This window comes from Actinobacillus equuli (assembly GCF_900636745.1).
GTDB lineage: Bacteria > Pseudomonadota > Gammaproteobacteria > Enterobacterales > Pasteurellaceae > Actinobacillus > Actinobacillus equuli.
Genome location: NZ_LR134310.1, coordinates 864,874 through 1,095,559, shown reverse-complemented (window position 1 = coordinate 1,095,559; position 230,686 = coordinate 864,874). Strand labels below are relative to the sequence as shown.

208 protein-coding genes, 4 tRNA genes, 3 rRNA genes and 2 pseudogenes (2 of these 217 running past the window's edge) are annotated in these 230,686 nt (G+C 40.6%); 99 read left to right on the top strand and 118 right to left on the bottom strand.

The features are described 5' to 3' along the window. Nucleotides 1–592, bottom strand: partial view of a ribosomal protein uL16 3-hydroxylase gene (locus tag EL121_RS05060; protein ID WP_014992356.1) — the 5' end (the start) only. Its footprint begins 602 nt before the window's first position; only the first 592 of its 1,194 coding nucleotides appear in the window; the start codon lies at nucleotides 590–592; its stop codon lies off the left edge, out of view. Between the two features lie 223 nt (nucleotides 593–815). Here EL121_RS05060 and EL121_RS05055 point away from each other — a divergent pair, with 223 nt between their 5' ends. Genes EL121_RS05055 through EL121_RS05030 form a run of 6 tightly spaced genes read left to right on the top strand, consistent with a single transcriptional unit; the run spans nucleotide 816 to nucleotide 6,217 of the window. Further along, nucleotides 816–1,931 carry an ABC transporter substrate-binding protein gene (locus tag EL121_RS05055; RefSeq protein WP_039198197.1) on the top strand — a complete coding sequence of 372 codons (1,116 nt, stop codon included), beginning with the start codon at nucleotides 816–818 and terminating at the stop codon, nucleotides 1,929–1,931. A 2-nt stretch (nucleotides 1,932–1,933) separates the two neighbouring features. Beyond that, nucleotides 1,934–2,971 (top strand): FecCD family ABC transporter permease, encoded by a 1,038-nt coding sequence (locus EL121_RS05050; RefSeq protein ID WP_039198196.1) that lies wholly within the window; start codon nucleotides 1,934–1,936, stop codon nucleotides 2,969–2,971. Nucleotides 2,972–2,986: 15 nt separating this feature from the next. Further along, nucleotides 2,987–3,754 (top strand): ABC transporter ATP-binding protein, encoded by a 768-nt coding sequence (locus EL121_RS05045; protein ID WP_039198194.1) that lies wholly within the window; start codon nucleotides 2,987–2,989, stop codon nucleotides 3,752–3,754. Nucleotides 3,755–3,763: 9 nt separating this feature from the next. Continuing rightward, nucleotides 3,764–4,195, top strand: a complete 432-nt coding sequence (locus tag EL121_RS05040) for a pseudoazurin (RefSeq protein ID WP_039198192.1) — start codon at nucleotides 3,764–3,766, stop codon at nucleotides 4,193–4,195. An 8-nt stretch (nucleotides 4,196–4,203) separates the two neighbouring features. Continuing rightward, nucleotides 4,204–5,310, top strand: coding sequence for an ABC transporter substrate-binding protein (locus EL121_RS05035; protein ID WP_039198189.1), 1,107 nt, complete (start codon nucleotides 4,204–4,206; stop codon nucleotides 5,308–5,310). 55 nt (nucleotides 5,311–5,365) lie between these two features. Beyond that, nucleotides 5,366–6,217, top strand: a complete 852-nt coding sequence (locus tag EL121_RS05030) for an ATP-grasp domain-containing protein (RefSeq protein ID WP_039198187.1) — start codon at nucleotides 5,366–5,368, stop codon at nucleotides 6,215–6,217. A 42-nt stretch (nucleotides 6,218–6,259) separates the two neighbouring features. Here the strand turns inward: EL121_RS05030 and torD are convergent, their stop codons facing one another. From torD to EL121_RS05015, 3 genes are read right to left on the bottom strand one after another with little or no spacing between them, the layout of a single operon-like run. After that, nucleotides 6,260–6,859: a molecular chaperone TorD gene (gene torD / locus EL121_RS05025; protein WP_039198185.1), complete on the bottom strand. Its 600-nt coding sequence runs from the start codon at nucleotides 6,857–6,859 to the stop codon at nucleotides 6,260–6,262. Beyond that, complete coding sequence (gene torA / locus EL121_RS05020) at nucleotides 6,859–9,342, bottom strand: trimethylamine-N-oxide reductase TorA (protein ID WP_039198183.1); 2,484 nt, start codon at nucleotides 9,340–9,342, stop codon at nucleotides 6,859–6,861. Before torA ends, torD begins: the two co-directional genes overlap by 1 nt. Before the next feature lie 9 nt (nucleotides 9,343–9,351). After that, complete coding sequence (locus tag EL121_RS05015) at nucleotides 9,352–9,972, bottom strand: hypothetical protein (protein ID WP_039198182.1); 621 nt, start codon at nucleotides 9,970–9,972, stop codon at nucleotides 9,352–9,354. 191 nt (nucleotides 9,973–10,163) lie between these two features. Between EL121_RS05015 and glyQ the strand changes: the two genes are divergently transcribed. The 7 genes and pseudogenes from glyQ (at nucleotide 10,164) to xerC (ending at nucleotide 16,332) form a co-directional block, all read left to right on the top strand. After that, entirely contained in the window at nucleotides 10,164–11,072 is a 909-nt protein-coding gene (glyQ, locus tag EL121_RS05010) for a glycine--tRNA ligase subunit alpha (RefSeq protein ID WP_014992346.1), read from the top strand. A gap of 42 nt (nucleotides 11,073–11,114) precedes the next feature. Beyond that, nucleotides 11,115–11,825 carry a hypothetical protein gene (locus EL121_RS05005; protein ID WP_039198179.1) on the top strand — a complete coding sequence of 237 codons (711 nt, stop codon included), beginning with the start codon at nucleotides 11,115–11,117 and terminating at the stop codon, nucleotides 11,823–11,825. 27 nt (nucleotides 11,826–11,852) lie between these two features. Beyond that, entirely contained in the window at nucleotides 11,853–12,461 is a 609-nt protein-coding gene (locus EL121_RS05000) for a DUF1349 domain-containing protein (protein ID WP_039198177.1), read from the top strand. A 20-nt stretch (nucleotides 12,462–12,481) separates the two neighbouring features. Further along, nucleotides 12,482–12,661: pseudogene (locus EL121_RS04995) on the top strand (DUF559 domain-containing protein); the annotation flags it as partial. 184 nt (nucleotides 12,662–12,845) lie between these two features. Beyond that, the gene (gene glyS / locus EL121_RS04990) at nucleotides 12,846–14,915 is read left to right on the top strand and encodes a glycine--tRNA ligase subunit beta (RefSeq protein ID WP_039198175.1); all 2,070 of its coding nucleotides are present in this window, start codon (nucleotides 12,846–12,848) and stop codon (nucleotides 14,913–14,915) included. A gap of 119 nt (nucleotides 14,916–15,034) precedes the next feature. After that, on the top strand, nucleotides 15,035–15,325 hold the full coding sequence (locus tag EL121_RS04985) for a DUF5377 family protein (RefSeq protein ID WP_039198174.1): 291 nt from the start codon (nucleotides 15,035–15,037) through the stop codon (nucleotides 15,323–15,325). Between the two features lie 89 nt (nucleotides 15,326–15,414). Next, nucleotides 15,415–16,332, top strand: coding sequence for a tyrosine recombinase XerC (gene xerC, locus EL121_RS04980; RefSeq protein ID WP_039198172.1), 918 nt, complete (start codon nucleotides 15,415–15,417; stop codon nucleotides 16,330–16,332). On the opposite strand, the gene EL121_RS04975 is transcribed toward xerC, so the two are convergent. The 13 genes from EL121_RS04975 to rpe form a co-directional block, all read right to left on the bottom strand. Continuing rightward, a complete protein-coding gene (locus EL121_RS04975) occupies nucleotides 16,333–16,719 on the bottom strand; it encodes a YbaN family protein (protein ID WP_039198170.1) in 387 nt (128 codons plus the stop codon). A gap of 63 nt (nucleotides 16,720–16,782) precedes the next feature. Beyond that, nucleotides 16,783–17,574: a glycosyltransferase family 2 protein gene (locus EL121_RS04970; protein ID WP_039198168.1), complete on the bottom strand. Its 792-nt coding sequence runs from the start codon at nucleotides 17,572–17,574 to the stop codon at nucleotides 16,783–16,785. After that, nucleotides 17,571–18,269: a UDP-2,3-diacylglucosamine diphosphatase gene (gene lpxH, locus EL121_RS04965; protein ID WP_039199068.1), complete on the bottom strand. Its 699-nt coding sequence runs from the start codon at nucleotides 18,267–18,269 to the stop codon at nucleotides 17,571–17,573. Before lpxH ends, EL121_RS04970 begins: the two co-directional genes overlap by 4 nt. A 66-nt stretch (nucleotides 18,270–18,335) precedes the next feature. After that, on the bottom strand, nucleotides 18,336–18,860 hold the full coding sequence (locus EL121_RS04960; RefSeq protein ID WP_014992336.1) for a DUF1523 family protein: 525 nt from the start codon (nucleotides 18,858–18,860) through the stop codon (nucleotides 18,336–18,338). 35 nt (nucleotides 18,861–18,895) lie between these two features. Then, complete coding sequence (locus EL121_RS04955; RefSeq protein ID WP_039198166.1) at nucleotides 18,896–19,684, bottom strand: TatD family hydrolase; 789 nt, start codon at nucleotides 19,682–19,684, stop codon at nucleotides 18,896–18,898. A 24-nt stretch (nucleotides 19,685–19,708) separates the two neighbouring features. Next, the gene (locus tag EL121_RS04950; protein WP_039198163.1) at nucleotides 19,709–20,692 is read right to left on the bottom strand and encodes a DNA polymerase III subunit delta'; all 984 of its coding nucleotides are present in this window, start codon (nucleotides 20,690–20,692) and stop codon (nucleotides 19,709–19,711) included. A 2-nt stretch (nucleotides 20,693–20,694) separates the two neighbouring features. Next, nucleotides 20,695–21,321, bottom strand: coding sequence for a dTMP kinase (gene tmk / locus EL121_RS04945; RefSeq protein WP_039198162.1), 627 nt, complete (start codon nucleotides 21,319–21,321; stop codon nucleotides 20,695–20,697). Between the two features lies 1 nt (nucleotide 21,322). Then, nucleotides 21,323–22,357, bottom strand: a complete 1,035-nt coding sequence (gene mltG, locus EL121_RS04940) for an endolytic transglycosylase MltG (protein WP_039198160.1) — start codon at nucleotides 22,355–22,357, stop codon at nucleotides 21,323–21,325. A gap of 118 nt (nucleotides 22,358–22,475) precedes the next feature. Continuing rightward, nucleotides 22,476–22,551 (bottom strand) — tRNA-Lys (locus EL121_RS04935). 34 nt (nucleotides 22,552–22,585) lie between these two features. Next, a tRNA-Lys gene (locus tag EL121_RS04930) sits at nucleotides 22,586–22,661 on the bottom strand. Nucleotides 22,662–22,684: 23 nt separating this feature from the next. Beyond that, nucleotides 22,685–22,760 (bottom strand) — tRNA-Lys (locus EL121_RS04925). Nucleotides 22,761–22,951: 191 nt separating this feature from the next. Next, nucleotides 22,952–23,185, bottom strand: a complete 234-nt coding sequence (gene acpP / locus EL121_RS04920) for an acyl carrier protein (RefSeq protein WP_005599419.1) — start codon at nucleotides 23,183–23,185, stop codon at nucleotides 22,952–22,954. Nucleotides 23,186–23,463: 278 nt separating this feature from the next. After that, nucleotides 23,464–24,138, bottom strand: coding sequence for a ribulose-phosphate 3-epimerase (gene rpe, locus EL121_RS04915; protein ID WP_039198158.1), 675 nt, complete (start codon nucleotides 24,136–24,138; stop codon nucleotides 23,464–23,466). Nucleotides 24,139–24,357: 219 nt separating this feature from the next. On the opposite strand from rpe, the gene EL121_RS04910 reads away from it, so the two are divergent. Then, complete coding sequence (locus tag EL121_RS04910) at nucleotides 24,358–24,633, top strand: type B 50S ribosomal protein L31 (protein WP_039198156.1); 276 nt, start codon at nucleotides 24,358–24,360, stop codon at nucleotides 24,631–24,633. 3 nt (nucleotides 24,634–24,636) lie between these two features. Further along, a complete protein-coding gene (ykgO, locus tag EL121_RS04905) occupies nucleotides 24,637–24,762 on the top strand; it encodes a type B 50S ribosomal protein L36 (protein ID WP_005599425.1) in 126 nt (41 codons plus the stop codon). Nucleotides 24,763–24,858: 96 nt separating this feature from the next. Here ykgO and mrcB read toward each other — a convergent pair whose 3' ends face one another. The 6 genes from mrcB to EL121_RS11675 form a co-directional block, all read right to left on the bottom strand. After that, nucleotides 24,859–27,267, bottom strand: coding sequence for a penicillin-binding protein 1B (gene mrcB, locus EL121_RS04900; RefSeq protein ID WP_039198154.1), 2,409 nt, complete (start codon nucleotides 27,265–27,267; stop codon nucleotides 24,859–24,861). An 82-nt stretch (nucleotides 27,268–27,349) separates the two neighbouring features. Continuing rightward, a complete protein-coding gene (gene menB / locus EL121_RS04895) occupies nucleotides 27,350–28,207 on the bottom strand; it encodes a 1,4-dihydroxy-2-naphthoyl-CoA synthase (RefSeq protein ID WP_005625049.1) in 858 nt (285 codons plus the stop codon). A 129-nt stretch (nucleotides 28,208–28,336) separates the two neighbouring features. Then, nucleotides 28,337–30,043: a RelA/SpoT family protein gene (locus tag EL121_RS04890; protein ID WP_039198152.1), complete on the bottom strand. Its 1,707-nt coding sequence runs from the start codon at nucleotides 30,041–30,043 to the stop codon at nucleotides 28,337–28,339. Between the two features lie 95 nt (nucleotides 30,044–30,138). Continuing rightward, nucleotides 30,139–30,420, bottom strand: coding sequence for a DNA-directed RNA polymerase subunit omega (rpoZ, locus tag EL121_RS04885; RefSeq protein ID WP_005625045.1), 282 nt, complete (start codon nucleotides 30,418–30,420; stop codon nucleotides 30,139–30,141). A 160-nt stretch (nucleotides 30,421–30,580) separates the two neighbouring features. Further along, nucleotides 30,581–31,717, bottom strand: coding sequence for a DUF2827 family protein (locus EL121_RS04880; protein WP_039198150.1), 1,137 nt, complete (start codon nucleotides 31,715–31,717; stop codon nucleotides 30,581–30,583). A gap of 138 nt (nucleotides 31,718–31,855) precedes the next feature. Continuing rightward, complete coding sequence (locus EL121_RS11675) at nucleotides 31,856–32,395, bottom strand: YadA family autotransporter adhesin (RefSeq protein WP_164997529.1); 540 nt, start codon at nucleotides 32,393–32,395, stop codon at nucleotides 31,856–31,858. On the opposite strand from EL121_RS11675, the gene EL121_RS11670 reads away from it, so the two are divergent. The 3 genes from EL121_RS11670 to EL121_RS11660 all read left to right on the top strand — a co-directional run bounded on the left by EL121_RS11670 (nucleotide 32,388) and on the right by EL121_RS11660 (nucleotide 36,950). Further along, nucleotides 32,388–35,318, top strand: coding sequence for a hypothetical protein (locus EL121_RS11670; RefSeq protein WP_231554672.1), 2,931 nt, complete (start codon nucleotides 32,388–32,390; stop codon nucleotides 35,316–35,318). The two genes, EL121_RS11675 and EL121_RS11670, sit on opposite strands and share 8 nt — an antisense overlap. Before the next feature lie 246 nt (nucleotides 35,319–35,564). Then, entirely contained in the window at nucleotides 35,565–36,005 is a 441-nt protein-coding gene (locus EL121_RS11665) for a hypothetical protein (protein ID WP_164997528.1), read from the top strand. Nucleotides 36,006–36,797: 792 nt separating this feature from the next. Further along, complete coding sequence (locus EL121_RS11660) at nucleotides 36,798–36,950, top strand: hypothetical protein (RefSeq protein ID WP_164997527.1); 153 nt, start codon at nucleotides 36,798–36,800, stop codon at nucleotides 36,948–36,950. A 170-nt stretch (nucleotides 36,951–37,120) separates the two neighbouring features. On the opposite strand, the pseudogene EL121_RS11780 reads toward EL121_RS11660, so the two are convergent. From EL121_RS11780 to recG, 4 genes and pseudogenes are all read right to left on the bottom strand, one after another. Next, nucleotides 37,121–37,213, bottom strand: a pseudogene (locus tag EL121_RS11780) (ESPR domain-containing protein); the annotation flags it as partial. 202 nt (nucleotides 37,214–37,415) lie between these two features. Beyond that, complete coding sequence (gene ppsR, locus EL121_RS04850) at nucleotides 37,416–38,231, bottom strand: posphoenolpyruvate synthetase regulatory kinase/phosphorylase PpsR (RefSeq protein WP_039198148.1); 816 nt, start codon at nucleotides 38,229–38,231, stop codon at nucleotides 37,416–37,418. An 88-nt stretch (nucleotides 38,232–38,319) separates the two neighbouring features. Further along, a complete protein-coding gene (ppsA, locus tag EL121_RS04845; RefSeq protein ID WP_039198145.1) occupies nucleotides 38,320–40,710 on the bottom strand; it encodes a phosphoenolpyruvate synthase in 2,391 nt (796 codons plus the stop codon). 434 nt (nucleotides 40,711–41,144) lie between these two features. Next, on the bottom strand, nucleotides 41,145–43,226 hold the full coding sequence (gene recG / locus EL121_RS04840) for an ATP-dependent DNA helicase RecG (protein WP_039198143.1): 2,082 nt from the start codon (nucleotides 43,224–43,226) through the stop codon (nucleotides 41,145–41,147). 191 nt (nucleotides 43,227–43,417) lie between these two features. Between recG and proS the strand changes: the two genes are divergently transcribed. Further along, on the top strand, nucleotides 43,418–45,133 hold the full coding sequence (proS, locus tag EL121_RS04835; RefSeq protein WP_039198141.1) for a proline--tRNA ligase: 1,716 nt from the start codon (nucleotides 43,418–43,420) through the stop codon (nucleotides 45,131–45,133). A 63-nt stretch (nucleotides 45,134–45,196) separates the two neighbouring features. On the opposite strand, the gene EL121_RS04830 is transcribed toward proS, so the two are convergent. Together EL121_RS04830 and EL121_RS04825 are read right to left on the bottom strand one after the other, a co-directional pair. Next, nucleotides 45,197–45,385, bottom strand: a complete 189-nt coding sequence (locus EL121_RS04830) for an anti-sigma factor family protein (RefSeq protein ID WP_039198139.1) — start codon at nucleotides 45,383–45,385, stop codon at nucleotides 45,197–45,199. Continuing rightward, nucleotides 45,385–45,969 (bottom strand): sigma-70 family RNA polymerase sigma factor, encoded by a 585-nt coding sequence (locus tag EL121_RS04825; protein WP_039198137.1) that lies wholly within the window; start codon nucleotides 45,967–45,969, stop codon nucleotides 45,385–45,387. Before EL121_RS04825 ends, EL121_RS04830 begins: the two co-directional genes overlap by 1 nt. Nucleotides 45,970–46,060: 91 nt before the next feature. On the opposite strand from EL121_RS04825, the gene msrP reads away from it, so the two are divergent. Together msrP and EL121_RS04815 are read left to right on the top strand one after the other, a co-directional pair. Continuing rightward, entirely contained in the window at nucleotides 46,061–47,017 is a 957-nt protein-coding gene (msrP, locus tag EL121_RS04820; RefSeq protein WP_039198135.1) for a protein-methionine-sulfoxide reductase catalytic subunit MsrP, read from the top strand. After that, the gene (locus EL121_RS04815; RefSeq protein ID WP_039198134.1) at nucleotides 47,018–47,614 is read left to right on the top strand and encodes a protein-methionine-sulfoxide reductase heme-binding subunit MsrQ; all 597 of its coding nucleotides are present in this window, start codon (nucleotides 47,018–47,020) and stop codon (nucleotides 47,612–47,614) included. 178 nt (nucleotides 47,615–47,792) lie between these two features. Here the strand turns inward: EL121_RS04815 and asnA are convergent, their stop codons facing one another. Further along, nucleotides 47,793–48,785 (bottom strand): aspartate--ammonia ligase, encoded by a 993-nt coding sequence (asnA, locus tag EL121_RS04810; RefSeq protein WP_039198132.1) that lies wholly within the window; start codon nucleotides 48,783–48,785, stop codon nucleotides 47,793–47,795. Nucleotides 48,786–48,970: 185 nt separating this feature from the next. On the opposite strand from asnA, the gene asnC reads away from it, so the two are divergent. The 3 genes from asnC (at nucleotide 48,971) to EL121_RS04795 (ending at nucleotide 50,961) form a co-directional block, all read left to right on the top strand. Further along, nucleotides 48,971–49,444: a transcriptional regulator AsnC gene (gene asnC, locus EL121_RS04805; RefSeq protein ID WP_005625013.1), complete on the top strand. Its 474-nt coding sequence runs from the start codon at nucleotides 48,971–48,973 to the stop codon at nucleotides 49,442–49,444. Nucleotides 49,445–49,622: 178 nt separating this feature from the next. Then, nucleotides 49,623–50,384 (top strand): uridine phosphorylase, encoded by a 762-nt coding sequence (gene udp / locus EL121_RS04800; RefSeq protein WP_039198130.1) that lies wholly within the window; start codon nucleotides 49,623–49,625, stop codon nucleotides 50,382–50,384. 76 nt (nucleotides 50,385–50,460) lie between these two features. Continuing rightward, nucleotides 50,461–50,961, top strand: a complete 501-nt coding sequence (locus tag EL121_RS04795; RefSeq protein WP_039198129.1) for a chorismate--pyruvate lyase family protein — start codon at nucleotides 50,461–50,463, stop codon at nucleotides 50,959–50,961. Nucleotides 50,962–50,999: 38 nt separating this feature from the next. Here the strand turns inward: EL121_RS04795 and EL121_RS04790 are convergent, their stop codons facing one another. After that, nucleotides 51,000–51,743, bottom strand: a complete 744-nt coding sequence (locus EL121_RS04790) for a carbonic anhydrase (protein WP_081978376.1) — start codon at nucleotides 51,741–51,743, stop codon at nucleotides 51,000–51,002. Between the two features lie 164 nt (nucleotides 51,744–51,907). Here EL121_RS04790 and murI point away from each other — a divergent pair, with 164 nt between their 5' ends. The 6 genes from murI to EL121_RS04760 all read left to right on the top strand — a co-directional run bounded on the left by murI (nucleotide 51,908) and on the right by EL121_RS04760 (nucleotide 59,316). Beyond that, nucleotides 51,908–52,711, top strand: a complete 804-nt coding sequence (gene murI, locus EL121_RS04785) for a glutamate racemase (RefSeq protein ID WP_039198125.1) — start codon at nucleotides 51,908–51,910, stop codon at nucleotides 52,709–52,711. 352 nt (nucleotides 52,712–53,063) lie between these two features. Then, a 16S ribosomal RNA gene (locus EL121_RS04780) occupies nucleotides 53,064–54,603 on the top strand. Between the two features lie 152 nt (nucleotides 54,604–54,755). Continuing rightward, nucleotides 54,756–54,831: transfer RNA gene (locus EL121_RS04775), tRNA-Glu, on the top strand. Between the two features lie 221 nt (nucleotides 54,832–55,052). Next, nucleotides 55,053–57,952 (top strand): 23S ribosomal RNA (locus EL121_RS04770). Between the two features lie 152 nt (nucleotides 57,953–58,104). Then, nucleotides 58,105–58,220 (top strand): 5S ribosomal RNA (gene rrf / locus EL121_RS04765). The 16S, 23S and 5S rRNA genes sit together here with 1 tRNA gene alongside, the layout of an rRNA operon. Before the next feature lie 253 nt (nucleotides 58,221–58,473). Continuing rightward, on the top strand, nucleotides 58,474–59,316 hold the full coding sequence (locus EL121_RS04760) for a glycosyltransferase family 8 protein (RefSeq protein ID WP_039198123.1): 843 nt from the start codon (nucleotides 58,474–58,476) through the stop codon (nucleotides 59,314–59,316). 63 nt (nucleotides 59,317–59,379) lie between these two features. Here EL121_RS04760 and cysI read toward each other — a convergent pair whose 3' ends face one another. From cysI to xylF, 10 genes are all read right to left on the bottom strand, one after another. Beyond that, the gene (gene cysI, locus EL121_RS04755; RefSeq protein ID WP_039198120.1) at nucleotides 59,380–61,146 is read right to left on the bottom strand and encodes an assimilatory sulfite reductase (NADPH) hemoprotein subunit; all 1,767 of its coding nucleotides are present in this window, start codon (nucleotides 61,144–61,146) and stop codon (nucleotides 59,380–59,382) included. Nucleotides 61,147–61,173: 27 nt separating this feature from the next. Beyond that, entirely contained in the window at nucleotides 61,174–62,985 is a 1,812-nt protein-coding gene (locus tag EL121_RS04750) for an assimilatory sulfite reductase (NADPH) flavoprotein subunit (protein ID WP_039198117.1), read from the bottom strand. Nucleotides 62,986–63,253: 268 nt separating this feature from the next. After that, nucleotides 63,254–63,481 carry a zinc ribbon domain-containing protein gene (locus tag EL121_RS04745; RefSeq protein WP_039198115.1) on the bottom strand — a complete coding sequence of 76 codons (228 nt, stop codon included), beginning with the start codon at nucleotides 63,479–63,481 and terminating at the stop codon, nucleotides 63,254–63,256. Between the two features lie 74 nt (nucleotides 63,482–63,555). Then, nucleotides 63,556–65,577, bottom strand: coding sequence for a M13 family metallopeptidase (locus EL121_RS04740; RefSeq protein WP_039198113.1), 2,022 nt, complete (start codon nucleotides 65,575–65,577; stop codon nucleotides 63,556–63,558). Between the two features lie 4 nt (nucleotides 65,578–65,581). Continuing rightward, nucleotides 65,582–66,763 (bottom strand): XylR family transcriptional regulator, encoded by a 1,182-nt coding sequence (locus EL121_RS04735; protein WP_039198111.1) that lies wholly within the window; start codon nucleotides 66,761–66,763, stop codon nucleotides 65,582–65,584. Between the two features lie 156 nt (nucleotides 66,764–66,919). Further along, a complete protein-coding gene (locus EL121_RS04730) occupies nucleotides 66,920–68,608 on the bottom strand; it encodes a glycoside hydrolase family 43 protein (protein WP_039198109.1) in 1,689 nt (562 codons plus the stop codon). Nucleotides 68,609–68,625: 17 nt separating this feature from the next. Further along, nucleotides 68,626–70,077 (bottom strand): MFS transporter, encoded by a 1,452-nt coding sequence (locus EL121_RS04725; protein ID WP_081978375.1) that lies wholly within the window; start codon nucleotides 70,075–70,077, stop codon nucleotides 68,626–68,628. A 256-nt stretch (nucleotides 70,078–70,333) separates the two neighbouring features. Next, nucleotides 70,334–71,461: a sugar ABC transporter permease gene (locus EL121_RS04720; protein WP_039198106.1), complete on the bottom strand. Its 1,128-nt coding sequence runs from the start codon at nucleotides 71,459–71,461 to the stop codon at nucleotides 70,334–70,336. Nucleotides 71,462–71,464: 3 nt separating this feature from the next. Continuing rightward, the gene (xylG, locus tag EL121_RS04715) at nucleotides 71,465–72,979 is read right to left on the bottom strand and encodes a D-xylose ABC transporter ATP-binding protein (RefSeq protein ID WP_039198104.1); all 1,515 of its coding nucleotides are present in this window, start codon (nucleotides 72,977–72,979) and stop codon (nucleotides 71,465–71,467) included. Between the two features lie 60 nt (nucleotides 72,980–73,039). Further along, complete coding sequence (xylF, locus tag EL121_RS04710) at nucleotides 73,040–74,044, bottom strand: D-xylose ABC transporter substrate-binding protein (RefSeq protein ID WP_039198102.1); 1,005 nt, start codon at nucleotides 74,042–74,044, stop codon at nucleotides 73,040–73,042. 246 nt (nucleotides 74,045–74,290) lie between these two features. Here xylF and xylA point away from each other — a divergent pair, with 246 nt between their 5' ends. From xylA to dnaJ, 4 genes are all read left to right on the top strand, one after another. Beyond that, complete coding sequence (gene xylA / locus EL121_RS04705; RefSeq protein WP_039198100.1) at nucleotides 74,291–75,610, top strand: xylose isomerase; 1,320 nt, start codon at nucleotides 74,291–74,293, stop codon at nucleotides 75,608–75,610. A 173-nt stretch (nucleotides 75,611–75,783) separates the two neighbouring features. After that, on the top strand, nucleotides 75,784–77,229 hold the full coding sequence (xylB, locus tag EL121_RS04700; protein ID WP_039198099.1) for a xylulokinase: 1,446 nt from the start codon (nucleotides 75,784–75,786) through the stop codon (nucleotides 77,227–77,229). 274 nt (nucleotides 77,230–77,503) lie between these two features. Continuing rightward, the gene (dnaK, locus tag EL121_RS04695; RefSeq protein WP_039198096.1) at nucleotides 77,504–79,402 is read left to right on the top strand and encodes a molecular chaperone DnaK; all 1,899 of its coding nucleotides are present in this window, start codon (nucleotides 77,504–77,506) and stop codon (nucleotides 79,400–79,402) included. Between the two features lie 346 nt (nucleotides 79,403–79,748). Continuing rightward, nucleotides 79,749–80,891: a molecular chaperone DnaJ gene (gene dnaJ / locus EL121_RS04685; protein ID WP_039198095.1), complete on the top strand. Its 1,143-nt coding sequence runs from the start codon at nucleotides 79,749–79,751 to the stop codon at nucleotides 80,889–80,891. A 92-nt stretch (nucleotides 80,892–80,983) separates the two neighbouring features. Here the strand turns inward: dnaJ and ptrA are convergent, their stop codons facing one another. The 8 genes from ptrA to EL121_RS04645 all read right to left on the bottom strand — a co-directional run bounded on the left by ptrA (nucleotide 80,984) and on the right by EL121_RS04645 (nucleotide 91,896). Next, complete coding sequence (gene ptrA, locus EL121_RS04680) at nucleotides 80,984–83,941, bottom strand: pitrilysin (protein ID WP_039198091.1); 2,958 nt, start codon at nucleotides 83,939–83,941, stop codon at nucleotides 80,984–80,986. Further along, on the bottom strand, nucleotides 83,938–87,258 hold the full coding sequence (gene recC / locus EL121_RS04675; protein ID WP_039198090.1) for an exodeoxyribonuclease V subunit gamma: 3,321 nt from the start codon (nucleotides 87,256–87,258) through the stop codon (nucleotides 83,938–83,940). The genes ptrA and recC overlap by 4 nt, the downstream gene beginning before the upstream one ends. Before the next feature lie 116 nt (nucleotides 87,259–87,374). After that, nucleotides 87,375–87,668, bottom strand: coding sequence for a DUF5374 domain-containing protein (locus tag EL121_RS04670; protein WP_039198088.1), 294 nt, complete (start codon nucleotides 87,666–87,668; stop codon nucleotides 87,375–87,377). Continuing rightward, nucleotides 87,661–88,347: a DUF2572 family protein gene (locus EL121_RS04665; protein WP_039198087.1), complete on the bottom strand. Its 687-nt coding sequence runs from the start codon at nucleotides 88,345–88,347 to the stop codon at nucleotides 87,661–87,663. Before EL121_RS04665 ends, EL121_RS04670 begins: the two co-directional genes overlap by 8 nt. Nucleotides 88,348–88,349: 2 nt before the next feature. Then, nucleotides 88,350–89,042 (bottom strand): hypothetical protein, encoded by a 693-nt coding sequence (locus tag EL121_RS04660; protein ID WP_039198085.1) that lies wholly within the window; start codon nucleotides 89,040–89,042, stop codon nucleotides 88,350–88,352. Continuing rightward, nucleotides 89,002–89,529, bottom strand: coding sequence for a pilus assembly FimT family protein (locus EL121_RS04655; protein ID WP_039198083.1), 528 nt, complete (start codon nucleotides 89,527–89,529; stop codon nucleotides 89,002–89,004). Before EL121_RS04655 ends, EL121_RS04660 begins: the two co-directional genes overlap by 41 nt. A gap of 88 nt (nucleotides 89,530–89,617) precedes the next feature. Then, on the bottom strand, nucleotides 89,618–90,148 hold the full coding sequence (fabA, locus tag EL121_RS04650) for a bifunctional 3-hydroxydecanoyl-ACP dehydratase/trans-2-decenoyl-ACP isomerase (RefSeq protein WP_039198081.1): 531 nt from the start codon (nucleotides 90,146–90,148) through the stop codon (nucleotides 89,618–89,620). A gap of 110 nt (nucleotides 90,149–90,258) precedes the next feature. Next, nucleotides 90,259–91,896 (bottom strand): AAA family ATPase, encoded by a 1,638-nt coding sequence (locus tag EL121_RS04645; protein ID WP_039198078.1) that lies wholly within the window; start codon nucleotides 91,894–91,896, stop codon nucleotides 90,259–90,261. A gap of 84 nt (nucleotides 91,897–91,980) precedes the next feature. Between EL121_RS04645 and matP the strand changes: the two genes are divergently transcribed. After that, nucleotides 91,981–92,427, top strand: a complete 447-nt coding sequence (gene matP / locus EL121_RS04640) for a macrodomain Ter protein MatP (RefSeq protein WP_039198076.1) — start codon at nucleotides 91,981–91,983, stop codon at nucleotides 92,425–92,427. Nucleotides 92,428–92,510: 83 nt separating this feature from the next. Here matP and EL121_RS04635 read toward each other — a convergent pair whose 3' ends face one another. The 8 genes from EL121_RS04635 to EL121_RS04600 all read right to left on the bottom strand — a co-directional run bounded on the left by EL121_RS04635 (nucleotide 92,511) and on the right by EL121_RS04600 (nucleotide 102,143). Beyond that, on the bottom strand, nucleotides 92,511–95,960 hold the full coding sequence (locus EL121_RS04635) for an autotransporter domain-containing protein (RefSeq protein WP_039198074.1): 3,450 nt from the start codon (nucleotides 95,958–95,960) through the stop codon (nucleotides 92,511–92,513). Nucleotides 95,961–96,211: 251 nt separating this feature from the next. Continuing rightward, nucleotides 96,212–97,240, bottom strand: a complete 1,029-nt coding sequence (gene trpS / locus EL121_RS04630; protein WP_039198072.1) for a tryptophan--tRNA ligase — start codon at nucleotides 97,238–97,240, stop codon at nucleotides 96,212–96,214. Nucleotides 97,241–97,379: 139 nt separating this feature from the next. Then, nucleotides 97,380–98,045, bottom strand: coding sequence for a phosphoglycolate phosphatase (locus EL121_RS04625; protein WP_039198070.1), 666 nt, complete (start codon nucleotides 98,043–98,045; stop codon nucleotides 97,380–97,382). Nucleotides 98,046–98,218: 173 nt separating this feature from the next. Continuing rightward, complete coding sequence (locus tag EL121_RS04620; RefSeq protein ID WP_039198069.1) at nucleotides 98,219–98,440, bottom strand: hypothetical protein; 222 nt, start codon at nucleotides 98,438–98,440, stop codon at nucleotides 98,219–98,221. Nucleotides 98,441–98,599: 159 nt separating this feature from the next. Continuing rightward, the gene (gene lgt / locus EL121_RS04615) at nucleotides 98,600–99,394 is read right to left on the bottom strand and encodes a prolipoprotein diacylglyceryl transferase (RefSeq protein ID WP_039198067.1); all 795 of its coding nucleotides are present in this window, start codon (nucleotides 99,392–99,394) and stop codon (nucleotides 98,600–98,602) included. A 55-nt stretch (nucleotides 99,395–99,449) separates the two neighbouring features. Next, complete coding sequence (locus EL121_RS04610) at nucleotides 99,450–100,238, bottom strand: sulfite exporter TauE/SafE family protein (RefSeq protein ID WP_039198065.1); 789 nt, start codon at nucleotides 100,236–100,238, stop codon at nucleotides 99,450–99,452. Further along, nucleotides 100,238–100,855 (bottom strand): RNA pyrophosphohydrolase, encoded by a 618-nt coding sequence (rppH, locus tag EL121_RS04605; RefSeq protein ID WP_039198064.1) that lies wholly within the window; start codon nucleotides 100,853–100,855, stop codon nucleotides 100,238–100,240. Before rppH ends, EL121_RS04610 begins: the two co-directional genes overlap by 1 nt. Nucleotides 100,856–101,390: 535 nt before the next feature. Further along, entirely contained in the window at nucleotides 101,391–102,143 is a 753-nt protein-coding gene (locus tag EL121_RS04600) for a M48 family metallopeptidase (protein ID WP_039198062.1), read from the bottom strand. 166 nt (nucleotides 102,144–102,309) lie between these two features. Here EL121_RS04600 and EL121_RS04595 point away from each other — a divergent pair, with 166 nt between their 5' ends. Beyond that, nucleotides 102,310–103,020 carry a tRNA1(Val) (adenine(37)-N6)-methyltransferase gene (locus EL121_RS04595; protein WP_039198060.1) on the top strand — a complete coding sequence of 237 codons (711 nt, stop codon included), beginning with the start codon at nucleotides 102,310–102,312 and terminating at the stop codon, nucleotides 103,018–103,020. A gap of 46 nt (nucleotides 103,021–103,066) precedes the next feature. Here the strand turns inward: EL121_RS04595 and rraA are convergent, their stop codons facing one another. Further along, the gene (gene rraA / locus EL121_RS04590) at nucleotides 103,067–103,564 is read right to left on the bottom strand and encodes a ribonuclease E activity regulator RraA (protein ID WP_039198058.1); all 498 of its coding nucleotides are present in this window, start codon (nucleotides 103,562–103,564) and stop codon (nucleotides 103,067–103,069) included. 218 nt (nucleotides 103,565–103,782) lie between these two features. On the opposite strand from rraA, the gene EL121_RS04585 reads away from it, so the two are divergent. Both EL121_RS04585 and EL121_RS04580 read left to right on the top strand, forming a co-directional pair. Beyond that, complete coding sequence (locus EL121_RS04585; protein ID WP_039198055.1) at nucleotides 103,783–104,577, top strand: formate/nitrite transporter family protein; 795 nt, start codon at nucleotides 103,783–103,785, stop codon at nucleotides 104,575–104,577. Nucleotides 104,578–104,746: 169 nt separating this feature from the next. Then, nucleotides 104,747–105,571: an alpha/beta hydrolase gene (locus tag EL121_RS04580; RefSeq protein ID WP_014992276.1), complete on the top strand. Its 825-nt coding sequence runs from the start codon at nucleotides 104,747–104,749 to the stop codon at nucleotides 105,569–105,571. Between the two features lie 81 nt (nucleotides 105,572–105,652). Here the strand turns inward: EL121_RS04580 and EL121_RS04575 are convergent, their stop codons facing one another. The 3 genes from EL121_RS04575 to EL121_RS04565 all read right to left on the bottom strand — a co-directional run bounded on the left by EL121_RS04575 (nucleotide 105,653) and on the right by EL121_RS04565 (nucleotide 108,760). Continuing rightward, complete coding sequence (locus EL121_RS04575) at nucleotides 105,653–106,405, bottom strand: esterase family protein (RefSeq protein ID WP_039198053.1); 753 nt, start codon at nucleotides 106,403–106,405, stop codon at nucleotides 105,653–105,655. 11 nt (nucleotides 106,406–106,416) lie between these two features. Further along, complete coding sequence (locus EL121_RS04570; RefSeq protein WP_039198050.1) at nucleotides 106,417–107,595, bottom strand: ATP-grasp domain-containing protein; 1,179 nt, start codon at nucleotides 107,593–107,595, stop codon at nucleotides 106,417–106,419. A gap of 253 nt (nucleotides 107,596–107,848) precedes the next feature. Next, the gene (locus EL121_RS04565; RefSeq protein ID WP_039198049.1) at nucleotides 107,849–108,760 is read right to left on the bottom strand and encodes a mechanosensitive ion channel family protein; all 912 of its coding nucleotides are present in this window, start codon (nucleotides 108,758–108,760) and stop codon (nucleotides 107,849–107,851) included. Between the two features lie 210 nt (nucleotides 108,761–108,970). Here EL121_RS04565 and rluC point away from each other — a divergent pair, with 210 nt between their 5' ends. Genes rluC through folP form a run of 4 tightly spaced genes read left to right on the top strand, consistent with a single transcriptional unit; the run spans nucleotide 108,971 to nucleotide 111,521 of the window. Then, complete coding sequence (gene rluC / locus EL121_RS04560; RefSeq protein ID WP_039198047.1) at nucleotides 108,971–109,933, top strand: 23S rRNA pseudouridine(955/2504/2580) synthase RluC; 963 nt, start codon at nucleotides 108,971–108,973, stop codon at nucleotides 109,931–109,933. Nucleotides 109,934–109,952: 19 nt separating this feature from the next. Next, nucleotides 109,953–110,387 carry a nucleotidyltransferase substrate binding protein gene (locus tag EL121_RS04555; RefSeq protein ID WP_039198044.1) on the top strand — a complete coding sequence of 145 codons (435 nt, stop codon included), beginning with the start codon at nucleotides 109,953–109,955 and terminating at the stop codon, nucleotides 110,385–110,387. Next, nucleotides 110,371–110,676 (top strand): nucleotidyltransferase family protein, encoded by a 306-nt coding sequence (locus EL121_RS04550; RefSeq protein ID WP_039198042.1) that lies wholly within the window; start codon nucleotides 110,371–110,373, stop codon nucleotides 110,674–110,676. Before EL121_RS04555 ends, EL121_RS04550 begins: the two co-directional genes overlap by 17 nt. Further along, on the top strand, nucleotides 110,676–111,521 hold the full coding sequence (gene folP / locus EL121_RS04545; RefSeq protein WP_039198040.1) for a dihydropteroate synthase: 846 nt from the start codon (nucleotides 110,676–110,678) through the stop codon (nucleotides 111,519–111,521). The genes EL121_RS04550 and folP overlap by 1 nt, the downstream gene beginning before the upstream one ends. Before the next feature lie 48 nt (nucleotides 111,522–111,569). On the opposite strand, the gene EL121_RS04540 is transcribed toward folP, so the two are convergent. Further along, the gene (locus tag EL121_RS04540; protein ID WP_039198039.1) at nucleotides 111,570–112,271 is read right to left on the bottom strand and encodes a DUF5358 family protein; all 702 of its coding nucleotides are present in this window, start codon (nucleotides 112,269–112,271) and stop codon (nucleotides 111,570–111,572) included. Nucleotides 112,272–112,472: 201 nt separating this feature from the next. Here EL121_RS04540 and EL121_RS04535 point away from each other — a divergent pair, with 201 nt between their 5' ends. From EL121_RS04535 to ftsN, 5 genes are all read left to right on the top strand, one after another. Continuing rightward, nucleotides 112,473–112,823 (top strand): ArsC family reductase, encoded by a 351-nt coding sequence (locus tag EL121_RS04535; protein ID WP_039198038.1) that lies wholly within the window; start codon nucleotides 112,473–112,475, stop codon nucleotides 112,821–112,823. Between the two features lie 22 nt (nucleotides 112,824–112,845). Beyond that, complete coding sequence (gene dapE, locus EL121_RS04530; RefSeq protein ID WP_039198037.1) at nucleotides 112,846–113,982, top strand: succinyl-diaminopimelate desuccinylase; 1,137 nt, start codon at nucleotides 112,846–112,848, stop codon at nucleotides 113,980–113,982. Nucleotides 113,983–114,012: 30 nt separating this feature from the next. After that, entirely contained in the window at nucleotides 114,013–114,681 is a 669-nt protein-coding gene (locus EL121_RS04525) for a M15 family metallopeptidase (protein ID WP_039198035.1), read from the top strand. A 116-nt stretch (nucleotides 114,682–114,797) separates the two neighbouring features. Then, complete coding sequence (locus EL121_RS04520) at nucleotides 114,798–115,553, top strand: class I SAM-dependent methyltransferase (RefSeq protein ID WP_039198033.1); 756 nt, start codon at nucleotides 114,798–114,800, stop codon at nucleotides 115,551–115,553. Nucleotides 115,554–115,665: 112 nt separating this feature from the next. Beyond that, nucleotides 115,666–116,586 carry a cell division protein FtsN gene (gene ftsN, locus EL121_RS04515; protein WP_039198031.1) on the top strand — a complete coding sequence of 307 codons (921 nt, stop codon included), beginning with the start codon at nucleotides 115,666–115,668 and terminating at the stop codon, nucleotides 116,584–116,586. Nucleotides 116,587–116,628: 42 nt separating this feature from the next. Here the strand turns inward: ftsN and EL121_RS04510 are convergent, their stop codons facing one another. The 3 genes from EL121_RS04510 to EL121_RS04500 form a co-directional block, all read right to left on the bottom strand. After that, complete coding sequence (locus tag EL121_RS04510; protein WP_081978374.1) at nucleotides 116,629–119,967, bottom strand: autotransporter domain-containing protein; 3,339 nt, start codon at nucleotides 119,965–119,967, stop codon at nucleotides 116,629–116,631. A gap of 147 nt (nucleotides 119,968–120,114) precedes the next feature. Then, nucleotides 120,115–120,753 (bottom strand): thiol:disulfide interchange protein DsbA, encoded by a 639-nt coding sequence (gene dsbA, locus EL121_RS04505; protein ID WP_039198029.1) that lies wholly within the window; start codon nucleotides 120,751–120,753, stop codon nucleotides 120,115–120,117. 36 nt (nucleotides 120,754–120,789) lie between these two features. Next, nucleotides 120,790–121,059 carry a YihD family protein gene (locus EL121_RS04500; protein WP_039198027.1) on the bottom strand — a complete coding sequence of 90 codons (270 nt, stop codon included), beginning with the start codon at nucleotides 121,057–121,059 and terminating at the stop codon, nucleotides 120,790–120,792. An 85-nt stretch (nucleotides 121,060–121,144) separates the two neighbouring features. Here EL121_RS04500 and mobA point away from each other — a divergent pair, with 85 nt between their 5' ends. Beyond that, complete coding sequence (mobA, locus tag EL121_RS04495; protein WP_039198025.1) at nucleotides 121,145–122,236, top strand: molybdenum cofactor guanylyltransferase MobA; 1,092 nt, start codon at nucleotides 121,145–121,147, stop codon at nucleotides 122,234–122,236. Between the two features lie 42 nt (nucleotides 122,237–122,278). Here the strand turns inward: mobA and accC are convergent, their stop codons facing one another. From accC to EL121_RS04460, 7 genes are all read right to left on the bottom strand, one after another. Then, nucleotides 122,279–123,622, bottom strand: coding sequence for an acetyl-CoA carboxylase biotin carboxylase subunit (gene accC / locus EL121_RS04490; protein WP_039198024.1), 1,344 nt, complete (start codon nucleotides 123,620–123,622; stop codon nucleotides 122,279–122,281). A gap of 155 nt (nucleotides 123,623–123,777) precedes the next feature. Further along, nucleotides 123,778–124,245 carry an acetyl-CoA carboxylase biotin carboxyl carrier protein gene (gene accB / locus EL121_RS04485; protein ID WP_039198022.1) on the bottom strand — a complete coding sequence of 156 codons (468 nt, stop codon included), beginning with the start codon at nucleotides 124,243–124,245 and terminating at the stop codon, nucleotides 123,778–123,780. A gap of 167 nt (nucleotides 124,246–124,412) precedes the next feature. Continuing rightward, nucleotides 124,413–126,314 (bottom strand): LTA synthase family protein, encoded by a 1,902-nt coding sequence (locus tag EL121_RS04480; protein WP_164997538.1) that lies wholly within the window; start codon nucleotides 126,312–126,314, stop codon nucleotides 124,413–124,415. A gap of 161 nt (nucleotides 126,315–126,475) precedes the next feature. Beyond that, nucleotides 126,476–126,940, bottom strand: a complete 465-nt coding sequence (gene aroQ / locus EL121_RS04475) for a type II 3-dehydroquinate dehydratase (protein WP_039198018.1) — start codon at nucleotides 126,938–126,940, stop codon at nucleotides 126,476–126,478. Nucleotides 126,941–127,004: 64 nt separating this feature from the next. Beyond that, complete coding sequence (gene dapD, locus EL121_RS04470) at nucleotides 127,005–127,829, bottom strand: 2,3,4,5-tetrahydropyridine-2,6-dicarboxylate N-succinyltransferase (RefSeq protein WP_005602738.1); 825 nt, start codon at nucleotides 127,827–127,829, stop codon at nucleotides 127,005–127,007. 199 nt (nucleotides 127,830–128,028) lie between these two features. Further along, a complete protein-coding gene (locus EL121_RS04465) occupies nucleotides 128,029–129,066 on the bottom strand; it encodes an LLM class flavin-dependent oxidoreductase (protein WP_039198016.1) in 1,038 nt (345 codons plus the stop codon). A 79-nt stretch (nucleotides 129,067–129,145) separates the two neighbouring features. Beyond that, on the bottom strand, nucleotides 129,146–130,207 hold the full coding sequence (locus EL121_RS04460) for an NADH:flavin oxidoreductase/NADH oxidase (protein ID WP_039198014.1): 1,062 nt from the start codon (nucleotides 130,205–130,207) through the stop codon (nucleotides 129,146–129,148). A gap of 90 nt (nucleotides 130,208–130,297) precedes the next feature. On the opposite strand from EL121_RS04460, the gene EL121_RS04455 reads away from it, so the two are divergent. Continuing rightward, entirely contained in the window at nucleotides 130,298–131,194 is an 897-nt protein-coding gene (locus EL121_RS04455) for a LysR family transcriptional regulator (RefSeq protein ID WP_039198012.1), read from the top strand. Between the two features lie 35 nt (nucleotides 131,195–131,229). On the opposite strand, the gene EL121_RS04450 is transcribed toward EL121_RS04455, so the two are convergent. Then, nucleotides 131,230–132,129 carry a LysR family transcriptional regulator gene (locus EL121_RS04450; protein WP_039198010.1) on the bottom strand — a complete coding sequence of 300 codons (900 nt, stop codon included), beginning with the start codon at nucleotides 132,127–132,129 and terminating at the stop codon, nucleotides 131,230–131,232. 235 nt (nucleotides 132,130–132,364) lie between these two features. On the opposite strand from EL121_RS04450, the gene atoD reads away from it, so the two are divergent. The 6 genes from atoD (at nucleotide 132,365) to EL121_RS04420 (ending at nucleotide 138,461) form a co-directional block, all read left to right on the top strand. Next, a complete protein-coding gene (atoD, locus tag EL121_RS04445; RefSeq protein WP_039198008.1) occupies nucleotides 132,365–133,009 on the top strand; it encodes an acetate CoA-transferase subunit alpha in 645 nt (214 codons plus the stop codon). Nucleotides 133,010–133,025: 16 nt separating this feature from the next. Beyond that, entirely contained in the window at nucleotides 133,026–133,685 is a 660-nt protein-coding gene (locus tag EL121_RS04440; RefSeq protein WP_039198006.1) for a 3-oxoacid CoA-transferase subunit B, read from the top strand. Nucleotides 133,686–133,694: 9 nt separating this feature from the next. Then, nucleotides 133,695–135,038, top strand: coding sequence for a TIGR00366 family protein (locus EL121_RS04435; RefSeq protein WP_039198004.1), 1,344 nt, complete (start codon nucleotides 133,695–133,697; stop codon nucleotides 135,036–135,038). 21 nt (nucleotides 135,039–135,059) lie between these two features. After that, on the top strand, nucleotides 135,060–136,241 hold the full coding sequence (locus EL121_RS04430) for an acetyl-CoA C-acetyltransferase (protein WP_039198002.1): 1,182 nt from the start codon (nucleotides 135,060–135,062) through the stop codon (nucleotides 136,239–136,241). A 65-nt stretch (nucleotides 136,242–136,306) separates the two neighbouring features. Beyond that, complete coding sequence (locus EL121_RS04425) at nucleotides 136,307–137,065, top strand: 3-hydroxybutyrate dehydrogenase (protein ID WP_039198000.1); 759 nt, start codon at nucleotides 136,307–136,309, stop codon at nucleotides 137,063–137,065. A 70-nt stretch (nucleotides 137,066–137,135) separates the two neighbouring features. Beyond that, entirely contained in the window at nucleotides 137,136–138,461 is a 1,326-nt protein-coding gene (locus EL121_RS04420; RefSeq protein WP_039197998.1) for a GntP family permease, read from the top strand. A gap of 249 nt (nucleotides 138,462–138,710) precedes the next feature. Here the strand turns inward: EL121_RS04420 and EL121_RS04415 are convergent, their stop codons facing one another. Further along, nucleotides 138,711–139,610 (bottom strand): LysR family transcriptional regulator, encoded by a 900-nt coding sequence (locus tag EL121_RS04415; protein ID WP_081978373.1) that lies wholly within the window; start codon nucleotides 139,608–139,610, stop codon nucleotides 138,711–138,713. Between the two features lie 94 nt (nucleotides 139,611–139,704). Here EL121_RS04415 and EL121_RS04410 point away from each other — a divergent pair, with 94 nt between their 5' ends. Further along, nucleotides 139,705–139,992: a putative quinol monooxygenase gene (locus tag EL121_RS04410; protein ID WP_408608510.1), complete on the top strand. Its 288-nt coding sequence runs from the start codon at nucleotides 139,705–139,707 to the stop codon at nucleotides 139,990–139,992. Nucleotides 139,993–140,003: 11 nt separating this feature from the next. Continuing rightward, nucleotides 140,004–140,672, top strand: coding sequence for an NAD(P)H-dependent oxidoreductase (locus EL121_RS04405; RefSeq protein WP_039197994.1), 669 nt, complete (start codon nucleotides 140,004–140,006; stop codon nucleotides 140,670–140,672). A gap of 86 nt (nucleotides 140,673–140,758) precedes the next feature. Here the strand turns inward: EL121_RS04405 and EL121_RS04400 are convergent, their stop codons facing one another. Then, complete coding sequence (locus tag EL121_RS04400) at nucleotides 140,759–141,613, bottom strand: AraC family transcriptional regulator (protein ID WP_039197992.1); 855 nt, start codon at nucleotides 141,611–141,613, stop codon at nucleotides 140,759–140,761. Between the two features lie 117 nt (nucleotides 141,614–141,730). On the opposite strand from EL121_RS04400, the gene EL121_RS04395 reads away from it, so the two are divergent. After that, on the top strand, nucleotides 141,731–142,189 hold the full coding sequence (locus tag EL121_RS04395; RefSeq protein ID WP_039197990.1) for a ferritin-like domain-containing protein: 459 nt from the start codon (nucleotides 141,731–141,733) through the stop codon (nucleotides 142,187–142,189). 10 nt (nucleotides 142,190–142,199) lie between these two features. Next, nucleotides 142,200–142,988 (top strand): HpcH/HpaI aldolase family protein, encoded by a 789-nt coding sequence (locus tag EL121_RS04390; protein ID WP_039197989.1) that lies wholly within the window; start codon nucleotides 142,200–142,202, stop codon nucleotides 142,986–142,988. A 38-nt stretch (nucleotides 142,989–143,026) separates the two neighbouring features. On the opposite strand, the gene EL121_RS04385 is transcribed toward EL121_RS04390, so the two are convergent. Together EL121_RS04385 and EL121_RS04380 are read right to left on the bottom strand one after the other, a co-directional pair. Beyond that, nucleotides 143,027–143,929 (bottom strand): S-4TM family putative pore-forming effector, encoded by a 903-nt coding sequence (locus tag EL121_RS04385; protein ID WP_039197987.1) that lies wholly within the window; start codon nucleotides 143,927–143,929, stop codon nucleotides 143,027–143,029. Between the two features lies 1 nt (nucleotide 143,930). Continuing rightward, on the bottom strand, nucleotides 143,931–144,758 hold the full coding sequence (locus tag EL121_RS04380; protein ID WP_164997537.1) for an SMODS domain-containing nucleotidyltransferase: 828 nt from the start codon (nucleotides 144,756–144,758) through the stop codon (nucleotides 143,931–143,933). Nucleotides 144,759–145,196: 438 nt separating this feature from the next. Here EL121_RS04380 and EL121_RS04375 point away from each other — a divergent pair, with 438 nt between their 5' ends. From EL121_RS04375 to EL121_RS04355, 6 genes are all read left to right on the top strand, one after another. Then, on the top strand, nucleotides 145,197–145,628 hold the full coding sequence (locus tag EL121_RS04375; protein WP_039197986.1) for an organic hydroperoxide resistance protein: 432 nt from the start codon (nucleotides 145,197–145,199) through the stop codon (nucleotides 145,626–145,628). Between the two features lie 76 nt (nucleotides 145,629–145,704). Then, nucleotides 145,705–145,833, top strand: coding sequence for a hypothetical protein (locus EL121_RS11700; RefSeq protein ID WP_269419886.1), 129 nt, complete (start codon nucleotides 145,705–145,707; stop codon nucleotides 145,831–145,833). A gap of 281 nt (nucleotides 145,834–146,114) precedes the next feature. Beyond that, a complete protein-coding gene (locus EL121_RS04370; protein WP_039197983.1) occupies nucleotides 146,115–146,789 on the top strand; it encodes a nitroreductase in 675 nt (224 codons plus the stop codon). Between the two features lie 19 nt (nucleotides 146,790–146,808). Beyond that, on the top strand, nucleotides 146,809–147,936 hold the full coding sequence (locus tag EL121_RS04365; RefSeq protein WP_039197982.1) for an NADH-dependent flavin oxidoreductase: 1,128 nt from the start codon (nucleotides 146,809–146,811) through the stop codon (nucleotides 147,934–147,936). Nucleotides 147,937–147,959: 23 nt separating this feature from the next. Then, nucleotides 147,960–148,391, top strand: coding sequence for an organic hydroperoxide resistance protein (locus EL121_RS04360; RefSeq protein WP_039197980.1), 432 nt, complete (start codon nucleotides 147,960–147,962; stop codon nucleotides 148,389–148,391). A gap of 11 nt (nucleotides 148,392–148,402) precedes the next feature. Continuing rightward, nucleotides 148,403–148,693: a DUF1330 domain-containing protein gene (locus EL121_RS04355; protein WP_039197978.1), complete on the top strand. Its 291-nt coding sequence runs from the start codon at nucleotides 148,403–148,405 to the stop codon at nucleotides 148,691–148,693. Nucleotides 148,694–148,864: 171 nt separating this feature from the next. Here EL121_RS04355 and EL121_RS04350 read toward each other — a convergent pair whose 3' ends face one another. Further along, complete coding sequence (locus EL121_RS04350; protein ID WP_039197976.1) at nucleotides 148,865–149,278, bottom strand: ester cyclase; 414 nt, start codon at nucleotides 149,276–149,278, stop codon at nucleotides 148,865–148,867. A 167-nt stretch (nucleotides 149,279–149,445) separates the two neighbouring features. On the opposite strand from EL121_RS04350, the gene EL121_RS04345 reads away from it, so the two are divergent. Continuing rightward, nucleotides 149,446–150,072, top strand: coding sequence for a glutathione S-transferase family protein (locus EL121_RS04345; protein ID WP_039197974.1), 627 nt, complete (start codon nucleotides 149,446–149,448; stop codon nucleotides 150,070–150,072). A gap of 134 nt (nucleotides 150,073–150,206) precedes the next feature. Here EL121_RS04345 and EL121_RS04340 read toward each other — a convergent pair whose 3' ends face one another. The 12 genes from EL121_RS04340 to EL121_RS04285 form a co-directional block, all read right to left on the bottom strand. Beyond that, nucleotides 150,207–151,397, bottom strand: a complete 1,191-nt coding sequence (locus EL121_RS04340; RefSeq protein WP_039197972.1) for a YbfB/YjiJ family MFS transporter — start codon at nucleotides 151,395–151,397, stop codon at nucleotides 150,207–150,209. Nucleotides 151,398–151,461: 64 nt separating this feature from the next. Then, nucleotides 151,462–152,457 (bottom strand): MBL fold metallo-hydrolase, encoded by a 996-nt coding sequence (locus EL121_RS04335; RefSeq protein ID WP_039197970.1) that lies wholly within the window; start codon nucleotides 152,455–152,457, stop codon nucleotides 151,462–151,464. 12 nt (nucleotides 152,458–152,469) lie between these two features. Next, nucleotides 152,470–153,135 carry an alpha/beta hydrolase gene (locus EL121_RS04330; RefSeq protein WP_039197968.1) on the bottom strand — a complete coding sequence of 222 codons (666 nt, stop codon included), beginning with the start codon at nucleotides 153,133–153,135 and terminating at the stop codon, nucleotides 152,470–152,472. Continuing rightward, nucleotides 153,135–153,821 carry a DsbA family oxidoreductase gene (locus EL121_RS04325; protein ID WP_039197966.1) on the bottom strand — a complete coding sequence of 229 codons (687 nt, stop codon included), beginning with the start codon at nucleotides 153,819–153,821 and terminating at the stop codon, nucleotides 153,135–153,137. Before EL121_RS04325 ends, EL121_RS04330 begins: the two co-directional genes overlap by 1 nt. Nucleotides 153,822–153,900: 79 nt before the next feature. After that, nucleotides 153,901–154,212, bottom strand: a complete 312-nt coding sequence (locus EL121_RS04320; protein WP_039197964.1) for an ArsR/SmtB family transcription factor — start codon at nucleotides 154,210–154,212, stop codon at nucleotides 153,901–153,903. Between the two features lie 1,022 nt (nucleotides 154,213–155,234). Beyond that, nucleotides 155,235–156,176: a GlxA family transcriptional regulator gene (locus EL121_RS04315; protein WP_039199057.1), complete on the bottom strand. Its 942-nt coding sequence runs from the start codon at nucleotides 156,174–156,176 to the stop codon at nucleotides 155,235–155,237. A gap of 119 nt (nucleotides 156,177–156,295) precedes the next feature. Beyond that, nucleotides 156,296–156,862, bottom strand: coding sequence for a uracil phosphoribosyltransferase (locus EL121_RS04310; RefSeq protein WP_052190397.1), 567 nt, complete (start codon nucleotides 156,860–156,862; stop codon nucleotides 156,296–156,298). Between the two features lie 3 nt (nucleotides 156,863–156,865). Further along, complete coding sequence (locus EL121_RS04305; protein ID WP_039197960.1) at nucleotides 156,866–158,122, bottom strand: haloacid dehalogenase-like hydrolase; 1,257 nt, start codon at nucleotides 158,120–158,122, stop codon at nucleotides 156,866–156,868. Continuing rightward, entirely contained in the window at nucleotides 158,085–159,032 is a 948-nt protein-coding gene (locus tag EL121_RS04300; protein ID WP_052190396.1) for a radical SAM protein, read from the bottom strand. The genes EL121_RS04305 and EL121_RS04300 overlap by 38 nt, the downstream gene beginning before the upstream one ends. Beyond that, nucleotides 159,029–160,267 carry an ankyrin repeat domain-containing protein gene (locus EL121_RS04295; protein WP_039197958.1) on the bottom strand — a complete coding sequence of 413 codons (1,239 nt, stop codon included), beginning with the start codon at nucleotides 160,265–160,267 and terminating at the stop codon, nucleotides 159,029–159,031. The genes EL121_RS04300 and EL121_RS04295 overlap by 4 nt, the downstream gene beginning before the upstream one ends. 513 nt (nucleotides 160,268–160,780) lie before the next feature. Next, nucleotides 160,781–161,323 (bottom strand): AraC family transcriptional regulator, encoded by a 543-nt coding sequence (locus EL121_RS04290; RefSeq protein ID WP_231554671.1) that lies wholly within the window; start codon nucleotides 161,321–161,323, stop codon nucleotides 160,781–160,783. 153 nt (nucleotides 161,324–161,476) lie between these two features. Next, nucleotides 161,477–161,929 (bottom strand): nuclear transport factor 2 family protein, encoded by a 453-nt coding sequence (locus tag EL121_RS04285; protein ID WP_039197956.1) that lies wholly within the window; start codon nucleotides 161,927–161,929, stop codon nucleotides 161,477–161,479. 128 nt (nucleotides 161,930–162,057) lie between these two features. Between EL121_RS04285 and EL121_RS04280 the strand changes: the two genes are divergently transcribed. The 3 genes from EL121_RS04280 (at nucleotide 162,058) to EL121_RS04265 (ending at nucleotide 164,896) form a co-directional block, all read left to right on the top strand. Further along, nucleotides 162,058–162,951, top strand: coding sequence for a LysR family transcriptional regulator (locus EL121_RS04280; RefSeq protein ID WP_039197954.1), 894 nt, complete (start codon nucleotides 162,058–162,060; stop codon nucleotides 162,949–162,951). Nucleotides 162,952–163,632: 681 nt separating this feature from the next. Further along, the gene (locus tag EL121_RS04270; RefSeq protein WP_018650759.1) at nucleotides 163,633–163,950 is read left to right on the top strand and encodes a helix-turn-helix domain-containing protein; all 318 of its coding nucleotides are present in this window, start codon (nucleotides 163,633–163,635) and stop codon (nucleotides 163,948–163,950) included. Continuing rightward, the gene (locus EL121_RS04265; RefSeq protein WP_039197953.1) at nucleotides 163,910–164,896 is read left to right on the top strand and encodes a reverse transcriptase family protein; all 987 of its coding nucleotides are present in this window, start codon (nucleotides 163,910–163,912) and stop codon (nucleotides 164,894–164,896) included. Before EL121_RS04270 ends, EL121_RS04265 begins: the two co-directional genes overlap by 41 nt. Nucleotides 164,897–165,017: 121 nt before the next feature. Here EL121_RS04265 and EL121_RS04260 read toward each other — a convergent pair whose 3' ends face one another. Next, nucleotides 165,018–166,229, bottom strand: coding sequence for an ATP-binding protein (locus EL121_RS04260; RefSeq protein WP_039197952.1), 1,212 nt, complete (start codon nucleotides 166,227–166,229; stop codon nucleotides 165,018–165,020). Nucleotides 166,230–166,501: 272 nt separating this feature from the next. Between EL121_RS04260 and EL121_RS04255 the strand changes: the two genes are divergently transcribed. Further along, nucleotides 166,502–167,350 (top strand): MBL fold metallo-hydrolase, encoded by an 849-nt coding sequence (locus tag EL121_RS04255; protein WP_039197951.1) that lies wholly within the window; start codon nucleotides 166,502–166,504, stop codon nucleotides 167,348–167,350. A gap of 373 nt (nucleotides 167,351–167,723) precedes the next feature. Further along, on the top strand, nucleotides 167,724–173,756 hold the full coding sequence (locus EL121_RS04250; RefSeq protein ID WP_164997536.1) for a S6 family peptidase: 6,033 nt from the start codon (nucleotides 167,724–167,726) through the stop codon (nucleotides 173,754–173,756). 81 nt (nucleotides 173,757–173,837) lie between these two features. Here the strand turns inward: EL121_RS04250 and EL121_RS04245 are convergent, their stop codons facing one another. Next, complete coding sequence (locus tag EL121_RS04245; RefSeq protein WP_014992230.1) at nucleotides 173,838–174,704, bottom strand: AraC family transcriptional regulator; 867 nt, start codon at nucleotides 174,702–174,704, stop codon at nucleotides 173,838–173,840. Between the two features lie 100 nt (nucleotides 174,705–174,804). Here EL121_RS04245 and EL121_RS04240 point away from each other — a divergent pair, with 100 nt between their 5' ends. Further along, nucleotides 174,805–176,127 carry an aldehyde dehydrogenase family protein gene (locus tag EL121_RS04240; RefSeq protein WP_039197949.1) on the top strand — a complete coding sequence of 441 codons (1,323 nt, stop codon included), beginning with the start codon at nucleotides 174,805–174,807 and terminating at the stop codon, nucleotides 176,125–176,127. A 125-nt stretch (nucleotides 176,128–176,252) separates the two neighbouring features. On the opposite strand, the gene EL121_RS04235 is transcribed toward EL121_RS04240, so the two are convergent. The 4 genes from EL121_RS04235 to EL121_RS04220 all read right to left on the bottom strand — a co-directional run bounded on the left by EL121_RS04235 (nucleotide 176,253) and on the right by EL121_RS04220 (nucleotide 179,392). Continuing rightward, the gene (locus tag EL121_RS04235) at nucleotides 176,253–176,564 is read right to left on the bottom strand and encodes a heavy-metal-associated domain-containing protein (protein ID WP_039197948.1); all 312 of its coding nucleotides are present in this window, start codon (nucleotides 176,562–176,564) and stop codon (nucleotides 176,253–176,255) included. Further along, complete coding sequence (locus EL121_RS04230; protein ID WP_039197947.1) at nucleotides 176,561–176,914, bottom strand: mercuric transporter MerT family protein; 354 nt, start codon at nucleotides 176,912–176,914, stop codon at nucleotides 176,561–176,563. Before EL121_RS04230 ends, EL121_RS04235 begins: the two co-directional genes overlap by 4 nt. After that, entirely contained in the window at nucleotides 176,886–177,986 is a 1,101-nt protein-coding gene (locus EL121_RS04225) for a transglutaminase-like domain-containing protein (RefSeq protein WP_039197946.1), read from the bottom strand. Before EL121_RS04225 ends, EL121_RS04230 begins: the two co-directional genes overlap by 29 nt. A gap of 164 nt (nucleotides 177,987–178,150) precedes the next feature. Next, nucleotides 178,151–179,392, bottom strand: a complete 1,242-nt coding sequence (locus EL121_RS04220; RefSeq protein ID WP_039197945.1) for a paraquat-inducible protein A — start codon at nucleotides 179,390–179,392, stop codon at nucleotides 178,151–178,153. 232 nt (nucleotides 179,393–179,624) lie between these two features. Here EL121_RS04220 and ilvC point away from each other — a divergent pair, with 232 nt between their 5' ends. Together ilvC and EL121_RS04210 are read left to right on the top strand one after the other, a co-directional pair. Continuing rightward, complete coding sequence (gene ilvC, locus EL121_RS04215; RefSeq protein ID WP_039197943.1) at nucleotides 179,625–181,106, top strand: ketol-acid reductoisomerase; 1,482 nt, start codon at nucleotides 179,625–179,627, stop codon at nucleotides 181,104–181,106. A 120-nt stretch (nucleotides 181,107–181,226) separates the two neighbouring features. Beyond that, nucleotides 181,227–183,605 carry an autotransporter outer membrane beta-barrel domain-containing protein gene (locus tag EL121_RS04210; protein ID WP_039197941.1) on the top strand — a complete coding sequence of 793 codons (2,379 nt, stop codon included), beginning with the start codon at nucleotides 181,227–181,229 and terminating at the stop codon, nucleotides 183,603–183,605. A gap of 184 nt (nucleotides 183,606–183,789) precedes the next feature. Here EL121_RS04210 and EL121_RS04205 read toward each other — a convergent pair whose 3' ends face one another. The 5 genes from EL121_RS04205 to EL121_RS04185 form a co-directional block, all read right to left on the bottom strand. Beyond that, nucleotides 183,790–184,692 carry a transferrin-binding protein-like solute binding protein gene (locus tag EL121_RS04205; protein ID WP_039197939.1) on the bottom strand — a complete coding sequence of 301 codons (903 nt, stop codon included), beginning with the start codon at nucleotides 184,690–184,692 and terminating at the stop codon, nucleotides 183,790–183,792. A gap of 112 nt (nucleotides 184,693–184,804) precedes the next feature. Next, nucleotides 184,805–185,875, bottom strand: a complete 1,071-nt coding sequence (locus EL121_RS04200; RefSeq protein ID WP_039197938.1) for a sulfate/molybdate ABC transporter ATP-binding protein — start codon at nucleotides 185,873–185,875, stop codon at nucleotides 184,805–184,807. Between the two features lie 13 nt (nucleotides 185,876–185,888). Beyond that, on the bottom strand, nucleotides 185,889–186,701 hold the full coding sequence (cysW, locus tag EL121_RS04195; protein ID WP_039197936.1) for a sulfate ABC transporter permease subunit CysW: 813 nt from the start codon (nucleotides 186,699–186,701) through the stop codon (nucleotides 185,889–185,891). Between the two features lie 18 nt (nucleotides 186,702–186,719). Then, nucleotides 186,720–187,532 carry a sulfate ABC transporter permease subunit CysT gene (gene cysT, locus EL121_RS04190; protein ID WP_039197934.1) on the bottom strand — a complete coding sequence of 271 codons (813 nt, stop codon included), beginning with the start codon at nucleotides 187,530–187,532 and terminating at the stop codon, nucleotides 186,720–186,722. Nucleotides 187,533–187,550: 18 nt separating this feature from the next. Beyond that, nucleotides 187,551–188,555 carry a sulfate ABC transporter substrate-binding protein gene (locus tag EL121_RS04185; RefSeq protein ID WP_039197932.1) on the bottom strand — a complete coding sequence of 335 codons (1,005 nt, stop codon included), beginning with the start codon at nucleotides 188,553–188,555 and terminating at the stop codon, nucleotides 187,551–187,553. A gap of 274 nt (nucleotides 188,556–188,829) precedes the next feature. On the opposite strand from EL121_RS04185, the gene cysG reads away from it, so the two are divergent. The 4 genes from cysG (at nucleotide 188,830) to EL121_RS04165 (ending at nucleotide 193,335) form a co-directional block, all read left to right on the top strand. Next, nucleotides 188,830–190,290 (top strand): siroheme synthase CysG, encoded by a 1,461-nt coding sequence (cysG, locus tag EL121_RS04180; RefSeq protein WP_039197930.1) that lies wholly within the window; start codon nucleotides 188,830–188,832, stop codon nucleotides 190,288–190,290. A gap of 13 nt (nucleotides 190,291–190,303) precedes the next feature. Continuing rightward, on the top strand, nucleotides 190,304–191,038 hold the full coding sequence (locus tag EL121_RS04175) for a phosphoadenylyl-sulfate reductase (RefSeq protein WP_039197928.1): 735 nt from the start codon (nucleotides 190,304–190,306) through the stop codon (nucleotides 191,036–191,038). 14 nt (nucleotides 191,039–191,052) lie between these two features. Continuing rightward, entirely contained in the window at nucleotides 191,053–191,979 is a 927-nt protein-coding gene (cysD, locus tag EL121_RS04170) for a sulfate adenylyltransferase subunit CysD (RefSeq protein WP_039197926.1), read from the top strand. Nucleotides 191,980–192,042: 63 nt separating this feature from the next. Beyond that, entirely contained in the window at nucleotides 192,043–193,335 is a 1,293-nt protein-coding gene (locus EL121_RS04165) for a sulfate adenylyltransferase subunit 1 (RefSeq protein ID WP_039197924.1), read from the top strand. Nucleotides 193,336–193,415: 80 nt separating this feature from the next. On the opposite strand, the gene panF is transcribed toward EL121_RS04165, so the two are convergent. The 3 genes from panF to metJ are packed head-to-tail and all read right to left on the bottom strand — an operon-like array spanning nucleotide 193,416 to nucleotide 195,446. Next, nucleotides 193,416–194,843, bottom strand: coding sequence for a sodium/pantothenate symporter (gene panF, locus EL121_RS04160; protein WP_039197922.1), 1,428 nt, complete (start codon nucleotides 194,841–194,843; stop codon nucleotides 193,416–193,418). Continuing rightward, nucleotides 194,836–195,075: a YhdT family protein gene (locus tag EL121_RS04155; protein ID WP_039197920.1), complete on the bottom strand. Its 240-nt coding sequence runs from the start codon at nucleotides 195,073–195,075 to the stop codon at nucleotides 194,836–194,838. The genes panF and EL121_RS04155 overlap by 8 nt, the downstream gene beginning before the upstream one ends. Nucleotides 195,076–195,128: 53 nt before the next feature. Then, entirely contained in the window at nucleotides 195,129–195,446 is a 318-nt protein-coding gene (metJ, locus tag EL121_RS04150) for a met regulon transcriptional regulator MetJ (protein ID WP_014992209.1), read from the bottom strand. Between the two features lie 167 nt (nucleotides 195,447–195,613). Between metJ and EL121_RS04145 the strand changes: the two genes are divergently transcribed. The 3 genes from EL121_RS04145 (at nucleotide 195,614) to EL121_RS04135 (ending at nucleotide 199,324) form a co-directional block, all read left to right on the top strand. Next, nucleotides 195,614–196,363: an MlaA family lipoprotein gene (locus EL121_RS04145; RefSeq protein ID WP_039197918.1), complete on the top strand. Its 750-nt coding sequence runs from the start codon at nucleotides 195,614–195,616 to the stop codon at nucleotides 196,361–196,363. 73 nt (nucleotides 196,364–196,436) lie between these two features. Beyond that, nucleotides 196,437–197,246, top strand: coding sequence for a D-hexose-6-phosphate mutarotase (locus EL121_RS04140; RefSeq protein WP_039197916.1), 810 nt, complete (start codon nucleotides 196,437–196,439; stop codon nucleotides 197,244–197,246). 110 nt (nucleotides 197,247–197,356) lie between these two features. Then, entirely contained in the window at nucleotides 197,357–199,324 is a 1,968-nt protein-coding gene (locus EL121_RS04135) for a site-specific recombinase (protein WP_039197915.1), read from the top strand. Nucleotides 199,325–199,387: 63 nt separating this feature from the next. On the opposite strand, the gene EL121_RS04130 is transcribed toward EL121_RS04135, so the two are convergent. Continuing rightward, nucleotides 199,388–201,166: an AMP-dependent synthetase/ligase gene (locus tag EL121_RS04130; protein ID WP_039197914.1), complete on the bottom strand. Its 1,779-nt coding sequence runs from the start codon at nucleotides 201,164–201,166 to the stop codon at nucleotides 199,388–199,390. Nucleotides 201,167–201,320: 154 nt separating this feature from the next. Here EL121_RS04130 and pgaA point away from each other — a divergent pair, with 154 nt between their 5' ends. The 5 genes from pgaA (at nucleotide 201,321) to EL121_RS04105 (ending at nucleotide 211,286) form a co-directional block, all read left to right on the top strand. Next, nucleotides 201,321–203,741, top strand: coding sequence for a poly-beta-1,6 N-acetyl-D-glucosamine export porin PgaA (gene pgaA, locus EL121_RS04125; protein WP_039197911.1), 2,421 nt, complete (start codon nucleotides 201,321–201,323; stop codon nucleotides 203,739–203,741). A 13-nt stretch (nucleotides 203,742–203,754) separates the two neighbouring features. Beyond that, nucleotides 203,755–205,527: a poly-beta-1,6-N-acetyl-D-glucosamine N-deacetylase PgaB gene (gene pgaB, locus EL121_RS04120; protein ID WP_039197909.1), complete on the top strand. Its 1,773-nt coding sequence runs from the start codon at nucleotides 203,755–203,757 to the stop codon at nucleotides 205,525–205,527. Between the two features lie 13 nt (nucleotides 205,528–205,540). Then, nucleotides 205,541–206,776 carry a poly-beta-1,6-N-acetyl-D-glucosamine synthase gene (pgaC, locus tag EL121_RS04115; protein ID WP_039197908.1) on the top strand — a complete coding sequence of 412 codons (1,236 nt, stop codon included), beginning with the start codon at nucleotides 205,541–205,543 and terminating at the stop codon, nucleotides 206,774–206,776. Nucleotides 206,777–206,780: 4 nt separating this feature from the next. Further along, complete coding sequence (locus EL121_RS04110) at nucleotides 206,781–207,065, top strand: peptidylprolyl isomerase (protein ID WP_039197906.1); 285 nt, start codon at nucleotides 206,781–206,783, stop codon at nucleotides 207,063–207,065. An 837-nt stretch (nucleotides 207,066–207,902) separates the two neighbouring features. Next, complete coding sequence (locus EL121_RS04105; RefSeq protein WP_039197904.1) at nucleotides 207,903–211,286, top strand: autotransporter domain-containing protein; 3,384 nt, start codon at nucleotides 207,903–207,905, stop codon at nucleotides 211,284–211,286. 175 nt (nucleotides 211,287–211,461) lie between these two features. Here the strand turns inward: EL121_RS04105 and tpiA are convergent, their stop codons facing one another. Beyond that, complete coding sequence (gene tpiA / locus EL121_RS04100; protein WP_014992199.1) at nucleotides 211,462–212,232, bottom strand: triose-phosphate isomerase; 771 nt, start codon at nucleotides 212,230–212,232, stop codon at nucleotides 211,462–211,464. Nucleotides 212,233–212,497: 265 nt separating this feature from the next. Between tpiA and truD the strand changes: the two genes are divergently transcribed. From truD to EL121_RS04060, 8 genes are all read left to right on the top strand, one after another. Continuing rightward, nucleotides 212,498–213,511, top strand: coding sequence for a tRNA pseudouridine(13) synthase TruD (gene truD / locus EL121_RS04095; protein ID WP_039197901.1), 1,014 nt, complete (start codon nucleotides 212,498–212,500; stop codon nucleotides 213,509–213,511). Then, the gene (surE, locus tag EL121_RS04090) at nucleotides 213,511–214,275 is read left to right on the top strand and encodes a 5'/3'-nucleotidase SurE (RefSeq protein WP_039197899.1); all 765 of its coding nucleotides are present in this window, start codon (nucleotides 213,511–213,513) and stop codon (nucleotides 214,273–214,275) included. Before truD ends, surE begins: the two co-directional genes overlap by 1 nt. Next, nucleotides 214,276–214,860, top strand: a complete 585-nt coding sequence (locus EL121_RS04085) for a YqaA family protein (protein WP_039197898.1) — start codon at nucleotides 214,276–214,278, stop codon at nucleotides 214,858–214,860. A gap of 9 nt (nucleotides 214,861–214,869) precedes the next feature. Continuing rightward, nucleotides 214,870–215,415 (top strand): LysM peptidoglycan-binding domain-containing protein, encoded by a 546-nt coding sequence (locus tag EL121_RS04080; RefSeq protein WP_039197895.1) that lies wholly within the window; start codon nucleotides 214,870–214,872, stop codon nucleotides 215,413–215,415. 80 nt (nucleotides 215,416–215,495) lie between these two features. Continuing rightward, entirely contained in the window at nucleotides 215,496–215,693 is a 198-nt protein-coding gene (locus EL121_RS04075) for a flagellar basal body L-ring protein FlgH (RefSeq protein ID WP_039197892.1), read from the top strand. Nucleotides 215,694–215,722: 29 nt separating this feature from the next. Then, nucleotides 215,723–216,961 carry a peptidoglycan DD-metalloendopeptidase family protein gene (locus EL121_RS04070; RefSeq protein ID WP_039197889.1) on the top strand — a complete coding sequence of 413 codons (1,239 nt, stop codon included), beginning with the start codon at nucleotides 215,723–215,725 and terminating at the stop codon, nucleotides 216,959–216,961. Nucleotides 216,962–217,029: 68 nt separating this feature from the next. Continuing rightward, a complete protein-coding gene (locus tag EL121_RS04065; RefSeq protein ID WP_039199048.1) occupies nucleotides 217,030–217,392 on the top strand; it encodes a hypothetical protein in 363 nt (120 codons plus the stop codon). A 52-nt stretch (nucleotides 217,393–217,444) separates the two neighbouring features. After that, nucleotides 217,445–218,011, top strand: coding sequence for a DNA-3-methyladenine glycosylase I (locus EL121_RS04060; RefSeq protein WP_039197887.1), 567 nt, complete (start codon nucleotides 217,445–217,447; stop codon nucleotides 218,009–218,011). A 48-nt stretch (nucleotides 218,012–218,059) separates the two neighbouring features. Here EL121_RS04060 and EL121_RS04055 read toward each other — a convergent pair whose 3' ends face one another. The 4 genes from EL121_RS04055 to hemH all read right to left on the bottom strand — a co-directional run bounded on the left by EL121_RS04055 (nucleotide 218,060) and on the right by hemH (nucleotide 221,440). Beyond that, nucleotides 218,060–219,187: a M20/M25/M40 family metallo-hydrolase gene (locus EL121_RS04055; RefSeq protein WP_039197884.1), complete on the bottom strand. Its 1,128-nt coding sequence runs from the start codon at nucleotides 219,185–219,187 to the stop codon at nucleotides 218,060–218,062. A gap of 16 nt (nucleotides 219,188–219,203) precedes the next feature. Next, nucleotides 219,204–219,668: a YjiG family protein gene (locus EL121_RS04050; protein WP_039197881.1), complete on the bottom strand. Its 465-nt coding sequence runs from the start codon at nucleotides 219,666–219,668 to the stop codon at nucleotides 219,204–219,206. After that, nucleotides 219,665–220,303: a nucleoside recognition domain-containing protein gene (locus EL121_RS04045; protein WP_039197879.1), complete on the bottom strand. Its 639-nt coding sequence runs from the start codon at nucleotides 220,301–220,303 to the stop codon at nucleotides 219,665–219,667. The genes EL121_RS04050 and EL121_RS04045 overlap by 4 nt, the downstream gene beginning before the upstream one ends. A 177-nt stretch (nucleotides 220,304–220,480) precedes the next feature. Further along, nucleotides 220,481–221,440 carry a ferrochelatase gene (hemH, locus tag EL121_RS04040; RefSeq protein WP_039197877.1) on the bottom strand — a complete coding sequence of 320 codons (960 nt, stop codon included), beginning with the start codon at nucleotides 221,438–221,440 and terminating at the stop codon, nucleotides 220,481–220,483. Between the two features lie 273 nt (nucleotides 221,441–221,713). On the opposite strand from hemH, the gene rpmH reads away from it, so the two are divergent. From rpmH to yidD, 3 genes are read left to right on the top strand one after another with little or no spacing between them, the layout of a single operon-like run. Next, on the top strand, nucleotides 221,714–221,848 hold the full coding sequence (gene rpmH, locus EL121_RS04035) for a 50S ribosomal protein L34 (protein WP_005599701.1): 135 nt from the start codon (nucleotides 221,714–221,716) through the stop codon (nucleotides 221,846–221,848). Nucleotides 221,849–221,879: 31 nt separating this feature from the next. Then, complete coding sequence (gene rnpA / locus EL121_RS04030) at nucleotides 221,880–222,239, top strand: ribonuclease P protein component (RefSeq protein ID WP_081978389.1); 360 nt, start codon at nucleotides 221,880–221,882, stop codon at nucleotides 222,237–222,239. Further along, nucleotides 222,203–222,508 (top strand): membrane protein insertion efficiency factor YidD, encoded by a 306-nt coding sequence (gene yidD / locus EL121_RS04025; protein WP_039197873.1) that lies wholly within the window; start codon nucleotides 222,203–222,205, stop codon nucleotides 222,506–222,508. Before rnpA ends, yidD begins: the two co-directional genes overlap by 37 nt. A 56-nt stretch (nucleotides 222,509–222,564) precedes the next feature. Here the strand turns inward: yidD and glnA are convergent, their stop codons facing one another. The 6 genes from glnA to EL121_RS03995 all read right to left on the bottom strand — a co-directional run bounded on the left by glnA (nucleotide 222,565) and on the right by EL121_RS03995 (nucleotide 227,675). Next, a complete protein-coding gene (gene glnA, locus EL121_RS04020) occupies nucleotides 222,565–223,980 on the bottom strand; it encodes a type I glutamate--ammonia ligase (RefSeq protein WP_039197871.1) in 1,416 nt (471 codons plus the stop codon). Between the two features lie 396 nt (nucleotides 223,981–224,376). Continuing rightward, nucleotides 224,377–225,204 (bottom strand): 3',5'-cyclic-AMP phosphodiesterase, encoded by an 828-nt coding sequence (gene cpdA, locus EL121_RS04015; protein WP_039197869.1) that lies wholly within the window; start codon nucleotides 225,202–225,204, stop codon nucleotides 224,377–224,379. A gap of 209 nt (nucleotides 225,205–225,413) precedes the next feature. Next, complete coding sequence (gene nudF, locus EL121_RS04010; protein ID WP_039197867.1) at nucleotides 225,414–226,037, bottom strand: ADP-ribose diphosphatase; 624 nt, start codon at nucleotides 226,035–226,037, stop codon at nucleotides 225,414–225,416. A gap of 9 nt (nucleotides 226,038–226,046) precedes the next feature. Further along, the gene (psiE, locus tag EL121_RS04005) at nucleotides 226,047–226,466 is read right to left on the bottom strand and encodes a phosphate-starvation-inducible protein PsiE (RefSeq protein WP_039197865.1); all 420 of its coding nucleotides are present in this window, start codon (nucleotides 226,464–226,466) and stop codon (nucleotides 226,047–226,049) included. Beyond that, nucleotides 226,459–227,187 (bottom strand): 4'-phosphopantetheinyl transferase family protein, encoded by a 729-nt coding sequence (locus tag EL121_RS04000; protein WP_039197863.1) that lies wholly within the window; start codon nucleotides 227,185–227,187, stop codon nucleotides 226,459–226,461. Before EL121_RS04000 ends, psiE begins: the two co-directional genes overlap by 8 nt. A 59-nt stretch (nucleotides 227,188–227,246) precedes the next feature. After that, nucleotides 227,247–227,675 carry an EamA family transporter gene (locus EL121_RS03995; RefSeq protein WP_014992182.1) on the bottom strand — a complete coding sequence of 143 codons (429 nt, stop codon included), beginning with the start codon at nucleotides 227,673–227,675 and terminating at the stop codon, nucleotides 227,247–227,249. 165 nt (nucleotides 227,676–227,840) lie between these two features. On the opposite strand from EL121_RS03995, the gene nhaA reads away from it, so the two are divergent. Beyond that, a complete protein-coding gene (nhaA, locus tag EL121_RS03990; protein WP_039197861.1) occupies nucleotides 227,841–229,034 on the top strand; it encodes a Na+/H+ antiporter NhaA in 1,194 nt (397 codons plus the stop codon). A 145-nt stretch (nucleotides 229,035–229,179) separates the two neighbouring features. After that, nucleotides 229,180–229,689 (top strand): ricin-type beta-trefoil lectin domain protein, encoded by a 510-nt coding sequence (locus tag EL121_RS03985; protein WP_164997535.1) that lies wholly within the window; start codon nucleotides 229,180–229,182, stop codon nucleotides 229,687–229,689. A gap of 37 nt (nucleotides 229,690–229,726) precedes the next feature. Here EL121_RS03985 and dtd read toward each other — a convergent pair whose 3' ends face one another. Both dtd and EL121_RS03975 read right to left on the bottom strand, forming a co-directional pair. Beyond that, a complete protein-coding gene (gene dtd, locus EL121_RS03980; RefSeq protein ID WP_039197859.1) occupies nucleotides 229,727–230,161 on the bottom strand; it encodes a D-aminoacyl-tRNA deacylase in 435 nt (144 codons plus the stop codon). Beyond that, nucleotides 230,158–230,686, bottom strand: partial view of a virulence factor BrkB family protein gene (locus EL121_RS03975; protein ID WP_039197858.1) — the 3' portion only. Its footprint extends 302 nt past the window's final position; 529 of the gene's 831 nt are visible here — the last part of the coding sequence; the start codon falls outside the window, past its right edge; its stop codon occupies nucleotides 230,158–230,160. Before EL121_RS03975 ends, dtd begins: the two co-directional genes overlap by 4 nt.

Below are 230,686 nucleotides of genomic sequence, written 5' to 3'. Positions count from 1 at the left end.
ATACACCATAGTGAGCCATACGAGAAGGCACATAAAGCACATCGCCCGGATTCATCACTTCATCTAACACCAATTCGCCCATATCATCGAAAATACGGATAGGTTGGTTTGGTTTAAATTCGGTGGAAGGATCGCACCATTTACCGAGTTGCCAACGGCGCTGACCGTAACCTTGCACGAGAAAAACATCGTATTCATCATAATGTTTACCGACCGTACCACCTTTAGGTGAGCAAGAGACCATAATGTCGTCACGTTGCCATTGCGGTAAGAAGCTAAACGCTTGCCACAATGCACCGAGTTCCGGTGACCATTGCTCTAAGTTTTGTACCATAACTGAGAATTGCGCCGGCAAATCTTGTAAATCACTTTCCGTAAACGGACTGGTTTTGACCGACCATTGCTCATTTTCACATTTGATTAAGCGAGCAGTGATTTCCTCTTCTAACGCTAACTCCATAATATCTTCCGGCTCGAATAATCCGACAATTTGCGGTAAGCCGTTACGGATTAACAGCGGTCGTTTTTGCCAATAATCACGTAAGAAAGTTTCCGGGCTAATATTTTCAGGTAAGCAGAATGGAATGTTCATAGATGCTCCTCATGTCTTTTTTCTTTGATTAAAACTATTCTACCTGATAAATGTTTGAATTTCTTGCGTTATGTCAGCTTATTAGTGAGGAAAATATTTTACTTTTGTGATAAATTCCACAAAATTTGATTAAAAGCAATTAATAATGATTTTCATTTGTTAGAAATATATTAAAATAAATATAAAAGAATAGTTGAGTTTATTTTTAAAAAGGTGTGTGTTTATGTTACGAGCAATAAAATTAACAGCAGTTGCATTGGCAACATTATCTGCATTATCCGGATTGGCTAATGCGAAGCCAACTGAAATTACCGATATACTTGAGCGAAAAGTGACGGTCGAGTTGCCGGCTAAACGAGTAGTACTGGCGTTTAATTACCAAGATTATATGGCTGTCGGTGGTGAAAAAGCATTAGATAATGTGGTTGGCTTTTCTAAAGCGGTTTGGTCTGATTGGGCGCCGGCAAGTTGGGCGGAATTTAGCAAAGCGGTACCGAAATTAAATCAGTTGGAAGATATTGGTGAAGTAGAAGTCGGGACTTTCTCGATCGAGAAAATTTTAGCGCTTAAACCGGATTTCGTGCTTATGGCGGATTGGCAATTTAAAGCGTTAGATTCCGATTTAGAACCGTTAGAAACAGCGGGGATTCCGGTCGTGGTGGTGGACTATTTAGCGCAAACGGTCGATAAACACGTTAAATCCACCGAGATTATCGGTCAATTAACCGGACAAGAAGCTAAAGCAAAACAGTTAAACGATGAATACAAAGCGATTGTGAAAGATATTCAAGATCGTGTTGCGAGGGCAAATTTACCGAAACCGAAAGTCTATGTTGAATTCGGTAATAAAGGGCCGGCGGAGCATAGTTTTACGTTCGGTAAAAGTATGTGGGGTGCAATGATTGATTTGGTCGGTGCGGAAAATATTGCAAAAAATGCGGTGGAATTTTATAGCCCGATTAACCCTGAATTAGTGATAGCGGCTAAACCGGATGTAGTGATTATTTCTGGACGCGAAACTGAATTGAAGAAAAATCCGGAAGCAATGGTGGCGGGCTTTAATATTGATAAACAAGAAGTGCAAAAACGCTTAGCTGGTTTTGCTAAACGTCCGGGCTGGTCTGAATTACCGGCAATTAAAAATCAGCGCTTATACGGTGTATATCATGCCAATTCTCGTACGCTTTCCGATAGTGCTTCAATTCAATTTGTGGCAAAAGCGATTTATCCGGAGTTATTCAAAGATTTAGACCCGACTAAAACTTATCAAGAGTTTTACCGTAAAAACTTACCTATCGTGCCGCAAGGGACTTTCTACCTCTATCCAGAGAGTAAATAGTCATGAGTCAGACAACGATTGAAAACATCGTTCAAAACCAACGCAAGCTGGAACGCAAGCGTTGGTTTATCGTTCTTACTTTCCTTGCAATCAGTTTAATCGGTTTGGTATTTGATATTGTAACCGGTCCTTCTATGTTGCCATTGGATGAAGTGGTAAAAGCGTTATTACGTTTTGAAGATGTGGAAACTACCACGAATGTCATCGTTTATGACTTACGTTTACCCATGGCATTAATGGCGTTGGTCGTTGGGGCGGCATTAGGCGTTGGCGGAGCGGAGATTCAAACCTTGCTGAATAACCCGATGGCAAGCCCTTATACCTTAGGTTTAGCTGCAGCGGCAGGTTTAGGCGCTTCAACAGTAATTGCGTTTGGCGGTTTCGGCTTGCCTTCGGCATTTGCCGTACCATTAGGTGCTTTTGTGATGACCATGTTGGCATCCGGTATTTTGTTTGTGTTTGCTTCAATGCGCCGTTTTAGTTCGGCGATGTTGGTATTAGTCGGTATTGCGTTATTGTTTTTATTCCAATCACTGCTATCGTTGATTCAATTTATTGCCGCACCGGAAATTTCGCAACAAATTCTGTTCTGGTTGTTCGGTAGTTTAACCAAAGCGACTTGGGAAAACCTCTCGATTGCAACTGTGGTTACCATTGTGTGCGTTAGCTTACTGGCAAAAGATTTATGGAAATTGACCGCTTTACGTTTAGGTGAGGCACGTGCGCTGAGTCTAGGGATCAACTTGCAACGCTTGCGTTTAAAAACGTTAGTCTTGGTAGCGATTATGACTGCCACTGCGATTAGCTTTGTCGGCATTATCGGCTTTATCGGTTTGGTCGCACCGCACGTGGCGCGGATGTTATTGGGCGAAGATCAACGCTTTTTCCTGCCAGGTGCAATGCTGATCGGCGCGGCGTTTTTATCGGTTGCATCGGTATTATCCAAAGTGATTGTACCCGGCGCATTGTTTCCGGTGGGCATTATTACCTCATTTGTTGGCGTGCCTTTCTTCTTTTGGATTGTGCTTACTAAGAAATAACAAGCGGTAGAATTTATGTTAAAACTTGCAAATGTACATATTAAGCGAGGCTCGCTTGTTATTGCCGACCAATTAGATTTATCGCTCGAAAAGGGCAAAGTCTATACAGTATTGGGCCCAAATGGGGCGGGCAAATCCTCACTATTAAAAACGATTTTTGGTGAAATCGGCTGTAAAGGGCAAATTCATTATGCGGATCAGACACTGAATAAACGAGCTATTTCGGCATGGCGTAAACGTATCGGCTATATGCCGCAAGATACACAAGTTGACGCATCGTTGACCGCATTAGAAGTGATTTTACTCGGCAGAATGGATGCACTAAATATGCATGTGAGTGACGAGTTGTTGACCGAAGTCGCCACCATTATGCAGAAACTCGGCATTGCACATCTCGCTCATCAAGATGTCATGCAGCTAAGTGGCGGACAGCGACAAATGGTGATGTTTGCCCAAGTATTATTGCGTCAGCCGGAAATCTTATTGTTGGATGAACCGGTCAGTGCGTTGGATATGCACCACCAAATCAATTTATTGGAACACGTTTGCCAATATACGCAACAAAATAATCTGATTACGATCATGGTATTGCATGACCTGAGCCTTGCCGCACAATTTTCTGATCAGGTGATTTTATTGGGTAACGGTAAATTACAAGCTTTCGGTGACGCAAAACAAGTGTTACAGGCTGATCTTATTCGTCAGTTGTATAACGTTGAGATTGAAATTTTATATGACAGTACCGGACAACCGGTGATTCGTCCGTTACGTCATTCGCATTAGGAGTAAAAAATGAAAAAAGTATTATTAGCAACCTTACTCGCTTTTTCAGGCGCTGTGTTGGCTGCAGATCACGAAGTTAAAATGTTAGATAACGGTAAAGACGGTGGTATGGTGTTTGAACCGGGCTTTTTAAAAGCGGAAGTTGGCGATACGGTAACTTTCGTGCCGACTAATAAAGGTCATTGGGTGCAAAGTAAAGCAGTGCCGGAAGGCGCAGAGAAATTCCTCTCGAAAGAAGATGAACAATTTAGTTTAACGCTTACCCATGAAGGGGTTTACGTATATGTTTGCCCTCCACATCGTATGATGAATATGAGCGGTATTATCCAAGTAGGCAAACCGACCAATTTAGAAAATGCGACCAAAGAAGTTGAGAAAATTGAAAAGCGTACCACAGAGCATAAAGGCCGTTTATTTGAATATCTCGAGCAAGTGAAATAAGGATTACAATGAAAAAGCAGTATTTTAAACATCTTATTGCCAGCACGTTACTATTTGCCGGAGTTTCGGCGCAAGCGGAAGTAAAAGTGTTACAAGACGTATTGGATCGCCAAGTGAAAGTTGATGTACCGGCGAAACGTATTGTGCTTGGTTTTTATTATCCGGATTATATTGCCGCAACCGGTTCGGAGAATTTTAAAAATGTTGTCGGTATTTCGCGTGAGTTTTGGGAAAAATTTAACCCCGGTAGCTGGACTTTATTTAATAAAGCATTACCGAATTTAACGGAAATGGCAGATATCGGTAATATCAATACTGGTACATTCTCGCTAGAAAAAACCTTAGCGTTAAAACCGGACGTATTGGTGTTAGCTGATTGGCAATATCAAACGATTGCCGCTGATATTCCTCGTATCGAACAAGCCGGGATTCCGATTGTTGTGGTGGATTTTAATGCGCAAACCGTAGAGAAACACACGAAAAGTATCCAACTTTTCGGACAACTCGCTGGCACGGAAACACGTGCAAATCAGATCGCCAACGAATATGAACAAGGAATTAAAGCGATCCAACAACGTGTAGCGGCAAGCGGTCAAAAACCACCGAAAATTTACGTTGAATTCGGCAACAAAGGTCCGGCGGAATATAGCTTCACTTTCGGTAAAAATATGTGGGGAGCGATTGCGAATACGGTTGGTGGCGACAATATTGCCGCACCGTTTATTGAAAACTGGGGGCCGATTAATCCGGAACAATTCTTAGCGTCTAATCCGGAGGTGGTGATTATTTCCGGTACGGAAATGGGCACCGATAAAAATGCCGAAATTATGGCGATGGGGATTAATATCAGTGAAGCGGATGCGCAAAAACGACTCGCCGGTTTTACTCAGCGTGCCGGCTGGTCGAACGTACCGGCGGTGAAAAAAGGCAATGTGTACGGTATTTATCACACAGCGTCTCGTTCTATTACCGACTTAGCCAGTGCGCAATTTATGGCGAAAACGCTTTATCCGGAACAGTTTAAAGATATTGATCCGGAGAAAACCTATTTGGATTTCCACCGCCAATATTTGCCAGTTGTACCGCAAGGCACATTTTTTATTAAGTTAAAATAACCCATCAATTTAGTGGCAAGCGGGCTTTGGCTCACTTGCCTTTTTTGAGCCGCTTATGTCACATTCGATAGCCATTACTACCTGCCAAACTTACCCCAATCTTCCCGAGAATTTACAACCACTGGTTCGCTTACTACAGGCTAACGGACTGCAAGTGAAAGTGGATTGTTGGCAAAATCAGCCGCAAGCCGATGTTATCTTACCGCTTTGCGCGTGGGATTATGCCCAACAGCCGGAACGCTTCCGCGAATGGCTGCAACAAGCGGTCGAATTCGGGCAAAAATTTGCAAATTCCGTTTGGTTAATGGATTGGAATATGCACAAAAGCTATTTACTGGATTTACAGCAAATGGGCGTAGATGTGATTCCGAGCCAACTGTTATTGGCGGATCCCACTCAAATTCAGACCGCTTGTCAGTCGTATCACCAAAACGGACAAGTTGTGGTGATCAAACCGGCGATCGGGCAGAGCGGTAATGCGGTCATCAAATGGCAAGCGGATCAACCGATACCGGATTTTAGCCTCTATTCGGGGCAACAAATCGTGTTACAACCCTATATTGCGGAAGTGGCGGAGTATGGCGAAACCAGTTTGATTTTCTTTGCCGGTGAGTTTAGTCATGCGGTAAGACGCCAACCGCCCAAAGGCGAATGGCGGGCAAATTCAGCTTACGGTGTAGCAATCTTACCAGTAGTTCCTCCACAAAATATTATTCGACAAGCACGAGATGTTTTGATGAGATTGCCTGAAATACCAAGCTATGCACGGGTGGATGGTACGATTATTGGTGATCGATTTTTGCTGAATGAATTGGAATTGATCGAACCGGCATTGTACCTGCATACGGATCCGCAAGCATCGGCACGATTTGCACAGGTACTTATGCAAAAAATAACAGAAATTTGACCGCTTAACGGACACCAAATCAGTGTCCATTAAGCTTTGTGGTTAAGCAATATCTTGTTGTAGAAAACCGTACAAAAAATTGCTAATTATTTGATAAAACACGGTACTACTGTGAATTTGGGCGGTTTTCTCCGCCCATTGCGGTAGCCAGCTGAGTAATTGTTGTCGGATAAATTGTTGCTGAATTTGGCTAGGCTGTTCCGTTTCAATCAGTTTGATCAACACTTCTAAATAAATACAGAGGTGATCGCTCGGTTCATTATGTAACCGATTGATTTTAAGCTGAAATTTCGTTAGCCATTGATCCATTACCGCAAGATTCTCACTGAGATCCCGTTCATCCAAATAGTAAGAGGCGTACGGGAGCGCACTTAATTTGCCCTCCAATAAAAAGCATTGCGCAAAATCCGCCGCCAGTTCTAAGCGAGGTGAATCGTAAGCGGTCAATTTTGCCAATTCATTTTGCAAGTCGGCAACCTGTGGCTGAAAGCCAAGCTCGGCAAAAAATGCAAAAAATGAGGCAAATTGACCCGCTTGTAATGCCTGTAACTGCAGTTCCGATAGTTCTTTGGCGAGTAACGAATGAAACCAACGGTAACAGAATAGTCGTTCTTCCGAACTGAGTAATTGCGAGTGTGCCATTAACGAGTTACCTCTGTCGGGCCGCTGAAACCGTTCGCTGCCGGTGCATCGCCTTGCCATTTTTCCACATTCACTAAACAAGTACTGACAGACGTTGCTTGCGATAAACTTGAAGCGCCGATATCGAGTGTTAGCGTATTCGGGCAGCCGTAAGTATCAATTGCACCCACACTTTCATCAAGCGGTGAGAACCAAGCTCCTTCTTGTAAACGCACTACACCGCTTGGGAAGTTATCGGATAATACCGCGCCGACCAGCACTTGCCCACGTTCGTTATAGACACGCACTAAATCGCCGTCTTTAATGCCTAACTTTTCTGCGTCTTGCGGGTTCATATAAAACGGTTCTCGTCCTTGCACACTGTAGGTTTCACGTAACGATTTGGCTTCACACAGTTGTGAATGTAAGCGTTTATCCGGATGCACGGATTGTAGCCAGAACGGATATTTATCCGATTTCGGCCCACCGTGCGAACGTTCCGCTTTTTCAAACCACATCGGGTGGCCTTTACAGTCGGCATAACCGAAACTCGCTATTTTACGGCTAAATATTTCGATAAAGCCGGAAGGTGTGCCGAGTGCGTGTAATTCCGGATCTTCACGGAAATCGGCGTGACGAACCCAAGGTTTACCCTCTGGGAACAGCACGTAACCTTTTTGCCAAAATTCAGCGAAAGACGGCATAGCAAATTTGCCACGGTTTTCATTGCGACAATCTTTGTATAAACGTTCTAACCACGCCATTTCGTCCATGCCTCGGCAATATTCTTTTTCTTTGCCGAATCGGCGACATAAGTCTTTGAAAATTTCAAAATCAGGACGAGACTCATATAACGGCTCAACCAATTTTTGCATCGCTAAAACACCTCGGTTGCTGTAAGAACCGTAGGCATCAATATCGTTACGTTCAAACGGCGTACAAGCCGGTAAAACAATATCGGAGAAACGACAGGTTGCCGTCCAGCTATAGTTAATCGATACCACGGTTTCCAATTTTTGGAAGGCTCGTTTCATCTTATTCAAATCGGATTGGCGGCTCCATTGGTTACAACCGGAGAAAATTGCCATTTTATACGGTGCATAGGTAATTTTTCTGCCGTTGTAATCAATGGTTTCACCTGAGTGAAGTAAAGAATCGGTAGTACGAGCAACAGGAATCACCTCACTATAACCTTGGTAATCTTTATTGGTATATTTAGCGGTTTGTCCTTCGTCTAAATTAGACGGGAAGGATCCCGGCATTGCCGCACCGGAACTAGATACACCGATAGAGCTGTAATGGTGTGCATAACTGATACCACCGCCGGCAAGCCCAATTTGTCCGAGCATAGCGGCTAAAACCGCGCCCATCCAGTAAGGCTGTTCACCGTGTTGTTGGCGTTGAATCGCCCAACCGAAAATCAGTTGGGTACGTTTGCCGGCTAACATGCGGGCAAATTTACGGATTTCTTCCGCTTCAATACCGCAAATCGATGCCGCCCATTCGGCGGTTTTCTCAATTTTGTCTTCGGTTTCGCCGAGTAAGTAAGGCACAAATTGCTCAAAACCGAGCGTATACATATCAATAAACGCTTTGTCGTATAAATTCTCACGATACAAGGTGTGAGCAATCGCCAACATAAACGGCACGTCCGTTTGCGGATTGATATAAAGCTGTTTACAACCAAGGAAGTTTTGCGTTTTGCTTTTCACCGGATCAATGCTAATGACATTGATTTTTTGTTCCGTCACTTTCTGTTTAAGCTGTTCTAAGTAGCCGTAAGATTCGTGCGTTTCGCAGTTCCAGCCGACTTGTAAGTTTTTGACCGGATCGCTTGCCCAGAAAATTAAATTCTCGGTTTCTTTAAGAATGACTTCCCACGATGTCCCTTGTGAATACACTTCGGTTGAGCCTAACACATAAGGCAAAATGGTTTGCCCCGCACCGGTGGAGTAATCACCGACAGTGCCAACACTCGAGCCGTGCATCGCAATTGCACGGATCATATGGTTACCGCAACTATGGAATTGACCGGAAGAACGCCAGCCGACATTGGCGGTATGTAATGCCCAAGGGCCGTAATTTTGCTGAATACGCTCAAGTTCTTCATAGAAAAGGTCAAGCGCTTCGTCCCAACTGACACGCACAAAACGGTTATCGCCACGTTGTGTTTTATTGCTGTTGTGGCGGTTTTTGAGCCAATCCAAACGCACCATCGGATAACGAATACGTGCTTCACCGTACACCAAGTCTTTGATGCCGTTAATCATTTCGGTCGGGTGTTTATCCAGCTCGAACGGCTTAATTTCGGCAATGCGACCGTTTTCAATTTTAGCTCGCACCGCCCCCCATTGCGCACCGGTAATTTTCCAGCCGTTTTCGACCGCTTGTGAAGCCTCGGCATTTGCTCTCGGCACAAGGAAATTCGGCATCGCCATAGAAGCCGCCATCAGCGATATATTTTTTAAAAATTGACGGCGTGAAGTTGAAAGTGATGATGACATACAAACTCCTTATTTAGCGGCTTTCGGTTGGCTGTCTGAGGCGTGCATTTGCAAATAGCGTAGCACCTGTTTACGGGTCGGATCGTCCATATCGGTAAAACCAACCATACCGTTAAATACGGCAACCCATTCATTCGCATCGTGCATTTTGGTATCACGTTGCTTGTGGCAAACGCTACATTCGGTCTTGAAGGTTTGTTCCGCATTTGCCCAAAAATCGGTCAGGCTGTCGGTAAATTTAGAATTTTTTACCCACGCTTGTAGTTTGACTTTCTGCCACACTAAACCGGTAAGCGGATCTTCTTTCTTCTCAAGCACTTCAAACGTAGGGTTATTTTGCATAAAGTCTTTATCCATTACCGCATCGGTAATTTGTTTAGAAAATTGGTTATACCAAATGCGACCGAAACCTTTGGTTTTACGCCACATTTCCAACTCAATTTGCGAGGCATTTTGTTTGGATTGCAATAGTTTAATCGGCACACCGGCTTCAAGTTGCCCAATGGATTGCTTGAGTGATTCGTCAGCGAAAAGGGCTAATTCGGAGGGAGTGTAAGCGGTTGAATTTTGGGCGAAACTTGCAGAACAGAATGTCAGCAAACTTACGCCAAGCAGCCAAACAGATTTCATAGAAAACCTCGGAGGATAATGTTTAATTATTCAGCTATTTTAACAAAAATAGGCTTAAAGCCATGTTGATATAAGTCATAAAATAATAACTATTATTATTCGGAAAGAAATTTGCAAAAAATTTCCAAAATTCGACCGCTTACAGGCTATAATAACCAGTATTTTTGAACGAATTTTTTAGGAATAGCAAAATGACAACAAAATTTAATGTAAAAACATTCCAAGGTATGATTTTAGCCCTACAAGATTACTGGGCAAACGTAGGTTGCACTATTGTTCAGCCGTTTGATATGGAAGTGGGCGCAGGTACTTCTCACCCGATGACCGCACTTCGTGCCTTAGGCCCTGAGCCAATGGCATTCGCTTACGTTCAACCTTCACGCCGCCCGACTGACGGTCGCTATGGCGAAAACCCAAACCGTTTACAACACTACTACCAATTCCAAGTGGTGATCAAACCGTCTCCGGATAACATTCAAGAACTCTATTTAGGTTCACTTAAAATGTTAGGTTTCGACCCGACTCAACACGATATTCGTTTCGTGGAAGACAACTGGGAAAACCCAACGTTAGGTGCGTGGGGCTTAGGCTGGGAAGTGTGGCTCAACGGTATGGAAGTTACACAATTCACTTACTTCCAACAAGTTGGCGGTTTAGAGTGTAAACCGGTCACCGGCGAAGTTACCTACGGTTTAGAACGTTTAGCAATGTATATTCAAGGCGTGGACAGCGTGTACGACTTAGTATGGTCAGACGGTCCACTTGGAAAAACTACTTACGGCGACGTGTTCCACCAAAATGAAGTAGAACAATCAACTTACAACTTTGAATACGCAGATGTGGATTTCTTATTCAAAGCGTTCGAACAATACGAAAAAGAAGCTACGGAATTATTAGCTCTCGAAAAACCGTTACCATTACCGGCTTACGAACGCATTTTAAAAGCGGCACACAGCTTCAATATGTTAGACGCTCGCAAAGCGATTTCGGTAACAGAACGCCAACGCTATATCTTACGCATTCGCACCTTAACCAAAGGTGTGGCAGAAGCGTATTATGCAAGCCGTGAGGCGTTGGGTTTTCCAGGGTGTAAGAAGTAATTGTGTTTGAACGAGATTTCATAAAAGATGGGAGGTAGTGTCATGGTGAATAAAGTGTTTATACCTTTATTTGGGTTGGCTATTGGAGCTAGCCTATTATCTGGTTGTACCAAAATGGAAAACTTTAGTACAGATAAAGTTCTAGACGATGTGACTACAACTAAAGATACAGCAAAAATTAAAATCACAACAAATATACATAACGTATTTGCTATCCCTAATCATTCTTGCATTACATTAGATGAACACAAAGTAAAAAAAGTAAATACTACTTTTTCTCGTTCTATCACCGATGATTGGGCGATGTGGGGAAAAACAGAGTCACTATTGATCAAAGAGTATCCAGAAAAAACTATTGGTATGAATTCTATTTCATTAGAACACGCTAGTGAATTAAAACGTATTTTGCCTAATAATGTTAAAAGTTACTCTTCTTATGAATATGAAGTTGAAGCTAATAAACCAATCACATTTTTTATAAAAACAACTAAAGGAACAGGTTTATTCGCCTATTTAGCATTATTTGCAAAGGATTCAGAGGAACTATTTAGTTTATCATCTTCATTTATACCTGAAAAAGGAAGAGAATATCAGCTGTTTGTTACTTTAGGTGAAAGTTCGTCTTTAATATCACCATCTCAAAGAAAAACTACCTATGAATATTCATTTAATTTATTTGATATTAGTCAAGGTACTTTGAATAATCAAAATAAATTGATGAGTAAGGTGAATCCTTGCCGTAAAGTGAAGTAAAGTTAAATTTTGCAAATGAGCCGGAAAATGCAGTTTGAGAGCAGTAAATTAACGTGGTGGAACAAGCCGAAATTTTATGCCATTAGCGAAGAAAAAATCGAAATCACCACCGAACCGCACACCGATTTGTGGCAGAAAACTTATTATCATTTCAAAAATGATAATGCCCCAATGCTACAAATCGACACGGAAGAGCAGTACTTTTCTTTTGTGGTAAAAACGGATTTTTCAGGTAGCCAACACCGCTTTGACCAATGCGGTGTGGTGATGTATCTCGATAGCGAAAATTGGCTCAAAGCCTCGGTGGAATATGAAAATGGCGATTTTCAGCATTTAGGTTCGGTGGTAACCAATCAAGGTTATTCCGATTGGGCAACCACAGAAATTCCCGCAAGTGTAAAAGCAATGTGGTATCGCCTTAGCCGTAGGGGACAAGATTTTCGTATTGAATGTTCGCCAGACGGCGTGAATTTCAGCCAAATGCGAATTTGCCATATGGCAAATGCCACAGGGAAAATCCACTTCGGTGTTTATGCCTGTAGTCCTGAAAATTCCTCATTTAAAGCGGTATTTACCGATTTAAGAATAACCGCTTGTGAGTGGCAAGCCCACGTAGGGCAACTCCCTGATGATTAAATTCTGCGAGAAAGGGCTAAATGCGACTTTACTCGAAATTACCAAAACCACTTTCACAAAAATTGCGTTCTGATCAAACAGATGCAGAACGGAAATTGTGGTAACGGATAAACTGAGATTAGCTTTGGGGTTTTCGTTTTAATCGCCAAAAGCCGTTGCTAAATTACATTATGGATTTTTACTGCCCGAAAGCGAAGTTGAGAGTGCGAGAGAACGATTAACTTTTGTATTCTAGCATTTACGTACTAGGTTAAGAATAATGTTGTCGCTCTGCGACAAGCTAGGTTGTGGCGCAACCACACAATGCCTAACCTTACACGTTAGTGTGAGGAATTTGACAGAATTCAAAAAAACGAACTTATATAAAATTTTAAGAGATAAAAAATGACAACACAAAACTTCCTCGCCGAGATCGGCACTGAAGAGTTGCCACCGAAGGCACTCAAAAAATTAGCGACCGCATTTGCGGAGAATGTAGAAAACGAATTAAACCAAGCGGGTTTATCATTCGAGAAAGTGGAATGGTTTGCAGCACCACGTCGTTTAGCGGTGAAGGTGTTAGGTTTAGCGACCGCTCAACCAAGCAAAGAAATTGAGAAACGTGGTCCTGCGGTGTCGGCGGCGTTTGACGCAGACGGCAAGCCGACCAAAGCGGCGGAAGGCTGGGCGAGAGGCTGTGGTATTACCGTTGATCAGGCGGATCGTATTGCAACCGATAAAGGCGAATGGTTAGTTCACCGTGCGGTGATTGAAGGTCAGCCGACTAAAAATTTATTGGTGGACATTATTTCTCGTTCTTTAGCGAATTTACCGATTCCAAAAATGATGCGTTGGGGCGATAAAACCGAGCAATTCGTGCGCCCTGTGCATACGGTTACCTTATTCTTTGGTGGTGAGCTCATCGAAGGCGAAATTTTAGGCGTGAAAATCGCTAATGTAGTACGTGGACACCGTTTCTTAGGCGAGCGTGAATTTACCATTTCACATGCAGATGAATACCTTACTGCATTACGTGAAAAAGGTATGGTAGTTGCCGACTTCAACGAGCGTAAAGCGTTGATTCTTGCAAAATCGCAAGAAAAAGCGACCGCTTTAGGTGGTGTGGCAGACATCGAAGAAGACTTATTAGATGAAGTGACTTCATTGGTTGAGTTTCCGAACGTATTAACCGCAAAATTTGAAGAGCGTTTCCTTGCCGTGCCTGCGGAAGCCTTGGTTTACACCATGAAAGGCGACCAAAAATACTTCCCGATCTATGATAAAGAGGGCAAATTATTACCGCACTTTATCTTTGTGTCGAACATCAACCCGGAAGATCCAACAGCAATCATCGAAGGTAACGAAAAAGTGGTTCGTCCACGTTTAACCGATGCGGAATTCTTCTTCAAAACAGACTTAAAACAGCGTTTAGAAGATCGCTTACCACGCCTTGAAACCGTGTTGTTCCAACAACAGTTAGGTACGTTACGTGATAAAACCGCTCGTATCGAAGCATTAGCAGGCGAAATCGCAGCGCAAATCGGTGCAGATAAAACGAAAGCGGAACGTGCGGGCTTACTTTCTAAATGCGACTTGATGACCAATATGGTGTTTGAGTTTACCGACACGCAAGGCGTAATGGGTATGCACTATGCGCGCCACGATGGCGAAGATGAAGAAGTGGCAGTGGCGTTGAACGAGCAATATATGCCACGTTTCGCTGGCGATGAATTACCGAAATCGTTAGTTGCTTGCTCAGTAGCATTAGCGGACAAATTCGACACGCTCACGGGGATTTTCGGTATCGGTCAAGCGCCGAAAGGCAGTGCTGACCCATTCGCACTACGTCGTGCAGCATTAGGCTCGCTCCGTATTATCGTGGAGAAAAATTTACCGCTTGATTTAGAAGATTTAGTGCGTAAATCGGCTGCATTATTCGGTGATAAATTGACCAATGCAAATGTAGTTGAAGATGTAGTGGACTTTATGCTCGGTCGTTTCCGTGCGTGGTATCAAGATGAAGGTATTGCGGTGGACGTTATCCAAGCGGTATTGGCTCGCCGTCCAACTCGCCCAGCAGATTTTGACGCTCGTGTGCGTGCAGTGTCGCATTTCCGTACTTTAGATTCAGCGGAAGCGTTAGCGGCAGCGAATAAACGTGTAAGCAATATTTTAGCGAAAGTGGAAGGTGAAATTTCAACAGAAATTGATCGTTCATTATTAGTTGAAGCAGAAGAAAAAGCTCTGGCAGAACAAGTACTTGCGTTACAAGCAGAACTTGCACCGAAATTCGAAAATGGCGAATACCAAGTTGCGCTTGATCGTTTAGCGAGCTTACGTGAAACGGTAGATAATTTCTTTGAAAAAGTGATGGTAAATGCGGAAGACGAAGCACTTCGCCGTAATCGCCAAGCGATTTTGAATAATTTACGTAACTTGTTCTTACAAGTAGCGGATATTTCCGTTTTACAATAATGAGTTTAAATTAGACCGCTTGTTTAAGCGGTCTAATTTTAGACAGAATGGGTAAAGGCTAATCGCTAATCCGATCTCTATTAAATTTCTAGCAAACACAGCGATAATAAGGAAGCAATATGTCAGTAAAAACCGAAATTTTATTTAGTAATCATTGGAACGTACGTGTCAGTGATCCGGGTGAAGAGGGTAATGTAAATCATTTTTTTGAAACGGTGTTCATTACCTTAGAAGTGAAGATTGATGGTGACAACGTTTGTTATGAGTTTACGCGTAAAGTAGAAGAAGATGTCAAAATTCAGCGTAGCTTTACCGATGTAAACGAACTTTTTGAATTTTTGGGCGACTATTTAAGCCCGGTGGCGTTAGGTAATGTTGGTGTACGTATCGGTCAACTTAAACTAGCTTAATTGGAACAAGCGGTGATATTTGTAAAAAATTTTGCAAATTTGACCGCTTGTTTTTCTCCTCCATTCAGTCCTTTCTACGTTTTACCATTATGCTAAATTCACAAAACCCCCTTTATCTGCAAACTAAACCGTATTGGGATTACTTGCGTATTGAAAAGCAAGCCAGCCCGCATACTCTAAGCAATTATCAGCGCCAGTTATTAGCGGTTAGTGAAATGTTTAGTCAGGCGGGGATCAGTGCTTGGCAAGAGGTTAATTCAGCCGCTGTGCGTTGGATGCTTACTCAAAGCCATAAGCAAGGGCTGAGTGCTAAAAGTATCGGTTTGCGTTTGGTGGCGTTGCGTCAGTGGTTTAACTATTTAGTTCAACAAGAACAAATGACGGTGAATCCGGCATTAGGCATTAAATCGCCGAAAGTTGGCAAGCATCTACCGAAAAATATTGATGCGGAACAAGTTGGGCTATTATTCAATGTGGAAGCGAGCGAACCGCTTGAGTTACGTGATTTGGCGATGATGGAATTAATGTACAGTTCCGGATTACGTTTATCCGAATTACAAGGTTTGGATCTTGGTGATATGGATTTAGCTACACGTGAAGTGAAGGTGTTAGGTAAAGGCAATAAAGAACGCATTTTGCCGATCGGCACAAAAGCTTTACAAGCATTGCAAGCTTGGCTTGAGGTACGACATGATTTTAACCCGCAAGATAATGCGGTTTTTTTAAATAAACGGGGCGGAAGATTATCACACCGTTCGATTCAACTTGCGATGCAGAAATGGGGCAAAAAGCAAGGATTAGAAACGCATTTACATCCGCATAAATTACGTCATTCATTTGCCACTCATATGTTGGAAGCGAGCGGCGATTTACGTGCAGTACAAGAATTATTGGGACATAGCAGTTTATCAACTACTCAAATCTATACCAGTTTAGATTTCCAACATCTTGCACAAATTTATGATGCGGCTCACCCGAGAGCGAGACGCAAAAAAGAAGAGGAATAGTTAAGCGTTTGAACGTGTTTGGGTTTCGGCAGGCAATGTTTCCATTTTGCACAAGAAATACCAATACTGGCAAATAACCACGGCAACTAATGCCAGTTTGCCCCAAATATTCGGTAATACGAAAAATGAGAACAGGCAGAATGGTGCTGAAATCATTAAGATGGTAATCTTTTGTTTCATCGTCATCGCACGTTTTTCATCATAATCTTTTAAATATTTTTGATAGATTTTGGTGCGCATAAACCATTGTTGTAACTGAGGCGAGCTTTTACTAAAGCAGAAAAGTGCAAGTAACAAAAAAGGCGTAGTCGGTAGGCCAGGTAAAATAGCGCCTAAAATCCCCAGCCCGATACATAAAAAGCCGATAGCGATATAAAATAGTCTCATAGTTATTACATTTGATAATTAGTCTCAAACGCAAATACTAGACCTATTTTAGCGAATTTTCAACTAATTCCACTGAATATTTAATGGTTTTATTCCTATCTTTTTCGTTTCAAGACAATTTTTCAGCTGATTGATTTGTTCACAAATCTTATCTGTTACCGCTTGTGCTTCAGCTATTTTTTCTGCGGTTACCCCTTCGGGCGTTTTATCAAATAAGATGGCATCTAATAAGCGTTCTGCATGCATTCCATCATGACAATAATGTAACACGCCGGCATCATTAAATGCCGTAGCAACCGTACTAATTTGTGTGGTGGCAATACCTAAAGCGCCGTCTTCACCACCTAATTCTCGGAAAAGTTGGTGTTGCGGAAAGCCGCCGCAAGCCAGAAAGAATGCACGGCGAAACACGGTATTCCCTGCGCCGGTCATTCGCATATGTTGCCATGCGTATTCAAAGTTAGGATGAGATGTATAACGTTCATGTAATCCCATCGGTTTTAGCGCAAGGCGTACCACACTGATTTCCGGCCGGAAAGTGAAAATGCCTTCGGCAATTTGTAAGGCATGATCTTCGTAGGTATCATCTGCGTCTAAAAAAGCGATCAAGTCAGCTTCGCTTTGTAATGCGCCCCAATTTCTAGCTTTAGCAACACCGCCATTTTTCGGCATTGGTTCGACACGAATTTTATGCGGTACTTGCGCTTGTAGATGTTGAGCCAGTGCTAGCGTATTATCGGTTGAGGCATCGTCAATTAGCCATAACGTGCCTAATTCCGGTTGGTTTAACGCACTTTGTACCGCACGCACTAACGTCTGTTCGGCGTTATAGCAAGGAATAATCACATCTATCATATAAACTCAAATCCCTGTTCATCAAATTTTAAAACGGAAGCGTAATCCGCTTTCCAGTCACCGAGGACGATGCGGGTAAATTTCGCCTCAGAATGCACCGCTTGGCGGTGGGTGTGGCCATGAATCAGATAAGTTGCGTCAAAGCGTTTTACCATTTCGGCGGTAAATGCCGGATTCACATCCATAATATCAGCGGATTTAGATTGTTTATCTTGTTTGCTTTTGGCACGAATTTTCTGAGCGATACGGATGCGTAATGAGAGCGGTAAACGTAAAAATAACCACTGCAGCCATTTCTGATGGACTTTACGGCGGAATTGTTGGTATTTCACATCATCAATACACAGAGTGTCACCGTGGCAAATCAGCGTTTTGTGACCGTATAAATTGAGCAGGTAATAATCGGGCAGAATTTCAATACCGGTTTCTTGCGCGAAGCGTTTGCCTAATAAGAAATCACGGTTTCCGCAAATAAAATAACATTTTACACCGCTTGTAGTGAGGGTTTTTAGGGCATTTTTCACTTGGTCGATAAGCTCGGATTGTTCATCATCACCAATCCAAAAATCAAAGAAATCACCTAAGATATACATACTTTCCGCAAGCGGTGCTTTTTGTCGCATAAATTGCAAAAAGTGTTCGGTGATCTGAGGTTGTGCCTCGTTGAGGTGTAGGTCTGCAATAAAATAAATCATTTTGCTCGCAATAAAAAAACGGTTCAATTTGCAAAATTTTAGCAAAATTGAACCGCTTGGAATAGGTTATTCGCTACGGAAGATGCCACGAATAAATTGAATGGAGAGGAAGAAGAGCAGTGCTAATACGCCGTATAGAATATAACTGAAAATCGGCATTGAGCTGCTTTCGCCTTCGGCTAACGGTTTGATTGACACAATGTTTCTAAATTCGTTTAAGAAATTGATTCGCCAGCCGTAATATTTAATTTGCACCAGTTGTTTTTCATTCGCATACGCTTGGGCTTTGGCTTGAATATCGGCAGAACCGAATTTGAAATAAGGTGGTAAACCCCAACCGGTATCTTCGTTACGATATACCATCACTTTTTTCGTTTCTGGATTTTCAGTAAAGAGGAAGTAAACATCACGAACTTCGCCATCAGCAGGGTTTGCTTTACTGATGATACCGTCTTTATCCATACGGCGAACTTCCATTCCTGTTACAGTGGTTGTTTCATAGCTTGGCATCGCATAATTGACCGCACCGCCCAACACAATAAAAAATGAGAGTGAGACGAGAATCAGAAAATATTTTAAAATCGCTTTCATTCGAGTTCCTTTATTTAACCTTTAACTTTAATAGATTAGAGTTTAATCTTGAATAAGTTTTGCACATTTTCGGTAGTAATGCGAGCTAATTCTTCCGTTGAAACGCCTTTTAGTGCGGCAAGATACTCACAAGTTTCACGCACGTAAGCTGGTTGATTCGGCTTACCACGGTATGGGATTGGTGCGAGATAAGGCGAATCGGTTTCTACTAATAAACGATCGAGCGGCACTTTACGTACCACATCGCGTAATTCTTCCGCATTACGGAAGGTAATAATGCCTGAAATCGAGATATAGAAACCGATATCTAATGCACGTTTTGCCATATCCCAATCTTCGGTAAAGCAGTGCAGCACGCCGCCGCAATTCTCCGCTTTGCCTGCAATCAGCATATCCATTGTGTCTTGACGCGCTGAACGAGTATGGATAACAAGCGGTTTATTCACTTTATTAGCAATTTCAATTTGTTGCGAAAACAGCGATTGTTGTAATGCTTTGGTTTCCGGCGTGTAGTAGTAATCCAAACCGGTTTCACCAATCGCAACCACTTTTTCATCTTGTGCAAAGGCAAGTAATTTGTCGTAATCAAATGGCTCTTCTTCGACATTCAGCGGGTGAACGCCACAAGAAAGCGAGACATCATTACGATGCACAGTTAAGGCTTTCATCGCTTCAAAACGTCCGAGTGTAGTACAAATCGAAATAAAATGATGTACGCCACGCGCTTTAGCATTTTCGATGACTTCGTCCACATTTTTATGGCGAGTTTCATAATCTAAAGCATCTAAATGACAATGTGAGTCGATAATAAATAAGTCTTTCAATGTTTTTTCCTTTTTATAAAGCAATTACTCGAACACCTCTAACACGAGTCGTGTCAGGCAGTTAAGTAACATCAATTCCAAATTAACCGCATTTACTTGTTGTAAGTCTTGGCAGGTTTGCTGCAGAATTTGGTGACCTTTTAGCAGCGCTTGGGCGGAGAGTTGTTGGCTAAATGGCAGAATACCGGCTTGTAAATCCGGATTTGTCCAACCGACGGCGATATCCATTTTGGCTTTTAACGCATCGGCAAAAAAGCTATCCAACCATTCTAATTGCTGCAATACCAGTTCCTTTTCTTTATCGAATGCGGTAAAGAGTAGCAATACATCTCGGCTTTTAAAGAAGCGCCAAAAGGTTTGCAAAAAGGTTTTACGGGCTTGCAAGCGGTCATTTTCTAAAAAAGTTTTGCAAATCAGCGGGCGTTGATGACATAAACGCATTGCAATTTCACAGGAAGCAAAATCAACACTGCTACAGTTTGCTTGCAACCAATCTAACGCAATATCTGTTTCCGGCGGATGAATTAGCCACGTTTGGCAGCGGCTTTGAATCGTTGGGAGCATCGCACCTTGCAACGGTGCTTCAAGCAGAAAATATACGCTGTTATGCGGTTCTTCGAGCGTTTTTAGTAACGCATTGCTACTTGCTTCGGTTAAGCGTTCCGCCCCTCTAATATATACCACCGCATTGCCGCCTTGTTGCGAGAAGTTTTGCAATTTGGCGTTGGTTTCACGTACTTGATCGATACCGATATCTTTACCGTCAATCGGTTCTAAAAGATGAAAATCAGGGTGGTTTCCGGCAGCGGTCAATAAACAACTTTTACATTGTTGACAGGCTTGTTCGTCGTGCGGATTTTGGCAAAGTAGCCAATGTGCAAAATGGCGAATAAGTGTTTCTGTGCCTAAACCCGAATCGGTTTTAAATAACAGGGCGTGATGACCACGCCCATGCAAAAAGGATTCTGTCAGTTGTTGATAAGTGTGTTGAAGCCAAGGATATAGCATATTTATTTTGCAATTTTTAAGAAGTTTTCGACCGCTTGTTGAATATCTGCGGCAACTTGTTCGATAGATTGTTCCGCATTGATGATCACTGCTTTCTCGTTATTTTGCGTCAGTTCCAAATAACGTTGACGTGTGCGATAAAAGAAATCGAGACTTTGCTGTTCAATGCGATCCAATTCGCCTCGACCACGTGCGCGAGCTAAACCGACCGCAGGATCGATATCAAGATAAATGGTCAGATCCGGCTCAAATTTGCCTAGTACGGTTTCTTTTAAGGTTTCGAGTAAGAGACGATCAATTTGACGTCCACCACCTTGATAAGCCTGAGAAGACATATCGTGACGATCGCCCAACACCCATTTGCCCTCTGCCAATGCCGGTTTAATCACGTTGTCAACTAATTGAATACGTGCCGCATATAACATCAGTAATTCGGCTTTATCGCTAACCGCTTCTTCGGTTTCATGTTTGATTAAATGACGTAATTTTTCTGCGAGCGGTGTGCCGCCGGGTTCTCGGGTTTGTACCACGGTTTTGCCTGCTTTTTCCAGCTGAGCCAAAATCACTTGGTGTGCGGTTGTTTTACCTGCACCTTCTAAACCTTCCAGAACAATAAATTTTCCACGCATCTTATTTTTTCTCAAGTCTCTTGTTTCGTTCAATCTTGATCCATTCACGAACCGCTTGATTGTGTTCGTTTAAGGTTTTACTAAATTTGTGTCCGCCGCTGCCGTCTGCTACAAAATAGAGATACGGCGTATTATCTGGTTGTGAAACTGCTTTTAATGCCGCTTCGCTTGGCATTGCAATCGGGGTTGGCGGTAAGCCGTCAATCACATAAGTATTATAAGGCGTTGCTTCCTCTAAATCTTTGCGACGAATATTACCGTTGTAACGGTCACCCATGCCGTAAATTACGGTTGGGTCGGTTTGCAATTTCATTTTTAATCTGAGGCGATTAATAAACACAGAAGCCACTTGTGGGCGCTCACTCGCAACAGCAGTTTCTTTTTCCACGATAGAAGCCAAAATCAGCATTTCATACGGGCTTGCAAGCGGTAGATTTTCCGCACGATTTTGCCAAGCGTTATCCAATGCTTTTTGTTGCTTTTGATAAGCTCGTTTAAGTAATTCCAAATCGTTTGAGTTCGGAACATAACTATAGGTATCCGGGGCAATCCAGCCTTCGAGTTTCTCATGGGCAATACCAAGCAGTTGAGCGATTTCCGCTTCGGATTTTCCGTTTAACGTATGTTGCATATAACTTGCTTGCGCCAATTGTTCACGCCAAACCTTAAAGGTTTTTCCTTCGATAAACTGTACGTTAAGTTGTACTTCTTTGCCGGAACTGAAATGTTTCAGCAAATCTTCAACCGTATTCAGTCCGTTCAGTGAGTAAGTTCCCGCTTTGAATTTGCTGAGTTCCGGTTTAAAGCGCATAAGGTAGGGGAGCAGGTTAACATCATCATGATTAACGATACCTTGTTCTTCCAGTAATTGCGCCAGTTTTTGGCTGGATGTGCCTTTTTCTAACAGAAAGAATTGATCTGCTTTAGCGGTGATTGGATGTTTTGCTAAATCAGAGAGTTTTTGATAGCCGTAGAATGCACCGCCTAAAGCGATAATGCCGATTAAGCCGAGTGAAATAAGAAATTTTTTGATCATTAAATAAATTCGCTATAAATGATGTGTTGAATAATTGCAGTAAAAATGTTATGAATTTTACACTATAAACACAAAACAAGCGGTGATTTTTTTAATAAAATTTGTAAGGAAGTAAAAGTGGTGGGTCGTGAAGGATTCGAACCTTCGACCAACGGATTAAAAGTCCGCTGCTCTACCGACTGAGCTAACGACCCATTTCAGATTGGACTGATTTGGTAAGTTCTAAAGTGGTGGGTCGTGAAGGATTCGAACCTTCGACCAACGGATTAAAAGTCCGCTGCTCTACCGACTGAGCTAACGACCCTTTAGAAGGTATCGCAAGTTAAATGGTGGGTCGTGAAGGATTCGAACCTTCGACCAACGGATTAAAAGTCCGCTGCTCTACCGACTGAGCTAACGACCCTTAACGTTGCGTAACAGGCGCATATAATACGGATTTAAAAAAAATGGTCAAGTGCTTTTTGGCAAATTTATCTTGTTTGAATGGTTTGTAAACGATTTTGATTATTTTTGAACAATCTATTTGAATGGCACGGAAAAATTGCAGTCATTTAGGCAAAAAATAAGGCGGTCATTTGACCGCCTCATTCGAAATTATGCGTTAGCTTTTGTCACGTAGTCAATCGCTGATTGAACTGTTGTGATTTTTTCAGCTTCTTCATCTGGAATTTCGATATCGAATTCTTCTTCTAAAGCCATCACTAACTCAACAGTGTCTAAAGAGTCTGCACCTAAATCTTCAATGAATGAAGCTTCTGGTTTAACGTCTTCAGCTTTAACACCTAATTGATCAACGATGATTTTTTTTACGCGTTCTTCAATGCTCATTTTGTTTTTCCTATGTGAAATTCGCTTAAGTGCGAGAGTTAAATAGTGTAAAGAAAAAAACGCTAAATTCAACGCTTTTCAAAAAAGGTCAAACCAGCCTAAATTTTCTCACACAAGAACTAAAATTGTTTATCCGTAGTAATCGGACAAAAAAGCGATCGATATTCTAACATTATGAATAGGCTTTATCCATAGCGTATTACGGTTTGTAAGTGATTTTCTCACTATTAAGCGGTTCGTTTTCAGCAATTTTTTGCAAAATAGAACCGTTTATCGCCTTAAATTTGTGCTAATTCGGCGCGCATTTGATCGATAACCGCTTTATAGTCGGGTTGGTCAAAAATAGCGGATCCGGCAACGAAAGTGTCGGCTCCCGCTTTAGCGATTTCTGCGATATTCTCGATTTTTACGCCACCATCAATTTCTAAACGGATAGGGTAGCCGCTTTTATCGATTCGACGACGAGCTTCTTGCAGTTTTTCTAAGGTTGCCGGGATAAATTTTTGTCCGCCGAAACCAGGGTTCACACCCATCAGCAAAATCATATCCACTTTATCCATCACATAATCTAAATAGCTTAGCGGTGTTGCTGGATTGAACACTAAACCCGATTTACAGCCAAGATCACGGATCATTTGCAAAGTGCGATCGATATGATCGGTCGATTCCGGATGGAAGGTAATATAGTTTGCGCCCGCTTTGGCAAAATCCGGAATTAAACGTTCGACCGGTTTTACCATTAAATGAACGTCAATTTCTGCAGTGATGCCGTAATCACGTAATGCTTTACAGATTGCCGGACCAAAAGTCAGATTCGGCACAAAATGGTTATCCATTACATCAAAATGAATAATGTCACCACCGGCTTTTAGTACTTCCGCAACATCATCGCCTAAACGAGCGAGATCGGCGGAGAGAATGGACGGGGCGATTAAAAACGGTTGTTGAGCCATGTTTTATCCTTATAAATAATAGTCAATCGATTTTAAAACATAGCCTACCATAAAATGTGAAAAGAAAAGGCGATCTAAGTCGCACTTTTAGCATTTAGCACAAAAAATAGTCAAATGAATAATATCCATAAAAAAATTATAGAAATAAAAATAGTTCTCAGGTAGGATATATCCACTTTTTATTTATGGAAATAAATAAACTCCTGGAGGATTTTAATTATGAAAAAAGGGATTCACCCTGAAAATTATCGTGAAGTATTGTTTTATGACAGCTCGGTACAAATGGGCTGGGTTATTCGTTCTTGTGCTGCAACTAGTAAAACGATGGTTTGGGAAGACGGTAAAGAATATCCGTTTTATCCATTAGATACATCATCTGCATCACATCCTGTTTATACAGGTAAACGTCGTGAAGTGAATACGGAAGGTCGAGCAAGTAAATTTAACGAACGCTTTAAAGGTATGGCTGGTTTAACGGCTAAAAAAGAAGGATAAGATATGAAAATTTTAAACTCATTGAAAACGGCAAAGACACGTCACCCGGATTGCCAGATTGTGCGTCGTAAAGGCAAACTTTACGTGATTTGCAAAAGCAACCCTCGTTTTAAAGCTCGCCAACGCTAATTTTTTTACATGACATAACGTAAAAAAGCATATTCAGCGAATTGAATATGCTTTTTTTTATACTTTTGCAAAAAAATCGTCTTTTTTAACCGCTTGTTATTCGGTCGGTGCAATTTCTTCGGTTGGAAGGGCTTGTTGATCTTCCGCTACATCCGCTTTAGTATTTTCCGTTTTACTCTTATTGAGTGAAATCGCATCTAATACGGTCGGTTTGCTTGCCTCAACAATATTTCCAGCACTGGTGCAATAATGTTGTCCTCGGTCACGCCACATCGGAATTTGGCGATTCGGATCACAATTAATCGTACCGTAGCCGTTAATACCTACCCATTGCAAATTCTTCGATTTCGGTAATTTAAACGCCGTAGGCAATGCACGTTCTAAGTATTGTCTATAGACGAATAACGCACCGCTAGAACCAGTCAAGTTGGTATCGGTGTTGTTATCTTTACCCAACCACACGGTAGTTACGTTTTCGCCGTCCACCCCAACAAACCAAGTATCGCGCGCATTATTGGTTGTCCCGGTTTTGCCGGCTAAATGCAAATGCGCAAATTCATTTTGCAAGCTACGGGCAGTACCACGTTCCACGACTTGCTGCATCGCATATAAGGTTTGGATTGCGGCTTCCGGCGCTAATACTTGTTGGCTCACTTCTTCAACGTTACGTTGATAAAGCGGACTACCATCGTGAGACGTAATCGATTCAATCGTGGTTAACGGTGTTTTTAAACCGTTATTTGCCAGGACTTGATAAGACTTTGTCACATCGTACGGTGAAATAGAGTACGAGCCTAACAACATAGAAGGGTAAGCCGGAATATCCGCTTTGTCCCAACCCATTTCTTTTTGCTTCGCAATCACTTTCTTTAAACCGACTTTCATACCGATATTCACGGTCGGAATATTTAATGAACGCACTAACGCATCCATTAACATCACCGAGCCGCTGAATTTTTTATCGTAGTTTTTCGGTGTCCATGGCGGAGAACCCTTGGTATAAATCGTAATCGGTTTATTCTGAATCGGTGTATTTAATCGGAAATTATTCGGATCCGAAAGTGCAATCGCATAAATTGAAGGCTTCACCAATGAACCGATCTGACGTTTAGTCTGAATTGCTCGGTTAAAGCCGGCAAATTGAGTTAAACGGTCACCAACAATCGCACGAACCTTACCGGTTTTATATTCGGCAACCACAATCGCAGATTGTAAATCTTTGATTTTACTATTCGAAGCTTCCAGTGATTCTAAGCCGTTAATTACCGCCTGTTCGGCAGAACGCTGTTGTTTGCGATCTAAGGTTGTGAAAATTCTAGCACCGGACAGTTGTGCATATTTACTTTCACCTAACTCTGTTTTCAGATCGAGATTGAGTGCTTGCATAAACGCAGGTTGCTGACGATAAATGCTGCCTTTTTCTTTTACTCCGAGCGGTTGTTTCACTAATAATTCATATTCCGCTTGGGTAATAGCTTGATTTTCAAGTAATAATTTTAATACGACATTGCGGCGCTCAAGAGCCGCTTCCGGATGACGCCACGGATTATAGAGGGAAGGTCCTTTTACCATACCAACTAATAACGCCATTTGTGACGGGGTAATTTCTTGGATTGGGCGACCGAAATAGAATTGGCTCGCCAAAGCAAATCCATGTACCTGATAACTGCCATTTTGACCTAAATAAATTTCATTCAGATAGGTTTCTAAGATACGGTTCTTTTCGTAGCGGAAATCCAAAATCAGCGACATCAGCGCTTCATTCACTTTACGTACAATCGTCTTTTCACTGGTTAAGAACAAGTTTTTGACTAATTGTTGGGTAAGTGTACTTGCGCCTTGTACTGTTCTCCCAGCTTGATAGTTTGCCAGTAACGCACGGGCGATACCCATCGGGCTGATACCGTCATGCTGATAGAAACGTTTATCTTCGGTCAGAATTAACGCCTGAATTAAGAAGTAAGGGTATTGTTGTAAACGTAACGCTTGGCGTTCTTCGTCATTATCCGAATGCAGCATAGCGATTAATTTCGGGTCGAGTCGAAACTCATTGATTAATCGGCGTTGCACTAAATCTTCGATGTGCGATAGCTTGTCGTTTTCAAAACGTAAACGTAATACACGCTGTGCTTCCGGTGTTTCAGGAAACGGGAAAGCACGGCGTAACAATACGAGTGTATTGTTTTCAATTTTAAAATCGCCTGGCGTGGCAATTTGAGAAACTTGGCGGTAGCCGTTATCGAGCAACGCTTGTTTGGTTGCTTCAAGCGATAACTTATCTTCAACACTGATGCTTTCAATGCGGCTATAAACTTCTGCCGGCAATTGCCATACTTGACCGTCCATTTTGGCTCGAATACGCCCGTCGAGATAAATCCCGTAAAATGCGGCAAAGCAAGCACCGACAAGACCTAGTTTAAGACAGGTCGGAATAAAGAACGGTTTTTTCTTTAGCTGTTTATCTTCTTGTTTTGGCGTTTGAGGTTCGGTTTGGGTATTTGACATAGAAAATTATTTGCAAAAAAGTCAGCGAATTAGACCGCTTGTTAGAGCCTCCCTGTTAGCAGGGAGGCAATAGTAGGTGTAATTACGGATTACGTTTAAATTTACTGAAGTCAGGTTCACGTTTTTCGTTGAAAGCGTTACGACCTTCTTGACCTTCTTCCGTCATATAGAACAACATCGTCGCGTTACCTGCTAATTCTTGAAGACCGGCTTGACCGTCACAGTCCGCATTTAATGCCGCTTTTAAGCAACGTAATGCGATTGGACTGTTTTGTAACATTTCACGACACCAACGTACGGTTTCTTTTTCAAGATCCGCATAAGGTACAACTGTGTTTACTAAGCCCATATTTAATGCTTCTTGTGCATCGTACATACGGCATAAGAACCAGATTTCACGTGCTTTCTTCTGACCTACGATACGAGCCATATAGCTTGCGCCCCAGCCACCGTCAAATGAACCCACTTTCGGGCCGGTTTGACCGAATTTTGCGTTATCGGCTGCGATCGTTAAGTCACACATCATATGTAATACGTGACCGCCACCTACCGCATAACCTGCTACCATTGCAACAACCGGTTTCGGACAAGTACGAATATCACGTTGGAACTCCAACACGTTTAAGTGATGTACACCACTATCATCTTTATAACCGCCGTAGTCACCACGAATTTTTTGGTCACCGCCGGCACAGAATGCATATTCACCTTCACCGGTTAGCACAATCACACCGATTTTTTCGTCAAAGCGAGCATCGGCGAAAGCGTGGATCATTTCTTTAACCGTTTGTGGACGGAATGCGTTACGTACTTCAGGACGATTGATGGTAATTTTTGCAATACCATCAGTTGATTTGTGGTAACGAATGTCAGTGTAACCTTCGCTGTGATCTACCCATGTAACTGGTGCATAAAGAAATTCTTCGCTTGGATATAACATTGGAGTTCCTTTTTAATGTGTATAAAAAATTCGGGCAATTATAGCCGAATTGAGAGGGATTAACGAGAAAATAAGCGGTCAAATTTTGTAAAAAATTTACAAAAATCCACCGCTTATGTTTAGAGACGATTAGGCTTTTGTGACACGAACGACGCCGTTTACTTTGGTTAGCTTCTGAATCACTACATAAAGATGAGCGTTATCCGTTACGGAAATACGCATTTTCACTTGGTAATTACCCGTGCCGTTCGGACGGCTTTCTACTGTGCCGATATTGCTGTTCATTGAAGCGATCGCATTGGTTAGACTTGCCAATACGCCCGGCTGGTCTTTGATTTCCAATTCGATATCAATATCCAAATGTTCCGGCTTCACTGCTTCATCCGCAATCTGATCAATATTATCTAAATGTTTCAGTGCGGCACGAATTTTAGAACGGGCTTTGGCACTGACCACAAACGTCAGCCAAGACGGGCTTGGACGTTTACCTTGTTCGGTCAGAATTTCAACCGTTTGCCCCGATTGCAGCGGTTGTGAAATCGGATACGGATTGCGATCTACGATTGCGCCGACACAACGATCACCAATATCCGAGTGAACCGCATAAGCAAAGTCGATAGCGGTTGCTTTTGCCGGCAATTCTACAATACGACCTTTAGGCGTAAACACATAAATATCATCAGAGAAAAGGTCGGATTTAACGTTCTCAATAAATTCATCCGAGTTACCGGCGCTTTGTTGCAGCTCGATAATACTGCGCAGCCATTGTTGCGCTTTTTGTTGTACGCTGGTTGCAGTGGTTTGATCTTCGGTATAACGCCAATGAGCCGCCACGCCGAGTTCCGCCATTAAATCCATATCTTCGGTACGAATTTGTACTTCAATCGGCACGCCTTTATGCCCAATCATTGAGGTATGTAATGACTGATAACCGTTGCTTTTCGGCACGGCAATATAGTCACGAATTTTATAAGGGCGAGGCTTGTACAGCGAGTGCATTTGCCCCAACACACGGTAGCAATTATCTAGGTTTTCCACCACCACTCTAAACGCATAAATATCTAAAATGGAATGGAAATGTTGGTCGCGTTGACGCATTTTTTCATAAAGCGAGTAGAGATGTTTTTCTCTACCATAAACACGGCCTTTGATACCGGCTTCGTCTAAACGTGATTGAATTTCGTGAGAAATGGTCGAAATAAGGTCTTGGCGAGTACCGCGCGCCATATCAATCGCCATACGTAAGACACGATAACGATGAGGGTGCATCGCTTGGAAGCAGAGATCTTCCAATTCGTTTTTGAGATGCTCAATGCCTAAACGATGTGCTAACGGACTGTAAATCTCAAGCGTTTCTTTCGCAATACGGCGGCGTTTGTCCGGACGTAACGCACCCAGTGTACGCATATTATGGGTACGGTCAGCCAGTTTGATTAACACCACTCGAATGTCTTTGGTCATCGCCAAAATCATTTTGCGGAAATTTTCAACCTGTGCTTCTTGGCGAGTACGGAATTTTAATTTATCCAGCTTGGAAACGCCTTGCACAATTTCCGCAACACTCGCACCAAATTCGGCTGCAAGCTGTTCTTCCGTGTAAGGTGTATCTTCAATCACATCGTGTAACAGTGCCGCCATTACCGCTTCGTGGTCGAGTTTCATTTCCGCAATAATGGATGCCACTGCTACAGGGTGAGTAATGTAAGGCTCTCCGCTTGAGCGAGTTTGCCCCTCGTGCGCATCACGCGCAATCACAAAGGCACGCTTTACCAGCTCGATTTTATCAGCAGGTAAATAGCCCTGAATAATGCTATCTAACGGTTGAAAAAGATACACGGTACACCTCGATATAATGAAAAATGGATAATTGACAATAGATAGTACTACTATTTATTTTCAATTATCCATCTAAATATTGAATAAATTTGATCTTAAGCGTTAGCTTGAACATCTGCTAAGAAAGAGATCGCTTCTTGTTCAGCAACTTCTTGTTGGATCGCATCATTGTTTTCTAATTGATCCATGATCTGACTATTGATTAAACCTTTTTCGATTTCACGTAATGCGATAACCGTCGGTTTATCATTTTCTTCAGGCACAAGTGGTTCACGAACGTGAAGTTGTAATTGTCTTGCACGGCGTGCCGCGGTCAAAATTAAGTCGAAACGGTTGCCGATTCTATCTGCTGCTTCTTGTACGGTTACACGAGCCATTTTGTTACTCCAGAGTTTTTGCGAATTTCGTTTATAAAAAGACGACAGATTATACAGAAATTCGTCCCTGCTTACAATGCAAGCGACCAGATTTGCAAAAACTTTATCAAATTTGACCGCTTGTATTTATTGGAAGATATTTTAAGAAATGGAATCTTCTTTATTCAAATAATCTTTTTATTTCTTTTTCATATAAATAAATATTTACGGGATTAGTCGGGAGTAACGAATCCAAATATTCATTAGCTCGTTTTACATAAGCTTCATGGTCTTTATCGTGATTATCAATAACATCCAATAATACTTTTGCACCGTCAAAAGCATCAAATTGATCATAATAATATCCGACACCCTTCGGTAGTAATTTAGAATTGTGGATAAATGGATAACCACCATATAAAGCATCATTATAGGCGTAATTTAAGCCGTTTTCCCATTGATGACTTACCACAATATCTACATAACGAGTTAAGAAATCCGGCATTTGATAACGACCTTCGACAGTCATTATTTTATTCTTAACAAGATTTGTTCTACCAATAAAATTAAAGAATGTTGGGTTATTACGTTTTTCATAAGTATTACATAAATAGACATGTTTAATTTTTTCAGGCGCAGTTCGATATGCTTGTTCACAAATTAATACGGGGATAAAACTTGTCTTTACTATATTAATATTGGCTTCAAATGATGCTATTCTTTTTTCTGATAAATAAGTCGGTTTATAGCCGAATTCTAGATTATGTTTTTCTTTTAAGCGTTTAATAACTTGATCGCAGAATGTAGGAGCCCAAATAGCTGGTACGATGTAAGAGTTACAGCGATACATAATAGAAAAATAAGAATGGCAGGTATTTTCATGTTGAGGAATCATCCAAACACTATCGAAGTGCGTGCCATTAAATACACGTCCACTTTTTTTCTCAAATAAGAAATTTTCCATATCCATAATAAAATCATTGCCAATTTTATAGCAAACGACTTTTCCATTATGCCCATGCATTTTTTCGACATGATGAGGCTCTATGACTAATGTTCCTTCAATTAATACATCTAATTCATCAATTACATCATCAATATAGGCAAATTTAAGATTCAGTTTATCTAACATAAAACCATCCGGTGGCGTTGTTCTTTTTTCTGGCCCCCAAGAGACCAATACAACGTTTTCCACAATGTTAGAATGACTAAATAATTGATATAGAAATATAATGTTTTGATTTGCGCCATTTGCCCAAATATCGGTAACAGAACTTTCTAAATTAAAAGTAATACCAATTTTATATTTCCTACTCATAATAACCTCTATCAATCTTCAATCTAAATATATCGATATTATCAATATATTTAGATTAAATATTTATTTTATTATATGAAAAATCTCGCTCAATAAATGAGCGAGATCTATTTTCTGTATTTAAATGATTATATTACCTTACCATTGATAACCGATACCGGCACCAACATTAAAGTCACCTTGGGTTGTTGCTCCTGCACTACCTTTAATAATAACTCTATTGTTATCAGATAGGCGAGAGAAACCGACTGCTACAGCACTCTGACCATTATAGTTACCAACGCCTGCACCAACCATTGTACCGCCAGCTTTAGTAACTTGTGGGATATTGGCTACAGCCACTGCTCCCGCAATACCCGCTCGAAGTTTGCGATCCGTCTTACGAAGGTCTTTTCTAATTTGACCGACATCACCTTTTACTTCATCTAGCTGAGCTTTATTTACCGCATCAGTTGGTTTGACACCTCGAGCGACGTTAGTCACACGGCGCTCGTTTCCTTTAGAACCTACGGAAATAGTATTGTCTTCATCCGCAACAGAATCAGAACCTAATGCTACAGAATTTTTAGCTTTAGCATTTGCATTCTGACCGATAGCAGTTGATTTATCACCTGTTGCGCTAGCATCAGCACCTGCTGCAGTTGCTCGGTTACCTTTCGCTGTAGCATTATTGCCCATACGAGTAGATTTTTCACCTAGCTTATCTGTAGTTTCGCCAGTATTTGTAGATTCAAAATCTTTCTTCATACGTTGTTCTGCTTGTTCAGCTTTAGTTGCTGAGCTATCTGCTGCAGTTGCAGAACTTGCCGCAGCCGAAGCCGAACTTGAAGCGGCACTTGCAGAAGAATCCGCTTTAGTCGCTGAGCTATCTGCCGCCGTTGCTGAACTTGCTGCAGCTGATGCTGAGCTTGACGCCGCACTTGCAGACGAATCTGCTTTAGTCGCTGAACTATCTGCTGCAGTTGCCGAACTTGCCGCAGCTGACGCAGAGCTTGAAGCCGCACTTGCAGACGAATCCGCTTTAGTTGCAGAGCTATCTGCCGCCGTTGCCGAACTTGCTGCAGCTGACGCAGAGCTTGAAGCGGCGCTTGCAGACGAATCAGCCTTAGTCGCTGAGCTATCTGCCGCCGTTGCGGAACTTGCCGCAGCTGAAGCCGAGCTTGAAGCGGCGCTTGCAGAAGAATCAGCCTTAGTCGCCGAGCTATCTGCCGCCGTTGCAGAACTTGCCGCAGCTGACGCAGAGCTTGAAGCCGCACTTGCAGACGAATCCGCTTTAGTTGCAGAGCTATCTGCCGCCGTTGCCGAACTTGCCGCAGCTGAAGCCGAGCTTGAAGCGGCGCTTGCAGAAGAATCAGCCTTAGTCGCCGAGCTATCTGCCGCCGTTGCCGAACTTGCCGCAGCTGACGCAGAGCTTGAAGCCGCACTTGCAGACGAATCCGCTTTAGTTGCAGAGCTATCTGCCGCCGTTGCCGAACTTGCCGCAGCTGACGCCGAGCTTGAAGCGGCACTTGCAGACGAATCAGCCTTAGTCGCTGAGCTATCTGCTGCAGTTGCAGAACTTGCCGCAGCTGACGCAGAGCTTGAAGCGGCACTTGCAGACGAATCAGCCTTAGTCGCTGAGCTATCTGCCGCCGTTGCTGAACTTGCCGCAGCTGACGCAGAGCTTGAAGCGGCACTTGCAGACGAATCCGCCTTAGTCGCTGAGCTATCTGCCGCCGTTGCTGAACTTGCCGCAGCTGACGCAGAGCTTGAAGCGGCGCTTGCAGAAGAATCAGCCTTAGTCGCCGAGCTATCTGCTGCAGTTGCAGAACTTGCCGCAGCTGACGCAGAGCTTGAAGCGGCACTTGCAGACGAATCAGCCTTAGTCGCTGAGCTATCTGCCGCCGTTGCTGAACTTGCCGCAGCTGACGCAGAGCTTGAAGCGGCACTTGCAGACGAATCAGCCTTAGTCGCTGAGCTATCTGCTGCAGTTGCTGAACTTGCCGCAGCTGACGCAGAGCTTGAAGCGGCACTTGCAGAAGAATCAGCCTTAGTCGCCGAGCTATCTGCTGCAGTTGCAGAACTTGCCGCAGCTGACGCAGAGCTTGAAGCGGCGCTTGCAGACGAATCCGCCTTAGTTGCCGAGCTATCTGCTGCAGTTGCAGAACTTGCCGCAGCTGACGCAGAGCTTGAAGCAGCACTTGCAGAAGAATCCGCTTTAGTTGCCGAGCTATCTGCCGCCGTTGCTGAACTTGCCGCAGCTGACGCAGAGCTTGAAGCGGCGCTTGCAGAAGAATCAGCCTTAGTCGCCGAGCTATCTGCTGCAGTTGCAGAACTTGCCGCAGCTGACGCAGAGCTTGAAGCGGCACTTGCAGAAGAATCCGCTTTAGTTGCAGAGCTATCTGCCGCCGTTGCCGAACTTGCTGCAGCTGACGCAGAGCTTGAAGCGGCGCTTGCAGACGAATCAGCCTTAGTCGCTGAGCTATCTGCTGCAGTTGCTGAACTTGCCGCAGCTGAAGCTGAGCTTGAAGCGGCACTTGCAGACGAATCAGCCTTAGTCGCTGAGCTATCTGCCGCCGTTGCTGAACTTGCCGCAGCTGACGCAGAGCTTGAAGCGGCGCTTGCAGAAGAATCAGCCTTAGTCGCCGAGCTATCTGCTGCAGTTGCTGAACTTGCCGCAGCTGACGCAGAGCTTGAAGCAGCACTTGCAGAAGAATCCGCTTTAGTCGCTGAGCTATCTGCTGCAGTTGCTGAACTTGCCGCAGCTGATGCTGAGCTTGAAGCGGCACTTGCAGAAGAATCCGCTTTAGTTGCAGAGCTATCTGCCGCCGTTGCCGAACTTGCTGCAGCTGAAGCTGAGCTTGAAGCGGCACTTGCAGACGAATCAGCCTTAGTCGCTGAGCTATCTGCTGCAGTTGCTGAACTTGCCGCAGCTGAAGCTGAGCTTGAAGCGGCACTTGCAGAAGAATCAGCCTTAGTCGCTGAGCTATCTGCCGCCGTTGCTGAACTTGCCGCAGCTGACGCAGAGCTTGAAGCGGCGCTTGCAGAAGAATCAGCCTTAGTCGCCGAGCTATCTGCTGCAGTTGCTGAACTTGCCGCAGCTGACGCAGAGCTTGAAGCAGCACTTGCAGAAGAATCCGCTTTAGTCGCTGAGCTATCTGCTGCAGTTGCTGAACTTGCCGCAGCTGATGCTGAGCTTGAAGCGGCACTTGCAGAAGAATCCGCTTTAGTTGCAGAGCTATCTGCCGCCGTTGCCGAACTTGCTGCAGCTGAAGCTGAGCTTGAAGCGGCACTTGCAGACGAATCAGCCTTAGTCGCTGAGCTATCTGCTGCAGTTGCTGAACTTGCCGCAGCTGAAGCTGAGCTTGAAGCGGCACTTGCAGAAGAATCCGCTTTAGTTGCTGAACTATCCGCCGCCGTTGCCGAACTTGCCGCAGCTGTTGCAGCAGTTTCAGCAGCATTTTTAGCTGCTTCAGCTTTGGTTTCAGAGGCTTTAGCAGCAGTTGCTGCATCTTTCGCTTCTTTTACCGAATCTTCGATCTTGGCTAAGTTATCTGTTACTGTTTTAGCTGCATCAGAAGCTGCAGAAATGGCAGTTTTTGCGGTTTGTGATAAACCATAAACAATTTTTCCTGTGGCGTCAGTTGATACAGTTAAATCAGATGTTGCGGCGAAAGTAATACTGTCGTCTTTAGATAGATCCCAACCTTCGGCTTGACCATTTTTATTAGCTTGTTCAGCTTGAGCATTTTCGATATTAAATCTATATGCTCGACTAGTATCTGCTTTATTTGACATAGCTGCACTTACTGCTGTTGCTGTATTTTTAGCTTCAGTTGCAGTTTGTTGAGCTGTATCAGCGGTTGCTTTGGCTGTATCCGCAGTTGTTTTAGCTGTATCAGCAGTTGTTTTAGCAGTATCAGCGGTTGCTTTGGCTGTATCCGCCGTTGTTTTAGCAGTATCAGCGGTTGCTTTGGCTGTATCCGCCGTTGTTTTAGCAGTGTCCGCAGTTGTTTTAGCAGTATCAGCGGTTGCTTTGGCTGTATCCGCCGTTGTTTTAGCAGTATCAGCGGTTGCTTTGGCAGTATCAGCGGTTGCTTTGGCAGTGTCTGCTGTTGCTTTAGCAGCATCCGCAGTATCTTTTGCTGCTTTAATAGTATTTTTTGTGGTTTCAGCTAAACCATATACGATATTACCTGTGCCATTGGTAGAAACTTCTAGATCGCTTGTAGCACCAAATGTTAGGCTATCGTCTGTTGATAATGTCCAATTATCCGCAACTCCATCAGTAGAGGTTTGTTTGGCTTGAGCATTTTTTACGTTAAATGAATACGCGCGACTTGAATCTGCCTTAGTTGCAACCGCATTTTTGGCTTCATTTGCTGCAGTTTGGGCAGCAGTGGCTTTTGTATCTGCATCAGTTGCTGTCGCTAGAGCTTCGTTTGCTGTTTTTTGAGCTCCTTGAGTAGCCGCTTGCACTTTTTCTTCTAGGAGGATAATTTGATGGCCATTAACCGCATCTTTACTATTAAGTGCTATTTCACCATCTGCAACATTGGTAATTTTTTGACCGCCAGCATCAACGCCTTGTGCAGTTACTTTTCCTGCAAAGGTTGGAGCATCTACGACATCATATTGCACACGACCGTTGGTACCAACAGTTACTGTAGTATTTTTGCCATTACGGAAGTCCACAACATTATTGTTATTGATACGAGCTTTTGATGCACCATTTTCTTGTACATTAAAACCTAAATATTTGATTACAGTATATAATTGGCTACCATTAACCGCATCAGTTGATGTTTGGGATATATCACCCGGTGCAACGTATTGAATTTGTCGTTGTTCTTGAGCATTACCTACGGATACTACTCCCGCTCGCAGATTACCAGCAAAGAAATGCCCCCCATTAGAACCATTGGCAGTATTAAAAGCAAGATCTTGACCCATTTGTAATTGACGTTCTGGTAGAGGCGTTCTAGTTGTTGATCCTGCACCAAGGGCAACAGACTTATTGGTTGTCGCCTGAGCACCAGCACCAAGAGCAACAGTATTCTCTTGTGTCGCATCCGCACTCCATCCGAGTGCAACAGAAGTTGTGCCGCTGGCAACAGTTTCTGCGCCAACGGCAATTGCTCCAGGCTTAGAAGCTTTTGCCCCTCGTGCTATAGTATCGCCACCAATTGCAATTGCTTGGCTATTACCAGTCGCATTACCAAAACCAATCGCTAAACCTTGTGTATCGTTATAAGCCATACCACTTGTATTTAGGCTTTTACCTGTGATAGTTGCTTGAACAGCTAATGCATCACTCGCTAATAAGGTTCCACCTAAAATAGCAAATGTAGCTGTGATGGCGCTGGTTTTAGATAAATTAAGTGTAGGGTAATCGTTCGTAACTTCATCAATTACTTTGCTTTGAGAAGATGACTTGACATGTCCTTTGGCTAATTCAGACACAGCCGTCCATGACTGAGTTGCTTCATTCCAAATCACACGAAAAATTTTATTCATATAAAACATCCTTAAAAAAAGAGAAAAATATAATTAGATAAAAAGATGTTTATTTTTTATCTAGAAAAAAATCGGCTAATTGTATAGATTTGGATGAAATTTTATGTAAATAGAATTATTGGAAATGTATTTGTTTGTAAATTAAACAACAATTTGTTGAGTGAGCTAGCCAATTTGGGATAGCTCATAATAGATAAAGCGGTTAAAACTTCCGCTTCAATTTGCAGGCTTGCATGATAGAGACGGCGAGTTCTTCTACGGATTGGTGGGTAGTGTTGGTGTAGGGGATATTATACCGGCGGAACATTGCTTGGGCTTCCAATACTTCGGTGCGGCAGGTTTTGAGGTCTGCGTAGGTGGAATCCGGGCGGCGTTCTTGGCGAATATCGTGTAAGCGGTCGGGTTTGATGGTCAATCCGTATAATTTATTACGATAAGGTTTTACCATTCTTGGCAGTTCCGTGCTGTCGAGATCTTCCGGTGTGAGCGGATAATTTGCCGCACGAATGCCGTATTGTAGCGCAAGATAGAGGCAAGTCGGGGTTTTGCCGCTGCGTGATACGCCAAGTAGGATCACATCCGCCTGTTGGAGATCTTTATCCGAAACGCCGTCATCATGATTAAGGGCAAAATTAACCGCTTCCATACGTTCGTCATATTTTTCGACATTATGAACACGACTCACCACTTCATGGCTGGCGTGCATACCTAATTCCTGTTCTAACACGGCTAAAAAGGTATCAAAAAAGTTGAGTAAAACGCCTTTGCTGGTTTTGAGAATTTCTCTGATTTCTTCATTGACTACGCTCATAAATAAGATCGGTGGATGCGGTTGTTTTTCCGCTACCGCATTAATTTCGGCGACCAATTTATGGGCTTTTTCCGGTGTGTCGATAAACGGGCAAGTGGTGCGTTTAAATTGCATTTCGGCAAACTGCTCAAGCAGGGCGTCACCTAAGTTTTCTGCGGTGATTCCGGTACGGTCGGAAATAAAAAACGCATAGCGCACATTTGGCATAATCAGTCCTTAATGAATAGGGAAAAGCGGTCTAAAAAAGCCGATTTTTTGCAAAATTTGGGCAAAATTAGACCGCTTGTTTGGCTTATTAATGTTTGATGTTTTCAGCTAAATATAACCAAGTTTCAATCACGGTATCCGGATTGAGTGAAAGCGTTTCGATGCCTTCTTCAACCAGCCACTGCGCAAAATCAGGGTGATCGCTCGGGCCTTGTCCGCAAATACCGACATATTTGCCTTGTTTACGGCAAGCTTGGATCGCCATACTGAGCATAGCTTTAACCGCTTCGTTGCGTTCATCGAAGGTCGCAGCAATCGGGCCGCCGCTATCACGGTCAACGCCTAACGTTAGCTGGGTCATATCGTTTGAGCCAATAGAGAAGCCATCGAAATAAGCTAAGAATTGTTCAGCTAAAATGGCATTGCTTGGCACTTCGCACATCATAATGAGGCGTAAGCCGTTTTTACCGCGTTCTAAACCGTTAGCTTTTAAGGTTTCAACCACTTGGCGTGCTTCTTGCAGAGTACGTACAAACGGAATCATCACTTCAACATTGGTGAGTCCCATTTCATCTCGTACATGTTTGATAGCTTGGCATTCAAGTGCGAATGCTTGGCTGAATTCCTTAGAAACATAGCGTGCCGCACCACGGAAGCCTATCATCGGGTTTTCTTCATGCGGCTCGTATAAATCACCGCCGATTAAACCAGCATATTCATTCGATTTAAAATCGGACATACGCACAATCGCTTTACGTGGGTAAACGGAGGCGGCAAGCGTTGCCACACCTTCGGCAATTTTATCGACATAAAATTCAACCGGTGAAGCGTAGCCGGCAATACGTTCACTGATTTCTTCTTGTAGATCGCTGTCTAAGCGGTCAAATTCAATCAGAGCTTGCGGGTGAATGCCGATTTGGCGGTTGATGATAAATTCCATACGGGCTAAACCGATGCCTTCACTTGGCAATTTAGCAAATGAGAAAGCCAGTTCCGGATTGCCGACATTCATCATAATTTTTACCGGTGCTTGCGGCATATTATCGAGTGCAATGTGGTCAACTTTCACGTCTAACAGTCCTTGGTAAATTAAGCCGGTGTCGCCTTCGGCGCAAGAAACTGTTACTTCTTGACCGCTTGTTAGCAGTTCGGTGGCATTGCCGCAGCCCACTACGGCTGGAATCCCCAATTCACGTGCAATGATTGCTGCATGGCAGGTACGTCCGCCACGATTGGTGATAATTGCCGAGGCACGTTTCATGACCGGTTCCCAATCCGGATCGGTAATATCCGCCACTAACACATCGCCGGTTTGGACTTGATCCATTTCTGAAGCATCTTTCACTAAACGTACTTTGCCTTGCCCGATTTTTTGTCCGATTGCACGACCTTTAATCAGCACTTTACGCTCACCGGAAAGGGTATAGCGTTGTAAGCTATTACCTTGTGCTTTTTCTTGTGATTTCACTGTTTCCGGGCGTGCTTGCAGAATGTAGAGTTTGCCGTCAATACCGTCACGCCCCCATTCGATATCCATTGGGCGGCCATAATGCTGTTCAATAATTACCGCATATTGCGCTAGCTCGGTAATCTCCGCATCGCTGATGGCAAATTGGCGGCGTTCTGCAGCCGGTACATCAATTGTTTGTACCGATTTTCCCGCTTGTGCCTGTTGGCTGAAAATCATTTTAATTTGTTTAGCACCCAGCGTTTTACGCAAAATAGCCGGACGATTGGCGTTAAGTGTCGGTTTATGAACATAGAATTCATCAGGATTTACCGCACCTTGCACCACGGTTTCACCTAAACCGTATGAAGCGGTAATAAAGACCACATCTTCAAAGCCGCTTTCGGTATCAATTGAGAACATCACACCGGCAGCGCCGCTGTCCGAACGCACCATACGTTGAACACCGGCAGAAAGGGCAACCACATCATGCGCAAAGCCTTTGTGTACACGGTAGGAGATTGCTCGGTCATTGTAGAGTGAAGCAAATACGTGTTTCATTGCTTCTTTTACATTATCTAAGCCATTGATATTCAAGAAAGTTTCTTGTTGACCGGCAAATGACGCATCCGGTAAATCTTCCGCAGTTGCCGAAGAACGTACCGCAACTGAGATTTGATCCGAGCCGGCTTCATTTACCATGGTTTGCCACGCTTCATTGATTTCAGCGTCAAGCTCAGCAGGGAACGGCGTATCTAAAATCCATTGGCGAATATTTTTACCCACTTGGGCAAGAGCAACGACGTCTTCAACATCTAATTGCGCTAATGCCGCTGAAATACGTTCATTTAAGCCATTATGGGCAAGAAATTTACGATATGCGCTGGCAGTCGTTGCAAAACCATTTGGCACACGTACGCCTTTTTCAGTAAGTTGACTAATCATTTCACCTAATGAGGCATTTTTACCACCGACAATTTCAACATCGGTCATACGTAAATTTTCGAACCAGATAATGTTGCGATTTGGCATGCTATTTTTCCTTTAGAAAGTTATTTAGTTGTTAAAATAAAGTAAACACAAAGTGAAGAATAGCTCCATTCTAGGGAGCATTTTTTTAAAAGTCATTAGTTTTTTGGTGTGAAAAAATAATTTATTTTTTAAATAAAATATCAATTGGAGAAGTAAAAAGGAGTCTATTGATCTATAAGGAAAAATTTCGGATTAGAAAATAAGATAAGTTAATCGTTTGCTATGGTGATTAAATCAATGCTTTGTAGATAAAGTAACCAAGTTTCTTTTAGGTGGCGATTTTTATATGTAGGAATGAACCTGATGAACTATGAAGTTTTAATTTGGAGTAAAAATCCATAATAATGCAAAAGCCAATCCGTAGAAATGTGAATAAGAGCACAAAATATTTTCAGAGCCGGATTGACTTAGCATTGCGCTATTTGCGCTGCTTATTAAGCATTACTATATTCGGTACGCTCGCCAAGCCAGCGGTGAATCAGTGCTTCTGCAAGCGGTGGATTTTGCTGAATAATTTGCTTGGCATAGTTTTGTACTAATGGAATCATTTTGCGATCTCGCATTAAATTCGCCACTTTAAATTCCGCCATACCGGTTTGTTTGGTACCGAGAATTTCACCCGTGCCGCGAATTTCTAAATCTTTTTCGGCAATATAGAAACCGTCTTGGCTGTCGCGCAACACCTGTAAGCGTTTACTCGAAATTTTGCCGAGCGGCGGTTTATAAAGTAATACGCAATGCGAAGCGGTTGCGCCACGTCCGACCCGCCCACGTAACTGATGTAGCTGAGCAAGTCCTAAACGTTCGGAGTTCTCGATAATCATTAGGCTGGCATTCGGTACATCAACCCCCACTTCAATTACCGTCGTGGCGACTAATAAATCAATATTTGCCGCTTTAAATTCCGCCATAATCGCTTGCTTTTCTTGCGGTTTCATTCGTCCGTGTACCAAGCCGATACGTAAGTCTGGTAAGGCTCGTTGTAAATCTTCGGCAATCGCCGCTGCCGCTTGCGCTTCCAAGACTTCTGATTCATCAATTAAAGTACAAACCCAGTAGGCTTGGCGTTTTTCATTTTTACAGGCGGCATACACACGGCGCACAATTTCATCTCGTCTGTCTTCCGAAATCGCCACGGTGGTAATCGGTGTTCGCCCCGGTGGCAGCTCGTCAATAATAGAGGTATCCAGATCGGCATAGACTGTCATTGCCAAGGTACGAGGGATTGGTGTGGCGGTCATAATTAGCTGGTGCGGATAAATGCCGTCTTTCGCGCCTTTTTCACGTAGGGTTAAGCGTTGATGTACACCGAAACGGTGTTGTTCATCAATAATCACTAATGCGAGGTTATGAAACTCCACGCTTTCTTGGAAGAGGGCGTGCGTGCCGATAATCATCTGCACCTCGCCGTTTTTAATTGCTTCCAGTTGTGCGGTGCGAGCTTTGCCTTTTACTTTACCGGCAAGCCAGCCGACTTCAATACCGAACGGGCGCAGCCAGTTGGCAAAGTTATTGGCGTGCTGCTCGGCAAGGATTTCAGTCGGTGCCATTAATGCCACTTGTTTTCCGTTATCAATTGCAAGTAGGGCGGCAAGCGCAGCGACTAACGTTTTGCCCGAGCCAACATCACCTTGTACTAAACGCATCATTGGCGAAGATTTTGCTAAATCTTGCTCAATATCCGCCGTTACACGGCTTTGTGCGTTGGTCGGTTTAAACGGCAAACTCGCCAAAAAGCGACTTTTGAGATCGGTTTGATAGCGTAGCGGTGCTGCGGCAAGCTGATTGACCCCAACTCGTACTTGTTGCATGGCTAAGTTGTGCGCCAATAATTCTTCAAAAATTAGGCGTTTTTGTGCCGGATGATCGCCTTTTTCCAGCTGTTCGGCAGAAACGCTCGGTGGCGGGCGATGCAATAATTGCAATGCTTCTTTTAAGCTGTATTTATGCGGATTGTATTCGTCCGGCAACAGTTCACCAACTTTGATTTTATCCAATAACGCTAATGCTTGCTCAGTGAGCTTACGTAACGAATTTTGCTTTAAACCTTCTGTAGTGGAGTAAATCGGCGTTAAAGTTTCGGCAAGTTCAAGCGGTTGATTATTGCGAATAATTTGATATTCGGGGTGATGAATTTCCGCCATAAAACGCCCGCGTTTGATTTCGCCAAAAGCTTTGATACGTGTGCCGGCGGTCAGGCTGTTTTTCATTCCCGCATTAAAATTAAAGAATTTCAGCGTGATTTTACTGGTGCCGTCAGAAAGCACGGTGGATAAAATCGGACGGCGACCGAATTGTACTTCGGTGAGCTGCACGATGCCTTCGATGGTTGAAAAACTTTCCGGACGCACATCAATAATCGGCGTAATTCGAGTACGATCTTCATAGCGATAAGGCAAATGAAATAACAGATCTTGCACGTTATTAATGCCGATTCGGCTAAGTTTTTCCGCAATCGCCGCACCCACCCCGGAAAGGGCGGTAAGTGGCACACCGTCTAATAATTGTTCGCTCATAGTAAAATTTTGATTAAATCCGACCGCTTGTTTTCGATTGGGCTAATATAACAAATACTGTTTTTATGTACAAATCAAGCGGTCTGTTTTCATTAATTTTTTGCAAATTGCAAAATTCTGTGAAAATTCGACCGCTTTTGTTTTAAAATAGATCCCATTTTTCGATATTTAAAATAAAAATAGGAATAACAATGCGTACAAGTCAGTATTTATTTTCGACCCTTAAAGAAACGCCGAACGATGCACAGGTGGTGAGCCATCAATTAATGCTACGTGCCGGTATGATTCGTCCGATGGCTTCAGGTTTATATAACTGGTTGCCAACCGGGATTAAGGTGTTGAAAAAAGTAGAAAATATTATTCGTGAAGAGATGAACAAAGGTGGTGCTATCGAGGTGTTAATGCCTGTGGTGCAACCGGCAGAATTATGGCAAGAATCAGGTCGTTGGAACGATTACGGTGCGGAATTACTGCGTTTTGTTGATCGTGGCAGCCGTGATTTCGTATTAGGCCCAACTCACGAAGAAGTGATTACCGACTTAGTTCGCCGTGAAGTGTCTTCTTACAAACAACTTCCGTTAAATTTATACCAAATTCAAACTAAATTCCGTGATGAAGTGCGTCCACGTTTTGGTGTGATGCGTTCACGTGAATTTGTGATGAAGGATGCGTATTCTTTCCATGTGGACAAAGCGTCATTACAAGAAACTTACGATGTAATGTACCAAGTGTATAGCAATATTTTCACTCGCCTTGGTTTAGATTTCCGTGCGGTGCAAGCGGATACCGGTTCAATCGGTGGTTCAGCTTCACACGAATTCCAAGTGTTAGCGTCAAGCGGTGAAGATGATGTGGTATTTTCAACTGAATCAGATTTCGCAGCGAATATCGAATTAGCAGAAGCGGTTGCGGTAGGCGAACGTCAAGCGCCAACGGCAGAAATGCAATTAGTCGATACACCGAATGCGAAAACGATTAACGAATTAGTCGAGCAATTCAATTTACCGGTTGAAAAAACGGTAAAAACTTTAATTGTAAAAGGCGCAACCGAAGAACAGCCGCTTGTAGCATTAGTGTTGCGTGGCGACCACGAATTAAACGAAATCAAAGCACAAAAACATCCGTTAGTTGCTGATCCGCTTGAATTTGCAGATGAAGCGGAAATCAAAGCGAAAATCGGTGCGGGTGTGGGTTCACTTGGTGTAATTAATCTGAATATTCCGGCGATTATCGACCGTTCAGTAGCAGTTATGTCAGATTTCGGCTGTGGTGCGAATATTGACGGTAAACATTATTTCAATGTGAACTGGGAACGTGATGCGGCAATGCCGGAAGTAGCGGACTTACGTAATGTAGTGGAGGGCGATCCAAGCCCAGACGGCAAAGGCGTGTTACAAATTAAACGTGGTATTGAAGTTGGTCATATTTTCCAACTTGGTACCAAATACTCGGAAGCAATGAAAGCGACCGTTCAAGGTGAAGATGGTAAACCGCTTGTGATGACCATGGGTTGCTATGGTATCGGTGTAACACGTGTGGTTGCAGCGGCAATCGAACAGCACCACGATGATCGCGGTATTATTTGGCCGTCAGACGAAATCGCACCGTTCACCGTAGCAATCGTGCCGATGAATATGCACAAATCGGAAAGCGTACAACAATTCTCTGAAGAATTGTATCGCAGCTTAAAAGCTCAAGGTGTGGATGTGATTTTTGATGATCGTAAAGAGCGTCCAGGTGTGATGTTTGCTGATATGGAATTAATCGGTGTACCGCATATGGTCGTTATCGGTGAGAAAAATCTTGCGAACGGTGAAATTGAATACAAAAATCGCCGTACCGGTGAAAAACAAATGATCGCCAAAGATCAGCTTTTAGCTTTCTTAAAAGAAAATGTAAAAGCGTAATTTGCAAAAAAGAGATGAAAAGAGACCGCTTGTTTTAAGACAAGCGGTCTTTTTTTCACTAAATTACAATGGCTCTTTTTGTGTTTGATTACAGTATTCTTTCAACATTTCACGTAATTTGTCGTTATTTTGTTTGAAATGACGGCATTTCGGACAAAGCCATAAATGGACTTGTAATTGAACACTATCTTTAACTTTAAGTTTTTGTTCACAACTTAGTGAAATTAATTCTGAGGCATGCTCACAATTCATTATTCTTTTTCTCCTTCGAACCAGTTTCTTGCTAGGCAAGCTTGTAGTTGTAACCTTGCGCGATGCAAAATAACGTGTAAATTAGCTGTAGTAATACCACATTCTAAACAAATATGCTCACTGCTCATTTCTAAATGCTCACGCATCATAAAAACACGCGCTTGCTGTGCAGGTAACTTATTTAAACAAATGTCGAAGATCGCCCAAAATTCTTTCTTATAAGTTATTTGATTTACATCTTCCCATTCTCTCGGCTCGTAAGTTTCTGAAGACCAATAGCCGGAATGATCGAAAAATTGATTAGGGCTTTCTTCTTCCATTAATTCGGAAACATTGACGGTTCGTTTCCGATATTTAATTAAATCTATAATTTTATTTTTTAATATAGCAAAAATCCACGTTTTTAATGCGGCTTGTCCTCGAAAGGAGTGTGCACTTTTATAGGCGCTCATTAATGCTTCTTGTACTACATCTTCCGCTAGATCAGGGTCTCTTAATTGCAACGTCGCGAATTTGATCATTTGCAAGCGGATTTCTTCGATTTTTTGCGGTGTAATCGAGTTCAATTGCTCAATTTGTGACATCTTTGTTCCTTTTTGTGTAAATTAACTGAAAATTATGTAATTATATTTATAGACTATTAGACAAAAGGATTATACATAAAAGGAGCCAATAATGAAAAACTTAACCCCTTATGACGTAACACCTGAAACAATTTTTAATCAACGCCGCCAAATTATTAAGGCAATGGGGCTTGGATTAGCAACGGCAGGTTTGCCTAAAATGGGTTTCGCTGCACAAGAAACTAAAACATTAGCCGCATTAGATTTTAAAGCCGCACCGGCTTCTGACTTAGCTTTAACGCCTGAAAGTAAAATTATTGGTTATAACAATTTTTACGAATTCGGTACAGATAAAGCTTCACCAGCTAAATTTGCTCAAGATTTTAAAACGGATCCGTGGCAATTAGAGATTGCTGGAGAAGTTGAAAACCCTTTCGTGTTGAATCATTCTCAATTATTCAATACTTTTCCGTTAGAAGAACGTATTTATCGCTTCCGCTGTGTTGAAGCTTGGTCAATGGTGGTTCCATGGGTAGGCTTCGAATTGGCTCGTTTAGTTGAAATGGCGAAACCTACCAGTAAAGCGAAGTTTGTTGTATTCCATACATTGCACGATCCGGAACAAATGCCGGGGCAGAAAAATAAATTCTTCGGTGGCGGTATTGATTACCCTTATGTTGAAGCACTTACCTTAGAAGAAGCGCTTAATCCGCTTAGCTTACTTTCTGTCGGTTTATACGGCAAAATCTTACCGCCGCAAAACGGTGCGCCGATTCGCCTGGTTGTGCCATGGAAATATGGTTTTAAGAGCATTAAATCTATTGTAAAAATTACGTTCTCGGAAACACGCCCGAAAACAACGTGGGAGAGCCTTGCACCGAATGAATACGGCTTTTATGCCAATGTAAATCCAAATGTCGATCATCCTCGTTGGTCACAAGCGTCTGAACGTGTAATTGGTGGTGGCGGTTTACTTGCTGTTAAACGTCAGCCAACATTAATGTTTAATGGTTATGAAAAAGAAGTGGGGCATTTATATAAAGGTTTGGATTTAAAGGTGAATTTTTAAATGTTGACGTTATTACGAGGAATTATTCATTTTAGCTGTGCGCTACCTTTGACGTGGCTATCTTATGTTTTATTGGTTGGAGATGGCGAAGCATTAGGTGCAGATCCGAGTAAGGATTTGATTCACTTTTTAGGCTATACCGCAATCATCATTTTTTGTGTGATGTTTTTATTGGGTATCGTACTTCAGGTACTGAATAAAAACCAATACCAAATTTTACGTCGCCCACTTGGCTTATGGGCATTTGTATGGGCATTACTTCACGTATGCAGTTACTTAGTTTTAGAACTTGGATTAGATTTCTCTCTATTCGTAAGTGAATTATTTGTAAGACCTTATTTAGTCTTGGGTGGGTTAGCTTTTCTTGTATTGCTCATTATGTCGATTACCTCTTTACCATTTATTAAGAGAGCATTGGGTAAGAGATGGTTTAGTGTGCATCAATTAGCCTATCCGGCAATTGTACTTGCTGCGATACACTATTATTGGTCGGTTAAAGGCGTTACATTAGGGCCGATTGTGATTGGTGTTATGGTGACGGTAATTGTGTTGTGGAAATTTTTAGGTAATAGAATTTTGCAGTTACTTAAAGCGTAGTTGTTTCATAGTGTGTATCCTTGCTAAGTTCTAGCATTTTGCCGAGGTTCTCTCGGCATTTTTTATGGATAAGCGGTCGTATTTGTGAAAAATTTTGCAAATATAACCGCTTGTTTGGTGGGTGGAAATGCTATGAAAAAGGGCTTCGTAATCGAAGCCCTTATTTGTTTAAAGTAGATTATAAGATGTTTTCAAATTTTTCTAACATCTCTTTCGGCCATACGCTAGATTGCACTTCACCGATATGTTTTTTACGAAGAAGGAACATTGCCATACGAGATTGACCGATACCGCCACCGATTGAAAGCGGTAAACGACCCGCTAATAAATCTTTGTGCCAATCCATTTCTAAGCGGTCTTGGTCACCAGTTAATTCAACTTGTAAACGAAGCGCTTTTTCATCAACACGGATACCCATTGATGAAAGTTCAAATGCCGAACCAAGTTGTTCGTTCCACACTAAAATATCACCGTTTAAACCTTTGTAACCGTTTTCAGATTCCGTTGTCCAGTCATCGTAGTCCGGTGCACGACCATCGTGCGCTTTACCGTCTGATAATTTACCGCCGATACCGATTAAGAATACCGCACCGTGTTCTTTACAAATCGCGTTTTCACGTTCTTTACCGGTCATGTTCGGGTAGCGTTGTACTAATTCTTCGCTGTGTACGAACGTAATTTGTTTCGGTAGGATTGACGGAATATCAAAACGTGCTTCCACTGCTAATTCGGTTAAACGAATCGCTTTATAGATTTCGTTTACGGTTTCTTTTAAGAAATCAAAATTACGGCGACCTTCAGGAATCACTTTTTCCCAGTCCCATTGGTCTACATACACAGAGTGTGTCGGGTCAAGAGAGTCTTCGTCCGGACGTAATGCTTTCATATGTACGAATAAGCCTTCACCTTCTTTGAAACCGAAACGCGCTAAAGTGTGACGTTTCCATTTTGCTAATGAATGAACTACTTCAAATTTTGCGTTTGGAATACATTTTACGTTTACTTGTACTGCTTTTTCGATACCGGAAAGGTTATCTTGCATACCGTTGCCCACTTCGCTCAAAATAGGGCCCTGTACTTCAATGATGCCTAATTTATCAATTAAATATTGTGTGAAAGTGTTTTTAACAAAGCTAATTTCTTGTTGTTGTAAAATAAATGTCTTTTTCATTGCTTATCCTTAAATAAAATCGTTTATGCGATAAACCGTATCGGTTAACGGTATGAACACAATTTAATACAATTCATAAAAAATACAACAGTTGTCAAATAAAAAACTTAATTCATTAGATTTTATCTAATTTTTTATGGTAAATTTTAAGAATTCTTTAATAAAAGTGAAAAATGGAGTGAATTTTGCACACGAATTATCATTCAAAACAGCAAATTGATCCGCTTGATCAGCAAATTTTACGTGCATTAGTTGCAGATGCCCGCACCCCTTATGCGGAAATGGCAAAGAATTTTGGGGTAAGTGCCGGTACTATTCATGTACGTGTCGAGAAAATGCGGCAGGCAGGTATCATTGAAGGAACAAAAATTCGCATCAATGAACGCAAGCTCGGTTATGACGTTTGTTGCTTTATCGGGATTATTTTAAAATCTGCAAAAGATTATGAGACAGTGATTGCAAAGCTAAATGAATTCGAAGAAGTTGTGGAGGCCTACTATACTACGGGGAATTACTCAATTTTCATCAAAGTGATGACACATACGATAGAGGAGTTACACCGAGTATTGGCGACTAAAATTCAGTTGATTGACGAAATTCAGTCAACCGAAACGCTCATCTCAATGCAGAATCCGATTTTACGAGAAATTAAACCTTAATATTGGTAAATTATTTGCGGAAATTGACCGCTTGTGATGATTGTACGCAAACGTTTACAGGTGATCCAGTTCACAAATTTGAAAATTTTTTAGTAAAAACAATCGCTTATCTTTAGGTTTCGTGCTTGAATAAGCACAAGTTTTAAATTTCATAGAGTCTAGGTAAAGGAGAGACCATATGTCTGAAGTATTCCATTTAGGTTTAACCAAAGCAATGTTAAAAGGTGCGAAAATTGCGATTGTCCCGGGTGACCCAGCACGTAGTGAGCGTATTGCGAAACGTATGGATAATCCGGAGTTCTTAGTTTCTACCCGTGAATTTACCTCTTGGTTAGGCTATGTTGATGGTGAGCCTGTTGTTATTTGTTCAACAGGTATCGGTGGTCCGTCTGTTTCAATTTGTGTGGAAGAGTTAGCGCAACTTGGCGTTCGTACTTTCTTACGTATCGGTACAACAGGTGCAATTCAGCCGCATATTAATGTCGGTGATATTTTAGTAACGACAGGTGCGGTACGTTTAGATGGCGCAAGCCGTCACTTTGCACCACTTGAATACCCGGCGGTTGCAAATTTTGAATGTACTAATGCGTTATATGCAGCGGCACAAGCGGAAGGGGTAACGCCTTATGTCGGTATCACGGCTTCATCTGATACTTTCTATCCGGGTCAAGAACGTTATGACACGTTCAGCGGTAAAATCTATCGTCATTTCCAAGGTTCATTAAAACAATGGCAAGATTTAAATGTAATGAACTTTGAGATGGAGTCAGCGACTTTATTTACGATGTGTTCTGCATTAGGTTTACGTGCTGGTATGGTTTCTGGTGTAATCGTGAATCGTACGCAACAAGAAATTCCAAATGAAGAAACTATTCATGCAACGGAAGCAAAAGCGGTTGCAGTAGTTGTAGAAGCAGCTCGTCAACTTGCTAAAGGCTAATATAGTCAGGCATTGATTCACAATAAGCGGTTAGATTGCTAAAATAATTTGCAATTTAACCGCTTTTTTATTTTATATGCTCACTCAATATCGCAAAATTTTGATGCAAGACCACTGGCAGGTAGAGCCTACAGGGCTAACGGCACAGCAGTCGGCTTGGTTATTACATCAAGGATCGTTAACCCAGAAGCTGTTACAAGTTACCCGAGACTTTAATGTTCAAATTACTGATCAACGATGGCTTGCAAAAAATTCTGAAAATATGACCGCTTGTGGTTTATTCGATTCCTCAGATTACTGGCTTAGAGAAGTGTTATTAAAAGAGGGAGATCAGGCGTGGATTTTTGCGCAAACCTTGTTACCTAAACAAACAATAGAAAATGTTGCAGGAAAGGTTCCTATTCTCGGCGAGCAGCCTATCGGCTTATGGCTGTTTGCCCAACATCCTGAGCGAACGCTATTAGCCTGGCAGCAAGATTGTGATACGGGAATGTATATGCGCCGAGCTTGTTACCGACTAAACGGTTATCCACTAGAAATTAGAGAATTGTTTCTACCGGCGTTTCCGTTTCCTTAATAATAGTAGAGGATCGATAATACGATCCTCTTTCTTTTCTATTTATTTTCTTCAATCACAATGCGAGAGTTTACCGGTTGTATCGGACGGTTATTTTCTTGACCGATAATTTTTTTCATCGCATCAATTTGCGCTTTGCTTGCAGCAAGTGGCGTTTTGAATACCACCCAATTTACCCCTTCACTACACGGCGGCGTTGTTAATGAACCGTTCAAACGGAAGTATTCCTGATTTTTCGGTAGTAATTGTTGTGGGTTCAATATGCTTTTTGTAGTTTCCCCTTTCGCTAGAATTTTGGTAATGAGAGGCGTCAATGCAGGATTCTCTTCACCTTGTTTAAACATCACCGCAAGAACTGCCAATTCACCTTGAGCCGATTGATGAACAAAATGAGCTTCAATCGGAAAATGTTTACGTTTAAAGGTATGTTCGCTTGGGGTATGGAAATGGAATTGTTTTAGGATAAATTGTTTGTTGTCTAGTTGGATCGGACTAACAGCTTGGGTTGGTGTCGCTTGTAGGGTATGTCCGTTATTTTCTATTTGATATTCACCGGAAAGTGAAGAGCTCAATGTGAGATGCTGTTTAGTAGAAGCGATTGCTTGAGAAAGATCGACAGGAGATTGGTTTTTACCGATTTGGCATAATTTAAAGGATTCATCGATCGTTCCCCAATGAGAAGGACTGCTATCCCCTTCGTATGACCAATGCGGATGAGAATCACCATAAGTGAAATTGCTTAATGCAATAAGAACTGTACTAAGAAGTAAATGTTTTTTCATTATGTTGCTCCTATTATTGTTGTTTAGCCAGTTGTCATTTTGTAATCAATTTTATCAGAGGAAATCTCAAGAGTGGTTAAACTTGTTTTGAAGATATTGAGAGACTTGAATCAATAAAAATAAGAGAGTAGCATTTCATCAAATATTTTCTTTCTTTCTATAATATGAAACCAACAATCCTTTTATATGATTCGGGAATGGGCGGGCTAACCATTTATGATGCTATTCGCCAGACTTTACCGAATGCCTATTATCTTTATTGTTTCGACAATGCTTATTTCCCTTATTCCGAACGTTCTGAAAATGTATTAATTGAACAAGCGGTTAAAATTGTGCAAAAAATTGCAGAAAAATACCCGCTTGATATGGTCGTGGTTGCTTGCAATACCGCAAGTACGGTCGTATTACCCGCTTTAAGAGAAAAATTTACCTTTCCAATTGTTGGAACCGTACCGGCAATTAAACCGGCGGCGGCGGTCTCTGAGACAAAAACAATCGGACTGCTCGCCACTAAAGGTACGGTTGAGCGACCATATGTTGCAGAGCTTATCGAAAAGTATGCTAAAGATTGTGTCGTGGAAAAAATAGGAAGCACTGCATTAGTAGAACTGGTAGAAGAAAAAATCCGAACAGGGCAAGTCGATCAAGAACGATTAGGTGAAGTGATCACTGAATGGCAAACGCATCCAACGCTTGATACCGTGATTTTAGGTTGCACTCACTTTCCGCTCGTAAAACAAGAATTACAGCAATTGCTCCCGAATGTGAAGTACTTCATTGATCCGGGCAATGGCATCGCTAATAGGGTAAGCGATTTACTTAGTGAGTTCTCGCAAGAGAATTCAGCACAAAACAGGGAAAATATCGCCTTTTGCACAAAAATGGATGAAGAGTTCTCTAAAAGAGAAGTAATCATGCAACAATGGGGCTTCAAGCGGTTAGAATTACTAAATTTTTTTCAAAAGTAAATTCTTTATAAATCAATATGTTATTGTTTTTTATTGCATAAAAGTGGTGAAAAACGCAACATTCGATAAAAAAATATGAAAAAAGTGCTTGCAAGGATTTTAGATTTCTCTATAATGCACCTCACACAACGACGCACTGTTGTGAACGATTTAAAATTGATTGCCAGTGCGTCGTTTCTTTTTGTTCTTTAACAATTTATCAGACAATCTGTGTGGGCACTTGTTGATTGACTTAATTAAAAAATATTTTTGATTTTGAAGTCTTAATAGGTGCTTAAACTAGAAATTCATTTTTACTTTTAAAGTAATATGTAAACTTAGCTAAGCAGTTTATTGAGCGATTAAACTTTTTGAATTGAAGAGTTTGATCATGGCTCAGATTGAACGCTGGCGGCAGGCTTAACACATGCAAGTCGAACGGTAGCACGAAGGAGCTTGCTCCTTGGGTGACGAGTGGCGGACGGGTGAGTAATGCTTGGGAATCTGGCTTATGGAGGGGGATAACTACGGGAAACTGTAGCTAATACCGCGTAATATCTTCGGATTAAAGTGTGGGACCGCAAGGCCACATGCCATGAGATGAGCCCAAGTGGGATTAGGTAGTTGGTGGGGTAAAGGCCTACCAAGCCGACGATCTCTAGCTGGTCTGAGAGGATGACCAGCCACACTGGAACTGAGACACGGTCCAGACTCCTACGGGAGGCAGCAGTGGGGAATATTGCACAATGGGGGGAACCCTGATGCAGCCATGCCGCGTGAATGAAGAAGGCCTTCGGGTTGTAAAGTTCTTTCGGTAGCGAGGAAGGTATCAAATTTAATAGATTTGGTAATTGACGTTAACTACAGAAGAAGCACCGGCTAACTCCGTGCCAGCAGCCGCGGTAATACGGAGGGTGCGAGCGTTAATCGGAATAACTGGGCGTAAAGGGCACGCAGGCGGTTGATTAAGTGAGATGTGAAAGCCCCGGGCTTAACCTGGGAATTGCATTTCATACTGGTCAACTAGAGTACTTTAGGGAGGGGTAGAATTCCACGTGTAGCGGTGAAATGCGTAGAGATGTGGAGGAATACCGAAGGCGAAGGCAGCCCCTTGGGAATGTACTGACGCTCATGTGCGAAAGCGTGGGGAGCAAACAGGATTAGATACCCTGGTAGTCCACGCTGTAAACGCTGTCGATTTGGGGATTGGACTTTAAGTCTGGTGCCCGAAGCTAACGTGATAAATCGACCGCCTGGGGAGTACGGCCGCAAGGTTAAAACTCAAATGAATTGACGGGGGCCCGCACAAGCGGTGGAGCATGTGGTTTAATTCGATGCAACGCGAAGAACCTTACCTACTCTTGACATCCATGGAATCTTGTAGAGATACGAGAGTGCCTTCGGGAACCATGAGACAGGTGCTGCATGGCTGTCGTCAGCTCGTGTTGTGAAATGTTGGGTTAAGTCCCGCAACGAGCGCAACCCTTATCCTTTGTTGCCAGCGATTTGGTCGGGAACTCAAAGGAGACTGCCAGTGATAAACTGGAGGAAGGTGGGGATGACGTCAAGTCATCATGGCCCTTACGAGTAGGGCTACACACGTGCTACAATGGCGTATACAGAGGGAAGCAATATGGCGACATGGAGCAAATCTCACAAAGTACGTCTAAGTCCGGATTGGAGTCTGCAACTCGACTCCATGAAGTCGGAATCGCTAGTAATCGCAAATCAGAATGTTGCGGTGAATACGTTCCCGGGCCTTGTACACACCGCCCGTCACACCATGGGAGTGGGTTGTACCAGAAGTAGATAGCTTAACCGCAAGGGGGGCGTTTACCACGGTATGATTCATGACTGGGGTGAAGTCGTAACAAGGTAACCGTAGGGGAACCTGCGGTTGGATCACCTCCTTACCAAGAATTAAGCGACTGCAAGTGTTCACACAGATTGTTTGATGAATGAATAAGCGTTTACGTTAAGTGGTTTAAAAAGTTATTGAAAAATAACGGAATTTAACGTAGAATAATGCGCTCAAATGGCAAAGTGGAGAGCATCTTTAAATGTTGTCCCCATCGTCTAGAGGCCTAGGACATCGCCCTTTCACGGCGGTAACCGGGGTTCGAATCCCCGTGGGGACGCCATTTAAAGATGACTTTTGTTGTCTAAATTGTTCTTTAAAAAATTGGAAACAAGCTGAAAAAACTGAGAGATTTTTCAAGTTCGTTAAAGCGAAAGCGATAACGAATACATTGAAAGTCTGAGTAGTTAAAAAATCTTAGCTGAACAAAAGCAGCTAAGTGTTTAGTTTAAAAACTAACGTCAAATGCGAAGTTTGAAAGAATAAGAACATTTGAGGTTGTATAGTTAAGTGACTAAGCGTACACGGTGGATGCCTTGGCAATCAGAGGCGAAGAAGGACGTGCTAATCTGCGAAAAGCTTGGATGAGTTGATAAGAAGCGTTTAATCCAAGATATCCGAATGGGGAAACCCACTAGATGAAGAATCTAGTATCACTATCTGAATACATAGGATAGTGAGGCAAACCGGGAGAACTGAAACATCTAAGTACCCCGAGGAAAAGAAATCAACCGAGATTCTGTAAGTAGCGGCGAGCGAAAGCGGAAGAGCCTGTTAGTGATAGCAGTAGACACAGAAGAACGAGCTGGGAAGCTCGACTATAAAGGGTGATAGTCCCGTATTCGAAGTGTCTATTGTGGTACTAAGCTGACGATAAGTAGGGCGGGACACGAGAAATCCTGTTTGAAGATGGGGGGACCATCCTCCAAGGCTAAATACTCCTGATTGACCGATAGTGAACCAGTACTGTGAAGGAAAGGCGAAAAGAACCCCAGTGAGGGGAGTGAAATAGAACCTGAAACCGTGTACGTACAAGCAGTGGGAGCCTCTTAATGGGGTGACTGCGTACCTTTTGTATAATGGGTCAGCGACTTATATTTTGTAGCGAGGTTAACTGAATAAGGGAGCCGAAGGGAAACCGAGTCTTAACTGGGCGTTTGAGTTGCAAGGTATAGACCCGAAACCCGGTGATCTAGCCATGGGCAGGTTGAAGATTGGGTAACACTAATTGGAGGACCGAACCGACTAATGTTGAAAAATTAGCGGATGACTTGTGGCTGGGGGTGAAAGGCCAATCAAACCGGGAGATAGCTGGTTCTCCCCGAAATCTATTTAGGTAGAGCCTTGAGCGGACACCTTCGGGGGTAGAGCACTGTTTCGGCTAGGGGTCCATCCCGGATTACCAACCCGATGCAAACTGCGAATACCGAAGAGTGATACTCAGGAGACACACGGTGGGTGCTAACGTCCATCGTGGAGAGGGAAACAACCCAGACCGCCAGCTAAGGTCCCAAAGTACTAGTTAAGTGGGAAACGAAGTGGGAAGGCTTAGACAGCTAGGATGTTGGCTTAGAAGCAGCCACCATTTAAAGAAAGCGTAATAGCTCACTAGTCGAGTCGGCCTGCGCGGAAGATGTAACGGGGCTAAAACTAGTCACCGAAGCTGCGGCATCAGTAGAAATACTGTTGGGTAGGGGAGCGTTCTGTAAGCGGATGAAGCTGAATTGAGAAGTTTGGTGGACGTATCAGAAGTGCGAATGCTGACATAAGTAACGACAAAACGAGTGAAAAACTCGTTCGCCGGAAGACCAAGGGTTCCTGTCCAACGTTAATCGGGGCAGGGTGAGTCGGCCCCTAAGGCGAGGCTGAAAAGCGTAGTCGATGGGAAACGGGTTAATATTCCCGTACTTGGTATAACTGCGATGTGGGGACGGAGAAGGTTAGGTTATCAGACTGTTGGATGTCTGTTTAAGCCGGTAGGTGGGAATTTTAGGCAAATCCGGAATTCCGTTAACACCGAGAAGTGATGACGAGTCTCTACGGAGACGAAGTAACCGATACCACGCTTCCAGGAAAAGCCACTAAGCTTCAGGTTATACTAAACCGTACTATAAACCGACACAGGTGGTCAGGTAGAGAATACTCAGGCGCTTGAGAGAACTCGGGTGAAGGAACTAGGCAAAATAGCACCGTAACTTCGGGAGAAGGTGCGCCGGCGTAGATTGTAGAGATTTACTCTCGAAGGTTGAACCGGTCGAAGATACCAGCTGGCTGCAACTGTTTATTAAAAACACAGCACTCTGCAAACACGAAAGTGGACGTATAGGGTGTGATGCCTGCCCGGTGCTGGAAGGTTAATTGATGGTGTTATCGAAAGAGAAGCTCCTGATCGAAGCCCCAGTAAACGGCGGCCGTAACTATAACGGTCCTAAGGTAGCGAAATTCCTTGTCGGGTAAGTTCCGACCTGCACGAATGGCATAATGATGGCCAGGCTGTCTCCACCCGAGACTCAGTGAAATTGAAATCGCCGTGAAGATGCGGTGTACCCGCGGCTAGACGGAAAGACCCCGTGAACCTTTACTATAGCTTGACACTGAACATTGAATTTTGATGTGTAGGATAGGTGGGAGCCTTTGAAGCAGTCACGCCAGTGATTGTGGAGGCGTCCTTGAAATACCACCCTTTAACGTTTGATGTTCTAACGAAGATTGCGGAACGCGGTCTCGGACAGTGTCTGGTGGGTAGTTTGACTGGGGCGGTCTCCTCCCAAAGAGTAACGGAGGAGCACGAAGGTTTGCTAATCACGGTCGGACATCGTGAGGTTAGTGCAATGGTATAAGCAAGCTTAACTGCGAGACAGACAAGTCGAGCAGGTGCGAAAGCAGGTCATAGTGATCCGGTGGTTCTGAATGGAAGGGCCATCGCTCAACGGATAAAAGGTACTCCGGGGATAACAGGCTGATACCGCCCAAGAGTTCATATCGACGGCGGTGTTTGGCACCTCGATGTCGGCTCATCACATCCTGGGGCTGAAGTAGGTCCCAAGGGTATGGCTGTTCGCCATTTAAAGTGGTACGCGAGCTGGGTTTAGAACGTCGTGAGACAGTTCGGTCCCTATCTGCCGTGGGCGTTGGAGAATTGAGAGGGGCTGCTCCTAGTACGAGAGGACCGGAGTGGACGCATCACTGGTGTTCCAGTTGTCTCGCCAGAGGCATTGCTGGGTAGCTACATGCGGAAGAGATAAGTGCTGAAAGCATCTAAGCACGAAACTTGCCTCAAGATGAGTTCTCCCAGTCTATAAGACTGTAAGGGTTGTTGGAGACTACGACGTAGATAGGTCTGGTGTGTAAGTGGTGTGAGCCATTGAGCTAACGGATACTAATTGCCCGAGAGGCTTAACTATACAACGCTCAAGTGTTTTTGGGCATGAAGACTAAAGACTAGAAAATCAGTAACAGCTTGTTTCGAATTTAAAGTGCGAATAAAAAGCAGATAAAGAACAAAGAAAAAGACAGATAAAGACGAAGGCGATAGCCGAAGTCATCGACAGAATATTCTGGCGACCAGAGTGCTGTGGCTCTACCTGACTCCATTCCGAACTCAGAAGTAAAACGCAGTAACGCCGATGGTAGTGTGGGGCTTCCCCATGTGAGAGTAGGGCATCGCCAGATTGAATTTAGGGACCCTGTGGTTAGCGATAACCACGGGGTTTTTGCTTTTTTACAACGGACAACGCTGTTGTTTTATCTTCAGCCTCATCCTCAATCTCAACCTCATTTTTATCTTTATTCAGCTTCTCCTTTCTCTTTTTTCCCTTCTTTCAACAGCCTCCACCGCCGTAATTTGCAAAACAGCAGGGAAATTTGACCGCTTGTTCGGGAAAGACGCATATCTATTAATTGTTATGTTATGAGCGGAAATATTATGTCCTACGAGCCTATGCATATTGTTCTGTCAGCTGATCGCAAATATGCGGAACAAGTGATTACCTTAGTCAAATCAGTTTGTTTCTATGATACAAATGTTCACTTCTATTTAATTAATAAAGATTATTCTCATGAATGGTTTAAAGCTTTAAATCAATATCTGGCTTATTTCAAAAGTGAAATCACAAATGTCTCAATTAACGCAAGTTTTTTCCAGAATTTGAAAACGATTGCTCATGTTAGTGAGAGTACTTTCTACCGCTGTTTGATTCCACAAATTATCCAAGCAGATAAAGTGTTGTACTTAGATAGCGATATCATTGTAAACGGTTCATTGAGAGAACTTTATGATCACGATATCAGCAATTATATGCTAGGCGCTGTTGAAGATTATATTCTAAGTAGCCGTTATTTTAGGCACACTATATTAGACTGTTATCCCTACTTTAATTCAGGCGTGTTGTTGTTAAATAATAAAAAATGGCGAGAAATTCCGGATTTACAACAAAAGTTGTTGGAAACCATTGAACAATATAATCGTCAAGGTGGTGATTTAGGAGACCAAGATATTTTAAATATGCTGTTTAGGCATACTTGGTTACCTTTACATCGGAAATATAATTATCAATTTGGTAATTACTATTACTTACAGCAATTAAATCATTTTGAATTGTATTCGGAGATTATGGATATTAATGGGCAGCAGCCGTTAGTTATTCACTACAATTGTGCTTATAAACCGTGGGTTGCCGGCTGTGAAAATCAATTGGATATAGAACAACGTTATTGGTTCTTCCATCGTTTAGAGTGGGCTGAACTAATTCAATATCGTGCGGCATAAAAAAGCGGTCAATCTGCCCTACTTTACAGACTAACCGCAAGGTGGTGTGTTATACCACGAGGTTTAGATTATAGTTGTTGGAATAATTTTCGTTGTATCCCAGAAATCAATATGAGCATTGACAACCGGGGCAATGATATTAGAGCGAATAACAAAATCGCCGAAAGCTTCGTTGGTTTGACGTTCAGTTGCCCAACGTGCGACTAATTGGTCAATTTCATTCACAATTTCCGGTAAAGTAATATTTTCTTTATATAAGCGAGGAATACGCAAACCAGCACGATCGCCGCCGATATGTAGGTTGTAACGTCCAATTGCTTTACCGACTAAACCGATTTCTGCCAACATTGCTCGCCCGCAGCCATTTGGGCAGCCGGTGATACGAGTAATAATACTTTCATCGGAAACTTGATGTTTGCTCATCACTTTATCAAGCTCAGTAATAAAGTCAGGTAATACGCGTTCCGCTTCCGCCATTGCCAATGGACAAGTCGGCAAGGATACGCAAGACATTGCGTTTTCACGCAATTTTGAAATTTCTTGGATTAATCCGTATTGGCGAGCAATTGCTTCAATTTGTGCTTTATCTTGTTCCGCAACGTTTGCCACGATCAAATTTTGGTTTGCGGTAATACGAAAATCACCTTTATGTACTTTAGCGAGTTCTAACACGCCTGTCATTAAAGGTTTGTCCGCTCGGTCGGTAATACGACCACTTTCGATAAATAAGGTTAAATGCCAGTTATTGTCGATACCTTTTACCCAGCCGATCCGGTCACCTCGTTCAGTGAATTCATACGGACGTGTCGGTTCGAATTTGATATTCATACAACGTTCCACTTCCGCTCTAAAGCCGTCAAGCGTCATATTTTGTACGGTATAACGTACACGTGCATTTTTACGATCAGAACGGTTACCGAAATCACGTTGGGTTTTTACCACACCTTCGGCGGCGGCAAGCGTATGTTCTAATGGTACAAAACCGAGTGAATAAGCGACATTCGGATAAGTTTTGGTATTACCGTGTTCGAAGGATAATCCTCCGCCGACTAATACGTTAAAGCCGCATAGCTGTCCGTTTTCATCTTGAATTGCAATAAAGTTCAAATCGTTGGCATACACATCCACATCGTTAAGCGGTGGAATAGCGACCGCGGTTTTAAATTTACGAGGTAGGAAGGTTTTACCGAGAATCGGTTCATCTTCAATCTTAAGCAAATCGTCCGAGCTCTCGACTTTTTTACCGTCCACCCAAACATCTAAATAGCCACGAGAACGAGGCAAGAGGTGTTCCGAAATCTTTTTCGCAAACTCATAAGCTTGTTGATGTAATTCGCTTTCAATCGGATTTGAAGTACAAAGTACGTTACGATTCATATCGGCAGCGGTCGCAATTGAATCCAAACCGATGCTATGTAACAAACGGTGCATCGGCTGTAATTTGCCTTTTGGTACGCCGTGATATTGGAACGTTTGGCGATTGGTTAAACGAATGGATTGATAGCGGGTGTGTTCACGGGCAAATTTATCAATTTCAATCCATTGATAAGGTTTGATAATACCGCCGGGTAAACGGCAGCGAAGTAGCATAAATTTTAATGGCTCGAGTTTCTCTTCTAAACGCTCGGCACGAATATCTCGGTCGTCTTGTTCATACATACCGTGAAAGCGAATCAGTTGGAAATTATCACCTTTGAAACCGCCAGTTAAGCCGTCTTTTAAATCATCTAAAATTGTGCCACGTAAGAAATTACTGTCGGTTTTTAAACGCTCGTTGTCAGATAACGGTTTTTCTTGCCACTCTAAGCCTTTGGTTTGTTTATCACTCATTTTCTCACTCCTAAATTCCACTGATTTTTAATAAACATCACGTTGATAACGTTTTTCTTCACGTAAATTATCTAAATATTCTTCTGCTTCATCCGCATTTAGATTGCCTTGCTGGGCGATAACGTCTAATAACGCTTGATTTACGTCCTTCGCCATACGGCTTGCATCACCGCATACATAGAGATAAGCCCCTTGCTGTAGCCATTGCCATAGTGTTTCGGCTTCTTCACGGATTTTGTCTTGTACATAAATTTTTTGCTCCTGATCTCGTGACCATGCAAAACTGTATTTATGTAGGAAGCCGTCTTTAGCGAATTGTTGCCATTCGGTTTGATATAGGAAATCGGAGGCGAAATGTTGATTACCGAAAATCAGCCAGTTTTTACCTTCCGCTTCATCGGCGGCACGTTGTTGTACAAAGGATCTGAACGGTGCGATACCGGTACCGGAGCCAATCATAATGATCGGTTTGGAGGAATCTTGCGGCAATTTGAAATTGTCGTTATGTTCAACAAAGATCCGTACTTGCCCGTCTTCTTCAACACGATCGGCTAAATAGCTGGAAGCACCGCCTGCACGTGCTTTGCCGTTATAGTCGTAACGGACAACGCCAACACTGAGATGTACTTCTTCACCGACCTCGGCTTGTGCGGAGGCAATCGAATATAAACGAGGGGTTAGTGGGCGCAGTAAGGCAAGCAACTGAGCTGCTGAGAGAGCTGCCGGATAACTATTGATGACATCAACAAGCGGTGTATTTTGCACAAAATTTTGCAATTGCTCGCTATCCGCTACAATTGCATTGAGTTCTGTATGATTAGCGAGAACTGCATAATTTTTGACGAAAGCCGCTGTGTTTTGCGTTAATTCAAACTGCGTTTGTAAAGCAGTAGATAACGGTAGCGTTTGATCTTGCAGAGCCACTTGTTCTTCTGCAGATAAGCCGAGAGCGGTTAGGATTTCATTGACTAACGCCGGATCATTTTCAAAGTAAACGCCCAGTACATCACCGGATTGGTAACTTAAACCGGAACCGCTTAAATCAAATTCCAAATGGCGAACGTCTTTTTCCGCATCTTTTGCCGTAATACGTTGGTTGGTGATAAGCGTTGCCGGAAATGGATTTGCTTTATTGTATTTTGATTGATTGGTTACTACGGGAGTTTGGGACGCAGTTGGCGCTAAATTAATTACAGCGCTTTCGTTGTTTTTGGCTTTAATGATTTCGACAATCTCATTGATCCACTGATCGGCGGTCGTTTGGAAGTCTAAATCGGCATCCACACGATCGAATAAGCGTGTTGCACCTAAATCATAAAAACGCTGATCAAAGTCTTTGCCAGCTTGGCAGAAATTCGGATAAGAAGAATCGCCTAAACCTAATACGGCAAATTGCAAGCGGTCTAATTTCGGTGCTTTTTTACCATTGAGCAGCTTTAATAACACTACGCCTTCTTCCGGTGCTTCGCCTTCGCCCTGCGTTGATGTGACTAATAAAACGAGCTTCTCATCGGCAATATTTTTCGCTTTATAGTCTTTTAATGAGGTGCGAGTCACATTTACCCCTTCAGTAGTTAAGCGCTCTGCGAGTTTATCTGCGACCGATTTGGCGTTGCCGGTTTGTGAGGCGGAAAGCACAGTCACTTTAAGCGGTTCTGCCGGCACCAAAGCGGTCAAATTTGACGGATTTTTTGCAAAATTTTCACCAATACTATTTGTGCCTTGTGCCTTTGCCCAAGCGTAGCCAGATAGCCATGCCAGTTGCAAATAATCTAAATTTGCCAAAACTTGTACGGTTTCAGCGGATAAAGGTAATTCGCCTTTCGTCTCAACGCTCATATAAAATCCCCACGTTTAAAAATACTTCAATGGCGTATTTATAGAGTGATTTTATTATTCTTAAAAATACTAACAGGGCATAGTTTAGAGCAAAATGGAATATAGAATTTAAAATGTGGGCTTAGATCAAAGTTTATAAATGAATTTGTGACGAGAGGAGAGAAAACGGTATGTTTTTATGCGCTTTCGGAATATTAGCAAAGATTTTGCTATGTATTAGAGTGAATAATTAGTCGAAAGAATAATAGGGCGCAATGACGCCCTATACTTAATTGATCAGCCAAGCGATCGTGATAACAACTGCAAAGACGCATAGCCAAAACAGCTGTACTTTCGCATTTTGGCGGTTGAGTGCTTGATTATGTAAGCGGCGTTGTTCCAATTTTTCACGATAAACGGCTAAGTCCGCTTCTTTAAATGAAAAGCCGCAATGCGGGCAAGCGATAACACTCTCGCTAATTTTGTGCCGACACTCTGGGCAACGTTGTAATGCCATAACAGTTCCTTAAAACAAGCGGTCGGATTTGGCTGCTTTTTTGCAAAATTTTGTCAAAATTCGACCGCTTGCGATTACCAGATACGAATACGCTCCGCCTCATTGCGATACATTTTATCGCCGGCTTTAGTACCGAATGCACGGTGGAAGCCGCTGATATTCAGTACCGGCGCATAAGCGCGGAATTGCCCCGGGGCGTGCGGATCACTTTTCACTTGGTGAGTAAGCGCTTGCACGGTCGCTTTATGACGCCACGAACGTGTCCAGCTCATAAAGAAACGTTGATCGCTGGTAAAGTTTTCAATCGTCGGGCTGCTGCCGTGATCTTGCTCGTACAGCTTCAGCGCATCGTAAGCAATACTCAAACCGCCTAAATCGGCAATATTTTCACCTAAGGTAAAACGCCCGTTGACAAATACTTTTGGTGCGACTTCAAACTGATCGAATTGTGCGACTAATTTATCTGCCAAGGCTTCAAATTTTTTGCGGTCGTCCGCTGTCCACCAATCTTTTAGATTGCCTTCGCCGTCAAATTTTGAACCGCTATCGTCAAAACCGTGGGTGATTTCATGACCGATAATCGCCCCGATTGCGCCGAAATTAACCGCCGGATCTGCCTGTTGGCTATAAAGCGGCGCTTGTAAAATACCAGCCGGGAACACAATACGGTTCATTAATGGGCTATACGAAGCGTTTACCACTTGCGGTAACATTCCCCATTCATTTAAATCAACCGGTTTGCCGACTTTGGCAAGATTATAGTCGTAACTCCATTTGGCAATTTGTTGCATATTGGCGTAGAGCGTACCTCCTTGCGCCACGGTTTTAAGGGTTAAGTTACTGTAATCTCGCCATTTGTTAGGATAACCGACCTCGACAATAAACTTATCTAATTTAGCTTTCGCTTTTTGTTTGGTTTCCGCCGACATCCAAGCTAAGTTATCAATACGATGATGATAGGCTTTAACTAAATACTTCGCCATTTCAAGCACGTCGTTTTTTGCCGATTGCGGGAAGAATTCTGCCACATAAAACTGTGCAAATTCTTGTCCGAGCCAGCTATTTATCGTGGCTAAAGCACGTTTTTCTAACGGACGTTGTTGCTTCTGACCTACTAATTTTTTGCCGTAAAACTCAAAACGAACATCATCCATTTCTTTGTTTAAGTAAGGGGCGTTATCCGATAAGGTACGGAATAATAAGTAGTCTTTAATTACCGCTAAGTTTTGCGGATTGATAAGCTGATCCAACGCTTGGAAATAACGAGGCTCATATAAAATTACCTCATCGGTTTCCACGCCAACCGCTTTCAAATACTGAGCTAAATCAATGTTTTTACTCAGTTTTTTCAGCTGTGCCATATTGGTTGGGTTGTAGCGTTTTTGGACGTCACGATCTTCTTCATTGGTAAATAATGTTTTCGCAATCGCTTTTTCGTAAGCAACAATCGCTTTCGCTTTTGCTGCCGGATTGCTGACATTGGCATAACCTAAAATCTGCTCAATATACGCTTGATAGAGCTTTAATGTTGCACGATTTTCCGGCGTATCTTTTTGGAAGTAATCGTTGCTTAAACCTAAATCCACATTACTTAAATAGACCCCGTTTTGGCGGGAGTTTTTTAAATGAGCGAATACCGACCAACCGAATAAAACTTCGTTACCGGCTTTGGTTTCTTCAATCAAATAGCGTTCTAAATCGGCAAAGGTATTGAGCTGTTTGATTTTCTCAATATCTTTAGCAATCGGCTTAAGCCCAGCTTGCTCACGTGCATTTAAGTCCGTGTAGGTTTCATATACCGCTTTTAAACGTTGGGCTTTCGCATCATTTACAAATTTCGGCTCGGAAATGACCGCTTGTAAGAACTTAATCGAGCGTTGTTCATTCAACTCGTTTAATTCCGCTAGCGTTCCCCATGAGGTTCTGTCTGCCGGAATCTGCGCCGTTGCAAGCCATTTGCCGTTTACAAAGCGATAAAAATCTTGTTGCGGCGCAACGGTGTTATCGACACCTTCCGTTAAAGTGGATTGATAAGTTGTACAGCCGGCTAATCCAAGTGAAAGGGCTGCCAGACTCAATAAAAATTTTTTTGCCATAACCTTACTCAACTAAAATTTTATGATGGGTTTCTCTAAATGCTTTTGGAGTATCCAAATATTCTTTTTTAAATACCGAGTAGAAATAGGGTAAAGAGGGATAACCGCAAATTTCTGAAATTTCTTGGATCGAAATATCAGTAAATTGTAGCATATATTTTGCACGATTAAGTTTTTCTTCATGAATCACTTGGTGAATTGTCTTATTCAATTCGTTTTTAAAACGTTGTTCTAAATTAGAACGTGAAATTCTTAAATGATCGAGAACTTGCTCAGTTTTAATTCCTTTGCAGGCATTATGATGAATATAGTGCATTGCTTGAATCACAAACGGATCTTGGAATGCGTGGAAATCGGTGGAACGGCGTTGTTCTACCCGTAATGGCGGGATCAACAAGGGAGAAAGGCTTAATTTTTTGCCCTCGAATAAATGATGTAGCATTTTTGCTGCTTGATAGCCGATTTGCTTCGTACCTTGTACCACAGAAGAAAGTGAGACGCGAGATAGATGCTGAATCAGTTCTTCATTATCAATACCAATGACAGAAATTTGTTCCGGCACAGCAATATTTAGATATTCACAGGCTTGCAATAAATGTCTGGCTCTGGCATCGGTTACCGCAATAATACCAGTTTGCGCCGGCAAAGAGACTAACCATTCGCTTAAAGCGGATTGTGCTTCCAGCCAATTTTTCGAATTCACTTGATGGCCTAAATAAACATTCGGTTGGTGTTCATATTTTTCCATTAAACTTAAGAAGGCATTTTGACGTTCCACTGACCAATGTTTTTGTTCATCACTTGGAATGCCGTAAAAGGCAAACTGATTAATGCCTTTTTGTTTTAAATGTAAAAATGCCATTTCGACCAGCGCGTAATTATCGGTGGCGACATAAGGTACTTTCGGATAAAAAGCGTTATTTTGATATGAGCCGCCAACTGCAATGACCGGGATATTTAATTCGCCTAATAACGTGGCGGTTTCCGGGTCATCAAAATCGGCAATAATTCCGTCAATTAATAACCCCTCAATATCTTTTTTATGATAGGTGAAATCATCTTGCATAAAGATATTCCAAGTACATTGCGATGCTTGGATATACTGCCCGATCCCTTCAATAACTCGGCGATCATAAATTTTATTTGCATTAAAAAGCAGTGCAATTTTGAAGCTTTGATCTGACATTTGTCCCTCCTTTTGAAGCGTTACTATAAGATAAATCACTTTTATGCGCAAAAGAGGAATGACAAGCGGTCAAATTTCAGCGAAATTTTGCAAACCTCGCATATCTTACAATGCGAGGTTTGAGAAGATGAGCCACCGCTTGGGCGGCATAAAAGACTAGCCGAAACGGCTTTCGGATTTTTGCCAAGAGAACGAGCCGTCAGCAAGTTGTTTGTCGCCCAGTTCTTTATAGTCAAAGTAACTAAATTCAGCGGTGGATTCATAACCTGAATAATCAACCGCAGCTAAGCCGACAAAAGCCCCGGTGAAAAAGCCGCCGTAGCTACGCAACACGTAATCATCCGATAATACGGCAGCGTCTAACACTACTGGAATGCTATGCCATTGTTTGCCATCAAATGAATATTCGTAGGTATAGGATTCTTTACGTACTTTGGTTTTAAACCAGACGTATTCCGTACCGTCCGGAATCACAATCGCATTATCTTTCAGATACGAAGTATATTGTCCATTACGTGCGCCACCTTTGTTTTCCGCCACTTCAATCACTTGCTGACCTTGGTCGTTTTTGGTGATGAAAATCCAAGACCAATGTGAATGGTTGTAATAGTTAGTTAAACCTGCCATAGATTGATAGGAAAACGGCGTGAATTTCACTTTAGTTTCCGCATCAAAATAGAAGGCTTGCCAACGGCGAGCGATTAGCGATAAATCGTGCGTATTGGCAAGTGAGCCACGTCCAATAAGTTTTAATGAGCCATTGCCCACTTCTCCCATTTGAGGGCTAAACGGAACACGTAAGGTATTCCAATTCATATCCAGTGTTGGGCGATCAAATTCATCGTGTTGTGAGTGATCTGCCGGTGCTTCGGTAAAAATCGCATCTTTCGGCGCTTCGACAAAGGTACGTCCGCCGTGTCCACCGACAATATAAGGCCAGCCGTCTTGATCAAATTCAACTTTTTGAATTGAGGTTTCACGCCCTAATGTCGACCAACCACGAGGATCGGTTGCCGATTCAGTCGCGTGATTCCACGGACGTGCGGTTAATGAAGCGTAATACCATTCACCGCTTGGTGTTTGTACCAAAGAACCATGCCCTTGTTTTTGTAGATAAGAATTCGGCGTATCAAAGTTGGTAATAAACGGCGTATTCGGCGCAAGTTGGAAAGAATATGCATCAAGCGTTTTCGAGCGAGCGACCACTTCTTGGTGAGTAAAGACCGTACCGCCTTCTGCGGCAAACAGATAATATTCGCCATTGATTTTATAAATATGCGGACCTTCAACCAATTTCACTTCCGTGCCTTCAAAAATAGTGCGCTGTGTTTCCGGTTTGAGTCTCATCGTGTTGACATCAACTTCCGTTAAGGTAATGCCATCAAACGGATGATGATATTCACGATGATCCCAAGTTTGTTGCACGAGGTATTTTTTGCCGTCATCGTCGTGGAACAGTGAGGCATCGAAACCGACTCCATTGAGCTTAATCGGCGTAGACCATGGACCTTGAATCTCTTTCGCAGTCGTTAAGTAATTGGTCATGTCTTTGAAAGCGCCGTCCACCACTTTCACATCGGTATAAACTAACCAGAATTGCCCGTCGGCATAGGAGAGATCAGGCGCCCAAATACCACCCGAAGATGGATTGCCTTTCATATCCAGCAAGGTTGTCGTATCTAGCACATTTTTGACTAAGTTCCAGTGTACAAGATCTTTCGAAGCGTGAATTCGCACACCGGGGAACCATTCAAAAGTTGAAGTGGCAATATAGTAAGTGTCTGCTACTCGAACAATTGACGGATCCGGGTTAAAGCCCGGTAAAATTGGATTTTGAATTTGCATAATAAACTCCTGTGAAATCATTTTTTTGAATAGGCGGTGATTTTTTCATTGATGTGATCAATATCGGTATCACTGAGCGGGTAACGACTCATCACGATACTCGCGACAATCGCTAATACAATCGGCGCCCAAATCATTGAAATATTAATACCGGCTAACGCATCGCCGGTTTGTGCGGCTAATGTGCCGTCAAAGCCATAAACCGCATTAATGTAACCGGGGATAATACCGCCTAACGCCAAGCCGATTTTGAAGAACAAGCCCATTAACGCATTGATAATGCCAGCAACACGTTTTTTCGATTTGAATTCACCAAAGGTAATCACTTCAGGCACTAACGCCCACATAAAACCGGTTGCAGAAGTTAAGCCCCATTGTTGTAAGAAACGACCGATATAACCAAGAGTCGGCGAATCTTTGAAAGCGTCAAATTGCCATACCCATAAGCAGAGTTGTCCTAATACGAAAATACCGAGAAATAAGTGGAAGAAATTCTTTTTACCGATGCTACGGCGTAATTTAGGCCATAAGAACACCAGGAAAATACCCGGAATTGAACCTAATAACCCGATAGAAGCAATCCATTCGGAATGACCAATGTTATATTTTAAGTAGAACGGCCACACGGTATTTCCGAAAAACATAAAGGTAAAACCGATTAAAAAGAATAGACCAAGAATTTGTAGCGGACGATTGCGTTTTAATTCGATGATAAGGTCGGAATATTTTACTTTTTGGGTTTCTTCTTCGGTTGGAATAATGCGCTCTTTAATCCCCGCATAAGAGAATATTAATGCCGCAAAGCCAACCACCATATAAACCGCATAGACTTTAAACCACGCCGGCCCCGCTGCTGCCGACATATAATCGCCTAATTGCAACTCGATACCGAAAAAGCCGGTATTTTTAAGTTCTGCATGAGGGGCAAGTAATTGGACAAAAAGAGGGAACAAGGTATAAACCAGTAAATTGGCAATATTTGCCATGGTCATACGGGTTGTGGTGAGTTTAGCGATTTCTTCCGTATCACGGGTTAAAGATGCGGAAAGCGAGCCATAAGGAATATTCACAAAAGAATAAATCATTGCGGTGGCAAAATAAGAAAGGAAAGCGTAAATCACAGAACCACGGACGGATTCAATCGGTAAGAAAAGTAAGGAGGCCAAAATAACAAGCGGGATACCAAATTTCAGTAAATAAGGACGATATTTACCTTGATTGGTCGGTTTGCTTTTATCAATAAATGCCCCAACCCAAGGATCCCAAAACACATTACTCCATTTCACAATTAAGAAGATTGTCGCACCTGCTGCGGCAGAAATACCGTTTACCGTAGTAAGGTAAGTCAGTAAGAAACCGCCAACCGTACCAAATACCAAATTCTGTGCTAAATCACCGCTACCATACGCAATACGCTCAAAGGTACTGAGTTTAGCAAACTCGTTACTTTTATCAGTTGCCATGTTCATAATGAACTCCTTTTGGTTAAATTGACGAGCTTATTTTCAAGTAAAAAAATTCGCACTTCAATTATCATTCTTTTTTATGCTATTACGTTTTTTCGCTTTTGTGATCTCTGCCACAAAACAATAAAAATAATGAAATCAATAGGATATAAAAAAGCATATCTTTTTAAAGAGATATGCTTTTTGAAAAATGCTTATAATAAGCGGCCATATTTCTGTAAAATTTTGCAAGAATTTGACCGCTTGTTGTGTAACCAAATTAGGCTTTTTTCTTACTCATACTATCCGCCCAGACTGCAAGCAATAAGATTGCGCCTTTTACAATGTATTGCCAGAAAGTTGGAACGTCTAACATACTCATACCGTTGTCGAGTAAGGCGATAATGAAAGCACCGATCACCACACCATAGATAGAGCCGATACCACCGGCTAAACTTGCACCGCCGATAACACAAGCTGCAATTGCATCAAGTTCGGCATTTTGTCCGGCTGACGGTGCGCCTGCACCTAAGCGAGAACTTAAAATCAAACCGGCGATACCGACTAATAATCCGTTGATTGCAAAAATCATTAATTTCACTTTTTCTACTGCAATCCCTGATAAACGGGCAGCATCAATATTGCCGCCAATCGCATAGATATGGCGACCAAATGCGGTCTTGCGTGCGATAAATGTACCGGCAATCGTGAGTAAAGCGAGTAATAATACTGGGAATGGTACGCCACGGTAGTCGTTAAGTAGATAAATAGCGCCAAGTACCACAATTGCTACCAAGCCGTATTTCATCGTTTCTTTACCCATGGCCGGCACATTTAAATTAAGGTTTTGACGTGCTTTACGTTGGTAACTGCCCCAAGCGATGAATAGGAACATACCGATTGTACCTAAAATCATCCCCACCGTATCAGAAAGATAACCTTGACCAATTACAGTCATATCTTGGCTGATTGGTGAAACGGTTGTACCGTTGGTTAAGCCGATTAGTACGCCACGGAAAGCAAGCATACCGGCGAGCGTGACAATGAAAGACGGCACTTTTTGGTAAGCAACCCACCAACCGTTCCACGCGCCTAATAATAAACCTAGCACAAGGGTAACAATGATAGTGACGGAAAGTGGCCAGCCCCACCAAACATTAGTAATTGCGGCAAATCCACCGAGTAAGCCCATCATCGAACCGACTGATAAATCAATTTCTGCCGAGATAATCACAAACACCATACCAATAGCGAGAATCCCCGTGATAGAAGTCTGGCGGAGTAAATTAGAGATATTTCTCGCACTTACATAAGCCCCGTCAGTGGCAACAGAGAAGAATGCCATAATCACGACAATGGCAATCAACATAATATAAACTTGTAAATTAATTGATTTTAACTTGTTCATAGGTTACTCCTTGAGGGCGGCTTCCATCACTTGTTCTTGGGTTAAATTATGATTGATTAAATCCGCTTTGATTTTGCCTTGGTGCATGACAAGCACACGATCACTTATACCCAGCACTTCCGGTAATTCTGATGAGATAACAATCACTGCCATTCCTTGTTGGGCAAGTTGGTTGATGAGTTTGTAGATTTCGTATTTTGCCCCAACGTCAATGCCTCGGGTCGGTTCATCTAAAATCAGAATTTTAGGATTGAGCAACAGGCATTTCGCTAGGATTGCTTTTTGTTGGTTACCGCCGCTTAAACGCCCTATGGCAAGCTCCGGCGAAGAAGTTTTCACCGTAAGTTTGGCGATAGATTGGTTGATAATGGTTTCTTCTAACGGTTCATTAATCACTTTTTTGCCGAAACAGAACTGCGGTAATGCGGCTAATGTGATGTTTTTACCGACGCCCATAATCGGCACAATCCCGTGTTTTTTACGATCTTCCGGCACCATCACAATCTTTTTCTCAATTGCTTGAGCGCAATTTTTGATTTGGACTTTTTGTCCTTCTACATAAATATCACCTTGGTATTTACCTAAATAAGAACCGAAAATACATTGCGCCATTTCAGTTCGGCCTGAACCGACTAAGCCGGCAACACCTAAGATTTCACCACGACGTAGTGAAAAACTAGCATTATCTACCCGTTTTATATGTGTATTGGTTGGATGCCAAGCGGTGATATTTTCCACTCGTAAAATTTCCTCACCAATATCGTGCGGTTCGTGTGGATAAAGTGAAGTAATTTCACGGCCGACCATCATGGTAATAATGTCATCTTCACTCATACCTTTTGCCGGGCGAGTGCCGATATATTCGCCATCACGAATCACACAGATATTGTCTGAAATTGCTTTGACTTCATTGAGTTTGTGCGAAATATAGACGCACGCAATATTATGTGCTTGTAAGTCCTTGATAAGATTGAGCAGAATTGCTGTTTCTGTTTCGGTTAAAGATGCGGTTGGTTCGTCTAAAATTAATAAGCGCACTTGTTTATTTAACGCTTTGGCAATTTCAACTAATTGTTGTTGACCTAAACCTAACTCGGAAACTTTGGTGTTCGGGTCGATATTCAGTTGTACCTGTTCCAGTAAGGTCTTACAACGCAGGTACATTTCATTATCGTTTGTTATTCCATAGTTTTTCATCTCGTTGCCTAAAAACATATTTTCAAGCACGGTCATATTTTTCACGAGAGTTAATTCTTGGTGGATAATGGAAATGCCTTTTTCTTCGGTATCTTTGATATTTTTAGCGGTGAGTTTTTCGCCTGAGAAATAAATCTCACCTTCATAATCACCATATGGATAAATACCGCATAACACTTTCATCAGGGTCGATTTGCCTGAACCGTTTTCACCACAGAGAGAAAGTACCTCGCCGGATTCTAATGAGATAGAAATATTGTTAAGGGCAACGACATCACCAAACCGCTTGGTAATATTTTTCATTTCTAATAATTGAGCCATAATCCTTTCCTCTAGTTAAAAAATGTGCGGTATGACTACCGCACAGGATTTTAGAGCTAATTATTTACCATATACTGCTTCTTTAGTGTGGAAGCCATCTTTAATCACAGTGGTATCAATATTCTCCTTGGTTACCACAACAGGTTCTAATAAGTAAGCCGGTACATCTTTTACGCCATTATTTAGGGTTGAATTTGATTCCACCTTCTCGTCTTTACCTAAAGCAACGGAAAGTTCTGCGGCTTTATCAGCAAGGTTTGTAATCGGTTTATATACGGTCATTGTTTGTGAACCGTCAATAATACGCTTGATCCCTGCGATGTCTGCATCTTGACCGGAAATCGCTACTTTACCAGCCAGACCTTGCGCGCTAAGTGCTTGGATTGCACCACCTGCCGTTGCATCATTGGAAGCAACCACTGCATCAATGTTGTTTTTGTTAGCAGTTAAAGCATTTTCCATAATTTGTAAGGCTTTTTCCGCAAGCCATGAATCTACCCATTGGTCTCCCACTACTTTGATTTTGCCACTATCAATATGCGGTTGTAGAACTTTCATTTGACCTTTACGGAACAATTTCGCATTGTTATCTACCGGAGAACCACCCATTAAGAAATAATTACCTTCCGGTTTTTTCTCAATAATACTTTGTGCTTGTAATTCGCCTACTTTTTCATTATCGAAGGATACATAGAAATCAATATCCGCATTATTAATTAAGCGGTCGTAAGCTAATACTTTTACGCCTTCTTTTTTTGCTTCGGAAATAACGTTAGAAAGCACTTCACCGTTAAACGGAATAATCACTAATACATCAATATCTTTATTTAACATATTCTCAATTTGAGAAATTTGTGCGGTTGCATCACCATTTGCGGATTGCACAAACACTTTTGCACCCAATGATTCCGCTTTTTTTACAAAGATATCTCGGTCTTTTTGCCAACGCTCTAAACGAAGATCGTCAATAGACATACCAATTTTTAGATCTTTGGCAATGGCGGTTTGACCTAAAGCTAATAAGGTTGCTGCGGCTACTGCTAATAACTTAGATTTAAGTTTCATAGAACACCTCTGATTGGTTTAAGCATAAAAAATAAGCGGTATTGCTTCGTGCGCAGTTTGCTTAGATTTCAAATAAGGTGCAATTATCAGATTTCATAATGTCATTACGTTTTTTCGCTTTTGTGATCGCCGCCACAATAACCAATTATCAAAATAGCAAAACAAAATAACGTAATTGAACCGCTTTTTAATTTTCATCATTATGCTCTCGTTTTCAAAATCCATTGATTCATAGGAGAATTAATTATGTCTAACTATTTCGATAAAATTGAAAAAGTAAAATATGAAGGTGCTAACTCAACCAATCCTTTTGCTTTTAAACATTACAATCCGAACGAAGTGATTTTAGGCAAAACGATGGCGGAACATTTACGTTTAGCAGTGTGTTATTGGCATACTTTCTGTTGGACGGGGAATGATATGTTCGGCGTAGGCTCTTTAGATCGTAGTTGGCAAAAAACGGGCGATTTACTCGAAGGTGCAAAACAAAAAGCGGAAATCGCCTTTGAATTCTTCCAAAAATTAGGGATTCCTTACTACTGCTTCCACGATGTAGATATTGCACCGGAAGGCAATTCATATAAAGAATACGTACATAATTTCCATACTATCGTAGACATTCTTGAGAAAAAGCAAGCGGAAACCGGTGTGAAATTATTATGGGGTACGGCAAACTGCTTTACTAACCCTCGTTATATGTCTGGCGCATCAACCAATCCGAATCCGGAAGTGTTCTCTTGGGCGGCATCGCAAGTATTCAATGCGATGAATGCAACTAAACGCTTAGGCGGTGAGAACTATGTGTTATGGGGCGGTCGTGAAGGTTATGAAACTTTATTAAATACCGATTTAAAACGTGAACGTGAACAAATCGGTCGCTTTATGCAAATGGTAGTGGAACATAAACATAAAATCGGCTTTAACGGTACATTATTAATTGAGCCGAAACCGCAAGAACCGACTAAACACCAATATGACTATGACGTAGCAACCGTTTACGGCTTCTTAAAACAATTCGGTTTAGAAAAAGAAATCAAAGTAAATATTGAAGCAAACCACGCAACTTTAGCCGGTCATACTTTCCAACACGAAATTGCAACTGCGGCAGCATTAGATATCTTCGGTTCGATTGATGCTAACCGTGGTGATCCGCAATTAGGTTGGGATACCGACCAATTCCCGAATAGCGTGGAAGAAAATACGCTTGTGATGTATGAAATCTTAAAAGCAGGTGGCTTTACTACAGGTGGCTTCAACTTTGATGCGAAAATCCGCCGTCAAAGTACAGATCCGTATGATTTATTCCACGGTCATATCGGTGCGATTGACGTACTTGCGCTTTCATTAAAACGTGCGGCGAAAATGATTGAAGACCAAACCTTACAAGGTATCGTTGATCAACGTTACGCAGGCTGGAACGGTGATTTAGGTCAGCAAATTCTTGCCGGTAAAGCAAGCCTTGAAGATTTAGCGAAAATCGTTGAAAGCAAAGCACTTGATCCGAAACCGGTTTCAGGTCAGCAAGAATACTTAGAAAATTTAGTGAATAATTATATTTATCGTTAATTCAGAGCTTACCCTCTCCCTTTACGGGAGAGGGAGGAGAAAATCTGTAGGATTTTTGGAGGGAGAGGGGAAATTAACATCTTTTCCCTCTCTCTGTCTGCAGATTCTGAACGAATCCTTCGACTGTCTCTCTCCCGCAAGCGGGAGAGAGTAAGAAGGTATCAGGAGGCTTTATGTATATCGGAATTGATTTAGGCACATCAGGCGTTAAAGTCGTTTTACTCAATGAATCTCAAGAAATCATCGCAACCACCCATCAATCTTTACCTATTTCTCGTCCTCATCCGCTTTGGTCGGAACAAAATCCGGAAGACTGGTGGCACGCAACCAATTTAGCTATGCTCGCTTTGGCACAACAGCAAGATTTAACTGCTGTGAAAGCGATCGGCTTAACCGGCCAAATGCACGGTGCGACTTTATTGGATAAACATGATCAAGTATTGAGTCCGGCAATTTTGTGGAATGACGGGCGTAGCTTTGTGGAATGTGCCGAATTGGAATCATTAGTGCCGAATAGCCGTGAAATTACCGGTAATCTGATGATGCCGGGCTTTACCGCACCGAAATTAAAATGGGTAGATAAACATCAGCCACAAATCGCCGAACAAGTGGATAAAGTCTTACTGCCGAAAGATTATTTACGTTTACGTATGACCGGTGAATATGCTTCCGATATGTCGGATGCCTCCGGCACAATGTGGCTGGATGTCGGTAAAAGAGAGTGGAATCAGGCGTTATTAAATGCTTGCGGACTTGATGTTAATAATATGCCTAAACTGTTTGAAGGCAACCAAATTACCGGTTATTTACGCCCTGAATTGGCAAAAAACTGGAAGTTAAATACCGTTCCGGTAATTGCCGGGGGTGGCGATAATGCCGCCGGTGCAATCGGTATCGGGCTTTACCAAGCCGGACAAGCGATGTTATCGCTCGGTACGTCAGGGGTGTATTTTGTCGTAACCGATAAATTTAGTGCCAATCCGCAAAAAGCGGTACACAGTTTCTGCCACGCGTTACCGGATCGCTGGCATTTGATGTCGGTCATGCTCAGTGCCGCATCAGCGGTCGATTTTGCCCAAAAAGTTACCGGTATTAGTGATATTAAAACGCTATTCCAACAAGTCGAAAACTGCAGCCAAGCGAGCGATGCGATTTTCCTACCTTATTTATCCGGCGAACGTACGCCGCATAACGACCCTTATGCCAAAGGCGTGTTTTGGGGCTTAACTCATAACGATAACCCGATTACCATGGCAAGAGCTGCGGTGGAAGGGGTCAGTTTTGCATTAGCGGACGGTATTGATGTGTTACACGAAACCGGTGTGAAGGCGGATAATATCGCTCTGATCGGTGGTGGAGCGAAAAGTGCTTATTGGCGACAATTATTGGCGGATATTACCGGAAGAACCTTTGAATATCGTACTGGTGGTGATGTCGGCCCGGCTTTAGGGGCAGCGAAACTAGCACAGATTGCCTTAAATCCGAATGAAGATATTGCTAATTTCTGTCAGCCGTTACCGCTTGAAGCGGTTTACCAGCCGAATTGCAGTAAGTTTGCCGAATACCAAGACAAGCGGTCAAAATTTGCTGAAATTTATCAAAGATTAAAAGGTCTTTAATGCTCGGAAATCCAGCCCGTTCAATATGGACGGGCTTTTTTGTCCATTTTATTCAAAAATCTTACAAAAATTTATTTTACGCCCTTGATCATTTCATTTTCATCCCTATTTATTGTTTCGTCTGAACGGGAACGTTGAACGTCCCGTTTCTTTTTTCAAAAATACTTGCAAGAAAATTTCAAATTTAGCCTTGAAAAGTTGTGAAAGAACACCATCTTGTGGGTAACGTTACGAAAACGTAATCAAACAAATTTATATTCAGAGGAATTTTAAAATGGGTAAAATCATTGGTATTGACTTAGGTACAACAAACTCTTGTGTAGCGGTAATGGACGGTGACAAAGCACGTGTAATCGAGAATGCGGAAGGCGCACGTACAACTCCGTCAATCATTGCTTATACAGATAACGAAACTTTAGTTGGTCAACCGGCAAAACGTCAGGCGATTACAAACCCGAAAAATACATTATTTGCAATCAAACGTTTAATCGGTCGTCGTTTTGAAAGCGAAGAAGTACAACGTGATATTAAAATTATGCCTTTCGAAATCACACGTGCTGACAACGGCGATGCGTGGGTAAACGTAAAAGGCGACAAATTAGCACCACCGCAAATTTCAGCAGAAGTGTTGAAAAAAATGAAAAAAACAGCGGAAGATTTCCTTGGTGAAGCGGTAACTGAAGCGGTTATCACTGTACCGGCATACTTTAACGATGCGCAACGTCAAGCGACAATCGATGCAGGTCGTATCGCAGGTTTAGATGTTAAACGTATCATCAACGAACCGACAGCGGCAGCGTTAGCGTTCGGTTTAGGTTCAACTAAAGAAAACCAAGTGATCGCAGTTTACGACTTAGGTGGTGGTACATTCGATATCTCAATCATCGAAATCGATAACTTCGACGGCGAACAAACATTCGAAGTATTAGCAACCGGCGGTAACACTCACTTAGGTGGTGAAGACTTCGATAACCGTGTAATTGACTACATCATTGACGAGTTCAAAAAAGAACAAGGCGTTGATTTACGCAACGACCCAATGGCATTACAACGTGTGAAAGAAGCAGCGGAAAAAGCGAAAATCGAACTTTCTTCAGCACAATCTACTGAAGTAAATCTTCCGTATATCACAGCAGATGCAACAGGTCCTAAACACTTAGCGATCAACGTAACCCGTGCGAAATTAGAAGCGTTAGTAGAAGATTTAGTCGCAAGCTCAATTGAGTCACTTAAAACCGTATTAAAAGACGCAGGTAAATCAGTGAATGAAATCAACGACATTATCCTCGTTGGTGGTCAAACACGTATGCCGTTAGTACAACAAAAAGTGGCTGAATTCTTCGGTAAAGAAGCACGTAAAGACGTGAACCCAGATGAAGCGGTAGCAATCGGTGCTGCGGTTCAAGGCGGTGTATTAAAAGGTGATGTAAAAGACGTTCTTTTATTAGACGTTACGCCATTATCTTTAGGTATCGAAACCATGGGTGGCGTGATGACTGTGTTAATTGAGAAAAACACAACGATTCCGACTAAGAAATCACAAGTGTTCTCAACTGCGGAAGATAACCAATCAGCGGTAACCATCCACGTATTACAAGGTGAACGTAAACAAGCGTCTGCGAATAAATCTTTAGGTCAATTCAACCTTGAAGGTATTAACCCGGCACCACGTGGTATGCCGCAAATCGAAGTTACTTTCGATATCGATGCGAACGGTGTAATTAACGTATCTGCGAAAGATAAAAACACAGGTAAAGAACAACAAATTCGTATCCAAGCGTCTTCAGGTTTATCTGACGAAGAAATCGAACAAATGGTTCGTGATGCGGAAGCAAACGCAGAAGCGGATAAAAAATTCGAAGAGTTAGTTCAAGCACGTAACCAAGCAGACGGTATCGCACACGCAACTCGCAAACAAATCGAAGAAGCGGGTTCGGCGTTAAATGCAGACGATAAAGCGAAAATCGAAGCGGCTATCGCTGACTTAGAAAAAGCAGCGAAAGGCGATGATAAAGCGGAAATCGATGCAAAAACTGAAGCGTTAATTAAAGCATCTGAACCTTTAATGCAAGCGGCTCAAGCTAAAGCGCAAGCAGGTGAACAACCGCAACAATCTGCAAAAGATGACGGCGTAGTGGATGCTGAGTTTGAAGAAGTGAAAGATAATAAATAATCTTTTACGCTCAAATCGTAAAATCAAAGGGCGTGGCGACACGCCCTTTTGGTGTATATAACAACTCACTCTCTCCCCCTGAGGGAGAGAGACAGCAAGAAATTGTGAAAGACAATTTCTTGCAGAGAGAGGGGAAACAGGCGGTTATATTTCGCAAATTTTTTACAAAATACATCCGCTTCCCCCTCTCCCTGATTTTCTTCTAAACGAAGAAAATCTTTCCCTCTCCCACAAGGGGCGAGGGTGGTGATTTTATCTATCCGATAACGCCCGTCTGTGACGAGCGCTATCCAATCAGCTAGTTACAAGCGGTCAAATTTCCGTAAAATTTTACAAACGAAACACTATGGCAAAAAAAGATTACTACGAAGTCCTTGGCTTACAGAAAGGGGCGAGTGAGAACGATATTAAACGTGCTTATAAACGTTTAGCATCAAAACACCACCCGGATAAAAATCAAGGCAGTAAAGAAGCAGAAGAAAAATTTAAAGAAATCAACGAAGCCTATGAAGTGTTAGGCGATGCTGAAAAACGTGCCGCATACGATCAATACGGTCACGCTGCTTTTGAACAAGGCGGTGGTGCTGGAGGATTTGGCGGTGGCTTCGGCGGAGGCGGTTTCGGTGGCTTTGAAGACATCTTTAGCGAAATGTTCGGTGGCGGTTTTGGCGGCGGTGGACGTCGTAATCGTGTCGTACGTGGCGATGATTTACGTTACGACATTGAAATCTCGTTGGAAGAAGCGGTTAAAGGCTGTAAAAAAGATATTCGTATCTCAACGCTTGCTGAATGTGATACCTGCCACGGCTCGGGTGCGGAAAAAGGTTCGAAAGTGGAAACCTGTTCGCACTGTCACGGTTCGGGCAGAATCCGCCGTCAGCAAGGTTTCTTTGTGACGGAAGCGGTTTGTCCGAGCTGTCATGGAAGCGGTAAGAAAATTGAAAAACCTTGCAAATCTTGCCACGGTGACGGACGTGTTCAGAAAGCGAAAAACTTATCGGTAACCATTCCGGCTGGTGTGGACACCGGTAACCAGCTTCGCTTATCTGGCGAAGGTGCGGCAGGTGAGAACGGTGCGCCGGCAGGTGATTTATACGTAGTGATTCACGTTCGTGAACACGATATTTTTGAGCGTGACGGTTCAAATCTTTACTGCGAAGTGCCAATCAGCTTTACGATGGCGGCATTAGGCGGTGAGATTGAAGTACCGACACTTGACGGTAAATTAAAACTGAAAATTCCGGCAGAAACCCAAACCGGCAAATTATTCCGAGTGAGAGGTAAGGGCGTGACAAGCCCTCGTGGCGGTTATGCAGGTGATTTAATTTGCAAAGTAGTGGTGGAAACACCTGTTGCGTTAAATGACGAGCAAAAAGACTTATTACGTAAACTGGAAGAAAGTTTAGAAGGTAAAAGTCAGCATCGTCCGCAGCAAGAAGGTTTTTTAGATAGTGTGAAAAACTTCTTCTCGAACTTAGGTAAAAACTAAATATTAAAAAAGGCTTAGCGAATTTGCTAAGCCTTTTGTTTTATCTACAGTGGTAAAATTTAGGGCTTTTTTAACCGCTTGTAGAGGACGATTTAATAGTATTTAACTGGGAATTGTTTTTGGATATGTTCAATACTTTCCACTTTTTCATAGCCTGCCAGTTTCACCGCATCTTCAGCTTTCGCTTTCGTCCCTAACGCTTGGCTGATAAATGAAAAGCCTTGCTGCTCAATCACAGTGTGTTTATAAAAATCCACAATATCTTGCTGGGTAAGTTGTTTCACCGCTTCGATCATTTTCGCACGTTGGTTAAATTGATCATTACGGCGATTAAAGTCAAACGTGAATTGAGAAAACTCTTGGTTTAACGATTCCGGTTTACGTTGTAATTTCTCGATTAAACTCTCACGATATTTCACAAATTCCTGCTCCGATAAAGCGGTCAATTTTGTTAAACTTTCTGCAAAAAAGCGTTGGTTATGTTGCATAATGCCCGCCGGTGTTGTATTCGGGCTTTGCACCATAAAGCGCATACCGGCAGTTTTACCAAGTTTAGTATTGGTTGCATAGACCACGTAGCCTAATTGTTTTTGGGTACGTAAATCATCGAAATACCAGCGCCCGATAATATCACGCAATAAATTAGCTCGAGCCGAACCTTCTAATTCGCCATAGCCTTTTGCAAGATAAGTGATGCTTAGTGCATTGTCCTCATGCGGTACGGTTTGTACATAGTTGAGTTTGCGGTTGCTGTCATTCAGATCTAAATAACGTGCTTTACCTCGCTCCACCTCACTACTTTTAACAATGCCTTTTATGTCACTGACTAAATCTTCAACCTGTTTATCGTTGAGGTTGCCCACTGACAGTACGCCTAATCCGGTTGATTTTGTTAACAATCTATCTCGCATCGCTTTTACATCTGCCAAAGTAGTGTCGGTTAGTGCTTTGCGTTGTTTATCTTCTTCAAAATAAGGGTAGCTGGCAAAGTTGGCAATAGCCTGGTTTGCTTGTGTTAAGCTACTTTCTTTGCGTTGACCGTCTAGTGCTTCGAATGCACGTTGTTTGGCTTGTGCTAAGAAGTCTTCCGTTAATTCAAAAGTTTTGAATTGATTCAGCGAGTCTTGGATTAATTTCGCTAAATGCTGTGTGTAGCCGGCCGCTTCAACCGAAAGCCCATTCGGATAAGTGGTAATCGCTGCTTGCATACCGGCAACCGCCGTTTGGAACGCTAATTTCGTTTGAGCAAGGCTATTCATATAACCTAACAGCGTGGCGCTCACCGCTTCTTTTAAATCATCTGTTTTCGGCATGATCGAGAAACTCATTGATACAATCGCTTTCGGATCATTGGCAAAGTATTTGCTCGGCATTGCATAAATTGCTTTGCCTGCCGTACTGATTAATGCCTTGGGTACTGTTCGATCGCTGATTGGTTGAATCAGAGAAAAATCAGTTGCGAAATAAGGATTCAGTTCGGGTAGCTTTAAAGCCGGATTATGGCTGAAATCCAACCATTTTTTCCGTTGTTCGTCACTGATTTTTGCAATCGAATAATTGGCCTCAAAGTAAGGTGATTTTTTATCGGTATGCGCTTTTTCATCAACCAGTAAAATACGAGCGTTGTCTAATGTCATCTCAGCCAGTTTGGCTTTGATTGCTTGTTTATCCATCGTATCAACCATAAAGTCCGCATCTAAAATATGTTCTAATGGATAATGTAGCATTTGCTCAGCTAATGATTCGATGTAAGTACCACTTTTTTCCACCTGTAAATGTTGAAAATCCTGCTTTAAGCTTTCCCGAACTTCATTGAAGTAACTTTCTTGAATACCGGTTTGTTTCACTTGTTCGATTTGCTGGAAAATCAAGGAAATGATCTTATCTTTTTCGGTCAAACCCTTGTCGGTTAAAGCAACATAAATGGTGAAATTACCACGATTACGGCTGACATTTGGTGTTGCTTGTGCAGCAATACCACTATCTGATAACCCTTGTTTGATTAAGTAGTCAGATAAAGTGCCGTCGGTATTATTGTTAAGAATATAAGCTAAATAATCGCCGGTTTTATGGGCAAATTGTGCTTCATCATTCGGTACATCAAATGAAACTGCCAGCATTTTGGTCGGTTGTACCGGTTTGTAATGAATAACGACTCCTTTATCTTCCGCTCGGAAAAACGGCACATCTACACTCGGAGCAGCAATATTTTTATTTGGCACTTTACCTAATGTACGATCAGCTAATGCAGCAAGTTGCTCAATAGATTGATTCGAATATAAAACTGCTTTGACTAAATTTGCCGAATAGTAGCGTTGGTAAAATTGCTCTAACTCCATTTGTAATTTGCTGTTCGGTTTATCCGAAAGTGTTTCCTTATTGCCAACCGCAAATTTGGTAATAGGGTGTGCAGGATTAGCGGTTGCTAAATTAACACTGTTCAATAAATAACCGTCACTGGATTTAGCACGAACCATTTCGGCATTTACGGCATTCACTTCTCGTTTCGCATTATTTTCTGACAGGAGAGGTTGTGCAAAAGCATCCGCTAGACGTGTGACCGCTCCATCAAACGCATTATTATTCACTTCTAAATAATAAGCTGTGCGATCAGCTGTGGTAGAGGCATTGTTATAGCCGCCATTTTCCGTTAAAAAGCGATCTAGACTGCTAGTCTCTGGGAACTGTTTAGAACCCATTAAGATCATGTGTTCCAAGTAATGAGCCAAACCTTGTTGCTGAATGGGATCTTCCATAGAACCGATTGGTAGCGCTAATGACATTAACGACTTGTTTGCTTTGCTATCTGAAATCAGGAGTACGGTCATATCGTTTTTTAAACGAATAGCCTGATAAATTGCATTGTCATTCGGGCTTTTATTGATCTGCTGATTGATAAATTCAAAACCTTGCGTTTGTGCAGCCGATAGGGATGTGCTAGCGGTCGGATTTTGCGGAATATTTGCAAATGTGGTTGTGACGCTGACACTGAGCGCAATCGCAGAGTAAAGCGCATGACGAATCATACGGCTTATTAAGGTTTTCTTCATGAATTCTCCTTTTTATTGTTATGCGGCTTACTGTCTTGCATTAAAGCAAACCATTGTTTCGTTGTATGATGAATAACACTGTAATCCAATTCGGAACTTTGTACTAAAACTCGTTGTAGGTAACTGGCTTCAAACGAATTGTCTTCTAATAATTTAAAAATTTTCTGAGAGCAATATTCTTCAATATTTTCAACATCTTCTATTTTGGCAAAATAATCGTCTAAACCGGCAGAAATCCCCCAGCGTAGCGCTTGAAAGCTATTGAGATAATCTTCTATATAAATAGTTAATTGCTCCTGCGCTTGCTGCTGAGTGATCGGATTAAATTGGAAGATTTGAGTATCTTCGCCATTACGCACAATATATTTCAAACGAATGGAATTATTTTGTACTTGTGTTACTAAATAATAAATCCAAAAGCGGATAATATCTTTATCTTTTAATGAACTTACTTTCCAGAAGACGATTTCATCGTCAAATAATTGTTGGATATTTCCATAGAGTTTTATTTTATTTGAACCAATTGGGAAATATTGCTCAATAGTTAAAATATCACTCTGCTTTAAGTATGGCGATATTTCATTTCTCATGGTTTTTATTGAGTTTTCCAGTTCGGTTTCGGACAACTTAGCAAAATTAGATGAAGGTAAATTGCCTTTTAACTGTTCTTGGTAGAATAAACTCTGACTTTGTTCCTCATCAATCGTTAATAGTTTGGTTCTTAACTGGTAATTATCCAATGCATTCAAAGTAAACTTTTCCGATTCTTCAATACTTTCTTCATCGTAATTAAAATAAATACCCAATTGGCGGTTAAAGAAATATTTAATTGGGTTTGTGATATAACTAATTAATTCATTTAAATTAAGTTCCGTTGGGCTATCCGCTGTAAGCTGCCCGTTTAAGAAATTCGATTGAACTGCATTCTGTTCAAATAGTTTAAGCCACTCTTTATCATAAGAAATATGAGGGTAACTAAAGTTGCTTGGGCTAAAGACCGTCATAGGATGGCGTTTCACGATAAAATTGACAGCATCTTTTTCAGCTAAAATTTGTTGAGCCGATTCGGATAAATGTTCTCCGATATAATCTAATAATTGCGATACTAAAACGGAAGGTAAACGTGCTTTATTATCCGTTACCGATTGTCCGACATAGCTCACGTAAAAAATTTCCTGAGCTGAAAGTAAAGCCTCTAAAAATAGGTAGCGATCATCGTCTCTGCGTGCGCGATCCCCTTTTTTCGGTGCGTATTGCATTAAATCGAAGCTATTTATCGAATGTTGTCGAGGAAAATCAGCTTCATTCATACCGAGCAAACAAACCACTTTAAATGGAATAGCTCGCATTGGTAATAACGTACAGAAATTCACTTTTCCTGCTAAAAATTGCAGACTATTTTGTTGTGTATTGAAACTCTCTTGAAGTAATAAGGCGAGAATTTCAATAGAAATTTCGTCCTCAAAGCGTACGTGTTCAATTTTTTCCAATACAGCCTGCAACGTCGTTTGTAGCAGAGAAAGTGAATCGAAATGCTCGCCATCATCTTGATAAAAATCGCTGATTAATTCGGTTAGCTTTTGTTGCCAAACACCAATGCTGTGTGATGTTTGGATAAATTGCTGCCATGTACTAAGTTTTTCTAAATAATGGCATAAGTAACCGACAAGCTCGGAAGCTAAACCATAACTTTCGTTAAATCCAATAGCTTCTTGCCAAATACCATTTTCTTCTTTGAGGCTTGTACCGAGTAACAAACGAGTTAAACCGTTTTGCCATGAATTGTAGTTTTGCCATTGCTGTTGTTCTGTGGTTAAGCCTGCGCGGATACCCACTTCTTTTATCCAATGACGTAGGGTATAAATATCATCAGATTGGATGCGAAAACGGCTTCGGATCGCATTTACATCTAATAAATCTAAGAGTGCCTCTGCGTTAAAGTTACTTTCTTTTAAATTAAGTAAACTTAAAAAACTACTAATAATCGGATCTACCGCAGTCGCTTTTTGATCTGAAAGTGTAAAAGGAATTCTTCTCGGATCTTTATGATCAAAGCGAGAAAATACCGCATTAATGTAAGGTGCATATTTATCAATATCCGCAGACATTACAATAATATCTTTGGGTGTTAATGTCGGATTCTGCTCGAATAATTTTAAAAGATAATTATGTAATACCTCTACTTCACGCATTACGCTATGGCACGAATGAAATTGTAATGATTGGTCTTGTTCGTCTAATTCAAAAGTTTGTGCATTATTAAACGCTAAAATGGCATTTTTGAGCTTGATGAGATTGGTTTCGCCGATATACGGATCGAATACATCTAGGCTATAGTCGAACTCTTGCTCTACTAGTTGCGCTAAAAATTCTCGCCCCTGTTTTCCCCACATGGTAAGTAATTGATTACCTTGCTTTTCCAGTAAATCGGTTAAATCAGCTTCCGATAATTGCTGCTTCAAAGCTAATTTCTCTAGTGCGCTATCTTCAACACTATCGCCCCAATATTCTTGGCTTGGGTTTAAGAAAAATAAGTGAATATCACAGTGTTCACTCAGTTTTTTTAACACTGCTAATTGAGTCGCAGGGAGAGAAGAAATGCCGAAAATAAAGATTCTCTGCGGAAGTTGTTCTTTCTCTTGAGTAGTTAAATTATCTAATTTTTGGAAATACTGGTCTTGTAAATAAGCTCGGTGCGAAGTGATGAATAGGCTTTCATCACTATCTAATTTAATATCGTCAATTAACGCGTTCCATAAGATAGCTTGCCATTGTAGGTTAGCTAGGATTTCTTGTTCATTTTTAACTTTAAATGCATTGGAATGCATGATTTCAGCAAGTACCGCTTCAAGTTGGTTGTTTTCCCAATGTACTAACCAATGAGGTCGATAAACTAAATATTGGTCGAATAAATCCGCAATTTTAGTCGAAAGCTGATAGAGTTTAAGTTGATATTGGCGTAGGTCTTGCTGTAGATATGATTTTAGTGCGTTGAATTCTGCCGTATCTAAATGGGTAGGAATCAGGCGCATTAATCGCCATGTCACTGAAGAACGCTCAAAAATATTTTCTTTCGGTAACGAAGGGAATAGCACACGGTATTGTTGCCATAAAAAGCTGGTGGGAAATAAAAAGTCATAGTTCCCCGCCACACCAATGGAATCGGCGATTTGCATTTGTAACCATTGTGCCATACCGACACTTTGTACAAGTATGGTTTCGGTGCTGAACGGATTGGGATTCGGGTTGGCTTTTTGTAGATGAATCAGCATTTCTGCTAATGACGATAGCTTTTGTGAATGGTAAACCGTGAACATAATTGATACCTCATATAAGGCGATGATTTTCTACTAATTAGCTTAGAGATTCAATTACTTTTGCCGATACCTTACGGATAAACAAGCGGTCGGATTTTACGGTTTTTTTGCAAACGCTATGGAGTAATTTCTACTTTGCCTAATGGGAAACTCACACTAATTTTATTTGCTTGGCATTCAATTTTAAATTTCAAATGATTTTGCTGAATATATTGTTCGCAACTTTGCTCTGCGTATTTTAATGCGAGTTGATTTTCAATAATTTGTAGGGCTTGCTGTTGTTGATAAATATAATTTGTTTTTTCTGTTTGATGACTTCCCCAACGTGAAACCACAATAAATATAATAGAAAATAATAGTATGCCAATTAATATGGAAATAAATGATTCAGATTTAAGTAATTTATTCATTATTTAGCATATTCCTTGAAGAGGGAAGTTCTTCCCAATAAGCATATTTATTCTCTAAATTTAATATGACACTCTTTTTAAAAGTAATATTTCGTTCTTCTCTGTTGTTGTCATACGATGAATATAAAATGCCATAAATTTTAGCAGTACCTTTAATATCAAAATGGTGAGAAGTAATAATAATGCCATAGAAATCTTGATTAAGCGTTTCATTAATATCACCTTTCACTAAAATAATCTTAGGATCTTGTTCTGAAGTTACCGGTAGTTCGTTTAAATGTGTTATTTCACTGATTTCAGTATTAGCAAGATTTAAAACATCAGCTAACCGAGAGAAGTGAATATATTTTTCTTTAGTCGGTCGCTTGCCAATAAATAAGCTTTTTTTAATACAATAAAAAGAATACTTTTGTTTCTTTGTCGCAACTTTTACTTCTGCTACTTGAGTATTAAGAGTATTAATAGGCGGCGTGTCTTTTATTTGTTTGCAATTGAGATGTTGTTTATTGAGTTTTTCTAAAATAGAGAGTCTTTCTGATAAATAATTATATTGATAACTCTGCGTTTTTATTTCAGATTGAATAAATTTTTCTTTGGTTAATAGAATAATACTAATCACAACCGATATGGTGATTAATGAAACAATTAATATGCTACTGTTTAACGTATGTTTTTCCATCTTTAATTTAGGATATAAATATAACTTGTTGTACTGTATTCAATGTTTTTATATTTCACTGATGCGAGTTTTAAAGTAACTTGCATCAGTTTTTCAGGCTTTTTCCATGAGAATGAAAGCTTCTCAACTTTAAAATCATCAATAAAAGTGAGCTTTTTCCACTTTTCCGGACAGCTATTTAGGAGTTTTGCACATTCGTTATCTCGACAATCAGCCAGTTTATTTTTATCGTAAAGATAGATTTCTTGATTTTCAAATTTAAAGCCGAAAATTTCTTTTGCTAAATCATGTGTATTATTTGTCTTGTTATTTATACATACGGAATTTTTTGTTTTTCTTTTGCCAAGGCATCCGTCATTATTTAAATCATAGAAAAATATTAAGCAACTTTCATTATCTAATACGTATCGTTTGTTTTTGTGTTCAAATAAATAAAAGTTACTATTTTCTCTATAAACTCCTTGAAAGCCTAAATGCTGAATATGCTGCTGAAAATAATGGATAAGTTGATGGGTTTCTTTTTGTAAAAATAAAAGTTCTTTTTGCTTTGAATTATTTTGAGTAAATTGTGCATAAGATTTAGCGGCTAATAGTAAGATAAATACGGCTAATGTGAGTGATAATAGTAGCTCAATGAGGCTAAGTGCCGATAGTTTATGTTTTACAATGACTGCGTTTATGTTTTGGTATGACATAAATTCTTCCCCATTGATCTAATTGCAAAATTTCATCGGCTTTATTCAGTGATAAATGAATGCATTTTGATTCTAGTCTACCGGCGATTCCATCAATATTAATAAAAGACTCAGGATATAAACTTTTATTTTTTATTACCGTACCTTTATGATGATTAAAATGAAGCTGATATTCATCAGCTATATTGCATTGCTTTACATTTAAACAATTACAAATAATTTGTTTTTTATTATTATTTGACTTTTTAATTGCAATCACACACCAACTTTTCTCTTGATTATTTTGTGAAATAGTAAGTGTATAATTTGACTTTTCGTAACGAGATTTTGTTTGTAATTGATACAGAAATGATTGGAGGGATTCTATTTCGCTGTTTAATGCAATGAGATCATTTATATGAAATGTAATCGGAGAAATAAAATAAATTGAAATTACCAGAATAGTAAAGGTAATAAGAATTTCGATGAGTGTGAATGCTTTAAACATAAATAGTATTCCTCTTGCAAGGAATACTATTTAATTCGGTTAGAGAATGAAATGAAGTTTATCTATTTCTTCGATCAAGATCGCAAAATTAGAAAGCTGAAGTGTCTTGGAACAGTCCTACTTTTAAATCGGTTGCTGTATAGATAACGCGACCGTCAACTTCTACTTCTCCGTCAGCTAAGCCCATTACCAATTTACGATTGATAACACGCTTCATATTAATGCGATAAATAACTTTTTTGGCAGTCGGAAGGATTTGCCCGGTAAATTTAACTTCACCCACACCTAGCGCACGACCTTTGCCTTTGCCACCAACCCAGCCAAGGAAGAAACCGACTAATTGCCACATTGCATCTAACCCTAAGCAGCCCGGCATCACAGGATCGCCAATAAAATGACAGCCAAAGAATGGAAGTTCCGGATGAATATCTAATTCGGCTTCGATATAACCTTTATCAAATAAGCCCCCGTTTTCGGTCATTAAGTTAATGCGATCCATCATTAACATGGTTGGAGCAGGTAATTGAGGACCTTCTTTGCCGAATAATTCACCACGACCTGATGCTAATAAGTCTTCATAGGTATAGCTTGATTTAATGTTTGGTGTACAGTTGTTCATTTTTTTTCTTCCAATAAATATGAGAAAAGCCCGTACAATCAGGGCTCAGGATTGTGAGCGATAGTACAGGCTTTTAATTTGGCGTACAACTGTTAGCTGAACTTGTCGGATCAGTGTTTACTGAAGCATTTGCTAATTTTGGCAAAAAACGAACCGCTTTCTTCGCGTTCTTGTTCCTGCTCAATGTGTTGATGAATCAACCCAAACACAGAAGGTTTTGCTGTTTTAGTCGCATTCTCTTCATCATAAAAATGGCGATCTAATAAAAGTTGAATAGCTTCGAAAACATTTCCAACCGCCCAAATTTTGAACTGTCCGGCTTTTACGGCTTCAATCACTTCTGTTTTTAAACTCAAATGCGAAATACAGGTTGCAGGGATAATCACTCCTTGTTTTTCTGTTAAACCGCGAGCTTGGCAGATATTAAAGAAGCCTTCGATTTTTTGATTTACGCCGCCGACACTCAATACGTTACCAAATTGGTCAATAGAACCGGTAACGGCAATTGACTGCGGTAAAGCTAGCTTGGATAGCGCACTGATTAATACGCAGAAAATAGCAAGCGATGAGCTATCACCATCTACTTCGCCATAAGATTGCTCAAAGGCGAGTGATGCGGAGAACGGGAGTTGTGTCGGAAATTCTAATAAATTGGCTAAGCAAGATTGCGCAATAATTATACCTTTCGAATGAATATTTCCGCCTAATTCAACTTTACGTTCAATATCGGTAATTTCACCGTCGCCGTGTTGTACGTTACAGCTAATACGTAACGGCTCACCGAATGAATGGGGGATACCGTCAAACTCAATCACGGACAAACCGTTGATTTGACCGATTTCTTCATCTTCGGTCTCGATATATAACTGGTGCGTAAGAATATCTTGTGTCGTATATTTATTTAAAACAGAGGATTGCTGTTCTAAATAATCAAAATATTCCGTTACTTGGCTTAAAGCGGTCGAATTTGGGTAAAAATTTGCAAGGCCTAACAAATGCTTTTTGAGTAAAGTCGGTGAAATAGAGACCAATTCTTGGCTTTCACTTTCTCGCACATAGGCTTGTAAAAGCTGATTTAGCGCTTGGTTAGTAAACGATTTGTTAATCCATTTTTGGGCGCTTGATTGAACATAATCACCCCATTGCTCAATATTTTCGTCATTAAGAGTTAAATAGGATTCTACTTCGGTATATTGTGCAACTTGATAGAGGCTGTCGTCATATTCAGCCAATAGAGATATATCTTCTCGGCTACCGATGAGTACCAGTTTGAAATTTGACTGAATAGGAGGAAGCAGATAAGGGATATTATTCACTGCATTTTGTTCAAATGAGCCGAACAGTAACGCCTGTTTTAATTTGTCCCATTGCGTGATATCCAATAATAATGAGTTCACATTCAGCAGCAAAATACCGTTGTTTGCTTGTTGAATCGCACCCGTTACGTTTTCTACTTTATGCTCTTTTTCAAGATAAATGCTGTAACCGAATAAGTGATTACGACTAAATTCAGTTTTGGTCACCAGAGGAGATGTAAGATTTTCGGCAAGATAATGTTTAATTTCCCGGATAAATTCAGGGAATGTTTCCGTCTTTATCACTAATAGCGAACCAAATTGCCCACGTTTGAATTGGTCAATCGCTTGTTTTGCATTGGGTTGGAAATCAAAGAACCCTACTTCATTGCTCGTTTCTTGAAATGAATGATGTAAGGTGAGAGATTGCCAGTCTAATGGGGTTAAATTCACGAAAATGCCTCATAATAGAAATTTGGTTTATTATACAGAATTCCGTTATACTTGCCTAAGTTTAAGCACTGTGAAGAGAAGAAAATGCGCTATCAAAAGTTAGAGATTCAAGAAGCGAATTGGAAATGGAAGTATTTGCTCAAAAAGCATCGAGAAGGTGAAAATATCACTAAGTACGAAGAAACCAGTTTGATTGAGCTGAAAGTCCAACTTTTAACGACGCTTCAACATTCGCCGGAAGAAATCGAGCAATGGATTAAAATGGAGATGACGGCGGAGCAACGTAAGAAAATGCGCCAGTCGATTCGTGCCAAGCGTAAGCGTTTTTTTAATGCGGAGAAACCAACGACGAAGAAAAAATCGATCGATTTAGAATATGCGAGTTGGTTACGTTTATCGAAGTATTCGAAGGAAAGAGAGATGACGTTGTCCGAAGCTATCAATCATTTGATTGATGAGTTGGAGAATCAACATATCTATTTGGATCAGATGGAAAAAATGAAATCCAGCCTAAAAGACTTGCTGAAATAAGCGGTCGTTTTTCCCCGAAATTTTGCAAAAAAATATGAGCGCTACGTCTAGCGCTCATAGTGTTCTTATCAGTAAATACTGGCTTAGAAAGTTACTCTCACACCAGCAGTCACAACATTGTTATGACCTTTACTTTTCGTAAGTTTTAAATCGTAGTTAACATATAACGAGGTGTTTTTGTTCACTTCGGTTAATGCACCTACACCAACCCACGTTTTGCTTTTCGCAAGACCGATACCTTTCACATCGAATTTCGCATCTTGTAAACCGGTATAGCTTGCTTTAAAGCTAAGATCTTCATCATTAAACGCTTTTTGGTGATTTACATAACCTTGAAGGGTTGTTTTCATCCCTGCAACGTTTACATCTAATGACGTACGTAAACCAACAAGTCCGCTAGTTTGTTTATAGGTTGCTTTATCTGCAGTTAAACCGAATTGACTGTTTTCCTCACTAAATGCGCCACGTCTGACAACATCGTGATTTAAACCGACAAACGGTGTAAATGCAAGATTACCCATTTTGAAGTCATAGCCTGACTCTACATAAGCAGAAAGCACTTTATCACGGTGGTTAATTTTTGCTGTACTCACGTTATTATCCGCCAAAATAATATTACGTTCGACATCTGAATCAACACTGCCGTAACCTACACGACCTTGTACATACCAAGGTGTTTTGTGCTTGTTACCTACACGAGCATATAAAGACGCACCAATTCCATCCGCTTTTGAGCTACCACCGTAACGGTTGAAGCTTACATCCGCTTTTGAGTAATTAAGCGCAGCACCTAAAATAACATCGTCAGTGAATTGTTTATCAAAACCTAGTTGGCCTGCATAGGTATTTGTTTTACCTTCACCGAATCCTGCTTCTTTTAAGGTACCGTTTCCGTAAATACCGGTTACCCACACACCTGCGGTGTTACCGATATTATCTAATGCACCAAGCATCACTAAACGGTTAGATAAGTCTTTGTTTACTGTTTCTGCATTTTCAAAAGTAAGCGCCTGCGCTGACGCATAAATTTGACCAGATAAGCTATCTAAGACTACGCTTTGCGTATTAGCATTTGCAATGCTATTTTGTAAAACAGCCGCTTGTTGTGCAAAAGAGTCATTCGTTGCAGTTGTTGTGCCTTTATTTTCCTCAATTTGTGAATCTAAAGTAGTGAAACTGTTTTCTAACGCCATAGCAACATTTTCCCACATTGCTTCGCCAGAGGTTGTTTTGTTCACATAATCTGCAACATTTTTACGGCTAACTGTTGCACTGATCTCATTCTCACTGGTTTTAACTGCCGTCGCATTTAATAAGCCAGAAGTTTCAATCGCACTAAAGTTGCCTTTAATTGCAGTATCAGAGGTAATTGCAGAAGTAGTTACACCTTTCGCTGTAACATATTGTGCTTTACCATCTTTTTCTGCGGTTAGTGCTAAAGTTGAATTATTTAAATCTACTTCACCTTTCACATTTAAGTTAGAACCTAAATCTGACACTAACGTACTTTGCGCTGAAGCGATGTAGTTATTGTTGATGGTTGAATAACCTTGGTTAACAAACGTACCTTCGTTATTTACGCCATTTTCTAACGTTGTACTGTTTGCAACTAAAGTACCACGATTACCTACATTGACTTTTGACGCATATTTCTTACCGTTAATGGTGATAGCACCTTCGTTTAAGGTTGTTACACCTTCAAAAGTACTTGCACCTGATAAGACAAGTTCACCCTTACCATTTTTAACTAAGCCGGCGTTACCGTCAATATCATTCGAGAACTCATAACGTCCATTTGGGATATTAACAGTCACGTTATCTGCAAATGCTAGGCCTTTGTCAAAACGTGCAGGACCCTTGGTAGCTTTTTCAACATTGAGTAAACCCCAACCATATACATCATCTACACCACGCGCACCGATATCGGTTGCTGTGGTTAAGATAGATTGTTTGATTAAGTTACCATCCATCCAAGGGTATTTTTGTTTCACTAATGCTGCAGTACCAGTTACGGCCGGCGCAGCAAATGATGAACCACTTGATACTACGTTGCTACCTCTTAAGTTGAAAACGTAGTCGCCCATTGCTGAAACGGTCCAATTTTTCGCCACACCCGCTTGAGAGTATGGTAATAAATTGCTCCATTCAAAATTACCTAAACTGTTAGAGCTTCTTGTCGCTAACGCAACAACAGAAATCCAACCCTTCTCCAATTCCGGCATATAGTGAGGTAAACCTGCTTGAACGCTCGGATCTTTATCACCACGGTTATTACCCGCAGCCCAAATAAATAAACCGCCGTCTTTTACTTTATTTTTATAGACATTCAAGATGCTACTATCGAATTGGCGTTCGTAATAGTACATAGAACGACTATCATTGTTAAAGTAAGTTAATGGTTTTGGAATACCATATGACTGATTGAAGATTCTCGCACCTCTATTCCATAAATCGTTATAAAATGAAGCGCTAGCCAATAAACCTGAACCATTGGCGGTGGTTCGAGTAATATCCGCTAAAAGTAGTTTAGCTTTCGGTGCTACACCGTTGTTTGATGTACCACCACCCACCATTTCTGCCACCATAATACCGTGAGTTGCCGATGAAGGCGCAGAACGGCCTGTTTCAATGATTTCAGCACGATGACCGAATTTTTTCTCGATATCGTTTGCCATCAGATAGTTTTTAAAGCCGCTATCTAAAATACCAACGATTACACCACTACCATCCAAGGTAACATTGGCCTTGTTATTTGGATCGTGTAAGTTATAACCGCGTGAACGGTCATTCCATTGTTCGCCTCGAGTAGGCACATCAGATGCAACAATTGGAGAGCGTGTTGCGATAGGCTTACTTGGACGAATAATGATAGGACCTGTATCAGAGATAGGTGGTTCAGGTTCACGAACCGGCTTAGTATCTACGATAGGTTGCGTTGGCGTATCAACAACCGGTTTCGTATCTACGATAGGCTGGCTTGGGTTTTCAACCGGATTACGAACAACCGGTCGAGTAGGCGTCTCAACAGGTTTCTTGTCCACTACAGGTTGAACTGGAGGCTCAACAGGCTTTTTGTCGATAACTGGTCGAGTTGGTGTCTCAACCGGTTTTTTGTCAACTACCGGTTGAGTTGGCGTTACAACCGGTTTGGTATCTACGACAGGCCTTGTTGGCGGTGTTGTCGGTTTATTTACAACAGTTGGTTTACCATCTGAGATAATAACTCGAACAGTGGTTCTACCATTTACTGTTGTATAAATTTTGGTAACGATGACACCATTTATTTTGGTCGTTACCGTTCGGGTAATAGTACCCCGATAGCGAGCTGGATTAAACCAAGACGAATAATAATTCCGATTGTTATTATTCGTATAATATCCTGAATACATTGACGAATATTTATTATAGCTATTCGCCGCATTCGGATAATATCTCGCAGTGGTCGCAAGCTCGCTGGCTAGCTTACTTGCATCTGCCTCGGTTGATAAGGCTAACATTGTTGCCATCGCAACAACTAAGCTCTTGCTTTTCATGTTTTAGTTTCCTTCTAATACATTTGAAAATATCCCCCCATCTAAAATTAAATATTTATTACGGATCCTTTTAATAAATATTTAAAAAATAAGGGGGCTAGGATTAAAACAAAAAGGAAGAGTAAAATCAATATAATCTGATCATTATTATGAATATGATTAAATTTGATAAATAAAAATAATCACATTTTGAGCAAATAAAAAGGCTAAATTGTTTCCAATTTAGCCTTAAATATATATTAAACGCTTTTTTATTGTACGAATCCGACTAATTTATACACTTCTTCAAGTGTTTTTCTTGCTCGTACTCTAGCTTTTTCCGCCCCTTCTCGGAAGATTTTTTCGAGTAACGCTTCATCTTGACGGAAGTGGTTATAACGCTCTTGAAGATCCGTTAGAAGTGCCGAAACTTGTTCCGCTACTTCGGTTTTTAAATGACCATACATTTTACCTTCAAATTCCGCTTCTAATTCCGCAATGGTTTTACCACTTACCGCAGAAAGAATATCTAATAAGTTTGATACGCCGGCTTTATTTTCACGGTCATAACGTACCACAGGCGGCTCATCGCCATCGGTCATCGCACGTTTGATTTTCTTCGCAACCGCTTTCGGGTCTTCTAATAAACCGATGACATTATTACGGTTGTCATCTGATTTCGACATTTTTTTGGTTGGTTCAAGCAATGACATCACTCGCGCGCCGGCTTTCGCAATAAACACTTCCGGTACTTGGAAAACCGGCTCAACTACATTACCTTCCGCATCTTTTTTGCCATATAGCGCATTAAAACGGTTGGCGATATCACGAGTAATTTCTAAGTGTTGTTTTTGGTCATCACCAACCGGCACTTGATTTGCTTGATAAAGTAAAATATCCGCTGCCATTAATACAGGGTAAGTAAATAAGCCCACGTTTACGTTTTCTTCATAACGTGCCGATTTATCTTTAAATTGGGTCATACGGCTCATTTCACCGAAATAAGTGTAGCAATTTAATACCCACGCTAATTGAGTATGTTCTGGTACGTGCGATTGAATGAAAATCGTGCTTTTATTCGGATCGATACCACAAGCTAAATAAAGGGCTAATACGTCTAAAGATGCTTTACGTAACGCTGCCGGATCTTGGCGTACGGTAATGGCGTGTAAATCAACAATACAGAAAAGGCAATCGTAATCGTCTTGCATTTTCACCCAGTTACGCAATGCGCCTAAATAGTTCCCGATCGTCAATTCGCCCGATGGCTGCACACCACTAAATACAATAGGTTTGGTCATTTTTTATAATCTCTTGTTAAATTAGAAACGAATGGACTTATCTTAGCCTTTATTGCCATTCGATAAAAGCACAAGCGGTCAAATTCCATAAATTTTTTGCAAAAGGATTAGGAAATTTGACCGCTTGTTATGAGCAGAATTAGCTGACAAACTTTAAGACATCGGCAAATTCACCGGTAACGAAGGTTGGGTTTGATTGCTCGATTGGTACGTTGTAGTTATAGCCGTAAGTTAAGCCGACCACATCACAACCGGCGGCTTTGGCGGCAATCACGTCATTTTCCGAATCGCCGACAAATAACATTTCACTTGGCTGAATCGCAAATTTTTCACAGATATACAACATCGGATCCGGATGCGGTTTGATTTTCGGTAACGATTGTCCGCCTAAATATTCGCTGAATAATTCAAAAATCCCGAATGCGCTTAATACCGGCTCAACTAATTTGGTTGGTTTATTTGTGATGACCACAAGCGTATAACCTTGTGCTTTTAAGGTTTCTAATGTCTGTTTTACATTTGGATAAAGTACACTTTCTTCACAAATATAAGTCGCATAATATTTATCGAAACTGGTGCGTAGCTGCACTAATTTTTGTGCTTCAAACACTTGTCCTGTATAAGCAATCGCATTTTGAAAGAAAATATCCGCACCTTTACCAATCCAAGTTAATACTTTTTCTTGAGTGGTAGTCGGCAGACCATGTTCGGCAAACATCGAATTAACCACCAAAGTTAAATCCGGTAGGGTATTTACTAATGTACCGTCAAGATCGAAACCAATTACTTTATATTTTGTAGTCATAACTTTTTCCTTATCTAAATTCAGTTGAAGCTAATTTTAGCAAATAAAAAAGCCGTAACAATCAGAGGTTACGGCTTTTTGGCTATTTTGAATGTTTTACAGCATAATTTGCAAAAATTAATGCGGCAAGGGATAGTATGGCAAGAATAGCCAATCCTAATGTTAAACCCATTTTATTTCTCCTTAAACGCACGACGAAAAATTCTTCCGATAGTTAAACAAGCGTAGGCGATAATACATAAAAATAAAATATTTAGACTACGGAATTCCAATGATTCTTTGCTATATAAGATTACCGGCAACGCCAATAATGCGACTTTCGCAATATCATCACACATTTTTCCCCAAGATTCAAACGACTCTCTTTCGACCGGTTGTTGAAATAGATTCCACATATCAGCTCCTTTTTTTGAAGCATAGCCTACAAAATCTCACGGTAGATTCAATCTCAATTTTGTGTGTTTTCGATCACGATCGCAAAATTTAGGCGATAAAAAAGCGGTTGAATTTCATTAGAAATTTGCAAAATTTCCACCAAATTCAACCGCTTGTCATTATGCTTTTTTACGAGAATATGCCCAGATTATTATCGCTAGTCCGCCGATAATCATTGGTAATGATAATAACTGTCCTCGCGTAATCAAATCATCTACCGTGTTTACGTTCGGGTCGATATCACGCACATATTCGACTAAGAAGCGGAACACACCGTAACCGATTAAGAACAGTCCTGCCACCGAACCTGCCGGACGAGCTTTTTTGATAAACCCATTGAGAATAAAGAACAATACCACGCCTTCTAAGAAAAACTCATAGAGCTGCGAAGGATGACGAGGTAAATAACCGCCGCTTGGGAATAATACCGCCCAAGGCACATCGGTGACACGTCCCCAAAGTTCATCATTGATAAAGTTACCGATACGTCCCATACCAAGCCCGAACGGAATCAGTGGCGCAATAAAATCTGATGTTTGCCAGAAGCTGCGTTTTTGGCGGAACGAAACCCAAATCATTGCAACAATCACACCGATTAAACCACCGTGGAATGACATACCGCCTTCCCAAATACGGAATAAGAACATTGGGTCCTGTAACAAGCGGTCGAAATTATAGAAAAACACATCACCGATACGCCCACCTAATACCACGCCCCAGAAGCAGGTATAAATAAGCTGATCAACTTGTTCGGTTGTCCAAACGCCGTTGGAATTTTTTGCACGGCGCATACCTAGCCAATAAGCGAAACCGAAACCGATTAAATACATCAAACCGTACCAACGTAGGGAGATTGGACCAAGGCTAAAAATAATCGGATCAATTTGTGGAAATTGAATAAATTGTTCGTTCATATTGTTCCTTTAAAAAAATTCCCCTCTGAGGTAGAGGGGAGTAAGTAAAATCGAGCTATTTTAAAAACATATTAACCGCAATCGCAACTAACATCACCGCAAAGGCTTTTTTCAAGATTGCGACTGGTAACACATTTGCCGCATTCGCTCCCAGTTTAGAAGTAAAATAAGAGGTTAATGTAATGCCGAATAATGCTGGTAGATAAACATACCCAAGCGAATAATCCGGCATTTCAATATTCCAACCGCTTACAATAAAACTAATCGTACCGGACAAACCTAAAAATGCGCCGCAGAATGATGAAGTACCGATAGCCCGTTTCATTTCAAAACCACGGCTATTTAGAAATGGTACGATAAATGCACCGCCGGCAATCCCCGCCATACTTGATAACATACCAATCACACCACCAGCTATGATAGTAGATTGAGTGGTAAGCGGTTTAATTTGAGGTGTTTTTTTCAAAGAAAACAACATTCTTGCCGCTAAATACAACACCATGATTGCAAATATTTTCGACATTAATTTGGCATCTAAATTACTGATGACCAAGCCTGCAAGAAACACGGAAGTCATTAAAGCAGGAATGAAATACTTGCTGACTTGTATATCTACATTACCCAATTTGTGATGACGTTGTGCCGAGGAAAATGCGGTAATTACAATGGTTGAAAATGAGGTGCCTAGCGCGGCAGACATCAAGTTTTCCGGCGTTACGCCCGCCATCGGCAATAAGTAAACTAAGCTTGGCACGATAATTAAACCGCCGCCAATACCGAATAAACCGGCTAAAAAGCCGACGATTGTACCTAATGCAAGACAACTCAAAAATACTTCTATCATTACGATTTTCCTTTCTGTTGCTGATTATTCCACGCACGGCTAGGTTTGCGAAATTCGCGTTTTTGATAGTCACGTTTTTGAACATCTCGTTTTTCCGTACGTTCTATACGTGGTTTTTCAACTGTTTCTACTTTTTTCGATTCATTTAATAACACACCGGCAAATTCTTTCATCACTTTGCGATACACATCTCGCTTAAACGAAACCACCTGACGCACCGGATACCAAAAGCTCACCCAACGCCAACCGTCAAACTCTGGACTTTTGGTTGTTTTTAAATCAATCGAATTTTCATCACTGAGAAGTTGTAGCAAAAACCAACGTTGTTTTTGCCCGATACACACCGGCTGAGAGCCATCACTACGCACTAAGCGTTTGGGTAATTTATATTTCAGCCAATATTTAGACGCCCATAATAATCGTACATCTTTTTTGGTTAAGCCGACTTCTTCATAGAGCTCACGGTACATTGCCGTTTCAATGTTTTCGCCCTCGTTAATTCCGCCTTGCGGAAATTGCCAAGAGTTTTGTCCAAACCGTTTTGCCCACAGAACTTGTCCTGCTTTATTACAAATGACGATACCAACATTTGGGCGGTAGCCATCGAAATCGATCACTTAACCACCTTATTTCTTTTAGGTAATAGAGAAAATAGGTGAGATTGTTTCACACTTTACGCCTTAGAACAACCTTTAAAGCCAATTTTGTAGATAACTCTGTGGATAAGTTGTCAAGCGAATGCGTATTCTAATCGAATAACTTCGTTAACTCCTTGTTTTTATTTACTGGATAATGCAGGTTTATTTTAGATCAATATGCGATCTTTTTTAGTAGATAGATCAGCGGTTTTAGAGAATAATTCAGCAAGTATATGGATAACCTTCCAGATTATGCAACCAGTGTGGGGTTTTATTCACATTGGTGGACTATTTATCCCCATCATCTGTGGATAAAAGTGTGATAGATCGGAATAATGATCGTGAATAACTTTAAACAGCAGAGGTAAATAGATAAATTATATAATAAAAACAATGGGTTATGCGGTTATGCACATGTGTTAAAAAGAGAAGAAATTTATTGATTGTTTTTTGAGCAAAAAGAAAAGCAGATCGTGTTTAATGATCTGCTTTTAGTGATATGGAGTATAACGAACTAGTTTTTGCTGGTTTTATATACTTTCATCGCTTCCGGAAGAAGACGTTCAAGGTTTGCTTGACGTTCTTCATTAGATGGGTGAGTTGAGAAGATAGAAATGCCTGAATTACCAGCCGCTTTACTCATTTTTACCCATACATTTGGTGCAGCGGAAGGGTTATAACCTGCACGTGCCATTAGCATTAAACCGATTTCATCCGCTTCAGTTTCTTGGCTGCGAGAGAAAGGTTTATTCACGATTAAATCCGTACCTGTACTGACTAAACCACCGGTGTCTGCCCCAATTGCAACAGACACTGCTGCATCGGCTACCGCACCTAAAATACCGGTCGTCATTTCGACGTTATAAGCTGATTTACTATGTTCTTGCAATGCGTGTGCCATTTCGTGTCCCATAACGGTTGCAATTTCATCATCCGTCATATTTAGGCGCTCAACAAGCCCGGTGTAAAAGCCCATTTTTCCACCTGCCATTGCCCATGCGTTTAACTCTTTTGAACGGAATACGGTAATTTCCCAATTGAACGGTACACCCGTTGTATTGGCTTGCTCGGCATGAGGTTTCATGCGATTGAATATGGTTTGTACACGTTTTGCGGTCGTAGAAGTTCTATCGATTGCTTGCGCATTCTGTTGCTTCATTTGCATATAGCCTTGTTCTGCTTTGCTATTCATTTGGTGGGTGTTCACACAAGCGGCAATCGTTGCCAGTACAAATGCGGAAAAACCGAGTTGCTTCACTAATTTCATCTTCATTCCTTACTGATTTGTATTTTTGTGATGCTTAAAGAAACCAAATATTTGGCATTGATAATGAATAAAAATTCAATACTTATTCTAGTTCTGATCAGTTGTAGAAGCAAACAAACAATGCGATTATAGTGGATATTTTATTTTTGGATGAAGACGGCACAAGATGAGTAAATCGCAAGGTTTTCAATTTAAGCAGTTTTTTATCGCACATGATAAATGTGCAATGAAAGTGAATACGGACGGGATCTTATTAGGTGCAAGCGCAGATGTGGCGGGGGTTGATCAGATCTTAGATCTCGGTACCGGCACCGGTTTAGTGGCGGTGATGTTAGCGCAGCGAACGGTTGAAACAACGCAAATTACAGCGCTTGAATTAGATTTGAACGCTTATCAACAAGCGGTCGAAAATTGCCAAAATTCTGCATTTTCTGACCGCTTACAAGTCTATCAAGGTGATGTATTGCAGCATCATTTTGCTAAGAAATTCGATTTGATTGTTTCTAATCCGCCCTATTTCGCTGATAGTTTGGCTTCACGATCGCATGCCCGAGATTTAGCACGAGCTGCGACACAAAGTCATTTGGCTTGGTTGTTACAAGCAAAACAATGGTTATCGGAACAAGGTGAAATTACTTTTATTTTACCTTTTGATGCAGCAGAAAAATTGCGAGTACAGAGCCAAACAAGTGGTCTGTTTTGCACAAAAATTTGCAAAATTATCACTAAGCAAGGGCAACAGCCTAAGCGGATGATCGTGAGTTTTTCGCTCAGAAATGTGCCGCTTAAAGCGCAAGAATTGGTGATTTATAATTCGGATAATCAATATACCGAAGCGTTTAAACAGCTGACTAAGGCGTTTTATCTCAATATGTAATCAACAAAAAAACCGACCAATTGGTCGGTTTCTGCGTTACGCTATTTTATTCTTCTAATTCGGCGAGATCTAAAAGTTCCGGTGAGAGGATGATACCGGTGAGATCTGCATAAACATAATCTTCCGGGAAGAATGTCACGCCGCCGAAGTTAACCGGTGTATCGACTTCGCCAATGTTCGTGTCATCGGCACCAACAGGAATCGGTGCTAACGCGTGAATACCGATGTCTAAAGTTTCCAACACATCAAGTTGACGCACCGCACCGTACACAATAATGCCTTCCCAACCGTTATCGACTGCTAACTGAGCTAATTCCGCATCAATCAACGCACGGCGAACCGCTCCGCCACCATCTACGAGCAGCACACGACCGTTACCTTCTTCTTCCAGCACTTCTGCAATTAACCCGTTGTTTTCAAAGCATTTTACTGTGGTGATCTTGCCATAAAAAGACGATGCGCCACCGAAGCTTGAGAAAATAGGTTCTACGACATCAACTTGATCAGAATAAATATCACAAAGTGCCGAGGTATCAATACGCATGAGATGCTCCTGTTTCTAAAAGTATATATCGCTTTGGAGTATACCCCCAGATAGTGAATTTACAAAATTTTTGGTGATTTCGACCGCTTATTTTGCGAGATAGCTCACATTTTTAAACATATAACTAAAATGCGTGATATATAACCTCAGATTCTTTCTCTAAAGCTGAGCGCTCTGTTACATTTTTGCCATTCTTTAATTAACATTTAATTTACATTATGCACAACAGAGACCTTTACCCACACGAAATCCTACAAGATGTTATCGACAAAAGTTTTGCCAAATCACAAAGTAGTTTAAAGATGCTTGCCATTTTGAGTTTTCTTGGTGGCGGTTATGTGAGTTTCGGCTATATAGCTTATTTAAAAGTGGTCAGCGGTATTCCGCCGGAGTGGGGCGGACTTGCTAACTTATTGGGGGCAGCGGTTTTCCCGATTTGCTTAATTTGTATTTTGATTGGTGGCGGTGAGCTGGCGACCGGTAATATGATGCTGATGGCATTAGGTAAATTCAGTAAAAAAGTCAGCTTACCGAAATTAGTCCGCAACTGGGTGATTGTTAGTTTAGGTAACTTAGTCGGTGCGGTAACTATGGCATTTTTCTTAGGGCATTATGTCGGCTTGGCGGAAGGTGTTTCGGCAGCGAAAACCATTGCGATTGCGGAAGCAAAAGTGCATATGGACTTCGGTCGCGCATTTATCTCGGCAATTGCTTGTAACTGGATGGTTTGTATGGGCATTTGGTTCTACTTTGGCGCAAAACAAACCTCAGGGCGAATTTTAGCGATGTGGTTCCCAGTGATGACCTTCGTATTAATCGGTTTACAACATTTTGTAGCGAATATGTTTATTATTCCGGCGGGCATTTGGGCAGGCGCTGATGTAACTTGGGGGCAATTCTTCTTTAATATGATTCCGGTGTTCTTAGGTAATGTGACCGGCGGTGCGGCATTCGTTGGTGCGTCTTATCTGTTTGCCTATAAGCATTTACTGAAAGACGACTACTCAATCTAAGCTAATTTCAAGCGGTTATTTTTCTGCAAAATTTTGCCAAAAAATGACCGCTTGTTTCTTTTCTAAAAAGCCCTTCCGAATCATGCTAAATTTTGTACAAAACCGCTTGTGTTTCAGAAACAAAAAACGCTACGATCTTGTTTAAAAATCATTGAAGTTGGGATATCAAATGAGCTTAGATAAATACTATCTGAAAATGGAAGAGCATTTTCTGTATGTGCCTTACTACAATCATCACCGCCGTATTCGTGTGCTATTGCCGAAAGATTATCACAACGAGAATTGGCAAACCTATCCTGTACTTTATATGCATGATGGGCAAAATGTGTTTTATAGTAAAGAATCCTATTCGGGTTATTCGTGGAAAATCATCCCGACTATTAAAAATCACCAAGAATTTCCAAAACTGATTATTGTCGGGATCGATAATGCGACGGTACACCGCTTAGACGAATACGCACCGTGGCGTACCGATGTCGGACATACGCCCGAGGCGCGCAATGCCGGCGGTATGGGTGTGGAATACGGGCAGTGGGTGGTGAATACGGTGAAACCGTTTATTGATTCACACTACCGAACCAAACCGCAACGTGAGCATACGCTATTAGCCGGTAGCTCGATGGGCGGCATTATTACCGCTTATATGGGCGCAGCTTATCCGGATACTTTCGGCCATTTAGGCGTATTTTCTTCTGCGTCTTGGTTTAGCGAATCCGCCTTTTTGGATTTTGTACATCGTCACCCACTGAATAAAGCAAGCAAAGTGTTTATTCAGGTTGGCACGAATGAGGGCGATGATATGGATGCGCAATATATTTCGAATATGAATCAGGCTTATATCAATAGCTCGCTTTATTACTATCAAGCACTACTTCGTACTTTTCATCCAATTGATAATATTCGCTTAAAAATTATGGCAAATGAAACCCACCATGAAGTACATTGGGCAAATCATTTTGTAGAATTTTTAAGCTTTTCGTTAATGGGAAAATAGACGAGCAAAGAAAGCAAACAAGCGGTTAAATTTTACAATTTTTTTGCAGAATTTAACCGCTTGTATTTTGGGAAGGAGTGTTTAGATAATATTTTGCTCTGCCAATTTGCCTAAGAAATACGGCATCATTTTACGCCATGACGGCCAGTCGTGTTCTACGTCATGTCCCCAATAATCGAACCAAGCCGGAATGTTTTTCGCATTGAACGCTTCTTGTAAACGGCGGGTATCTTCCACGTGTTGTTCTTCCCAAGCACCCTGTCCGACCGCAATAATAAAATGATTTTGGCGGTAACGATTTAAGAACCACTCGTCATTTTGTCCCCAAAGCGAATCGATAGACGAATTAAAATAGACGGTCGGATCGCCATAGAATTCACCGGTAAAGAAACGGGCATCATAAACACCGCTGAGCGCAATGGTGGTATCAAACAAATCAGGGTGACGAAGTGCAAAATTTACCGAATGGAATGCACCCATACTGCAGCCGGTAGCGATCATCGTACCGTTCCAATTTGCTTCGTGGCGGATTAACGGCACTAATTCGTGGACGATATAACGATCGTAAGCGTTATGTGCCAACGCCATATCGTGGCCGGATTTGTGTAATGCCAACCACGATTCGCTATCGTAGGAATCCGGTGTGTAGAACTTGATTAAACCGTGATCAATAAACGCACGGCAGGCCTCAATCATACCGAAGTTTCCGTATTCGTTTTGATTACCTCCCGAGGAAGGAAAGACGATTACCGGTTTACCGGCATGACCATATACATTAAAGTGCATTTCACGACCTAATTCACCACTCCAATGACTTCTTCTTTCAAAATGCATTGTTAGCTCCTTTACTGTTTTTGTTGTGCAAAACGGACAATTTCACGTAACTGTTCCATGGTTTCGGTGCGGACTAAAATTCCATGCTCACCCATAATTTTGGCAAATACGCCCGGCACGGTTTGTACGCTGATAATATTGTCGGCATATTTATGGCAAACGTCCTCAATAGTATTCACATAATTTTGATTCGCTTTACGTGAGATATAAACGACATTCCACGGGTGGGTAATGTCAGCATAGAATTTGTTTTCCGTCACGATATTGGCGTATTCACGGAACACATCAAAATCATTCGCATAGTTCCACATATCAATGGTTAAACCGCCCGGTGGACGGCAGTTGATTTCAAGTGGTAATAAATCACCGGTTTTTTTCACACGGAAAAATTCAAAGTGGAAGAAACGTTCACGCACTTTAAAGGCTTCAACACAAATTTTGCCTAATTCGACTAATTTCGGTGAGGTTTCGCGTGGTACGTAATAGAACATATCACCGTCTTTTTCCACGGTGTCTAATACCGCTTCGGAGTATTCAAGGCTGGAATAGAACACGATATTACCTTCGTGATCGGTTAAACCGTCAAAGGTCACGATATCGCCGTCAATAAATTCTTCCATAATATATTCAACCTGCGGATTTTGAACGGCGAAGAATTCATTTAACTGCGCTTCGTTACGCACTTTATAAGTGTCCGATGCGCCAACACCCGAGTTCGGTTTAACGATCACTGGGAATTTCAGCTCTTTTGCCAATTGACGAGCGTCCTGCTCATCTTTAAATACACGACCTTTCGCTACGTTTAAACCGGCTTTACGAAAGACTTCTTTCATTTGCGCTTTGGTTTTAATTGTGATCATATCCTCATTTTTATAACCGAACACGTTGAAATCGGTACGTAACTTAGCGTCCAATTCAAGCCAATATTCGTTATGCGATTCAATGCGGTGGATACGTCCGTATTTATGTACAAAGTAACCGACCGCGCGATAAACCTGATCGTAATCTTCCATATTATCCACACGATAATATTCGGTTAAATGCGCTTTTAAATTATCACTGAGCTGTTCATAAGGCGTGTCGGCGATACCTAAAGTATTAATGCCTTTTTCCTTCATTCGGACGGCGAACGTCTCAAAATTGGTCGGAAAGTGTGGTGAGATCATCACGAAGTTGAGTGGTGTTGTCATATGTTGCGTTCCTAAAATAAACAAATTTTTATTAAAAAATATTATATGTGTATAGATTCTAAGCGACTTTAGTGTGTTTGGGTAATGATTTTCACATTTTCTTGATTTGAATAAATAATAATGAGGATGTGAGGCTAGATAAACGGAAGGCAAGCGTAGGATGAGCATCAATTGGGAAGTAATAGAAAATAAAAGCGGTCGGTTTCTTTGCAAAATTTGCCAGAAAACCGACCGCTTGTAAGCTATTTAGCGATTATTTATTTTCAATCGCAAGGCTTTTGTTGTCTGCAAGGTGAAGATTCATCTGATTGTATGGAATCTCGATACCAGCTTTATCAAATTCAAGTTTGACCATTTCGGTAATTCCCCAGTAAGCTGTCCAGTAATCAGCTGTTTTCACCCAAGGGCGAACTACAAGCTGAACACTATTTGCCGATAATGCACCGACTGCTACCACAAATGCCGGATCTTTTAATACTAAAGCGTTATTTTCTAAGAGACGAGATACAATTTCTTTCGCCTCTTTTAAGTTAGATTCGTATGAAATATCAAAGATAAAATCAATACGACGAACATCGTTAGCAGAGTAGTTGACGATACTGTCTGAAAACACTTTGCCGTTTGGAATTAATACGGTTTTGTTGTCACCAGTACGCAATTCCAATACTAATAAGCCCATTTGCTCAACCGTACCGGTCATACCGCCGGTTTCGATTAAATCGCCTTTACGGAACGGTTTGAAGATTAATAACATCACGCCTGCCGCAAAGTTTTGTAATGAGTTTTGCAGTGATAGACCAATGGCTAAACCTGCCGCACCGATTAATGCCACTAATGAACTGGTGTTAATGCCTAATTGTGAAAGTGATGCAATCACTACAATTAATAACAATAAGAAATAGCTGATTGAGCTAACAAAGCTTTGTAACATTTCGTCTTTAGTTGAAGCTAAAGCTGCTTTGCCTAATAACTTACTGATTAAACGAGCGAAGAATTTACCGACAATAAAAATAACAACGGCTAATAATACCTTTGTTCCGTATGGGATAACCCAATCGTTCAATAAAGTTTGCATATCCATAGTGCTTACTTTATCAATCACTTTCGTTGTTTCAGTAACAACATCAATATGTTGTGCTGTTTCAGCGGTTTTTTCTGCTGACATTTGATTTTCCTTTATGTTAGCGTCCTTCAATAAGTTGAAGGACAGAGAAATTGAAGGTGCGCATTTTGCATAAAATGCGTACTAATGACAATCGAAATTATGATTAGTGCAGGCTATTTGTAAAATTTTCGATAAATCTGACCGCTTGCCTGCCTTGCTAGGGGCGATTATGTTAAAATTACGACAAATTTTTTATCAAGAAGTAGAACAATGACCACAGAAAAAGTAATCAGTGCCAGCGTACAGTTTTTCACCATTAGTGATGATGAAGCCGGACAGCGTTTAGATAATTTCTTGCTCGCCAAATTGAAAGGCGTGCCGAAAAGTTTAATTTATCGCATTGTGCGTAAAGGCGAAGTGCGTGTGAATAAAGGCAGAATCAAACCGGAATACAAACTACAAGAGAACGATGTTGTACGTGTGCCGCCGGTGCGTGTCGCTGAGAAAAACGAAGCACCAATTTCCACTAAATTGAATAAAGTTGCCGAGTTAGAACAGCAAATTTTGTATGAAGACGAGGTGATGTTAGTGATTAACAAGCCGTCCGGAATTGCGGTTCACGGTGGGAGCGGATTGAGTTTCGGCGTGATTGAAGCATTACGTGCATTACGCCCACAAGCAAGATTTTTAGAACTGGTTCATCGTATCGATCGTGATACGTCCGGTATTCTGTTAGTGGCTAAAAAACGTTCCGCATTACGTAATTTACATGAGCAACTGCGTGAAAAAGTGGTACAAAAGGATTATCTCGCTTTAGTGCGTGGACAATGGCAATCGCACGTCAAAGTGATTAGAGCGCCATTGTTGAAAAATGAATTAGCAAGCGGTGAACGTATTGTCAAAGTGAGCGAAGAAGGTAAACCGTCCGAAACTCGCTTTGCGATTGAAGAACGCTATGCCAATGCGACTTTAGTTAAAGCTTCACCGGTAACCGGTCGTACTCATCAAATTCGTGTACATACCCAATATGCCGGACACCCGATTGCTTTAGACGATAAATACGGCGAAGCGGAATTCGACAGTAAAATGAAAGCGGTCGGTTTACACCGTTTATTTTTACACGCCTATTCAATCCGTTTCGAACACCCGAAAACCGGCGAAGAAATGCTGATTACCGCCCCATTGGATAAAACCCTAAAAGGTGTATTGGCGAAGTTGAGAACAGAAAAATAGCTAAGAACAGGAGGCTGTGATGAGTTTAAGTGTCGAGCATCTGCAACATACTGCAGACACTTTGGAACAAGCCATTTTACGTTTAACGGAAACGGATCCTAAAGAGACCGTGTTATATGATTTATTTCGTAATGCAGCTATTAAGAGCTTTGAACTTTCTTTAGAAACGACAGGGAAATTACTTAGAAAAGTACTGAAATTGTATAGTGGTAGTCCACGAGAAATAGATCGTCTGGTATTCAATGACTTATTTCGCTATGCCAATAAACACGGTTTACTTGACGAAGCTGCGACTGAACGTTGGTTAACTTACCGAGCAAATCGTAATATTACCGCCCACGATTATGGGGTGGTTTTTGTCGAAGAAACATTAACAATGTTGCCCCACTATTTAGTTGATTTACGTACACTAGCCGGTGTAATGAAAGAGGTTTTTGATGCGTCAGCCGATTGAAAAATTAGCAGTTAAGCCAAAACATCTATCCGTTATTTTGCAAATTTTGGCGGAAAATGCACCGCTTGCAGAGGTGTGGGCTTATGGCAGCCGTGTAAATGGTAATGGACACGAGGGAAGTGATTTGAATCTTGTGGTAAAAGGCGATGCTGATCTTGTTCAGTTACAAGCTGCATTCCAAAATAGCCTGTTACCAATGTTAGTAGATATTCATCAATGGGAACGATTACCTATTAGTTTTCATACCAACATACAAGCCAATTATGTTGTGTTACAAGAGAAGAAATAATGCAAATTCATTTCAAAAATTATCAAAAAAAAGACCGCTTGTTAGATTTAACTCAGCCGAAAATTATGGGGATTTTAAACTTCACTCCCGATTCTTTTTCCGATTCGGGTAAATTTTTCACGTTGGATAAAGCGTTATTTCAAGTGGAAAAAATGTTGAATGAAGGGGCTGATATTATTGATATCGGTGGTGAATCAACCCGTCCTAATGCGGAACTTGTGACATTGGAACAAGAGTTGGAACGTGTTGTACCATTAGTAGAGGCGGTTCGTAAACGTTTCGATTGTTTGATTTCCGTTGATAGCTCAAAAGCGGAAGTGTTTAAACAGTCAGCGGAAGCAGGAGCCGATATTCTCAATGATATTCGAGCTTTAACCGAACCGAATGCGTTAGATACTGCGGTTGAATTAGGTTTGCCGATTTGTTTAATGCATATGCAAGGCAATCCGCAAAATATGCAACAAAATCCCGAATATGATGATGTATTGGAAGAAGTGGCGGATTTTCTCAATCAACGCATTTTTGAATGTATCACGGCTGGGATTCCAAAAGAACATATTATTCTTGATCCCGGTTTTGGTTTTGGTAAAAGTGTACAGCATAACTTTACACTACTTAAACATTTAAAAGCCTTTTCGGATGCTGGTTTTCCGGTACTTGCCGGTTTATCTCGTAAGTCGATGTTGGGTGCAATAACCGGTAAACCGGTTGAGCAGCGAGTAACAGCTTCAGTTGTCGGTGCATTAATTGCGGTGCAAAACGGCGCTAAAATTATTCGAGTACATGATGTGGCGGAAACTGCGGATATGTTGAAAGTATGGCAGGCGGTAGCGGAATGTGAATAAATGAAAAAGAGATGTGAGTTAATATTCACATCTCTTTTTGTTTAGCCTTTAGTAAGAATACACTTCGTTTTTCACCGGTTCCCAATTGACTTTAATTCGATCACTTGGAGCTTGTGGTTCTTGGAAAGATGATTCTTTTTCTTCTGGTTGAAATGGCATTGCTACCGGTTCAATCACTTCTTCTTGTGCGATATCTAACTGATCTTGGTTATCAATACTATCAATGTCAGTTTTAACAACTGACGCTGATCTTCTCATTGCCTTAGTCTTTCTAGACTTTTTGTTTGTGGCTTTTTTCACATTAGTTTGCTTAGCTACCGCTTTCTTAGCTTTTGTCGGCTGTAAATAAGTCGCTTTTAATGTATTGCACCAAACTTGGCTAAATTGCGCTTTTTGCGAATGTCCGTGTTGTTGTAATTTTTTAGCTAAATATCGTTGTGAAGCAGGATCTTGTGTCAAGATAAGATAGTTATCTTCTCCAATCACTTGGCTGAGGGTTGTCTGATACACAGCCATTTGATACAACATTCGATTACCTTCGGATAATTTAGCACCTTTAGATTTCCGTTCCTTAGGATAGAGGCATTGTTCAAATTTATTTTTTTCAATGACCCATTTTTTTACATCTTCATTCGAAATCTGATATTTTGCTTTTCTTGAATTAGAGGAATTCGAATCAGTGTAACTTCCGCAAGCAGTCAGCAGCAACACAATAAATAATGTGAGCGTCCTGAATGTTAATTTTTTCATTAGTGGTAGTACCTTTTTAGAAGAGTTCGCAAATTATACAGACTATTTTTAATTTTTCATTACAAATTTTATAATTTATTGTCTTAATTTTAACTTATTAATCACGATAAATTATTGGAGAATATTTTGTGATAGCCTTGTATCACGCTACAAAAAGCACTAGAGTATTCAACTTTTCGAACCAATTTAAAGGAACCCATCATGACAGTACGCGTATATGGCATTAAAAATTGTGATACGGTAAAAAAATCACTGAAATGGCTTGAAGAACATCAGTTACAACCCGTTTTACATGACTATCGTGTAGAAGGATTAAATGCTGAATGGCTTGAACAAATTGAGAACCGATTCGGTTGGGAAGCTTTGGTGAACAAGCGCTCAACTACTTGGCGTAATTTAGATGAAGCGGTTAAAAATAATTTGGATCGTACAACGGCATTAAAAGTGCTATTAGAGCAACCGACCCTCATTAAACGTCCGATTATTTTACAAGACGGCATTGCGCTCATTGGCTTTGATGTCAAACAATATGAACAAGCGTTCGGTAAATAATTTATTTTTGGAAAATTAGAATATGAAAAACAACATCATCAACCTCGCACAAGATTTAATTCGTCGCCCCTCAATTAGTCCGGCTGACCAAGGCTGTCAACAAGTGATTGCAGATCGTTTGCAGCAGTTAGGCTTTACGCTCGAGTGGTTGCCATTCGGCGATACGTTAAATTTATGGGCAAAGCATGGTAGTACTCATCCGGTCATTGCATTTGCCGGGCATACCGATGTAGTACCGGTTGGTGATGAAGTGCAATGGACTTATCCTCCGTTTGAAGCTCGTATTGTGGATAATATGCTTTACGGACGTGGTGCGGCAGATATGAAAGGTTCTCTTTCCGCTCTGGTTGTTGCGGCAGAAGAATTTGTTAAAGCAAATCCGAACCATGCCGGCACGATTGCGTTATTAATTACCTCCGATGAAGAAGCTGCAGCAAAAGACGGTACGGTAAAAGTGGTTGAAACACTGATGGCAAGAGGCGAACCGATTCACTATTGTGTCGTGGGCGAGCCTTCCAGCGGCAAAGTATTGGGGGATGTCATTAAAAACGGCAGACGAGGTTCAATTACCGGTGATCTTTATATCGAGGGTGTACAAGGCCATGTCGCTTATCCGCATTTAGCCGAAAATCCGGTGCATACGGCATTAAATTTTTTAACCGAATTAACCACTTATCAATGGGATAATGGTAACGAATTTTTCCCACCGACCAGTTTGCAAATTGCAAATATCAAAGCGGGAACCGGCAGTAATAATGTGATTCCGGGCGAATTATATGTGCAATTTAACTTACGCTATTGTACTGAAGTCACCGATGACATGATCAAAAATAAAGTGGCGGAAATGTTAGCTAAACATCAGTTAAAACACCGTATTAGTTGGAATTTATCCGGTAAACCGTTTTTAGCCGGTAATGGCGAATTGGTCAAAGCGGCGGTACAAGCGGTCGAAAATGTCACAAAAATTACCCCTCGTTTAGATACGGGCGGTGGAACTTCAGATGGGCGTTTTATCGCTTTAATGGGAGCGGAAGTCGTTGAATTCGGGCCGTTAAATGCCACCATTCATAAAGTGAATGAATGTGTTAATGTTGATGACCTTGGCAAATGTGGCGAAGTGTATTATCAAATCCTGGAAAATTTACTGAATGGCGAATAACTTTCCCTTTAATAAAGAGGAGATTTTTCAATGATACAACATCTAACCGACATCCTAACCGGTAAAACACGCGAACATCTTGTGTCGTTGCCGAATCCGTTATCGGATAAACACTTTCTGCAAGCTGAGGTGGTCGATGCTTTTCTTGCATTGCAGCAGGCGGCAAAAGAAGCCGGTTTTAATTTACAGCCGGCTAGCACTTATCGTGATTTCGAGCGCCAAATGCTAATTTGGAATGCAAAATTTAATGGGGAGCGTAAGGTACATGATGATAACGGCTGTGCGATTGATATGAGTAAATTGGACGATTTACAGAAAATTCAAGCGATGATGCGCTGGTCGGCAGTACCTGGTTCAAGCCGGCATCATTGGGGGACGGAAATTGATATTTTTGATCCCGATTTGCTGCCGGAAGGGCAAAATTTACAGCTCGAGCCTTGGGAATACCAAACCGGTGGTTATTTCGCGCCATTAGCCGAATGGCTTCATCATAATGCCGAGCGTTTCGGTTTTTATTTCCCTTTCGATGGTATTCATAATGCGAAAGTAGGCTATGAGCCTTGGCATATCAGTTATCGTCCGATTTCCGCGGAATATGAAAAGCTATTCAGTCATGAGATTTTGCAAAAATCGTGGCAAAATGAACCGCTTGCCGGCAAAGCCTGCTTACTTGAACATTTTAACCAATTATTTGGTTGATATTTCCACGGAATGCTCAGACGGTACGGAAATGGAACCTAATTTTTCTTATTCTATATACCTCCGTGTTTTCCGTAGTGAATTACCGAACTGAATAATCTTTTGTGATTAATATAATGACAATTCAACTTATCAACGAATCTTCAAATGCTGAGAAATTTCAGCAAATTTGTGACAAATGGCAGTTAACTCATGATCAATCTGCCATATTAGCCTTAGTGTTGACTGACGAACGTTTAGAATTACGTAAACTGGACGAGCCGAAACTTGGTGCGATAGCGGTAAATTTTGTCGATGGTACCATGGCGCACCGCCGTAAATTCGGTGGTGGTCGAGGCGAGGCGGTCGCAAAAGCGGTTGGAATTAAAGGGGACTACTTACCCACGGTGATTGATGCGACGGCAGGACTTGGCAGAGATGCTTTTGTGTTAGCCTCTATCGGTTGCAAAGTGTTATTAGTCGAACGTAATCCGATTGTTGCCGCTCTCTTAGAAGACGGTTTGGCAAGAGCTTATGCCGATCCGGAAATCGGCGGGTTTATGCAGGAACGAATGATTTTAGCTGATGAGCGTAATATCTCGTTACTGGATGCAGAACAGCAAGCCGCCGATGTGGTTTATCTCGACCCGATGTATCCGCATAAACAAAAAAGCGCATTAGTGAAAAAAGAAATGCGAGTATTCCAACATTTAGTTGGTGCAGATTTGGATTCGGATGATTTCTTTGCGCCGGCAAAATCGCTTGCCCGCAAAAGAGTTGTAGTCAAACGTCCTGACTATGCGCCTTTTTTAGCGGAACAAAAACCTGACTTTTCTCAAACAACAAAAAATCACCGCTTTGATGTTTATCTTTCACATTTAAAATCTGCGTAAATTTTTGTGAAAATCAGACCGCTTGTCCTATGAACTTCTAGGCAAGGCACTGTTTTTTTAGTAGGATTATAATCTTTGATAGTTTTTAGGTCTAATAAGATAAGGTGTTATCGTGCCACAACGTGATTATGCAGCCCGCTCGAACAAAAAAAAGGGCACTAATAAATCTCTCATTTTAGGGATTATCATCCTCTTGCTTTTGACTGGTGGAATTGGTTTATGGGTATTAAAAGAAAATGCACCAACGCAAGCAATGCCTGTAGCGCAGCCGACTCAATCAGTTCAACAGCCTCAAGGTCCAGCCTTACCAAGTCGACCGGAAGAGGTGTATAGCTATATTCGTGATTTAGAAACACGTGAGGTGTTAACCGACAATAGCCAGAAATCACAAGAAAAATTAGCTCAGCTTTCGGCAGAGCAAAAACAACAGCTTGAAGCAAAATTAAAGCAAGAAGAGGCAGCACGTTTAGCAGCAGAAAAACTAGCGACTCAGCCTGAAGCAACGACACCGGCAGCATCGACGGAAACGGTTACGGAAGCGCAACCTGCGGTAGTCGCATTAACACCGGAAGAGTTAGCGGCGAAGAAAGCGGCTGAACAAAAGGCAGCAAAATTAGCGGAAGAAAAACGGAAGCAAGCAGAATTGAAGAAACAGCAAGATCTTGCGAAGCAGAACCAAGTGCCGGTTGAAACTGCGAAACCGGTAGAAACTGCAGCAAGTATTGAAGCAAAACTTAGTGCAGAAAAAGCGAAAAAAGCGGAGCAAACGAAAGTAGTTGCAAGTGCAGCGAAACCGGCAGACAAAGCGGCTAATCAAGCCGGACGTTTCGGTTTACAATGTGGTGCATTTAAAAATAAAGCACAAGCTGAAAATATGCAGGCTCGTTTGGCGATGGCGGGTTTTAATGCTCGTATCAGTTCAAACTCTGATTGGAATCGTGTTTTTGTCGGTCCGGTAGGAGATAGAGCTGCAGCTTCGAATGCACAATCAAATGCACGTAGTGTGGCGGAATGTGTAATTGTTTCGATGTAATGCGATAAAAAATAAAAAAGGGGGCTGTAGCCCCCTTTTTTATTAAAATACATATTTCCCGCTAATAGAAAAACTATGTTCTTTAGTCTGATTATGATTGGAAATACCTAAATCGTAATGAGTAGATACATTAAAATGACTTAACCGATAGTCTAATCCCAATCCGAACCAACTAGTATAACGATCCTGTTTCTGTCCGATAATGTGAACTTTCCGACTAGAGCCGTTAAAATTACCGTCAAAATCAAACGAAGTTGGGTCGATAGCATAAGCCTGAGTGAACTGCATTTTCAACAACAGATTATTCATCATCTGATAATTCATTCGTAATCCGGCTAACATACTATGGCTATCAAATTTCTTAGCAGGACTCTTAATACTGAAGTTTAATTGCTCATTAAATCCGTCACGTTTTAAATGCTGATATTGATAACCAATAAAAGGAGTAATATTTATCTTTTGCCACACTTGTTCAATACCAAGTTCTCCATAAAGATGAGTATGTCGAATACGATAATCCGACTTAACAATATTATTCAGCATTAGTCGTTCCGACTCTACTTTATTTATTTGAGATCCGAAGCTACCAAATAAATACGGTTGATTAAATCGGTATTTTCCATATACGAATAAGCCTTTGCTATCCAGGTCGGCTCGCCCCGCCATCCCTAATTTTGCGATACTTTTACCGGAATTTATCCCAAAACCTATTAAATGTGCGCCAATTTGGTGATCCCAGCCTAGCATCATCCGATTTTGGTTAAACTTCGCAGTACTAAATCCCGCTTGTGTCTTTTTACTTTTCCCGGCTTGCCAATCTGCCCACACACCGGCTTTAAATACGGTTGTAGTCAAACGATTAAGCAGCGTACGGTTAGCGTCAAAACCTTGAGTTAGTAATAAATTAGGCAAAGTCGCATGCAATTCTCCGCTTAAACTATCGACGGCAGGTATTAAATCCGCAGAAAACAGATTAACCAAACTCACCGTATTCTCATACAAGCCGGAACCGCTATCATTAGCGACTTCATCAATAATATTATCCACATTCGTCGCTGTATTTTTACGCATTGTCGTTGCGGAAGCTCCTGCCACAGCTAAAGCTTTCGCTGTCGTATTACGTTTATAAGTTGCAAATAAACTATGCTCTTTTTGCTCTATTTTCTCAAGGTCGATATAAGGCTTATTACCGGTCGAAATAAAATAATGATTTTCGTAACCCGTAATCTGTTGTGCGGAGGCAATCTTACGAGTCGCCGCTTGATGACTTGGTATCGTATCTATATTTTCGATGTCCGCAACGATCCGGCTGTCATTAAATTGCATTTTTCCCTCTACCGTCAGATCGGATTTATCAATATCAATGACTAAACGGGCTTGCTTATCCGCAATATAATCTCCTTTTAACCTTGCTCCTTTTCCATAAACATAAAGAGAACCCGCATTGGTAAGATTACGATTAAAATTAACCGCTTGCTCCGTATTTTTCACATAGAGAGAACCGTCTTTTTCAATCTGAACGTCTGATTGTAAACTTCCGGAAACGCCTAGAACACCCTCTCGAACTACCGTTTTACCTTGATATTGATTATTACCGGTTAAAAACAAAGCGCCATTACCTTCTTTAAGCAACCCCGCATCACCGGCAATATCATTACTCCAAGTAAGCTGATCTTTACTATAACCTTCATCCTTAACATTTACACGAACCAACTTATTTTCTTTATCGTCACGATTGGTCATCAAGCGAGTATCAAATCGTCCGATTCCTTTTAAAGCTCGCTCTTGATTAATGATCCCCCAGCCGAATTTATCATCCGAACCTTCCGTAACCTGTTCAAATTTTCCCGGTTTACTTGCCGTTGAAAGCACCGTCATAACGGCAAGATGATTATCATACCAAGAGAATTTTTCCCATACGTTTCCTACGACAGCAGTAACAATAGGCGTCGCAAAAGACGTACCGTTACCTGTTCGATTGAACCCGTTTATATCGACTTGCCAATTTCCCTGTGCGGCAATACCGTAATTTTTCAATTTTTCCCCGATTCTATTGGAATAATCGGCTAATTCCGTTGCGCCGATATAAGGAACGGAACTCACAATTAACCAACCGTTTTGAATTTCCGGATCTCCTAATACGATGTGAGCCTCATTTGATGCCCAGTGACTTCGTTCATTACCCGCCGCAAGCACGAAAATACCGTTCTGCTTTGCAAAGCGTCCGATATTAAGATGATCATAATAATCGGTCGGCATTGTCGTTCGCGTTACACCGAACGATAGATTAAATAATCTAACCCCTTGATTATAAGCATGGTTAAATGCTCCGCTTTGCACGTTCATCGTGAAATCATCCTCCGTAGAGGTGTAACCGTACAAGTGAGAATTTGCATTATTTTTTGCAATCAACGTACTAACTAATACACCGTGAGACCATTTATCCCCGATTGCTCCGCCAAAATAGTTACGATAATCAATATGCATACGGTTACCAAAAATATTACCGACAACCGATTCTTGATTACTAAATGCGGTATCTATCACCGCAATTTTAGGTGCTTTTAGTTTTGTTTCATTTTGATTAACATTATGTAATACATCTAGCCGAACATTCTCGGATGCGGCAAAACGATTTTGTTTTTCCGCATCTAAGCGTGCCTGGCGTTCCGCTTCTTGTTTTTCTGCTTCTAAACGTGCTTGACGTTCCGCTTCCTGTTTTTCCGCTTCTAAACGTGCTTGACGTTCCGCTTCCTGTTTTTCCGCCTCTAAACGTGCTTGGCGTTCCGCTTCCTGTTTTTCTGCCTCTAAACGTGCTTGACGTTCCGCTTCTTGTTTTTCTGCCTCTAAACGTGCTTGACGTTCCGCTTCTTGTTTTTCCGCATCTAAGCGTGCTTGACGTTCCGCTTCCTGTTTTTCCGCTTCTAAACGTGCTTGACGTTCCGCTTCCTGTTTTTCCGCCTCTAAACGTGCTTGGCGTTCCGCTTCCTGTTTTTCTGCCTCTAAACGTGCTTGACGTTCCGCTTCTTGTTTTTCCGCATCTAAGCGTGCTTGATATTTAACATCTTGTTCGGCAACAAGCTGAGAAAGTAATTGTTGGTCTTTTTCAACAGATTGATATTGAATGACTCCCTCACCTTTTGCTGTATAGATCGGAGCCGTAAGCAGTTCTTTAGATAGATCCGATTTGGCTTGATCAGAAATGACTTCATGTACAATGTCTTGAAGTTTGACGCTTGAAGATGGCATTCCCTGCGTTTTCTGTACAGGTGGAGTAGGAGACTGATGAGTCGCAGACGAATTATGTTGTTCGCTCTCCTTACAACCAAGTAAGGCCGTACATAGACTTAAAGAGAGTAAAGATTTGTTATACTTTTTCATACATTCCTTTTCACTTATTATGATTTTTATACTTAATTATTGTACGCTTTCGTATACGCAAATCTCAATGAATTTCAAATAAAAATGCCGCCCCCAATCTTATCTTGAGAGCGGCATTTAAAATTATTAACTCTGTCTGTATTTACGTTATTTTTTAATTAAAAAAGTCACCGCTTCTACATAGCGTTTAACAAATTCATTGGTTGAGGCGGAATCGGCAAAACCTTCCATATTGAGTTGATATTGACCGTTTACAAAAAAGGCTGGTACGCCGCGAATTTTAAAATCTTCCGCGAGTTGCACCTGTTTATTGACTAAACCGTTTACCGCAAAACTGTTGATACCATTATCAAAATCCGCTTCGCTAACGCCGTTTGCAGTAAATACCGCTTTGATATCATCCATTGATTTGAATGCATCTTTTTGTGCCGCTTCAAATAATGCGGTTTTTACTTTATCTTCCACGCCAAGAGCCATCGCTAATGCCCATGCACGAGTTAAATTCTCGGATTGACGACCTAAGAAATTCACGTGATATTGAACTAATTTAGCGTCGTGTGGAAGTGCTTGTTTAATTTGGCTTGGGATTTTATAAGTTAATTCAAAATCATAGCAGTGCGGACAGTAGAACGAGAAAAATTCCACTACTTCTTTTTGCGCTGAAGGCGCTTGGCGCACTTGCGTATATTCTTTACCTTCTGCCGGCGTTGCTGCTAATGCTGCTGAGTTTACGGTGAAAAGTGCAGAAAGTGCTACTAATACTGATTTTAATGCAAATTTTTTCATTATGTTTCCTCAAATAGATTCGCCTATTGGACTATATTAGTCGTTTAAAATTCCACGGGCACGTAATAATGCCGTTTTAAAATCTTCTTCATAATCTTTTTTAATACCGGGAATCGGCTCATGTTTATCCGCATTGCGCATTTTTAATTGATAAATTAACACTTCATCACGTAATGCCGTATAGTTATCCGGCTCACCTACCTCAACCGAAAGTTGCTGCAGAATATCGATGAGATGTAAATCCGGATTCTTGCGCCAATGTTCACCTAATAATTCAAGTAATTCTTCTAAACGTTTGCATTTCATACTTTGCTTCCTTAAAAATCCTTGTTGAAAAGTGTTCAGAATCATATACTTTTAGCCACACTTTTGCAAAAAACTTGGACATAAAATGCGACAAATAGATCAAATTACTGCAGTGATTTTATCCGGTGGGCTTGCTCGCCGTATGAATGGTGTAGAAAAAGGCTTACAGCAATTAAACAATAAAACATTGATTGCGCATATTGTAGAGCGCCTTACGCCGCAGATTGCTCAGATTCATTTGAATATCAATCGTTCACAAGCGGAATATCAAACACAGTTTCCTGATTTGCCTTTTTATTGCGATAGTTTGAGCGATTTCCAAGGACCTCTGAGCGGAATGCTTTCCGGGTTTGAAAAGATTAACAGTGAATACCTGTTATTCGTCCCGTGTGATACGCCGTTCTTACCAAATAATTTAGTGAAAAAACTCTCAGTGGCATTGGCAATCAACCAAGCTCAAATTGCTTATGTGCATGACGGCGAGCGAGCGCATCCTACCATTGCATTAATTCATCATTCGGTGGTTGAACCGCTTCGTCTTTATCTGGCAAGTGGTGAACGTCGCTTATTCCATTTTTTCCAAACACAAAAAAGTGTTGCCGTAGATTTTTCGGAACAAAAACCGGCTTTTCAAAATATGAATACTTTTGAAGATCTGGCGCATTATCAGGCCATACCAACGACAACACCTAAATTATTGGGTATTACCGGCTATAGCGGCACCGGTAAAACCACCTTGTTGGAAAAATTAATTCCCAAATTGACCGCTTGTCACATTAGAGTCGGGCTGATTAAACATTCGCATCACAATGTCGAAGTAGATAAACCGGGTAAAGATAGCCACCGTTTGCGTGTAGCCGGTGCAAACCCGACTATGATTGTATGTGAAGAGCGCTGGGCATTAATGACCGAAACACCGGTACAAGCGGTCGATTTTCAGCAGTTAATTGCAAAATTTGATCGTAAAGCAGTCGATTTGATTTTGGTGGAAGGTTTCAAACATGAGTCGATCGCAAAGATTCAGCTGCATCGCCAAGCGATTGAAAAACCGTTACCGGAGCTAGATCAATGGACAATTGCGACAGCGACTGATTACCCGCTCGAACGTGAGAATCGCTTAGATATTAATGACATTGAGCAGATTGTGGACTTCATTCGGCAGTGGCTTAAAAGTTAAAAGAAAGCGGTAAGATTTTTAGTAAATCTTACCGCTTGTTGCTTATTTAAGACCGAGTTTTTTCTCGAGGTAGTGGATATTAGTACCACCTTTACGGAAGTTTTCATCTTCCATAATCAGATTGTGTAATGGAATATTGGTTTTAATTCCTTCTACAATCGTTTCTGATAAGGCATTTTGCATACGACGGATAGCAATATCACGATCTTCTGCAAAAGTAATCAATTTACCGATCATTGAATCATAATGCGGTGGTACGGTATAACCGGTGTAAATGTGAGAATCCCAACGAACACCTAAACCGCCCGGTACGTGTAGACGTGTGATTTTACCCGGTGAAGGTAAGAAGGTATTCGGATCTTCCGCATTGATACGACATTCGATCGCATGACCTTTCACTTTAATGTCTTCTTGTTTGATTGAAATCGGAAGACCTGCTGCCACACGTAATTGCTCTTTTACTAAGTCCACGCCGGTAATCATTTCTGTTACCGGATGTTCTACTTGTAAACGGGTATTCATTTCGATGAAATAAAATTCGCCGTTTTCGAATAAGAATTCGAATGTACCGGCACCACGATAGCCGATTTCACGACACGCATTCGCACAACGCTCACCGATGAATTTACGTAATTCAGGCGTAATACCCGGAGCCGGTGCTTCTTCCACCACTTTTTGGTGACGGCGTTGCATTGAACAGTCACGTTCCGCTAAATAAACCGCATTACCGTGTGTATCCGCTAATACTTGGATTTCAATATGGCGTGGATTTTCTAAATATTTTTCCATGTACACCATATCGTTATTAAATGCCGCTTTCGCTTCCGCTTTGGTCATTGCGATAGATTCTTCGAGATCTTTCTCGTTATATACCACTCGCATACCACGACCGCCGCCGCCGCCAGACGCTTTAATGATAACCGGATAACCGATACGTTTTGCAATTTCTTTATTTTTAATCGGATCGTTGCCTACTGGGCCATCAGAACCCGGTACACAAGGTACGCCCGCTTTTTTCATTGCATTGATTGCCGATACTTTATCACCCATTAAACGAATCACATCAGCAGTCGGGCCGATAAAGGTAAAGCCTGAGTTTTCTACTTGTTCGGCAAAATCCGCATTTTCAGATAAGAAACCGTAGCCAGGGTGGATTGCGTCTGCGTTAGTCACTTCTGCAGCGGCAATGATCATTGGAATATTTAAGTAACTTTTTACTGAAGGTGCAGGACCGATACAAATTGTTTCGTCCGCTAAAAGCACGTGTTTTAATTCACGGTCAGCCGTTGAATGAACCGCAACAGTTTTGATACCAAGCTCTTTACATGCACGTAAAATACGTAATGCGATTTCACCACGGTTTGCAATGACAACTTTTTCTAACATTGGAGTTTTCCCCTTTTACCAAGGAAGAGAACGGAACACTCGGAAGAAGCTGTAAGCGGTCAATTTTACTGATTTTTTTGCAAAATTTGAGAGAAAATAGACCGCTTGTCAGCTTGCAGAATTCCGTGTATTCCGTTATTTCCGTGGTGAATAAATTATTCGATGATGATAAGTTTTTGGTCGAATTCAACCGCTTCGCCGTCGTTTACTAAAATCGCTTTAACCACACCGGCTTTGTCTGATTCGATACGGTTCATCATTTTCATTGCTTCAACGATACATAATGCATCACCAACGTTTACTGTTTGACCTACTTCGATGAATGGTTTTGCATCCGGGCTTGGGCTACGGTAGAACGTACCTACCATTGGTGAAAGCACTGCGTGACCGCTTACTTCTGCTGATGCAGTCGGTGCTGCCGCTGCAGGTGCAGCTTGTGCAACAGGAGCCGCTGCTGGCGCAACCGCTGCCGCTTGAGGTGCCGCAACATATTGCACTGCCGCTGATGCAGCCGGTTGAGCACGACTAATACGTACTGTACCTTCTTCTTCAGACACTTCTAATTCAGTGATGCCTGATTCTTCAACTAATTCGATAAGTTTTTTGATTTTGCGAATATCCATAGTGAGATTCCGTTTATATAGTCAATTAAAAAGAGAAACTCTGCAGGTATTGTGCAGAGTAAATATCTTGCCTAGATTACCTGAATTTCGCCTATTTTGCGAATAAAATCTCGTAAAATTGGCGAAATTCACGCAATTTTATAACTCATCGTAGGAGTTACAAAGAGTTATGCTTTCCCATTTTCTTCATACCCTTTGAGTAGGTAATTAATTTGCCAATTCAGAAGATGTTGATAAGCCCTAATTCTACTATGTTTCTCATTTGTTAAGGTTTGTTCACTGCTCATTAAATTGTTGTTCTGATCCCATTGATACTTGAGTAATTCAGGTGTTGTAAGGTCAACAATACCTGAATCATCAGCCCATACAGCAGGATGGAAAGCAAAGTAATTCGGTGATACAGGCGCTAATAAGTTTTCTCCTCCACATGTCCAATACTTCACATCAGATAAGCTGAAATGATAAAGCGTTGGAAAAATATCTTTATGAGATCCTAATTTAGTCGGCGAATAATCAATACTAAATTGGCTTTTAATTTGTTCAGGAATACTTAAAATGAACGGCACAGAATGCGCCATAAAAAGTTCCTTAGGGAAAAATTGCTTCATGCCTCGAATATGATGATCACCTGTCGCAGCAATAATTGTATTGTTTGCTTTGTTACTAGATTTTATGTGGTTAATGAAGTTGCCCAATGCATTACAAGCATACTGAAAACTTTCTAGTATATTACGACGTTCGGTTTCATTATCTCCCATTCTCCCTTCAAGTACATTCGGATCCACTATTTTAGCTTCATATGTTTTAGGCGCTTGATACGGAGGATGGTTTGTAATTGTTAAAATGTTAATAAACATTGGTTCATTAGCATTAGCTAATAATTCTTCTGCTAATTTAAATGCAAATTCATCCGCTATTCCCCAATATGAAAATGTCTTTTTGGACTCCGGGTATCTGTCCATTAAGTCATTTTGATCATAGATCTCATCAACACCTTGAATGGGTAAATAATTAGCTAAATTTCTCCACATCAAATTACCGGCAGAAATAAATACTGTTTTATATCCTTTTTCTTTATAGACCAAAAATGGATTTGTCTTAATTACTGTATTTTGAACAATTGATTGCGTTATTTCTTGTACCGGGCTATGAAAATAAATTGATGCCAGGCTGCTCATAGTTCCATTAGAGGAGGAAAGGAATCTTTTAAATACAAATTCACTTTCCATATAAGGGCGTAAAGAAGCTAATAAATCATTGTTTATCGGATCATCAGTAATTAATCCATTTCCCCCAAAACTTTCCATAATAGCTAGAATAACGTTAGGTTTTTTCTTTTCTAAGTACTCGTTCTTTGGCGTATGAGCATATAATGTGTCTTTATTTAAAGCTAAAGCATCCTTAATTAGTTGCTCACCTTCTTTTTGATTTACTGCAGCAAAAGTGACATTGCTTTTTCTATCTTGGAAAGCCCATCGAATAGCTAAAACACCATTCGGAACCATTTTGTTTAAAATGGCTAATGATGATACTTGAGCATGAATTCTACCTAATGGCTTAGAATTAATCGTTCCACGAATCATTAAAAACATTACTAATATCGTTAGAATAAATGATAATACGTTTAACCAATTAGATAATTCATATTGGATAATGGCAGCACTTTGAATAAAATAATAAGGAATTAGCCCTAAAATAACAGATGTTATAGATATCTTAAATAAAGGGTAGTCATCAAAAATACTTTTTAAGACAGCTTTAGTATCCTCTTCAATGAGACCAAAAATAAAAACGTCATAATAAGTTTTATAAGTTTTAAAATAGTAATAATTTCCTATTAAAACTAGAGAAAATAAAATTGAAATAATAATCGCATACCAAGAATAGCCTGTTAAAATCACTTGGTGAGATAGTGTCGTTAGGAGTATGCTCGAAATAATAAAGGGTACAGCTAAAAATAAAGAGATTATTTTTAAATCAAAACGAAGTCCGATATTCCACATTCGATTAATGGATTGAATATTTTCTGCTTTGTTTAATATGTCTTTTTCAATAAATGAGTTAACCATAATTTTTCTAATTATAGAAAATATGGAGGTAAGATAAATAAAAAGTCCTATATGAATAATTAAAATAGATATAAAGGAAAGTTTTGACATTTTTTATAATTAACCTGATTTTTTATTTATAATAAGTAGAATAATAAATACCAATTAAAATAAGAGCATCTTTAGCCATTCATTACCTCTTCTAATTGTATTTTGTTTAATTCTGAAATTGCGAAGTCGAGTGCGTAATCATAACCTTTTGCACCTAAACCGCAAATCACGCCTTTTGCTATATCACTTAGATAAGAATGATGGCGAAAAGGTTCACGAGCGTGCACATTTGAAAGATGGACTTCGATAAACGGAATAGATACCGCCAACAACGCATCACGAATTGCCACGCTGGTATGGGTAAAGGCACCGGGGTTGATGATAATAAAATCGGTATTTTGAAATGCTTGATGAATACGATTAATCAGCGGCTCTTCACCGTTTGCTTGAAAATAATCTAATTCATAGCCTTGTGCCTGAGCTGATTGTTGTAAGTGTTGTTCAATATCTGCGAGGGTTTGCGAGCCGTAAATATGCGGTTCTCGTTTGCCTAACATATTTAAATTAGGGCCGTTTAAGAGAAGAATTTTTTTCATATCGATTCCTTACAAGCGGTAAAAAAATCCCCCTCTTTTGCAAAGAGGGGGCGGGAGGATTTAATTACTCTTCGATGGTACGAAGTAATTCGTTGATGCCCACTTTACCTAAAGTTTTCGCATCAACTTTTTTCACGATGACTGCGCAATATAGGCTGTATTTACCGCATTTTGACGGAAGACTACCGGATACAACCACAGAACCTGCCGGTACACGACCGTAGTGGATTTCGCCGGTTTCACGGTCATAAATACGAGTTGATTGACCGATAAATACGCCCATTGAAATTACACAACCGTCTTCTACGATTACGCCTTCAACCACTTCTGAACGTGCGCCGATAAAGCAGTTATCGCCGATAATAGTCGGGTTTGCTTGTAACGGCTCTAACACACCACCGATACCTACGCCACCAGATAAGTGAACGTTTTTACCGATTTGTGCGCATGAACCTACGGTTGCCCAAGTGTCAACCATCGTACCTTCGCCCACGTATGCACCGATGTTTACATAAGACGGCATTAATACGCAGTTTTTAGAAATGTATGCACCTTTACGTACAGTTGCAGACGGCACCACACGGAAACCTTCTTGTGCAAAACGTTCTTCAGTGTAATCTGCAAATTTTAAACCTACTTTGTCGTAGTATTTGGTTTCTGCGCCGTCAATAATTTGGTTGTCATTGATACGGAATGAAAGTAATACTGCTTTTTTTAACCACTGATGAGTTACCCACTCACCGTCAATTTTTTCCGCTACACGATATTTACCGCTATCTAAACCTTCGATAACTTCTTCGATTGCTGCACGAGTTTCTGCATCAACTGTTTTTGGTGTGATTTCAGCACGACGCTCAAATGCCGCTTCAATAATTGCTTGTAAAGACATTGTTGTGTTCCTTTAATGTGAATGGGAATGTGAGAGAAAATTTGTCGCAATTTTTAACATAAATAGCCATTTTTTGCTACTAGAAAAAAGACAATCGGTTAGATTGACAAAACTTTTTGCAAAATTTTGCACAAATCTAACCGCTTATTCTCTCTTAGGGGAGGAACTCTACTTTTAAGCAAGCCATTAGTTGACTAGGCTAGAATTGATCAACAATTTCCTTCAACAAGCGGTAAGATTTTGCCTGTTTTTGTTCATCGTAGATATAAGTTACCGCCATAATTTCATCAATTTCCACTCGTTTAGCTAATTGGGTTAATTGAGCTTTGACTGTTGCCGGCGAGCCGACTAGCGTACAAGCGGTCATTTGTTCCACCACCGCTTTTTCTTGGTGGTAAATCTGCATTTCACGTAAATCAACCGGTCCGAAGTGCAGCTCGTTTTCCGTACGGTTAAAGTTTTGCCATACTTCCGCATCATTTGCCATTGGCGGTTGTAAATTCTGTTGTGCGTTCGTCACGACATTGATAAAGAATTGGGTTTGTGTGGTCACTAGACTTTGTGCTTCCGCATCGCTATCCGCCACAATCGCATTCACGCCCATAATCACATAAGGTTTTGCCAAATAGGCGGACGGTTTGAAATAACGGCGATAAATTTCGACCGCTTCCATCATCATACGTGGGGCAAAATGTGCGGCAAATGCATAAGGTAAGCCCAGTTCTGCCGCTAAATAAGCGCTTTCGGTGCTGGAACCTAAAATATAGAACGGAATATCTAAACCGGCGGCAGGGTAAGCGGAAACCGGATTGGTATTTTGGAAATAACCTCGCAGTTCGGCAATTTCATCCGGAAATTCGAGATGTTTTGCCCCTCGGCGTAACGCATTAGCGGTACGCATATCGGTGCCGGGCGCTCTGCCTAAGCCAAGTTGGACACGATTTGGATAAAGAGTCGCAAGCGTGCCGTATTGTTCCGCCACAATATAAGGACTGTGGTTCGGTAACATCACACCGCCTGAGCCGACCGCAATTTTTTTAGTATTGGCTAACGCGTGTTGAATCAGCAGGGTGGTTGCCGAGCTGGCTAAGTTTTTCATATTGTGGTGTTCGGCAATCCAATAGCGAGCTAAATCCAGTTCTTCCGCCAGTTGTGCCAGTTTTACCATAGATTGCATTGCTTGTGCGTAGTCTTGTCCTTCACGTACCGGGACGAGATTTAAAATAGAAAGTTGCATAATGTGATAAATCCGAGTGTGATAAATAAGAAAACGGTGTAAAAAATGCTTCTTTTTACACCGCTTGTATAGACGTTAATTAGAAATAACCACGTTGATATTGTGCCGGCACAAATTCAATACCGCTGTTATTTGACGCATTTTGTGCGTATTGTACATTCAATAACCATTGTGGGTCACGTAATAATGCACGACCAACGCCCACTAGATCCGCATCGCCGATTGCTAACACGTGATCAACCACATTCGCATCGTCTAACATACCGACCGCAATGGTTGGTAAACCGGTCGCTTGTTTTACTGCACGAGCTAGATACACTTGATAACCTGCGTTAAATGGCGGATGTTTGCCTTCGGCTAACACGCCGTCACCGCCGGCACTTACGTGCATACAATCCGCACCGGCTGCCGCAAAGCGTTTTGCCATTTCCACACCGTAATCCGCATCAAAACCGTCCGCACCGAATTCTTGTGCTGAAATACGTACGATTAACGGCATATCCGCCGGCATTACCGCTTTAGCCGCTTTAATTACCTGCTCACCGAATAAGAAGCGATCTTGACCGTATTCATCGCTACGTTGGTTTGATTTCGGCGATGAGAATTGGTGAATTAAATAGCCGTGCGCACCGTGAATCTCAATCGCATCAAAACCTGCTTCCACCGCACGTCTTACCGAGTCTTGGTAAGATTGAATCACATATTGAATTTCCGCATTGCTTAATTCACGAGGTGTTTTTAAATTCTGACCTGCATAATCTAATTCACCGTAATGAATTGCTGAAGGGGCAACCACATCATCGCAATCTTGCGCTTTACGACCGGCGTGACCGATTTGTACCGCAATTTTACTGCCGTATTTATGTACGGAATCGACAATCGCTTTAAACGCATCACGCTGTGCATCATTCCATAACCCTAAACACTTCGGTGTAATACGACCGTTTGGTGCAACGTTAGTCATTTCCACAATAATTAAACCGACACCACCAATCGCACGAGCGGTGTAATGCACAAAATGCCAGTCGTTCGGTATGCCATCTGTTGCCGAATATTGGCACATCGGCGGCATCACGATACGGTTTTTAAGTTCAAGATTTTTGAGCTTGAAAGGTGTTTGTAAATATCTAAATTTCGCCATGTCTAAATCCTTACTTGCAAAAAATTGTATAAATTTTACCGCTTGTTATAATATAAAAACTAATCATATTTGTTTATGGAAGTTATAAAGATGCGTGATATTAGAACGGTGGATTTAAACTTATTGAAAGCGTTTGATGCACTCTTGCAAGAGCGAAACGTGACCAAAGCGGCACAACGTTTGTCTGTGACTCAACCGGCAATGAGTGCGATGCTTAATCGCCTGCGTGACAGTTTTGGTGACCCTTTGTTTGTACGTGTGCAACACGGGATTGAACCGACTGCCAGAGCCTTGGCATTAATGCCTTCGGTTAAAACTATTTTGGCGGAAGTGAATCGAATGTTACGCCCGGTGGAATTTGATCCGCAAACGGCTGAAATGACGATTAATATTGCTTCCACCGATTACGGTTTGGAAGCTATCGGTACACCTTTTTTAGCGCATTTGAAGCAACTTGCACCAAAAATTCGGGTCGCTTTTTTACCGGCACAAGATGTGGATTTGTTAGCGCAATTCGAACAGGCACGCATCGATATCGCACTCATTTCAACTCGGCATATTCCAGCAGATTTACACAGTAAACCGCTGTTATCAGAACATTATGTTTGCGTGATGCGAGCAGATCACCCAATGGCAAACCAACCATTAAATTTAGACAACTTTTGTGAATTGGATTTTGCGATGATGTCCTATGACGGCGGGCAATTTTACGGCGCTTGCGATGAAGCGCTGGCGAAACTTGGTAAAACTCGTCGTGTGTCAGTATCGGTCAATCACTTCTCATTGCTACCGAATATCTTACGTAGTACCGATGTGGTTGCGTTGGTGCCATCGCGTTTAACTCATAATCTCACTGGCTTGGTCTGCAAAGCTCTTCCGCTCGAAGTACAAGGTTTTGCAATCCAAATGGCGTGGCACGAGCGTACTCACCAAGACCCTGCATATCAATGGATAAGAAATTTATTAGTGGAGAGCTTGCGAAGATAATAGTTTTTATAATTTTTTACCTATTTATAAGACGGTTATTTCTGGCATCCAAATTCTTTAAGTAATATATCAAATAAATAGTTTTCAACATTTGAATAATTGTTTTTCTTTAATCGACATAATGTAACTCTCCATGGGATTGGTTTATTAATTCTACGACAAATAAAGTCAGATGGATATTGGTCAACCATAGGGTAGGGTAATATGGTTAATAAATCTTTATTAATTTTTGCTAAGTTTAATAAAAAATCCCATGAGCTAGATTCTAAAATAATATTCGGATAGATATTATTACGCTCAAATGTTTCCATTAATTGATGATGAATCATAAATGTATTATCAAAAATTGCCATTTTTGCATTATGTAAATCTTGCCATTCAATGATTTCTTTGCGTGCCAATGGGTGTTGAGGTGATAAGAAAACAGCTAGTTCCGAACAATGGATTTCGAACGAATCGATGACATTTTTAGAAATATGTTCCGGATAAAGCAAAACAGCAAAATCTATATTCCCTAGTAATAATTCATTTTTTAATACAAAAGCCCCTTGCTCTTTAATCGTAAAGTTGATGGTGGGATTATTAAGAATTAAATTAGGCATGATTTCTGAAAATATTACTGAAAGAATCAATGGAGGAATGCCTATAGTTATATTTCCCGTAATTTGCTCTGCCATTTTATGTAGCTTACGGTTCATTTCAGTATATTTATTAATGACTTCTTTAGCATCATTGTAATATGTTTCACCTAGGTAGGTTAGGCCTATTATTTTATTATTGTTACGCTTAAATAATTGTATATTTTCACGTTGCTCAAACTCACTAATCATCATACTTAGAGCCGGTTGTGAAATATAGAGATTTTGAGATGTTCTACTGAGATTAAAATCATTATCGACAATTGCGACAAAATAGCGTAAATGGCGAATATCCATATTTATTTCCCCTCTTTTTCCCCTTTTACTTAGATGTTCTAGGTTATCGTGTTGTACCTTGATTTGCAACTTAGGCTATAAAATAAATTTATAGGTAGTTAAAAAATTAGTATTTCTTTCTCTCAGATTTTGTTGTTAACCTTTTCTCATACCTTAGAAATTAAACGCGTTAAACCTATAAGGAATAAATTCTCTTTTCAGTATATAAGCATAACTTATCAAGTGGAGGTTAAGTATGTCTAAAGTTATACCTATTGCAGAGGTAAAAAAATATCTTTTTGATGGGATGAGCATTATGTCTGGCGGGTTTATGGGAGTTGGAACATCCGCAAAACTTGTTCAAGCAATTTTAGATTCAGGCATTAAAGATATTACATTGATTTGCAGTGATACAGCAACAATCGAGACCGGTGTCGGTCCATTGATTGCACATAACCGCGTTAAGAAGGTCATTGCTTCTCATATTGGTACAAATCCCGAAACAGGTAAGAAAATGATCTCAGGGGAGATTGAAGTTGAATTAGTTCCGCAAGGGACATTTGCTGAGCGTGTTCGTGCCGGTGGTGCGGGGCTTGGCGGTTTTCTTACTCCAACTGGCGTAGGGACTGTTGTTGAAGAAGGTAAACAAAAAATTCAAATTGATGGCAAAGATTTTTTATTGGAATTACCACTAAAAGCGGATCTTGCCATTATTAAAGCAGATACGGCAGATGAAGCTGGTAACTTAATTTACCAAGGTGCAGCTCGTAATTTTAATCCATTAATGGCGTTAGCAGGAAAGGTTGTGATGGTAGAAGCGGCTCATATCGTAAAAACAGGTGAGTTAGATCCAAACCTTGTCATGACTCCGGCAACCCTTGTCGATTTCTTAGTTTCTTAGATATGGAGTATAGATTATGAACGCAAAAGAACTTATTGCTCGTCGTATTGCAATGGAATTAAAAGATGGCGATGTAGTGAATCTAGGTATCGGCTTACCAACAATGGTCGCAAATTATTTACCTGAGGATATAGATATTACATTGCAATCGGAAAACGGTTTTTTAGGTTTAGTTGCTGCTAATCCAGATGATCCCAATCCGAATATCGTAAATGCAGGAGGACAACCTTGTTCTATCAAGGCGGGCGGAGCATTTTTCGATAGCTCTTTCTCTTTTGCCTTGATTCGAGGCGGTCATGTAGATGCTTGTGTTTTAGGTGGTTTAGAAGTAGACCAAGATGCAAATCTAGCAAACTGGATGGTTCCTGGAAAAATGGTACCCGGTATGGGCGGAGCGATGGATTTAGTTACCGGTTCTCGCCGAGTCATTATCGGTATGGAGCATTGTGCGAAATCGGGTTCGTCTAAAATCCTGAAAAAATGTTCGTTGCCACTTACGGCAAAAAATAAAGTGAGCATGATTGTCACTGAATTAGCCGTATTTGAATTCATCAATGGAAAATTAGTGCTCACGGAACACGCTCCAAATGTGGATTTAAACACTATTAAAGAAAAGACTGAAGCAGAATTTATTGTTGCAGATAGCTTTAAAGAAATGGTGTTATCTGACCGCTAGGAGGAAAAGATGATTAGTCGAGTATCTCGCATAATGACTACAATAGTAAGTAAATATATGCCAGACCCTCTTGTTCTTGCTGTATTACTTAGTATAGTCATTTTCTTCTGTTCTTGGGGATTAACGGATCATAATCCGCTCGAATTAATCGATATGTGGGGAAACGGATTTTGGAATCTCCTAGCATTTAGTATGCAAATGGCTATGGTCGTTGTTACAGGTAACGCTTTAGCATCTGCACCTCAAATTCGCCGTTTCTTAAACTTGACTGCATCTATAGCAAAAACCCCTGCACAAGGGGTTATGCTAGTTACTTTTATGAGCTGTCTTGCTTGTGCAATTAACTGGGGATTTGGTCTTGTTGTTGGTGCAATGTTTGCCAAAGAAGTTGCTCGTAGAATTAAAGGGACTGATTATGCATTATTGATCGCTTGTGCATATATCGGTTTTATGACATGGGGCGGTGGTTTCTCTGGCTCAATGCCATTACAAGCGGCAACACCGAATAACCCTATCTCCCATTTTATCACCTCTTCATCTTATCTGAATGGTGTAATCCCAGTAACACAAACTCTACTTACGGGATATAACATCTTCATTATCGTCATGTTACTCATCTCATTGCCTTTCATTACTAAGCTCATGATGCCGAAAGAAAATGAAGTGCGTACGGTTGATCCTTCGTTACTTGCATCAGATCCTGATTTCAGCAAAACATTAGGTTCGAACGCAACAATCGCAGAAAAAATTGAAGAAAGCCGAATCCTTGCTTATCTCATTGCTGGTACAGGGTTTACTTATCTTGCCATGTATTTCTATGAGAGAGGGTTTAATCTCACTATTAATACAGTGAACTTTATTTTTCTTATGCTTGGTATGTTTTTACACGGCTCGCCTGCAGCATATGTAAGAGCAATTACTAATGCTGCGAAAAGTACAGCTGGCATTCTTATCCAATTTCCATTTTATGCGGGTATGCAATTAATGATGGAACACTCTGGTCTTGGTGGAATGATTACTGAGTTTTTTGTGAGCGTATCGAATAAAGACACATTCCCGGTATTAACATTCTTTAGTTCTGCATTTGTTAATTTTGCAGTTCCCTCCGGCGGTGGCCATTGGGTTGTTCAAGGCCCATTTGTTATTCCCGCAGCGCAGGTTCTAGGGGCAGATTTAGGTAAAGCGACAATGGCGATTGCTTATGGTGATATGTGGGCAAATATGGCGCAACCGTTTTGGGCGTTGCCGGCATTAGGTATAGCGGGATTAGGTGTCCGCGATATTATGGGTTATTGCATGACAGCTCTAATATTTACTACACCTATTTTCGTAATTGGTTTGTATTTTTTATAAATTTCTTAGTGAGGTATGAATATGAAAAATGTTGTTATTGCAAGTGCTGTACGTTCAGCTATTGGTAACTTTGGTGGCTCTTTAGCAAATGTAAGTGCAGTCGAATTAGGTTCAATAGTCATAAAAAATGCGATTGAAAAGGCAGGGATTGATATTACCACTGTTGATGAAGTTATTATGGGGAATGTATTACAGGCGGGTTTAGGACAAAACCCTGCTCGTCAAGCTGCATTAAAAAGTGGCATTAGCGAGGACGTTAGTGCATATACAGTAAATAAAGTGTGCGGCTCAGGTTTAAAAAGTGTGGCATTAGCAGTACAAGCTATTTTGGCTGGGGATGCAAAGATTATTATTGCCGGTGGTATGGAAAATATGAGCCAAGCCCCGTATTTATTAGATAGTAAAGCACGTTGGGGTTATCGCTTGGGTGATAATAAAGTGCAAGATGTCATTTTAAAAGATGGATTGATTTGTGCCGAACATCACTACCACATGGGCATTACTGCTGAAAATGTGGCGGAAAAATATGCCATTACCCGTGAACAACAAGATGAATTAGCATTGGCTTCTCAACAAAAAGCGGTTTCAGCAATTGAAGCGGGTGCGTTTAAAAATGAAATTGTGCCGGTTACAGTAAAAGTGAAGAAAAAAGAGTTTGTCTTTGATACCGATGAATTTCCAAAAAAAGATTGTTCTTTAGAAGGATTGGCGGCTTTACGTCCAGCATTTGATAAAGAAGGTTCAGTTACTGCGGGTAATGCATCAGGGATCAATGATGGTGCTGCTGCACTTGTTATTGTAGAAGAGGAAACAGCAAAAGCATTGGGCTTACCAATCCTTGCTCGTGTAAAAGGCTATGCCAGCGGTGGTGTTGCGCCTGAAATTATGGGAATGGGACCTGTTCCGGCAACGCGAAAAGTATTGGAAAAAACAGGGCTGAGCTTAGATGATATTGATTTAATTGAAGCAAATGAAGCATTTGCGGCTCAATTCCTTGCAGTAGGAAAAGAACTGAATTTTGATCCGGAAAAGGTGAATGTTAACGGTGGTGCAATTGCGCTTGGTCACCCGATTGGCGCGAGTGGTGCAAGAATTTTAGTAAGTTTGGTTCATGCACTTCATGCTAGAGATAAAAAACTAGGACTTGCAACATTATGTATTGGTGGCGGTCAAGGGATTGCCATGATTGTTGAACGTGTTTAATTCAAAGCGTGTGCTGAATGTAGCACACCTTATTTTCTCTCATCTTAATTTAAAAGGAGACATCTATGTTAAATAATAAAGTTGCTTTAGTAACAGGTGCAGCAAGTGGTATTGGATTAGCAATTAGTCAAACTTTAGCAAATGAAGGAGCTAAGGTATTGATGGTTGATGTCAATGAAGCGCTTTTAAAAGAACAAGCGGAAAAAATTAATGCAAGCTTTGTTGTGGCAGACCTATCTAAACGAGAAGGCTGTAAAGAAGCAGTTGATTTTGCCGATACTTTGGGTGGAGTAGATATTCTCGTAAATGTTGCCGGAATTCAGACTGTTTCACCGATTGAAGAATTTCCGGAAGATAAGTGGGATTTCATGATCAATTTAATGCTTACCGCCCCATTCCTATTAACGCGTTATTCGTGGCCAAATATGAAGAAGAAAGGTTGGGGACGAATTATCAACTTAAATTCAATTCATGGGTTAGTTGCTTCTGATTTTAAATCTGCTTACGTATCCGCTAAACATGGTTTATCAGGCTTAACCAAAGTTGCTGCATTAGAAGGCGGTGCTTATGGTATTACGGTGAATTCAATTTGCCCTGCTTATGTAAGAACACCTCTTGTTGATAAACAAATTGCGGATCAGGCTGTTCACCATGGTATTTCGGAAGAAGATGTTATCAGTAAAATTATGTTACAAAAAGCGGCGGTTAAGCGTTTAATTGAGCCGACAGAAATTGGTGAGTTTGTAAAATTCCTTTGTTCTGATGCTGCTGCGTCAATTTCAGGGACTTGTTTATCGGTCGATGGTGGATGGACTGCTGGCTAAATATATGTAGTACAAGGATGTACTAAATTTTGAAATAAAAGCCATCGTAATCAGTAAACAAGGAGTATCTATGTTTAGTTTATTAGGGATTTTTATCGGGCTAGTATTGCTCATGTATCTTGCATTTAGAGGGTATTCTATTGTTTGGATTGCTCCACTTTGTGCAACGATAGTTGCTTTTACCGGAGATCTAAACGTTCTGGATGCATATTTAGGCAGTTATATGAACGGCTTAGTTGATTTTGTTAAAGCATGGTTCCCTGCCTTCTTACTCAGTGCTATTTTCGGCAATTTAATGGATGTAAGCGGGGGAGCAAAATCAATCGCAGTATGGTTGACTAAAGCACTGGGATCAAAAAGCGCGATTGCTTCGATCGTGTTAGGATGTGCTTTGTTGACTTATGGTGGTGTCAGTCTGTTTGTGGTTGTGTTTGCCGTCTATCCTTTAGCTTTAGCTGTATTTAAAGAAGCGAATATTACGCGTCGTTTAATTCCGGGGACGATAGCATGTGGGGCATTTACCTTTACAATGACAGCTTTGCCGGGTTCGCCTCAAATTCAAAACTTAATTCCGACCAGATATTTTGGGACAGATGCGATGGCAGCTCCGATTATGGGGATTATTGCTTCAGCGGTTTTATTCTTTGGCGGCGTCGCATATCTCGAAATGCGCCGTAGAAAATATGCAGCGAATGGAATTTTTTTCACTGAACCACATTCCCACGCAGGAGAAGTTGAAAATGAAAAGCTACCAAACCCTCTCCTTGCTATTTTACCGCTTATCAGTGTAATTGGTGTTTTGAACTTTGTTCCTGCAATGATTGGACTAAAAAGTAATGATCCTAAGAATATTGTTTTAGCATTAATTGCAGGGATAACATTAGCTGTTGTCTTAAATTGGAATAAACGAGATAAATTTATTCCGGCTATTGGTAAAGGGGCTAACGGTGCGGTTGGAGCAATTATCAATACGGCTGCTGCAGTTGGTTTCGGTAGTGTGGTCAGAATGGCTCCTGGGTTTGAACATTTAACAACAATGATTCTTAACATTCCGGGTAGTCCGCTTATTTCGATTTCCGTGGCGGTTAACGTTTTGGCTGGCGCGACCGGTTCAGCATCCGGTGGGATGGGGATTGCGTTGGAAGCGTTAGGTGAGAAATATCTTGCTATTGCTAAACAAGCTAATATTTCACCAGAAACGTTCCACCGTATTTCATCTTTATCATCAGGTGGTTTGGATACTATGCCCCATAATGGAGCGGTGCTTACATTATTAAGTAATACCGGCATGACGCATAAAGAATCGTATTTAGAGATTGCGGTAACCTCGTTCTTATTGCCGATTGTTGCTACGGTTATTGTTATTACAATATTTAGTTTGTTTGGTATTTATTAGTAATTCTACAAATGATTAAAAATACATACAGCGTATTAAGTGGATGAATTTCCCTAATTTTTTGCAAAATTTTGGTAAAATTTAACCGCTTGTATATTCTCTCGTTTCAGTAAACAGAAAAGCAATTAAATATAGTTATAGATGGTAGGTTTCTCTAATGAGAATTGCCTACCTCTATTGTTTTGTAACCGTATTAAGAAAGAACTATTTTCTTGTATAGCATTTCATACCTATCCAAAATTTTTGTTTCTATTTCCCACATTTGTTATCGGCTAAACAAAACTTCACAAATGCCTTTAATACTGCGGAAGGATGTTTATGAGAGGGGTAAACCAAGTACATTTGATGCTGGTATTTAGGCTCGTTAGGCAGAATTTCAACTAATTGCCCTGATGTAAGATATTGTTCTACACAATAAGGGGGCAAAAAGCCGATAGCACAATCATGCAGTGCATATTCCAAAATCGCTTGAAAATCATTACTAACAAAATAGGCGGGAAGCTCAATATTTTGTTGTAAAAACATTTTTTCGAGTCGTAATCTTCCATTTTCTCCATAGCCTGCGAGAGGGAAATGTTGTAATTCTTCCAAGGAATTAGGTGCCCCGAACTTGGCTAAAAATGCAGGGGTGGCTACCAATATTTGCCCAACTTCCGTTAATTTTTTGGCGATTACTCGATCGTCCGATTCTCGATAAAACCGAAAAGCGACATCAACACCGTCAGCAAAAAAGTCGGTAATACGTTCGCTGGCGGTACATTGTATCTGAACATTTGGATAACGTTGTTGGAAGTCTCGAATGATTTTCCACGCAGGAAAATAAGAAGGTGGCGTGGTAATTCTTAGTAGACCGCTGAGTTGTTGTTCATCATGGTGTAGATTACGTTCCGCCTCTAAAATGGCTTCCATATTGAGATAGGTTTGCTCGTAAAATTTTTGACCGGCAACAGTGGGCGTAACGCCGGTTTTAGCTCGCTCAAGAAGCTGAATTCGTAAGTTCTTTTCTAATTCACTGATGTTACGACTTAGGGTAGAAAGAGGCAGTTGTAATTTTTCAGCTGCTTTTGACAAACTGCCCATTTGTACCGCACAAATAAACATTCTAATTGCATTTAAATCCATATCATCCCCCATTAATGTTCCTTCCATTTTTGGAAGATAAATTCCTATTATAGATTATTCTATTCAATATATAAAAACATTAAACTAGCCAGCCTTAATTCATTTACATTGCTCGGAGAATATGATGATTGCAGTTTATGCGGTTGCGGTAGTTAAACCGGAACATATTGATACATTTAAAACATTGGTTAATTCATTGGTTGAGGCTTCTCGCCAAGATAAAGGTTGTGTGAGTTACCAACTTGGTACTGTTGCCGGCAAAGAGAATACTTTTGCTTTTGTTGAACAGTGGCAGTCAATGGCGGATTTAGAAACTCACACACAACAAGCTCACTTTACGCAAGCGGTTGAAAAATTTGCGGATTTACTTAGTCAATCACTTGATATTAACGTAGTCGAATTATTTTAAGGAGAAGTTTAATGGCAATTTCTAAACAAGAAATTTTAGACGCATTTCATTTCCGTCACGCATGTAAACAATATGATCCGACTAAAAAAATTAGTACGGAAGATTTTGAATTCATTTTAGAAACAGGCCGTTTATCGCCAAGCTCATTTGGTTTTGAACCTTGGAAATTTTTGGTCATTGAAAACCGTAAAATTCGTGAACTGATTCGTGATAATGCTTGGGGCGCAGCAGATAAAGCAACGGATTGTAGCCATTTTGTCGTGTTCCTTGTTCGCCAAGAAAATACGCTGAAACAAGGTAGCGATTACACACAATATATTATGAATGATGTATATCATTTACCAAAAGAAGTGGTGGATTTACGTAATACTTTCTACAAAGATTTCACAGAGGAACATATTGCGATTGCGAATAATCCTACTTGCTTTTACGATTGGGCTTGTCGCCAAAGCTATATTGCATTAGCAAATATGATGACTTCTGCTGCAATGATTGGTATCGACAGTACGCCGATCGAAGGTTTCCATGTAGAAGAGATGAATAAAATGCTGGCAGATGCCGGTTTGTTTGATCCAAACCTATTCAAAGTGAGTGTAATGGCTGCTTTTGGTTATCGTGGTATGGAACCATTCCCGAAAGCTCGCCAGCCAATGACTGATGTCGTTGAGTGGGTAAAATAAGTCTCGCTAATCAGGTTATACAAGCGGTGGTAAATTCCTAAAATTTTACCACCGCTTGTTGTTTGTTACTGAATAGCAAAACTACACTATCTCGCATCCCCTTTCGGGCTTACCCCAAAATGTCTTTTATATTCTCGGCTAAACTGACTTGGGCTTTCGTAACCGACTTGGAAAGCAATATTAGCGATATTGCTTTGCTTGGTTTGAATAAGCTTTTGTGCGGTCAGTAGGCGATGCGATTTTTGATATTGTAACGGCGACATATTGGTCATTTTTTTAAAATGTAAATGAAAACCTGAAACCGACATTCCCGCCTGTTTCGCTAAATCATCTACCCGTAACGGTTCAGACAAATGTTGCTCGATCCAAAGTGCGGTTTGAGCGATTCGATTTGTGTGGCTGCCTATTTGTACCAATTCCCGTAATTTCTGCCCTTGATCGCTTTTTAGCAGAACATAATAAATTTGTTGTTGAATGAGCGGTGCAAGAAAATCAATATCTTCCGGCGTTTTGAGCAAATCAATTAGACGCTCAAACTGAGCCAGCAAATTTTCTTCCATTTGCCATTGTAAGAAAGCGGTCGATTTTGGCTGATGTTTTGCAATAGTTTTTGGAATATGTGGCACGATACTTGCCACCATGTTTAGGTCGATTTTCATCGTCATCATCAAGTAGGGCTTTTCAGGGCTTGCTTCCGCCACTTCTACCGACAATGGCACGTTTACCGGACAGAACATAAAATGTTGATTACTGAATAGTGTACATTGATCGCCAATACAAATTTTTCGCTCGCCTTGCAACACAATACAAATGCGAGGTTCAAGAATTGTGTTCGCCACAGGCGTTGGGCGATCAGCGTGCTGAATGACAAGCCCTTTAATGGGTGTTTGCCAAAGTTGGTTTTTCGGTACAAGCGGTAATAATTTATCAATAATTTGCATTTTTGGAGAATTAGGCAAGTTGTTTGGAGAAATAATATACCTGTAAAACAAAAGCTATCATAAGATAATCACAGTTTCAAACGCAATGAATTTATCGTGTGATCAAGGAGAAACAAAATGAAAGACGTACAAAAAACGATTGAAATTTTACAACATATCTCTACACAACTTACTGCAAATGCGCTTAATCATCAAATTATGTCACGCGTATTTGCTAGCCAAGGATTTCCCAAGCTTGCAGAAAAATATGCGGAACACGGTACATCCGAATTGGATTTTATTGCTCAATTCCATAATCGCATTTTAGATTTAGACGGCGAAATTCGCCAAGACGAAATTCCCGCTCGCCAAATATTCAACGATATTGAAGACTTCTTAGCATACGATTTAAAAGCCTCACTAGACGGCTTACCAATCATTGAAGACGTTTTAAATGCGGGTTATTTAGATATTACCTCTTACGACCTTATCAAAGAATATTATAAAGATGAGGAAGAAGATTTAAACTGGACGAAGTCGCAAATCGACTTAATCCAAGCGGTCGGAAAACAAGTTTATTTAGCAAAAATGCTATAAGGAGCAAACAATGGCAATGGTAAAAGATTTTTTATATAACAACCTAAAACATAACATCGAAGCGGGCAAAATGCAGTATGGCGTGGCGTTAGAAACCACCTCAGCCGATGTGGCGGAAGTGCTTGCGACCACGGATTATGACTGGCTTTTCATTGATGCGGAACATGGTCCGTACAACATTCAGACCATTTTAAACGTAGCTAGAGCGATCGCTCCTTATGAAATGACACCTGTGGTACGTGTTGGTGAAGCAACCGCTGGTACATTCAAGCAGTTAATGGATTCAGGGATTCAAAACATTATCGTACCAATGGTGGAAAGTGGCGAAGAAGCGGCACAAATCATTCGTTGGGCGAAATATCCGGCTGAAGGTAAACGTGGTATGGGGGCAGGCGTGGTACGAGCTTCTCGCTTTGGGCGTATCCCTGATTATCAACAACGCATTGATGATGAATCAATGATTATGTTGCAAATCGAAAGCCTAAAAGGTATGGAAAATTTAGATGCTATCGCAAGCACCAAAGGCGTAGGTGCGATTTTCTTAGGCCCTGCGGATTTAGCGGTGGATATGGGATTAGGTCCAAATATTCTGCATCCGGACGTAGTGGCAAAAATGGAATATGCGATCAAGCGTATTCGTGAATTAGGCGTACCGGTGGGTACAATCGCAGCTACTCCAGAGCAAGCAAAACACTACGCAGATCTTGGCGTATCATTCTTTGCTCTCGGTGCAGATACGGCATTTATCGCAAGTGCGGCAGATAGCATGCTAGATGCGTACCAAGGTTTGAAAAAATAAGATATAAGGAAGGACAGGGATAATCCCTGTCCATATATTTATTGAACATCTAAACGTTTACGTGAATTAACTTCTTCTTTAAATCTATAGCATTTATAAAATATATCTGGAATTGGTTTATCATTTTTTCTGAATTCGAAAATCTTCATTTGAATTCTTTTTAAAATTTCTGGAACTTGATTAATATCGTTATTCTTAATATTACTAAATACATTGTTCTCTTGTTCTAAAAACTCAGTTTTATCTTTTATAGATTTTCCTAGAGAAAAAATCTTGCCTCCTAGATGTTTCAATAAACCAAAGGCAATAATTCCCCCTCCCCAAAGGTTATTTATAGTCAAAGAATCTATTTTAATTAAGCTATTAAAGAAAGAATAAGATCCTATTGCAAGAATAATAATTACAAGAGAACAAAAAATCCATTTTAAAAAAGATAAATATTTCTGAGAGAGATTCCTATTCCAACCTATATTTTGATATTGACATGCTAATGCAGAATAGGGATAGTTAAAATTAGAAATAGAATCTGAATACCAATTTCTTACTTGTTCTTTGATTGAATAATCTCTTTTTTCAGCTTTAATTACTATTTTATTAATATCATCATCTATAAATTTCTTGAGTCCACTATAAGATATATTAAATAAGCTACAATCAAATTCTTGTTGTATCTCTGCGGCATATTCTTGACGACTAGTTGCGCAATACCCCATAACAAGAGATAATGCGATGAAAAATGTCGCAGCTATATTGAAGTATACTTCTTGAATACTAGCTATATTGGTAAACGGTAAATATTGTAGTAATTCAATTAGAATAGCAATAATCAAAAAAACATTTTCACATATTCTAAAATTTTTAGATTCACTATATTTAACCCTCTGAGCCACTAGTCTATTCAAATACCATTCTTCATTCTGTTTACTAAAAATATCCACCATACTAAACCTCATAATCAGGAAAATTTTGACCCAAAACATTTTTCCAATAATCAAACTTTTTAATTATATTATCTGATTCATTAGCCTTAGTTAGTTCTATCAAATCACAACAAATACGATTCTTTAACACTAGTTTTTCATTAGCATTTAATCTATTAATATTCCCTTCAATTCCTTTCGGATCTGCTATATTTATATCAAGGGCTGAATACAAATATGTTAAAGAATTTTTAAACTCAGTTTCTAGATCAGAAAACCAATATAGGCGATCATAATATTTAGCCAACATTATTTCGAGTAGATAAGATGACTGAAACTTCGATTTATTTGCAAAAGACTTACTATTCCAATACTTTACTAATCTGACAAGTTCTAAAAATTTTCCCGAATGCTTTTGATTTACTGAAGTAATAAGCTCCTTATCTTTTTCTGGATTTGTTTTCATCCATTTACCTGAACCATTTGGTATTAGATAAACATTAGATGTTGTATGAAAACAAGGTACTAAATCAAAATTCCATTCATAAGAAGGAAGCTCTAAAGTTACAGCTTGCTGCATTCTATGAATATCAGCATTACTATAATGTGAAATATTACTTAGTGCTGATTTGAATATATTCAAAACTTTTGTTGAATTTAAGGAATTATCATCATTCAAACATTGTCGCCATAACTCTGGTTCTTCATAACTTTTCAAATAAATACTACATTCTTTATAATCCCTGTCATTATCCTCCCAGTATAATTTATGACCATTCAATCCAATCATTAAATCTATGTCATCGATCGGTCTAATTTTAGTTTTTCTAGAAAATGAACCAAAATGCAAATTGAAACCATCACAAAAATACAAATATTCTTTATTTTGTTCGAATCTTTTTATATTGCTTAGTAACCAATTTTGACTATCTCTAGCTCGTTCGGCTCACCCTTTAGGCATATTTACATCGTTAGCTATAAGCTGGTTTAAGGCTGATAAAATTGTTTTTGGCATAATACTTCCTGTTATACAGTATGATTGTATTCTATATTGGTATGACCAGACGGAATTTCAAGCAATTAAATAATTTTTTTACTTAAAAAAACATTAGCATTTATGAGTAGATCATTTAGATATTACAATAAAGGTTATTAATGGATAGAAATATCCACATGGCAATAAACTTTGTAGAAATAGGCAAGAATTTTAAAGAAATATGATACCGCTTAGCAAATGAAAATCATAAAATAGTCATCATTCAGACAATACTTCAACAAGGACAATATTATGAAAATTTTTTACAAAACATCAGCAACAGCAACAGGCGGTCGTGATGGTCATACACGCGTAGATGACGGTTCGCTTGGTTTAGATTTAGTGAGTTTCCAAAATGAAAGCGGTAAAGTGGGGGCGAACCCAGAACAGCTTTTCGCTATGGGCTACGCAGCGTGCTTTGACAATGCGATTATCCACGTTGCCCCAACGCTAGGCATTAAACCAACGAAACATTCAACAACAGTGGGCGTGGGTATCGGTCAAAAACCAGACGGTGCATTCAGCTTTGAAATTGACATCACCATTACCGTGGAAGGCTTGAGCTTAGAAGATGCGAAAACCTTAATCGAAAAAGCACACTCAACTTGCCCATATTCAAACGCAACACGTGGCAATGTCGATGTACGTTTACACGTGAATGTGATGCAAACTTTTGACTTGTAATTAATAAAATGCCGCCTGAAATTTTAGGCGGCATTTTTTCATCTCGAACAAACAATAGTATCGTAAGGAGTTTGGTATGAATCAACGACAAGCGATTTTGCATTATGCTAAAACACAATACGGCGTAGATCCTGAATTTCTTTTTGTCGATAAATATCCTTCTTATGCGATTGCGGTATTACGCCACCAAAGATTAGAACTATGATCTGACTGCAAAATAAAGATTTGTAGAATCAGGCATAAAATTTAGAGAAATTCTATAATACTTATTACTTGATATACGTATGATAATACTGATAAGCGGTTAAATTTACCCAAAATTTTACACAAACCGACCGCACTTTTAAAGATTTAGATAAATAGGCAAGAATTTTAGAGAAATGCGATATTGCTTTCTGAAAGAAATACGTAGAATAATCATCATTAAATTCATACTTTATTACAACGCAGGCTTAAGTCAGCTCAACGAATATTCAGGAGTAAGTTATGTTAGATTTTGAAACCACCGTACGTACACGTCAATCCATTCGCAAATTTCTGCCTACCCCGATGACAGAAGCGGAAATCCAACAAGTGTTAGCGGATGCACAAAATGCCCCTTCTGCATGTAACACTCAGCCTTGGTTAGTACATGTCGTATCAGGTGAGACTTTGCAACGTTTGCTTAAACGTTTTAAAGACAGTTTTGCCGCAGGTCGCAACACGGCGGATTTTGAATTTAACCAAGCGAAGTATTTGGGTGATTACGAAAAACGTTGGCGTAACCAATATGAACACGTTTTTACCACCAGCTACGGCATCCCTCGTGAAGACAAAGCAGGCCGCCAAGTGGTTTACGATGACAACATTATCGGCTATGGCGCACCGCATATGGCATTTTTATTTATGCCAACGGTGGACAATCATGATGTAAACATTGCGTCTGATATTGGTATGTATTCACAAACCTTTTTACTTTCTTTAACCGCTCGTGGTTTTGGCGGTATTCCGCAATTAGCGTTAGCAATGTTTGCGGATGATGTGCGTGAAGAGTTAGGTATTTCAAGTGATTATAAATTATTGCACGCCATTTCGTTTGGTCACCCTGATTGGGATGCAATGCAAAATAAACATCATTTAGGTCGTGTACCGGTTGAAGAAAGTGCGGTACTACATTGGTAAGAATTAATGGGAGAACATAATGAATTCACTTTTTCAAACTTATACATTAAACAATGGCGTAGAAATTAAAAACCGCTTAGTGGTTGCACCAATGACTCACTTCGGTTCAAACGAAGACGGTACATTAGGCGAGCAAGAACGTACTTTTATTAGCAACCGTGCGGTGGATATGGGGATGTTTATCACAGCGGCTACGTTAGTGGCGAAAAATGGTAAAACCTTTGTAGGACAACCTGAAGCCCTTGACGATAGCCACTTAGACAGCTTGCGTGAAACGGCAAAAGTGTTGCAAGCGCAAGGTACCAAAGCAATTTTACAAATTCATCACGGTGGCGTGAATGCACAAGCCAATTTAACAGACGGACAAGCGTTAGTTAGTGCATCAGACCACGCTGAAAGCGGTGCAAAAGCAGCAACTGCAGACGAAGTGGTTGAATTAATTCAAGCTTATACCAATGCAGCTGAATTGGCGATCCGAGCAGGCTTTGACGGCGTAGAAATTCATGGTGCGAATGGTTATTTGATCCAACAATTCTTCTCGGGCGAATTTAACCGCCGTACAGATGAATGGGGTGGTAGCCTTGAAAAACGCTTACGTTTCCCATTGGCGATTGTGGACTCAGTTATTGCATTAAAAGAGAAATATGCAAAACCTGAATTTATCGTGGGTTACCGTTTCTCGCCAGAAGAACCAGGCGAAAATGGCTTAACAATGGCAGATACTTTCGCTTTAATTGATGCGTTAGTGGAAAAACCATTGCAATACTTACATGTTTCATTGCACGAATTTGACAAAAAAGCACGTCGTGGTGCAGATACCAACCTCACTCGTATGCAACTTATTCATGAACGCATTAACGGCAAATTGCCATTAATCGGTGTAGGAGGCTTACTTTCAGGTGAGCAAATCCGAGCGGCATTCCAAACAGGTTGGGCGGAATTTATCGGCTTAGGTAAAGCGGTAATGGTCAATCCAAACATTGCGACTTTATTGAAAGAAAACCGTGATAGCGAAATCGCAACCGAGCTTGATCCAACTCGTGCCGACCAATACGGTATGCCAGACATTCTGTGGGGCTTATCTCAACAAGGCGGTGCGTGGTTGCCACCTGTGAAAGGTCAAGACTGGAAACCATTAGATATTTAATCTTTATTTAGAAGGAATACACAATGAAAATTTTTTACAAAACCTCTGCAACATCAGTAGGCGGTCGTGACGGTCGCACACAAGTAGATGACGGTTCACTCGCATTAGATTTAGTCGGCTTCCAAAACGAAAGTGGCAAAGTGGGTGCGAACCCAGAACAGCTTTTCGCAATGGGCTACGCAGCGTGCTTTGACAATGCGATTATCCACATTGCCCCAACGCTAGGCATTAAACCGACTAAACACTCAACGACTGTTGGCGTGGGTATCGGTCAAAAACCAGACGGTGCATTCGGCTTTGAGATCGACATCACCATTACCGTGGAAGGCTTAAGCGTAGAAGAGGCGAAAACCTTAATCGAAAAAGCCCACGCAACTTGCCCATACTCAAATGCAACCCGTGGCAACGTGGACGTGCGTTTACACGTGAATGTGATACAACTCTTTGATCTATAAGGAAATTAACAATGACAGCCTATGTGGTTTTTATTCGTGACGAAATGAAAGATCAAACCGCTTACGATGAGTATTTACAACTAGGCGTGCCGACACTGGCTCCGTATGGTGGCGAGATTTTGGTGGCAAACGGTGAATGTCAAGCCCTTGAGGGTGCGGAAATTGACGGTTCCGTAGTGTTACGCTTTCCTGATATGGCGGCCGCCCGAGCTTGGTACACCAGCCCTGAATACGAAAAAATCAAATCAATGCGTTTGAATGCAACACTAGGGCGTGCGGTACTATTAAATGGTATTGCTTAATTCGCTGACAAGCGGTTAGATTTTGCAAAGTTTTACCGCTATTGGAAGAAAGTAATACCGCCTGAGATTGATATTTCAGGCGGTATTTTGTCTATATGGCGAGTAAACAAGCGGTCGAATTTTCGTGAAATTTTGCCAATTTATGAATATCGCTCAAACTTTACAAAAAAATTAGCGACCTAACAAACCGACAGCTTCAACGATTTTGATTAAGCCTTCTGCTGCTACATCGTTGATAATTTTGCCTTGTTTATTGAAGTAATAAAAATTCATTATGCGTGTTGCGAATTTATTCCCCGTAGGGGCTTTACCCATAAAATCGCCCAAGTGAGTGCCTGTGCATAGCCATTGCACCACAACGATATTGCCTTCTTCGACCATTGCTTCGGCTTGCCATTGAACATCAGGGAAGCTTTGGCGGAATAAATGAACAATCGCCAGATAACCTTTTCCGCCAACCATTGGTTCAGGAGACATTGGTGTATAAAATGGGGCATCGTCAGCTACTAACTCACACATTAATGCTTCATCAGCAGTGTTAATGGCAGTTTGAAAACGTTGCATTTGCTCTTTTTGAAAACTCATAATTTCTCCTATGAAATAGTGTCTTTTGAGTTGTGAGAAATTATATCTTATGTAAGATAAATTTATAATAATCTATTTTCTTTAAACACTTTGAAGAAAAACTTATAAATTAAAGCAGGTTATAAGTTATAGAAGTTTTACATTCCCTGTTACTTAAGGAAAAAAATATGATCACGTTACATTATCTAAAACAATCTTGTTCACACCGTATCGTATGGCTACTTGAAGCCTTAGGTGTGGATTACGAACTCAAAATTTATGACCGCTTAGAAGGTACAGGTTTCGCACCAGCAGAACTGAAAGCACAACACCCACTTGGCAAAGCCCCTGTGTTACAAGACGGCGATTTAGTGTTAGCGGAAGGCAATGCGATTATCCAACACTTGCTTGACCGTTATGATTCTGAAAACCGCTTCACCCCAGCCCATAAAACGGACGCTTATTCTAACTACGTTTACTGGTTAGCGATTTCAGCCTCAATGTTCTCAGCGAATTTGTTAGCGTTAGTCTCAAAGAAAGGTGATTTAGGCGACTTCGCCCAATACACCAACGCACAAGTCGGCTTATATTTCAATCACGTAGAACAATCGCTAGAAGGCAAAACTTGGATCGTAGGCGAACAACTCACCGGCGCAGATTTTGCATTAAGTTTCCCACTACAATGGGGCTTAAACTATGTGAACAAAGCGGATTACCCAAATATCACCCGTTACCTAGAACAAATCGAAACCCACCCTGCTTATCTCAAAGCGAATGAGAAAACAGCAGGTGGGTTGGATTTGAGTCGATTCTAAAATACAAGCGGTCGTAAATTGTTGGGAGTTTACGACCGCTTGCTATGTTAGTTTTTATTTTACTCATGCTTCCCAAACATTCCTCCATTCATTTCTGACTTAGACGCGTTGTTTAAAATGTTGGGGAAAATCAATCACACTTGTTGTGTTTTACGGTACAGTATTTCCATACTTAATGAGATTAGTAATGCGATGCCACCAAGGATGAACAGAATTCGGTGGTCATTGTGGGTGGCGCTAAATACAGCGGATAAACCATAACCAGCTAATGCCTGAGCAGATGCAAAGAAAATGGTAGCTTTACTCCAGTTTACGTTGCGTAGCCGTGGACAGGAGGTCATTTCAAAAATGCGAGCAAGCATTAATGGCACGATACCTGGTGGAAATGAACCGATGATAACCGTAAGTATCGCCATTACAATGATATTTTCTGTGGCACATAATGCAAAAATAGCTAAAAATTCGACCGCTAGTACCGTGCGTAAAGTTGGTTTTGCACCAACTTTATCGGCGAAATATCCATAAAGTGGTGGCCCAATCATCGAACCGATGCCATATAGGCCCCAAAATAGTGCGCCTGTTCCAGCGCCAAATTGTAAGCCTCGTGCAATGTAATCCACAATAAATACGGCTGGTGCAACAATAAATACAGCCATCAATCCGTATTGTAGGTATAAAATGAGAAAGATAGATTTAGGTTCGGGAGCGTGTTGTTGAACCGATGCTGATATTGGGGAATTACCCACTTCTTGTACTTTTGCTACGGGATCAGGAATATTAAACCAACTCAGCGAGGTTAAAATTGTAGAAAAAACACCCAAGCCAAACCACGTTGTTTTTAGCCCTAAATCAATCAACATTGGCACGATGGTAGCGGAAGCGAAAATTCCTAAGCCAATACCTAAGAAGATTGCACCGCTAGCAAGATTACGGCGTTCTGCAGGTACGTGTGGTGTGATAGTTGCCGCAACTAATACCATAATTGCACCACCTGAAATCCCTGAAATTAATCGCCAAACGAAATACCAAGCAGTTGAAAGCGGGAAGGCGCAAGCAAAAAATGAGAGTGTAACTAACAGCATCATTACACGTAATGTTTGCTTGTTAGAAAAGGCATTTCCCATCGGTCGCCCAGATAACGCACCGATCAAATATCCAGCTAAATTTGCCGCACCTAAATAAGCTGCATCTGAAGCTGAAAACCATTGTTCACTAATTAGCAACGGTAATAGTGGCGTATAAGCAAAACGTGCCAAGCCGATAGAAATCAAACTTGCTGACAGTCCTGCAAAAATAAACCATGCAATGGATTTTTGTGTTTGCATTTTTTCTCCTTATGGCAAGCGGTCTAATTTTGCTATTTTTTTGCAAAAAAAGACCGCTTGTATCTTATTGATTTTCTAAAGGTAAGTATTGCACTGGCACCCAAGAATACCCTTGTTCTTCTTTCACAATATGTCCGATTCCTGGGAATGGAATATGTGCTGCACCTACCCAAAGTTTCCCTTCACTCACCAGTTTTAAAATGCGTTTACGGGTAGCAATCGCTGCTTTTTCATCACTATCTACTTCCATTGAAATATCAGGATTTTTTAACTGAATCGTATGGCTGTGAATAATATCGCCCCATACCAACAATCGATCTTTGCCTGAACCAACTAAATAGCCTGTCATACCTGGTGAATGTCCGAATTCTTGTACAGTTTCAATGCCCTCAATAGGGTTTTCACCTTCATTAAATGTTTTAAATTGTCCTGCTGCTTGATAAGGCGTTACCGCTTGGCGAGCCGAATCAAAGAAAATTTGTACTTCTTTCGGCTGTTGGGCTGCAATTTCTTTGCTTAACCAAAAATCTGCATCTTTTTTCGGCGCGTAAAGTGTTGCATTTGGAAATGCCATTTTACCATCGGTGGTTGCCACACCACAGGCGTGGTCAGAATGTAAGTGCGTAACCACAATGTTTTTCACTTCTTCAGGTTGAACACCTGATGCTTTTAAGTTTTCAACAATATGACCTAACGTATCGCCATAGCATTTTGCAGCTCCTGCATCAATGAGGGTATAACCTGAAGGCTGCTTGATTAAAAATGCATTAACAGCTGTTTGAATTCCGTCTGCAGTGCGTGGTAAAAACATTTTGTCGAATACCGCTTGCATTTCATCTGCTGAAATGCCGTGGATCCATTTATGTGGCACGTTCACAGGGCCGTCATATAACGCAGTAACTAATAAATCGCCTAATTGCATTCGGTAAAACCCTGCAACTTGTTCATTTGCTTGTGTAGTAGATGTGTGAGTATGCGCCGTTTCAGCTATTACTGCTTGAGTAAAAGTTGCCATCATTGCTGTTGTAATAGCGGTTTTGATGAATTTATTTAAAGTCATTGTTTCTCCAAATTAAAGTTTTGATTGAATCCATTTCCCCATTTCTTCCACTTCGGGCATTGCCACAAAATGTTCAATAGGATAAATCTTGAAAGTGAAATCACGGTTTTTCGCTAGCATCTGCTTGCCTTGCTCAATCTGCGTGAGCGTAATCAGCAGATCTTGGCTTCCGTGTAGCCATAAAATCGGCGTAAAATATCCGCTGTCTTGCCATTGGTTAGCTAACGGAAGATAGCCTGATAAGCCAACAATGCCGCCTAGTGGTTTAGAGTAGGTTGTGCCAGCTAGCAGTGATATGGCACAGCCTTGGGAGAAACCGCTCAAAAAAATCCGTTCGCTTGGAATGCCTTGAGCGATTTGTTCATCGATCAATTTATGTACATAATTGACCGCACATTGAATGCCCTCTCCATCTTCTTCAACGAGAAAATTATCGCCTAGTAAATCGTACCAGCCCGAAACGGGGGCGTTCGCCCATTTGACGAACCACACAGGGGCAGAAGGCAAAACGAATTTTACATTCGGCAACAACTTCGCTAAATACTCGGCAACAGGGCGGAATTGCAAACCGCTGGTGGTTAAGCCGTGTAGGAAAATTACGCAAGCGGTAGGATTTTCAGGATTTTTTGCAGACGGCACAACAAGCGGTTCGCAATGTGGAATAAGAATGTTTGCCATCAGTTACACCCATCAATACCGCACGCTATTCCTGCGGTGATCTCAGATTCGGCTTGCTCGTTCCACGCTTGGTTTAGGGCTTGCAACATATAGTCTGCAGGTTGTGCGCCTGATAAGCCAAATTTGCCGTCAATCACAAGAAAGGGCACGCCTTGAATGCCAATTTGGCGGGCTTCTTGTTCGTCTTGGCGAGCTTCGTTAGCGAACTGGTCAGAGTCCAATAATTTTTCTATCAATTCACGATTAATACCGACATCTTCGCCACATTTCACTAAATTTTTACGTTCCGCAAGAGCCAGATTTTCAGTGAAATAAGCGTACATTAAACGCTCGTTCATCACATCGGCTTTGCCTAAACTTTCTGCTAATTTGGTCAAACGGTGTGCATCAAAAGTGTTGGTGTTTTGCACCGTTTCGTATTTCATCTCTAAACCAGCCTTTTGGGCTGTGGCTTCCACGTGGCGGATAAATGCTCTCGCATTTGCAGGTGTTCTACCGTATTTGCGTTTAATACGTTGCTGTGTTGTCGTGGTAACTTCATTTGACGCAGTTGGGTCTAGTTCAAAAGCTTTATGTACGATTTCAACGTTCTCAGCGTGGGCAAACTGGCTCAATGCTACTTCCAAATGACGTTTGCCTATATAGCAGAATGGGCAAGCGTAATCAGACCAAATTTCAATTTTCATAATGAATCCTTATTTCTTTAAATCTAAAAATATAGATATGTCTTGGCTTTAAAAAAACGCCAAATAACGGCGTTTTCAGTTAAATCGCAACACGAAGAGCGGTTAGAAATCGCTCGATTTTTTCAGCATTGTAGCGGTAATACGTCCACTTGCCTGAACGGCTTATTTCCACTAGCCCAGCTTTTTTCAGACTATTTAAATAACCTGATACTACGGATTGCGCCAAACCCGACTTAATCGTAATCGCTTGCACACACACGCCACCATCAGCTGCAATCGCATCAGCAGTAAACTCCGCCCCACGAAAATGTTGCTCGGGCGACTTAATCCAACGCAACATTTGTAAGCGATGTTCATTCGCCAATACTTTAAAAATTTCGACTAATTCCATATTCGCTCCAAAATTTGATGTGAATATTATATCTATAAATTTAGATTTGTAAATGAACTCGTAAAATATTGGGGAAATTTAACCGCTTGTAGAATGGAAATACTGTCTGAAAATACTTCCAGACGGCATGAGTTTGACTTTGTGTTCTATCAGCGCTGATTCCTAGAGCCAAATAATGCTCTATTCAAAGTGTGGGGTATGAACTGAAAACCTACAACCACTTAGAAGGCACTAGGCTGTGACTCAGCACACAAAACAGATACTTATTCTAATTACGTTTATTGGTTTGCTATGTTGTACATTAAAAAACAAAACCGTCCATTACTAATGAACAAAAGCGTTCGATAGTAATGAATGGTTTTATTGATAGGTATTTACAAGCGGTTTAATTTTCCTAATGTTCTGTAAATCTCTTTTTCTGCTTGGTATCTGCCCATAATCAGAATTTTAACACGAAACATTATAATCTAAGCTACGGCAGAGATTAATTGCACTAGTGCTAGTAGTGAGATGTTAGCCTTATTAGAGAAGAGTGCTGACATGCCGATTATTCTGAATTACTCAAAACTGTATGTATATTAGGTACCATTTTGTGGTGTTAGTATATTATTCAATTATCGATTTAAAATTAAGGGACATAAAAATGGGCATGTTATTTGTGATGTTGATGTTGGTTGAATTGGTTGTTTACATTCCGCTTGCTATATATTTTATCTGTCGAATATTTGACACCAAAACGTCCATCTTATGGCGGTTGGGTGCTATAGCTGTTGCGATATTCGGTATTTTCATATTGTATGCATGCACGCTGGAATATTTGTTACATGGTCGCATTATGTTTGAATTTAAACGTTGGTGGAATTAATTAGATGTGAACAAAGATATGTTTACGATTATTAATGATTGTATTAAGGGACTAATTTTTACTGAAGATATTACTTGCAATTTGAACTAGCGTAGCTCGCTCTTTTCGTATTTTTATTGTCCTAAAAACAGTACTAGATAGCACAGTAATTAAATTTTTACCCCCCAAAAGTCCTCCGCCATTCATTTGGGCTGACGTGGAAGCGTTGTTTGAAATGTTGTCGGAAACTGACCGCACTTTGGAAGCCGATTTGTTCTGCAATTTGTTCGATCGATAGAGTGGTGCTTTCTAGTAAATCACGAGCTTTTTGCAAGCGGCTGTCAATCAACCATTGTGCGAAGGATTGCCCCGTGGCTTTACGGAAATGACGAGTAAAGGTGCTACGGCTCATTGACAGGCGATTTGCAATTTCATCAATAAAATAGACCGCTTGCAGATTTTTGCGAATGTCGTCCAGCAGTTCGTTGATGTTTTCATCAGGTGTTTTGCGTGGGACGGGCTGTTCGATAAATTGTGCCTGACCACCTTCACGATGAGGCGGCGTAACAAAAAGCCGAGCTAAATGATTAGCCGTTTTTACACCATAAATTTCCCGCACAATTGCCAAACAACAATCCAGCCCAGCCGCTGTGCCGGCGGATGTCATCAAGTTGCCCTGTTGCACATAAAGTGCGTTCAAATCTAACCGCACTTGTGGAAAACGTTGATGAAAATCTGCTTCACCCATCCAATGGGTTGCCGCCCGTTTGCCATCTAATAAACCTGAATATGCCAAGGCGTAAGTGCCTAAACACAACCCGACAAGCATTGCGCCACGGGCATTTGCTTGTTGCAACGCCGTTTGCAATGCCGCTGTTGGTTTTTCATCAAAATCATTCCAAGTGGGGACAATAATAATATCTGCGGTTTCAAGCAGACTTAAATCACTGTCGGCTTGCACTACTGAACCGCCTGAAAGCGAGATTTCAGGTTGTTCCGCCACAATTTTCAAATCAAATAACGGTTCATTTGCCAATCCTGTTGCGGAAAATACCATTTGCGGCACGGCAAAATGAAATAAGCTGAAATGTGGGTAAAGGATCAGGGCGACAGTTTTCATTTTTTCTTTTAGTAGATTGAAATTGACCTGAATTTTATGTTTTGGGTAAAAGCAGTCCATTTATTGACTACTTATAGGAAAGATTATGCCGTCTGAAAGTTTTTCAGACAGCATTGAAATCACAATGTGTTAAATAATCTATCCCCTGTATCAGGACCTTTACCATTTTGAATGGTATTAACTTTTGCCCCTTGATATTGATTAGACGATACACGCACAGTCATCAAGTTAAAATGTTCAAACTGTGAAACAGCATTACTTGGCATAACAGTTGTAGCAACAATCATAGATTGCTTAACAATTTCAGGCAATATTGTGCAAATACGTTCAATGCTTTTGCCTGAATTGATAACCGCATCTGCTAATATAATAGTTCTAGTATTTACGGAAGCCAACGTATCATTATCTATTTGTTTATCAATAAAATAGACGGCAACATCACATCCTTGCTCTTCCAAGCCATCAGCAATCCCCAAACCAAAAGGCAAACCTGCACGCATCAATATCCAAACAGCAAACTTTGATTGGTTGGGATTAGTGGTATAGATAGCACTCCCCATATGTACACCCAAAGCATAATGTGCTTGCCTTAACCTATAACCTGTTTCCATTGAACTGCTTTTACATCGCTCAATCCAATGGCTTTCATTGTCTGCTAAATGTTCCTGTAAAATAAAAATTCCCATTTTTTAGTTTTCCTTATAAAAAAGCTGTTTGATAGGATAATGCCATTGTGTTGCAAAAATCTGTTTGATTTGAGAGTTGGGATTACGTAAAAAATATTCACTTACAGCTTGGTTCAGCTTTTTATGGGCGACAATATACCCCTGCTCGGCAACTTTCAACATTGGTATATCAATTACAGAATCTCCAATAGCAATGACTTGAACACCACGGGCTTTAAAAGCAAGAGTAATGTGTTTCTTTAATAACGGTGTAACGAAAAATGTTTGTGTTTTATCGGTTACATTGCCCCATACGTTATCTATATCTCCAAGTTCATCAGCTTTATTTTGCCAAATATTCTGTACACCAGAAGTTAAAGCACAAATATACGCTTTGGTATTTTGCTGTTTGACAAATGTCCATACTTTATTACTGATTTGGATTTTAGGAACAGCGTATTTAACGGCTTCTTCAAGTTCTTCACTATTAAATTGTTGATACAGATTTTGTACTTGAAAAAACTGATAACTGCTGTATCTATCTCCTGCAAATATCAGTTTCAGTGCAGATTTTTCTATATTCAAAAAATCACAGAAATCATAAGTAGTATCGTTTTCCGATAAAGTATTATCGCAATCTAATAAAACAGCCACAGAATGTTTTTTCTTATTGGTTTCTAAAAACTGATTAACAAGTTGCTTTGCAATGCTGGGATAATCAAATCTACTGAAATCTGTTATCCAATGCGTAATAAATTGAATACAATTTTGTGTATTTTCATCTAGAATAATCAACTCTTTGCCTAACTCATCACAAGCAGCTCCTAATCCTTTTATTTCAAAACATTTCCAAGCAGCAATTTTATCTGTTTGTATTGTTAGATCTTGAGGTCGTCGAGGATCATTTCTAGAAAATTCTACAATTTTTTTTGTTAAAGTATCCAAATAGAAAAAATGGTCATAACAGTATTTATCGGCTTTTGTAAAAACTGTGTTAAAACCCGTTTCATCTATAAATGCGTAATGCCCATCTACAAATACCACATCGTGAGTCAATGAAGTTTTTTCCACAATATCAATAAAATGATTGCGTAAAACCGTTCTCTTTTCTTCATCAGCCTGCTTTAATGGAATACCGTATTCTTGATTGGAAAGTTCATTTAATGTTGCTGAACCTTTAATGTGGACAGCAGATATTCCTTGTGCGGTCAAATGTGCTACGACACGTTCAAGCAAGTAATCTTTACCCGATCTCGATACGCCATACACTGCTATTTTCATCTTTTTTGTTTCCTGCATATTTATCGTAATAGCATTCGCCGTCATTAAGCGGCTTCATCTGCTTCATTTGTTGTTCAACTGTATCTAATGGCAAATTAAATGCACCATAGTTATATTGCTCATTGCCGTAAAATCTACCACACGGATAAATGCCGCGTTTGGTAATAAAAATATTGTTTCTACCAACACCACATAAATTACCGTACATCGTGCAATCATACTTTTTCTGATTATTAGGATCTAATTGGCGTAATTGAAGCTGGCTGCCTGAAAATGAATTTAAGAAATCACGAAATTCCACTGCTGAAACGACCAAATTTTCATCATGCGAATCAAAAAGTCGAGAAAAAGTAATGTTTTTAAATTGATTGTTCACAAAAAAATCATGTAATTCATCACGGTACTTCAATGTTTCTTGATGAACGGTACAATTAATAGGCGGCTTTTGATTAAAACGCATTTCATATTTACCAATACCTTTAAACACATCTTTAAAACGTTCCCTGCCAATATTATGTAATTCTTCATATCCATCCAACGAAATGTTTAATTTAATAAGTGATTGGTTTTCAAAGAAAAAATCCAACATGTCTTTTTTGAAAACTGTGCCGTTGGTAATCGTATAAAATTGCAACCGTGTATATTGCTTTTCCTTAACGTAGTTAATTAACGTGTGAATTTTTTTAAACTGTAACAAAGTTTCACCCGCACCAACAATACCTATTTTGAAAATGGGTACATCATTTTCAAGTACATAACGGTAAATATTATCGGCAATAACAATCATCTCATTACCAGTAAATTCTTGACGTAAACCACTTAATTTACCGTTTTCTTCATTTTGAAAATGGCAGTATGCACATTTCAAATTACACAATTCCCCTAAAGAAATACAGGCTCGGTCTATCATTTGGCTTCCTTAAATAATTTTTGTATTTGTTGGTAGTTGATTTTATTGGGATTAAGGTAATCTACTGCTCTCTTATTTTCACGGCTACGGATTTGTTTGTCCGTTTTATCTGCCAGTTGATTGATAATTGAAGCATTATTTTTAATGCAGGCTTTAATCAATGCCGTAAAGCCATTACTGTCTTGCTGATTAGCACAAGCGCCTTGCGATAAAAAGAATTCCACACCTTCTTTAAAGCCACTCCAAGCAGCAATCATAAGTGGTGTATTTCCTGCATTTTTACCACTGCTCCCCAAATCTATATCAGTCTGATATGTTGCTAACAGTTTGATAACTGACAAATCTTTTAGTTGTGCAGCATGGTGTATTGCAGAAAAACAGTATTTATATTTATCCTGTTTATCCATATCAATATTTGGTAATCCTGATAAGAATTTAATCATTTCCAAATTTCTATTTCTGACTGCGGCAATCAAAGGGGTAAATCCGCTGTCAGGATCATGTAGGTTAATATCAACATGGGTGAGATCAAATACTTTGACTTCTGCCAATTTATTCGCTTTAACTAATGCAAAAAATTCAATGGACTTAACCAAATCAATATCTTGGTTTGTATTACCAAATTGGAGCAAATAATTTTTTGGCGTAATTGGAATAACATTTTTGGTATGTGAGGCTAAAAATTGAAAATAAATATCATCTGATAAAAGATAAACATCAGCACTTGGATTAGCTCTTGCTTTTCTTATCGCAATGTCAGCAATTTTTTCATCGTTATTACCGTCTGTTTTGATATTTTTGCTGATAACGAGATTACTTTTTCCTGCTGTTTTGATTTTGTCAATATTAGCCATTATTAGCCAAGCATTCTGTTTCATGCCATCTTTGCCTTTATCTTTTTGGTAATTTAGTTCAGAAATGACAATATCAGGAATGATCACTTCATCAAATTGTGCTAGCAATTCTTCTGTAAATGAAGGGCGCTTAATCAGTGCAGAAGTATCGACTACCACAATGTCTTGTCTGCCCGATGTATTACCTAAAATCTTATCGGTTGATGCATCAAAGATTCTCGCTAATTTTAGAAGTTGAGAGGATGAAGGTTCGGTTTTACCATGTTCCCAATTGGAAATGACAGGTCGAGCGATATTCATTTTATCAGCAAGATCTTGTTGAGACATTTTATATTTCTCTCGAAATGTTTTAATGTTTGTTCCGATGGTCTCTGTAATCATAATTTACAATCCTTGTGTTTGATCGAATTAACTTAGCTTAAGGTGACATTGATTATAACGGAGGCTAGAGAATGAATACTAGTCGGAATTAGTGGATGTATGAATTCATTACAAAGTGTAATAAAAAATGACAAATATCACCTAAACAGCTTATGTTTCCGAACTTTCTTATCCAATTTTCAAACAATCTTCTAAGATTTTAAATAGAGGGGAATTGTGGTGGAAGTTAGGGCTGTATAAAGAATATTCATCATGTCTGATGGTGTGATTTGTTAGTACTTCTAGCAATTTCGTTCGTTCAATTTCTTTGTTGTTCCAATCTTAGGAAATCAATCACTTCGAACCACTACTGTCTTTTATTTTGATTTTTTTTGCTATGCCAAGTGTATTAGCATACAGTACATATATTACGATCAACGGAATAATAGAAATAAAAAAAACGCCGCCTGGAATTATTTTTCAGACGGTATTTCTTACCTAAATTTGATCGTACTTTATGTAGTACGTACTACTTCAATAACCTTGGCTCGTTTTTACACCATAAATTTCCCGCACAATTGCCAAACAACAATCCAGCCCAGCCGCTGTGCCGGCGGATGTCATCAGGTTGCCTTGTTGCACATAAAGTGCGTTCAAATCTAACCGCACTTGTGGAAAACGTTGATGAAAATCCGCCTCACTCATCCAGTGGGTTGCCGCCCGTTTGCCATCTAATAAACCTGAATATGCCAAGGCGTAAGTGCCTAAACACAACCCGACAAGCATTGCGCCACGGGCATTTGCTTGTTGCAACGCCGTTTGCAATGCTGCAGTTGGTTTTTCATCAAAATCATTCCAAGCGGGGACAATAATAATATCAGCGGTTTCAAGCAGCCTTAAATCGCTGTCGGCTTGCACTACTGAACCGCCTGAAAGCGAGATTTCAGGTTGTTCCGCCACAATTTTCAAGTCAAATAACGGCTCATTTGCCAATCCTGTTGCGGAAAATACCATTTGTGGCACGGCAAAATGAAATAAGCTGAAATTTGGGTAAAGGATAAGGGCGACAGTTTTCACGGTGTTTTCATCTCTTTTTCAAAGCGAAACATTTCATTAAGCGGTGAATTTTGTTCGTTTCTAAGGCACTTTCGTATTATCTGCATATTTTACAATAAAAAAATGGTCGCAAAACATCCTTGTTTTTCGACCGCTTGTTACCTTAAATTTAAGTTAGAACATTGAACGACCGCTTGCCGTTTTTTCTGGTACGGCTTGGATTACGTCCCAGTGTTCTACGATTTTACCGTTTTCATCAAAGCGGAAAATATCCACCACCGCTTCGCCTTTATCTTGCGGATTTAACTTGCTATGAACGTGCAACATCACTAAATCACCTTCTGCCACCACACGTTTGATTTCAGCACGAGATTGCGGATGTTCTTTTAAGAACGGCGCAAATGCGTCCACAAAGGCTTTGCCACCGTCCGCTACGGTCGGGTTGTGCTGTAAATATTCTTTGCCGATATATTTGTCTGTGCCTTCTTGTACTTTGTGTTGGTTAAACACTAATTCATAAAACTCAAGAGCGTTCTTCTTATTTTGCTCCGGTGTGGTGTGTGCCATTGCTGCTGTTGTGGCTAAAAGTGCGGTTGAAATTACTGCAGTTTTAAGTAATTTTTTCATATTGATTTTCCTTTGCTTGACTTGAATAGTTTCAAATAATCTGTTGCCATTATATTGAAATAAAAAATGGGAAAAAGGCTGGTTTCTGAATATAATTGTTTTAAAAATTGAAACAATAAGGGTGAAAAGTGGATAGAATTACTGCAATTCAAGTGTTTTTAATGGTGGCGGAAACCGGCAGTTTTACCGCAACAGCGGAACGGTTGGATCTTTCACGCCCGAAGGTTACTCGCGCAGTTGCCCTTATGGAAGAATGGTTTAATGCTCGGCTTTTGCAACGTACCACTCGCCACGTTTCGCTGACTGATGCAGGCGAACAAGCGGTCGAATATTGCAAAAAAATGACGGAATTAACCTCGGCTATTGAACAGGATTTTTTAACTAAGCGAGGGGAATTACGAGGCTCGTTGAAAATTGCCTCGAATGCAGCATTTGGTAGCACCCATTTGCTCAATGCGATTCGCACTTTTTTAGCCAAACATCCGAAGCTGAATATTCAACTGATTTTGGCGGATAACATGGTAAATTTAGTTGAAGAGGGAATCGATCTTGCCGTTCGTTTTACTAACAACCCCGATCCAAATGTTGTAGCTCGTCCATTATTCACTTGCCATTCTTTATTAGTGGCAACGCCCACCTATGTAGCTCAGCACGGCATAATTCACTCACCGCAAGAATTAGCTAATCATCGTTATTTAGCACACGCAAATGTAAACCGAAAAGAGTGGACATTTATCAAAGACGGGCAAGAAACCGTGTTGGAACTGACCAGCCAACTCACCATCAACGACACAGGGGCATTACTTAATTTCACCTTAGCAGACGGTGGCATTGCAATGTTGCCTAAATATTTTATTGAACAACAGCTCAAAAACAATCAACTACAAATTGTGCTACCCGATTGGCAAATGCCGACTTATCAAGTGTACGCCGTCTATCCCTCCCGCCGCCAACTCCCCCAAACCATCCGCAGCTTTGTGGATTTTTTAGTCGAAGAGTTTGAGGGGAAGGGGGATTGGTAGGGAGAAAGGGAAAGTTCGGTCGATTTGCAAGGTTTTGCTGGAAATCGACCGCTTGTTTTTTTTATGAAATTTATATATTCGTTCTGATTACAGAGTATATTATAAAGACTCTAGCGGCTGTATCTATGTTATTAAAATTCACAATTACCGAATTTTTATTGACTTAATATTCATGTGTTTGATAAAATTCGCTCGTTGTGAATTTTTCTGAATGTCGTCAGTACTACATATATAGTTCCTTTGAACTGGGAGAAATCCTAACATTTACAGGGCACAAGTATTCAAGTATTTAGAATATAAATGCATAAAATGTAATGCAGCTGGCTTATGACTGAGCCAGCTGCTCAATCTTAGGGGTTGAGAATATCAAAGCAGACTTGTTATTGCGATGACACTGCCAAGTTTAAAACATTGTGTTTTAAAGGGATGCAGGAATAACAGGAGTGCATTTATGAAAATGTATACGTTACACAACCTTTGGTATTCGTTAATCAAGAAAAAAAGTCGCAGAAATTTATCTAAAGATAAAAACAAGCGAAAATCCTTAGTAAAAAAATTATTATCATTACTTGAATGCATTACAAAAATTGCTAATGTAATTGATAAATTAATTGATTTTTTTAATCAGTTAAAGGAGTTTTTTTAATGATTTGAAAACCCCTAACTTTTGAGAATTATATTATGTTAGCTAAAGCATTAAAGTTGATTAGACAATTCAATCATATCAAACAAAAAGATATGGCTATCAAGTTAGGTATATCTCCATCTCATCTATCCGAAATAGAATCAGGTAAAAATTCCATATCTATGGAATTATTAAATAAATATTCATCTGTTTTTGATATAAAAACATCTCAAATATTACTGTTTTCCGAACAATTAGAAAATGAAAAACCATTTAGTCACAATGTAAGAACTTTTATTGCTGATAAAATACTAAAAATTATGGAATGGAAAATTGAACAAGATAAGAAGAAAATCTCTAAAAATTCCAATTAGACAAACTAAAGAATATGATTTAAATCAAAGCCCATTCTTTAAGCTTGTATCAATTAAAAAATTATTATCTATATTAAGAGTGTCTCAAGAGGAATTAAAAGATATATTAGATAATCCTACTAGTTATTATTCTATTCGAATAGAGAATAATAGAGATATTCAATCTCCTAAGAAATATAGAATTCTATATCGTATACATAATAGAATAGCTCATCATTTAAGAGCAATTATTACTCCTGATTACCTTTTCTCTGATAAAAAAGGTTGTAGCATATATGATAATGCTATAGTTCACTTTGGCTGTAAAATGCTACTGAATGTAGATATATCTAAGTTTTTTCCATCAACTAATAGAAATAAAATTTATTCATTTTTTAAATATTCTATGCAATGCTCATCAGAAATATCTGATATTATGTCTTATTTGTGCTCAATAAATAACCACATCCCAACAGGGAGTCAGATAAGTATGAGGTTAGCTTATTTAGTAAATAAGAAATTGTTTGATGATTTATATAAGTTTGCTAAAGATAAAAATCTAAAAATGAGTGTTTGGGTTGATGATGTTTCTTTTTCGGGGGATAAGATTGATTCTAGCGTTATTTATGTGGTTGAGAAGATCATTAAAAAACATGGATTTAATGTTAGTAAAAATAAAACTCAGATAAGACATTCAACTGAGAATAAATCTGTCACTGGAATTTTTATTAGTGGAGATATAATGGAAGCAAGCGAAGAACTTTATAAAAAACGTAGAATTAAATTAAGAGAATGGAGAAATTTTATAAAGAATAAAGAAATATCGCTTAAAGAATTGGAAAAAGTTAAAGATTCTTTACTAGGATTACTTAATTATCTTAACCTTTTTGAACCATCATCAAGTAAGTATATTGCTTTAATAAAGAATGATTTTTTAAGTTATTCTAATAAAAGAATAAGTGTTTAATATAGAAATACATTTATTTTTTTCTATATAAATTTCATGATGATCAATCAAGTATTTTACAAATATGTGCATATTTAAAGTACATATCACCGTCTGAACAATAACATTCAGACGGTATTTTTTACCAAATCCCCAACCCCCCAAGAAACTCCCTCAAACTCAAACACTGCACTCCCTCAAACGTATTTCCCTCAAACTCATCCATTGTAACCACATATTTCGGGTAGTTGTCTTGGATTTTCAGCAAGTTACCAAATTCTCGTTCTAGCGTTTTTTCCTCGTTAATTGTCAGTGTGGCTTGCACATAAATGCGTTCGCCATTTTTTTCTGCGACAAAATCAATTTCTTGGCTGTTTAAGCCACCGATTTTAACCTCATAGCCTGCAATTTGAAGATGATTGAAAATAGCATTTTCTAGCAACTTTCCTCGGTCTTGCACACGATAACCAATCAGCGCATTACGAAGCCCCAAATCTTCAAAATAGTATTTTTCACCAATCTCAAAAATGCGTTTTCCTTCAATGTCATAACGTGGCACTTTGTGGATTAAAAAGGCATTAGCAAGGTATTCAGCGTAGTTTTGCACCTGTGTGGTGGAAGTGGTAATTTTTTGTGATTTTAAGAAGTCCGAGATTTTTTTCGCGGAAAACAGGTTACCGATATTACTGGCTAAAAATTGCGTCAATTGTTCCAAAAATTGCACATTACGTAGAGAATAACGATTTACAATATCTCGAATTGCGATGGTGGAATAAATGTTTCGCAAGTATTCAAACACGATGTTGTCTTGCAACGGCAAATCTTTCAAATAAGGCAAACCGCCATATTTTAAAAAAAGCGACATGGCTTTATCGCTGTCTTCTAACTGCATAAATTCTAAAAATTCAAAATAAGAAAGCGGATGTACGTTAATTTCTATCGCCCGTCCGCTTAATGCACCGGCAATATCTCGTGACAGCAAGTGAGCATTACTTCCCGTGCAATATAAATCTAGTTCATCATCAAGCAGGAGTGAGCGTAATGCCTGTTCAAAATCTGTGATTTCTTGGATTTCATCAATAAAAATATAATTTTTCTGACCGCGCTTTTTCTGTTCTTGAACAAATGAATTTAGCGTTTCGGCATTTGTGATGTGGCTAAAAGCAAGATCTTCTTTATTGATATAAATGATGTGGGCGTTTCTATCCTCAACTTGGATCTCTTGCATAATCTGAAACAGTAAGTAGCTTTTGCCAACACGGCGTTGCCCAGTGAAGACTTTAATTAAGCTTTTACTGATAAATGGACGAACTTTTTCTAGATATTTTTTACGATAGACTAAATCTTTTTTCATAACTCTCCCTTAATTTATAATTGATACTATAGTGATAATTTTAAAAAGTTTCAATTATATTTTAAACTTTTTGGAAACTTGATAAAAGTTTCATTTATAAATGAAATCAAAGGTTCGGTGAGTTTTATCCGTTTTATCACTTAATTAAACTTGACCTGAATCTTTCGTTTTGTGGCAAATAAGTCAATGTTTTTGTTTTGGGGAAATCTGCATAATATTCCTACACCGCAACAAGCGGTCATTTTTCGGAAAAATTTTACAAAGGATACAATATGAAACTTAAAGCAACTTTATCAGCATTAACATTAGGTTTATTAGTTGCAAATTCAGCGTCAGCATTGGAATATCAACACGTTCGTAACGCAACGGCAAAAATCAATTACGCAGGCACAACATTCTTAGTTGATCCGTATTTAGCAACGAAAGGTGCTTATGAAGGTTTTGCGGGCACAGTAAACTTTGAAAAACGTAACCCATTGATTGATATGAAACAATCAGCGGAAGATGTGATCAAAGGCGTGCAAGCGGTAATCGTTACTCATACTCACGATGATCACTGGGATAAAGCGGCACAAGAGAAATTACCAAAAGATTTACCGATTTTCGTACAAAATGCGGACGATGCAAAAATCATTCGTGGTCAAGGTTTTAAAGATGTGCGTGTAGTGGGCAACCACACTGAATTTAACGGCGTGAAATTAACTCGCATTAAAGGCGGTCAGCACGGTACAGACGCAATGTACGCAAACCCAATGTTAGCGGAAATGTTAGGCGATGCGATGGGCTTCGTGATGGAAGCGAAAGGCGAGAAAACCACTTACGTTGTGGGTGATACGATTTGGAATCAATCAGTAGATAATGTTGTTGCAGATTTCAAACCTGAAGTGATCGTGATGAACACTGGCCGTGCCGAAATGTTAGAGCCAAAAGATGCGATCATTATGGGTAAAGAAGATGTGGCAAAAATGCGCAAAGTTGCACCAAAAGCAGCCATCATCACTGTGCATATGGACGCTGTAAACCATGCGACGGTAAGCACTAAAGATATGCGTGAATTTGTGAAAGCAAAAGACTTAAAACAAGTGGCTGTGCCGACTGAGGGCGAAACGCTTAAATACTAATTTTATATATACTTCCATTTAACAAGCGGTCAAATTTCGTAAAAATTTTGCGAATTTTGACCGCTTGTTGTTTTGATATAGGGTAATTCCTCACTCATCTCATTTTATTTTTTTATTTAAAGTAATTTAAGTTATTTACATTAATTTAAATTTAGTTGTATCATCACTGCTTTGTGAACGTTTTTAATAGGCTTTCTAATCAGTAAAATAGTTGTCATGCATTAGAAAGCCTACAATTTGCTGACAATTCCTATGTAAAGAACGTATTGGAGTTGTTTGTCAATTACAAGAGAAATATATGCAACTTATCCAATCTAAATTTCGGAAATCGAAAATTTCCCTTTTGGTCTTATCGACACTTGCCTCTCAAAGCATGAATGCCGGCGTAATGCGCCATGATATTGATGTACAAACTTATCGTGATTTTGCGGAAAACCGTGGGGTATTCCAACCTGGCGCAACTAATGTGCCTGTATATAAAACGGACGGGACACTTTCCGGCATAATTGCAAATGTGCCTGATTTTAGCGCAACCAATGATAGTGATACCGGCAATATGACTTCTTATAACGGGGGCTATTCTACCGTTTTTAATCCAAGTTACGGGGTTTCAGTCTCCCATGTTTCTTATACGGATAATCTTACTTGGGCGCGTCGTTTTTATATTCATAATGACGGAACTTTGTTTGAGGGCTCCGATAAAAACGAAAATTACTATAAGTTAGGTGAACAAACAAAGCGTGCCGTTGATAATCGGGCGCCAAACGGATTCGATTATAAAATTACACGTTACCGTTCTATTGTGACGGAAGTTGATCCAATTGATATGTTGCCAAGTAATAAAACAGAACAATTACTCGGTAAAGAATTGGGGCCCGGGGCACTATTAGCCCGTGTTGGCGGAGGTTTGCAAGTAAGAGCGATTGACGGTTCTACGGCAGCAACCGGCTGTGGTGAATTTGAACGGTGTTACGGATGGCTTTCGGGTGGTTTGAACAAAATTATTTGGCATTCTACAGATGGCGATAAACAGACTTATTATATTGATATCAATAATGAAGCTAAGACGGCATTGGATATTGGTACAAAATCCGGAGATAGTGGTAGCCCTGTTTTTTGGTGGGATGAAACAAATAAAAAATGGTGGCTGATTGCAACAAACCAATCGGGGGGAGGTGGTGCAGGTTATGATAAATTTTCTTATCTTCGTGCAGCACCGAAATGGACGGAAGAACGTATTGCAAGCTATATTGATGCACCGATTAATACCACGAGTAGTACGACGCAGATTACATGGCAAAACCAAAATACAACAACAGGCGAGGGCAAATTAACTGTTAATGATGGTACGGAGTTTACATATCATGGTTTAGCTACTGTACCCAAGAATGCAGCTGATGTGACAGTTCAATGGATTTGGTCTAAAAGTAAAGATCTGATTTTTGGTGGGCAGGGTGGCACGATCAATATCAGTGATGACGCTGATATTAATATGGGCGCGGGTTCTTTGACCTTTAACCAAAACTTTACTCTGACTGGCAAGGGACGTTTAAATAGTGCGGGTTATATTGTGAATAAAGATGCAACCCTTACTAGTACGATCACCGGCAAAGCAGGCGATACCTGGCGAAAAATTGGTAAAGGAACCTTCCGTTTACAAGGTAATGGTAATAATGAAGCCGAATTAAATATTGGTGACGGTACTACTTATCTTGAGCGTAAAGATGGCTATGCGGCGCGTCATATTCGTTTAGCTTCCGGACGTGGTACGGTGGTATTAAGTGATGAGAAACAGTTAAAAATCACAAAGAACAAAGATAATACCAATACGGTTGGTTTTGCCTTTGGTACGCGCGGCGGTATTTTAGATTTAAATGGTACTTCTACAGAATGGAATGATATTTACCATTTAGATAGCGGTGCAACTATTACAAACCGTAATAAGGATAAAGAAAGTACCTTTAGCTTTGCGCCGCATAACGGTACTCGTACTTTCTTAGGTTCATTTAACGATAAAAATGCGAATGGTACGTTAAATGTCACATATGCACCGAAAACGAAAGATTCGGAATGGCGTTTAAAAGGTAATTCCGACATTAAGGGAAACTTTAATGTGACAAGCGGTCGAATTGTTCTTGGAAATTACTATACGCCGCATTCAGAAAACTATATTGATGATACAGATTTTCAGAAGGCGGGTCTGAAAGCCGGTAAAGTGGAACTAGCAGAAGGGACTACATTTACTGTAGGTCGAAAAGCGAAAGCAGAGGCGACTTTTAATGTACAAAATAATGCAACTTTATCGGTCGATACGATAATCGGTGGTTTAGACCCTAAACAGACACAACAAGGTTTACAAGATGGTGCGGTATTAAACGGCACAGTGGCTTTAGCACAGCGCAGTCAATTAACTTCGAATGTGGCGCAAGGTTTTACCACCACAATTAATGCCAATGTTAGTGGTGGCTCTTTTACTAAATATGGTAAAGGTACTACGGTATTAAACGGTACCAATAGTTTTAATACAGCACGAATCGAAGACGGACAGGCAGATATTGCTGATATAAAAAGTTTAGGTAACAAAACGGCTGTTTGGTCAATGTCAGAAAATGGTGTTCTGAATGCGATGGGCAATACCGATAAGGTAAGTAATATCTTAAATGTGATTGCAAATGACTCACAGGGTGTCTTGGCATTTTCTGGGAAATTAGCGGATTACATTAATGCGTTTAATGAAAAAACGAATTTATATTTAGGTTCAACGAGTACACTTGAGTTAGGTGAAGAAAATAAAACACTCGAAAATAACCAGCTTCGTTTAGGTGGTGCCAAAGGCACGGTTACCGTATTGGGTAATTTGAAACAAGACGCTTCGTTATCAATTGGTAATGCTAAACAAACCGGTAAGGTGGTTATTGCTTCACATAACCCAAACTTTAATGGAAAAGTCATTGTTGGTAATGTTGAACTGGATACTAAATTTACAGATTCACTAGGTAAGGCTCGAGTTTCGTTAGGTTATGCAGCAATAGCAAATGCGAATTTAATGAAAAATATTAGCAAAGATGTTGAAACTGAAGGGGTATTACTGGTTAAACAAGATAGTGATTTAGCTAACTTAGAAAGCTATAGAAATGTAGCTATTGGGGCAAAAGGCTCAGAAAAAGTTAGTTTAACTAAGCTAGGTGCTACGCAAAGCGGTTATCACTTTGGCGGTGAAGGCGAATTAGTGCTGAATGCGAAGCTCAGTGGTAATCATAATCTGACTGTGGATGGACAAGGCTATCGAGGCGGTGAGATTACTTTAACACAAGCAAATGATTTTAAAGGCAATATTACCGTTCAGGGGCATCGTAATAATAATACCGGCGATATTACCCTAAATATCACTCATGATAGTGCCTTAGGTAAAGGTAATACATTAAATCTGGTTAGAAATGGCGTACTTGAGTTGAACGCGAATGCCAGCGTTGAATTAGGGCAGAATGATGCCTCGGCGGCAATAAAAAATACCAAGGATACAGTACGTACGTTAGAACTTACTACATCAACAGCTTCTGGCGAAAAAGTATCGCCGTTTGCTTCTTTGGAACAGGTGACTAAAACACTTTCAGCGGCACTTAACGGTAAGTTACATTTAGTTAAAACTGGAGAAGGCAATTTACGCTTAGCCACAAATGGCTCGAATTTAACAAATATTGATATTAACCAAGGGATGTTAAGCCTTGCCCATACACAAGCGATCGGTGCAGAAACTAAAATTACGGTCAATCATGATGGGATCTTAAATAGTGGAATGCAAGCCGTAGGTAATGTGGTATTGAATACGGATGGCTCTCGTACAGCGTTACTTTCAAGTACTAAGGGAACTACAACACTTAATAGCTTAATCTTGGCAAAAGATAATCAGCTCATTGATTTTAATGATGTAACGAAAAGTGCAAGCGCAGCTAAAAAAGAACGCTCACTTTATGTGAAGAATTTTGATTTTAATGGCAAAACGCTCACATTAAAAAATGCAGATTTAGTCTTAACAGATAAAGTCACCGATAGTAGTCAAGTAGCGGGTAAATTAGTACTAAATGCCGCGAGTGCCTCAGCAAATAGTAACGGAACCGCTTTCTTTGACCGTAGTGGTACACTTGAATTAGCTAATGGTTCCGTATTGGATTTAAAAGGCTATTCCAACGAAAACGGTGCCGCGAAGAAAGAAATTATTGTAAATAATAGCTCAATTGGCACATCTCATTGGGTGTCGGATGGTAGTGATTCAAGTAATTTTAATAATAATATTACTTTTGTTGGTAATAGTCGCTTGCGTAATGGTAGCGACTCGGGCAAAAAAGTCATTTTCAGTGGTAATTTTGCCGGTGCAGAGAATACCATTGCGCAAATTGAAGGACATAGTCCAATTGCATTAACCGGTGACCTCAGTAAGTTTTACGGAAGATTTGGCTTAGCACAGAAGTTGCTTGAAATAGACGGCGCAGATGGTCAGGTCGTTAATGCCGGCTTTACCCAAAATGCGAATCAGAAAAATCATGGCTTTGTCCATTCGCAAAATAAATCATTAATTCTTGCGGGCGATAACCGTGATTTTACCGGTTCTATTAGCCAAACTTCGTCAAACGGTAAGCTGACATTGCGTGGTGTTAAAGCAATGCCTATTTTAGCTGCGGAATTAAGTGCACAAGCGGGCGAATTTGTGTTTGATCTTGCAAAAGATGAACAAGTTACTCTAAATCCGAAACGTAGCGGAGCAGGTACATTTGTGAAAGCCGGTGCAGGGGTATTACGCTTTTCAAATACGAATAATACCTTCAGCGGAAATTACCGAGTGGACAACGGCATCTTGGCAATCGCGAATACAGCAACAGTCGCAAATGCAAAAGCGATTTCTGCACAAAAAGATGGCACATTACAATTAGATTTCAACAGCACAGAACAGGTGAACTTTGATTTGACGGGTGCCGGAAATATTCTGAAAACAGGTTCTGGTACGGCAACATTTAATCGAGATATGTCGTATACCGGTCTAACAACCATTGATTCAGGAGCGCTTGAGACCAAGAATCTTGCAGGCTCAGTGCAAGTTAACCCGCAAGGCGTGTTTTATATGGCACAACAAGCGGTCGAAATTGCCGGAAATTTTGTAAATAAAGGCCTAGTTTATTTAAATGGTCAAACTAATGCGACGGTTGAAGATAAATTGAGTGTAGGCGGTAACTATGTGGGTGAACAAGGTAGCCATTTAGTCTTTGATACAACATTAAATGACGATACTTCTAGAACCGACAAGTTAACGATTAAAGGTAATGCTCAAGGACAATCGACGGTTTCGGTTCGTAATTTTAACGGACAAGGTGCTTTAACGCCAGAGGGGATTAAACTCATCAATATTCAGGGGCAATCTGATGCAGAGTTTAATTTAGATAAACGTTATACAGCCGGTGCTTTTGAATATGTTTTATTAAAACAAACGCAAGGACATGAAGCAAACTGGTTGTTGACGAGTGTGGCTCCTCAACAAACCGGAACTTCACAACGTATTTTACGTTCGGAAGCGGGGGCGTACTTAGCACAATTAAAACCGAAACATAATCTCAATGAGTTTATGGAAAATAATGATGGTCAAAGTGTTTGGTTAAGTACCTTTGGTGAGCAAGCTAAATTTGCTGTTGAAACAAGTAACCAACTTGATGTTAAACGAAATTCAACAGGCATTAATGTCGGCGCTAATTTATTTACTGCACAAAATTGGCGAACAGGCGTGTTACTTGGTGCGGAGAAACAAACTTTAGAGGTTATTCCAAGCTATACCACTTATAAAACAAATGGTAGATCTACAATCTTAAATGCTGGAGCCTTTGCACAGTATGTACAAGATGATGGTGTGCAATTCAGCTCAAGTATTGCTTACCATTGGGATAAACATCGAGTGAGTACGCAAGGTTTCCGTGATGATTACTATAGTAAAGGTTTCTCGGTAAATTCTACATTAGGTTATCGTTTCATTATGTGGGATAAGCAAGACTTTGAATTAGGGCTAATGCCAAAAGTAATGTATAACTTGGAGAGTAACCGAATGAAAGAACACCGCGATATAAATGGAAATCAGCTATCTTCGCAAGGTTGGTCTCAAGAAGCCGGCTCCGGTATTGCATTGAGTGTAGGGACAAATAACATTACTTTGGCTACTAGCATTGATTACTATAAGCCAATGAAACAAGCAAAACTTAGCATTAATGCGACCGAGTTTGCCGCTTTAAATAAAGCTTATGCAGAAAGCAAAACTCGTTTACAGTGGCGTATAACACCGAATGTGTTACTACAAACAGACTTTAAGAAACGTTTCGGTAATGAGCGTAACCGTGAGGTATCGGCAAGTTTGAATTATAGTTTCTAACGTCTCTAATCAGAAAACCCGGCTTTGGCCGGGTTTTCTTTTAGCGATTTGCAAAAAAATCAGTAAATTCGACCGCTTGTATTAGCCTGCCTTAAGGCTTTCTCTCGCGGTTTTGCCGAATGCTCGTTTATATTCACGGCTGAATTGCGGTAGGCTGTCATAACCTACCTGATAGGCAATTTCAGAAATGGTCTTCGTGCCGGTTTTCAGTAAGCGATGTGCTTGTGCTAAGCGCAGATTCTTTTGATATTGCAACGGACTCATACCGGTGAGCTGGCGAAAATGTGCATAAAAACCGGAACTGGACATACCGATGCTCGTACTTAATTCTTCCACATTAAACGGCTGGTTATAATGCTGATTCAGCCATTCAACCGCACTTGCTACTCGCTGGGTATTTGAGCCTTGGGTCGCAATTTTTCGTAATAATCCTCCCTGTTCACTACACAGTAAACGATAGATGATTTCTTGTTGTAATAACGGATAGAGAATCGGTATGTCATTTGGTGAATTGTGTAAATCAATTAAACGGCATAAAGCGTCTTCCAAAGCAGGAGAGAGCTGACTGAGCGGTTTTTTGCCCGAAAAAGAAGGAAAAGCATAATCTTGGCTAAGTAAAGCTTCGGTTAATTGCTGAAGTTGCTCCGGCGGCAGGTAAAAGCGTAAATCAATATAAGGCTGTTCTGGTGTTGCCTGATAATGCGCGAGAATAGGCATATCTACCGCATAGCAAGCAAAATCACCTGCCCGATACTGGTAATGATATTCACCGATTTGCACTTCTTTTGAGCCTTGCAATACGACTGAGAAGCCGGATTTTTCAATTTGAATTACATCTCCGCCGGTTTTATTGGTGTGAAAAATATGAAAATCGGGCAGCAATGTTTCAAAAGTATGATGAAATTTTTGAGGGTCAATTAATGGCTTAACTTTTTCGAGTAATTTCATTTTTATAGAATTGTGCAAAAACTTTGGTGGTTTATGCTAACACTAAAATCAGCAGATTTCTATAATGTTGCCATCCGTAGCCAATAGGAATGGAATAAAAATGAATCAACAACAAATTGCAAATCTCGTGCAAGCGCAACGAGATTTTTTTAATAGTAACGCAACCAAGCCGTTAGCGTTTCGCAAAGCGCAATTACAGCGCTTAAAAACGATGTTAATTGAAAATGATCAGGCAATTTTAACAGCGCTTTTTAACGACCTAAATAAACCGGAATCGGAAGCCCGTTTAACCGAAATCGATATGCTCGTGCATGAGATCGATTTTATGTTAGAAAACTTGGATGAGTTGGCGAAACCAAAATCGGCAGGGCAGTCAGCGATTACCGAAATGGTGATGGGCGCAAAAGCGGACGCACAGATTATGTATGAGCCGTATGGTGTGTTTTTAAATATTTCACCGTGGAATTACCCAATACAGCTTTCGATTTCGCCGATTATCGGCGCAATGGCGGCAGGTAATACGATTATCCTAAAACCTTCGGAATTTACCGTACATTCTTCCGCACTTTTGGCTAAATTAGTTGCTGAATATTTCAAGCCGAATTATTTCACTGTGGTGGAAGGTGATGTTGCGGTAAACCAACAGCTATTGACGGAGAAATTCGACTATATTTTCTTTACCGGTAGCGTGCCGGTTGGGAAAATCGTGATGGCGGCGGCGGCAAAACATTTAACGCCGGTAACGCTGGAATTAGGCGGGAAAAGCCCTTGTATCGTGGATGAAACGGCAGATCTCAAATTAGCGGCGGAACGTATTTTATTCGGCAAGGTGTTTAACAGCGGACAAACCTGTATTGCACCGGACTATTTATTGGTGCAAGAGAGCGTAAAAGATCGTTTAGTTGAGGAGATCAGACAGCGTATCAATGCGATCTATCAGGGTAAAAATCCGACCGAGATAGCGGATCATGTCAAAGTGGTTACCCCTCGTCATTATCAACGTTTAAAAGCCTTTTTAAATGACGGACGAGTGTTAGTCGGCGGAGAATACAACGATGAAACCAGCAAATTGGCATTTACTTTAATCGATGAAGTGAATTGGCAAAGCTCGGTAATGCAAGAAGAAATTTTCGGTTCTATCTTCCCGATGTTGACCTTTAAAACGATGAATGAAGCGATTGCTCAGGTGAAAGCGAATGCTAAACCGTTGGCGCTGTATTTATTCACACAAGACAAAGCAACGGAAGAACAAGTATTGAATGAAGTGTCATTCGGCGGCGGCTGTATTAACGATACCTTTATGCACGTAACACACGCCGGCTTACCTTTTGGCGGTGTGGGTGACAGCGGTATGGGTGGTTACCACGGCGCACACAGTTTCTATGAAATGAGTCATGGAAAAAGCGTGATTAAACGCATTTAAATGATTCTTTATCTACTTGGGATAAGTAGGCAAAGAAGTATTGTATGAAATAGAAAAACATGGAAAAGCGGTCAAATTTCTCAGATTTTTTGCAAAAAATTGAGGAAATTTGACCGCTTGTTTTTTTAGATTTGTTCAGCGGTATAACCGAGCTTTTCAATCGCTTTGATCATCTGTTCTATCGAGACATTTTCGCTCGCGATGATTTTGACTTTACGCTCTTTCATATTCGCTTTGGTTGAAATCACCCCATTAATCACACGCAATTCTTTATTAACCAAATAGACGCATAATTGGCAGTTCATTTCTTTAATATAAAAATTCACTTCTTTTTGTGCTTGTTGTTCAGCTGCTACATTGCCGCTTGGTATAGCTTGATTGGCATAAACCAGCGGTGAAATTCCGACAGAAAAAAGCAAAATAAACAGTAATTTCATGCTAATAACCAAGGTAAAACAAACGGATAGCTCAAGAAAAATAGAATAATCATAAAAGCAATCCAATATAAAATTATCAAGGTACGACGAGAACAATATTTGGTACAAATGATTTTGTTAGAAAACATCAGTAACCAAAAGCCGTAACCGAATGCACCAAGCGACACAAACAATAACGGTAGCTGTAAATATTCATACTCGCTGAGGCTAACCAACCACGGCGAAGAAATACCAAACACCAGATAAAACAAAGGTGCGATGCAACACACCGTTGAGCTTACCGCCGCCAGCAATGCAGCGGTAAGTGAGGCAAAAAAACGATTATTTGAGTTCTTTTGAGATAAGCTCATAACCAAACTCTTTTGCATCAAATGAATTAAGCGGATCGCCGCCGACTTCTGCGTACGGATAGCCGAAATTGTTAATCGGGGTTAATTCCGGTTGCGGGTATAAGTCGAAATCACGTGCGTGGTTAAAGCCCATCCAGTTTGCTTCCCAGTTACCGAATAAGTATTTTGAAACCGCTTGTGTATCGGCGTCATTGACCGCTTTTTTCTCAGTTAAACGCATTTTCGCCACGTCCGCTGAATCAACTGGCACCCAACCGAAACCTGCCAAATAAAACTCGGCACGGCAGTGTTGTCCGCTATTTTCATTAGCGATACCGTCTTTTGCGCTACCGAAGGCGGTTTTAGAGAATTTCGACATTTTTGGTGCCGAGCCTAAACGGATACCGAATACTTCACGTGCCGGAATATCAGACGCTCGTGCTAAGGCGACAAACACAGAGTTAATATCGGTACATTTGCCTTTTAACACACCGGTAGTCAGCATTTTTTCCACATCACCGTCACCGCAACCCAATACGGAATTATCACGTTCCATATTTTCCACAATCCATTTGTGAATCAGTTCCGCTTTTTTCAGCGGATTGGTTTCTTTGCCGACAATTTTATCCGCATATTGCTTCACAATGCCGTCTGTTTTGATATGCGTAGTCGGTTTGAGATACTCTTGCACATCTACCGAATAAATGATGTTTTCCGGTGGCTGATAACTATTTAAAGCCCCTGTTGCCATCGGTTCACGATCTTTGGTTTGCACTACTAATTTCACTTTTAACAAACGTTTTTGCGCTTTTTCATCCCAATTAGCGAATAGCGTTTTTGCACCGTATTGGTTATTTTCCGTGATATAGGCTTTGTTGTAGTTGCCTTCAAAGTCAATCGATTTGACATCTTGGTAATCATTACTGAACGGTAGCGGAACCCATAAATTAGTTTCGCCTTTTGAGCCTTGCGGCACAACAAGATCGTAACTTTGATTAAATTCGTAAGTATGAGTGGTGGTGTTATAATTTGGAACTTGGTTGGCGAATGCAGCCGAGCTTGCCAGCAAGGTGGCTAATAGCAGTTTTTTCATGAGAGATCCTTAAAATAAACAAACTTGTTATATTTCACTCAGGATGAATGAGACGGGTGCATAATAGATCAAAACTTATAAATAAGAAAGCGTATAAACAAAAAACAAGCGGTTAAATTCTAGCTGAAGTTTGCAAATTTTTAGCCAAATTTAACCGCTTGTCTTTAGCGTTTTTTCTCGTTGGAATAGTGGATTCGCCATAACATTCGGGCATCCAGATTACTTGAGGCAATCATAGTGAGGAATACCGCCGCCCCGAAGAAAAATGCCGCATCACCGACTGAGAAGCTGAGAATTTGTCCTCGCTCCAAGAGGGACATCATTAACGCCAATACAAATAAATCCAGCATTGACCAACGTCCGACAAAATGCACGTAATGTAGCGCTTTCATTTGCCAATGAATCGGGTGTTTCCATTGGTAATGAATCGCTAACAGCAGATATAAAATTATCGCTACCTTACTGAACGGTACGGCAATACTTGCAATAAATACGATTGCCGCCACACTGTAGCTGCCCATACTGATAAAGGTGAGTACTCCTGAAAATAAGGTATCGGCAGAAACCGAACCGGCTAATCCGGTTGCGGAAATCGGCAACGTATTTGCCGGAATCATCATCACAACACCCGCTAATAAACACGCCCACACACGTTGTAATTTTATGCTATCCGGAATGGCTAAGTTGCTTTCGCAGCGAGGGCAACGCTGGCGACCTTTTAAATCGACAATCTTTTCATCGAATGTATATTCGCACGTTGGACATAACGAAGGATGAGTTGGATAGCCTTTCGGAAGCAGGTGGTATTCGGGATAGAAATATGCCCAAGCTTCTTTCGGATCGATTTTAATAAACAGCAAGGTGGTTAGAATCGTCACGATTACAAAAGCACTGAGATGAATGCTAAAGCTGAGATCCGCATAATCACGAATTTTAAACGCCGCTACGGCTAATGCGACTAGATAAACGTCTAACATTACCCATTCTTGAATGCGAGATAGCAAAATCAAGGTGTAACGAGGGCGATGTCCCAGTAATTTTTGGAGCCTGATTGTCAGCACTAACATTGCAAACGAAATCGGAAACACGACAGAACAGAGCAAGACCATAAATGCGGTGTAAGGATAGCCTTCAGTCGCCATTTTCCAAACCCCGCCCCATACGGTTGCGTGAATCGGCACACCGAGTAAGTCGATACTCATTAACGGAAAAGTGAGTGCAAAGGGTAGTAAAATTAAAATCGCTAAGGCGATAATTGAACAACGGCGTAAGCTCCAACTATTCGCCGGGCGTAATACGTCGTGGCAATTGGGGCAAACGGATATTTGAAACGGCAGATCTTGTGGCACTTCTACCACCGTTTCACATTCTGGGCATTGCTGTAAAGTTATCTTATTTATTTTCATCTATTTTCCTATTTTTTAGGAGTGCTATTTTCTACTTTATGACCTGTATTGCAAGCGGTCATTTTTTATCAATAAATTACGTTGCATTTTTTGCAATTTAATGTCGCAATAATATCAATTTACGCAATATGAAAAGTCCGTATAATCGATTGCATAACAAAACAACAATGTGTAAACACAACATCATAAAACAACACACTCAACATCATACATATAAATAAGGAAGCACAAAATGGCTAACTATTTCAACACATTAAACTTACGTCAAAAATTAGACCAACTCGGTCGTTGTCGTTTTATGGATCGTAGCGAATTCGCAGACGGCTGCAATTTCTTAAAAGGCAAAAAAATCGTTATCGTAGGTTGTGGTGCGCAAGGTTTAAACCAAGGTTTAAATATGCGTGATTCTGGTTTAGACATTAGCTATGCGTTACGTGCTGAAGCAATTGCAGAAAAACGAGCGTCATTTACTCGTGCAACCGAAAACGGTTTCAAAGTCGGCACATACCAAGAATTAATTCCAACCGCTGACTTAGTTATCAACTTAACGCCGGATAAACAACACTCAAAAGTGGTTGCAGATGTTGTTCCGTTAATGAAACAAGGTTCTGCATTCGGTTACTCACACGGTTTCAACATTGTTGAAGAAGGTGAGCAAATTCGTAAAGATATTACTGTTGTGATGACAGCGCCAAAATGTCCGGGTACGGAAGTACGTGAAGAATATAAACGTGGTTTCGGTGTACCGACACTTATCGCAGTTCACCCTGAAAATGACCCGAAAGGTGAAGGTATGGCAATCGCAAAAGCGTGGGCATCAGCAACCGGTGGTGACCGTGCAGGCGTATTAGAGTCTTCATTCGTAGCAGAAGTTAAATCTGACTTAATGGGCGAGCAAACAATCCTTTGCGGTATGTTACAAGCAGGTTCAATCGTATGTTACGACAAATTAGTCGCAGACGGTAAAGATCCGGCATACGCAAGCAAATTAATCCAATACGGTTGGGAAACAATTACTGAAGCGTTAAAACAAGGCGGTATCACCTTAATGATGGACCGTTTATCAAACGCTGCGAAAATCCGTGCTTTTGAATTAAGTGAAGAAATCAAAGTTCAATTGAACGACCTTTACTTAAAACATATGGACGACATCATCAGCGGTGAATTCTCATCAACCATGATGGCAGACTGGGCAAACGGTGATGCAAACTTATTAAAATGGCGTGAAGAAACCGGTAAAACCGCATTCGAAAACTCACCGAAAGCAGACGGTATCAAAATCTCTGAACAAGAATACTTTGATAACGGTGTTGTGATGGTTGCAATGGTGAAAGCGGGTGTAGAAATGGCATTCGATGCAATGGTTGCAAGCGGTATTTACGAAGAATCGGCATACTATGAGTCATTACACGAATTACCGTTAATCGCAAATACGATTGCACGTAAACGTTTATACGAAATGAACGTAGTAATTTCAGATACGGCAGAATACGGTAACTACTTATTCTCTCATGTTGCAACGCCAATTCTTGCAGAGAAATTAATCCCGATGTTACAAAAAGGTGACTTAGGTGAACCGACACCGGCTGCTGAAATTGACAACGTTTACTTACGTGATATCAACGATGCAATCCGTAATCACCCGGTTGAATTAATCGGTCAAGAGTTACGTGGTTATATGACGGATATGAAGCGTATTTCATCGCAAGGTTAATTAGAATAAATCAAAGCCTGCTTTGCAAGAAGCGGGCTTTTTGTCTTTTTTGCTTTTGCAAAAAATTAGGAAAAAATGACCGCTTGTTTGCGGTGTTATTCATATAAAAGGATATTAGGAATGAAAAGATTAAAACTATCAGCTGTGTATTCGGCACTATTAGCGGGCGGGTTATTCATCTATGCGGACAGTGCGATTGCGATGGAATGTAAGGCGGGGGAGGTGGAACACCAAAATGGAGTATCTCTTAATAATTGTACGCTTACGACTAAAGATCCTGACTTCCCTTGGGCATTAGTGTATGTCTCTGATAGTGATAATATTATATTTAATAATCTTACGACTAATTCGGATACTAGAAGTGTTCATGCGAATAAGTCTAATGTAACAATTAAAAATAGTTCTCTTACGGCTAGTAATACTAATGCAGATCAACATTATTTTGAAAGTGTTGTTCAATCGGAATCAAATTCTAATGTAAAAATAGAAAATTCTACATTAGTTGCTAAGCCTTATCATAATTCTGCTTCTGTAATCAGTCTTTCTGAAGGCAATATGGAGATTAATAATAGCGTATTATCTTTAAATGAGAGTGATACCCCTAAAGCGGCAAGGGCTTTTGCTAAAATTTATCAAGGAAACTTATCCATTAGAGATAGTCAACTAAATGTAGAAAATGCTATAGAATCTTTTTTTGAAGTAACCTCTGGTACAAATATAAACATAAATATTGAAAATACGGTTGGAAAATCAAACACATCTACCTTCTTAGATATAAGTGGCGGGAGTAAAGTAAATGTTGAGCTAGTTAATTCGCAATTTTCTGGTGGGATAAGTGGTGCTTGGGATTTATTTGAAGAAAAAGAACAATTTGATTTGGACTTAATGTTAACGAATAGTAATTTATCAAGTAAAGTTTTATTCCATAATTCTCAGCTTCTTCCATATTCTCGTTCTACAACAAAATACCTTATTGAAAATATCAATTTGGTTGCTAAAAATTCTAATTTATCAGGTGTAGGTCGTTTATTAAAAAACGAAGAAGGTAATTACGATGATATTTTTAACGTGACATTAGAAACTTCAAATTGGAATTTGAATGGTTATTACCCAAATTTTAGTGTTACTAATTTGGATATGAAAAATGCTACTGTTAAATTTGGGCAGGAAATAGAATCTGCTCCAGCTGAATCATGGAAATTTCATACACTTGAAATTTTAGGAAATCTCTCAGGTACTGGTAATTTCACTCTTAACTCAGATCTTGCTAATCAACAAGCGGATAAAATTGTGGTAACCGGAGATGATAGCGGAGAATTTGGCTTAAATGTTAAAGACTCGGGTAATGAACCAAAATCGGCAAATGGTAAGGTAACATTAGTTGAAACTCAAACAGGTAAGGCGAAATTTGCTTTATTAGGGCGTGATTATGTTGATGCCGGCGCATATCGTTACCGCCTAGTAAAAGACGGTAATCATTGGGTTCTGTCAAATCATGCGACAGAACGTGCAACCGCAAGTAACAGTACACCGCCGGTTGCAAATAATTCGACAAATTCGACCGCTTCTCCAACCATGCCGGTTTCTCCAATTGTTGTGCCATCGCTAAATCCGACAACGGCAAATCGTGAAGTGATGCTAAGTGAATATTCTAATGCGTTAGTATCATTACGTCAGGCTCAGCTTTTATTAGTGGAAAATAGCTTAGAAGGTTTACATAAGCGTTTAGGTGAATTAAAGCAAGGTGAAAAAGGCAATGTTTGGGTGCGTAATGCAAATAGTCGTAATGAATTAGATGCTATGCAGGCTGCGGAAAATGCGCATTCATCCGGCTTTAAACAAGATATTCATACGCTTCAAATTGGTACGGATGCTGCGGTAACAGATAATATTCGTGTCGGTGGTTTTGTCGGAAATTCACGTTCAGATCTAGAATTTGGTGGTGAATATGGCTCGGCGAAAGTGAAAGCACAAGCCGTGGGTGTATATGCGACTTATCTGGCGAATAATGGTTTCTATTGGGATAATGTCGCAAAATACGAGCGTATTACGGCAAAATCTAATCAGACCGGTAAACGTCATTACAATGCGCATACGCTTTCGAGCGAAATCGGACGTATTCATACATTAGGTCGTTGGACAATTACGCCACAGTTACAAGCCGCTTGGACGAAACTTTCAAGCAAAGTAGATGAAGAAGGCATTTCCGCATTAACTGCAAGAGCAGGCGTGCGAGTAGCAAACCATCTTGATTTTGCCGGTTGGAAGTTTGAGCCTTATGCAGAACTAAACGGCATTACCACTCGTACCAATCAGAATGCAGTGCGAGTAAATCAATATAGTTTTGATGTGGCGGAGACTAAAGGTCGAATTGAAAGCGCTATCGGTGCGAATGCGGTTGTAGGCAATCATCGTATCGGTTTAGAGGCTTCACTGACTAATGGCAAATACTTAGATCAGCCATATAAAGTACAACTTGCTTATCGTTATCACTGGTAAGCTGGTTCCAGCTTATTAAGTTAAGCCCATAAGTTATGATTTAACTTATGGGCTTTTGAATAATTAGAATTATAGTATTTAAAAAAGCACCATAATTTTAACTATGGTGCTTTTCTTGAATTTTAAATAGATAAATATACTATGTATAAGTTATTTATTGGGGGTATTTTAAGCGATATACTAATTATTGTTTCTTAGCACCGAATACACCTATTTTTATTTCTTTAGCATCTTTTTTAAGATAATCACCAGTTAATTCGCTAGCTTGAGGACCAAAGAAACCTCCCTGCGTTTTTATACCATTAGCCTCGCCAAAGAATGTATTTTTAGTGATATCAGCAGAAAGTAAAATTGGGTTATTGGTATCTTGTTGGGGAATTACGCCTGCGAAAACTTTGCGATCGAAGTCGACTGTAAACTCTGCATTACGAATATGTTCGGCACTGTCTACATCTAGCATTTTGTCGTTACCAGAAAATTGTATTGCAGAACCTTTATAAGTATAAACGCCATTTGTTGGCATCTCTTTCGTAGCTTGTTTTCCTATTGCGGTAAGGTATTGTTTGTCTGAATCTTTCTCCCAGACAAGTCCCCATATAGTGTAATTTTGCTTATCTACTTTACGAATCATATTACCTGAATTAATGGTAATATAGTTCGAGTTAAAACTATTCGAAGGAATTAAAGGTACATTTTTTCCATCGATAGATAATATTCCGAATGCGCCTTCAGACTCTGAAGAAAGGTTTAAATTTTGAACCATACCTTCTACTTTCGGTACAATATAACCACTACCAACAACAGCTTTATTTTGGGTATAAGGTGAATTTACTTGCTCTTTCTCATTAAGAGCAGGATTAGGATTTGAGACAGGTTTATTTGAATCTACTGTGGGGGCTTTATCGACTTGCGGTGCAGGAGTCACAATTGGTGCCGTATCATTACTCGTTTGATTCGTTTTTACTTCCGATGATACATTTGAATTGGAGTTGTGCTTTGGTGCTGAATCTGAACTTCCGCCGCTACTTCCACAAGCAGCTACACCTAATACCATTAATAAGGTAAGTGCAATGTTATGTTTTTTCATAAGTTCTCCTGAATACGTGTAATAGATATAAATAAGCAGAAAATCTACTTATTTATATTATATGCTGAAGAATATATAAAAAACATAATTTACAATGTAAATATATTTATTTTTAAATCATAAATTCAATCAATTCATTTTGTACAAAGAAATTGAGTAATAACGGTTGGAAATAGACTTCATCACCCACAGCGAATTGTTCCCGTCCGAATTGAGCATAGCTGACCGAGATTTCAAGCGGCTCGTGATTTTTATGTCGCACTTCTAAAAATACCGTGGGACCTGCGGTATGTACTCGAGATATGATGCCTTTTAGCGAATTTTCTTTATGCGTTTTACTAATGGCAATTTCGTGCGGACGCACATACACCACCACATCATCAGCGGCATAACATTGCTCGATTGGCTTGTTAAACGTATCAATATGTAACATGCCGGCTAAAATATAGCCGTGTAAAATATTCACATCACCCAGAAAATTTGCCACAAACGCACTTCTCGGCTGTTTATAAACCTGTTCCGGCGTGCCGATTTGCTCGATTTGTCCCTTATTCATCAGAATGATTTTATCCGCAACTTCCAATGCTTCATCTTGATCGTGGGTAACAAAGATACTGGTGAGGTTAATTTCATGATGAAAATCACGCAACCAACGGCGCAAATCTTTACGCACTTTCGCATCTAAGGCGCCGAACGGCTCGTCTAACAGCAATACTTTAGGCTCGGTTGCGATCGCTCTTGCCAAAGCAACACGTTGACGCTGACCACCAGAAAGCTGATCGGGATAGCGTCCGCCAATATGTTCCAGCTGAATTAATTCCAAGAGATTTTTGACTTTTGTTTGGATTTCTGCCTCCGACAAACGTTCTTGTTTCGGCTTCATTCGCAAGCCAAAGGCAATATTGTCGACAATCGTCATATGGCGAAACAGTGCATAATGTTGAAATACAAAGCCGATATCTCGTTCTTTCGCCGATAGCTGAGTCACATCGCAATCATCAAATAAAATTTGACCGCTTGTTGCAGTTTCCAGCCCGGCAATAATACGTAACAACGTGGTTTTTCCACAACCGGACGGCCCGAGTAAGGCGGTTAATTCGCCGTTTTGAATCGTAAAATCAATGTTATTTAGTGCTTGGAATTGTTCAAAGCTCTTATTAATTTGTTTAACGCTAATTGCCATAATTGCCCCACTATCATGCTAATTTCGCTTCTGTCCACTGACGAATAAATAATAAAATTAAAGATAAACCGAGTAATAAAATCGCAACCGAAAATGCCGCTACAATGTTGTATTCGTTGTATAGAATCTCGATTTGCAGCGGTAAAGTATTGGTTAAGCCGCGAATATGTCCGGATACCACCGATACCGCGCCAAATTCGCCTAAAGCACGGGCGGTACAGAGTACAACACCGTGTAATAACGCCCATTTGATATTCGGTAAAGTGACGTGATAGAAAATTTGCCAGCCGTTTGCGCCCAATACCGCCGCCGCTTCTTCTTCCGTTGTGCCTTGTGTTTCCATAATCGGAATCAATTCTCGTGCGACAAAAGGCACAGAAACAAATAGGGTGGCTAAAATAATGCCCGGAATGGCATAAACAATTTGAAAATCGACCGCTTGTAAATGCGGATAAAGCCAACTTTGTGCGCCGAATAACAACACGTAAATTAAGCCTGCCACCACTGGTGAAATCGAAAAAGGTAGATCAATTAGCGTTAATAAAAACTGTCTGCCTTTAAATTGATATTTAGTCACCGCCCAAGCTGCGGCAATCCCGAAAATCACATTAAGTGGTACGGCAATCGCTGCCGCTAATAAGGTAAGTTTTAGGGCGGAAATCGTATCTTCTTCGCCGATTGAGGCGAGGAAAAAATCGAATCCCTTTGCCAAGCCTTGTGTAATCACCACCAATAACGGTAAAAGTAGCAAAATCACAAATAGCAGAATCGCCAAGCTAATTAATAGTTTTTCAACAAACGGTCGTTTTTGAAGTACATTTTGCATATTCTGATCCTGTTTGAGTTATTTGCTGGTACGTTTCGCAAAGTAACGCTGAATATGATTGATAACAAAGATTAGTAAAAACGAAATTATCAGCATTAATGCCCCGATTGTTGCTGCGCCGACATAATCGTATTGATCAAGCTTTGACATAATTACAAGCGGTAGGATTTCGGTTCTAAACGGCAAATTACCGGAAATAAACACGACCGAACCGTATTCGCCGATGCCTCGTGCAAAAGCGAGGGTAAAACCGGTGATCCAAGCCGGTAAAATTGCCGGAAAAATCACATAGCGAAAGGTTTGAAACGGGCTCGCACCTAAAATTTCCGCCGCTTCTTCCACATCCTTCGGTAAGTCTTCCAACACCGGTTGTAGCGTTCGCACTACAAAAGGCAAAGTGACAAACAAGAGCGCTAAAGTAATGCCCAGTGAACTGTAAGCGATCTTCGTTTCAAAAAATTGCCCGATAATACCGTTGCGAGAATAAATTGCCGTGAGAGCAATGCCTGCCACCGCAGTCGGGAGCGCAAACGGCATATCAATAAACGTATCCATCAAACGCTTACCCCAAAACTGATAACGCACCAATACCCATGCCAACAGCAAGCCGATAAAACTGTTCAGCAACGCGGCACTAAATGCGCTTTTAAAAGACAAGCCTAATGCCAATAATAACTGTCGGCTAGTAATTAATTTGAGAAATTGCTCAGCAGAAATTTGGGCGGAAAAGATAAATAGACCGGCTAACGGAATCAGTACAACAAGGCTTAAAAAGGTCAGCGTGTAGCCTAACGAAAGATTAAAACCGGGAATAATTCGAGTTTGTTGCATAATATTTCCTTAGCCTATTTATTGGTAAATTTTTTCTAAGATTTGATCGAAGATCGCTCCGTCATCAAAAAATTTCGGCTGAATCAATTCCCATCCGCCGCCAAAGATGTCGTGCATTTTAAGTAATCTTAGTTCGGGAAATTGTTGGCTAAATTCTGCCAAAATTTGACCGCTTGCAGGGCGATAATGATGTTTGGCAATCAGGCGTTGCGCCGCTTCGCTATACAAATAATTCAGGTAAGCTTCCGCCTGTTTACGGGTGCCTTTTTTATCCACCACTTTATCCACCACAGCAACCGGTGGCTCGGCAATAATAGAAACTTTTGGGGTGACTATTTCAAACTGATCACCGCCTTCTTCCTGTAAGGCGAGATAAGCCTCATTTTCCCAAGCAAGTAAAACATCACCTAAACCTCGTTGGATAAAGCTCATCGTTGCGCCTCTTGCGCCGGTATCTAATATCGGTACTTGTTGATAAAGGCGAGTAACAAATTCCAACGCTTGTTGTTCAGTACCAAAACGATCTTGAGCATACGCCCAAGCCGCCAGAAAATTCCATCTTGCTCCGCCGGACGTTTTTGGATTCGGCGTAATCACTTCAATACTCGGATCACGCACTAAATCCTGCCAGTCGTAGATCCGCTTCGGATTCCCTTTACGCACTAAAAACACAATAGTCGAACGATACGGTAAACTGCGTTCGCTCAAACGTTGCTGCCAATTTGGATCGATCAGATCTTGATGTTTATTCAGTGCATCAATATCACCGGCCAACGCTAAGGTGACAATATCCGCCTGTAAGCCGTCAATCACTGCCCGAGCTTGTTTACCGGAGCCACCGTGTGAGGTTTTCACAGTAATCTGTTCACCGCTTTGTTGCTGCCAATATTCCGCAAACAAGCGGTTATATTCCTTATATAACTCTCGGGTCGGATCATAAGAAACGTTTAATAACTCAACCGCATAAGCCTGTACTGACAGCATTAAACAAGCGGTCAAAAAGTAGAATTTTTTTACAATCATCGTGCTACATCCTCATATTGGCTAAAAAATCTAACGGCATAATCGGTTTTAGCAAAGAACTGAAACTTTATTGATATAGCTTTATGGAATAAAAATAGGGTAGAACATCACAAATTGCTTGTTTTAAATCAAATGACCTTGGACAAAGCTTTTAAAAATCAGCTTTATTCCAAAAGACTCTAATCTATATCCTGTTATTATTTTTCAGAATAAAAAATTTCTCTTATAACTTAATACAACAAATCGTGGCTTGTTTTAAGCGAGTGGGGAAAATATGAATTACTTACCAATTTTTGTTGATTTAAAAAATCGTCCTGTTCTGGTTGTGGGGGGTGGACACGTTGCGCTGCGTAAAATCGATGCGCTATTGAAAGCGGGGGCTTCAGTCAAAGTGGTGGCGGAAAAACTCCATTCTTCGCTACAAGTGTTAGTTGATGAAAGCAAAGTTGAATGGCTTGCCAAAGCATTTGAAGCGAATCAAGTTACCTCCAGCTATTTAGTGATCGCTGCCACCGATGACAATGCCTTAAATCAACAGGTATTTGATGCGGCGGAAAGCCAACAACGTTTAGTGAATGTGGTCGATGACCAACCTCGTTGCAGTTATATTTTCCCTTCGATTATCGATCGTTCTCCGGTGCAAATTGCGATTTCCAGCGGTGGAGCGGCACCAGTCTTAATTCGTTTATTACGCGAAAAATTAGAAGCCTTGATTCCGCATAATTTGGGCGCAATGGCAGAGATTGCGACCCGCTGGCGTTATGCGGTCAAAACCAAATTCCCTCAATTAACCCAACGCCGCCGTTTTTGGGAAAAACTGTTTACCCATCAAAGTTTTCAGCGTCTGACTGAAAATCATCAAATCGAACAAGCGGAAGCGTTAGTGGAAGCAGAATTACAAAACAATAATCCGGTTTTGGGCGAGGTTTCGTTAGTCGGTGCGGGGCCGGGCGATGCAGGCCTACTCACTTTAAAAGGCTTGCAAACCATTCAACAAGCGGATGTGGTGCTATATGACGCATTAGTTTCCGAGGCGATTTTAGAATTGGTTCGCCGTGATGCGGATAAAGTGTTTGTCGGTAAACGAGCCGGCAAACACAGCGTAAAACAAGACGATACCAATCAGCTGTTAGTTAAGTATGCCAAACAGGGTAAACGTGTGGTGCGTTTGAAAGGCGGAGATCCGTTTGTGTTTGGGCGTGGTGGCGAAGAATTGGAAGTGCTTAAAGCAGAAAATATTCCGTTTAGTGTCGTGCCGGGCATTACTGCCGCATTAGGGGCAACCGCTTATGCAGGGATTCCGCTTACGCATCGTGATTATGCACAAACGGCAATGTTTATTACCGGTCATTTGAAGCCGGACGGTAGCCAACTTAAATGGGAGACACTCGCCCAAGGCAATCAAACATTGGTGGTTTATATGGGGACAATTAAAGCCGCCGAGCTGTCCGCCGAGTTACAAAAACACGGCAAACCGTCCGATACACCGGTAGCAATCATTAGTAACGGCACATTACCAAATCAACAGGTACAAACCGGTGTGCTGAGCGAATTGGCAGAACTTGCTGAAAAGGCCCCGACACCGGCATTGATTGTGATTGGCGAAGTGGTGAAATTGCAAAAAGACCTTGCTTGGTTCGGCAAAGAAGCGGTGCAATTCGTTTCAACTCAAGAAACCCTTTGGCAGAAACAAACATTACAAAGTAAAGAAACACACTGGAAACAAGCAGCGTAACGGGAGGAATACGATGAGTTTTTTAAGACCGAATTTATGGCAAATCCCGACGCCGAGCGAAGCGGATTTTGCAAATCTTAGTCAAAAAGAGACCGCTTTATATCAACGTATTCAACAGATTAGCCAACAGCATCGTAATGCAAAATTCGCCAGCAGCTTGGCAGTGGAAGATATGCTGATTACCGATGTGATCGCTAAAAGCCAAGCAAACATTACCGTGTTTACCTTAGAAACAGGACGTTTAAATCCGGAAACTTTAGCCTTAGTCGATAAGGTGAAAACGAATTACCCGAATTTAAATTTCCAACTTTATTATCCCGATACGCAAAAAGCGGCGGAATATGATCGGCAAAAAGGCAAATTCGCTTTTTACGAAAGTGTGGAATTACGCCGTGAATGTTGTTTTATCCGCAAAATCGAACCGCTTAATCGAGCCTTACAAGATGCAGATGCATGGCTAACAGGACAACGCCGAGAACAATCGGTAACCCGTACCGAACTTGCTTTGCACGAACAAGATACTAGCCGAGGCATTGATAAATATAATCCGATTTTTGATTGGTCCGAATTGGAGGTTTGGGCGTATATCTTAAAACATCAAATTCCTTACAACGAGCTGTATAAACAAGGTTTCCCAAGTATCGGCTGCGAGCCTTGTACCCGCCCGGTAAAAGCCGGAGAAGATATCCGAGCCGGTCGTTGGTGGTGGGAAAACAAAGACAGTAAAGAGTGTGGATTACATAAATAAAAGGAACTGAAAATATGACAACGCAAAACAATATCGAAAACGGGCATTTAGATTGGCTTGAGGCGGAATCGATTTACATTATTCGTGAAGTGGTCGCGGAATGTAGCAATCCAGCATTACTATTTTCCGGCGGTAAAGACTCAGTGGTATTACTCGCTTTAGCTCGTAAAGCATTTCAGTTGGAAGGTAGAGAACTCGTTTTACCTTTCCCATTAGTACATATCGACACAGGGCATAATTATCCTGAAGTGATTCAGTTTCGTGACGAACAGGTGAAAAAATTAAATGCAAAATTGGTGGTTGGGCACGTTGAAGATTCAATCGCCAAAGGCACGGTGGTATTACGCAAGGAAACCGATTCTCGCAATGCGGCACAAGCGGTCACTTTATTAGAAACGATTGAAGCCAACGGCTTTGATGCCTTAATGGGCGGCGCAAGACGAGATGAAGAAAAAGCCCGTGCTAAAGAGCGGATTTTCTCGTTCCGTGATGAATTCGGTCAATGGGATCCCAAAGCACAACGCCCGGAATTATGGTCGATTTATAACGCTAAATTACATAAAGGCGAAAATATGCGAGTGTTCCCGATTTCTAACTGGACGGAACTCGATATTTGGCAATATATCGAACGTGAAAAATTGGAGTTACCGCCGATTTATTATGCTCACCAACGTGAAGTGGTAGAACGCAACGGCTTACTTGTGCCGGTTACTCCGTTAACGCCGAAACAAGCAAATGAAGAAAGTAAAATCGTATCTGTGCGTTTCCGTACTGTGGGAGATATTAGTTGCACTTGCCCAGTTGCCAGCACCGCTGCAACACCGGCAGATATTATTAAAGAAACCGCAGTAGCCGAAATTTCAGAACGATCCGCCACCCGAATGGATGACCGAGCCAGCGAAGCGGCAATGGAACAACGTAAAAAACAAGGTTACTTTTAATCGCACTTTTGAATTTTGCTGGCGCACGTCTCCTGACGCGTGCTATTACAAGGAACAGATAATATGAGCAATTTAAACCAATATGCACCACTTCGTTTCATCACCGCCGGTAGCGTAGATGACGGTAAAAGTACCTTAATCGGACGTTTACTTTATGACAGTAAAGCGTTATTGAGCGATCAATTATTAAGTTTAAATAAATCTAAAAATGCCGGTGAGGTCATTGATTTTTCAATTCTGACAGATGGCTTGGAAGCAGAGCGTGAGCAGGGTATAACCATTGACGTGGCGTACCGCTATTTTTCTACCGCAAAACGCAAATTTATTATTGCCGACACACCGGGGCATGAACAATATACCCGTAATATGGTGACCGGTGCTTCAACTGCTAATGCTGCCGTAGTATTAATTGATGCTTCGCAATTAGATTTTTCACAGTCGGAAGTAGAACTTTTACCGCAAACCAAACGCCATTCGGCAATCTTAAAACATTTGAATACGCCCACTATTTTAGTGGCGGTAAACAAAATGGATTTGCTCGGTTTTGATGTTGCAAAATTTGAAGCGATTACCACCGCTTACCAAAAGTTAGCCGATCAGCTTGGTATTCAACAGGTGCAATTTGTGCCGGTTTCTGCTTTGCAAGGCGACAATATCGTGCATAAAAGCGAACGCACGCCTTGGTATGACGGAGAGCCGTTACTCACCATTTTAGAAAACTTGCCGAGCAACGAGAATTTATCGGAACGAGCAGAAGATTTTCATTTCCCGGTGCAGTTAGTCAGCCGTTTAGATCAAGATAAAGCGGACGATTTTCGAGGTTATCAAGGCAGAATAGAAGCCGGTTCGGTTAGCGTAGGCGATACGATTCGAATTGAACCGAACGGCTACACCTCGACCGTATCGGAAATTATTAGCCCGAACGGTATTGTACAAAGAGCGGTTGCCGGTGAGCAGGTAACGATTCGTTTGGCGGATGATATTGATATTTCGCGCGGCGATACTTTTGTTGCACAACATTCGCCTGTAACCGCAACCAAGCGCTTAACCGCCACGGTATGTTGGTTTGACCAACGTGCGTTAAATCCGGCACGTAAATATTTACTGAAACACACCACGCAAACCGTGTTTGCTAAAGTTACCGCAGTTGATCACGTACTAGATGTAAAAACCTTGAGTAATTCGGCGGAAGCGGACAGCTTAAAATTAAATGATATCGGTGAAGTACAACTTAGCTTACAAAAGCCGATTACTGCGACCACTTATGCACAAAATGTTACGACCGGATCATTTATTTTAATTGACGAAGCGACTTATCACACAGTAGCGGCAGGCATGATTCTTGCCACCAAATAAGGTTCACCTTAAGAACAAGCGGTCTAAATTTGCTAAAAATTTGTAAATTTAGACCGCTTTTTTAATGAGGAGAGAATGACTTAGCTAGCTTTGTTGCCAAAACGGTTGCCAACAAGGAAGGCAACTAAGCCGATAACTAATGACGGCACAATCGCATGGAAGCTAAAAATGTTGATTTTAAAGCTAGTAAAAATCACATAACTTGTTAAACCTGCCAACATTGAGCTAATTGCCCCTGTTGCATTCGCATTTTTCCAGTAAAGTCCCAACACGATCACCCACAAGAAAGTTGCTTCTAGGCCACCGAGTGAAAGTAAGTTAAGCCAAATTAACATATCCGGCGGATTTAACGCCGCAAACACTAATAACACCGCAAAGGTAAGCGTAGTCATGGTTGAGAAGCGTTTTAACTTAGCTTCGTTATCGACTGCTTCCGGCTTCACCGCTAAATATAAATCTTTGATTAAGGTGGAAGACGATTGAATTAATAATGAGTCAATCGATGACATAATCGCAGCCATCGGGGCGGCTAAGAAAATACCGGCAACTAACGGTGGAAGCACCTGAATCATCAGCGTTGGGATAACCTGATCCGGAATTTTTAAATCAGGAATGACCGCACGTCCAAGCACGCCGGCAAGGTGCATACCGAACATCAGCAGCGATACCACTAAAGTACCGATGACTAACGCTTTATGTAAAGAAGCGCTGTCTTTATATGCCATACTGCGTACTGCAAGTTGCGGTAAACCGATTAAACCGAAGCAGACCAATACCCAGAACGAAGTCATAAAGGTAAAATCTAACGGACGTTCGTCAATACCGTACGGCTGGATGAGTTGTGGGTTAATCGTTTCTAAGGTATTTACCGCATTTTCAATACCGCCTGCGGCATAAATCACGCCACCGAGCAATAAGAAAGTACCGACTAACATCACTAAGCCTTGAATGGTATCGGTTAACACTACCGCTCGGAAGCCGCCGATAAAGGTATAAATACCAACCGTAACCGCAAAAATAATTACCGCTGTTTGGTACGGCACACCTAAGGTGGTTTCCAGTAAGCGACCGGCACCGATAAACTGTACCGTCATCATCGCAAAGAACGAAAGTAACAATGCCAGACTTGCAATCCAAACCACAAATTTATTTTGATAGCGAGCAAGCAATAAATCATTGATGGTTACCGCATTATATTTCCGGGCGAGTAACGCAAATTTTTTACCTAGCGCGCCTAACGCCAGTAACACCGCCGGTACTTGGATCATCGCGAGTAATACCCAACCTAATCCGTATTTATAAGCAGCGCCCGGGCCACCGATAAACGAACTTGCACCGACATAGGTAGCGGCAGTGGTCATTGCCAACACAAAACCGGACATTGAGCGGCTGCCCACATAATATTCGGATAAAAAGCTACCGCCTTGGCGTTTACGGTAGGCATAAAACGCCACACCGAATACAAAGCACAAATAAGCAATTAACGGCAATAACATCTCTTTATTCATTGCTTTGTTCCTTATCTAAGTCAATATGTTGATAAACCTTTTTGATCATCCAATACACAATCGCGGTAAAGCCGAGCGGCAATGCGATACAAGCAAGTTCAAACCAAATCGGAAAGCCGAAAATACCTCGTCCTGCCGGTGAAAAATAGGCGAAAACGACCCAACCGAGCAAGTAAACTAAAGCAAGCCAAATTGCCCAGCGAGCTTCTCTAGCAAGTTGTTGATAATGCATAAGACACCTTTTGATGGTTAGAAAAAAGCCTCAAAATGAGGCTTACTAAATGATTAATATTGCCAATTATCAGGATCGATACCTAATTCGCGCATTTTTGCTTTAGCTTCTTCCGGAATTTCATCGCTACGTTCTTTCATCAGATCTTCATCCGTAGGCAGCGGCTGTCCGGTAAACGCATGCAAAAATGCTTCGCACAGTAATTCGCTATTAGTTGCATGGCGTAGGTTTTTGATCTGACGACGTGTACGTTCGTTGGTTAAAATTTCTAATACTTTAATCGGGATCGATACGGTGATCTTCTTGACCTGTTCGCTTTTTTTGCCGTGTTCGGCATACGGGCTAATATATTCGCCACTCCAATCTGCCATAGTTAAATTCCTAATCTTCGATAAAATTGTCGGTATTGTAATCAAAACTATTTGATATCGCAATCTAGACGTCTAGATTTCTATTTTGAATTTTACGCTTGTTTACTTTGTGTTTTAGGAAGAGTTGGTTAAAATGCGCCAATGATTTCTTTGATAAGGTAAAGATAATGAAATTAAAACAATTAGGCTTAGTTGCGGGGATCGTGATGTTAACAGCATGTTCATCGGCGATTGATCCGGCGACCGGAGAGCGTAAAGATCCACTGGAAGGCTTTAACCGCGCGATGTGGAAAGTGAATTATGAATATATCGATCCTTATGTATTAAAACCGGTAGCAACAGGGTGGCGTGATTATGTACCAAGCCCGATCAAAACCGGTTTAACCAATGTTGCGAATAACCTTGATGAACCGGCAAGTTTTGTTAACCGCTTGTTGGAAGGTGAAGGTAAAAAGGCAATGATCCACTTCAACCGTTTTTGGATTAACTCGATTTTCGGTTTAGGCGGGTTAATTGACTGGGCGAGCCAAACGCCGGATCTCAAACTGGATAACGGTAATCGTGAGTTTGGTCATACGCTAGGCAGTTATAATGTGCCGGCAGGTACTTATATTATGGTGCCGGGTTATGGCGCAACCACACCTCGTCAAGCGGTCGGTAAAGCAGCGGATTCAGCTTATCCTGTATTATCTATGCTTACGATGCCTTGGACAGTCGCGAAATTTGCCGTACAAGGTGTAGATAGCCGCTCAAAATTATTAGATCAAGATGCATTATTACAGCAGTCTTCCGATCCATATGTTACTTTCCGTGAGGCTTATTTCCAAAATCTCGAATTTAAAGTGAGTGACGGTAAAGTTGCGGAAGAAAGCGGTAAAGAACAGCTTTCCGAACAAGAATTACAAAATATCGATTAGGATCAAGCGGTCAAATTTGCAAAAAAAGTTGTAAATTTGACCGCTTGCTTTTGGAATGTTAAAGGAGTGAAAAATGAAAACCGAATTTATTCGCCAAATTAGCCAAGGTATCAGCCTTGAGAAATGTAATGAGTTATATGTGATTCGAGTGCAACATGCTTTAGGCTCTGCGCTGGTTGCTTTGCAAGGTGCACAATTATTAAGTTGGCAGCCGGCAGCGGCACAACAAGATGTGTTATGGCTTTCGGAGATTGAGCCGTTCCAAAAAGGCAATGCGATTCGTGGCGGAGTGCCGATTTGTTATCCGTGGTTCGGTTCGGCAAAAAGTCCGTCACACGGTACGGCACGCATTCGTGAATGGTCGCTCAGTCATTATGAAATGGATGAAGAATATGCCTATTTAGAATTTTCGCTCTATGACGAACAAAATATTATCGAAGCGAAAATTGAAATGGCGTTTAACCAAGAATGTCATTTGATTTTCACTCATTATGCAGAGCAAGAAGCACAGGCGGCATTGCATAGCTATTTCAATGTGGCGGATATTCAGCAAACCGAAGTGAAAGGTTTACCGCATGAATGTTTTGATTCGCTGACTAAACAATTTGTACAAGTGCCTTCACCACGTAAAATCCATGAAAATGTAGATTGCATTTATAGCGCGGAGCAGTCTATTAATTGCATTGAAGATGCGGCAAATCAACGTACGATTCAAATTGAGCATATTGATGCGAGCGATATTGTGTTATGGAACCCGTGGCATAAAGCAACAAGCTCCATGAGCGAAACTGGCTACCAAACGATGTTATGTGTAGAAACTGCCCGTATAAATCGAAAATTACAACAGGGCGAAAGTTTTGAAGTTATCTTTAAGTTAGTGTAATAGTGAGAAAACGGTAGGGGAAACCTTACCGTTCTATTTTGAACTTTTTCCTGTAAAATGGGCTCAAAATTATCGAAATTAATGAAAGATAGGAACAAATATAATCAAATATGCCAAAAATAAAACTTAATGAAACAACACTTTCCCCCTTCGTTACCCAGCAAATCGAACAAAACGACGCTTTTACTTTACTGAACGGCTTATGCCAGTGGCTTAGAGCCGGTAAGCCGGAACAAGCGGTCGAAAAATTAGAATTTTTTACCAATTTACTTAAGCAACAGCCGGAACTCGCTCAAGCGGTGGCAACATTGATCTGCCGTTGGCTTTGCCAGTTACGTTTATATCCGATTTTAGTCAGTAGCGGCATTTTAGGTCGCCAAGGTTTCGGACGTGAAATGCGTAATCGCTTATATGAGAAGCTCAATCCCTCATTTAAAGATGTGAATGATTTACGTGATGTGTTTATTTTATTGTTTTGCGATCGGCATGATGTGGACTGGATTAATGCCATTCCGACCAAAAGTTGGTTAAATTTTCTCAACACTTTAGATCGCAGTGTAAGTGAACAGGATAGAACCTGGCTGTATGAGCATATTCGTCACGAAGGGTTATTTGCGATCAAAATGCTTTCGATTTGGATTGCGGCAGAGGATTTGGAGCCGGAGTTAATTCGACTTGATCCGACATTACTGGATGCGGATTCGCCTTTTGTCGCATTGCAAAAAGAAGTTTTCCAATGGCTAGAGGCTCGCCGTCAAAATCAATATTATGACGATAGTCATTTACAGGTGATGTTTAGCCAATCACGTGAATTGGTTGATCGCTTACAGAAAAAAGGATCGACAGCCGGTTCGTCACTTGGTGTGGCGCACTTGCTTGAGCGTTTAAGCCAAACGTTAGACCGTTTATCCATGTTGATGGAATTATTTTCTACCAACAGAGTAGCTCGTTTGCGCGTGTTACAAATTACCAAAATGTTGGCGGAAGCTTCGGCAAAGCAGCACAGTATTTCCGATTTATGGAAACAAAGCGTCAAAATGCTTTCTCGCAGCATCACTCAACACACCAGTGATCACGGCGAACATTATATTACCCGTGATAAAAAAGAATATTTCAGCATGTTTTATTCTGCTGCCGGCGGTGGAGTACTGATTGCGCTGATGGCGCTATTTAAAGTGTATCTAGGCGGAATGATTGACGATAAGGTCTGGAAAGGTATTGCGGAAGGTTTGAACTACGGTATCGGTTTTACCATTATCTTTATGTTGCATTTTACCGTGGCGACCAAGCAGCCGGCGATGACTGCCGCCCGTTTTGCCGAGGCAGTCGAACGAAACCCGCAGGGCAGAGCGGTGAATATGAAACTGGCGCAATTGTTGGTGGACGTATTGCGTTCACAAAGCATTGCGGTACTTGGGAACGTGATTGTGTCGATGAGTGTGGCGGCATTGATCGCCTATGGCTATACAAAACACACCGGCAAAGCGTTATTAGACAGTGAGATGGTGCAATATCAGCTAAGTTCGATTGATCCGACCAAAGGGACGTTATGGTTTGCGGCAATTGCCGGTTTGTGGTTGTTCTGTTCGGGGATTATTTCCGGCTACTTTGACAACCGTAGCAACTATTTAAATACCCGTATGCGCTTAAGACAGCACCCGTGGTTAAAGGCAATTTTACCGTTATCCATCCGAGAGAAATTTGCTGACTATGTGCATAATAATGCAGGTTCGATTATCGGTAACTTAGGATTCGGTATGTTGCTTGGTATTACCGGTGTGATTGGTTATTGGTTAGGATTACCACTTGATATTCGTCACGTTGCCTTTTCTTCGGCGAATGTCGGCTATGCGGTGGTAAGTGAATCATTAGGCTGGCAAGTGTTACTGCAAAGCATCTGCTTTGTGTTGATGATCGGTGCGGTTAACTTGATTGTCAGTTTCTCTCTAACGTTATGGATTGCATTGCGTTCACGTAATACCGAAATTGATAGCTGGCGGGAAATTTTAAAATGCTTATGGGAAATTATCCGTAAGCGCCCGTTAAGTTTATTGTTACCAGTTCAGTTGAATAAGTAGTAAGACGATACAAGCGGTTGAATTTGCAAAATTTTTTACAAATTCAACCGCTTGTTTTTTTAGCTAGCTGTACATCGCTTCAATTTGCGAGCGATAGCGTTCTAGAATGACCTTACGGCGTAATTTAAGCGTTGGCGTGAGTTCTTCCATATGGATACTAAAAGCTTGCGGCAGTAAGGTGAACTTTTTAATTTGTTCGAAATGGGCAAGCTCTTGTTGTAACTCTTCAATGCGCTTTTCAAATAATTGAATAACCGCCGAATGCTTGATTAATTCAAGGCGATCATGGTACTTGATATTCAATTGTTTAGCGTATTCTTCCAAAGCTTCAAACGAAGGCACAATCAGTGCCGATACATATTTTTTGGTATCCGCAATCACTGCAATTTGTTCAATAAATTTATCTTTAGCCAATTTACCTTCGATATATTGCGGGGCAATATATTTACCGTTTGAGGTTTTCATCAGCTCTTTAATACGGTCGGTAATATACAGATTGCCATGTTCATCTAATGCGCCGGCATCTCCGGTACGTAAGAAGCCGTCTTCGGTAAAGGCTTTAGCGGTTTCTTCCGGATTTTTATAATAGCCTTTCATCACCATACCGCCGCGAACCAGAATTTCATTATCTGCACCGATTTTTACCTCGGCATTCGGCATGAGCGTTCCAATGGAATTTAAAGCAAAGTTGCGATCTGCCCAGCAAGAAACGGTAGCGGTCGTTTCCGTCATACCGTAGCCTAATTTTACATTGATACCGATGCTATGAAAAAACTCCCCGATAGTCGGTTCTAATTTTGCCCCGCCGCAAGGCATCATTTTGATGTTTCCGCCTAATAACGCTCTTAATTTTGTCAGAACTAATTTATTTGCCAGTTTGTAAGCTAATGTGGCTTTTTGTGTGCGAACAAAGGTTTTTCCTTGTTTTAACGCCCATGTGAATAATGCACGGCGGTGAAAAGGGGCTTGTTTTACTTTATCAAAAATTGCGCCATACATTTTTTCGTATAAACGAGGAACTGCACACATTAAGGTTGGTTTTACCTCGGTTAATGCTGTGCGCACTTCATTAGTGTCTTCTAAATAACAGACTGTAGCACCTTTATGTAATAAATAAGCGACCCAAGCCCGTTCGAAAATATGTGAAAAAGGTAGGAATGACAAAGAAACATCATCAGTCCCTACCTCCGGTAAAGCTAGATCATGCGCTTGTAATTGATGAGCCAGATTTGAGAAGTCCAACATCACGCCTTTAGGTGTACCTGTTGTTCCTGAAGTATAAATCAGGGTGAATAAATCATCGAGTCGAGCGCTGTTTAGACATCGGATGAGTTCAGGTCGGTATTTTTCGGAACTTTTTCCCAAGAAATCATTCCAACCACATGACGAAGAATCATTGTCAAACGTTCCCTCAAGATGAGGTTTCATGACAATAATTTTCTCAAGCGAAGGACAGTTTTTAGCAATTTTTAATGCAACGTCAAGCTGTTCTTGATCTCCTACGAACAAGAGTTTGATGTCTGCATTATTAATGATTAATTCAGCTTGTTTGGCAGTATTTGTCGCGTAAATTGGTACCGTTACGGCACGAATCTGTAACGCACCTAGATCCGCTATAGTCCATTGCGGCATGTTGTGAGCAAAAATGCCAATTTTATCTTGTATTCCAATACCATGAGCTAGTAATGCGAGCGAAACGTTATCAATCTGTGATTGAAAGTCTTGCCAAGAAATATCCACCCATGTGCCATGTTCCTTATGGCGTAAAGCGGTCGAGTTTTGTAGCTTTTTTGCTTGTTGTCGTACTCGATGAACGAAATGGAAGTCTAACAGCTGATTCATATAAATCCTTTATTTATTAGTTTAAGCTTACATTTGTACGCTAATGTAATATTTAATAAAGATAAAAGCTAGATCCTAAGTAGATAAAAAGCGAACAAATGTGAGCTGAATCTCTACATTATTATAAATTTTAAACATATTATGGATGTATTGTATGGGTATCAAATTTAATCACGTTGTGCTTGCCCTCCTCTCAACTACTGCAGCAAATACGATTTTTGCAAATCAATCGCCGATTGATGTCAAACGTGAAGAAATCGTTATTTTTGCACGCCAAGGAGATAGTCAGCTTGAGCAAGCTATTACTCAAATGTCGGCTTTATATAAAAAGACACAAGACCAAAAGGTCAGAGATGATTTAATTGCTTTAATGGTCAGGAAAGGTCAATTTAAAGAAGCGACACAGGTCTGTCCGAGATGTAATGTAAATAGTTTCTCGGAAAGCGAACTTGAAAATTTGGCAAAGGCATATCGCACAAGTCAAAATCTTCCAAAATCCCTTCAGTTATATGCGAAGCTACGCAGTTCTTATCCCCAAAACCCAAATGGCTTGTTAGGCAGTGCACTTGTTGAAACAGAGCTAGGCAAATATCAAGATGCACAAACACATCTTGCCCAATATAAGCAAAAGTTTGGTACTGATGATGGTTACAAGGACGCATCAAGCTTTCTGTTAGATCAAACGGAACCTGAATTAGCTAAATTAGGACGTTGGCAGGATCAAATTAAAGCCAATCCGTCAAATCATAAATTGGCAATACAGCTTTATCGGTTAGCGGCAAAATTGAATGTTCATCCTGTTCAAGATCAGCTTGTGCAAAGCTATCCGGAACTGTTTACAGCAAAAGATAAAGCTTGGTTAGAGCATAGCGAAGTGATTTCGGCGGTAAAAGGCAATAGCAGTTTGAAAAAAGTCGAACTGCAAAATGCTCATAAACGCTTAACACGGGTGATTGAAAATACGGATACAGAAAACCCTTTATATCAACAAGCGATCCAAGACCGTTTAGCGATTGCTAATCGCTTGAATAATAATGAACTGGTGAGAGAAGACTACCAACGCTTAACTGCTTTAGATAAAGGTATTCCGGATTATGTGAAAGAAGCGTATGCGGATACTTTATTAAGAGAAGGTTCAGCTTTTAAAGCATTAGAGATTTATCAAGAACTGGAAGCCAAAGAACGAGCGCAGCACAATGCGGTTAATACTGCGTTATTGTTTAAGTTAATTAGTGCTTCAAGCGATGCTGGTTATTTCCAACAAGCGCAAGATTATCAAGATCAAATTCGTGAGAGTGAGACCATTTGGGATTTCACACATACGACCCGTTTAAGTAATCCGAATTATGAGCGAGCTTATTACAATCAGGTCAATCTACATAACTGGCGTGGAGATAAAACAACAGCGATTGAAAAGTTAGTCGATAGATTGATGCATCTCGTGCCGGGTGATCCTTGGACTATGTTGGCATTAAGTGATTTGGAAAGCTCTCGTAATAACCATGATCGAGCAAATTTTTTAGCTGATAAAGCAAGTCATTTCTTAGGTGAAAGTGATCAAGGCGCTTATAAAAATCAGCGTGCCAATATCGCACTTAGTCAAGGGAATTTACGAGAAGTTCGTAAGTTGATAGACAGTTATACCGAGGAAGAACGTGATGGTGCTGAGTCGGTTTTAAAAAATTATGAAGATGCTCGCCGAGGTAGTTTTAGTGCTTCATTCGGAGTATTGCATCAGACTGCACCAAAAAACAAATCAAGTAATGAAACGACGCAAGAATATTATCTGAATTCACCGAAAAGTGCGGACGGACATTATGCTTATGTGCATTACGCGGAAGAAAAAGTGCCAACAGAAGATACGGTGTTGAAACAACGTCGTATCGGTGTCGGTACGAATGTGAATTTATATCCTATTAACGTGAATATTGAAGCCGGTAAGGGGATTAAATTACACGATAAAAGTTATCTATCATTAGCTACTTCTTATCAGTTTAATCAACGTTGGCGTTTTGATTTATCTGGTAACCTGAATGGTAGCGGAACACCGATCAAAGCGATTAACCAAGGGATTTATACGAAAGATATCGGTTTCGGTACAACTTATACCTATCGTGATTTATTCCGTATCGGTGCCGGTATTAATGCAATGAAATTTGATGACGGTAATCTGCGTAAATCGTTTTATGCATGGGCTTCGGCAGAAACATTCAGAAAAGATCGTTGGGCTTTAACTAATAATTTGCGCTTTGATTATCAACGCAATAAAGAAACTGCTTCAGCATGGTATTACAACCCATTAAAAAGCCGCAATATAGAATTCGGTGCGGATCTCAGTTATTGGCAGCCGATGAATTACGGCTTGGCTTTAACGCATCATATCCGAGCGAGTGCGGGTCAATATAAACAGCAAGGACACAAGGCGGAACGCTCTTGGGCGTTAAGCTACGGACATGATTGGCGTATTACCAAGAAAGTGAGTTTATCTTATGAAGTCGGTCGTAAGAAAAATATCTACGATGGCGATGCGGAATTTAATAATTACGGCAACGTAAATCTTTCATATTCTTTTTAGTGGGTAAAGCAAGATGATATTGAAAAAACTCGGTCAGACATTAGCGGTCTGTTTTTCGCTATTTTTTGCAAAGGCATTTGCTGCCGATACATATAGCGTTTTGGCTTATCACTCGGTGGTAGATGAAAGCGCACCTAAGGATAAACGTCTTTATGTTTCACAAACGATTACCGCACAGCAGTTAATTTCGCATTTTAACTGGTTTAAAGCGCAAGGTTACAATGTGGTGAGTTGGCAGCAAGTAATGGATGCGGAACAAGGAAAAACGACTTTACCGCCGAAAGCCGTCCTAATTTCTTTTGATGATGGTTATGAAACCATGTATAGCGTGATTTATCCATTGTTAAAAGCTTATAACTATCCGGCTGTTTTTGCACCGGTATCAAGTTGGATTGACACCCCGATGGGCGGAAAAATTCAATATGGTAATGAAAAATTGGATCGTGCTAAGTATTTCGCGACTTGGCAGCAAATTGATGAGATGCAAAAGAGCGGCTTAGTCGAAATCGCTTCACATACGCATGATTTACACCATGGCGTGAAGGCCAATCCGGGTGGTAGTCAACTTGCTGCGATGATTGCGCCGGAGTACAAAAACGGTAAATATGAGACGGAAGCTCAGTATAAATCCCGCTTGTTAAACGATATGAAAATGTCGGTAAACCTGATTAAGAAGCATACGGGTAAAGCACCAAGAGTGATGGTATGGCCATACGGCGCATTTAATGATGCGGCGATTGAATTAGCAAAACAAGCGGGTATGCCTTATCACTTTACCTTGAAAGAGAAAGTAAATCACGTTGGCGATACGCATATTGGTCGTTTCTTGATTGATGCGGAGTCTAATTTTGCCGTGATTGCGGATTATCTAAATCGTACGCAAGATACGGAGAACGAATCTACGGTTCAGCGTGAATTGCATATTAATTTAGACCATGTGTATAGCCCAGATCCGGCGGTGTTTAAAGCTAATTATGACGCATTAATTAGCCGTGTCGCTCAGTACGGCGTTACGGCGGTGTATCTGAAAGCATATTCGGATCCGGATAAAGACGGCATTATTGACGGAGTATATTTCCCTAATCCGCATTTACCGGTAAAAGCAGATATTTTCAGTCAAGTTGCTTGGCAATTACGCACACGTGCCGGCGTTAAAATTTACGCTTGGATGCCCGCTTCAATTGAAAGCTTACCGAGCCATGTTCGTAATGCGGATGTGATGAAATCACTATATAAAAATCTATCGCTTTACTCTAAAGGTGACGGTTTATTCTTTGATAGCAAGATTGGTAAGGATAAATGGAGTAGCAATGATGCTGCATCTATTGAATTTACCAAAGAGTTGAAAACGGCTGCTGAACCTTATTTATTTTTCGGTACGCGTCACCAAAAGTTATCAAGAAATATTAATCCGGTCGGAAAAGATTTCAGCCAAGATTTAGTGAACTTCAGCAAAGAATATGACAGGGTATTAATTGATGCCAGACCTTATTCTTTAGGAGGGGTAACAACAGCCTCACAAGCGAAAGACTGGTTAAAGGATATCGCTCATATCGTTAAGGACTCCGGTGTTTCAAGTAAGAAAGTATTATTCGATTTCTCGATTGTAAATCCAAAAACATCTAAAAATGTCTCTACAAAGGAATTAATCAGTTGGATTAAAGTGTTGGAACATAATGGAATAATGAGTTTTGGGTATTATCCGAATCGCTATTTATTTGATGAAACCGTTCTTAAAGAACTAAAACCTTATGTGTCTAGTAATAGGGATATCACAAGGAAATAAGTAAGGTGATGATATGATTCTAGAAGTATTGAGTTTATTTGTATTTGCTTATCCTGCCGTAATGGCGTTTTATTGGGCTGTGGCGGGAGGGGCTTATTTTCTATTTAAGGAAAAACTAAAAGTCCCGCCTAAATTCAGTGAGATGAATAAAGAAGATGTACCTTTAGTGAGTTTGATGGTTCCTTGTTATAACGAATCGGATAATTTAGATGAAGCCGTTCCACATTTATTGAATTTAAAATATCCAAATTATGAACTGATTTTTATCAATGACGGTAGTCGGGATAACACCGGCGAGTTAATTGATAAATGGGCGAAAACCGATAATCGTATCGTTGCTTTACACCAGAAAAACTCAGGTAAAGCGAGCGCATTAAATAACGGCTTAAAAATTGCGAAAGGCAAATATGTAGGATGTATTGACGGTGATGCGGTATTAGATTACATGGCACTGGATTATATGGTACAGGCATTGGAATCTAATCCGGAATATGGCGCGGTAACCGGCAATCCACGTGTACGTAATCGCAGCACGATTTTAGGGCGTTTACAAGTTTCTGAATTCAGTTCTATTATCGGGTTAATTAAACGTGCTCAATGTTTAATGGGGACGATTTTCACCGTATCCGGCGTATGTTGCTTATTCCGCAAAGACGTAATGCATGAAATCGGCGGTTGGAGTACCAATATGATCACCGAGGATATTGATGTAAGTTGGAAAATTCAGACCTCCGGCTACGATATCTTTTATGAGCCTCGTGCATTATGTTGGGTGTTAATGCCGGAAACAATCAAAGGACTGTTTAATCAGCGTCTACGTTGGGCACAAGGTGGTGCAGAAACGATGATGAAGTATTTCCCTAAAATTTGGCATTTAAAAAATCGCCGTCTATGGCCGATGTTTGCTGAATATATTATTACTGCAGTTTGGGCAATTTCATTAGTGGGCGCAATGATTACAAGCGTATACCAGTTAACTTTTGATGGTAATGTAAGTTTCATTAATTGGGGTTCTTTAAAGCCGAGTATGGCAATTTTATTTATTGCGTTTTTTGCCCAATTAAGTATCAGTCTTTATATCGATAACCGTTATGAACGAGGGGTTGTGAAGTACGCTTTCTCATGCATATGGTATCCATGGTGGTATTGGATGTTAAATACGGTCACATTGTTATGCGGAATTCCAAAAGCAATTTTCCGTAATAAATCGAGATTAGCAGTATGGACAAGCCCAGATAGAGGAGTATAAGGATATGCCGGCACAACAATTACAAAAGCTAATGATCATCAACAAAACAAAACAGTTAGGGTGGAAGATTCGTTTAAAAAGTATGTTTTTAACGGCTTTGACTTGGGCTGTTTGGTTATCTATGGCATTTATGGTTTATGAATATCGACAACATATTTGGGATAACCCTGTGTTAGATGCTTACTATATCGGTGAAGTGATTCTAATTATGTTTGCAATCGTATTTGCTCTTATTTTTTGTACCATTTGCTGGTCATTTTTAGCGAAAAGCAAACGTAAGCATCACTGATAATGATTTAATAACTATTTGATAAAAGCCCCTTAGTTATCACTATTAGGGGTTTTTTTATAGGTATTAAGCGGTCAATTTTACGTGGTTTTTTACCAACCTAATTTAAAGTGATAGGAAACACATGGTGTTGTATTACTAAATAGCTGTATTGCAACTAAATTATTTAATCCGTGTCTTAGTGTTATAACATTTCTTTTGGTCATACCCTTCTCTTCTGAGAATAGAAAAATTTATTCTCGCCAAACAGTAGTTTAAAGATAAATAAATTTTATAAAAAAGTTATTCTTGTTTTTTATTTTTTTTATTGCTCGTTTTTAGAACTAAAAATATCTAAGTTAAATTAATTATAAAAAAATAAATAAAAAAGTGAACTATTTTTGTATATAAATACTCTATTAAATGCCATATTTATTGAAATAAGAATAGCTATAAATTTTTTATTTAAATTATTTTTAGTGTAAATGATTGTAAAAAATAAAGAATTCTTTCATGCTTAATTCTTATTTAATTTATACAAGTTTTTTTGATTTTTTGAACAGAATAAATTTCTGTGTTTTTAACGACTGATATATTCTTAGATCCCTTTTAGCACATTATACGAATTATAATTATTATTGATTTTGTTTATCAGTGATTATGTATAATTTTTGTCTAATTTGTTTGCTTTTTTATGCAAATATCTAGTTACATATTTTAATTTGTCAACCAAATGTAAGTTTAAAACTTGTCGGTCATCTGACTTGATCTAAATTTATGGATGAGTAAAATCTGCCACGCAAACGATTAATGAACGATCGTTTTGTAGTCCTTTCATATAAAAAGAGGTGTAAATTTATGAAAACAAAATATTCTGCCTTAGCAATTGCTATTATATCGGCAACAGCAAGTTGTGCTCAGGCTGCCCAATTTTCTAATAATATTAAAACTGATTTATATAACATTAAATCAGATTTTGGTGTTTATTCTCGTTATCAACCAATCTCTTGGTTTAGACCGGTTGGTAACTCAGGTGCTCGAATTACCGACCATACAAGAACAACGAATGAAGGTACCGTTCGTACGGTGACTGAAACTCGTAACGGTGTTACGACGCAAACGATTTATAAAACAGTGAATGGTGTGACAACTATTACGAAGATTGTTGATGGTGTTGTGGTTTCCGGACCGGATATGAATCCACCGACAACAGAACCAAAACCGGTTGCTGAACCACCAGCAACAGAAGTAGAACCCGTTACTGATGTAACGAATCCTGAAAATGGAAACGGTCCGGTAGCTGAACCACCAGCGACTGAACCAGTAACTGAGCCAGTTACAGATGTAACAACCCCAGGAAATGAAAATGGCCCAACCACCGAACCACCAGTAGTTGAGCCAGAGAAGCCAGTAGTAGAACCGATTGCAGACGATACTCCTATTAGCCCTTCGTATCCTATTGTAATCAAGCCAACGCAGCCGTCAAGCCCAATTTCTGTGATTGAAGCGAGAAATGTGCCAAGAACAGGTATAGCTTGGAATGATACTTCTAGAGGTTACAACCCGGAAGATCCGAATAATAAAGCCAATGTAGAACTTCGGGGTGAAGGCGTAACCGTTGCTGTTTTAGACAGTGGCTTCAATAACCCTACGGTAGCGAGAGATATTCAAAATAAATTTGGCCGCCGTGGAACAATTTTAAATACCGGTAGATATGCGCCGGCGGATGCAACTCACGGTATTCAAGTTGCTGAGATGGTTGGCGGTAATACTTCAAATGGTGTTGCGCCAAGAGCGAATTTACTCTTAGCGGATATTACAAGAATGAATTCAGATGGTTCTGCCGGTCTTTTAGCAACAGCAGATATTTATCAGCAATTGTGGAACCGTGGTGCGCGTATTTTCAACCAATCTTATGGTATTCCTAAGCAAGTGACTTACTTTAATAATAACCCTCGTTCGGCTTATTACTACGGTCACCAATTTAGTCCGAATCTTTTAGATTTCTATACAGATGCAGTTAATAAAGGTGGTTTATTCGTATGGGCAGCAGGTAACAACCGTGGTGAACGTGAGTCTTCTCCACAAGCGGCGCTCCCTTATTTTGAACCGCAATTAGAAAAAGGTTGGTTATCGGTTGTTGCTTTAGCAGCACGTGATAACGGTCGTTTAGGCGATTTCTCATGGTCTAACTTATTGCCGTATTCACAAGCGGGTCTAGCAAAGAACTGGACAGTTTCTGCAATGGGTGACTATATATTTAATATTAAAGGTAGCAACTATATTGCAAGTGGTTCTTCTTTTGCTGCACCGGCAGTAACTGGTACAGCAGCACTTGTTAAACAAAAATATCCGTGGATGGACGGTAACCTCATTAAACAATCAATTTTAACGACGGCAACCGATATCGGTGCTCGTGGTGTTGATGATGTATATGGTTGGGGTTTACTTGATGTTGAAAAAGCGGTGAAAGGTCCGGCACGTTTTGATAGTCGTATCACACTAGGTGAAGATGTAAACGTCACTATTCCACAAGGCAGTTACGCATTTGAAAATGATATTTCGGGTGATGTGGGCTTAGTGAAAAACGGTCAGGGTGAATTAGTGCTTACCGGTGCAAGTTCTTTTACCGGTGACACAAATTTAAATGAAGGTGCGATTACGATTAACGGTAAGAGTTATGGTTCTGCGGTAAACGTAGGCAGAAACGGTACTTTAGTGGCAAATAGCACCGTATTATCAAATGGCGTGAATAATGATGGGGTAGTGGTAAATAATGGTAACACCGTCATTAAAAATGGCTATGTAGCATCAGCAAAGAGTACATTAGTATCAAGTTTAGATTCTAAACTCTCAGTTAAAGGTGATGTAGATCTAAATAATTCAACGCTTGTATTAACTGCAGAAAAAGACGGTCAAGCGCAATATATTACGGCGAAAGGCGTAACAACCGAGGCGATTACATCAGATAGCGAAATTAAAGGTGAATTCGGTGCAGTTGAAACTACAACCAGTCTTTTAAATGCGACGGTAAATAAAACAGCTGAAAATGCGGTTGAAACAACTTTAAGTCGTCAGAATGTAGAAACGTTCGTCGCTAATAGCGAAGCTCGTGATGCCATGACAGAAAGTGTTGCAAGCAACTTAGAAAGCTCATTCTCAGCATTAGATCGTCAAATTGATGCAAATAATGCAGAAAATTCAACCGCTTTCGCACAAGATGCAGCGTTATTACAAAATAGCCTTGCAGCGGTTTCAGCGGGTCAAACAACAGTGTTAGATAGTCTTTCTGGTCAAATTTACGCATCAGCGCAGGCGTTAACATTCCAAAATGCGGAAACGGTCAATAAAGATTTAACTAACCGTCTCTCTATGCTTGGTACATTAAACCATACAGCTGATGCCTCAGGTGTTTGGGTATCTGGAATCTATGGTAACGGTAAGTTAAAAGAAAACGGTTTCGGTGAAGGTAAAACAAAAACTTACGCTGGTCAAATTGGTTTCGATAAATTAGTAAACAATAACTTTATTTTAGGTACCGCAGTAAATTACTCAACAGCAGATGTGAGCTTCGACCGTTATGGTGGTAAATCGGATGCGAAAGGCGTAGGCGTGTCATTATACGGTCGTTGGAGTGATAAAAATGCACCTTGGTATTTACAAGGTCGTGTAGGTTACGGCTGGGTGGATTCAGATGTGGAACGTACCATTATCTTAAATTCAAATAACAGCAGTACGGCGAAAATTAACCATAAAGATAAAGTGATCTCAGGTTACTTAGAAACAGGTTACGATTTTAAACAAGGTAATGTCACCTTCACGCCATATATCGGTGTGAGCCATGATGTGGTGAGACGCGGTGCCTTTAGTGAAACCAACAGCCAATTTGGTTTAACTGCAGACAAAGCGACTTACCAACAAACAAGCGGATTAGCTGGTGTACGTATGTCACAGGCAATCAACCTTAATAATGGTGTGAAAACAACCTTACAAGGATATGTAAACCACCAAACTGCATTTAATAATGAAGATTTAAGCTTCGATGCAAGTTATACCGGTTTACAAAATGCAGACTTCCGTGTGAAAGGTATTGGTCTGGCGAAAAATAAAACGTGGGTAGGTGTCGGCGCGCTAACTGAATTCACACCGAATACTGCGTGGTATTTAAACTATGACTTAAAACTTGAGCATGGAAAAGGTAAAAACAATGTGTTATCAACGGGGGTGCGTATAAGTTTTTAATTAAATAATATACTCTAAATTTACATACATATTTCTTTCCATTAATAAAATAGGTACAGACAAGAGGTTTGTGCCTATTTTTTATTTATGCCATTCCATATGAATAACCATAAAAAAGCGGTCGGATTTGCAAAATTTTTTACAAATCCGACCGCTTGTTAACGCATTGAATTAATTACGCTTTAGCTTTTTCTGCTGCTTTTACGATAACCGCAAATGCAGGTGCTTTTAATGACGCACCGCCGACTAATGCACCGTCGATATCCGGCTGAGTGAATAATTCCGCTGCATTCGCATCGTTTACAGAACCACCGTATTGGATGATAACTTGATCCGCAACCGCTTGTGATTTAGCTGCGATGTGACCACGGATGAATGCGTGAACCGCTTGTGCTTGAGCAGGAGTTGCCGATTTACCTGTACCGATTGCCCAGATTGGTTCGTAAGCAATTACCGCACCGTTGAACGCTTCAACGCCTAACGCATCAATTACCGCATCAATTTGTTTTGCACATACCGCTTCTGTTTGACCCGCTTCGTTTTCCGCTTCGGTTTCACCGATACATAATACCGGTACTAAACCCGCTGCTTTTAACGCACCGAATTTTTTCGCAATAAACTCATCGCTTTCTTTGTGGTAAGTACGGCGCTCAGAGTGACCGATAATGATATATTTTGCACCGAAGTCTTTTAACATTTCTGTTGAAATGTCACCTGTAAATGCACCTTGTACATTTACATCTACGTTTTGTGCGCCTAATGCGATCACTGATTGACCCGCTAATGCCGCTTCCGCTTCCGCTAAGTACATTACCGGTGGAGCGATTGCAACATCACAGCCTTTAACATCCGCTAATTCCGCTTTTAAGCCGGCAATTAACTCTTTCGTGAATGCTTTGCTACCGTTTAATTTCCAGTTACCCATTACAAGTGGACGACGTGCCATTTTATTTCTCCTATTGAGTTTGAATATAAAAAATATAAGCGGTGTGAACTATATCAAATTTTGCAAAAGAATTTGATTCTTTTCTGAAAGAATTACGATTTATATCAATAATCCACAGAGCGGGTTAAACATTTTTTCTTTTCTGCGAGAAAAGCAAATATGCAGGTTTAAAAGTTAGCTATAACTGATAGAATAATACTATTTGAAAGAAACGGCTGAAAGGTATCTTCGGATGCCTTTTTTATGCTTTATAAAAGGGCGTGTAATGCAATTAAATTATCTCTTAGGACAGCCACAGCAAGCGGGCAGATTAAAGGCGGAATTTGCAGATTTTATCGTGCGAGAAGAGCTGGGTTATCCGCTTAGCGGCGAAGGCGAATTTGTTGCGGTGAAAATCCGTAAAACCAATGCGAATACGTTATTTGTCGGCGAACAGTTAGCGAAGTTTGTCGGTATCTCGGCAAAAAATATGAGTTATGCAGGGCTTAAAGATCGCCATGCCGTAACCGAACAGTGGTTTTGCTTGCATTTAGCCGGTAAAGAAACGCCGGATTTTTCACAATTTGAATGTGAGGGCGTAGAGATTTTAGAAATCACTCGCCATAACCGTAAGATTCGTGTTGGTAGCTTAGTCGGTAATCATTTTGAATTGCTGTTACGTGATGTAAGTAAATCGGATGAACTCAACCAACGCTTAAGCCAATTACAAGCGGTCGGATTTCCAAATTATTTTACCGAACAACGTTTTGGGCGTGATGGTCATAATTTAACCCAAGCACTTCGTTGGGCAAATGGTGAAATTAACGTTAAAGATCGCAAAAAACGCAGTTTCTATCTATCGGCAGCACGTAGTGAAGTGTTTAATTTGGTGGTTTCGCAACGTATTGCGGATTGTTTAACCCAAACCGTTTTAGCCGGTGATTATGTGCAATTATCTGGTTCGAACAGTTTCTTTGTGGTCGAACAAAATGAAATTGCTGAAACTCAGCTGCGACTCGATTCGGGTGATGTGTTATTAACTGCGCCGTTAATCGGTGAAAAATCGTTAGAATCAAATGCGAATGAAATAGAAAAAGCGATAGTTGAACGTCATGCGGTATTAGTCGAATTAATGAAGAAAGAGCGAATGGCAAATGCACGCCGCGCAATGTTCTGTAAACCGCAAAACTTTTCATGGGAATTCGAGTCTGAAGGTTTACGCCTTAAATTCTTTTTAGATTCAGGTAGTTATGCGACCGCACTAGTACGTGAATTAATTCAATTAACGGAACAAGAATAATGAATATTTTAATCAGTAATGACGATGGCTATCATGCGCAGGGCATTCAAACGTTAGCAAAAACATTACGTGATGCAGGACATGTGGTGACACTTATTGCACCGGATCGCAATCGTAGCGCGGCCTCAAGTTGCCTTACATTGATGGAGCCTATTCGTGTACATCAAATTGATGAATTTAACTATTCTGTGATTGCGGGTACACCGGCAGATTGTGTACACTTAGCGCTTAACGGTTTTTTATCGACCGCATTTGATTTAGTGATTTCAGGCATTAATCACGGTGCCAATTTAGGTGATGATGTTGTCTATTCCGGCACGGTTGCCGCTGCATTGGAAGGGCGACATTTACCATTGCCGAGCTTAGCGGTTTCACTTGTCGGTAAAAAGTCACAGGGACATCTATTCGGTAATAATCATTTTGAAACAGCGGCGCAAGTCGTATTGGATTTATTGCCGAAGGTACAAAAAGGTATTTTACCTGCACGTCAGATTTTAAATATTAATGTGCCGGATGTGCCGTACGAACAAGTAAAAGGTGTGATGGTGACCCGTTTGGGACATCGTTCTCCGGCTGCGGAAATTGTCAAACGAGAAGATCCTCGAGGTTCAACAATTTATTGGCTAGGTGCAAATGGCGTACCAGTGGATGCCAGCGAAGGGACGGATTTCTACGCATTAGAACACGATTACGTGTCAATTACGCCGATTCAGGCGGATATGACTGCCCATTATTCAATCCAAGCGTTAGAGGATATTTTCTAAATGAAATTGTTCGGTACAATTTATGATAAAACAATGGAATGGTCTAAACACCGTTTCGCTGCTTTTTGGTTAAGCTTTGTGAGTTTTATTGAGGCGATTTTCTTTCCAATTCCGCCGGATGTGATGCTGATTCCAATGTCGATGAGTAAACCGCAAAATGCAACTAAATATGCTATTTATACGACCGTTGCTTCGGTTTTAGGCGGTATAATCGGTTATTTTATCGGTTTATATGCGTTTGATTGGGTGCAAGGCATCATTGCCGATTGGGGAATGCAAGCAAACTTCGACAAAGCGAAATCTTGGTTTGAAACTTGGGGTGTTGCGGTTGTTTTTTTAGCCGGCTTCTCGCCAATTCCGTATAAAGTGTTTACAATCTGTGCAGGTGTAATGCAAATGGCGTTTTTCCCGTTTGTGGTTACCGCCGCTGTTTCACGCTTTGCTCGTTTTATTTTAGTTGCCAAACTTTCGGCATGGGGCGGTGAAAAATATGCAGAAAAAATCCGCCGTTCTATCGAATTAATTGGCTGGGGGACGATTGCATTGGCAGTTGTCGCTTATCTGGCTTATGAATTATTTAAGTAAGGATATTATATGAAAAAGTCACTTTTACTTTTGCCATTAATGGTATCGTTAGCGTTAACCGCTTGTAATTCTTCTTCTGAATCGGAAGCAAGCGTAGCAGAAGCAACAGCTTCATCAACAACCTCTGCGATTCCGACTTGGCAATCAGCTGAAACTATTCAGGCAACGGATATGCCGGCTTCAATGAGTTCTGCACCAACTCATACGATAGGGCAAGCGCCAACCACTTACAACAACACACCGCAGACAACTTATAGCGCTGCACCACAACCGGTACAACAACCGCAACCGGTAGCAGTTCAGCCGCAAGCAACTTCGGTAGCGCAATCTGAAACTATCGGTAATTGCCAAGTGATACGTGATAGTATGGGGACACCGGTATATGCGCAAATGGTTAAAGGTTGTTATACTGACAGCAACTATACAGTAGGCAAAAGCGATACGATGTATCTTATTTCCTACTTAACCGGTCAAACACCGGCACAAATCGCAGCATTGAATAACATCAGTACCACGACTAAATTACAAGTCGGTCAAGTACTGCGTGTAAGATAATATGCCAACATTATCATTTGTTTAACGGCAGCCGTAATGACGACTGTCGTTTTATTCGTTTATAGATTTAGGAAAGTGAAATGAAGAAAGTATGGTTTTTAATTCCATTAGCGCTTGGTTTGAGTGCGTGTAGCTCAAATCAGTCTGTTTCAAAGGATGAGTCGGAATTAGCACCGGGCGTTATGCAACCTGTTTCAGGTTCTGGTGCAGAGGAAGGCAGTTATAGCTGGACTTCAGAAGTGGAATCAGCGCCAATGCCGGCGTCGATGACTAAGTAACCTATTTATAAAAAAGGACACGTAACAAAATGAAGAAATCGTTTCTCCTATTGCCTGTAGCCGCACTTATTTTAACTGCATGTAGTTCAAATGATCCGGCGCCGGTAGTGAGTGCAAAAGATAGCACGGAATTAAGCCCGGGTGTAATGCAACCGGTATCCGGTACGGCGCCGACAACTTACGGTTGGCAGTCTGATATTCAACCGGCATCGATGCCAAGCTCAATGGGAAATGTACCGGCGAGTGTGCCGGCTGTTTCTCAGCCTGTGGTAACCAATCCCGTTATTACCGAACAGCCGGCTCAGCCTCAAACAGCCACAAAGATTGTTAAAAAGACAAAAACAGTGGAGAAAAAAGTAAATCAAAATTTCGAGATCCCGCGTGATGCGAATAATGCGCCGGTATATAGTCAAATTCAAAAAGGCTTTTATGACGGCTCAACTTATACGGTACGCAAAGGCGATACGATGTTCTTGATCGCTTATATTATCGGTAAAGACGTAAAAGAAATTGCCGCATTAAATAATATGAGCGAACCGTACCAATTAACCGTTGGGCAAAAATTGAAAACAGGTAAATCGGCGACAGAAACCGTTACGGTTGAAGAAAAAGTGACGGTGCCGGTAGAACCGAAAATCACTTATCAGCAAGGTGCAAACGGAACCACTTACTCTTCTGACGGTAATATTACCGGTCCGGTAAAAGCAAGTACCGGCGCTGTTGCTCCGGCTGCGACATCAACGGCAAATAACGGTATTCGAGCTTCAGTGGGTACGGCTGCAACAGCGGCATCAGGTGGCGTAGTAGCAACAGCTGCAACTATACCAGCTGTACGTGCAACAACCGCAACAGCACCTAGCTACTCTAGTTCTAATACGGTAGCTGCACCGGCTTCAAACTTTAAATGGCAATGGCCGACAGCCGGTCGTGTTGTATCCGGTTTCTCTTCTGCCGAAGGTGGTAACAAAGGTATTGATATTGCCGGTAGCAAAGGGCAAGATGTAAAAGCGGCAGCGGCAGGTAAAGTGGTGTATGCAGGTAATGCTTTAGAAGGCTACGGTAACTTAATTATCATTAAACACAGCGATGATTTCTTAAGTGCTTACGCGCATAACGACAGCATTAAGGTGGATGAGCAAGATACCGTAAATGCTGGAGAAACCATTGCGAAAATGGGTAGTACCGGTACAAATAGTAACAAACTTCACTTTGAAATTCGTTACAAAGGTAAGTCTGTTGACCCAACACGTTATTTACCGAAAAAATAGTAATTTTTAGCTAAAATATGACCGCTTGTGAGTGCGAACAAGCGGTCTTTTTTCATCAATTTTTTACAATGCGAACATTATTACTCATCAGTGTATTTATTGGTTTTCTGGCTTCTTGTGAAGTTCACCAAGAAAGTATCAGTGTAAAACGAGACAAGTACGGTTGCTTATCATCGAGTGGTTTTAGTTATTCATTTTTGCAAAAAGAATGTGTACAACCTTTTCAAGTAGCAAACATTCGTTTAGCTGATCCTGTAAATCAGGATTTGGCGATTTATGTCGTTTTATCCGAAGATAAAGCTCAAGCGGAACTATTTTCAGCAAATTTACCGCAAGGCATAATTTTAGATGCGGTCAAAGGCGGATATTTATCAAAGGATAATCAAATCCGATTAATGAAACTTGCCGAAGGTTGGAAAATTTATTTATAAATTAGCCCGCTTATTATTTGATAAGCGGTCATTTTTGTGAGGAAAATTGCAAATGGTTACACGTTGTGGCTGGGTTGGCGAAAGTGAAATTTATATCAATTATCACGATCAAGAATGGGGAAAGCCGGAATTTGATAGTCGCAAATTATTTGAAAAAATTTGTTTAGAAGGGCAACAAGCGGGGCTTTCTTGGATTACGGTTTTGAAAAAGCGTGAGGCTTACCGTCAGGCATTTTTCCAGTTTGATCCGGAGCGTATTGTACAAATGACGGAATCGGATATTGACCAACTTATGCAAAATACCGGTTTGATTCGCCACAGAGCTAAACTGGAAGCGATTGTTAAAAATGCCAAGGCTTATCTTACTATGCAAGCAAACGGAGAAGACTTCAGCCGGTTTATCTGGGCGTTTGTTGGCGATAAACCACAAATTAACGATGTACCGGATTTATCCGTTGTACCAGCAAAAACGGAAGTTTCAGCTGCAATGTCGAAGGCGTTAAAAAAGAAAGGTTTTGTATTTGTCGGCGAAACCACTTGTTACGCTTTTATGCAATCGATGGGATTGGTTGATGATCACCTGAATGATTGTTGTTGTAAGCGTACGGGGAATGGATAAAAGTATCAGCCTACAAAAATAGGAATTTGTAGGCTGATTTCTTATTGATTAATGAGCATCAAATAAACGTTTAATTACGGCAACGACCAAATTACATTTAGGAACAATCGAATTGACTTCTAAATATTCGGTTTTTGCATGCATATTACCACCTGTTGGTCCTAAGCCATCAATCGTTAAACAACCTGATGCTGCTGCAATATTGCCGTCACTTAAGCCGCCTGCATCGACCCATTTGATTGGATATTGAAGCTGTTTACCTACTTCGTCAAAGATCTGTTTCACTTTTGGCAAGTTTACTTCATCAATCATAGGTGCTTCGCTGTTCACTAATACCTTAGTTGCGGTTACTCCGGCCACAAAAGGATTATCCAGTACTCGTTTTAAATGTCGCTCGAAATATTCAACGGAAGACGGTAAACGGTAGCGCATTTCAATCGTTAAGGAGGCAAAATCCGCAATAACGTTATGCGCACTGCCTCCGTTATTGATGACGCAGTTAAAGGTATGTCCGACTTCAAAGTCGTTTAATTTTGAAAATTCGACAATAAAATTCGCAGCCTCGACTAATGCAGAGCGACCTCTTTCCGGATTATTGCCCGCATGTGCGGCAACACCATGGAAATCAATTTTATAAGTAATTACTCCTTTTCTGGTTGCCACCATTGAGCCGTCTTCTCGAGCTGGCTCCATAACAAAACAATATTTGGCTTTACGAGCATATTCACGAATACTGTCTTTGGCATAGGTAGATCCGATCTCTTCGTGAGAATTTAGGTAAACCGCAATATTATATTTAGTTAAATCAAGTTCCTGTAAAACATAAAAACTCAGCAATGCACCGGATTTGTCATCGATAACGCCCAAAGCATTAATTCTTTCTCTGTCATTGGTAAAAGGCACATAGCTTGCAGTGCCGACAGGGAAAACCGTATCCATATGCGCGATAAACAAAATATCGAATTGTTCCGCATCGGGATTATTGCTAATGAGTAAACAATCTGCAACTTTATCACTATTCATTGGGATTTTTTTATGGGAAAGCCCAAGCTTTTCTGCTTTTTGAATAAACCAGTCGGCAACTTGATCTACACCGCTAATATGAGATGCGGGGCTTTCAATATCCGTAATCGTTTTTAACTCATGAAGAAAGTCATTTAATTGACTACTTTGCATAATAATTTACTCCTGATTAGACGATAAATCTCATTAATAACATCGCTAAATAAGCATTGACAATACAGATACCGAATAATACGAGATAGTGTCTACCGGGAACGCCTAATACGCCTAAAACACGTCCCATATATTGCACAGTCGAACCGACAAGTGCCATACCCGGTAATAAGATAGCGATATGCTGTGCGTTTAATGTACCTTCTTGCACTAAGGCAACTAACACACCGGCAGCACCGCCCCAACTTAGAAATGCTGCTAAAAATACCGCTATTGATTCGCCGGGTAATCCGAGAGGTGCCATAATAAATCCGATATATTCACCAAGCAGTTTTAGTAATCCTGATGCGTTGAGTACATAAATAATGACAAATGCCATTAACACATTCGGAATGGTACTGGTTATCGCAATATTCCACCCTTTTCTTGCCCCTTCGATAAATACGTCGGTGACTAATTTGTTGTCGTTGCTGTTATTCATACACCCACCTCATCATCTTTAACGAATTTTTTTACATACAGACGCATTAGATTCGCTCCGAATATTTTAAACAAGAAAATAATGCCTAAGCACATTGCAATGGAAAGCGGTGCGACACTACCGGCTTTATCGGTAATCAATAAAAGAGGAGCGAAAGAAGAAAGGAAATTTGTTAAGAAGGCACCGGCACTAAATTGGAATGCGGCAAAAATCAGTAATTCTTTATGACTGATTTGATTTTCGTTGCGTAGGAGGCGAGTAGTGGAACTACCGGCATCGGTACTTTGCGTACTGGCAATTAAAGAAATAGAACAAACACCGGGAATACCCATCAGCGGTTTTAAAATAGGGCTTAGCCATTTGGATGCGGCTAATAATGCCCCGAAGTGTTCAAAAATCGCGACAAATCCTAATGCTAACATCACACTCGGAACTAATGTTAAAGCAAAGATAAATCCGCCTTTGGCACTTGTACCGCCCGATGTTTTTAGCCATTCGGGAAATTGCCCGGTAAGTTTACTGTAATCAAAGATTCCACCCCATAAATCTTTGGCAAAACCACCAAAGAAAATGATGGCACATAGCAATGAAATTGTCCCAACTATCAATTTCTTCGTACTTACTTCATTACTCATGTTTTCTCCTTAATTGAGTTATGATAGGCAGAGAAAATATAGTATAGATAATAAAAGATTACTGTGATTGATTTCACAAAAACGAAATGTCATTTAGGGAAAGAAAAAGCGGTCGTATTTTCGTGTATTTTTACGTTTTAAAAATGTAAAAAAATTGGAAATTAGACCGCTTGTTTTTTAGATTTTAGCTTCAATTAATTTAGCTAATGCTGCGATGTGATCGGCATTGGCATTGAGTGCCGGAATGTAACGATAAGATTGTCCACCGGCGTTGAGGAAGTTTTCTTTGTTTTCCTCGGCAATTTCTTCCAATGTTTCTAAACAGTCCGCAGAAAAGCCGGCGCAAATCACGGCAATTTTTTTCACACCTTGGCTCGGTAATTTTTCTAATGTTTCATCGGTATAAGGTTGTAACCATTCTTCATCGCCAAAACGAGATTGATAAGTTACCAACCATTGTTCGTCAGAAAGCGATAATTTATCTGCAACTAATTGTGCGGTTTGCTGGCAATGTTCCGGATAAAAATCACCTTCAGTTTGATAGCGCTTAGGAATACCGTGGAACGAAAACAATAATTTTTCATCTTCGGCTAACTGAATCGTATTCGCCAGCGCCTGAATATAAAGCGGATCGTCGTGATAACTATGAATAAACTCAAACGGCACGATTTTGCGTTGTTGCGTTAAACCGCGAGCAAAAGCATCTAACACCGAGGCGGTTGTAGTACTGCTGTATTGCGGATAAAGCGGCAACACGATGATTTTACTCACACCGGCTTTAATTAATCGGTCGGTTGCGCTTTCGATACTCGGATTACCGTAGCTCATCCCAAGCTCTACTAAGACGTTGCGGTTTTGTTGATTAAAGTAATTTTGTAGCGCTTGCTGTTGTTGGCGAGAAATTGAGAGTAGCGGTGATCCTTGCTCTGTCCAGATCTCTTGATACAGTTTTGCTACTTTAGGCGATCTTCTGGGTAAAATGATCCCATTTAAGATCAATTGCCATTTGAATTTAGATAAGTCGATCACACGAGGATCACTTAAAAATTGTTTAAGATAGCGTTTTACCGCCGGAGCTGTCGGCTCATCAGGAGTGCCGAGATTCGCCAGTAGTACGCCGATTTTGTTTGAGGTCATAAGAAAGCTCTTTGAATATGGATCGAAATAACTGAATTTTGCGTTAATTCGGATATGAAAACAAATAGAATTTTTGTGTTAATTACAGAGATAGGTGATAATCTATATCAAGCGGTCTTTTTTCGGAAAAACTTTGCAAATAATCGAAGGGTATTTTGCTTTCGTCCTTGATTTTTGTTTAATTTATCGGTAAAATCGCAACTCTTTTTTATGGTCCTCGTTTGGCAAAGATTTAATTCCAGCCAACATATTTAAATATTTAGGTAGATAGCAATGAAACGTACATTTCAACCTTCTGTATTAAAACGTGCTCGTACTCACGGTTTCCGTGCTCGTATGGCTACTAAAAACGGTCGTCAAGTTTTAGCACGTCGTCGTGCTAAAGGTCGTAAATCTTTATCTGCATAATTTGCAGTTAAAGCAAAGCCTTATCACATCTGTGAAAAAGCTAACCTTTTCTCGGGAGCTACGCTTGTTAGCTCCCACTCAATTTAAAGCTGTGTTCGAACAACCGCTTCGAGCTAGCACTCCCGAACTTACTATTCTCGCTCGTCGTAATAATCTCGATACTCCTCGTCTTGGTTTAACTGTTGCTAAAAAACATTTAAAGCGTGCTCACGATCGTAACCGTATTAAACGTATTGTGCGTGAAAGCTTTCGTTTAAAGCAGCATGAATTACCAAGTGTAGATTTCGTATTTGTAGCAAAAGGCGGTATTGGTAAGCTTGATAATGCCACTCTTTTTGCGATGTTGGAGAAGCTATGGGCTCGTCACATCCGTCTGGCGAAAAAGCCGTAGGTGTAAAAGTAACACTTTCAATTGGGGCTCGTTTATTATTGCTACCAATCTATTTTTATCGTTATTGCATTAGTCCGTTAATTGGGCCTCGTTGTCGTTTTTATCCGACTTGCTCAACTTATGCAGTCGAAGCGATTAAAGTGCATGGTGCGATAAAAGGTGGTTGGCTGGCGACAAAACGAATTGCCCGTTGCCATCCTTGGAGTGAAGGCGGCGAAGATCCCGTGCCGAAACGCTGTTGTAAACAGCATTCGAATAAAGATCATTAGTTTAAGTAGTAAGAAAAAAGGCGACCGCTTGGTCGCCTTTTTTGATCTTTTTGCAATTATGCGTAATACATTTCGAATTCTACCGGGTGTGGCGTCATATTTAAACGCTCAACCTCTTTACGGCGGATGCCGATATACGCATCTACGAATTCTTTCGAGAATACGCCGCCTTGAGTTAAGAAGTCATAATCAGCTTCAAGTGAATCTAACGCTTCTTCTAATGAGCTTGCCACTGCTGGAATTTCTTTAAGTTCTTCCGGTGGTAAGTCATAAAGGTTTTTATCCATTGCATCGCCCGGGTGAATTTTATTAATTACACCGTCTAAACCTGCCATTAATAACGCCGCAAAGCAGAGGTATGGGTTTGCTAATGGATCCGGGAAGCGAGCTTCAACACGCGTTGCTTTCGGGCTGGTTACCGCTGGGATACGGATTGATGCCGAACGGTTACTCGCTGAATAAGCTAATAATACTGGTGCTTCAAATCCCGGTACTAAACGTTTGTATGAGTTTGTACTTGGGTTGGTAAACGCATTTAATGCTTTAGCGTGTTTAATGATGCCGCCGATATAATAAAGAGCCGTTTCAGATAAACCAGCATATTTGTCACCCATAAATACGTTTTTGCCGTCTTTGCTTAACGACATATTACAGTGCATGCCTGAGCCGTTATCACCTGCAAACGGTTTTGGCATAAAGCAAGCTGTTTTACCGTGTTCTAACGCAACATTTTGTACCACATATTTATAGATCTGTGTTTCGTCCGCTTTTAACGTTAGGCTGTTAAATTTCGTCGCAATTTCATTTTGACCGGCTGTTGCCACTTCGTGGTGGTGTGCTTCAACGACTAAACCCATTTCTTCTAAAATTAAGCACATCTCCGAACGAATATCGTGTGCCGAGTCGATTGGCGCAACTGCACAGTAACCGCCTTTTTTGAGCGGACGATAGCCTGTATTGCCGTCTTCATATTTACGATTTGTGTTCCAAGCCGCTTCAATATCATCAATTTTGTATGACACGTTGTTCATACCAACGTTATAACGTACATCATCAAATAAGAAGAATTCCGGTTCCGGACCAAACATTACGCTGTCAGCAATACCGGTTGATTTTAAGTAATTTTCCGCACGAATAGCGATTGAACGCGGGTCGCGGTCATAAGATTGCATTGTGTTTGGGTCGTAGATGCTACAGCGGATAGTAAGAGTAGGGATTCGAGCGAAAGGGTCAACAACAGCGGTTTCGGCGATTGGCATTAAAAGCATATCGGCTTTATTGATTGCTTTCCAACCTTCAACAGACGAACCGTCGAACATTTTACCTTCTTCAAATAAGTCTTCTAAATCGTCACCGATTAAACTTACCGGGAGTGAAACACCGTGTTCTTTACCTTTGATATCGGTAAATTTTAACATTACGAATTTGATATCGTTATCTTTAATTAAATCAAATACTCTTTTTACAGACATTGTGGAAGTTCCTTCAAGCGGGTTGATTTTCACAGGAATTTGCGAAAGTAAAAAGATACAAGAATTTTAGAAAATTTTAAATAGATAAACAGAATTATTTGCAAAAATTTTCGATTCGAAAGTAAAAATCTTTCGAATACTGTTTGTAACGGAACTTAATCGTTTGCGTAAGGACAAAATATAACCATCTTAGAGTGAGGCAGATGGTTTTAGTTACGAAATAGATTTATGGTCGGATCTCTACGAAAAAAGAATCATTTGCATGAACTATTTAAAAGTTAATGCGTCTATCTATACGTGCGGACTTGATTCGGACAGTTAAAAATTTTATTCATTATGTATTAAAATGGGCTGGGTTTTATACCTAGCCATTTTTATTTCCGTACACTTTTCTTCTTAATAGCCCTTGGACTGAAAGTCCGGTAAAAAGGCATTCGAATTTAACCGCTTCACTTCGGTTTCTATCCTACCGTCTTCAAATAAACTGAGTTCTCGCCAGCCTTGCGGTAAGAGATCAAGGGTAAACTCATCGCAGTTCGGTTTAAATTGAATGCAAGTTGAAGGGGTTGCCAACACACGATAACCTTTCCAATCAGCATCGACTTCTTGGTGAATATGTCCGTGTAAAATGGCTTTAACATTCGGATAACGGCTTAATACTTCCGCCAAAGCGTTACTATTTTTTAAACAATGCTGATCAAGCCATGCAGAATTAGTTGGTAAGATATTATGATGTAATACAACCAAAGTGTAGCGATCCGGGTATTCAGCCAATTTGCTATTTAACCAAGCAAGTTGTCCGAAGGATAAATTCCCACTAGGCGCGTTTGCAACTTGACTGTTAAGCAAGAGTATTTGCCAGTGCGAGCCTGCCAAAATTTGTTTTTCTGATTGAATATGCGGATGCTTGCCTAAATAGAGGCTCATTTGCGGCTGTCTATCATGATTTCCTTCCAACCAAAAAACCGGTTTAGCAAGCTGCTTAACCATTTCAGCAAAACGATGGTAGGCTTCAGGATTGTGATCTTGAATAAGATCACCGGTAGCAAGCACTAAATCATAGTTAAACGAAGTTTGTCGGATTTGCTCAAGTACTGCTTGAAAGCTGTCTGTCGTGTTTACGCCGAGTAATTTTTCATGTTCAGCGGAAAATAGGTGAGGATCAGTGATTTGAAGTAATCGCACAACAGGTTCCTTTTTACCTAGCGAATAAAAGCCGTTCATTATTTTCTCCTTATTAAGCGACTACTTTTATGCTCTCGTAGCTCAATACTTTACTATGTTATTTTAGTTTATCAGCTACTGATGATTAAAAATGAGCGTTATGCCTCATTTTTCACAGAAATTTACGTTTTTTTGTATATTTATCAATCAATTGCCCTCGATTACCTCCAAAAGAGGGCAAAATTTTAGTCAATCAAACAAAAGGTTTCTTACTTTTGGTATTTTTGATAATTAAGTTGAAGCCATTGTAAGCCGACAACGGCAATCACATTGTCGATTTTCCCTTCGCAAACCCATTGATAGGCTTGTTCACGGCTGACAACGTGTACCAAAATATCCTCGCCTTCTTCTTCCAAGCCGTGTACCGCCCCTGATTGAACCGCTGAGCTATCGACTAAACCAAGGAATAAATGTAAACGCTCCAATTGTCCGCCCGGGCTATCCCAAATGCTCAGAGCATGTTCCACCTTTTCTACGTATAAGCCGGCTTCTTCTTGTGCTTCTCGGATTGCTACGTCCGCCGGATCTTCATTTCCTTTATCTACCATACCGGCAACCAGTTCCAGTAGCCAAGGCGACTTATCCGAACGAGGATCATAAGCGCCGATACGAACCTGTTCTACTAATACTACGCTATCACGAACCGGATCATAGGCAATCAGTGCAGACGCAGCCCCTTTAATTAATAATTCACGCACAATTTCACCGCTCATTTCGCCGGAAAATAATTTATGGCGAAAGTGCATTTTTTTCAGTTCAAAATGCCCTTTATAGACGGTTTCTTCTTTGAGCATATGTAAGTCGTGTTGTGAGAATTGAAGAATCTCAGCCATATAAATTCCTTAGCTTTTACGTAAGCGGTCTGTATGAACAATAAATAGTGCAATAATCATCACTAAAATAGATAGCGCAAATAACAGTGTATGTATTGCATTGGAATGATCGACAATAATTAAGCGCACCATGGCGGTAATCCCGATATACAGGAAGTAGCGCAGAGGGAAGTGATAATTATATTTAAAATATTGCACGATCAACGCTAAAAATTCGAAATAGAGGAAGAAAATCACAATTTTCTCGACAATTTGGAATTTTTCGCTGTGGTTTGCCAATAATTCGAATAAAGAATAGGCTTCGGAAAAGAGCGAATAAGAGAGTAATAACCCCGCTACTAATAATGAAATATTGAGCGTCCACTGGAAAAACTCGGAAACAATTTTTCCAAAGCGAGAGTGTTTTTCTGCTAATGTGAGTTTAGGCATTTAAGTTCCTTGGATTAACTTGATAAACAAGCGGTTGAAAATCGGAAATTTTTTGCAATTCCCCTACTTTCCATTCGCTAAGAACGACAAGCGCGTTCGCTAAATCTTGATAAAAATAGCATAAGTAAAACGGCAGCTGATGATAAAAATGCAATGTCCCAGTCGGGCAGTATGCCGAACGAACAATGCGCTGTTGTGGAAAATGTTGTACTTCAGACAATTTCACAATCCCCACGCCCTGCGATTTCAGTACCGCTTCATGTAAACACCAACTCAAATAAAACCGATCGACTAATTCGGTAAACGGTGTATGGTTTCGCTCAAGTAAGCCTTCAATTTCTTCCGCATGGGCGTAATGACGTAACAGATCGGTATAACGTCTTACTTTTTGCGGATGTTCAATATCAATCCCCACTTGTAATTTACTTTTATGATAGCAAAAAATCACCGCCACCCATTCGCCGGAATGGCTGATATTAAAATCGATGTTCTCATGTTGCACAAAAGGTCTGCCGCTTTGCGTACGTTGAATATCATCCAATAAATTTAGTGGTAATTGATATTTTTGAAACAGTTGAGTTAATAAAAAATGGGCGGTTCTGCGACTTTTCCAACGTTTTAATTGGCGTTCGGAAAGCCCTGCCGGCGGTAAAAAAGGAAGTGGTATCGGCTCATCATAATGAGCAAATACCACTTCAATAATTGGGAATGAATCTGCCATAAATGGGGTCTTACAAGCGGTTAAATTTAATCGAAATTTTGCAAAAAATTAGCGATATTCTACCGCTTTATCGCAAGGGTTAAAACACCCGCTGCGACAAGCGCAATACCGATCCAATCTTGACCGCTCGGTCTTTCGCCTAAAAAGATCACGGCAAATACGGTAACCAAAACAATACTAAATTTATCAATCGGGGCAACTTGCGAAGCATTTCCCATTTGTAACGCTTTGAAATAGGCAAGCCATGAAACACCGGTTGCTAGTCCTGATAAGATTAAAAATGTCCAGTTTTTACCAGTCAGAGAACCGAACGGCTGCCATTTACCGCTATAAGTCAGAAAGGCGGCGAGGGCGATCAGAATGACTACCGTTCGGATAAAGGTGGCGAAATCCGAATCAATACCCTGTAAGCCGACTTTAGCAAAAATTGCAGTAAGTGAAGCGAATAATGCGGAGGCGAGTGCCCAATAAAGCCATTCATTTGACATTGTGATACCTCTTTTGGTTTAAAAATAAGCAAATAGATGAAATTTACCCCTTATTTTAACAAAATTACAACGAATTCCACTTTTGTATTAGGTTAAAAAAATGTTAATGTCGGGAAAGAGGTAAAACGAAAACATAATAACCTCATTTAACGATAGGAGATTTTTATGATCAAACAGATTCAGAAATTTCTGAAACTAGAAGCAGCAAGTGGGATTTTATTGTTGGTTTCAGCCTTACTCGCAATGATTTTTGCGAATACGGATTTAAAACAACTCTATTTTAGTTTTTTGCAAACAGAGGTAGCGATTAAGTTTGGTGCCTTCAGCATTGATAAGCCGTTACTCATGTGGGTGAATGACGGTTTTATGGCGGTATTTTTTATTTTAGTCGGCTTAGAAGTAAAACGAGAATTGTTTGAAGGATCGCTATCCAGTTACCAAAAAGCCGCTTTTCCAGCTTTTGCCGCTATCGGCGGAATGGTGATTCCGGCATTAATTTATTGGATGATTAACCGTGATTTCCCCGCTTATAAAGATGGTTGGGCAATCCCGATGGCAACCGATATTGCATTTGCGTTAGGTATTGTGGCTTTACTCAGTAAACAAGTGCCGCCGGCACTCAAGGTGTTTTTACTTGCCTTAGCGATTATTGATGACCTTGGTGCAATTGTGGTAATTGCCTTGTTCTTCTCACATGAGATGAGTATTCAAGCGCTGATTATTGCGAGTATTTCGATTTTGATTTTAATCGGGATGAATCGCTATAAAGTAGTCGGGTTAATGAACTATGCGATTATTGGTACGATTTTATGGGCATCGGTGTTGAAATCCGGTGTACACGCTACATTAGCGGGTGTGATTATCGGTTTCTGTATTCCATTGCGCGGTAAAAACGGTGAGGCGCCGTTGCATCACCTTGAACATACCCTTGCGCCGTGGTGTTCATTTGCGATTTTGCCGTTATTTGCATTCTCAAATGCCGGTGTGTCGCTAAGTGGTATGAGTTTAGAACAAATCGCTTCACCTTTACCTTTAGGCGTGGCTCTAGGCTTAATTATCGGTAAACCGCTTGGTGTATTCTTATTTAGTTATTTAGCGGTTTTATTGCGTATTGCGAAGTTACCGAAAGGCATTAACTTTAAACAAATTTTTGCGATTGCTGTACTGTGCGGTATCGGCTTTACCATGTCGATGTTTATTGCAGGGCTTGCTTTCGGCGAAGAACATGCGGACGAGAGCCTATTAGCGCTTGCTCGTTTAGGTATTTTAATGGGAACTTTCGTTTCGGCGGTTATCGGCTATTTCTTATTAAAATTGACAACGAAACCAAGAGTTAAAGCGGAGTCGGCTGTCTTATAAGCGGTTAAATTTCTCCGATTTTTTACCAATGAAATGCCCTATTCCCATCAGGTTAGGGCATTTTTATTTTAGGAACGGAGGAACTTCCGGTTAAAATAAACTTCTTATAACTTCAAAAAATCATAAAATGATAAAGGAGATTTTTATGAAAAAAGTTGCGTTGCTTGCAACATTAGTACTGTCGGCGTGTGTTTATGTTGTTCCCCCGACTGATGTAGGAAGTGGCTATCCGGTGAGTAATCCGAATGTCATTATTATTCCAAGCCATCAGCCGAATAGCCAACAGGGTTATCCGCATTTACCGCATAGCGGATTAATTAAAACGGCATCGGGTAAATGTTTAGATCAAAGCGGTTCCGATTATCGCGGAATCATTGCTTATCACTGCCACGGTAAAGCGAACCAGCGTTTTGAGTTCGTAAATTCGCAGATTAAGGTGAATGGACAATGTTTGGATGTTGGCGGTGAATACCAATACAACGGTGCGAAAGTGATTACTTATCGTTGTCATGGTGGTGAGAATCAGCAGTGGTTTAGAGACGGGCAACAAATCCGTAGTAGTATGAGCGGTAAATGTTTAGATATTGGTAAACGAGGAAATAAACTGGCGATTTATCAATGTGACGGCAGCCGAGGACAACAATTTTTCTATTAAGTAAAAAAGGTGCAATGAGTTGCACCTTTATTTCGTTTTAAACCTGTAACCAAAAGGTAACCGGCCCATCATTTTGCAAGCTGACTTGCATATCTGCTGCGAATTGTCCTGTTTGGGTATGAATTTTCTGAGCGGCTTGCTGATGGAAATATTCGTATAGCGCATTCGCTTCCTGAGGGGCAGCGCCACGCGAAAAACTTGGACGTAAACCTTTATTGGTATCAGCGGCTAAAGTAAATTGTGATACCACTAATAAACTTCCGCCAGCTTGTTGCACGTTTAAGTTCATTTTGCCCTGTTCATCGGAAAACACTCGATAGTTAAGCACCTTTTCAAGTAATTTATCCGCTTTGGCTTGGTCGTCACCTTGTTCTACGCCAAGTAATACCAATAAACCATGCGCAATTTCACCGACCGTTTGACCTTCAACTTCTACTTTTGCCCATTTTACACGTTGGATTAAGCCAATCATTTTAGTTCTAATTCTCCGTTTTTTATCATTTCTAAATCTTTTAATACCGAAGCGAATTGCCCGCCGAGTAACACAACTTGCCAGCTTAAATGAATCCAAACAATCATAATCGGTAACACGGCAAGTGCGCCATAAATGGCTTGATAAGACGGAAAAGTCGTAACATACCAAATAAACGCTTGTTTACCCAAAGTAAAAAATATTGCGGCAAATAATGCACCGATTGTCGCATGTTTACCTTTTACTTCAGTATTTGGCACAATCTTATACACTAAAGTGAATAATAACCAAATTAAGCAGAAAGGCACATATTTGAGTAAATGGTGGCTAAAGGACAACATTCCGTTTTCGCTAAATACGTTAAAAGACATCACATAAGTACTTATTGCAATACTCATTCCGGCAAAAATCGGCGCAAAAATCAGGATTAAAGTATAGAGTAAAAAAGAGATAAAAATTGACCGCTTGCGTGTATTATGCCAAATGTCATTTAGGCTTTGGTCAATACTGGAAATCAACATCACT

Coding starts and splice junctions, on each gene's coding strand:
- EL121_RS05055 (WP_039198197.1), top strand. CDS start 816: ATGTTACGAGCAATAAAATTAACAGCAGTTGCATTGGCAACATTATCT.
- EL121_RS05050 (WP_039198196.1), top strand. CDS start 1,934: ATGAGTCAGACAACGATTGAAAACATCGTTCAAAACCAACGCAAGCTG.
- EL121_RS05045 (WP_039198194.1), top strand. CDS start 2,987: ATGTTAAAACTTGCAAATGTACATATTAAGCGAGGCTCGCTTGTTATT.
- EL121_RS05040 (WP_039198192.1), top strand. CDS start 3,764: ATGAAAAAAGTATTATTAGCAACCTTACTCGCTTTTTCAGGCGCTGTG.
- EL121_RS05035 (WP_039198189.1), top strand. CDS start 4,204: ATGAAAAAGCAGTATTTTAAACATCTTATTGCCAGCACGTTACTATTT.
- EL121_RS05030 (WP_039198187.1), top strand. CDS start 5,366: ATGTCACATTCGATAGCCATTACTACCTGCCAAACTTACCCCAATCTT.
- torD (WP_039198185.1), bottom strand. CDS start 6,859: ATGGCACACTCGCAATTACTCAGTTCGGAAGAACGACTATTCTGTTAC.
- torA (WP_039198183.1), bottom strand. CDS start 9,342: ATGTCATCATCACTTTCAACTTCACGCCGTCAATTTTTAAAAAATATA.
- EL121_RS05015 (WP_039198182.1), bottom strand. CDS start 9,972: ATGAAATCTGTTTGGCTGCTTGGCGTAAGTTTGCTGACATTCTGTTCT.
- glyQ (WP_014992346.1), top strand. CDS start 10,164: ATGACAACAAAATTTAATGTAAAAACATTCCAAGGTATGATTTTAGCC.
- EL121_RS05005 (WP_039198179.1), top strand. CDS start 11,115: ATGGTGAATAAAGTGTTTATACCTTTATTTGGGTTGGCTATTGGAGCT.
- EL121_RS05000 (WP_039198177.1), top strand. CDS start 11,853: ATGCAGTTTGAGAGCAGTAAATTAACGTGGTGGAACAAGCCGAAATTT.
- glyS (WP_039198175.1), top strand. CDS start 12,846: ATGACAACACAAAACTTCCTCGCCGAGATCGGCACTGAAGAGTTGCCA.
- EL121_RS04985 (WP_039198174.1), top strand. CDS start 15,035: ATGTCAGTAAAAACCGAAATTTTATTTAGTAATCATTGGAACGTACGT.
- xerC (WP_039198172.1), top strand. CDS start 15,415: ATGCTAAATTCACAAAACCCCCTTTATCTGCAAACTAAACCGTATTGG.
- EL121_RS04975 (WP_039198170.1), bottom strand. CDS start 16,719: ATGAGACTATTTTATATCGCTATCGGCTTTTTATGTATCGGGCTGGGG.
- EL121_RS04970 (WP_039198168.1), bottom strand. CDS start 17,574: ATGATAGATGTGATTATTCCTTGCTATAACGCCGAACAGACGTTAGTG.
- lpxH (WP_039199068.1), bottom strand. CDS start 18,269: ATGATTTATTTTATTGCAGACCTACACCTCAACGAGGCACAACCTCAG.
- EL121_RS04960 (WP_014992336.1), bottom strand. CDS start 18,860: ATGAAAGCGATTTTAAAATATTTTCTGATTCTCGTCTCACTCTCATTT.
- EL121_RS04950 (WP_039198163.1), bottom strand. CDS start 20,692: ATGCTATATCCTTGGCTTCAACACACTTATCAACAACTGACAGAATCC.
- tmk (WP_039198162.1), bottom strand. CDS start 21,321: ATGCGTGGAAAATTTATTGTTCTGGAAGGTTTAGAAGGTGCAGGTAAA.
- mltG (WP_039198160.1), bottom strand. CDS start 22,357: ATGATCAAAAAATTTCTTATTTCACTCGGCTTAATCGGCATTATCGCT.
- acpP (WP_005599419.1), bottom strand. CDS start 23,185: ATGAGCATTGAAGAACGCGTAAAAAAAATCATCGTTGATCAATTAGGT.
- rpe (WP_039198158.1), bottom strand. CDS start 24,138: ATGGCTCAACAACCGTTTTTAATCGCCCCGTCCATTCTCTCCGCCGAT.
- EL121_RS04910 (WP_039198156.1), top strand. CDS start 24,358: ATGAAAAAAGGGATTCACCCTGAAAATTATCGTGAAGTATTGTTTTAT.
- ykgO (WP_005599425.1), top strand. CDS start 24,637: ATGAAAATTTTAAACTCATTGAAAACGGCAAAGACACGTCACCCGGAT.
- mrcB (WP_039198154.1), bottom strand. CDS start 27,267: ATGTCAAATACCCAAACCGAACCTCAAACGCCAAAACAAGAAGATAAA.
- menB (WP_005625049.1), bottom strand. CDS start 28,207: ATGTTATATCCAAGCGAAGAATTTCTTTATGCACCAGTTACATGGGTA.
- rpoZ (WP_005625045.1), bottom strand. CDS start 30,420: ATGGCTCGTGTAACCGTACAAGAAGCAGCAGATAGAATCGGCAACCGT.
- EL121_RS04880 (WP_039198150.1), bottom strand. CDS start 31,717: ATGAGTAGGAAATATAAAATTGGTATTACTTTTAATTTAGAAAGTTCT.
- EL121_RS11675 (WP_164997529.1), bottom strand. CDS start 32,395: ATGGGCAATAATGCTACAGCGAAAGGTAACCGAGCAACTGCAGCAGGT.
- ppsR (WP_039198148.1), bottom strand. CDS start 38,231: ATGCCAAATGTGCGCTATGCGTTTTTTATTTCCGACCGTACCGGAATC.
- ppsA (WP_039198145.1), bottom strand. CDS start 40,710: ATGCCAAATCGCAACATTATCTGGTTCGAAAATTTACGTATGACCGAT.
- recG (WP_039198143.1), bottom strand. CDS start 43,226: ATGAGCGAACAATTATTAGACGGTGTGCCACTTACCGCCCTTTCCGGG.
- proS (WP_039198141.1), top strand. CDS start 43,418: ATGCGTACAAGTCAGTATTTATTTTCGACCCTTAAAGAAACGCCGAAC.
- EL121_RS04830 (WP_039198139.1), bottom strand. CDS start 45,385: ATGAATTGTGAGCATGCCTCAGAATTAATTTCACTAAGTTGTGAACAA.
- EL121_RS04825 (WP_039198137.1), bottom strand. CDS start 45,969: ATGTCACAAATTGAGCAATTGAACTCGATTACACCGCAAAAAATCGAA.
- msrP (WP_039198135.1), top strand. CDS start 46,061: ATGAAAAACTTAACCCCTTATGACGTAACACCTGAAACAATTTTTAAT.
- EL121_RS04815 (WP_039198134.1), top strand. CDS start 47,018: ATGTTGACGTTATTACGAGGAATTATTCATTTTAGCTGTGCGCTACCT.
- asnA (WP_039198132.1), bottom strand. CDS start 48,785: ATGAAAAAGACATTTATTTTACAACAACAAGAAATTAGCTTTGTTAAA.
- udp (WP_039198130.1), top strand. CDS start 49,623: ATGTCTGAAGTATTCCATTTAGGTTTAACCAAAGCAATGTTAAAAGGT.
- EL121_RS04795 (WP_039198129.1), top strand. CDS start 50,461: ATGCTCACTCAATATCGCAAAATTTTGATGCAAGACCACTGGCAGGTA.
- EL121_RS04790 (WP_081978376.1), bottom strand. CDS start 51,743: ATGAAAAAACATTTACTTCTTAGTACAGTTCTTATTGCATTAAGCAAT.
- murI (WP_039198125.1), top strand. CDS start 51,908: ATGAAACCAACAATCCTTTTATATGATTCGGGAATGGGCGGGCTAACC.
- EL121_RS04760 (WP_039198123.1), top strand. CDS start 58,474: ATGTCCTACGAGCCTATGCATATTGTTCTGTCAGCTGATCGCAAATAT.
- cysI (WP_039198120.1), bottom strand. CDS start 61,146: ATGAGTGATAAACAAACCAAAGGCTTAGAGTGGCAAGAAAAACCGTTA.
- EL121_RS04750 (WP_039198117.1), bottom strand. CDS start 62,985: ATGAGCGTTGAGACGAAAGGCGAATTACCTTTATCCGCTGAAACCGTA.
- EL121_RS04745 (WP_039198115.1), bottom strand. CDS start 63,481: ATGGCATTACAACGTTGCCCAGAGTGTCGGCACAAAATTAGCGAGAGT.
- EL121_RS04740 (WP_039198113.1), bottom strand. CDS start 65,577: ATGGCAAAAAAATTTTTATTGAGTCTGGCAGCCCTTTCACTTGGATTA.
- EL121_RS04735 (WP_039198111.1), bottom strand. CDS start 66,763: ATGTCAGATCAAAGCTTCAAAATTGCACTGCTTTTTAATGCAAATAAA.
- EL121_RS04730 (WP_039198109.1), bottom strand. CDS start 68,608: ATGCAAATTCAAAATCCAATTTTACCGGGCTTTAACCCGGATCCGTCA.
- EL121_RS04725 (WP_081978375.1), bottom strand. CDS start 70,077: ATGAACATGGCAACTGATAAAAGTAACGAGTTTGCTAAACTCAGTACC.
- EL121_RS04720 (WP_039198106.1), bottom strand. CDS start 71,461: ATGAACAAGTTAAAATCAATTAATTTACAAGTTTATATTATGTTGATT.
- xylG (WP_039198104.1), bottom strand. CDS start 72,979: ATGGCTCAATTATTAGAAATGAAAAATATTACCAAGCGGTTTGGTGAT.
- xylF (WP_039198102.1), bottom strand. CDS start 74,044: ATGAAACTTAAATCTAAGTTATTAGCAGTAGCCGCAGCAACCTTATTA.
- xylA (WP_039198100.1), top strand. CDS start 74,291: ATGTCTAACTATTTCGATAAAATTGAAAAAGTAAAATATGAAGGTGCT.
- xylB (WP_039198099.1), top strand. CDS start 75,784: ATGTATATCGGAATTGATTTAGGCACATCAGGCGTTAAAGTCGTTTTA.
- dnaK (WP_039198096.1), top strand. CDS start 77,504: ATGGGTAAAATCATTGGTATTGACTTAGGTACAACAAACTCTTGTGTA.
- dnaJ (WP_039198095.1), top strand. CDS start 79,749: ATGGCAAAAAAAGATTACTACGAAGTCCTTGGCTTACAGAAAGGGGCG.
- ptrA (WP_039198091.1), bottom strand. CDS start 83,941: ATGAAGAAAACCTTAATAAGCCGTATGATTCGTCATGCGCTTTACTCT.
- recC (WP_039198090.1), bottom strand. CDS start 87,258: ATGTTCACGGTTTACCATTCACAAAAGCTATCGTCATTAGCAGAAATG.
- EL121_RS04670 (WP_039198088.1), bottom strand. CDS start 87,668: ATGAATAAATTACTTAAATCTGAATCATTTATTTCCATATTAATTGGC.
- EL121_RS04665 (WP_039198087.1), bottom strand. CDS start 88,347: ATGGAAAAACATACGTTAAACAGTAGCATATTAATTGTTTCATTAATC.
- EL121_RS04660 (WP_039198085.1), bottom strand. CDS start 89,042: ATGTCATACCAAAACATAAACGCAGTCATTGTAAAACATAAACTATCG.
- EL121_RS04655 (WP_039198083.1), bottom strand. CDS start 89,529: ATGTTTAAAGCATTCACACTCATCGAAATTCTTATTACCTTTACTATT.
- fabA (WP_039198081.1), bottom strand. CDS start 90,148: ATGAACAACTGTACACCAAACATTAAATCAAGCTATACCTATGAAGAC.
- matP (WP_039198076.1), top strand. CDS start 91,981: ATGCGCTATCAAAAGTTAGAGATTCAAGAAGCGAATTGGAAATGGAAG.
- EL121_RS04635 (WP_039198074.1), bottom strand. CDS start 95,960: ATGAAAAGCAAGAGCTTAGTTGTTGCGATGGCAACAATGTTAGCCTTA.
- trpS (WP_039198072.1), bottom strand. CDS start 97,240: ATGACCAAACCTATTGTATTTAGTGGTGTGCAGCCATCGGGCGAATTG.
- EL121_RS04625 (WP_039198070.1), bottom strand. CDS start 98,045: ATGACTACAAAATATAAAGTAATTGGTTTCGATCTTGACGGTACATTA.
- EL121_RS04620 (WP_039198069.1), bottom strand. CDS start 98,440: ATGTGGAATCTATTTCAACAACCGGTCGAAAGAGAGTCGTTTGAATCT.
- lgt (WP_039198067.1), bottom strand. CDS start 99,394: ATGAACGAACAATTTATTCAATTTCCACAAATTGATCCGATTATTTTT.
- EL121_RS04610 (WP_039198065.1), bottom strand. CDS start 100,238: ATGATAGAAGTATTTTTGAGTTGTCTTGCATTAGGTACAATCGTCGGC.
- EL121_RS04600 (WP_039198062.1), bottom strand. CDS start 102,143: ATGAAATTAGTGAAGCAACTCGGTTTTTCCGCATTTGTACTGGCAACG.
- EL121_RS04595 (WP_039198060.1), top strand. CDS start 102,310: ATGAGTAAATCGCAAGGTTTTCAATTTAAGCAGTTTTTTATCGCACAT.
- rraA (WP_039198058.1), bottom strand. CDS start 103,564: ATGCGTATTGATACCTCGGCACTTTGTGATATTTATTCTGATCAAGTT.
- EL121_RS04585 (WP_039198055.1), top strand. CDS start 103,783: ATGCACAACAGAGACCTTTACCCACACGAAATCCTACAAGATGTTATC.
- EL121_RS04580 (WP_014992276.1), top strand. CDS start 104,747: ATGAGCTTAGATAAATACTATCTGAAAATGGAAGAGCATTTTCTGTAT.
- EL121_RS04575 (WP_039198053.1), bottom strand. CDS start 106,405: ATGCATTTTGAAAGAAGAAGTCATTGGAGTGGTGAATTAGGTCGTGAA.
- EL121_RS04570 (WP_039198050.1), bottom strand. CDS start 107,595: ATGACAACACCACTCAACTTCGTGATGATCTCACCACACTTTCCGACC.
- EL121_RS04565 (WP_039198049.1), bottom strand. CDS start 108,760: ATGTCAGCAGAAAAAACCGCTGAAACAGCACAACATATTGATGTTGTT.
- rluC (WP_039198047.1), top strand. CDS start 108,971: ATGACCACAGAAAAAGTAATCAGTGCCAGCGTACAGTTTTTCACCATT.
- EL121_RS04555 (WP_039198044.1), top strand. CDS start 109,953: ATGAGTTTAAGTGTCGAGCATCTGCAACATACTGCAGACACTTTGGAA.
- EL121_RS04550 (WP_039198042.1), top strand. CDS start 110,371: ATGCGTCAGCCGATTGAAAAATTAGCAGTTAAGCCAAAACATCTATCC.
- folP (WP_039198040.1), top strand. CDS start 110,676: ATGCAAATTCATTTCAAAAATTATCAAAAAAAAGACCGCTTGTTAGAT.
- EL121_RS04540 (WP_039198039.1), bottom strand. CDS start 112,271: ATGAAAAAATTAACATTCAGGACGCTCACATTATTTATTGTGTTGCTG.
- EL121_RS04535 (WP_039198038.1), top strand. CDS start 112,473: ATGACAGTACGCGTATATGGCATTAAAAATTGTGATACGGTAAAAAAA.
- dapE (WP_039198037.1), top strand. CDS start 112,846: ATGAAAAACAACATCATCAACCTCGCACAAGATTTAATTCGTCGCCCC.
- EL121_RS04525 (WP_039198035.1), top strand. CDS start 114,013: ATGATACAACATCTAACCGACATCCTAACCGGTAAAACACGCGAACAT.
- EL121_RS04520 (WP_039198033.1), top strand. CDS start 114,798: ATGACAATTCAACTTATCAACGAATCTTCAAATGCTGAGAAATTTCAG.
- EL121_RS04510 (WP_081978374.1), bottom strand. CDS start 119,967: ATGAAAAAGTATAACAAATCTTTACTCTCTTTAAGTCTATGTACGGCC.
- dsbA (WP_039198029.1), bottom strand. CDS start 120,753: ATGAAAAAATTTGCATTAAAATCAGTATTAGTAGCACTTTCTGCACTT.
- EL121_RS04500 (WP_039198027.1), bottom strand. CDS start 121,059: ATGAAATGCAAACGTTTAGAAGAATTACTTGAATTATTAGGTGAACAT.
- mobA (WP_039198025.1), top strand. CDS start 121,145: ATGCGACAAATAGATCAAATTACTGCAGTGATTTTATCCGGTGGGCTT.
- accC (WP_039198024.1), bottom strand. CDS start 123,622: ATGTTAGAAAAAGTTGTCATTGCAAACCGTGGTGAAATCGCATTACGT.
- accB (WP_039198022.1), bottom strand. CDS start 124,245: ATGGATATTCGCAAAATCAAAAAACTTATCGAATTAGTTGAAGAATCA.
- EL121_RS04480 (WP_164997538.1), bottom strand. CDS start 126,314: ATGGTTAACTCATTTATTGAAAAAGACATATTAAACAAAGCAGAAAAT.
- aroQ (WP_039198018.1), bottom strand. CDS start 126,940: ATGAAAAAAATTCTTCTCTTAAACGGCCCTAATTTAAATATGTTAGGC.
- dapD (WP_005602738.1), bottom strand. CDS start 127,829: ATGTCTTTACAAGCAATTATTGAAGCGGCATTTGAGCGTCGTGCTGAA.
- EL121_RS04465 (WP_039198016.1), bottom strand. CDS start 129,066: ATGCAACTTTCTATTTTAAATCTCGTCCCGGTACGTGAAGGACAAGAC.
- EL121_RS04460 (WP_039198014.1), bottom strand. CDS start 130,207: ATGGCGAAATTTAGATATTTACAAACACCTTTCAAGCTCAAAAATCTT.
- EL121_RS04455 (WP_039198012.1), top strand. CDS start 130,298: ATGCGTGATATTAGAACGGTGGATTTAAACTTATTGAAAGCGTTTGAT.
- EL121_RS04450 (WP_039198010.1), bottom strand. CDS start 132,129: ATGGATATTCGCCATTTACGCTATTTTGTCGCAATTGTCGATAATGAT.
- atoD (WP_039198008.1), top strand. CDS start 132,365: ATGTCTAAAGTTATACCTATTGCAGAGGTAAAAAAATATCTTTTTGAT.
- EL121_RS04440 (WP_039198006.1), top strand. CDS start 133,026: ATGAACGCAAAAGAACTTATTGCTCGTCGTATTGCAATGGAATTAAAA.
- EL121_RS04435 (WP_039198004.1), top strand. CDS start 133,695: ATGATTAGTCGAGTATCTCGCATAATGACTACAATAGTAAGTAAATAT.
- EL121_RS04430 (WP_039198002.1), top strand. CDS start 135,060: ATGAAAAATGTTGTTATTGCAAGTGCTGTACGTTCAGCTATTGGTAAC.
- EL121_RS04425 (WP_039198000.1), top strand. CDS start 136,307: ATGTTAAATAATAAAGTTGCTTTAGTAACAGGTGCAGCAAGTGGTATT.
- EL121_RS04420 (WP_039197998.1), top strand. CDS start 137,136: ATGTTTAGTTTATTAGGGATTTTTATCGGGCTAGTATTGCTCATGTAT.
- EL121_RS04415 (WP_081978373.1), bottom strand. CDS start 139,610: ATGGAAGGAACATTAATGGGGGATGATATGGATTTAAATGCAATTAGA.
- EL121_RS04410 (WP_408608510.1), top strand. CDS start 139,705: ATGATGATTGCAGTTTATGCGGTTGCGGTAGTTAAACCGGAACATATT.
- EL121_RS04405 (WP_039197994.1), top strand. CDS start 140,004: ATGGCAATTTCTAAACAAGAAATTTTAGACGCATTTCATTTCCGTCAC.
- EL121_RS04400 (WP_039197992.1), bottom strand. CDS start 141,613: ATGCAAATTATTGATAAATTATTACCGCTTGTACCGAAAAACCAACTT.
- EL121_RS04395 (WP_039197990.1), top strand. CDS start 141,731: ATGAAAGACGTACAAAAAACGATTGAAATTTTACAACATATCTCTACA.
- EL121_RS04390 (WP_039197989.1), top strand. CDS start 142,200: ATGGCAATGGTAAAAGATTTTTTATATAACAACCTAAAACATAACATC.
- EL121_RS04385 (WP_039197987.1), bottom strand. CDS start 143,929: ATGGTGGATATTTTTAGTAAACAGAATGAAGAATGGTATTTGAATAGA.
- EL121_RS04375 (WP_039197986.1), top strand. CDS start 145,197: ATGAAAATTTTTTACAAAACATCAGCAACAGCAACAGGCGGTCGTGAT.
- EL121_RS11700 (WP_269419886.1), top strand. CDS start 145,705: ATGAATCAACGACAAGCGATTTTGCATTATGCTAAAACACAATACGGC.
- EL121_RS04370 (WP_039197983.1), top strand. CDS start 146,115: ATGTTAGATTTTGAAACCACCGTACGTACACGTCAATCCATTCGCAAA.
- EL121_RS04365 (WP_039197982.1), top strand. CDS start 146,809: ATGAATTCACTTTTTCAAACTTATACATTAAACAATGGCGTAGAAATT.
- EL121_RS04360 (WP_039197980.1), top strand. CDS start 147,960: ATGAAAATTTTTTACAAAACCTCTGCAACATCAGTAGGCGGTCGTGAC.
- EL121_RS04355 (WP_039197978.1), top strand. CDS start 148,403: ATGACAGCCTATGTGGTTTTTATTCGTGACGAAATGAAAGATCAAACC.
- EL121_RS04350 (WP_039197976.1), bottom strand. CDS start 149,278: ATGAGTTTTCAAAAAGAGCAAATGCAACGTTTTCAAACTGCCATTAAC.
- EL121_RS04345 (WP_039197974.1), top strand. CDS start 149,446: ATGATCACGTTACATTATCTAAAACAATCTTGTTCACACCGTATCGTA.
- EL121_RS04340 (WP_039197972.1), bottom strand. CDS start 151,397: ATGCAAACACAAAAATCCATTGCATGGTTTATTTTTGCAGGACTGTCA.
- EL121_RS04335 (WP_039197970.1), bottom strand. CDS start 152,457: ATGACTTTAAATAAATTCATCAAAACCGCTATTACAACAGCAATGATG.
- EL121_RS04330 (WP_039197968.1), bottom strand. CDS start 153,135: ATGGCAAACATTCTTATTCCACATTGCGAACCGCTTGTTGTGCCGTCT.
- EL121_RS04325 (WP_039197966.1), bottom strand. CDS start 153,821: ATGAAAATTGAAATTTGGTCTGATTACGCTTGCCCATTCTGCTATATA.
- EL121_RS04320 (WP_039197964.1), bottom strand. CDS start 154,212: ATGGAATTAGTCGAAATTTTTAAAGTATTGGCGAATGAACATCGCTTA.
- EL121_RS04315 (WP_039199057.1), bottom strand. CDS start 156,176: ATGAAAACTGTCGCCCTGATCCTTTACCCACATTTCAGCTTATTTCAT.
- EL121_RS04310 (WP_052190397.1), bottom strand. CDS start 156,862: ATGGGAATTTTTATTTTACAGGAACATTTAGCAGACAATGAAAGCCAT.
- EL121_RS04305 (WP_039197960.1), bottom strand. CDS start 158,122: ATGAAAATAGCAGTGTATGGCGTATCGAGATCGGGTAAAGATTACTTG.
- EL121_RS04300 (WP_052190396.1), bottom strand. CDS start 159,032: ATGATAGACCGAGCCTGTATTTCTTTAGGGGAATTGTGTAATTTGAAA.
- EL121_RS04295 (WP_039197958.1), bottom strand. CDS start 160,267: ATGATTACAGAGACCATCGGAACAAACATTAAAACATTTCGAGAGAAA.
- EL121_RS04285 (WP_039197956.1), bottom strand. CDS start 161,929: ATGAAAAAATTACTTAAAACTGCAGTAATTTCAACCGCACTTTTAGCC.
- EL121_RS04270 (WP_018650759.1), top strand. CDS start 163,633: ATGTTAGCTAAAGCATTAAAGTTGATTAGACAATTCAATCATATCAAA.
- EL121_RS04260 (WP_039197952.1), bottom strand. CDS start 166,229: ATGAAAAAAGATTTAGTCTATCGTAAAAAATATCTAGAAAAAGTTCGT.
- EL121_RS04255 (WP_039197951.1), top strand. CDS start 166,502: ATGAAACTTAAAGCAACTTTATCAGCATTAACATTAGGTTTATTAGTT.
- EL121_RS04250 (WP_164997536.1), top strand. CDS start 167,724: ATGAATGCCGGCGTAATGCGCCATGATATTGATGTACAAACTTATCGT.
- EL121_RS04245 (WP_014992230.1), bottom strand. CDS start 174,704: ATGAAATTACTCGAAAAAGTTAAGCCATTAATTGACCCTCAAAAATTT.
- EL121_RS04240 (WP_039197949.1), top strand. CDS start 174,805: ATGAATCAACAACAAATTGCAAATCTCGTGCAAGCGCAACGAGATTTT.
- EL121_RS04235 (WP_039197948.1), bottom strand. CDS start 176,564: ATGAAATTACTGTTTATTTTGCTTTTTTCTGTCGGAATTTCACCGCTG.
- EL121_RS04230 (WP_039197947.1), bottom strand. CDS start 176,914: ATGAGCTTATCTCAAAAGAACTCAAATAATCGTTTTTTTGCCTCACTT.
- EL121_RS04225 (WP_039197946.1), bottom strand. CDS start 177,986: ATGAAAAAACTGCTATTAGCCACCTTGCTGGCAAGCTCGGCTGCATTC.
- EL121_RS04220 (WP_039197945.1), bottom strand. CDS start 179,392: ATGAAAATAAATAAGATAACTTTACAGCAATGCCCAGAATGTGAAACG.
- ilvC (WP_039197943.1), top strand. CDS start 179,625: ATGGCTAACTATTTCAACACATTAAACTTACGTCAAAAATTAGACCAA.
- EL121_RS04210 (WP_039197941.1), top strand. CDS start 181,227: ATGAAAAGATTAAAACTATCAGCTGTGTATTCGGCACTATTAGCGGGC.
- EL121_RS04205 (WP_039197939.1), bottom strand. CDS start 184,692: ATGAAAAAACATAACATTGCACTTACCTTATTAATGGTATTAGGTGTA.
- EL121_RS04200 (WP_039197938.1), bottom strand. CDS start 185,875: ATGGCAATTAGCGTTAAACAAATTAATAAGAGCTTTGAACAATTCCAA.
- cysW (WP_039197936.1), bottom strand. CDS start 186,701: ATGCAAAATGTACTTCAAAAACGACCGTTTGTTGAAAAACTATTAATT.
- cysT (WP_039197934.1), bottom strand. CDS start 187,532: ATGCAACAAACTCGAATTATTCCCGGTTTTAATCTTTCGTTAGGCTAC.
- EL121_RS04185 (WP_039197932.1), bottom strand. CDS start 188,555: ATGATTGTAAAAAAATTCTACTTTTTGACCGCTTGTTTAATGCTGTCA.
- cysG (WP_039197930.1), top strand. CDS start 188,830: ATGAATTACTTACCAATTTTTGTTGATTTAAAAAATCGTCCTGTTCTG.
- EL121_RS04175 (WP_039197928.1), top strand. CDS start 190,304: ATGAGTTTTTTAAGACCGAATTTATGGCAAATCCCGACGCCGAGCGAA.
- cysD (WP_039197926.1), top strand. CDS start 191,053: ATGACAACGCAAAACAATATCGAAAACGGGCATTTAGATTGGCTTGAG.
- EL121_RS04165 (WP_039197924.1), top strand. CDS start 192,043: ATGAGCAATTTAAACCAATATGCACCACTTCGTTTCATCACCGCCGGT.
- panF (WP_039197922.1), bottom strand. CDS start 194,843: ATGAATAAAGAGATGTTATTGCCGTTAATTGCTTATTTGTGCTTTGTA.
- EL121_RS04155 (WP_039197920.1), bottom strand. CDS start 195,075: ATGCATTATCAACAACTTGCTAGAGAAGCTCGCTGGGCAATTTGGCTT.
- metJ (WP_014992209.1), bottom strand. CDS start 195,446: ATGGCAGATTGGAGTGGCGAATATATTAGCCCGTATGCCGAACACGGC.
- EL121_RS04145 (WP_039197918.1), top strand. CDS start 195,614: ATGAAATTAAAACAATTAGGCTTAGTTGCGGGGATCGTGATGTTAACA.
- EL121_RS04140 (WP_039197916.1), top strand. CDS start 196,437: ATGAAAACCGAATTTATTCGCCAAATTAGCCAAGGTATCAGCCTTGAG.
- EL121_RS04135 (WP_039197915.1), top strand. CDS start 197,357: ATGCCAAAAATAAAACTTAATGAAACAACACTTTCCCCCTTCGTTACC.
- EL121_RS04130 (WP_039197914.1), bottom strand. CDS start 201,166: ATGAATCAGCTGTTAGACTTCCATTTCGTTCATCGAGTACGACAACAA.
- pgaA (WP_039197911.1), top strand. CDS start 201,321: ATGGGTATCAAATTTAATCACGTTGTGCTTGCCCTCCTCTCAACTACT.
- pgaB (WP_039197909.1), top strand. CDS start 203,755: ATGATATTGAAAAAACTCGGTCAGACATTAGCGGTCTGTTTTTCGCTA.
- pgaC (WP_039197908.1), top strand. CDS start 205,541: ATGATTCTAGAAGTATTGAGTTTATTTGTATTTGCTTATCCTGCCGTA.
- EL121_RS04110 (WP_039197906.1), top strand. CDS start 206,781: ATGCCGGCACAACAATTACAAAAGCTAATGATCATCAACAAAACAAAA.
- EL121_RS04105 (WP_039197904.1), top strand. CDS start 207,903: ATGAAAACAAAATATTCTGCCTTAGCAATTGCTATTATATCGGCAACA.
- tpiA (WP_014992199.1), bottom strand. CDS start 212,232: ATGGCACGTCGTCCACTTGTAATGGGTAACTGGAAATTAAACGGTAGC.
- truD (WP_039197901.1), top strand. CDS start 212,498: ATGCAATTAAATTATCTCTTAGGACAGCCACAGCAAGCGGGCAGATTA.
- surE (WP_039197899.1), top strand. CDS start 213,511: ATGAATATTTTAATCAGTAATGACGATGGCTATCATGCGCAGGGCATT.
- EL121_RS04085 (WP_039197898.1), top strand. CDS start 214,276: ATGAAATTGTTCGGTACAATTTATGATAAAACAATGGAATGGTCTAAA.
- EL121_RS04080 (WP_039197895.1), top strand. CDS start 214,870: ATGAAAAAGTCACTTTTACTTTTGCCATTAATGGTATCGTTAGCGTTA.
- EL121_RS04075 (WP_039197892.1), top strand. CDS start 215,496: ATGAAGAAAGTATGGTTTTTAATTCCATTAGCGCTTGGTTTGAGTGCG.
- EL121_RS04070 (WP_039197889.1), top strand. CDS start 215,723: ATGAAGAAATCGTTTCTCCTATTGCCTGTAGCCGCACTTATTTTAACT.
- EL121_RS04065 (WP_039199048.1), top strand. CDS start 217,030: ATGCGAACATTATTACTCATCAGTGTATTTATTGGTTTTCTGGCTTCT.
- EL121_RS04060 (WP_039197887.1), top strand. CDS start 217,445: ATGGTTACACGTTGTGGCTGGGTTGGCGAAAGTGAAATTTATATCAAT.
- EL121_RS04055 (WP_039197884.1), bottom strand. CDS start 219,187: ATGCAAAGTAGTCAATTAAATGACTTTCTTCATGAGTTAAAAACGATT.
- EL121_RS04050 (WP_039197881.1), bottom strand. CDS start 219,668: ATGAATAACAGCAACGACAACAAATTAGTCACCGACGTATTTATCGAA.
- EL121_RS04045 (WP_039197879.1), bottom strand. CDS start 220,303: ATGAGTAATGAAGTAAGTACGAAGAAATTGATAGTTGGGACAATTTCA.
- hemH (WP_039197877.1), bottom strand. CDS start 221,440: ATGACCTCAAACAAAATCGGCGTACTACTGGCGAATCTCGGCACTCCT.
- rpmH (WP_005599701.1), top strand. CDS start 221,714: ATGAAACGTACATTTCAACCTTCTGTATTAAAACGTGCTCGTACTCAC.
- yidD (WP_039197873.1), top strand. CDS start 222,203: ATGGGCTCGTCACATCCGTCTGGCGAAAAAGCCGTAGGTGTAAAAGTA.
- glnA (WP_039197871.1), bottom strand. CDS start 223,980: ATGTCTGTAAAAAGAGTATTTGATTTAATTAAAGATAACGATATCAAA.
- cpdA (WP_039197869.1), bottom strand. CDS start 225,204: ATGAACGGCTTTTATTCGCTAGGTAAAAAGGAACCTGTTGTGCGATTA.
- nudF (WP_039197867.1), bottom strand. CDS start 226,037: ATGGCTGAGATTCTTCAATTCTCACAACACGACTTACATATGCTCAAA.
- psiE (WP_039197865.1), bottom strand. CDS start 226,466: ATGCCTAAACTCACATTAGCAGAAAAACACTCTCGCTTTGGAAAAATT.
- EL121_RS04000 (WP_039197863.1), bottom strand. CDS start 227,187: ATGGCAGATTCATTCCCAATTATTGAAGTGGTATTTGCTCATTATGAT.
- EL121_RS03995 (WP_014992182.1), bottom strand. CDS start 227,675: ATGTCAAATGAATGGCTTTATTGGGCACTCGCCTCCGCATTATTCGCT.
- nhaA (WP_039197861.1), top strand. CDS start 227,841: ATGATCAAACAGATTCAGAAATTTCTGAAACTAGAAGCAGCAAGTGGG.
- EL121_RS03985 (WP_164997535.1), top strand. CDS start 229,180: ATGAAAAAAGTTGCGTTGCTTGCAACATTAGTACTGTCGGCGTGTGTT.
- dtd (WP_039197859.1), bottom strand. CDS start 230,161: ATGATTGGCTTAATCCAACGTGTAAAATGGGCAAAAGTAGAAGTTGAA.